A 218826-nucleotide genomic window follows, 5' to 3' on the forward strand; every position below is an offset into this window, starting at 1 on the left:
CCCCCCCCCCCCCCCCCGCCCCCCCCCCCCCCCCCCCCCCCCCCCCCCCGGCGCCCGGTTCACCTCGTAGCGTGCGCCTCTCTATGGAGACTCAAGCCATCCCTCCCCGCTTCTTCGCGCCGGCCGGTGCCGACCGTGCGCTGCCCCTTCCCTGTTCTGTGCGTCGCGCGCTCGCGATTTTCTGTCCGAACGCGGTATCTGTCGTTATGACGATCAACTTCGGCCCGCAACTTCAAATCCATCCAACTGGACGGAGAAAGTGGCGAGGTCAATGCTTCACGTCGTCCGGTGACGAATGACCGCTACTTCGTAACGCTCATTCGCCCCGCCTTTTTTGACATCCGTTTTTCAGTGGCCCCGCCGCCCCCTCGCAAGACACATTGGCTTCCCCGGCCGCGCTTGCGAAGACAATCTTTGCCGCCGGACCCCCGGCTGCTGCTACCCCGTACACCGGGAGCCAGGCGGCAAACCATCTTCTTGTGAGTCTCCTATTGCAATGGCTGTGCCAGGCAGCCTCAATCCCTTGCTGCATCACGAAGTTTGCTGCAACGCACATTGCCGTACCGTGCCTCGCGTCACACGTTGATTCGGATTTGAGACGCGATGGATCGACCCTCTGACGCGCGGCGGAACGATCTACCTGATTGCATGACGGAAAGCCCGCGTCGCCGGCCCAGCGCAGCCGCGTTTTGCGGCGTGGCCCGGTCAAATATGCCGATGCTTCGGGGCACGAAATGCCTTTTTCAGCAGGTGCCCGGAATGTCGCAAGCTTGAGACGCGGTAATTCGCGGTAATTCGGCGATGCGCTATCCGTTGCATGATTAACGTCATGCGATTTACAACGTTGTGTGGTATTGCGCGCATAGCCGGGGTTGACCTGCTATTTTTGAACGGCAAGCTGACACGTCGCAACGGGAAAAACATTTCCGACTCCAGATTTGTTTGTATGGCGCTCTAAAGCGCTTTCGCTTATCTTTAGGCCATGCGCCACGTAGAGCGCCTGTGTCAGGCCACCGAGATAGAAAACAGCTTTGGTGATTCGGGGATGAAATAGCCAGGCAGTTTCAGCATTGAACACTAATCTGCTGCCGGTTCGATGTGCAGTACCTCGCGGCTCACGCCGCTTCATGCCCCCGTCATTGCCGCTACCGTGAATTTGTCATTGCCGGTCTGTCCAATTCGTCGAAAGCCGTTCTGAGAGAAGCAACGATCCGGGGGTTATATGAATACGACTAGCATGCCTGTCGACACCGAGCGCACCGTTCTATACGTGTCGAACTCGCCCGATCAGGACCTCGTCCGCTTCCTGGGCGCATCGGGCTGGCAAGCGGTGCACGCCAAAAGCACGGCGCTCGCTGAGCGCATGCTCGAGCGCGGCAACATCAAGGTCGGCCTCGTCGAATTGCCAGCCGACTGCACGTCCCAATATTTGTCCGCGCTGGCCTCCTGCATGCGGCGCGTCGAAACCAACTGGGTCGCGCAGATCGCACCGGGCCAGTCGGACAACGAACTGGTCAGCCGCTTCATCCTCGACTATTGCTTCGATTTCATTACCCGGCCCTGGCTGAACGAGCGGCTCGTCTTCGCACTCGGCCACGCGCATGGGCTGTCGAGCCTGCGGCACGCGCCAGTCGTACCGGAGCCCTCGCTCGGCCGGCACGGCATGGTTGGGCAATGCGAGGCGATGCAGCAGTTATACCGGCGCGTCGACAAATGCGGCGTGACCGATGCGCCTGTGTTCGTCGCCGGCGAATCCGGCACCGGCAAGGAATTGACCGCGCGTGCGATTCATGAGCGCTCGCCGCGCGCCGGCCGGGCGTTCGTCGCGATCAATTGCGCGGCAATTCCACCAAGCCTGCTGCAAGCCGAGTTGTTCGGCCACGAGCGCGGCGCCTTTACGGGCGCGTTGCAACGCAAGATCGGCCGGATCGAAAGCGCCAATGAAGGCACCCTGTTTCTCGATGAAATCGGCGACATGCCGCACGAGTGCCAGGCGGTGCTGCTGCGTTTCCTGCAGGAAGGCACGATTGAACGGCTGGGCGGCAATGGCCCGATCAAGGTCGACGTGCGGGTGATTTCGGCGACCCACGTCGATCTCGACCGCGCCGTCGAAGACGGCCGTTTCCGCTCCGACCTGTATCACCGCCTGTGCGTGCTGCGGCTCGTCGAGCCGCCGTTGCGCGAGCGCGGCGGCGATATCAAGCTGCTCGCGAACTACGCGCTCAGCATGTACCGGCAGGATGGCGCGCGCAAATTGCGCGGGCTGTCGAGCGACGCAATCGTCGCCATGTCGAATTATCCGTGGCCGGGCAACGTGCGCGAGCTGATCAACTGCGTGCGCCGCGCCGTGGTGATGAGCGAGGGGCGCTTTATCACCGCCAGCGACCTTGGCTTGCCGGAATCCGACAACGGACCGGCCGTGACGCTCGCGGAGATCCGCAGCAAGGCCGAAAAGGACGCCATCGAGCACGCGTTGCAGCGGCATGGCTATAAATTGTCCGAGGCCGCGGCCGAACTCGGTATTTCACGCGCCACGCTGTATCGGCTGATGCATGCGAACCGGCTGCATCAGGAACCGGCGGCCGGGCGCGCGCCGAATGCCAACGGCGGCCCGGATGCCGACGAGGAGGCGGAGCGGCAGGCGCAGTCGCTGGTTTGATCTCGCCAGCCATCTGAGCGGACGAACTTCCGCAAGATTGCCGCGGCGGTTGCTGCGGTTGTGCCGGTTGCCATGTGACGGTTGCGGCGGTTGCGACGATTCCTGTAGCCCAGCGCCACCCGGCGTTACAACCGCCTATCGGATTGCGCCTGGCGTTGCTATGCTGAAAGCCGTTCATCCACCCGGGAGTGGACTTGGCCGATCAGCACGCTCCGGCGCTTGCGCGCCACCCCTCCGCCCTCCCGGCCCAGGCGAGTCCGTGCGACACGCTTGTCATCCACGCTCAGCCCCCAGGCCTCGGTCCGCCGTGCCGGCGCAAAAAACTCGCGCTTGCCGCGACGATCCTCGGCTCGAGCATGGCGTTCATCGACGGCTCCGTGGTCAACGTCGCGCTGCCGTCGATCCAGACCGAACTGGGCGCGAGCGTCGCGGCAATCCAGTGGGTGGTCAATGCGTATCTGCTGTTTCTCGGCGCACTGGTGCTGGTGGGCGGCACGCTCGGCGACACGCTCGGCCGCCGCACCGTGTTCATCGCGGGAATCGGCTTGTTCACGCTGGCCTCGATCGGCTGCGGCCTGGCGCCTGGCGCGGGCGCCCTGATCGCGGCGCGCGCCGTGCAAGGCATCGGCGCGGCGCTGCTGGTGCCGAGCAGTCTCGCCATCATCGGCGCGGTGTTCGACGACAAGGAGCGTGGCCAGGCAATCGGCACCTGGGCCGGCGTCGGCGCGATTACGTCAGCGCTCGGCCCGGTGGCGGGCGGCTGGCTCGTCGATGCGTTTTCGTGGCGGGCGATTTTCTTTCTGAACGTACCGGTTGCGTGCGCAACCATCGCGCTGGCGGTCATCGCGGTGCCGGATAGCCGGCAGCAAGACGATCCGTCCGCCCCTTCCCCCGTGCTCGACGGCCACGCGCGGCTCAGGCTCGACTGGCCAGGCGCCGTCACGGCCACCGCGGGACTCGCCGCGCTGACCTACGGCCTGACGCTCGCCTCGACGCGCGGCTTCGGCGAGCGCTGGGTGCTGGCGTTGATCCTCGCGGGCCTGCTCGTGCTGAGCGGCTTCGTCGCGCTCGAAGCGAAGTCCCGCAATCCGATGATGCCGCTCGACGTGTTCCGTTCACGCGACTTCGTCGGCGCGAACCTCGTCACGCTGCTGCTCTACTTTGGCCTGGGCGGCGCGCTGTTCTTCCTGCCGTTCACGCTGATCCGCGCATACGGTTACAGCGCGACCGAAGCAGGCGCCGCGCTGCTGCCGGTGCCGGTCACGATCGGCCTGCTGTCGCGCTTCACCGGCGGCCTGACGAGCCGCTATGGGGCCCGGGTCCTGCTGGGCATCGGGCCGACAGTCGCAGCGGTCGGCTTCGCGATGCTCGCGCTGCCCTGGGTACGTGGTGAATATTGGCGCGGCTTCTTTCCTGCTCTTGTGGTGCTCGGGCTCGGCATGACGATTACGGTCGCACCGCTGACCACCACCGTGATGACATCCGTATCCGCTGCACGTACCGGCGTCGCCTCGGGCATCAATAACGCCGTTGCCAGGGTGGCGAGTCTGCTGGCGATTGCAGTGCTCGGGATCGTGTATGTGTGGTCGCACGACGCGGCGCTCGACGCGCGGCTCAATGCGTTGAACGTGCCTCAAGCGGTGCGTCAGGCGGGCCACCTCGCGCAAACCGGCATGGAACACCCGGATACGGATGCGGGCGTCGCACCGTCCGGCGTGACGCAAAGCGCTTCGCATGCCGAAGTGACGCAGGCTCAGGCTCAGGCTCAGGCTCAGGCTCAGGCTCAGGCTCAGGCTCAGGCTCAGGCTCAGGCCGAGGCCTTGGGTGCTGCGCTGCGGGCGGTGGCGCTAGTGTCGGCGTTATGCGCGCTGGGCGGCGCAACGCTCGCGACTTTGACGATCCGCGCGCAGCGCGTGCCGTAGAAAACCCGCACTCTTTCATCGATAGTTCGGAAAATCGTGAAACGTCGCGGTCAACTCATCAGCATACTGATAGCCGGGTACCTCAAACCACCACAACGACCCGATCGGGAGCCTGCACATGACGATTACCTGCTTTATCCGCTATCAGATCGACCCATTCCAACGCGATGCCTTCAACGATTACGCTCGCAACTGGGGGCGCATCATTCCCCGTTGCGGCGGTCATCTGATCGGTTACTTTCTGCCCCACGAAGGGACCAACGACATCGCCTGGGGCTTGATTGCGTTCGATAGCCTCGCCGCCTACGAAACCTATCGGGCGAGGCTGCGAACCGATGCCGAAGCGCGCGAAAATTTCCAGTTCGCGCAGACGAAACGCTTCATTCTGCGCGAAGAGCGCACCTTCGCCGAGGTGGTCGAAGGCACGCTTGGGGTGGCGGCAATGGGCGCCGTGGACGCAACGGAGTAGGCGCCGCCGGGCCGGCGTGTCCGCGCGATCTATCCGGCCCGGCATCCGTGCGCTTTCACGCCACCGGGGTTTGGCGACGCCGTCTGACAGGCAAGCTTTTTGCTACCTGACGTTACAATTCAAACTGGCTAGCCGAACCCTCGCGTGACGACCGAAAGCTGCCTCGGGCGGAACTTGTACGGCCAAACCCGTGTCGGTTCAAGGTCACGCCACCGACCGCACGACGCGACACGTTCCGGCTCCACCGCCCGCACCCGGTACCCCGCCTTACACCCTATGCGCAAAATACTCCACGCCTGGTTCCTCTTTTTTCTCCTCCTGAGCGCCGCGCCGGTCTTTGCCGCCGCGGCGCAACCCGCCGCCGCCCCCGCGGCATCCGGCGCCGCGCTCACTCTGACGCCCGAACAGGCTCGCCAGGCGCTCAGCGTCCTGAACGACCCCACCCGCCGCGCGCAAGTCAGCGACACACTCCAGGCAATCGCCGCAGCGGGCGCACTCAGCGCACCGCCCGCCTCGGCGGCTGCGGCGGCTTCAGCCCCCAAAGCAGCAAGCGGTGCCGCCGCGATCGTGCCAGCTGCATTCCAGTCCAACGGCCTCGCCTCGCAACTGGCGCGTCAGGGTGCGCATTGGGCCGTGCACCTCGGCATGTCATTGCGCAGTTCGATCGGCGCGCTGCTCGACGTCGCGTCGGTGCGTGCCTGGTGGAATTGGCAATCGACCAATCCGCAAGCGCGCAGCCTGCTGGCTCATGTCGTCGGGTCGCTGCTGGCGGCGCTGCTGCCCGCGCTCGGACTCGAATGGCTCGCGCGCCGCGTGTTGCGCCGCGCGTACACGGCCCTCGCCGCGCGTCGCGAACAGGGCAATGACAACGCTGCGCCGCAAGCCGATCTGCCCGTCGACGTCCTGCCGCAACCGGCCGATGCGCCGAACGCCGCACCGCCGCTGCCCGTTTCTCCCGATGCAACGGCACAGGCGGCGAAGCCCGGCGCATCCACCACGGCGCCCACGGCCGCCACCGGTACAGCCGCTGAAACCAAAGGCAAGCAGAACGCCGTGCATCACTGGACGCTCCTGCAGCGTCTGCCGCGCGCGCTGCTGACCGTCGTGCTGCGCCTGCTGCCGCTGGCGGTGTTCGTCGCCGCGGCAAGCGCGCTGATGTCGATTTTCACCGACGACGGCACGCCGCAAGACCGCGCGCTCGATTCGCTGATCGACATCTATGTGCTGTGCCGCCTGATCGTCATCGGCAGCGGCTTCTTCCTGCAGCACTCGGCGCCGCGCCTGCGTCTCTTACGCATGAGCGATGCATGGGCCGTTTTCGTGCAGCGCTGGATTGTGCGGATCGTCACCGTAGTCGGTGCGGGCTCGGCGATCGCGGAGGTCGCGCAATCGCTCGGCCTGAACGACGCGGCGCATCTCGCGCTGATGAAAGTGGTCGCGCTCGCCGGCCACATCATGCTCTCGGTCCTGATCCTGCAATGCGCGAAGCCGGTCGGCGAATTGATCCGCAAGCGCTTCGCCGCGGGCAAGTCGCTGGAGATGTTCGGCAATGCGCTCGCCGACGCGTGGGCATGGTTCGCGGCGTTCATCGTGATGGCGCTCTGGTTCATCTGGGCGCTCGACGTGCGGAACGGCTATCACACCCTGCTGCATCTCGGCGGCTTTACGCTGGCAATCCTGGTGGGCGCGCGGGTCATCGCAATCGTGATTTTCGGCGCGATGGCGCGCCTCTTCAATGTACAGGGTGACGCGACGGCGTCGCTCGTACAGCAGCACGCCTACCGCTATTACCCGCTACTGCGGCGGGTCGTTTCGTGGATCATCGGCATCGTGACCGCACTCGCGCTGCTGCAGGTTTGGGGCGTCAACGTGAGCGAAGTGTTCCGGGCCGGCTCGATCGGTCACCGTCTGGCTTCTGCGCTGGTCACGATCGGTGTCGCCGCCGCGATCGCGCTGCTGGTGTGGGAAGCGGTCAACGTAGCGATCGAAAAGCGACTCGACCGCTGGACCACCAGCGGCGACCTGGTGCGCGCCGCACGTCTGCGCACACTCCTGCCGATGCTGCGCAGCGCGCTCTTCTGCCTGATCGCGCTGGTGGTCGTACTCACCGGCTTGAGCGAACTCGGCGTGAACATCGGGCCGCTGCTGGCGGGCGCGAGTATCTTCGGCGTGGCGCTCGGCTTCGGCTCGCAAAAACTGGTGCAGGATTTCATCACCGGCATGTTCCTGTTGATGGAAAACGCCATGCAGGTCGGCGACTGGGTCACGCTCGCGGGCGTGTCCGGCACGGTCGAATATCTGTCGATCCGCACCGTGCGGCTGCGCGGCAGCGACGGTTCGCTGTACACCGTGCCGTTCAGTTCGGTCACCACGGTGAACAACACCAATCGCGGGCTCGGCAATGCGGCGGTGAAGGTGAATATCGTGTTCGGCGAGGACGTCGACCTGGCGATCGACACGCTGAAGGAAATCGGCGCCGCGCTGCGCGAGGATGAGAAGTACAAGGACGGCATCCTGTCCGACTTCAGCTTCTGGGGCGTGGACGGGGTAGATGGCTCGGCGGTGACGCTGGCCGGCCAGATCCAGTGCCGCGACAGCGCGCGCTGGGGCGTGCAGCGCGAATTCAACCGGCGCATTCTCGATCAGTTCAGCGCGCGCGGCATCGCCATCGCGAATCCGCAACGGCATTTGCTGACGTGGGACCCGGAAAGCGCACCGGCCACAGTCGAATCGACCGGCGGACCCAATGACGCCGGAAACGATCCAGCGAAGGCCGCAACGCCTTCAACGCCAACCGCCGACGCTGCGCAAAAAGCGGCCGCCGGGAAACCCGACGCGCCGCCTGAAGATCAACCGCCCGCCGACCCTAAGCCGGCCGGTGGCCCAGGAACGCCAGCAAATCCTGGTTCAACTTCTCCGCATGCGTGAAGTAGAGACCGTGGCCGGCGCCTTCGTAGACGCGCAGTGAAGCGCCTTCGATCAGCGCAGCCGTGGGCCGGCCGGTCAGTTCGAGCGGCGCCGAAGCGTCGCGGTCGCCATGCACGACCAGCGACGGCACCTGCACTCGGGCCAGTTCCGCGCGGAAATCGGTGACGGTCTGGAGCTGGGCGAGTTCGAGCATGGCCTGATGCGAGGTTTGCAGCATCATGCCGATCGTCCAGTCGAGCGGCGCGCGCGACACGCCCGGGCCAAAGTAAGGCGCGGCGTTGGCCTCGATCCAGTCGGGGAAAGAACGGCTCAGCGCGAGCCGGCCTTGTTCGAACAGGGCGGCGTCGATCCCGTTCGGGTTGTCCTCGGTTTTCAGCAGATACGGCGTAGCGGCGGGCGCGATGAACGCAACCCGGGCCACGCGCTGCGACCCATGCCGCGTCAGGTAGCGCACCGCTTCGCCGCTTGCGATCGAATGCCCGACCAATGTCACGTTGCTTAGATCGAGCGTACTCAGCACGCTGTCGAGATCATCCGCGAGCGTATCGAAGTCGTAGCCGCGCCCCGGATCGCTCGAACGGCCGTGGCCGCGCCGGTCATACGCGATGCAACGGTAACCTAGCCGCGACAGCGGTTCCATCTGATAGGCCCACATGTCGGAATTCAGCGTCCAGCCGGACAGGAACACGATCGGCGCGCCGTGTCCCCAGTCGCGGTAGAAAAGACGCGTGTGGTCGGCGGTGCGGATGGTGTTGGGGGTGTCGGTGAGATACGGTGCGGTCGCGTTCATGAGAGCCTCTTTACCTTGGGTTGCCGGGGTTGGAATCGTTGTGCCGTGCCGCCACTTTGCCAGGCGGCGGTAGGCAGGTCGATTACCCGGGAGGTAAAGAGATCGGCTTGTGGCCCGCCGGCTAGCGGCCTATTGCACCAGCCACCAGCGCGGCAACAGCCGGCGCACTTCCGCCCGCCGGTAGCGGTCGTCGATCAGATGCACCACGCCCCGGTCCTGCTCCGTGCGAATGACCCGGCCCGCGGCCTGCACTACCTTTTGCAAACCCGGATACAGATACATGTAGTCGTAGCCGTTGCCGAACTTCGCGTCCATCGTGCGGCGCATCTGCTCGTTGACGTCGTTGATCTGCGGCAGGCCGAGCGTCGCGATGAAGGCGCCGATCAGTTGCTGACCGACCAGATCGACCCCCTCGGAAAACGCCCCGCCCAGTACCGCGAAGCCGACGCCCTGACCCATGGTGCGAAAGCGAGCGAGGAACGCGTCGCGCGCCGCCTCGTCCATGCCCGGCTCCTGGGTCCATACCGGCAGTTCCGGATGGCGCTCGCGCATCAAGCCCACCACCTGCTGCAGATACTCGAAGCTGCTCAGGAACCCGAGATAGTTGCCCGGCTGCGCCGCGTACTGCTTCGCGATCAGCTCGACGATGGGCAGGAGCGAACGTTCGCGGTCACGCCAGCGCGTGGAGACATGGCCCGCCACGCGCACCTGCAACTGCTCGGCGCGAAACGGCCCTTCGACGTCGAGCCAGTTCGTCTGCTCGGGCAAACCCAGCGTGTCGCGATAGAAATGATGCGGATTGAGCGTGCCGGAGAACATCACCGTGGTGCGCGCGACGGCGTAGCGCCCGGCGAGGAACGGTGCCGGGATCACGTTGCGCACACATAGCGTGGCGTTCGACTTGTCGCGCGGCGCGTAGCGATCCGCGCTGAGCGTGATGTCGAAAATCGAATGCTCGCCGAACTGCTCGGCCAGCGCGACGAAATGCATGGCGTCGAAGAAAAACCGCAACGACGCTTCGTCGATTGAAAGCGGTGCGTCGGCCAATTGATCCGTCACCGCGCCGATCAGGTTCTGGGCGGCCGAAAGCAACTGACCGGGTACGTCGGCGTAGACCTGATAGGTGTCGGTCTGCGCGCGCTTGACGGCATTCCACGCGCGCTGCAGCCGTTCAAGCGGTTTCTTCAACGTCGCGGGCGCGGTTTTGCGCGCGAGCCGGAACGCCGCCTGATCGAGCGACGCGCTGTACATGCGCCGTGCCCGGTCGAGCAGATTGTGCGCCTCGTCGACCAGCACGCCGACGCGCCACTGATTGATCTGCGTGAGCGCATACAGCATCGCGCTGCTGTCGTAGTAGTAGTTGTAGTCGCCGACCACCACGTCGGACCAGCGTGCGAGTTCCTGCGCCAGATAGTACGGGCAGACCTCATGCTTGAGCGCCGCTTCGCGCACGGATGCCCGGTCGAGCCTCGGGCCGGCCAACGCCGCGCTGCGCGCCGCGTCGAGCCGGTCATAGAAACCCTGCGCGAGCGGACAGGACTCACCGTTGCAGGCCTTGTCGGGATGCTCGCAGGCCTTGTCGCGCGCGACCAGTTCCAGCGTTCTGAGCGGCAAGCGCGCAAGGGGCGGCGTGGCGCCTTGATGGAGCGTTTCGATCGCGTCGAGGGCAAGCGCGCGGCCCGGCGTCTTCGCGGTGAGGAAGAATACGCGGTCGATCTGGTCCGACGCGCACGCCTTGAGCAGTGGAAAAATCGTTGCCAGCGTCTTGCCGATACCGGTGGGCGCTTGCGCCATCAACGGCTTGCCGTCACGCGCGGCGCGATACACCGACACCGCCAGTTCGCGCTGCCCGCTGCGAAATTCGCCATGCGGAAACTGCAAGGCGCCGAGCGCGGCATTGCGCGCGGCGCGATGGGCCTCTTCCTGCACGGCCCAATCGAGAAAGCACTCGCATTGCTCGACGAAGAAAATCTCCAGCTCACGCGCGGTGTGCGTTTCGGTCAGCGACGTTTCCTTCTGACTGCCGATATCGAAGTACACCAGCGCGACCGTCAATTCGGCGAGCCCGCGAGCGCGGCATAGCAGATGGCCGTACACCCGCGCCTGCGCCCAATGCAGCGCGCGGTGATTGGCGGGCATCCGTTCGAGCGCGCCACGGTGGGTCTTGACCTCTTCCAGCCGGTTCGACACCCGATCGTAGCCGTCGGCGCGGCCACGCACGGTCAAGCCACGATGCGTGCCGCTCAGCGTGATCTCGGTTTCGTAACCGCCCGCACGCCGCCCGGCGACTGTCACGTGGCCCGCCATGCCTTCCAGCGAAGTGGGCGCGGGCGTGAAGCGCAGATCCAGATCGCCGCGCCTCGCGGTGAACTCGCACATCGCCCGCACGGCGACCACGTAGGTCATGTGCCGGCCTCTTTGGTGGTCACCGCAGCGATTTCTGCAATGGTCTCTATGGGACTCGCCGCCGCATCTTCCAGCGCGCCGTCAGAACCGGCGGCGTCTTCATCGGCCCATCGCACGTCGAGTACGCGCACTGGCATGCCGTGCTGCGCGCAGTATGCGAGCCAACGGATCTGGTTGTCCTGCAGGCGGTCGCCGGGGCCCTTTACTTCGATCAACTCATAACGGCGCTCAGCCGGCCAGAAACGAATCAGGTCCGGCAGACCTGAGCGGTTGCCACGGATGTCACGCAGCAGACGCTCGAACCAGAGCTTCAGATGCGCGGCTGGCAGGCAATCGAGCGCCAACTCGACGAGTTCCGGCGTCAATACGCCCCAGAATACAAACGGCGATTGCAGACCCGCCTTGCTTTGCAAATGCCGCAGAATCGTCTCGCGATAGGCGCTGCTGTCGAGTTGCGCGAGACATGCGGTGAATTGTTCCACGCGGCGCGCATGAAAATCCGGCGCATGCAGATCGGCCGGTCCGCGCTGGAACGGATGGAAAAAAGCGCCGGGCAGCGCCGCGAACACCGGCTCCCAGCACAACAAACCGAACAGCGAATTGATCAGCGCGTTTTCGACGTAATGAACCGGCGCCGACTCGCAAGTCAAATGATCTCGGGCGACATATTCGACCGGTTGCGGCGCTTCGGGCTTCGTCAGCACCAGCGTGCTGCGCTCGACGGGCCGTGCCGCAGGCACACGCGCGACCCGCTCGCCGCGCTTGCGCTGCAAACGCGGCAGCATGCGCGCGACGCGTTGCGCTTCCTCTTCGCTTTCCGGCCTGGTCGCGGCTTGCGAAGCGAGGGCGAAGGCTTCGTCGAATCGTTCGCAGCGCTCCAGCACACGCACGCGCCGATGGCGCGCGCCGGGCCACGCGCAACGCTCATAGACGGCCAGTGCAGCAGGCCAGTTCCATTGACGCTCGCAATGCTGGCCGACACGAAACAGCAGTTTCGCGCGACGCGTCTCGAGCCAGGGGTTCGAGATTTCGATCGCGGCAATCACGGCGACGAGCTCGTCGATCGCCCCGGTTTCGGAATCGCCCGTGGGCAGCCAGTCGAGTGCTTCACGGCAAGCATGCAACGCCAGGTACACGTCCACGTCCGCGCGTTGCTGGAATGCGCGCGACGACGGCGCGAATGCCACCTTCTCGTACTGGAACACGCCGAGATCGGCCAGCACAAACTCCGACCAGTCCTGCTGCAGATTGCCGAAGAACATCAGGCGCAGACGCTCGCAGAGCGGCGCGATGGCGACGTGGAAAACACGGTCGGTGGTCTGGCTGTGCCACGTGGACAATGGATGCGCGGTGGCGCTTCGTTCCGCGGCTTCGGCTTCGGCTTCGTTTTCTCTTTCGTAAAACAACGGCCGCAGCGTTTCCAGCAGATCGGGTTTGCGCAAGCCCTTCGCGCCCGGAATCAACGCGATGGCGTCCGCAAAGATCAGCACTAACTCGGGACGGGTGGTGAGCGCGAACAGATCGTCGAGCGTCAGGTCCGGTTCGGTATCGACCCAGCCGAGCGCGGCAAGAGGCGCAACGGCTTGCAACGGGCAACCGATCTCGTCATAAGAAAGGCGGCTGGCGCGGAACAGCGCGCCCTTGCGCATCAGCATGCGAACCAGCAACGCACGCGAGGCTTGCGGCAAAGCAGCGAAATCGCGCAGAAAGCCGTGTTCGTGCGCATCCAGCAGATCGTCGTAACGCTCGGCGAGCCATGCCAGCGCACGCTCGAAGTTCAGCAGGTAGTAAGGGGTATCAGCGCGGAGGTCTGACGGAGCATCTATCGCCACGGGGCTTTTTCACGAAACCTGTATGTTTATACAGTGATGATAGCAAAATCCGTGGCAGGACCGCCCGGCAAACGCTTTGTTGGGAGTGGCGCAAGGCCGGCGGCGATCAAAGCGTCGCCAGAAGCTTCAAAGCTGTCGACTTGAATACTGAGAACGCCTCCCCGAAGGTCGGCCTCGTCACGCCATAAACAAGCGGCAGCAGCACCCGCTCATACTCACGTTTCGTCTGCTCTTCTGTTTCCGCGATTGCCAGGGCCGCCGTCATGGATTGCTTCGGATCCTCGACAAACGCTGTGTGATGATGAAACTCCGCGCGATCGTATTCAACGCAGTCTTTGAAGTGAGCCGCCGCTCGATCGACGAATGCCGCGTTCGAACCAACAATGCAGTAGGTGTCGTAAATGTGACGCACCAGTGCCTGATCCCACTTTTCCCGCACGCCCGCACGGTGTTCCGCGTGACGGCGCAAAAACGATAGAACCTTTTCGGCGAGCGTTTCTTCGACGGCAACGCACGGCATACCGACCGGCGCCCCTGCGCGATTCGCCAGACGGTCGATCAGGTACCCGATGGGTTTTTGCGCGACAGCGAAGCTCGGCGTGCGCACTGTAAATTCGAGACTTAAATGAGGCCGCAAGCTGGTGTGAGCGGTATAGCGCGTTTTGTAACGCCAACCCGACGCAAAGTAACGGTTCGCGTTGAGCGCCCGCTGTTCCTCTTCAATGATCTGAAAGCCCAATGCTTTCATCACGTCGATTGCAGCGTTTTTCAGCTTGCCAAGATGAGTCTTCATGCCGCTTTGCGTGAGGCCGTGATCGGCATTCAGCTCCACCTTCAGATCGACGTCCTCGGACATCCGTTCGATCAAACCATGTGCTTTGGACAGGCTCGTGCCGCCGCAAAATACGAACCGGATGTGCCGATGCTGAAGTTTCGCCAACGCGTGCAAGGCGTCAGTGACATGGATATCTTTCTCGAGGATGAAGGCAGAGAGGTTTCCGGCCAGCCCCTCCGCCGTGATCGAATCAATAAGCTCTTTCTGTTCTTCCGAGATTATTTTCATATTGAACAGTTTTGTTGCCGAAACCCAATTTCCGCACGATGCGACGATTGCCGGTATTGATCACGGTTCCGGCCGGCAATTGAGTTGTTTCACCCGCGTTGTACAACGCGACTTGCTGGCTCGGGTAGACCTTGACGCCCATCCTGCCCAGGGCCTCCTCGGCCAGAACTTCAACTGGCTGGACAGGAATCGGCACGCCTGACAGGACACTGCGCTTAGCTTTTGCATACACGCCAACGCCAAGTTTGACGATGACGCCACTCTCCAGCAACTTGCGAAGCGCCCGCCCGACCTGGGCTTCACTACCAAGACGAGCGAGTTCGGTCCGCAAGAAGACGTCGGACGCCCGCTTGGCAATCGCTATCCTCAGCCGATCTTCAAGGACCATAACAAACTCCGCTCATCAAGTTGATCTTAATCAAGCAATAACTCAATGATTAAAATAATAAAATTCAAACAAATATCGATCTCCGGGTTAGTTTAACACACCCGAAGAAGAACCTGCATCGCCCCCCCTGGGACCATGACATGCACTAGCTTCCTTGCCGCCCCGCCACCCACACCACCGTCAGCGACCTCACCCCCTGCGCGCCGCGAATCAGCACACCTTCGATATCCGCCGTGGCCGAAGGGCCGGTGACCAGCGCCGCAAAGCGCGCCTCGCGGAAGTCGTCGCGACGGTACACGTCCTGCAAGCCGTCGAGCAACTGCGCCGGATCGAGCAGCACCACCAGATGCTGCACGATGTACCCCAGCGCGTTGACCCCATACTCACGCTCGCTGAACCACACCGAACCGGTTTCAGCAACACCGAAGCGCGCCCGCACCACGCCCACCTCGATATCCTGTAACGAAGCCGGTTCAGTTTCGGCCGTGATTTCACGCGTGCCGGGCACTTCGGGCGTAGCCGAGGCCACCGACGCGGCGGCGCCGAACCGCTCACGGATCAGCGCAAGCACGTCACCCGCAGCCGACCCGTCGACGCAAGTCCCACCCATTGCCTGCAATGCGGTCGTGAAGCGCGCCCGCACATCCCCACCCACCGAAGCGAACAACGGCACATCGGGCCGCGGACGCGCCGGTGGTTGCGCCTCGCGCACCTTCGCCAGAAAAGCGTCACGCGTTGCCATCGCCACCTCCACGATTTTTCTTGTACCAGGCGTGGAAGGTCAGCTTCGGCGCCTCCGGCAACTCGCGCTGCCGGCCCCAGATATTGAGCGGGTTATAGAGCACGAAATTCGGCAGCCGCCGCAGTGCGCCCCTCATCGACGACACCGTCGCCCGATACAGAGTGGGACTCGCGAGCAGGCGCCCCGCCATCTTCAGCACCTCCTGCTTCACGAACGGCACCTCGTGACGCTCGGCGATCACCGTGCGCCATTTGTAGATCTGCTCGTGAATATTGATCTTCACCGGGCACACATTCGTGCAACTGCCGTTGAGCGTCGACGCGAACGGCAACGCGCTATAGCGCTTCAGATCGAAAGTCGGATTGATGATCGCGCCAATCGGCCCCGAGTACGTGCCGCCATACGACAAGCCGCCACTGCGCCGATACACCGGGCAGGTATTCATACACGCGCCGCAGCGAATGCATTTGAGTGAATACCAGAAGTCCTCCATCGCGAGCCGCTCGGAGCAGCCATGATCGACGAGGATGAAATGCATCTCGGTACCCGGACGCGGCGCGCGAAAATGCGAGGTGTACTGCGTAATCGGCGAACCGAGCGCACTGCGCGACAACATGCGGATGAATACGCCGAGATCCGACACCTTCGGAATCAGCTTCTCGATTCCGATCGACGCGATATGCAACGGCGGCACATTCGCGGACAGGTCGGCATTGCCTTCGTTCGTACACACGACGACCGTGCCCGTCTCCGCCACCGCGAAATTGCAGCCCGTCATGCCGGCGGTTTTCTCGCGCACGAAATACGGCCGTGTATTCATCCGCTGGCTTTCGGCAAGGTAGTGAATATCGCTGTTGTCCGGATCGGTGCCGATGGTGCGTCCGAACAGTTCAGCCACGTCGGCACGCAATTTATGCACTGCGGGCACCACCATATGGCTCGGATCCTGATGATCGAGTTGCTGGATCCGCTCGCCAAGATCGGTTTCCATCACCGTGATGCCACGCGGTTCAAGATACTCGCGCATCTTGCATTCGTCGGTGAGCATCGACTTGCTTTTGACGAGCGTGGTCATGCCGCGCTCGGACATCAACTGATGGACCAGCGCATTGTGCTCCTCAGCCGTCGCGGCCCAATGCACCACGACGCCATTCGCCTCGGCCGCCGTGGCAAACTGTTCGAGATAGTCCGACAGATGCGACAGCGTGTGCTCCTTGATGCCCGACGCCAGTTCGCGCAGCGTCTCCCATTCCGGGATGCCATGCGCCTGCGCATCGCGCTTCTCACGCAAATCCCATAGACGCCTGTCGTGAAACGCGACGTGCTCCGTCTTCCTGATGAAAGCGCCCGCGGCTTTCGCGTGATCGACACGGCTCATGCGCGTGCTCCGTTGAGGACCTGCGCGATATGAATGAAGCGCGCGTCGGCTTTCATCCGTTCCGCGCAGCCTTGCTGGTGCATCAGGCACGACATGTCACCCGATACGATGTACTCGGCGCCCGCGCTGAGATGATCGCGGACCTTGTCCTGCCCCATGCGCACCGACACCGGTTCTTCGGTCACTGAAAACGTACCGCCGAAACCGCAGCATTCGTCGGGCCGCGACGGCTTGACGAATTCGATGCCTTTAACGCCTTCGAGCAAGGTGCGCGGTTTCGAGAACGGCGCCGCGGCAATCTCCGAGATTGACGCCTCCTTCAGATGACGCAACGCGCTGCAACTGTTATGCAGGCCGACGCGATGCGGAAATTCGGCCCACGGAAACTCGCGTGCGCCGAGCACGTCGTGCAGAAACTCGACGAGTTCGTACGCGTTGGCGCGAACCTTCCTCACCTCATCGGTTTGCCCGATCGCGGTCAAATGCTCGCGCACGTGATGAATGCAACTCGCAGACGGCCCGACAATGTAGTCATAGCCGGCGAAGTTGCGCGCAAATACGCGCTCTGCGCCGGCTGCCTCCGCTTGTGCGCCGCTGTTGGCCATCGGCTGGCCGCAGCAGGTTTGCTCCTGCGGATAGTCGACCTCGATGCCGAAGCGTTCGAGCAATTCGAGCGTGGCGATCCCCACCTCGGGATAGAACGCGTCGATAAAACACGGGATAAACAGGGCGACTTTCATAAGCTCATTGGAAAGAAAGGCGGCGGCCGGTGAGTCATCCACTCTACTGTGGGAATCACGGCAGCGCAGGTGTTTCCCGCCGACGCCATGCGCGTGACAGGTCAGCGTGTTCACTCACTGCGGCTGCTCATCACAACCACTCGTTACTACCACTCATTACTACCACTCATTACTACCACTCAGTCAGGCTGGTCATGTTGGTCAGACCACGAATTATATAAGGAAGACGCCGGACGGTGTCAACCGGAAATCGCTGATGGGACGGGCTGTGTGCGTCGCTACGTGGTAGCGCGGGTGTGCGATCCGACGCTCGCGAGACGAGCGCGAGCCGTGCACAAACGGTCAGAAAAACAGCAAGAGCAGAAGGCCGGCAGACTCAGGAAATCACGCTTGGCGAGGGTTCGTCGCGTCTTCCTTGTACATCTCGCGCACATAGGACAGGTGACGTTCCGCGGCCTTGCGCGCCTTTGGCGCATCGCGTGCGATAACCGCGTCGTAGATGGCCTGATGCTGGCTCATCAACTGCTTTTCCATCGCGTCGTCGTAATCGATCAGCCGATGGTACTGGCGCATGCCTTCGCGAATCAGCGTATGGATGCCGTGCATCACATGGGCGAGCGCGATGTTGTGCGTGGAGTCGGCGATGGCGAGGTGAAACGCAGCATCCAGTTCCGCCAGGTTCACGCGGTCTTGCGACTGGGAGCCGGCCTTCAACGCTTCGAACGCTTCAGTAATTTTTTTCAGGTCGGCCGCCGTGGCGCGTTGCGCGGCGTAGACCGTCGAAATCGATTCGAGACCCTGGCGCAATTCGAGAATGTCGGCACTGGTCCGCGGATTTTGCAGCAGCAGTTCGGCGAGCGGCTTGGAGATGATCGGCGCGGTGACGTCTACAACCGTGAAGCCACCCCGCCCCGACGTTTCGATATAGCCGTCCGCCTCCAGCCTGATCAGCGCTTCGCGCAACGAGGGCCGCGATACGCCGAGCTGCGTGGCCAGATCCCGTTCAGCCGGCAACCGGTCGCCCGGCATCAATGCGCCGTCCGAGATCAGTTGCTTGATCTGGTCGGACACCACGTCGGAAAGTCGTTTGCGCGTGAAGGACTGGATCGGAAGAAATGGCATGGGCAGCGCGGGTGAAAGCTGGGTTGGCAAGACCGGGTTGGCGACGCCGTGGACAACGGCATGGACGCGCCTTCGAACGGGCGCGTCAAAGTGGACGCAAAGCAGCCGAATTATACCGTTAGTCAGCTAGCTCGCACCCGCCGCATAGAAGCTCGCCAGATCCCGCTTGAGCGTATGCAACGCAGCATCGTCGAGATAGATCATGTGGCCCGTCGGGTAGTACGTGATACGCACGTTGGCGCGCAGCGACGCATCGACACCGAGATGCGCGAGCGCGTACTCGGTTGCATAGAACGGCGTGGCAAGGTCGAAATAACCGTTCAACGACATGACGCGCAGATGCGGGTTCTGCCGCATCGCCTCGGCGAGATCGCCCGCGGCATAGGGCTCGTTCAGATGTTCCCCCCACCACTCGCGGTGTTTCCAGTCCCACTGCTTCAAGGCATCGTCGTTGAAGACGCGATAGCGGTCAGCGGGCGTGAAATGCAGGTCCTGCGCCAGATGCTGATGAAGCCCGGCGTCGAAAGCGCTCGACACGCCGGGCACCGACGCATCGAAATCGGGGTGCTCGGACACGCCGTCATACTCGAGCCCTTCGAAGCGCGCATCGAAACGGCCGACGCTGCGCGACTGATCGCGCAGCAACTGATCGCGAAAGCGCGACGGGTAAAGACGCAGGCGGCTTCGCTTCACGTACTCGACGTCGAGCCCGGTGAACTGTGCGACGCGTGCAGCAATCTCGTCGCGCTGTGCGTCAGGCAACGCGTCACCCTGGGCGAGCGCTTGGGCATAGGGTCCACGTGCGAACGCACGGGCCTCGTCGAGGAAGGCCGGCAGGCTGGTCGGCTTCGGCACGATCTTGCCGTGATACCACGCGATGGCGGCGAAGCTCGGCAAGTAGCTCTCACTCTGGAAGTCGGAGCCGGCTGAAAACGCCGCGGAATCGAGTACCGACGACATCAGGATCACACCGTTGAGCGCGATATTGTTTTGCCCCAACTCATAGGCAAGCATCGCGGCGCGCGCGGTACCGTACGATTCGCCAAGCAGATACTTCGGTGAATTCCAGCGCTGGTTCACCGTCAGGTAGCGATCGATGAACTGCGAAAACGCGGCGAGGTCTTTATCGACGCCCCAGAAGTCCTTCCCCGTGCCATGCCCGACGATCCGCGACAAGCCGGCGCCCACGGCGTCGATGAAAACCAGGTCGGTGGTGTCGAGCAGGCTATCGGAGTTGTCGTCCAGCACATATGGCGCGGGCGGCGTATTCGCGGGGCTCGCCGTGCGCACCCGCTTCGGCCCGAACGAGCCGATCATCAGGAACACGGTGCCCGCACCCGGGCCGCCGTTGAAGAGGAAGGTGACGGGCCGCGTCGAAGGGTTTTTCGTGGCGACGGTATAGGCGAGATAGAAAACGCTCGCATTGGCCTGGCCGGTATTGTCACGCAGCAGCAGGTTGCCGGCGGTCGCGGTGTAATCGATCTTGCGGCCGTCGAGCCGGATCGAATGCTGCGTCACCGTGGTGGTCTCCGGCGGCACGGGGATCGTCACGGTCTCGGGTTTGGCAGTGTGCAGCGCGTTGTCTTGCGACTCGTTCTGACCGGTGGCGGCAACCCGCGGCAGACGGCCAGTATGAGCAGGATTGGCGCGCGGCTCCTTGACTGGCTGACCGTTCGCATCGACGGAGAGGCCGACCGTTCCCGTCTGGGTATCCGGCACGCCGGGCGCGCTCGCCGGACTGGCTGGGCTCCCTGGGGATAGGACTGGTTCCGTGCCGGCCGTGGCGGCGGACGGTTCGTCCAGTTCGGCCGCCGCGCACATCTGACTGAACGTGGCGATGATGGCGAGGACGAGCACCATCGCAAGCAGCGCGGCCGCCACGGATCCGGCCATCAGCGACCGGCGCAACGCGAGGTAGAAGCGAATGGCCATGCGGTTCCCGTCTGCGAATCGGTAGGCGCCGATGTTCCGGCTATCCAGACTAAGACGAACTCGGCCAACGATTCTTGACGCAAGCATAAAAGACGTCAATCGAAAACGGCTTCTAACCGGCTCCAATGCGTCTCTGCCGCCGCACCACGTTGCTTCATTGAGGGGAAACGAAAGCAATCCGAAATACTTAAGAAAGCCACTCATCTATTCTGCCCCCCCCCCCGCGACGACTTTATCTGGCGCTCAAGATTCGAGCAGCGTTTCTTGTCCCTGCACCCCGCTTACGCCAGGTTGCGTACCGGCAATCCACCGACGAATGCCGCAATCCGTTCGCACGCATCGATCAGGCTCGCTTCGTCGACCACGAAACCCAGCCGCACGAAACCGTTCGCCGTTTCGCCGAATGCGCTGGCGTCAAGCAGCGACACGCCTTGCGCGCGAAACAGTTGCCAGGTGAAATCGACTGTGTCGAGCCCCGTACCGCTGACGTCGACCATCATGAACATGCCCGCTTCCGGCAACAGGCAACGCAGACCCGGCACGCGATGCAAGCGCTCGAACACGACGTCGCGGCGGCGCCGGTAAATTTCGCGCATCTCGGCAACGATCGGCGCCTTGTTCTGCAAAGCCGTTAACGCGGCCTGCTGGATGAACCCCGGCAAGCCATAGAGCATAGCCAGCGCCAACCGGCCCATATGCTCGATGAGTGTGGCGGGCCCAATCGCCCAGCCCACGCGCCACCCCGCCATTGCATGCGACTTCGACAGACTGCCGAGCGTCACCGTGCGCTCCGCCATGCCCGGCAACGCGGCGATGCTGACGTGCTCGCGCTCGAATGTCAGATCCGCATAGACCTCGTCGGACAGCACCCATAGGTCATGCTGACTGGCAAGCCGCGCGATGCGTTCGAGGTCCGCACGCGGCATCACCACGCCGGTCGGATTGCAGGGTGTGGCAAAGAAAATGGCCTGGGTGCGCGGTGTGATCGCCGCTTCGAGCGCGTCGCAGTCGAGGTGAAACGCCCGCGCGGGATCGACCGGCACCGCCACGAGCGTAGCGCCCGCGGCGCGCACGCAGGCCTCGTAGGTGAGGTACATCGGCTCGGGGACGATCACTTCATCGCCCGCTTCCAGCAGGCACAGCGACGCGGCGAACACGCCGTTCTGCGCGCCCGCTGTCAGGATCACGTTGGCCGCACTCGCGGCGCAACCCGTGGTACGCACATGCTCCCCAGCAATCGCCTCGCGCAGCGGCTCACGCCCCGACACGGCGCTGTAATGCGTATCGCCACCGCGCAGCGCCTCGATTGCGCGCTCGACGATCGGCGCGGGTGTCGCGAAGTCAGGGTCGCCCACGCTCAGCACGATCACGTCTTCGCCATTGGCGAGCGCCTGTTGGGCAACGCGATGGATTTCCCATGCCGACGTGCGCTTGCCCTGCAAACGCACGACCAGATTCGAGTACTTCATTGACTCACCCCGTTTCGACTTGACCCGCCAATGTAATGGGGCACGCGCGAAACGTCCAGATACGAAAAAGAGTCACGCGAGCGGTCAGTCTCGCGTGACTCTCCGGTGAAGCGCTGTTTTACCAGGAGCTAAGTCCGTTTAAACCTGGCGGCGCAGTTCGGCCGGCGGCACCTTCATCAGATGGCGGTACTTCGCAACCGTGCGCCGCGCCACCAGCACGCCCTGATCCGCGAGCATCCTGGCAAGCGTCACATCCGACAGCGGATCGCGCGTGTTTTCCGCCGCGATCATTTCCTTGAGCAGCGCGCGCACGGCCGCGGCCGAACAGGTGCCGCCGCTTTCCGTACCGAGCTCGCGCGGGAAGAAATGTTTGAACTCGAAAATGCCGCGCGGGGTGGCCATATATTTGTTGCCGGTCGCGCGCGAGATGGTGGACTCGTGCAGACCGAGTTCCTCGGCCACGTCGCGCAGAACCATTGGCTTGAGCGCGATTTCACCGTACTGGAAGAAGGCCTTCTGATGCGTGACGATGCACTCGGCCACGCGCTGAATCGTATCGAAGCGCTGCTGCGCATTGCGGATCAGCCAGCGCGCTTCCTGCAATTGTTGCGCGAGCGGCGAGCGGCTCGCACCGGCCGACTGCGCGAACAACTCGGCATACATGCGATGGATGCGGGCGCGCGGCTGCACAGCCGGATTGATCGAGACGGCCCACCTGTTGCGCACCTGGCGCACGATGACGTCCGGCACCACGTAATTGTCGTCGGCACGGCCGTAGCAGTCGCCCGGTTTCGGATCGAGCTTGCGTACCAGCGCGCAGGCCACGCGCAGTTCCGTGGCGCTGCAGCCGATCTGCTTTTGCAGTTCTGCCTGTTCGCGGCGCGCAAGACGTTCAAGATGATGCTCGACGATCTGCCGCGCCACATCGCGTCCCGGCGTATCAGCAGGCAAGGCGTCGACTTGCAAGGACAGGCATTCGGACAGCGAGCGAGCGCCGAGACCCGGGCGATCGAGCGATTGCACGAGACGCAGCGCGACCCGTAATTCCTCTTCGGTCAATTCAGGCTGGAGCTCGACACTGTCCGCAAGGTCGCGAAGCTCCTGACGCAGATAGCCGTCATCATCGAGTGCCTCGATGATGAAGCGAGCGACCGCGCGGTCACGGTCGTCGAGCCGATATAGACGCAGCGAGTCGTGCAATTGTTCGCGCAAGCTCGGTTGGCTACGCGCCCATTCAGCGGGATCGCTATTGTCCGAATCGCCGTTCTGGCGCATCGAGCCACGGCTACTGTAGTCGCCCGAAAAATCGCCAGGCATGTCGTCCTGCCCGGCGCTCTCCATCGTGTCGCTACCGCTGGTTTCAGCCGGCGGCATTTCCGATTCGGCTGTCGCGATCTGGTCCGTGGCAGGCGTGGCGCTCGCGTCATCGCCTGGCGTCGTGGTGGCGAGCGCGACGTCTTCCGTGTCGCTCGAGTCGTACTCGAGAAACGGATTGGTGTCGAGCGCGGTGCGCAGCTCCTGCTGGAACTCAAGAGACGACAACTGCAACAGACGCACCGATTGCTGCAGACGAGGCGTGAGTGCGAGAGACTGCCTTGTGCGGAGTTCAATTGACGGCATTGTAGTGAGGTCCCGTGAATAGCTGAAAAATCGTACGTGACCTCAATAGAGCAACTGTCATACCAGTTTGTCCAACACGCTGTTTTTTCTAAGGTTTGCCGTTTCAGGTCCATCGATTGCGCAACCGGCGTGCCCCATTTTTTACAAGCGCCCGGCAATTTCCGGTCGCGCGGCCTGCGGGCCACGGGTTGACGAGCTGGACCGGCCGCTGCCCGCTTCTTCCCTATTCTTCAGGCTAAATGCTTATGCCGTAACGGAATTCCCCACATCGAGCTTTGACCCGGCGGGCCGGGCACACACCTTGCGGATGAGTCCGGTGTGGACAGGTGCAGGTCTTTGCATACGGATGATCGCAGGCAACCGGACCGCATCGTTGATCGCATCCTTCATCAATACTCAATGGAGAAACCATGAAGACTATTCGACTTCTGAAGACCGCCGGCAGCATCGCCTGTGTTGCATTCGCACTGAACGCCACGGCGCAAACCAGTGCTTCAGCCCCGTCGGCCGGATCGGAAACCATCGGCCAGCACGTCGACGACGGCACCATCACCACCAAGGCCAAGGCTGAACTGCTCAGTGCGAAGAACGTCAAGTCGACCCACATTCACGTGAAGACCCGCAAGGGTGTGGTGTGGCTCACGGGTTCCGTGCCGAGCACCGACGACAAGGCCGCGGCGGGAGAGGTCGTGAAAGGCGTCGACGGCGTCTCGAGCGTGAAGAACCATCTGAAGATCGTCGCCGACTAACAGCGCGAGACTTCTCCGTGGAATGCAAAACGGCCCGACATGTGTCGGGCCGTTTTGTCATCTGCCGCGTTATCCGCCGCTTCTTTACTCGCACTCGCTCAAACGAAAGCATTCCCTTGCTTCACATCGCTCAAGCGTGCTTCTCGCTGAATTCGCTAAGCGGTTCGGGCGTCCTGCGCGGATCAAAATCAGCCCAACGCCCCTGCTGCCAGCGCCCGCTCGCGCGTTCGATCGCCGCGCCGCCGGCTTCGCGCAACACGCGCGCAGCGTCGAACTGATTGTCGGGCGACACATGAACGGCGACCAGCACGCCGGAATCGCGCATTTCCTGATGAAATGGCACATGGTGGCCAACATGGCCGCCTTCGCGGGTGCGTGCCATGGCCCCGGCCAGCGAGCCAACATAAGCACCCACGCCGGCCGCAATCAGCGACACGAGCAAAGGCGCCGCGAAGCTCGCAAAGATCGCGACGCCGACCACCGCTCCCACTACCGCGCCGATGGTGACACCCATGCCCGCGCCTTTTGGCGCGTCCTTCGCGGCCGCGTCGGTGGCGGTGTCGCCGCCGATCGGATAACGCGCGTGCTGGCCGCGTGGATTGACAAAAAACAGCGTGACGTCTTCTTCGACGAAACCTGCGTTAAAGAGCTTTTGCGCCGCGTCTTCAGCGGCAGGGAACGTCGTAAACCGTGCTGCGACGATGAGTGACATAAGGCCTCCTTGCATCGTTGAATGGCGTTTTGCGGACCACGCCGCCGCACAGCCGTTGCGCCGGAAATACGCGCAAGGCGGCAGGCACACACCCGAACTATGCGGCAGCGCCGCGATCGGGTTCCATGCCTTCCACTCTGAACAGTCCACTATGCAACACTACGCCTTCTGCGCCGTTCCGGTCGAGTGCTTCCGCGCAAACTGAACAGATGCGGTTGCGCCCCTTGTCGAACGCCTCCATCAGGGCGGATTCGAGTGCGGAATCGGCGCCGAAATGATCTTCCAGCGCCTCGGCAGTGATCGCGCACACCAGCGCTTCGCCATCGACACGCGCCATGAACCGCACGGTCAGATTGGCTCCGTCGAAGACCGGCTGGTCGTCGGGAAAAGTAATGTGCATAAGGGAATCCTCATAGGCCGGTCGCGGCAGGGTCGCGCTCATGACGAACCCTTCATGGCGCCGGCGAGTTGCTGCGTCACCGCGAGGTGATGTAGGGAATACCGGAATGTCATGCATTTTCTCCCTGGTGAGCACTTCTATCGAAGCGGGCCGGGCCACCCGGCGGCCTGATAGCACGTTGAGCACGTTGAGCACGCTACTATCCACGCTGTCGTCAGCCTGCATGGCAGGTACTCAGCAAGGGCTATGCCTCGTGGGGAATTTTTCCTGCCGATCGAGGGAAATAATCGAGGGAAAAATCGATGAAACACCGGTTGCTCAGTTCTCCGTACATCGAACACGATGTTTTCAAAACCGGCCGCGCGTCCCTCGCCTGCATGTCGGCCCTTGTCCCCCCATCCGGCCGGGCAAGAATCGGAGTCGCTAGAATACGGGTCCTTCGTGCTGCAACAGGCTCCCCCATTCGATGACCGCTCCCGACGATTCAAGACGTGCAGCACGGACGAACGCCGCCAATTCGCTGTTTGCGTTTCTCAAGTCGCTGCCGCTGGGCGACCGGCTGGCCGAAGGCGCCGCGATGGCCGCGCAGGCGGTGGCCGGTGCAAGCCTCGCTTTCGCGATCGGCCGCTGGCTGCACACTGAACAGGCATTCTGGGCCGCGATTACGGCGATCGCGGTGAGCCAGCATAGTTATATCGACACCCGCAATCTCTCGCGCGACCAGTTCATTGGCGCGATGGTGGGCGGCGTCTGCGGCCTCGTCGGCGCAACGCTCGGCGGTGGCAATCTGGCGGCTTACGCGGCCACGGTCGCGGTGGCAATCGTGACGTGCTGGGTCGTGAACGTGGGGAGCGCCGCGCGCCTGGGCGGCATTACGGCGACCATCATGCTGCTGGTGCCGGGCGTCGGTTCGCCGTGGGACAAGGCCCTGCTTCGCCTCGGCGAAGTTACGCTGGGTACGGTCTGCGCATTGCTGGTGACCTGGATCATGTCGTGGCTCGAGAAGCGCTGGCTCGGCAGACCCCGGAAGGCCTAGACCACGTTCGGTTCGCGCTCCTGCGGCTGACGCCGGTAACGTCCCGGCGTCGCGCCGATGCTCTGCTGGAACGCCTTGCCGAAAGCCGCTTCCGATTGATACCCCACTGCCTCGCCGATCTCCGCGGCACTGCGCTGCGTGCGCCGCAGCAAATCGCATGCAATGGTCATGCGAACCTGCGTGAGAAAGTCCATCACCGTCATGCCCGCACGTTCGTTGAAGTGACGCGCGTAAGTCGCACGGGACATGGCCGCCATCGCACCTAGCGCCGCAATCGTCCACGGCCGCTCGGGCGCGCTCAGCATGCCTTGCACCGACGCGCCCAGACGCGCATCGGCCAGCAGCGCCAGCACACCTGAACCGGATGCATTCCGTTCGCCATGCACGCGCAAAGCCATCGCGAACAGTGCGAGGCTCAGTGCGGTAACGATCGCAAGCGCGCCGGGCTGACGGTGTTCGGCTTCAGTGCGCATCAGCGTGATCACGGTCTGCAACGCACCGAGCGTTTGCACGCCGCCGAGCGACACATGAAGAGGATCAGGCAACGCGTTGAGCAGCAACGCGGAGGAACCGGGTGCGTGGACGAACCGGCCGCATAGAAGATCCAGATCCACGCCGATATTGCGCTCGCCGTTGGAATGGGACGTATCGGCGTCATTGCCGAGGTGTTCACGTGCTGCGCGGCTGGCATCGCCGGCAGCGCGATTGTGCCCGGCGCCGTGTCCGTCATTACGTCGCACAGGCAGCATGCCGTCGTGACTCAGCGTGAGCGGCGCACCGGCGGCGGCCCGCCCGACATCGCGCACCCGATGCGCGGCGCCGCGCGGAAACAGCATGAAATCCCCTGCCCGCAATTCAATCTGTGCGCCGCTCGCGGTCTCGACCACACAGGCGCCGTCCAGCACCAGATGAAAGGGCGCAACCCCCGCCTCCATCGGCGCGTGATCGATGTCGAAGCCCCCCGTGAGCAGGCAGCGCAAATCGAGGCTGGCTTGCGGCCGGGCAAGGTCGATCAGCCGGCTGAGTGTGTCCATGAGACGATCGCGCTAAAAGTTGAGCGAATCGAGTATTCAGGATGTCGCGGCGCAGCGCAATACTTTGTCTCACGGCACCGGCACCCGCCGGCTTGCTGCCCACCAAGGAGCGCTGTCATGTTGAACTGGATCGATTACCGCAAAGAACTGTTCGGCCGCATCGGCGAGATCGCCAAACTGTCGCCGGATACCGTGAAGGCCTATCAAACGATGTCGGGCGCAGGCCAGAAGGCCGACCTGCTCGGCGCGAAGACGCGCGAGCTGATTTCGCTCGCGGTGGCAGTGACCGTGCGATGCGACGGCTGTATCACCGTTCACACAGCCGAAGCGCTGAAACACGGCGCGACACGTGAAGAAATCGCCGAAGCGCTGGGCGTGGCGATCGCCGTGAACGCGGGCGCCGCCATGGTGTACTCGGCACGCACCATGGACGCCGTCGCCGCTTATCAAGCGGACAGCAAACCCGCGGCGTGAGGGAAGCGGCGGCTTCCCTCACCTATTGCGAGGCCTTATAGCGGGTGACGCGCTTCTGCAAGCTGCTTGCGGCGCGCCTCGCCCTGGCGCTCCAGCATCCAGCCCGGGTACTCGGCCGGCAGCGTGCTGACCTGATCGAGTCTGGCAAGCTCGTCAGCACTCAGCGCGACGCCGGTGGCGGAAATGTTGTCGTCGAGTTGCCCGATTTTTTTCGCCCCGACGATCACCGTGGTCACCGCGCGTTGATGCAGCAGCCACGCGAGCGCGATCTGCGCCACCGAGACGTTCTTCGTCTCCGCGAGATCACGCATCACGTCGATGCAGTCATAAGCGCGCTCGCGATTGACCGGTGGAAAATCGAACGTCGCGCGGCGACTGCCTGCTTCACCCTGCTGCTCGCGGCCATATTTGCCGCTCAGCAGGCCGCCCGCGAGCGGACTCCACACCATCAGCCCAAGACCTTCGCTGCGCAGCATCGGCACGAGTTCGCGTTCGAGGTCGCGTCCCGCCAGCGTGTAATACGCCTGTAGCGTTTCAAAGCGCGCGAGGCCAAGGCGCTCCGCGATGCCAAGCGCTTTCACGATCTGCCACGCGGCCCAGTTCGACACGCCGACATAACGTACATGGCCATGCTGAACCAGCGTATCGAGCGCGCGCACCGTTTCTTCGATCGGCGTAGCCGGGTCGAAACCGTGGATCTGATACAGGTCGACGTGATCGAGTTGCAAGCGCTTCAGGCTCGCCTTGACACCGTCGATGATGTGATAGCGCGAAGCGCCACGTGCATTCGGAAATTCTGCTGTCGGGCCGAATACCTTGGTTGCGACCACCACCTGGTCGCGCGGCACCTTAAGGTTCTTCAGCGCCTGACCCGTGATCTGTTCGGACAGCCCCTCCGCGTAGACATCGGCTGTGTCGATGAAATTGATGCCCGCGTCGAGCGCGCGGCCGACCAGCCGTTCCGCATCCCCTTGCTGCAGATCGCCGATCTGCTTCCAGATGCCTTCGCCCCCGCCAAAAGTCATCGTGCCCAGGCATAGCTCTGAAACAAACACACCAGTACGGCCTAACGGGTTGTATCGCATCGTCGAGACTCCATCATGGATTCGTGAATCGGGGAGTCGTACAGAGTACTGCAGTTGGCCGGTTTCGACAGGGCGCGACACGCCTCATTGGTAGCCACCGAACGCTTTCCCCCGGCACAGCCGGCAAAAACCTGCCAGACTGATCGCTGATCTTCGTAACAGGGCGGCGCTTGCCGCCCTCTGGATATGGCACGCCGCGCCCCCACTTATGCCAGCATGACTTCGGCCTCGACATCCGCGACAGCCTTGTGCGCGCCCTCTGATTCTTCCAGCTTCGATCCGGCATCGCGGACCGCGCCCGACGCCACGTGGGGTCACGCTTCCAGGCCTCTAACGGCCGGCGCGCTGGATGACTTCCATCCCGCGGTCGCCGGCTGGTTCCTGAAGACCTTCCCCGCTCCCACCGACGCCCAGGCGGAGGCCTGGCCACAGATTCGCAGCGGGCGCTCAACGCTGGTCGCCGCGCCCACCGGTTCGGGCAAAACCCTCACCGCCTTCCTGTCCGCGCTCGACGAACTGGTCCAGCAGGGCCTCGCCAGCCACGGCGCCCTGCCCGACGAAACCCTGGTGGTCTACGTCTCGCCGCTCAAAGCGCTGTCCAACGACATCCGCATCAATCTGGAAGTGCCACTGCAGGGCATCGCCGCGGAACTCGACGCGCGCGGCCTGCCGCCGCTCGAAATCCGTACCGCCGTGCGCACCGGCGACACCACGCAGCAGGAGCGCAACGCCCTGAAAAAACGCGCGCCGCACATTCTCGTGACCACGCCGGAATCGCTGTACGTCCTGCTCGGTTCAGATTCCGGCCGCCGCATGCTGTCGACCGTGCGCACGGTGATCGTCGACGAAATTCATGCGCTCGCCGGCAGCAAACGCGGCAGTCACCTGGCGCTCAGCCTCGAACGGCTCGACGCGCTGTGCGAGCGGCGCTTGCCCCGGATTGGTCTGTCGGCGACGCAAAAACCCGTTAGCGCGGTCGCACGCTTTCTGGTGGGCGGCGCAAGCATCGAAAGCGCCATTCCCGCGGACTGCGCGATCGTCGACGTGGGCCACATCCGCGAACGCGATCTTGCGCTGGAAATTCCGCCGGTGCCGCTCGAAGCGGTGATGCCCAACGAAGTGTGGGAACGCGTATACGACCGGCTCGCCGAACTGGTCGCGATGCATCGCACCACGCTGATTTTCGTCAACACGCGCCGCATGGCCGAGCGCGCCGCGCGCCATCTGAGCGAGCGTCTGGGCAAGGACGTGGTCGCCGCGCATCACGGCAGTCTTGCCAAAGAGCATCGTTTCGACGCCGAGCAGCGTCTGAAACGCGGCGAGTTGCGGGTGCTGATCGCCACCGCCTCGCTGGAACTGGGTATCGACATCGGCGACGTCGATCTGGTTTGCCAGATGGGCTCGCCGCGCGCGATCGCGCCGTTCCTGCAGCGTGTGGGGCGCTCGGGCCACCATGTCGGCGGCATGCCGAAGGGCCGGCTGTTCCCGGCTTCGCGCGACGATCTGATCGAATGCGCGGCGCTGCTCGACTGCGTGCGGCGGGGCGAGCTCGACGCATTGCGGATTCCACGCGCGCCGCTCGACGTGCTTGCCCAACAGATCGTCGCCGAGATATCGAGCGCCGAATGGAGCGAAGACGCCCTCTTCGAGATGATGCGGCGGGCTGCCCCCTACGCAGACCTCGAACGGGAGCAATACGACGCCGTGCTGCGCATGCTGGCTGAAGGCTATACCAGCCGCAACGGCCCGCGCGGCGCCTATATTCATCGCGACGTGGTGAGCGGCACGTTGCGCAGCCGGCGTGGCGGCAAACTGGTTGCCGTGACGTCTGGCGGCACGATTCCCGAGAATGCCGACTATGCGGTGATCCTCGAACCGCAGGCGATCAATATCGGCACTGTCAACGAGGATTTCGCCGTCGAGAGTCTGGCCGGCGATGTGTTTCAACTCGGCAATGCGTCGTACCGGATTCTGCGCATCGAGAGCGGGCGCGTGAGAGTCGAGGACGCACAGGGGCAGCCGCCGAATATTCCGTTCTGGCTGGGTGAGGCGCCGGGGCGCAGCGATGAACTGTCGTTCGGCGTGGCGCGCTTGCGTGAGCAGATCGAGCGCCTGCTCGACGGGACGGCGGCCGACGCCGGCTCCATGGCCGCGCGCCTCCAGCGCGCAGTCGACTGGCTCGTCGACACCCTCGATCTCGACGAAGCCGCCGCTCGCCAGATCGCCGACTATCTCGCCCGGGCGCGCGCGGCGCTAAGCGTGCTGCCGACGCAAAACACGCTGGTCATGGAGCGCTTTTTCGACGAATCCGGCGGCACGCAACTGGTGATCCACGCGCCGTTCGGCAGCCGCGTGAACCGCGCGTGGGGTCTTGCGTTGCGCAAGCGCTTTTGCCGGACCTTCAACTTCGAACTGCAAGCCGCCGCCACCGAAGACGCGATCATCCTCTCGCTGACCGGCAGCCATTCGTTCGTACTCGACGAAGTGTGGCGTTATCTGCATTCGAACAGCGCCGAGCATCTGCTGATCCAGGCGCTGCTCGACGCGCCGCTGTTCGGCGTGCGCTGGCGCTGGAACGCGACCACCGCGCTCGGCCTGCCGCGTTATACCGGCGGACGCAAGACCCCGCCGCAATTGCAGCGCATGCGTAGCGAAGATTTACTGGCGAGCGTGTTTCCCGAGCAAGCCGCGTGCCTGGAGAACATCGTCGGCGAACGGGAGCTCCCGCGCCATCCGTTAGTGGACCAAACCGTCGACGACTGTCTGCACGAAGCGATGGACACTGAACGCTGGCTTGCTTTGCTGCGTCGTATCGAACAGGGCGACGTGCACCTGATCGCCCGCGATTTACCGGCGCCCTCGCCGCTTGCCGCCGAAATCCTCAACGCCAGGCCGTATGCCTTTCTCGACGACGCACCGATCGAGGAGCGCCGCACGCAAGCCGTGCTGAACCGGCGCTGGACCGATCCTGCCAGCGCCGACGACCTGGGTGCGCTCGACGCCGACGCCATCCACAGCGTGCGCGGCGAAGCATGGCCGCAGGTGCGCTCCGCCGACGAGATGCACGAAGCGTTGACGGGCCTCGCCTGCATCACCGGGACCGAAGCGCGCAACAATGAAGGCTGGCCGGCATGGCTCGCGCCGCTTGCCGAATCCGGCCGCGCAACCTGCCTGCGGATCGCCGCCGACGACACCCTGTGGCTGCCCGCCGAGCGCCTGACCTGTTTTCAGGCGCTCTATCCCGACGCCCCGTTCGAACCGCCGCTCACCGCACCGAAGGGCTTCACCGACGCCTGGAACACCGACGACGCCCTGCTCGACGTGCTGCGCGCCCGGCTGACCGGTTTCGGCCCGCTGCCGGTGTACGCGATTGCACAAGCGCTGCGGCTGCCCGTGGCATCCGTTGAGCAGACCTTGACGCGCCTCGAGGCGGAAGGTTACGTGATGCGTGGCCGGTTCTCGCCGGGCGCAAGCGAGGAAGAATGGTGCGAGCGTCATTTGCTTGCGCGGATACACCGTTACACGGTGAAACGCCTGCGACGCGAGATCGAGCCGGTGGAACGGCACGACTTCATGCGCTTTCTGTTCGAGTGGCAGCATTTGACGCCGGACACCCGTAGCGAGGGACGCGACGCTCTGGCCGCCGTGCTCGACCAGATGGAGGGCTTTCAGGCCGCGGCGGGCGCATGGGAAGAAGACATTCTGCCGGCGCGCGTGAAGGCGTACGCGAACACTTCGCTGGACGAACTATGCCGGGCCGGCAAGATCGTCTGGACCCGTCTGACCGAACGGGCGCGCGGTGCCGCGGGACCGGTGCGCAGCACGCCGATCGTGCTGTTGCCGCGTGCTCGGATACGCATATGGAGCGCGCTGATCGACCCCTCGAAGCAAGCGGAGCTATCGGCTCGCGCGCAGCGCGTCCACGAGACGTTATCGCAACATGGCGCGATGTTCTTCGACGAATTGCTGACCGAAGTCAGCGGTCTGCGCATGGAACTGGAGAACGCGTTAGGCGAACTGGTTGCAGCCGGCCTCGTGAATTCCGACAGTTTCGCCGGCTTGCGGGCGCTGTTGAAACCCGTCGCCAAACGCAGTGCCTATTCCGGCAGCCGGCGTGTCAGGTCGAGCGCATTGATCGGAGGAATGGACGACGCGGGACGCTGGGCGCTCGTCAACCGGCAAGCCGTTGCTGCCGCACCGGAAACCGCGCCCGCGCGCCGCCCGCAGTTCGCGCCCGAGATACTCGAACACGTCGCGATGACCTTGCTGCGCCGTTATGGCGTGGTGTTCTGGCGTTTGCTCGAACGCGAAGCCGAATGGCTGCCGCCGTGGCGGGATCTGTTGCGTGTGTTCCAACGCCTCGAAGCGCGCGGCACGGTTCGCGGCGGACGATTTGTGAATGGCCTCGCTGGCGAACAATTCGCGTTGCCGGAAGCAATTCCGTTATTGCGGGAAGTTCGTCGGCACGCGAACGACGGTGCCTACGTGTGTGTCGCCGCAAGCGACCCTTTGAATCTTGCCGGCACGTTGCTGGTCGGCGAACGGGTGCCTGCCGTGGCGGGAAATCGGCTTCTGTATCGGGACGGTGTTGTTATCGCGACACTGATTGCCGGTGCATTCTGGTTTGCCCCCGAAGTTGAAGCCATTCCCGCGCAACGGGAGCACGCGCGAAGCATGTTGGCCCGACGATTCTGAAGCGATTTTGATTCGGTTCTGAAACAATTTCTATGCGTTTTCAAGGACTTCGCACTCATGTGGGCCGAAACAAAAAATTAAAGACATGGACCATTCTGATCGTTAACGTTTTATAGGGCCGAACGCGAGTTGCTTCGCTACAATGAGGCCAGTCTTTAAGTATGATGAAGACAGTTTGCCGCCAATCCACCCTCATGGTGGGGCCCATCGGCACACCGCCCGGGGATCTCATGAACGACGACCAACACGATCAGGTGCTTTTTGCGCAGTTCGGCACAAGCAGCCCTTGCTGGCGTCTGTCGAACGACAGCAACGCATTGGAACTCACGCCCGTCAGCGGCGACGTGCCAGCCAATGTCGCGATTCCGCTGAATCCCCAACAGGCCTCGCAAATCCGCTGCCTCACCGGCATCACCTCGCATCTGATTCTCGACGTGCGGCTGTTCGGCGAACCGCTGCGCCTGCACCTCGTGGGTAAAAAACTCGCCAGCAATACGTGGGCAGGCACCGCTTCGGCCTACGACGATACGGAGTCAGTCGCGCGCGATCTGGTCCACGGTCTGTCGTTCGCCGAACAGGTCGTCTCCGAAGTCAATTCGGTGGTGGTGATCGTCGACAGGCACGGCCGAATACAGCGCTTCAATCGCCTTGCCGAGGAGCTCACCGGCGTCAAGGAAGAAGACATTGTCGGCCGCAACGTGTGGGCATTGTTCATGTCCACTGAATCGGGCGCGGCGTCGAGCCAGAACATCACGGGTTTCTTCAATCGCGGCGTCTCGTACGAAGTCGAGCGGCGCGTGAAAACCCTGCGCGGCGAACGGCTCTTTCTGTTTCGCAACAAGTTCGTTCACAGCGGCAGCGGTGTCGACGAACAGTTTCTGATCTGCTCGGGCACCGATATCACCGAAGAACGGCTCGCGCAGGATCGGCTCACTGAACTGGCGAACACCGATTCGCTCACCGGCCTCGCCAATCGCAACGCGATTCAGGACAAGATCCGCGACGCGATCGAAGAAGCGGGGTCAGGCGAATCCGTGGGCGTGCTGTTTCTCGATCTCGACAACTTCAAGAAGGTCAACGACCACTACGGCCACGTTTTCGGCGACCGGCTGATCTGCGACGTGTCGGCGGCCATCGGCACCTGCCTGAACGAAGGCGACGCGCTCGCGCGCCTCGGCGGCGACGAGTTCATCGTGCTCGCCGCGAAAGGCACCGCGCACGATCTCGAAGCCACCGCGCAGCGCATTCTCGAGCGCCTGCGCACGCCGTTCAGCCTGGGGCTCGTCGAGGTCTACACCGGCTGCTCGATCGGCATCGCGCTGCATCCTGAACACGGCGACAACCTCGAATCGCTGATCCGTTCCGCGGACACGGCAATGTACGTGGCCAAAGATGAAGGCAAGCGCACCTATCGCGTGTTCTCGCCGGACATGAACCGCAAGGTGGCCGAGTACATGTGGCTCGACACCAACTTGCGGCGCGGTCTCGAAGAGGGCCAATTGACGCTGCACTATCAGCCCAAGCTCACGCTCGCCACCGGCGCGGTGCAGGGCGCGGAGGCGTTGGTGCGCTGGAATTCGCCGGAGCGCGGCCAGATCATGCCGGCGGAATTCATCCGCTATGCGGAAGAATCCGGGCTGATCGGCGTGCTGGGCCGCTGGGTCATGGAAACGGCCGCGCGGCAAGCCGCCAAATGGAAGGCGGACGGCTATAACCTGCGCGTCGCGATCAACGTGTCGGCACGGCAACTGGTCGATACCGCCGTGGTCCGGCATTTCAGCGAAGCGCTGCAGCGCGCGGGTCTCGATCCATGCCTGATCGACCTGGAACTCACCGAGAGCTGTCTGATCGAGGACGAAGCGGCAGCGATCGATCTGATCACACAGTTCCGCCAGCTCGGCGCCCAGGTTCACCTGGACGACTTCGGCACCGGTTATTCGTCGCTTTCGCAGTTGGGCCGCATTCCGCTCGACGTCATCAAGCTCGACCGCAGTTTCGTCCGCTCGATCAATGCCGACACCAAAGCTCAGGCCCTGGTGCGCTCGATGGTCGTGGTCGCGCAGGAATTGAATTTCAAGGTGGTCGCCGAAGGCATCGAAACCGAATCCGAAGAGATGTTCATGAAGGGACTGGGCGTCGAGTATGTGCAGGGCTTCCTGTACGGTCAACCCATGCCGGTCGCGGAGTTCGAACGCTGGTTGCAGGATAGACAGAAGCTCAGACTGATTGCCTGAGCTTCCGCACGCCCCGCGCCCCACAGGAAGTCCCCCGCGCCGACAGAAGTCCCCTTGCAGAATTGGCGTGTCGCGCCCGCTGCGGGTCGATGTCGTCGGGACCGGATCGATTCAGGCGAAATTGGCCGCACTGGAGGCCGTCTGGCGCAAATTTGAATTACGGCGGTTTTGCAACATCACCAGCCGCTCCATGAAGGCGAGGTCCTTCTCCTCGATCATGAAGGCTGCGTCCACCCAGTCCTCGGTAATTTCCATCAGCTCGGCGCGCGAGAGTTGCAACACGCGCTGGCGTGCCCGCAGCATCGCGCGGATGCCGTTCATCTTCGGCCTGAGCGTGTCGATGAACGTGCGCGTCGCCATATAGGCGTCGCCCGGCTCGAACAGATGATCGACGAGACCCTTGCCGAAGTGCCACTCCGCGGTGTGTGATTCGCCCACGCCGATCAACTCCTCGGCCAGACGCATGCCCACCTTGCGCGCGACCAGCGAATAGCCGCCCATGCCCGGGAACAGGTTGAATGCGATCTCCGGAAAGCCCATGCGCGCATCGTTCTGCGCCAGCACGAAATGATGCGCGAGGGCCGCCTCAAATCCCCCACCCAGCGCGGTACCCTCCACCATCGCGATCGAAATCGCCCCCGTGTCGAAGCCGCGCGCCGCCGCGTGCACGCAATCGACACAGGCCCGCGCGTACGACATCAGCGCCTGACGCTTGCCCGAGCGGATCGAGTCGGCAAAGAAATCGAGGTCGCCCCCGACGTTGAACATGGTTGGAATCAGCGAGCCTGTCACCCAGAAATCGATCGGCAAGCCCGATTCTCGCGCTGCCTGCGCGAGCCCCAGAATGTCATGCACCAGATCGAGATTGAAACAGGGACGCGGTTGTGCCCGCAGCATCATCCACATGATGTTGCGGCCTTCTTCATAGTAAGCCGAGATTTGCGACAAATTACCGGCCTCGAGGAACGGGCGGCAGGCGTGATGGTTATGCAGATTCATTTTGAATGGTCCTTTAAGGTTAAACATTGGCATTGCAATGCGAGCCTAAAGCAGACCGGAATCGGATGGGAGCGGGGTAACCAACAGATGAATGCAACCCGCGCTTGAAACCCCGCCGGGCGGCGCTCTGGGGGGAAGCAAAAGACACGGGGGAAAGATGCGCGGGCGCAAACGCTTGCGCACCGAAAATGGGCGAAATTAAGCCTGGATTGGACAGTCGGCCGCAATAAATTAGCGAACGAACAAAGCCTGAATTTCGTGCCGGATTTGAAAGAAAAAGAAATGGCTTTCGATTAGGTAATGCAATCGAAAATAGTGTTTGCGGAGATTTGCTTTCTGATTTGTGGTCCAGCAGACGGACTATTCAATCCGCATAATAAAACGCGGGCGCCTTATAGCGCCCGCTGATTTGCCCGCAACGTTATTGCAAGAAAGGTGAAGGCAAAGCGCTCATCAAGGCGCTGCTGCGATCACCTGCGCAACGGCCGCCGTCAGTTTCTTGCCGTACGGCACGTGCAGGAACTCGTTCGGTCCGTGTGCGTTCGACTTCGGCCCGAGCACGCCACACACCATGAACTGCGACTTCGGGAAGCCCGACTTCAACACGTTCATCAACGGAATCGTGCCGCCCTGCCCCATGTAGGCCACGTCCGCGCCGTAGTGCGCGCGCGACGCGTCATTAAGCGCGGTGGCGAGCCACGGGGCAAGATCGGGCGCGCTCCAGCCGCTCGCCGCACCGGCATCGGGCTTGAACGTGACCTTGGCGTTATAGGGCGGATCGAATTCGAGCAGCGCCTTCAGTTCGGCGACGGCCTTTTCCGCTTCGATCATCGGCGGCAGGCGCAGCGAGAGCTTGAACGCCGTGCGCGGACGCAGCACGTTGCCGGCATCGGCGAGCGCGGGCAAGCCGGCTGCGCCAGTTACCGACAGCGAGGGACGCCATGTCGAATTGAGCAGCGCTTCTTGCGGATTGGTGGTGGTGGGCAGCACCTGACGGCCGTCCTGGCCGCAGGCCCACGGCAACTTCTTCCAGACGTCGTCGCCGAGAATCTGCGCGGTCGCTTCCGCTTCGCGCAACCGCTCTGCCGGGATCTGAACGTGAAAACCCTTCGGCAGCAAGGTGCCGTTGGCGGAGTCTTCGAGACGGTCGAACAGTTGCCGCATGATGCGGAAGCTCGACGGCGCAATGCCGCCGTAACCGCCTGAGTGAATCCCTTCGTCGAGCACCTGGACTTCGAGGTCGCCGGCCACCAGCCCGCGCAGCGACGTGGTGAGCCACAGTTGATCGTAATTGCCCGCCCCCGAGTCGAGACACACGACGAGACCGACTTTGCCGAGCCGTTCGCGCAATGCGTCGACGTACGGCAGCAGATCGTAGCTCCCCGATTCCTCGCAGGTTTCGATCAAACCGACACAGCGCGGACGCTCGATGCCTTGCGCGTCCAGCGCGGCCAGCGCCGTGAGGCTCGCGTAGATCGCGTAGCCGTCGTCGGCGCCACCGCGGCCGTACAGCTTGCCGTCTTCGAGCTTCGGTGTCCACGGGCCGAGGTCGTTGCGCCAGCCGTCGAATTCAGGCTGCTTGTCGAGATGGCCGTACAGCACGATGGTTTCGTCGCTGCCCGAGCGAGTCGCGGCGGTTTCGAAGAAGATCACCGGCGTGCGGCCCGGCAAGCGGATCACTTCAAGTTTCAGGCCGCGCACGGGTTGCTGCTCGGCCCATTGCGCCGCGTCGGTGATCACGCGCTCGAGATAGCCGTGCTTGACCCACTCGGGATCGAACGCCGGACTTTTGGCCGGCACCGCGATGTAGTCCGTGAGCGCAGGCACGATTTCGTCGTTCCATTTGCGGTCTACGAATTCGCGTAGCGTGTCCTGGTTGATGCGCTGAGTCTGCTGGGTCGTATCGTCGGAGATCATGGTGGGGTCCGTGGCGGATCTGGTCGGTCGAAACCTGCATGATAGTCCTGATGCGCGATGCGCTGAACCCCTCGGCGCGCTTGCAAGCACACGGCCGGCGTTCACGGCGGCACTGCGCAAAACAGACAATCGCGCGACAATCGCTGCATATGTCGTGTGCTGGGGAGGCAGACTATGACTATGGGTGGCAACGTCGTAGTTCAGATCATCGCCGCGGTGCTCGCGCTGGCGCTGTATTTTCTGCCGAGTATTCTCGCGGACCGGCGCAAGCGCCATGACGTGCTGACGCTGGCGCTCTTCAATGCGTGTCTCGGCTGGACGGGCTTTGGCTGGCTGCTCGCGCTCTACTGGTCGTTACAGCCGAACCCGCCGAAAAACGTGGCCGGCGAAGTCGTGCAGGCGCGGAAGATCTTGGGGATGCGGGCCTTTTCTTCGGCGCTTATGATGCGCGTACAAAGGCGCGCTGCGGCGCGTGAGCGCGGGGAAAAATAACCGGTGACGCAACAGATGACGCGTCAGGCCGCCCGGCCCATTTTGCGCCACACCACAGAACCAGCAGGAATCGAACGTGGCTCGACCCGCACGCTCTCGTGCGCGAACATCTCGCGGCGCAGTTCGCCATGTTCGTCGAACCACTCGCAAATCAGCCAGTCGCCAGGATTGAGCGCCACTGGTCCCGAGTAGGTCACGGTCATGCGCGAACCGCCTTCTTTCAACGTGACGACGTCACCAACGTTGAAGCGGGCGGATGGCAGTGTTTCAAATGCATCAATGGTAGCGGTCAGCATATTCAGTCCCCCGGAACCCGTTGAGCGGAATTAAGTTATCGCCTGGTGCCTTGCAACATCGAACTACCGAAGGAAAACTCCAAAAAGTTTGCCAAGATTAACAATCTGAATTAATCACGGCAAGTGCTTTTTATTGATACCGTTTTCATCGGAGCGGGAATAGGTTTTTCCTCGCCGGGCACCAAGGAAAAACTGGTAAAAACCCTCAAAGCCATGCCAGTCAGCCATCCTGGCAATGCTACCCGGCAGCAAGAATTACTCTGGAAAACCCGAATCGCAAGTAGGAAATGCGCATTGCATTCGTCATATTTAATGCGGAGCTAACAAACCGATTCAGCTTTATTCCAATCACCCTAAACCCGGAATTACCAGTGAACAAAAAACCAGCCGGTAAATATCGAGCCGCGAACCGGACCTGGCTCAACGGCATAAAAGCCCGCGGCGGCTTCCGTTGAAAACGATTTCCGGCTCGTTATTTTCAAACCGGCTGTGCGCTGCGGCGCAATGCGAACTGTTGATGCCGCACCAGCAGCACGCTCAAGCCGATACACACGAACATCAGGCACGCGTTGATCGCGAGGCTGTACTGGAACGCTTGCGCATAGGCGCCCGGCGTCTCGCGGCCGCCGATCACTCCGAAAAACGCGCCGCTGATGGCCGCAGTGCCGAACGCCGAGCCGATCTGCAGCGTCGACGACACGACGCCCGAAGCGAGCCCCGCCTTCTCCGGGACAACTTCCTGCAGCACGATGCGCATGATCGACGGCAGCAGCAGGCCGTGACCGACGCCCGCGCACACCAGTCCGCAATAGAACAGCAGATCCGGGGTGGCGGCGTGGGTGGCGGACCAGCCGGTGACGGTGAAACCGACGGTCATCATCGAGAAGCCGAGCGCCAGCACATGGCCGCCGATGCGCTTGACCACCGCGGGCGACGTCAGCGGCCCGACCACGAAGCCGATCGCGAACGGCATGATGGCCATGCCTGAGGCAAGCGGCGTCCAGTGCAGACCGGTTTGCAGGAAGATCCCGTAGGTCAGGAAAAACGCGCTGTTGCAGTAGAACAGAAACGCGAGCACGAGACCCAGTGCGAAAGCCGGGTTGCGGAACAATTGCAGGTCGACCAGCGGATGGCCGCCGCCGCGTTCGACACGCCGCTCGGTCGCCACGAATAGCGCGAACACGGGCACGGCCAGCGCGAACATCACGAAAGTCCACACGGGCCACCCCGCTTCACGGCCGTGCGTCATCGGATAGATGACCAGCAGCAGCACCATCGACAGTAGCGCGACGCCCTTCAGGTCGATGCCGGTTTGCGTGGCCGGTTGATTTTCCGGCACGAACTTCCATGTGCCGATGAAGGCCACGATGCCGATCGGAATGTTGATGAGAAAGATGATGCGCCAGTCGAGCCCGAACGGGTGATAGGTGATCAGCGCACCGCCGCCCAGTTGGCCGACGATCGACGACAGTCCGAATACGAAACCGTAGAGGCTCATCACCTTGGTCTGCTGGTGCAACGGCACGACCGCGCGAATGGTCGCGAGCACTTGTGGCGCCATGACCGCGGCTGCGATGCCCTGCACGATCCGCGAGATCACCAGCATGTGACCGCTGGTGGCAAAGCCGCACAGCGCGGAGGCGACCACGAATGCCGCCATCCCCGTCATGAACATGCGACGCCGGCCGAACAGGTCGCCGAGGCGCCCGCCGGTGATCAGCAGCACGGCATAAGCGGATGCGTAGGCGGACACCACGAGTTGCAGTTGCGCGTCGGTGGCGTTCAGGCCGGTGTGAATCGACGGTAGCGCGAGGTTGACGATGAAATAGTCGAGTGGCGCGAGGAAGGCGCCCACGAACAGCACGGCGAGCGCGAGTCCCGGGCGCTCGAAGCCGGCCGCAGCCTTCCCGGCGGTTGCCGCCGCGCGAGCGGCCACCGCACTGGCGGCCACCGCATTGGCGGCCACCGCACCTGCGCCGGGGCAGACTGCAACGGCACCCCCTTCCGCACCGACTAGTGCCGCCGAAGCGGGCTTAATAGCGTCTCTATTCATGACCGCTCGTTCAAGAAATAGGTAAAAAAATTAGACGAGCGCACGCATGGCGACGTCCACGATCCCGATCAGCGCATCCTCAGTGTGGGCGACTCGGCCCAGCACTCGCAGCCCTTGCATCACGCACAGCAGGAAATCGCCGACGGCTTTTTCGTCAAGCGTGGAATTGAAGGCGCCGCTCGCCTGCCCGCGAATCACCGCTGCCGCCAGCAGGGTCGCCATACGGCGTTGAATTGCCGCGACGCGCGTACGCAGTGTCTCGTCGTCGCGCGGCATTTCCAGCGTAGTGTTGGTGATGAAGCAACTGCGCTCGCCGGACAGCGCGCAAGCCACCCGGGCGTAATGCAGCAAGGCGTTGCGCAGCGCCTCGTCCGCCGGCACCGGTGCGTTCAGCCGCTCGGCCAGCCGCGCAACCGAGCCTTCCGCATAATGATCCAGCGCGGCGAGCATGATGCCGTGCTTGTCGCCGAAGACGCCGTACAGACTGCCGCGCAGCAGGCCGGTGGCCTTGCAAAGGTCGTCGATCGAGGTGGCGTGGTAGCCGTGATGCCAGAACACCTGGCTCGCGCTCGCCAGAACCGTGTCCGTATCGAACTCGCGAGGACGCCCCCGGGCGGCCTCGCCGCCTTTTTTCACGGATTGCTTCCAGTTGCCAGATTGCGTCATGGAACGGATATTATGACTAACCGTTCAAGAAAGCAAGGCGAGATTGGGCCTCGATACTGTCCGGCAAAAACTCACGCGCCCACTTCGCGACGCGGAAACAGGCCGGTGGACATCAAGATCACCCGCCCGTGTGCTCGCCCCACTTCTGCGCGGCGGCGGTGAAGAGCTGGTTGATCTCATTGCCGCTGGCGGCCTCTTTCGTGTAGTTGAAGGTGCCGTGATCACGCATTTCGTGCGCCGCGCGAAGAAACGCGCCCAACGCCGCGCGCGCCAGCGAACCGCCCACACTGACACGCCGTACGCCCAGCGAGCGCAGATCGTCAAAACTGAGCAGCACGCCCTGCAACCCCATCAGCACATTGACCGGCCGCTGGAGTGCGCCGACCACCGCGGCGATCTCTTCGCGCGTCTTGAGGCCAGGCGCGTAAAGCACATCCGCCCCGGCCTCCTCATAAGCCTGCAAACGCCGGATCGTATCGTCCAGATCGGGCCGGCCCACCAGATAGTTCTCGGCTCGCGCCGTCAGCGTGAATGGAAACGGCAAGGTGCGCGCCGCAACGACGGCCGCGCGTACGCGCTCCACCGCGGCTTCGAACGGGTAAATCGGTTCGTCGGCGCGGCCGGTGGCGTCCTCGATCGAACCGCCAACGACGCCCGCAGCCGCGGCTTGCATGATGGTTTCGGCGCAGTCTTCCGGCGTATCGCCGAACCCATTTTCCAGATCGGCGCTGACCGGCAGATCCGTCGCCGCCGCGATTTCGGCGAGGTGCGTCATCATCTGTGCGCGGCCAATGGAGTTATCCGGCAGGCCGCGCGAAAACGCGTAGCCCGCGCTGCTGGTGGCGAGCGCCTTGAAACCAGCCAGCGCGAGCAGGCGCGCGGAGCCGATGTCCCACGGATTCGGGATGATGAAGGCTTCGCCGGCTGCGTGATATGAGTGGAATTGCCGTGCTTTTTCGGTTTGCGTTGTCATTGACGGTCCCATCAAAAACGGCGACCGGCGTTTCGCACCCAAGCGCGGCCGGATCGTCGTCATCTTCGTTAGATTGCAAATGAGTGAAACGAACAGAAAACGGTAGCCGGCAGCCGGACTCCCTACCCCTGCCTGCCGGTCCTGCATGCGTCTCTAGTGCTCAAACCGCGGCACGAACGGCGGCACACACCACGGCACACATCGCACGCTCAGGTTTCGAGCTTCGCGTCCATCGTGATGGCGGCGTTCAGCACCTTGGACACCGGACAGCCCGCCTTGGCATCCGCGGTGGCCTTTTCGAACGCGGCCTGGTCGCCGCCGGGGATTTTCACGGCCACATCGAGATGCACCGCGGTAATCGAAAAACCGCCGCCGTCCTTGTCGAGCGTGACGGTTGCCGTGGTGCCGATCCGTTCAGGCGTGATGCCGGCCTTGCCCAGTTCCGCCGACAGCGCCATCGAGAAGCAACCGGCGTGCGCGGCCGCAATCAGCTCTTCGGGATTCGTGCCGATGCCGTCCGCGAAGCGTGTGGAAAACGAGTATTGGGTTTCCTTCAGGACGCCGCTGTCGGTGGAAATCGAGCCTTTGCCGTTCTGCAGGCCGCCTTGCCAGACTGCTGATGCCTTGCGCTTCATTGCTCTCTCCTGTTTGTGCCCTGCTTCGTGCCGCTCCTCAACCCTACGTGATGCCGCCCGCAACGGTCCAGCCCGGATTTTCGTGGGATCGGCATCGGTCGCGAGTCGCCCAGGAGGACTTCCTTCGGGGCGTGCCGCGCGGCGCGAGAGGCGCGGGCGTGGACCGAACTTCATCATAGGCGCTTCCGTGTGCCAGTGTCGTGACGACGCCGGCCTAAGGATTGCGGCCTACGGATTGCGGCTTACAGTTCGCGGATTGCGCAGCGCATTGGAAGGCACGGCGCCGCCGCGGCGAAGATCGCGGCGGCGGTGCTTTTTAGCGGAGGTGTGGAGATGGAGGTAAAAAACGGTACAACCGCTACTCGGCGAACGGCAATTGCTCCTGCCCCACGGCCCGCATGTCGAACACATTCAGCGTCATTGCCACCAGAGCGTAGTAACCGAGCAAACCGACCAGGTTGATCACCACCTGATGGCCAAAGCGCGCGACTGCCTTCGCATAGGTGGCATCCGAGACGCGCTTCGTGTCGTAGAGTTCGCTCGCGAAGTCGTGAATCAAGGCGTCATCGGCATTCGCGAAGGACGGCCGATGCCCCTGGCGGATTGTCTCGGCATCCGCTTCGGCCACGCCCGCTTCCAGGGCAATCGGATAGTGGATGTACCACTCGGCCTGCGCCTGCCACCGTGCCGCGGTCACCAGAATCGCCAGCTCCGAGAGGCGTAGCGGCAAGCCGGTGCGATAGCGGCAGAACGCGCCGAGCCGTTGCGCCTGCTGCGCCAACTCCGGACTATGGATCCAGCCCAGAAACGGTCCGTTCAGGTTGCCACGCGGGCCCGACAGGATTTCGTCGAGCACGGCCTTCTGTTCGGGCGTGGCATCGGACAGTTCGAAGTGAGGCAAACGCTCGGTCATCGCAAATCTCGCAGGAATGGAAAGGGTGTCAGATGGCGGCCAGTGCGCCTTCGATGGCGTCGGTCAGACGGCTAACGATCTCGTCGATGTCGCGCGCGGTGCAGATAAACGGCGGCGCCAGCAGCACATGATCGCCGATCTTGCCGTCGACCGTGCCGCCCATCGGGTACACCATCAACCCACGCGAGAACGCTTCTCGCCGGATCGCAGCGTGCAGTTTCAGCTCGGCGTCGAACGGCGTTCTGGTCGCCCGGTCCCGAACCAGTTCGACGCCGACAAAGAGGCCTCGCCCACGGACGTCGCCGATATGCGGATGCTGCGCATAGTGCTCACGCAGCCGGCCACGCAACTGCTCGCCACGCGCCAGGACGTTCGGCAGCAGCCGATCGTCGGCGATCACGCGCTGCACCTCGAGCGCCGCAGCGCAGGCGGTGGCATGGCCGATATACGTATGTCCGTGCTGAAAGAAACCCGAGCCGCCGACAATCGTCTGGTAAATGCGGTCGCTGACCAGCGTCGCGCCGATCGGCTGATAGCCGGCGCCGAGCCCCTTGGCGATGGTCAGCAGGTCCGGCGCGACGCCGTCTTCCTCGCATGCGTACAGGTAGCCCGTGCGACCCATGCCGGACATGATTTCGTCGAGGATCAGCAGCACGCCGTAGCGATCGCACACCGCGCGGATCTTGCGGAAATACTCGCGCACCGGCGGCACGGCGCCGGCCGTCGCGCCCACCACCGTTTCGGCGACGAATGCGGCCACCGTGTCGGCGCCGAGTTCAAGAATCTTCTGTGCAAGTTCATCCGCGAGACGCTGCGCGAACTGCTCTTCGGTCTCGTCGGCGCGTTGTTCGCGATAGGCGTAACACGGACTCACGTGATGCGCTTCGATCAGGATCGGCAGGAACGGCTCGCGCCGCCACGCATTGCCGCCGATCGCCAGCGCCCCCAGCGTATTGCCGTGATAGCTCTGGCGTCGCGCGATGAAGTGACGGCGTTGCAACTCGCCCTTCTCGACGAAGTACTGCCGCGCCAGTTTCAACGCCGCCTCGATCGCTTCCGAGCCGCCCGACACGAAATACACGTGTTCGAGCCCTTGTGGTGCGCTCGCCACCAGACGCTCGGCGAGTTCTTCCGCAACCTGGGTCGTGAAGAACGACGTGTGCGCATATGGCAATTGCTGCGCCTGCCGCTTGATCGCGTCGATCACGCGCTGATTGCTATGGCCGAGGCACGAGACGGCTGCGCCGCCCGAGGCGTCGATGTAACGCTTGCCGGTGGAATCGATGATTTCGATGCCGTCGCCGGCAACAGCCGCTGGCAGGGACTGCTTAGGCGAGCGATGGAATACGGTGGACATGGTTTCCTTTTCCTTTGTATGGGCGACGGCTGCTCAGGCGCTAGGCTGCGCGGGCCGCTCGCATGCGATGGCTGTGTCGAATGCGCATTGACCCTGTCGATAGACTGTCATCGAAACACTGTCGCTGCCGATGTCGAACAGCGCCGTGGCAAGCGTGTTTTCGTCGTCGGGGTCGAGCGGGTCGTCGCGGTAGATCGGCAAGCCCTCGGGCGCGCGATCCTGCAACACGCCGAGCAAGGCAGCTTGATTGATTGGACCGGAGCGCGTGCTCAACAGATGGTCGACGCGAGCCTGCCGGTCACGTGAAGAACCCGTGACGATTTGCGCCTCGGCTTCGCAACCGGGATGAATCAGATGATTAGCGTGGCCGGCGATAGTGGAGACCGTCTGCACGGAACATCGCTGCGCGCTTGCTTCGATGCTCAAAAGACGCTCGTCGCCCGCACAGCCGAGCGTGTGATGAAAACCGCTCGCAGCCGGAGTGCCGCGCAGAATGCGCAGCGCCTCGTCGAGCGAAGCCGCATCGAGCACCGCGCGCGCGAGAATCATTCGCGGCACGCCGCTTGCGGGGACGCGAATCCGCAGATTGTTGATGGCTTGAACGAGTCCGGCGCGAGTGGCCGCGAAGGTGTGCCCCGGCAGCGATCCTGGGTAATAGAAGCTCACAAAGCCGGGCTTGCCGGCGGGCTGAACCTCGACTAGCGCGCAACGCTCGCGCAAATACGGATCGCCGTCTTCATTGTGGGCAATGAAACGCGCATGGCCTTCTACGGCGGCCAACGTCGTGCAACCGTCCGGCGCGTTGTGAATCAACTCACCGCGGCAATTCCACAGAAAAATGTCTTCCGCCGACCAACCCAGGCCTGCCGCCATGCCGTCGAGTTCGGTCAGCAGCGCCGGAAAATGTGCGCGGGCCGCATCGCGCAGTTGCTGCACGAACGGCTCGCCGCGCCAGCGCCGAACCGCCCGCCACGCACTGCTTTGTTCCATGTATTCGGTGAATACCGGTCTGGCGAGTTCGCCCAGCCGGTAGCCGATGTCATACGGCTCACCGTTCACCTGAAAGAGACTCAATTCCTGCTTCGACATCACGGCTCGCACCCATTCAACAATCGGTACGCATTTATACTTCTAAACAACATTTGTTGTCAAACGATGTGACGACGAAACAAACGCAGCGGCTCTGCTCCATGCGGCGGATACCTGTCTGACTCAGACGACGAACATCAAGGCACGTACGCGCCCTTGTCGTGCAGCGATTGCTCGGCAATACCGAGTTGCTCGACCGCGCCCGCCCCTTCCAGCGCGAGCAGATGCGCGACCAGCGATTCGGAAATCGCCGTGGCGGCCACCAGCGAAGGAAAGAACGACGGGCTTTCGTGCGAAAAGATCAGCACCTTGTCTGCGTTCAACGCGATCGGCGAGACCGCGCTGTCCGTGATCGCGATCAGCTTGCTGCCTTTTTCCAGCGCGGCCTCGGCTACGCGCGCCGCTTCGACTGAATACGGCGCGAAACTGATGACGATGGTGGCGCTGTCACGTTCCACCGTGCGCAGTTGCATCTCGAGCGTGCCGGCTTCGCCGTTGAGCAGCGACACCGACGGACGGAACAGCCGATAGCCGTACACCAGGCCGAACGCCACGGCATAACAGGAACGAAAGCCTGCAACATGCACATGCGGTGCACGCCGCAGCAGACGCGCCGCTTCCACGATCACGCGCCCGTTATGCGCCGCGGTGACTTCAAGGTTGTGCTGTTGCGCGACCAGCAGGTCGTTGGCCAGCGCATCTTTCGATTTGACGAGCGAGCGCGCGCGGCTGGTGAGCGGCTCGGGCCGCGTGCGCACGCGCGCGACGAACAGGTTGCGTAATTCGTTCCAGCCGGGAAAACCCAACTGCTGCGACAGGCGCACCAGCGAGGCCGGTTGCACCTGCGCCCGCTCGGCCACTTTGCGCATCGACGAGACCGCGACTTCGTCAGGATGGTCGAGCAGGAACGCCGCGCCCATCTGGAACTGCGGACTCAGTTCGGAGAAGCGCGCCCGGATCAGGGCGGCGAGCTGGTCAAAACTGTCTGGCATGCGAAGGTCCGGGTGAACGGCCGATAAGGATGACAACAAATGTTACCACCCGGTGCCTCGCAGCCAACAGAACTTCCAGCGTGCGCCTCATCCCTCGGGAAAGCACGTATCTACAGAAGCGCGACCACCCGCACGTCGCCCTGCTCGGCCGACGCGACCACCTTGTCGCCGATGCGCCGGAACGTGATCGACACCGACGAGTCGCCCACCTTCAGATCGCCGACTTCGAGCCAGTCGATGCCCTCGGGCAGCATGGGTTGCTCGATCACGACTTCGCGCCGCTCCGCGTCGATCGTGATGCCCAAACAGGCTTCGAGCATCATGAAGGGCGATCCCGCCGCCCACGCTTGCGGCAGACAGGCGACCGGATAGGCGGTAGGCGGCTCGCCGCGCCGCCGCGGGAAACCGCAGAACAGCTCGGGCAGGCGCATGTCGAAATTGACCGCCGCCTGGAATAGCGCCTGCAGCAGCCGCACGGCCGCCGCCTTGCCGCCATAGCGCGACAGGCCGCGTGCACAGAGCGCGTTGTCATGCGGCCAGACCGAGCCGTTGTGGTACGCCATCGGATTGAAGCGCGCCTGACTCGCGGCCAGCGTACGCACGCCCCAGCCGGTATGGAACAGCGTGGAGTCGAGCGCGCGCACCACCGCCTCGCCACGCTCGCGCGCGGGCAGACCGAAGGCCAGCAGGTGGCCCGCATTCGACGCCATGACGCGGCACAACTCGCCGTGACCGTCGAGCGCGATGCCGTAAAAGCCGGACTCTTCCATCCAGTACTTTTCTTCGACGCACTGACGGATTTTCTTCGCGCGTTCGCTGAACTGCTTTGCCTGATCGTGCAGGCCGCGCAGCTTGGCAAAGTGAGCCATCGTGTCGAATGCGGCGCTCGCATACGCCTGCACTTCGACGAGCGCGATAGGACCGTCGGGGAAACGGCCGTCCGCGTGGAAGACCGAATCGTGGCTGTCTTTCCAGCCTTGATTCGCGAGGCCGCCATCGGACTCGCGCTGGTAGTCCAGCAGACCATAGCGATTCTTGTCGCACACGCCCGCGACCCATTGCGCCGCGCGCTCCAGCGCAGGCCACAACTCGTCGATCAGCTCGAAGTCGTTCGTGCGTGTCGCATAGGCGCCGGCCAGCACGATGAACAGCGGCGTCGTGTCGACGCCGCCGTAGTACAGCGCGAACGGCACTTCACCGGTGGCGGCCATTTCGCCCTTGCGCATCTCGTGCATGATCTTGCCGGGCGCGGCATCGCGGAACGGCGAATTCTCGCGCGCCTGATGTTCGGCGAGAAAACGCAGCACACCCGCGGCCAGATTCGGCTGGAGCCACAGCGTTTGCAACGACGTGATGACGGCGTCGCGCCCGAACGGCGTCGAGAACCAGGGGATGCCGGCGTAGGGGTACGGCCCCGTGGCGAGATCGGTCGTCAGCAGACCGAGGTCGGCCAGCGACCGGTCGATCCACGCGTTGAACAGCGGATTGCTCGAACGCACGCGCGCCGTGACGCGGCGCCGTTCCCGCATCACCAGATGGGCGTCGACCAGGGCGGCGCGCACCGCAGCGCGCCCGACGCGCGGGCGCTCCGCGTCGATTTGCGACAGATGCGCTTCGCTCACCGCGTGCGTGGGTTGCGCGACGCCAGCGGCGGGCTTGTCGGCTTGCGGGACCACCTGCACCGCGACAGACAGATAGATCGATACGCAGGCTTGCGCGGGCAGCTTGACGGTGTAATCCGCGCGATCGGCGAAGAGCTTGTCTGGTTCCGGCGAGAAGGCGATCTGCACATTGCGCGCCACGTCATCGAGACCGATATAGCCGAGCAGCACCTCGCGGTTCTCGACGCGCGCCGGTTCGACACGGCCCTGTTTGTCGCGCTTGAGGCCGCGCACTTCGAACATGTCGCGGAAATCGCTGGCAAAGGAGATCGACAGCGGCACGACTGCATCGCTCGTGCCGTAGTTGGTGAGTTCGATGGCTTCGTTGAGCACGGTGCCCGAAAGCACGCGCACCCGTTCGACGTGGATCACGCCTTCGGGTGTACTGTCGCCGCCGAGCGGCGGCAGCGGGCGATTGGTCAGATGCGCGGTGAATGATGTGTTGTCGCTGCTGACGCTACCCGACAACAACGATGGCGCGCGGCCGCCGAAGGTGAGGCGCAATGCGGAGAGAACGCGGGTGTCGTTGACGAACAGGCCGTCGTCGTGGCCGGTGATATCGCCTAGGGGATCGTTGACGATGAAGGTGTCGCCAGACTTGAGCACATGCTGGGTGGCGCTCGCGACGTTGAGGTTTTCCGTCGGGATGAATGCGCCGTCCGGCTCGGGTTCGTGGTGATCGATTCCACCCGAGTGGGATAGGCCGCCGAGGGCTTCTGGCTGCTGCATCAGGGTCGCTCCTGTGATGGTCGCTTGCGCGGTTCGGTTGGCAGCCGGGGGCTGCTCGGTCGTTTCCGATTGTAGAAGGTCTGCACGTGTCAGATGAACTTATTACGTGGGAGTTTCGGGGTTTGTTTTTTTTGTTTGTCTGTGGGTGGGGGTCTGGTTGGCGTTTTGTTTGGCTGTTTGCCTGCGGTGGTGGGCTTTTCTTGGTCTGGGTTCTTGGGCCATTCGTTGATCTGGGTTCTTGGGCCTTTCCTTGATTTGATATTGGTCTATTAGCGTTCCCCCTGTGCGGGGGGGCACCTACTTTTCTTTGCCTGCCGCAAAGAAAAGTAGGCAAAAGAAAGCGGCTCACACCGCTAGTTCTTAAGCGGGTCCCCCGCACAGCCACGGTAGTGGTGCATCTGGAATCCGTGCCCTCGCACACTCCACGGCAGTGACAAGGCGCTCATTCGCTCCCACTCCGCACTGCGTGCGTCGCGGACGGGAATGCCAGGGAAACCAGGAGTTTCGGTTGGATGTGGTGGGTCGGCTTCGCCTCGGCGAGGCGCTCCCGCACTAATTGGCGAGCCCCGCACTTCAAATGAAATGTCGATGCGTTGCATTCGCTGCGCGGCCGCGGTTGTGCCGGCGACAACTTGGCAACGACAAGCCGCATTCGCTGCCGCGGTTATGCCTCCGGCGACAATGCAACGACGAGTCAGGGAACCAGGCAAACCGCGGGAGCGAACGCTTAGCGGGTGGTCTCACGAAGGATGGGGGGCACGAGCGCGAAAACGCAGCGGGGTGATTTTATGAACTGCGCGTCGGCGCGCGCAGCGCCGCCGGAAGTATGACTGCCTTGTCACCAGAGCGGAGTGTGCGAGAGCACAGATTCCAGATGCACCACTACCGTGGCTGCGCGGGGGACCCGCTTATGAGCTAGCGGTGTGAGCCGCTTTCTTTTGCCTACTTTTCTTTGCGGCAGGCAAAGAAAAGTAGGTGCCCCCCGCACAGGGGGAACGCTAATAGACCGATAAGAAATCAAGGAAAGGCCAACGAAACCATATCAAGGAAAGGCCAAAGAAACCAAACCAGAGAAAAGCCCAACGCCGCAGGCAAACAGCCAAACAGCCAAACAGCCAAACAAAACGCCGAGCAGGCCACTCCTTCTACCGCTGATCAAGCGCCCGAGCCTCGCGTTGACCCTCCCCAACAAACAATTGCCGCGGCCGCCCAATCTTCTGTTCCGGATCGGCGATCATCTCATTCCACTGCGCGATCCACCCCACCGTCCGGGCCATCGCGAAGATACACGTAAACATCGCAGTAGGAATCCCCAGCGCCCGCTGCACGATGCCAGAGTAAAAATCGACATTCGGATACAGCTTGCGCGAAACGAAGTATTCGTCTTCCAGAGCGATCTTCTCAAGCGCCATGGCAAGCTTGAACAGCGGGTCATCATGCAACCCCAACTCCTCCAGCACCTCATGACACGTCTCACGCATCAGCTTCGCGCGCGGATCGTAATTCTTGTAGACGCGGTGACCAAAACCCATCAACTTCACACCCGAATTCTTATCCTTCACCTTCGCGATGAACTCAGGAATATGGTCGACCGAACCAATCTCCTCCAGCATGTTCAAAGCCGCTTCGTTCGCACCGCCATGCGCCGGACCCCACAAACACGCAATGCCCGCTGCAATGCAGGCAAACGGATTGGCACCCGACGAACCCGCCAGCCGCACCGTCGAGGTCGACGCGTTCTGCTCGTGATCCGCATGCAAAATCAGAATGCGGTCCAGCGCACGAACCAGCACGTCGTTCACCTCGTACTCTTCCGCCGGATTGGCAAACATCATCCGCATGAAATTCGCGCTGTACGACAGGTCATTCTTCGGATAAACAAAAGGCTGACCCACGGTGTACTTGTACGCCATCGCAACCAGCGTCGGCAGCTTCGCGATCATGCGAATCGCGGATACGTCGCGGTGCTGCGGATTGCTGATGTCGAGCGAGTCGTGATAGAACGCCGACAGTGCACCAACCGCCGCCACCAGAATCGCCATCGGGTGCGCGTCACGGCGGAAACCGCGGAAGAAGAAATGCATCTGCTCGTGCACCATCGTGTGCTGCGTGACCGTGGTGACGAACTCTTCCTTCTGCTGCGCATTCGGTAATTCGCCTTTCAGCAGCAAATAACACGTTTCGAGGAAGTCGGCGTTTTGCGCCAGATTGTCGATCGGATAACCGCGATACAGCAGCTCGCCTTTGTCACCGTCGATATATGTGATTTCGGAATTGCAGGCGGCCGTGGACATGAAGCCCGGGTCGTACGTGAACTTGCCAGTCTGGCCGTACAGCTTGCGGATGTCGATGACGTCCGGACCGAGCGTGCCCTGGTAAATCGGCAAATCAATCGTTTGATCGCTGTCGGAAAAGCTCAGCGTTGCGTGTGTCTTCGAGTTCATCTACACGTTCCTTTTACTTTCACATCGCACACGTGCCGGCATGCTCGATCATCGGATCACCGCTTGGCATGCTCAGGCTCCGCTTCGCATTCTACGGTCCGAAAGGGCTTTGATTGCGACGATTGACCGCAACAATCCATCTCGACTGGCGCAACATTCATTGACTGAAAAATAAGCGCCATCGCCTGAAACGCGCAGCGATAAACGGTAAACACGCAGCCCGTGCAAATGTTGCACCCGCTCAACGGCGTTGCCAGCCAAATGAAAGTTAGCGCACTTACTGCAACAATGTTTTGCGGCAGTCAAGCTGCACAAGGCATGCTGCTCTGCCATACTGAATCCGTGTTTTGCTTCCCCTGCGAACACATCGCTGTCTTTGGCCCGCCGTCCTACGGCGGGCCTTTTTAATCAGCCAGAAGAACAGGAAGGACCAGATGAACGCCTCGCTCGAAATGCTGTTTCCGGATCACGTCCACAACGAAGACAACATCGTCACCGCACTGAATCACCAGGACATCGTCGTGGCGTTGTCGGCGGCACTGAAGACGCAAAACGTGGCGGTACTGCATATGCTTTACCCGCGCACCGACGCGCGCACCCATCACAGTCTCGACGCACTCGTGAATGTCCTGCACGGCCATGGTCTGCATGAAGTGGCTGATCTGATCGCGCAGGAAGCGCACTATCTGCTCTTCAAAGACCCCGTGAAGGCATGGAAAGCGTTCCACGAAATTCGCAACGACTCGCTCGCGATCGGCGTGCATCTGTATTACCACGGCCTCGTGGGCGAAGCCGCGGAACTCGCGCTCGATAAAGACGCGCATCGCAAGGCCTGAACGGCGTCCCGCGATCAACTGCAAGTGCGCCCCGCCCCTGCGGCGGGCACACAGCGCGTGGCGCGCGTCGATCAAACGTCCATTGAGCGAATGAATTCGTCGACGTAGCGATTAAACGCTGCCGGATGCGCGAGATTCATCCCGTGCGAAGCGCCACGCACCGTTTCGCGGCGCGAATCCGGCAGCCATGTTTGCAATGCCGTCGCCGTGCGGCGGAACATGTCGGGGCTCTTCTCACCGTCGATCAGGAGCACGGGACAGCGCACCTCGGCCGCCTGCTCGGGTACGTAAGCCGGCAACGGATCACGGAATTGACGCGCGAGCGTGTGGGCGTTGTCGGTCGCCATCCTGCGAAAACCCGGCGTACTCATCGCCCAGAAACCGGGCCGGCTCACCGAATCGACGAACAACTGCAAGCCCGCTTCCACCTCCCCCGTTTCGATCAGATGCGCGGCTTTCGCACGCAAGGCGTTGACGGTCTCCGGCAAACTCGCCGGCGGTCGGCCTGCAATCTGCAAAGGGCCACCGGGGTCGGCCAGCGTCAACGTGCGCACGTACTGCGGGTGACGCCGCGCGAAATGAAATGCCACGCAGCCGCCACGCGAATGGCCGACCACGTGCGCCGGCCCGGCGCCGAACCGATCGATGAATTCGGCCACGTCGTCCGCATGTTCGCTCCAGCTGAACGGCTGGTTGGGCTCGGTATCCGTCACCGGCCAGTAATGCGTGAGACTCACCGTGACGCAGCGGTATTGCTTCGACAAACCCGCCAATTGCGGTTGCCAATAGCGGTAATCGCACAGCGAGCCATGCACGAACAGCAGCAGTTCGCCCTCCCCGGCTTCCACATAGGGCATGCGCAGGCCGCTATGCAACTCGATAAAAGACGGGGATGCGGAAGAGGACGACGCGGAAACGGATTGATTCACAGGTGGGTCACAGACAGCGCGGCGACGGCTGAACCTGTCAGCGGCGACGGCTTGAAATGGATTCGAAGAAAACAGCGAGTTCGCATCCCTGAAATTGGGATACGGAGCGTATTGTCACACAGCCGTTGAAACCGCGCCGAGGCTCGTTCGAGCGACATGCCGCGGCGTGTGACGAATCAGATCACTCGTAGGCGCTATCGTCGAGTAAACCGGCGGCGACTGCCGCGCCCGCGCCTCGCACCGCGCAAGTGAGCGGTTCGTCAGCGACGCAGACTTCGAGCCCGAGTTCGTGGGTCAGGCGGCGGCCCAGATTGCCGAGCAGCGCGCCGCCGCCCGTCAATACGATGCCGCTGTGCGCGATATCGGTCACCAACTCGGCCGGCGCCGTTTCAAGCGCGCGTTTCACCGCACCGATCACCTGCCGCAGCGGACCCTCGATCGCATCGGCGATATCGTGGTTGCTCAACTGAACCGTGCGCGGCAAGCCGTCGTCGACGCTGCGCCCGGTTGCATTCATATGTTCGAGCGGCACGTCGCGCACGGCTGAACCGATACCCTTCTTGACGTGTTCGGCGGTTTGCTCGCCAAGCAACACGCCATACAGGTTGCGCACGTAACTGACGATTGCCATGTCGAAACTGTCGCCGCCTACGCGAACCGAGCCGCTATAGGCCAGGCCGCCGAGCGAGATCACACCGACTTCGGTCGTGCCCCCGCCAATATCGACCACCATCGAGCCGACCGCCTCCGATACCGGCAGGCCCGCACCGACCGCCGACGCCAGCGATTCGCCGATCAGACTGACCTTCCATGCGCCGGCCGCCACCGCGGCTTCCTTGATGGCCCGGCGCTCGACCTGGGTCGCGCCCGCCGGCACGCACAGGGTGAAAGCGGCACGACGGCTGAACAGCGGCCGCGGGCGCGCCATGTCGATGAATTGCCGGATCATCTGCTCGGCCGCGGAAAAATTGGCGATCACGCCGTGCCGCATCGGCCGCACGGCCTCGACGTTGGCCGGTGCACGGCCGAGCAGCTGGCGCGCTTCGGTGCCCACGGCCGCCACGCGTTTGTGCCCGGCGCCGGACTCTTTCTGGAAAGCCACGACGGACGGCTCGTTCAGCACGATGCCGCCATTGTCGGTATAGATAAGGGTATTGGCCGTGCCGAGGTCCACCGCCACAGAATGACGGAACAGTCGATCAAATATCGGGTAATGCGGCGTCGGTCTGGCCATAGGAAGGCTCTGATGTGTCGTTATCCGCCCTTGCTGGGCAGTCTGAAAATGCGCCCCCGGTTACCCGAACCGCTTGGCACGCCCAGGTGGGCGTTGCGCAATCCGCGCGGCGGAGGTGATTTTCATACCAATGAGCAGTTAACGGCAAGTAAATCAGAATCTTTAGGGCCACTTTTCAATTCGGGGCGAGTCAGTCGTGCAACAAACCGCCCAAACCATGCTCAAGAACCTGCTTGCCGAGCTCGACACCGTCCGCGTTAATCGTGTGACCAATGCCGGGCAAAGCGTAGGCATCGACCGTGTAGCCGGCGCTGCTGAATGCATCCGTGGCGTATTCCAGCTCCTGTACCGGGATCACTTCGTCTTCCTCGCCATGCACGAGTGTGAGCGGCGTGCCGTTGCGCGCGACGATCGTCGAGGCGAGCCGCCCCGAATACGCGACGACGGCGGCAGCACCTTCCGCGCTTGTCGCCACGTGGTGCATCGCCATGATCGAGCCCTGCGAGAAGCCGACCAGCGCAAGGCGATCGAAAGAAAGCTGCCAGTGGGCCAGTTCCGCCTCGAGCACGCGGCGCAACGCGGGATAGGCGGCAGCGACACGGGTCTCGCGATTACCCTCGTTGACATCGCGCAGGCTGAACCATTGGCGTCCGCCGAAGCCGCCGTCGAAGGCATCGGTACCGTCGAGCGAGGTGAACGCGACGTCCGGCAGGTTCTCGCTCCAGATGTCCGCGAGCGGCATCAGATCGCGCGCATTGCTGCCCACACCGTGCATCAGCACCACCAGCGCTCTCGCCGGCGTTGTCGCCGGCGCGCGCCGCCAGCCGTGTTCGAATTGCACCCATGCCATAGTCAAAGCCTCTCTCTATTCGCTGTACTTCCGGTTTGTGTTTCCGCACGCGCGGCCAATCAAGCGGCAACGTATGGTCCTGCGCGGCGCTTCAGCCGGGAGCATACGCCGCCGGACGGGTTTGCGCCGCCTGATCTGCGCGGCTCGACGACGCCAGAACGTGAATACAGGTATGCTTTTCTGAGCTTTCGTCCGGCCGCCCGCCTGACTGCCTGGGCAGCGCATAACGTCGTATCAAACATCCGTTGTACCGCAATCGGGAGAATCGTTTTGAGCCAGCCCTCTTCCGCGCCTGCGGCCACGCCACCCGCACCACCGCCACCGCTGCAAGGCGGCAAACTGGTTCTGGCGACCATCGCCGTCGCGCTCGCCACCTTCATGAACGTGCTCGACACGTCGATTGCGAACGTTGCGATTCCAACCATTTCGGGCAACCTTGGCGTCTCGGTCGATGAGGGCACGTGGGTCATCACGGTGTTCGCCGCGGCCAATGCCGTCTCGATTCCGCTGACCGGCTGGCTCACGCAACGCATCGGCCAGGTCAAGCTGTTCGTCGGCGCGATTCTGATGTTCGTGCTGGCTTCGTGGTTATGCGGCATTGCGCCCACGCTGCCGATCCTGCTGGTCGCGCGGGTGTTTCAGGGCGCGGTGGCCGGCCCGCTGATTCCGCTCTCGCAAGCGATCCTGCTCGGCTCGTATCCCAAGGAGAAATCGTCGACGGCGCTCGCTTTATGGGCCATGACGGCCACCGTCGGCCCGATTGCGGGCCCCGCGCTCGGCGGCTGGATCACGGATAGCTATAGCTGGTCGTGGATCTTCTACATCAATATTCCGGTTGGCATTTTCGCGGCCGGCGTCACCTGGATGATCTATCGCACGCGCGAATCGGCAACCCGCAAGCCGCCAATCGACGTGGTCGGGCTGGGCCTGCTGGTGACGTGGGTCGCGTCGCTGCAGATCATGCTCGACAAGGGCAAGGATCTCGACTGGTTCTCGTCGCCGGTGATTTCGATTCTCGGCATCACCGCGTTGATCAGTTTCGCGTTTTTCCTCGTGTGGGAGTTGACCGAGGAGCATCCGATCGTCGATTTGCGGCTCTTCAAGCAGCGCAATTTTCTCGGCGGCACGATTGCGATTTCAGTGGCGTACGGCGTGTTCTTCGGCAACCTGGTGCTGTTGCCACAGTGGATGCAGGAGTATCTGAACTACCGCTCCGTGGATGCCGGCCTCGTGACCGCGCCGCTCGGCATTTTCGCGGTGCTGCTCGCGCCGGTGATGGGCCGCGTGCTGCCGCGTTCGGACGCACGTATCATCGCGACCCTCGCGTTTATCGGCTTTGCGATCGTGTTTTATATGCGCTCGAAGTACGTGATCGAAATCGACACGTGGCACCTCGTGCTGCCCACGCTGCTGCAAGGCATTCCGATGGCGCTTTTCTTCGTGCCGCTGACGGCGATCATTCTGTCCGGACAGCCGCCGAACAAGATTCCGGCGGCCGCCGGCCTGTCGAATTTCGCGCGGGTGTTTTGCGGCGCGGTGGGCACGTCGATCGCCGGCAACGAGTGGAATAACCGCACGGTGCTGCACCATGCACGGCTCACCGAGCAGGCCAGCATCAACAATCCGCTATTCAACCAGCAGATCGACTCGACCCAGTCGCTGCTGCAGTTGAATCCGCAATCGGCGAACGCGCTGTTCGATTTCACGGTGAACACCCAGGCCGCGATGATGGGTCTGAACGACATCTTCTATGTATCGGCGATCATTTTTATTTTGATCATCCCGCTGATCTGGATTACAAAGCCGGCCAAGGGCGGTGGCGGACCGGGTGCAGCCGGCGCACACTGATTGTGCGGGAAGCGGCGCTGCCGTGCGTGCGGTCGCGCCGGCGCCCCTCGAATTCGCGCCAGGTTGCCAGTAGAATCGCGGCTCCAACGGTCCGAGCCCAATGAACTACGCCTCCATCCTCGAACAGATTCATCGCGATCTTCAGCCTTTTCTGGGCGCCGGCAAGGTCGCCGATTACATTCCCGAACTCGCGAACGTCCCGGCCGACAGTTTCGGCATGGCGATCGTCACTGCTTCGGGCGACGTGTTCCGTACCGGCGCCGCCGACACGCGCTTTTCCATTCAGAGTATTTCCAAGCTATTCGCCTGCACCCTCGCGTTCCGGCTGCTCGGCGACGATCTCTGGCAACGCGTGGGGCGCGAGCCGTCGGGCAACGCCTTCAATTCGCTGGTCCAGCTCGAAGCCGAACACGGCAAGCCGCGCAATCCGTTCATCAACGCGGGGGCACTGGTTGTCACCGACGTCTTGTGCCGCCGTTTCGTGCAGGCCGAAACCGCGCTGGTCGAATTCATGCGGCGGCTGACGGGCGAAATCAGCATCGACTACGATTCGCGCGTCGCCCAGTCGGAGTTGCAGCACGCCCACCGCAACCGCGCGATGGCGCATTTCATGGCGAGCTTCGGCAACATGGAGATGCCGCCGGAGGTGGTGGTCGACGCTTATTGCCGGCAGTGCGCGATTTCGATGAGCTGCGTCGAGCTGGCGAAGGCGGCGCTGTTTCTGACCAATCATGGCGTGGTGCCCACTACGGACGAACGGATTCTCGACACCAGCTCCGCAAAACGGCTTTCCGCGTTGATGCTGACCTGCGGCACCTATGACGCGGCAGGCGACTTTGTTTACCGGGTCGGCTTGCCGGCGAAAAGCGGCGTGGGCGGTGGGATCGTCGCGGTGCTGCCGGGCGAGATGGCTGTGTGCGTGTGGTCGCCCGGGCTCGACGGTAACGGGAATTCGCTGGCGGGGGTGTTGGCGCTGGAATGGTTGACGACTTACACGGGGCGGTCGATTTTTTGATCTGGATTTTTCCTTGGCCTGCTACCTGCAGGTGCATTCACGACCGCCTTGCTCATCAAGAAACGCGTTGAACGGCACGCTCGTGTGCCGTTCGTTCAAGCTGCAAGTTCGAAGCGAAATTTTTTCCCAAGCGCCGCAGCCGCGCTCGCCAACGTAGTCAACGTCAGGCTCGTATCAGTTTCATCCAGCAGTCGATTGAGTGCCGCGCGACTGGTCTTCATCTTTGCCGCCATTGCGGTCTTTGACAGATGCTGGGCTTTCATTTCCTGTTCAATCTGCCAGGCAATGACACGCTTCATCGCCGTAGCAGTGGCGTCTTCCAGCATCGCCTCTTCGGCCAGGAAGTCATCAAAATCACTGCCAATATGCTTGTTTGCCATGTTTAACTCCTTGGCCATCACTCATCCTAAAATTTACCTGGCGTTTCTCAACTGACGCAATCGGTCTTTTGCAAGATCCAGGTCTTCCTGCGGCGTAGCCTGAGACTTTTTGATGAATCCATGCAGCAGGGCAATATCGCCAGCCACCAAAGTGAACAGCACTCGCGCGATCCGCCGGGGAAGGTGAATACGAATTTCCCAGAGATCCTTGCCCATTTTGCGCACCAGCGGCATCCCAATAGGCCAGCCGATCTGTACGGTTTTTATGTCTTCACCAACAATCCTGCGATCTTCTGCACTGAGACTTTTAAGCCACTCCCGAACTGGCTCGTTACCTGCATCCGTCCGAAAAAATTTAACAGCAAGGACAACTTGAACCGTCTTTGACATCGCGACTGCTCAGAAGAATTGACATCTATTGAATGCTTTGATCGTACCAACATTGGTACGAATTGGCAACAAGCAGAAATATGCGTCCCGCGGGTGAACGATGTTCGGACAATGCGTTTCCCCTTTCGCCAACGCGCGCTGCCGCGACTCACCCCATACGCTCGATAGTCCTACGTATAGCGCCGCCGCCCTCCAATCCCGGCCGCGCGGCGCCCCAGGCTCGATTGCGCCAGGATCTCAACGATTAAGCACCCAATCGCCGCCGTTGCCGTTATTGGCTACGCACAACCGGGCAATTGCGGGAAGTTCGTTTTCACGCCCTGCCCATTTGTAACACCACCTTCCGGCACCCCACATCGCAAAAATAAGTTTGACAAACTATCTTTAGATATATATCTTACGATGCATCTTAAGACACAAACGGAGTACCCAAGATGCGTCATCACCATCGGTTTTCCCGTTCGCGTGGCGCGGACGACGGTTTCTTCGCCGGGCATGACCGCCCGTCCCTGCGTGAGCTTTGGCATGCGTTCGCCCGTCATTACGAGCGTGGCGAAGAAGGTTCCGACCGCCGTCACGGCGGTCGCGGCGACTGGCATGAGTTTCAGGGCGACGAGCGTGGCCGTGGCGGCCGCCACGAATTTCATGGCGGCGAACGCGGCCATGGCCGTCATGGCGAGCGCGGCGAAGGCCGCCGCGACCACGACGGCTACCGCTTCGCCCGCTTCGGCTACGACCGCTTCTCGCTTCACGCACTGTGGCACGCGATCGGCCGTGATCACGAGCATCGCGGCGGCGGTCGTGGCGGACGCTTCGGTGGTGGTTCAGGCGGCTTCGGCGGCGGCCCGGGCGGCTTCGGCGGCGACGGCGACGGTTTTCCGCGCGGCCGCAAATTCAGCTCCGAAGACCTGCAATTGCTGCTGCTCTCGATGATCGACGCCCAGCCGAGCCACGGCTACGAACTGATCAAAGCGCTCGAAACGCGCTCGAACGGTTTCTATAGCCCGAGCCCGGGCATGGTCTACCCGGCGCTCACGTATCTGGAAGAACTCGGCTACGTGACCGTGCAACTCGAAGGCAACCGCAAGCGCTACGAACTGTCGGAAACGGGCCGCGAGTACCTGAACGCCAATCGCGACCGCGTCGAATTGATGCTCGCCAAACTGTCGCACATCGCCCGCAAGATGGACTCCGTGCGCCGCGCGTTTGCCGGCGAGGAACAGGCCGACGTTAGCGAAGGCGGCTGGTTGCCGGAACTGAGCCAGGCGCGCCGCGCGCTGAAGCACGCGCTCCTACGCCGCGACAACGTGCCGGCCGACGAGCAGCGCCGCATCGCCGCCATCCTGATGCGCGCGGTCAATGAAATCGAAGGCGAAGGCACCCCCGGCAGCGACGAAGCCAGCGGCGAGACGACCGTTTGAGATCGCGCCACCCGGCACTCGCGCGTGAAGGCGCCCATGCTCGCCTTCGCGCGCCAATTCAACTACGAGGAATGACACCCTTATGCTGACAAATGACAATCGCGCCGATCTGGCAGTCCATCGCGTACGGCATCCGCTGAAGTTCCGTCTGTTGCAGGTCAAGCAAGTCCACGCGCTGAACCCGCATCTGATTCGCGTCACCTTCACCGGCGAGGATCTGCACGACTTCGTGTCCGCTTCGTTCGACGACCACATCAAAGTGTTCTTCCCCGAACCCGGCGCCGACAAACCGGTGTTGCCGGAAGCCGGTCCTGACGGTCCCGTGTTTCCCGCCGGCCAGCCGCGGCCGATCGCCCGCGATTTCACGCCGCGCCGCTTCGATGCCGAGGCGCGCGAACTGGACATCGAATTCGCCATGCACGAGGCCGGTCCGGCTGCAACGTGGGCGGCGCAAGCCAAAGCGGGTCAGTACCTCGGAATTGGCGGCCCGCGCGGCTCGCTGGTGATTCCGACCGGCTTCGACTGGCATCTGCTGATCGGCGACGACACCGCATTGCCGGCCATTGCCCGCCGCCTTGAAGAACTGCCGGCCGGCGCACGCGTCGCGGCGGTGATCGAAGTGGCCGATCCGTCGGCACAGATCGAATTCGCGACGCAGGCCGAGTTGCATATGGTCTGGCGCCATCGCAGCGAATCGGCCTATCGCGGCGAGGCGTTGCTGCAGGCCGTACGCGAAATCTACTTGCCGGACGATGGCGAAGGCTACGTATGGGCCGCCGGCGAATCCGCGACGATGCGTGCGGTGCGCTATCACCTGTGCACGGAGCGCGGCGTCGACAAGTCGCGCATTCGCGCGGCCAGCTACTGGAAACAAGGTGCCGAAGCGGTACACGAATCGCTCGACGATTGACCGTCCATCGCGTGCGCGCAGCGACGTGCGTGCGTACGTCGGTCAAACCGAGTGAGCCGAGCGAGCTGTCTGGGCTACGGGAAATTCGATCGCGGGAGATACGCAGGCCGTGGCGGATGCATGACCCGCATCGTCCCTATGAGCATCGCCCGATGCGTGGGCCGCCGGCAGCGGTGAGCTTCGAACCAATAGACAAGGAATTGACTGATGTACTCAATTAGCACCAGACACGAGCGCCGATTACTGTGGCTGCTTGCGCTGACCCAGTTCACCATCATCATGGACTTCATGGTGATGATGCCGCTCGGCCCGCAGATCATGCACTCGTTCAGCATCACACCGGCTGCGTTTGCAACGGCCGTATCCGCGTATTCGTGGTGTTCCGGGTTGTCGGGCTTATTCGCGGCGACCTATATCGACCGTTTCGACCGGCGCCGTTTGTTGCTGACCGTCTATGCGTTGTTCGCGCTGTCGAATCTGGCGTGCGCGTTGGCGACCAGCTTTCCCCTTCTGCTTGCCGCGCGCGCATTTGCCGGCATTACGGGGGGCGTGTTGGGCTCGGTGATCATGGCGATCGTCGGCGACGTGATCCCGGTGCAACGCCGCGGCGCGGCGACGGGGACGATCATGACGGCCTTTTCATTGGCCGCGATTGCCGGCGTCCCGGCTGGCGTGATGCTGGGCGCGCACTTCAACTGGGCCGCGCCGTTCTACTTGCTGGTGGTGCTGTCGCTGGTCGTCTGGATTGCTGGCTGGCGACTGGTGCCTTCGCTTGCCGAGCACCTGAGCCGCCGTCAGCCGGCGCTTGGCGAGGTGCTGCCTGATTTGTGGCGACTCCTGAGCAACCCACGGCATATGAATGCGTTTGCGCTGACGTTCATGATGATGATCGCGCATATGCTGGTGATCCCTTTTATCTCACCGGTACTGGTTGCCAATCACGGCGTGGCGCCGGCGCAATTGTCCTGGTTATACATGGCGGGTGGCGCGGCAACGTTCTTCACATCGCGCCGGGTGGGCAGGCTTGCTGACCGGTTTGGCACGCAGCGCGTCTTCCGGATTGCGGCGCTCCTGTCGTTTCTACCCGTCCTGTTCGTAACGCATCTGCCGGACTTGCCGTTCTACGCACTGGTCATGTTTTTCCCATTCTTCATGGTGCTAATGTCCGCGCGCATGATACCAATGCAAGCACTGCTGACAACTGTCCCGGAGCCCACGCGCCGAGGCGCTTTTCTTAGCGCCAATAGTGCACTGCAAGCCTTGGGCACGGGGAGCGGCGCATGGATTGGTGGTCTTATGCTGAGCAACTCACCAACCGGCCAGATCGTGGGATATGGAACGGTCGGCTGGGCAGCGGTCGCCGTCGCGCTGATTGGGGTGTTCTGGGTATCACGAGTACACGGGGCGCAAAGCGCACCACCGCCGACCCGCGTCTTGGGAGGCACCACAGTAGGAGAAGGTTAAAGTAAGGAGTAAGGAGTAAGGAGTAACGAGAAAGGAGCAACGCGCCCCCCTCCGGAACGACCGCATCGGCGCGCGCAGCGCCGCCGGAAGAATGACTGCTGTGTCACAGACGCGGAGTGTGCGGGAACACAGATTCCAGATGCACCACTACCGCGGCTGTGCGGGGGACCCGCTTAAGAGCTGGCGGTGTGAGCCGCTTTCTCTTGCTTACTTCTCTTTGCGGCCGGCAAAGAGAAGTAAGTGCCGCCCCGCACAGGGGCAACACTAATAGACCGATAACAAATCAAGGAGAGGCCAAAGAAGCCAGAACACAGAAAAAAACCCCCGAATCAACCGCGCCAGCCGCCAGGCCCTCAACCTTCTTCCACCCCCAACCCCGCCAACGGATGAGTCTCCCGCTTCCACGGCGAAGCCAAAAAATGCCTCACCCGTTCCGGCCGCACCTCCGCGAGCGTCGCGGGCGCCCACCGACTCTTACGATCCTTGTCGATCAACTGAGCCCGCACGCCTTCGCAGAAATCACCCTCCTCGATCACCCGCCTGACGATACCCAACTCCATCCGGAAGCACTCAGCCAAGGTCATCTGCCGCCCACGCAGCAAAGCCTCGCGCGTAACATACAGCATCGTGGGCGAATGCCCGACCATGGCGTCATAAGCCGACTGCAACCACTGCCTCACTTCGCGCGGCGGTTCCCGCTCCAGATCGTGTCGCAACGTCGCGACGATCCGCTCGACGCTCGAACGCCGGTCGAAATGCCTCAGCATCAACGGGGTAAACGAACCCAACGCAGCGTGCGGAACGATGTTGCACGGCGGTTCAAACACCCCGCGCAAGCCAGTCATCAGGTCGCCGGCGTGCGACATGCGCTGCAGGCGCTCTTCAAAAGTCCCAAGCCACTCGGCCGGCACGCAAAGATCGGCCAGTTGCAGGCGCAGCGCATCGGCGCCGGATAAGGTCGCGCCGGTGAGCCCAACGTAGAGTTCGACCTCGGCCGGCATCACACTCAGAAAACGCGTCGCGCCGACGTCGGGCAGAAAGCCGATGCGCGTCTCCGGCATCGCGATCTTGCTCCGCTCCGTGACGATGCGCAGCCGCGCCCCCTGGCCGAGCCCCATGCCACCGCCCATCGAAATACCGTCGAGCAAGGCGACTACCGGCTTCGGAAACGTGTGCAGCGCGTAGTCGAGCCGGTATTCATCGACGAAAAACGCCAGCCACCGGCTGTCGCCATTCTTCGCGAGCCGGTGCACCTCGCGCACGTCGCCGCCGGCGCAAAAACCCTTGGCGCCCGCACCCTTCAGCACAAGGGCCACGATGCCGTCATCGGTACGGCAATGTTCGACCAGTACGGCAAGCTCGCGCACCATCGCATGCGACAGCGCATTGAGCGCGGCAGGCCGGTTCAGCGTGATGATCGCCACGCGGTTGACCACGCGAAACAGAATCTCCCGTTCCGCTTCGACGCTCGTATCGGTGGCGACGCTCTGCAAAGCGCTCATCGACGAGTCTCCTGCCCGACGTTGGCGACCTGCCCGGCGTTCCCTGCAGACTCAGCCTGCGTCACCTGCCAGCGTGGTGCACGTTTCTCGAGAAACGCGTTGACGCCTTCGCGCTGATCGGCGCCGTCGAACAGATCGACAAAGCGTTCTCGCTCCACCGCGAGAGCCGCCGTGCGCGGCACGCCGTTACGGCCCTGGTGAATCAGCATTTTGCTAAAACCAACGGCCTGCGGGCTCAATGTTGCGACACGCGCCGCCATGGTCAGCGCGGCCTCGCGTGCGGCGCCCTTTTCCACCACTTCTTCGACGAGACCGATGCGCAACGCGGTCGCCGCATCGACCCGTTTGCCGGTCAGGATCATCCGCTTGGCCCAGCCTTCACCCACCAGCCACGGCAAGGTCTGCGTCCCGCAGCCGCAGGGCAGCAAGCCCACCGCCGTTTCGGGCAGCGCCATCACGGCATGCTGTTCGGCGATGCGGATATCGCAGGCCAGCGCGCATTCGAGCCCACCGCCCATGGCATAACCGTTGATCGCCGCGATCACCGCCGGCCGCGCGTTCTGCAAGGTCTCGAACGCCGAGCCGAAGCGCGTCGCCGCCGTGCGCGCGACCTCGCGATTGCCGTCGGCGAACGTGTTCAGGTCGGCGCCCGCGCTGAAAAACTTGGGGCCTTCGCCCGTGATCACGATGGCTCGCACACGCGCTTCGTCATTCAGACGTTCGACGGTCTGCTGCAACATCAGCAAGCCGTCCGGCGTGAATGCATTCGCGGGCGGCCGCTTGAGCGTCAGCAGCGCAACGGCGCCGTCGTGGGCGTAGTCGAGTTCGATCATGACGCGCTCCCGTCCTTGCCGTCGTCGCTGTCCTTGCGATAGAGCTTGATCACCGCGGAAAAGTCCAGACGTCCCGCGCCCTTCGTGCTCATCGTTTGATAGAGCTGTTGAGCCAAAGCGCCGAGATACACCGGCTGACGCGCGAATTTCGCGGCGTCGGTGGCAAGGCCCAAATCCTTGAGCATCAGATCGGTGCCGAACCCGCCGGTATAACCGCGCGTGGACGGCGCGGTTTCGATCACGCCGGGCATCGGATTATACGTGTCGGAACTCCAGCAGCGGCCTGTCGAGGTATTGATGATGCTGCCCAGCACTTTCGTGTCGATGCCGAGCGCCTCGCCCAGCGACATCGCCTCGGCCACGCCTGCCATCGTGATGCCGAGCACGAGGTTGTTGCAGATCTTCGCGACCTGGCCCGTGCCGGTGTCGCCGCAATGCACGATGTTCTTGCCCATCGCCGAGAGCACCGGTTTGACCTGCTCATACGCGCTTGCGCTGCCGCCGACCATGAAGGTCAGCGTGCCCGCCGCCGCGCCGCCGGTGCCGCCCGAGACAGGTGCGTCGACGAAGGTGTTGCCGCGTTGCGCGGCCAGTTCGGCAAACGCCTTCACGCTGGCCGGGTCGATGGTGCTCGAGTCGATGATCGTCACGCCTTTCGCGATTCCCGCGAGCACGCCGTCATCAGCGCTCAGCACGCTGCGCACGTGCGCGGCCGCGGGCAGCATCGTGATCACACATTCGACGCCGGTCACCGCCGCTTTCGGAGAAGCCGCCGCGGTGGCGCCCGCGTCGACGAGCGCCTGCACCGCTTGTGCGCTGAGGTCGAATACGTTGACCGCGTGCCCCGCCTTGAGCAGGTTGAGCGCCATCGGCGCGCCCATGTTGCCGAGTCCGATAAAGCCTATTTTCATGGTGTCGTCTCTCATTCCATGCAAAGCAGTAGACCTGAGCGATCAGCGCAGGCTGATGGTCGTGTTGACGCCGTCGTTGACGGTGTTGTCGTCGAACCAGCGGGCGGTGACGGTTTTGGTCTGCGTGTAGAACTGCACGACCTGTTTGCCGTACGGCCCGAGGTCGCCGAGTTTCGAGCCGCGCGAGCCGGTAAAGCTGAAGAACGGCACCGGCACGGGAATCGGAATATTGATGCCGACCTGGCCAATATCGATCTCGCTCTGGAACTTGCGCGCCGCCGCGCCGCTTTGCGTGAAGAGGCCCACGCCGTTGCCGAACGGATTGCGGTTGACGAGCGCGATCGCGTCGTCGAGCGTGGCTGCATGCAGCACCACCAGTACCGGGCCGAAGATTTCCTGACGGTAGATCTCCATGTCAGTGGTGACATCGGCAAAGACCGTCGGGCCGATAAAGTTGCCTTGCTCATAGCCCGGCACTTTCGCGTCGCGGCCGTCGAGCGCGAGCGTTGCGCCTTCTTTCACGCCCTTTTCGATCAGGCCGAGAACGCGCTGCTTCGCGGCGCGCGAGACCAACGGGCCGATGTCCGTATTCGGTTCGTTACCGGCATTGACCTTCAACGTCTTCGCCTTCGCGACCAGATCGGGCAGCCACTGCTGCGCGGCACCAACCAGCACGACCACCGAGGTGGCCATACAACGCTGTCCCGCGGCGCCAAACCCTGCGCCCGCCAGCGCATTCAAGGTCTGCTCACGGTTCGCATCGGGCAGCACCACGGCGTGGTTCTTTGCACCCATCATCGATTGCACGCGCTTGCCGTGTTCGCTGCCGAGGCGATAAACATGCGTGCCCACCGCCGTCGAGCCGACGAAGGAAATCGCCTTCACGAGATCGTGCGTGCAGAGCCCGTCGACGACCTCCTTGCCGCCATGCACGACATTCAGCACACCCTTCGGCACACCGGCTTCGAGCGCCAGTTCGACGAGTTGCATCGTCGATAGCGGGTCCTGCTCGGACGGCTTCAGCACGAACGTATTGCCGCAGACGATCGCCATTGGGAACATCCACAGCGGGATCATCGCGGGGAAATTGAACGGTGTGATGCCGGCGCATACGCCGATCGGCTGACGCAGTGTGTACGTATCCACGCCGCCGGCGACGTTCTCGGCGAATTCGCCCTGCTGCAAGGTGCCGATCGAGCAGGCGTGCTCCACGACTTCGAGCCCGCGGAAGATATCGCCTTCCGCGTCGGGAATCGTCTTGCCCTGCTCGGCGCTCAGGGTCCTGGCGATGCGCGGCGAATGCTCGCGAATCAGCGCCTGGAACTTCAGCATGATGCGCATGCGCGCGCCGACCGGCGTGTCCTTCCACGTCCTGAACGCAGCGTGTGCCGCCTGGATCGCTTCGTTCACTTCATCGGCGGTGGCGAACGGCACGCGTGCGAGCACCTCTTGCGTGGCCGGGTTGACGATGTCGCGCCATTCGGCGGTTTTGGATTCGACAAACTCACCGTTAATCAACAACTTGACGGTGGGAACCGGGTTCGAAACGATTGCGTTCATGCTGGAACTCCTGGGCAGTGGCCGTATCAGTGGCTGTCTATGGCCGAACAATGACTGGGATTAAAAAATCAACGCAGATCCGGGAAGTCCTCTTCCCAGTACTCGCCGGGCAGGCGCGCGGGCTCGGCCTCGCGCTCCATTTCGCGGCGCCTCAATTCGACGCGGCGGATCTTGCCGGAGATGGTTTTCGGTAATTCACTGAATTGCAGACGGCGAATCCGTTTGTACGGTGCAAGCTTTTCGCGCGAGAACGCGAAGACCGCGCGTGCGAGTTCAGGGCCGGCTTCATAGCCCTGACGCACGGTGACGAACGCCTTGGGCACCGACAGGCGCAGCGCGTCGGCACTCGGCACCACGGCGGCCTCGCCGATCGCTTCGTGCTCGATCAGCACGCTTTCGAGTTCGAACGGGCTGAGCCGGTAGTCGGACGATTTGAAGACGTCATCGGCGCGGCCGACGTAGACGTAGTAGCCGTCATCGCGGCGCAACGCGACGTCGGACGTATGGTAGAAACCGTTGCGCATGGCTTGCGCGGTGGCGTTGGCGTTGTTCGCGTAGCCGGTCATCAAACCGAGCGGGCGTTCGGCCAGCGGCAGCGAGATTTCGCCTTCAGTGGCGGGTTGATCGTCGGCATCGAGGAGTTCAATCCGGTAACCCGGCAGCGCCCGGCCCATCGACCCAGCCACCACCGGTTGCCCCGGCGGGTTGCCGATCTGGCAGGTCGTTTCGGTCTGGCCGAAACCGTCGCGAATCGTGATTCCCCACGCGTGCTTGACGCGCTCGATGATCTCCGGATTCAACGGCTCGCCTGCGCCGACGATCTCACGCAGTTTCACCGGATAGTCGGTGAGATGCTCCTGCACCAGCATGCGCCAGACCGTGGGCGGCGCGCACAGCGTGGTGACGTTGAAACGCACCAGCACGTCGAGCGTGTCTTTCGGCACGAAACGCGGGAAGTTGTAGACGAACACACAGGCCTGCGCATTCCATGGCGCGTAGAAGCAACTCCACGCGTGCTTGGCCCAGCCCGGCGAGCTGATGTTCCAGTGAATATCGTTCGGCTGCAGACCGATCCAGTACATGGTCGACAGATGGCCGATCGGGTAGCTCTGGTGCGTGTGCTCGACCAGCTTGGGCTTGGACGTGGTGCCCGACGTGAAGTACAGCAGCAGGGGATCGGTGGAACGCGTGACGCCTTCGGGCGTAAATTGCGGCGCTGCGTCATAGGCTGCGGCAAGGTCGACCCAGCCCTCGCGTGGCGTGCCGACGGAGATGCGTGTGAGCGGCACGTCGAGCGCATCGAACTTGGCCAGCTCCGCGCTATCCACAACCACGAATTGCGCGCCACCGATCTGCACGCGGTCGCGTACGTCGTCGGCGGAAAGCTGGGTGGTGGCCGGCAGCACGATCGCGCCAAGCTTCATGGCCGCGAGCATCACGTCCCACAGTTCGACGCGGTTCGGCAGCATCAGCAGTAAGCGGTCGCCGCGCCCCACGCCGAGACCGCGCAGGAAGTTCGCCATGCGCGACGAGCGCTCCGACATCTGCGCGTACGAGAGACGCACGCCGTTACTGGCCAGATCGTCGACGATCCACAGCGCCGGGTTGTCGTTGTCTCGCGCGATCACGTCGAAGTAGTCGAGCGCCCAGTTGAACTCGCCCGGCGCCGGCCACGCGAATTCGCGGTAGGCGCGGTCGTAATCGGTTCGGTGGCGCAGTAACAGGTCACGCGCTTCGAGAAAGCCCTTCGCTACAGTCATCGTCGTCTCCAGGTGGCGCGCTATGCGCTCTGCTTTTTAGCTTCTACGTGTTGCCCGGCTCACAGCCTATTTTGCGCTCAAACACCGTTTGATTCGCGTTTAGAGCTGGCGCGCAATCACCATCCGCTGCACTTCACTCGTTCCTTCGTAAATCTGCGTGATGCGGGCGTCGCGATAGTGGCGCTCCACCGCGTAGTCCTCGAGATAACCATAGCCGCCGTGAATCTGGATGGCTTTCGAGCAGACGTCCTCGGCGATTTCCGAGGCGAACAGCTTGGCTTGCGATGCCTCGGATAAACATGGCAGGCCTGCCGTGCGCAGCCGCGCCGCGTGATGCACAAGTAGACGCGCGGCGTTCAGACGGGTCGTCATATCGGCGAGCATGTTGGCGATGGTCTGGTGGTCTTTCAGCGCCTTGCCGAACTGCACGCGTTCGTTCGCGTAGCGGCGCGCGGCGTCGAACGCGGCGCGTGCTATGCCGACCGCTTGCGCCGCGATACCGATGCGGCCGCCCTCGAGATTCGACAACGCGATGCGCAGGCCTTCGCCCGGTTCGCCGAGCAGATTGGCTTCGGGCACCGCGCAATCGTCGAACGAGATGGGACAGGTGTCCGATGCGCGAATCCCGAGCTTATGTTCTGGTTTGCCGACGTTGAAGCCCGGCGTATCGGTCGGCACGATGAAGGCCGACAGGCCACGCTTGCCGCGCTCAGGATCGGTGACGGCAAACACGATCGCGATATCGGCGCGCGCCCCGTTGGTCACGAACTGCTTGCTGCCGTTGAGCACCCATTTGCCGTCGCTGAGCACAGCGCGGGTGCGCAGATTGTTCGCCTCGGAGCCGGCTTGCGGTTCGGTCAGGCAGAACGCGCCGATGGTACGCCCGGTGGCGAGATCCTTCAGATAGCGGTCTTTTTGTATGTCGGTGCCGTAGTTCAGGATCGGCCCGCAGCCGACCGAGTTGTGCACGCTCATCAGCGTCGCGCAGGAAGCGCAGCCCGCCGCGATCTCTTCGATCGCGAGCGCATAGGCCACGTAGTCGGTATAGGAGCCGTCCCACTCGGACGGCACGATCATGCCGAGAAAACCCAACTCGCCCATTTGCGTGACGACTTCCGCCGGCAGTCTCGCCTCGCGATCCCACTGGGCGGCGTGCGGCGCAAGGCGCTCAGTGGCGAAATCGCGGGCTGCGTCGCGGATCATCCGCTGTTCGTCGGTGTAGAAGCTGTCCATGGCTCGATCCTGTTATGTGCATCGAATCGCGGCGGCGAGGCGCTATGTCGTCCTCCGCAACGCGTGGCGGGCGTAGTCTGCCTCGCCGTGGTGTCTCCGGACGCTGCGTTCCGCGATCGATTCAGTTCAAGTGTAGGCAAGCCGCCGGACAGGTTCGATGCTCAGCCCGATCATTCTGTTTGAGCGCATTTGCCATGCCGGTATCATGTAAGACCGGATCAGCCCAATTTTTCAAGGGTTTAGCAGGTCACCCCAAGGAAAATGTTGAGCGCGTTTGCCAGACAGTGATGAAAACCATGAAGAACTTCAAAAGCGATCGGGGCACCGTTTCCGTCAGCCTGGTCGAAGAGGCCCTGGCGTTGGCGCGGGCACGCGGTTTCGATGCGCTGCCGCTTGCCGAAGCCGCCGGCATTGCGGCAACCCTGCTGGCGTCGCCGAAAAGCCGGGTCTCGTCGGCGCAGTACGGCGCGTTGTGGGCCGGCATCGCCCGCGCGCTGGACGACGAATTCTTCGGCCAGGACTCGCATCGCATGAAAAGCGGCAGCTTCATCGCAATGACACAGATGGCGCTCGGCGCGCGTAACGGCGCGCAAGCGCTCGCGCGGGCGGTTCGCTTCATGCGCTTCGTGCTGGACGATCTTGGCGCGCAGATCGACACGGATGCGCAGCGCGTGCGGCTGCGGTATGTCGAACGCGAAGGCGCGAGGCCGCCCGCCATGTTCGCCTACGCGACCTATTTCATCCTCGTCTACGGCCTGTTGTGCTGGCTGGTGGGGCGGCGCATTCCGCTCATCGAGGCGCGCTTTCGCTGCCCCGAGCCGCCCGCCGCGCATGAGTACCGCCTGATGTTCTGCGACGACATGGCGTTCGATCAGGCCGAGTCGTATGTCGACCTCTCGCCTGCGTTTCTCGATCTGCCGGTGATCCAGACCGCCCAGTCGGCGAAGCCGTTTCTGCGCGATGCGCCCGGCAGCTTCATCGTCAAGTACCGCAATCCCGGCTCGCTCACCGCACGGGTGCGCAAGATGCTGCGCGCGCTGCCGATGGCCGGCTGGCCCGCCGCCGACCAGATGGCGCTGCGCCTGAACGTCGCCGAAGCGACGATGCGGCGGCATCTGAAGCAGGAAGGCTATACGTATCAGTCGATCAAGGACGACTTGCGGCGCGACATCGCAATCGGTGAGTTGCAGGACAGCGGGCGCACGATCGCCGACATCGCCGCCGCCGTGGGTTTTGCCGAGCCGAGCGCGTTTCATCGCGCGTTTCGCAAGTGGACCGGCATGCGGCCGGGCGACTACCGGCCGGCGCATGCGGATTTCACGCGTCGCACGGAATCGGACTAAGCTGTAAGGAGCAGGCCAGCCTTTTTGGGGTAGCGGCCCGCGCTGGCCGATACCCGTCGGCATGGCGCGGCAGCCGTCAGCGATGAGCACGTATCCGCGTCTCCCGTTCCGGCAGTCTGGTTCGCGCGCCGCGCTTATCCGTGGCGGCGTCGTGGGCCGGTTGATGCGCGGCATAACCGCGTTCGGCGTCCTGTTGACGCTCGGGTTCGCGTTGTGCGAAAACGCGCCGCCGGCCTGGGCCGCGGAAGGCGCCATCGCGCCGAATAGCGTGATCGTGATCCCCGTGAATGGCGCGATCAGTCCGGCCAGCGCAGACTTCATCGTACGCAGCCTGCAGCGCGCCGCCGACAGCCGCGCGCAACTCGCCGTGTTGCAACTCGATACGCCCGGCGGGCTGGATACGTCGATGCGGCAGATCATCAAGGCGATTCTCGGTTCGCCCGTGCCGGTCGCCACGTTTATCGCCCCAAGTGGCGCTCGCGCCGCGAGCGCCGGCACCTATATCGTCTACGCCAGCCATATTGCGGCGATGGCGCCAGGCACCAATCTCGGCGCGGCGACGCCGATCCAGATGGGTATCGGCGGTGCGGAACCGCCCGCAGGCGGCGGTATGCCGGCCCTGCCTGGCGGCGGAGCCGGCACGGGCACGGGCGGACAACAGAACGGACCCGGCGCGCCCGCCTCACCCAGCCCGGCGAACTCGCCGAACGTGGCAAGCGCGGCCACCTCGGCTAGCGCCGCCCTGCCGCTCGACACCCAATCCACCGAAATGCGCAAGCAGGTCCACGACGCGGCCGCCTATATCCGTGGCCTCGCCCAGATGCGCGGACGCAATGCCGACTGGGCCGAGCGCGCCGTGCGCGAAGCCGTCAGCCTGTCGGCCGGCGAAGCCCTCGCGCAGCACGTGGTCGATCTGAATGCGCGCGACATTCCCGATCTGCTGCGCCAGTTGAACGGCCGCACGATCAGCACGAGCCGGGGCGACGTCAGGCTCAGCACCGCCAACGCACCGGTCGTCACGCTCGAAGCCGACTGGCGCAGCCAGTTCCTCGCGGTCATCACCGATCCGAACGTCGCGCTGATGCTGCTGATGATCGGCATGTACGGCCTTTTCTTCGAGTTCGCCAATCCGGGCTTCGTGCTGCCGGGCGTGGTGGGCGCCATCAGTTTGCTGATGGGGCTGTTCGCGATGCAGATGCTGCCGGTCAACTACGTCGGGCTCGGCCTGATCTTTCTCGGCATCGCGTTTCTGATCGGCGAGGCGTTTCTGCCAACCTTCGGCTCGCTCGGCTTCGGCGGCGTGGTCGCCTTCGTGATCGGCGCGCTGATGCTGATCGATACCGACGTGCCCGGCTACGGCATTCCGCTGCCCCTGATCGCGGCGGTGGTCGTGTTCAGCGTCGTATTCGTGTTCGGGGTGTCGAGGCTCGCGTTGCGGGCGCGGCGCCGGCCCGTGGTGACCGGCTCGGAAGGGCTGATCGGCAGTCTCGGGGTCGTGCTCGACGGAGGCCTCACGCCGGACGGCGGCGCGCCGCCCGGGGATACAACGGCTGGCGCAATGGCAATCGCAAACGCAAACGCAACAGCGGGTGGCGCGCTGGCCGGCTGGGCGCAGGTGCAAGGTGAACGCTGGCGGGTGTCCAGCACGGCCCCGGTCGCGGCCGGTCACGCGGTGCGCGTCACGGCGCGGCGCGGACTGACGCTGACCGTGGTGCCCGCGGAAGCACAACAACAAGGAGAACGCACATGATCGGTTTCACATTTGGCTTCAGCAGCATTCTGATTCTGCTGATTGCCGTACTGATTGCTTCGTCGATACGGATTTTTCGCGAGTACGAACGCGGCGTGGTGTTCATGCTCGGCCGCTTCTGGAAGGTCAAGGGACCGGGTCTCGTGCTGATCATCCCGATCGTGCAGCAGGCGGTGCGCATGGATTTGCGCACCGTCGTGTTCGACGTGCCGCCGCAAGACGTGATTACGCGCGACAACGTTTCGGTGAAGGTCAATGCGGTGGTGTATTTCCGCGTCGTCGATCCGGAGAAGGCGGTGATCCAGGTGGCCCGTTATTTCGAGGCGACCAGCCAGTTATCGCAAACCACCCTGCGCGCGGTGCTTGGCAAGCACGAACTCGATGATCTGCTGGCGGCTCGCGAGCAACTGAACGCCGACATCCAGAAGGTGCTCGATGCACAGACCGACGCGTGGGGCATCAAGGTGTCGATCGTCGAGATCAAGCACGTGGACATCAACGAAACGATGATCCGCGCGATTGCCCGTCAGGCCGAAGCCGAGCGCGAACGGCGCGCCAAGGTGATTCATGCGGAAGGCGAATTGCAGGCCTCGCAGCATCTGCTGGAGGCGGCGCAGACGCTGTCGAAACAGCCGCAGGCCATGCAGTTGCGTTACCTGCAAACCCTGACGACGATTGCCGCCGACAAGAATTCGACGATCGTTTTCCCGCTGCCGATCGATCTGCTGAGCGCGGTGCTGGATCGCTTCACCAAGCCGTCGGCCTCCTGAAGCGAGGATGACGCGGCCGCAACCGGCGCCGCTTTGGATCGCTGGATGAAATGGTGCATTACGTTCCACCGGCTTAATCAAAATGCTTACGAAAATTAAAATACGAGGGTCGTTTTAACCGCTCCATAGGAGCCAATCATGAAAATCGTTTCTCTAGTTGGACTCGGCGCGCTGCTGGCCGCCGTTGGCATGAGCACCGCGTTTGCGCAAACCTCACGGCCTTATGACCCGTCGGCGCCGCTCACGCGCGCCCAGGTGAAAGCCGATCTGGCCGACTGGCGCGCCGCCGGGTACGATCCGCTCGACTGGATCGACTATCCAGACAACGCGCAACGCGCCGGCCGCATTGTCGCCGCAAGACGGGCGCAGCAGATGGGCGGGAGCATGACGCAGTAATCAGTTTCACCCCTGCCTTGAAATGGCAAGCCGGCCGCCGGCGACTGCAACGGTCGCTAGCGACGCCGGCCTGTTGTGCCTTACTTCTTCGCACTTGGGCGCGGAGTTGAGGCATGCGCGTCCCGTCTCCCGTGTTGCATCTCCCGCCTCCCGCCCCGCTCAAAGCCCTCACAGCCCTCACAGCCCTCACAGCCCTCACAGCCCTCACAGCCCTCACAGCCCTCACAGCCCTCAAAGCCTGCCGTCCCGCGCCGCAACATTGCAAACCCGCTTGCCACGCCATGCCGCGCGGCGCGTTGACGAGGTATCATCTCGCCCCTTCGACGAAGCCCGCGCTCACGCAATTTGAGCGCCGCAGCCAATCGTGATTACAATCCGCCGGTAGACTTGCCTGCGTGGCGCATCAGAGCCGTGCCGGACGGTGCAGTCATCGCGCAATCGTCGCGCAGTTGCCGGCCCATCGGCTGCGCATAGCCCGTATCAATCACAAGAAACGCTTTTTAAACAACGAGAGACCCGCCACATGGACTCCATAAAACGATACTTTGGCTTCGACGCCGCCGGCACCGACCTGCGCACCGAAGTGCTCGCAGGGCTGACGACCTTCCTGACGATGGCCTACATCATCTTCGTCAACCCGGCGATTCTCGGCGACGCCGGCATGCCGAAGGACGCGGTGTTCGTCGCGACCTGCATCGTGGCCGCGCTGGCCTCGCTGATCATGGGCTTTTACGCCAACTATCCCATCGCGCTCGCGCCGGGCATGGGCCTGAACGCGTACTTCGCATACACCGTCGTGAAGGGCATGGGTTTCACGTGGCAAGCCGCGCTCGGCGCGGTTTTCATTTCCGGCTGCCTGTTCCTGATCGTCACGCTGTTTCGCGTGCGCGAAGTGATCGTCAACGGCATTCCGCATTCGATACGCATTGCCATCACCGGCGGCATCGGCCTGTTTCTCGCGATCATTTCGCTGAAGACAGCCGGCGTGGTGGTCGGCAATCCGGCCACGCTCGTCACGCTCGGCGATCTGCACAACCCGCATGTGATCCTCGCGGTGATCGGTTTCTTCGCGATCGTCACGCTCGACTTCCTGCGGGTGCGCGGTGCGATCCTGATCGGCATTGTCGGCGTGACCGTGCTGAGCTTTTTCTTCGGCGGCAATCAGTTCCACGGCATCGTCTCCGCACCGCCGTCGATCTCGCCGACGCTCTTCCAGCTCGACATTCGCGGCGCGCTCTCCACCGGCGTGCTGAACGTGATCCTGGTGTTCTTCCTCGTCGAACTGTTCGATGCGACCGGCACGCTGATGGGCGTGGCCAATCGTGCCGGGCTGCTGGTCGAAGGCAAGATGTTCCGGCTGAATCGCGCCCTGCTCGCCGACAGCACAGCGATTCTGGCCGGCTCGATGCTGGGTACATCGTCGACCACCGCGTATATCGAAAGCGCGTCGGGCGTGCAGGCCGGCGGCCGGACGGGGGTGACGGCGATCACCGTCGCCGTGCTGTTCCTCGCGGCGCTGTTTTTCGCGCCGCTGGCGGCCGTGGTGCCCGGCTACGCGACGGCGCCTGCTCTGCTGTACGTGTCGTGCCTGATGCTGCGCGAAATGCTCGATCTGCCGTGGGACGACGCCACCGAAGTCGTGCCGGCCGCCCTCACCGCACTGCTGATGCCGTTCACCTACTCGATCGCCAACGGCGTCGCGTTCGGTTTCATCTCGTATGCGGGCCTGAAACTGCTGACCGGGCAGGCGCGCAAAGTGAAACTGGTGGTGTGGATCATCGCGGCGATTTTCCTGTTCCGCTATTTCTATCTCGGCAGCGAATAAGCACATCGACGCCTGGCGCGAAAGCTTGGAACAAGCCCGGGACAAGACGTGGCGGGGCGTGATGTGGCGTGACGCGATGGTGCGCAATGTAATGCGGCGCCACGCGTCGCTCCCCCGACGTAAAGCGTCGCGACAGCGTCGCCGTGTCTGGCCACGATTCGGTCTGGATCAACAATCGTTTTGCAGAAGGCGCCCGTTCAGGTCGGGCACCCTTTATCATCCGATGATTGAAAAAAACCAACAATCTGGTCACCGGAGTTCCCTGCATGTCCTACAACCGCGCCTCGGACCGCTATACGGCGCCCGCCATCTTTTTCCACTGGGCAATCTTTCTGCTGGTGGCGCTCGCCTATCTTGCAATCGAAATACGCGGGCCGAAAGGGTCTGACAGCCGGGCGTTCTGGAGCAGCGTGCATTTCTGGGCCGGCACCCTCGTGCTGGCGTTGGCGGTCCTGCGCCTGCTGTGGCGGCTTTGGGCCGGCGCGCCCGCGGAAATCGCGAGCAACCGGCTGCTCGCGTTTCTGGCGCGCGGCGCGCATCTCGCCCTCTATGTTTTTATCTTCGCGCAGCCGCTGCTCGGCATCCTGCTGATCAATACCGGCGGGCATCCGGTCACGCTCGCCTGGATCAACTTCAGTTACACGCTGGTCGGCGCGGACCCGGTTGCCCGGCCCGCGCTCAAAACCGCGCACGAGTGGCTCGGCAACGCGTTTTATTGGGTCATCGGACTGCACGCACTGGCGGCGATCGCGCACCACGTGGTGTTCAAGGATCGGACCCTGCGGCGGATGGTTTGATCCGCTTCAGGTCTTCGGCGGGAGCGCTCAGTTGCGCCAGTTCGCCTCATAGAAACGCACGTAGCCGCTTCTGAGCACGAGGCACTGCGCCCGCGTTTCCGATAGCAGACGTCTCGTCGCTGCTTCGATCCGGGCCCGATGCGCGTCGAATGCGTCGACCATGTCTTCCAGACGCGGCGAGGCAGCGCCAAAGTGATCTTCCAGCGCCTCAGCCGTGATCATGCACTCCACCCTTTGCCCATCGATCATTGCCGGGAACGCCAAGGTAAGTTCGCGACCTGAATACTCAGGAGTTTCGTTCGGGAATTGGATTTGCATGGGATTCACCTGAAAGGTTGAGTGCTGCGCATGGGTCCATTGGTACTGCGCACGCGGGTTGAATCTGGTCGCACCTGCAGCGCTTTTTCCTCCCGGTCGGATGCTGATAGCGCGGATCCGTCACCCCACGGTTACGCGCGCGTACTTCGCGCCCCGCGGAGGTGATTGGATTCACTGTAGACGACTTCGGGCGCTGCGCAAGTTTTCCTTTCCGTTTGCTTTGTTTTGGTGCCTGACGTGCTGTTTTGAGGCACCGCTTCCTGATCCCGCGAGCTGGTTTTTTGCTGCCGTGCGGCTTTCGCCCCGGTCCCGTTTCGTCCTGTAATATCGGTGTTCAGCCGCAAGCACGCACGCTCCCGTATGCTGCACTGCGCAACGCAATGGCGGGCAATGCACCTGCCGGGTCCGATAACCGGAGACATGCTTTGACTCATCGCCCTGCCACGCCGCCCACCGTCGGTCGGCCAGATGTCATCGCGCAAGCTCACGCCCGTTCACTCGAAGTCGGCCTGCGTGCGTCGGAAACGCCGGACTTTCATCCGCTGCGCCGCCTTGCGCTGCGTGAGCTTGTCGATCGCAATCAGTCGCTCTATACGCATGCGCTCCCCGTCATGGAGACGTTGCACGCGCAAATCGTCGACACGCAAAGCATGGTGTTGCTTACCGACAATCACGGCGTGATTCTCCACAGTCTCGGCGACAGCGACTTCGTTGAAAAAGCCAATCGCGTCGCGTTGTGTCCGGGCGTATCGTGGGCCGAAGCGGATCGCGGCACGAACGCGATCGGCACCGCCCTCGTCGACGGACAACCGACCGTCGTGCATGCCGGCGAGCATTTCCTGCACGCGAACCGGATCCTGACCTGTTCGTGCGCGCCGATCGCGGATCCGTTCGGGCGCACGATCGGCGCGCTCGATGTCAGCGGCGACACACGCGGCTTCCACAAGCACACGCTTGCGCTCGTCCGGATGTCGGCGCAGATGATCGAAAATCATCTGTTCTCCAATCAATTCGCCGACGCGATTCGTGTCCACTTTCACGCACGCTCGGAATTCATCGGCACGTTGTACGAAGGACTGGCCGCGTTCGCGCCGGATGGCACGTTTCTGTCCGCGAATCGCAGCGCGCTGTTTCAATTCGGGCAGCCGCTCGCCGACCTGCGAAGCCAAAGCTTCGATGCGCTATTCGGTATCGCCTTCGCCCGGCTGCTACAGCAGATCGCCCGCGCGCCCGGCGAAAGCGTCGAGTTGACCTTGCCGAGCGGCGTGCGCGTGGTCGCACGCGGTGAATTTGCGACGCCGCGCTATGTGGCGTCGGCAGAAGCCATGCCTGACACGGCACGTACCGCCAGTTCCAACGGGGCGCGGGCCGCGGCCAGACCCAGCGAAGCCACGCCTCCCGCGCCACCTGCCACACTCGAAACGCTCGATACGGGCGACGCGCAAGTCAGCGCCATCCTGCGAAGAGTCGCCAGGCTGCGCGGCCGCGATATTCCCATTCTCGTGCTCGGCAAAACCGGCACCGGCAAGGAATGGCTCGCCCGCGCGATCCATCACGATTCGCCGCGGCGGGCCGCGCCCTTCGTCGCGCTGAATTGCGCATCGCTGCCCGATACGCTGATCGAGGCGGAATTGTTCGGCTATGAGGACGGCGCGTTCACGGGTGCAAGAAAACGCGGCAGTGTCGGCAAGATCGTGCAGGCCGACGGCGGTACGCTTTTTCTCGACGAAATCGGCGATATGCCGCTCGCCCAGCAAGTGCGCCTGATGCGCGTGCTGCAGGAGCGCACCGTCGTGCCGCTCGGTGGCACGCGGGCGATTCCGGTCGATCTGCGCATTGTTTGCGCGACCCACCGCAATCTGCGCGAGATGATCGAAGCCGGTACTTTCCGCGAAGACCTGTATTACCGGATCAACGGCCTTGCCGTCACCTTGCCGGCGCTGCGCGAACGGAGCGATCTGGCGGCGCTCGTCGAACGCATGCTGGACTTGCAGCCGGATGACGAGCGTTTGCCGCGCCGCGTGTCCGATGAGGTGCTGGAACGGTTTGCGCAATGCCGCTGGCCCGGCAATCTGCGGCAATTGGCTAACGTGCTGCGCACCGCAAGCATCATGGCCGAAGGTGCGAAGCAGATCGAACTCGATGATTTGCCGGATGATTTTCTGCAGGATTGCGGGGATTCGCCGGCCGGCGCCGGCGCTGGCGTCCAGCCGCTCGCTGCGCAATCAGCTAATGGCGATGCGAGCCGCGGGCGCGAGAAAACGGCCGCGCCGGTGAATACGTCGTCCGCCCGGATGGAAGACTGGCAGGCTACCTTGATCGCACAAACGCTCGCGCGGCTCGACGGCAATGTGTCGGCGGCGGCACGCGAGTTGGGGTTGGCACGAAACACGGTGTATCGATATATGCGGCGTGGAAGCACAACGCATTGATCTCGCGACGCTGAGGCCTGGACGTTCTGCCTTGTGCCGCGCTGTAAGCGCGTTGCGTAACGTGTAAAGTGTGGCGCAATCCGTCACCCGCTCACACGATGTCCGACTCCACCCGCCCGCCTCTCGTTCGCGTCGAGCCGCTCGGCCAAAGCTTCGAAGCGCCCGCTTCGCTCACGATCCTCGAAGCCGCCGGCTTTGCGAATCTGCGCCTGCCGCGCTCGTGCCGGAATGGCACGTGCCGAACGTGCATGTGCAAAATGACTGCGGGACGCGTGCGCTACACGATCGAATGGCCAGGCCTCAGCCGGGAAGAAAAAGCAGAAGGCTACATCCTGCCGTGCGTGGCAATCGCCGAAACCGACGTGGTGCTCGACGCGCCGGATGCGGCCGAACTTCAGCCGCAAGGCGGATGACTTCACATCCGGCCTTAACGGCCGTTGCCCATCGCCCGGGCGATTTTCTTGTCGGTGTTGTACTGGCTCAGCGCATACACCGACCAGATCGCGGCCGGAATCCAGCCAATCAGCGTGATCTGCAGGAACAGGCAAATGATGCCGGCAAACGGCCGGCCAATCGTGAAGAACTGAAACCACGGCAGAATGATGGCAAGCAATAAACGCATTCAGATTTCCTGTTTGTATTGACCTGGCGGCGCGCGTCCTTCAACTACGGCCGCGCTTGCGATCGCTTGAGCGAGCCGCCCTAGTTGATCGGCGCGAAGCGCGGCACCTTGGCGCCGTCGATTTCGACCAGCTCGAAAAACACCAAAGCCGGACGCGTCCAGATCGTACCATTGCTGGCTTTGTACACGATCATCGTGACCGTTGGATTCGACTCCAGCGTGGCCTCGCAAACCAGTTCGTAAATACCGCCTTTGTAGTGTCGATAACGCACCATTCAACTGCTCCTGTCCCGGTCGACGGAATTTCTATAAACGGACCGACGTGCTCCGAAACAGAGCACGCGGTTTTGTTGCGAGCGCTATTCTAAACCGTGACGGTGCGTGAAAAATCACGGATAGAGACTCACGCGACAAGCGATCGACAATCGCAATGCATGGCTGCCCACGTGGCAAAACGCGCCAGCGTTCAAAGGAACCAGCGGTACTCGCGCGCGTTCACCTCGTTCATGAAATCCAGGTGGTCCTGCCGCTTGTTCTCGCAGTAGACCATGACGAACTCTTCGCCCATTCCCGCGCGCACAACCGGATGATTCTGCATCGCGGCGACGGCCGTGAGCATGTCTTTCGGGAAGTCGATCCCACTTGTGCGGTCCTCGTTGAGCGGCGCGATGGGCTCGCGACCGGCGTCCAGCCCGTGCTCCATACTGGTGAGGATGGCGGCCAGCACAAGATAAGGATTCGCATCGGCACCCGCTACGCGATGTTCAATGCGCAGGTTGCGATCATCCGATTCGGGAATGCGAATGCAGGCGTCACGGTCTTCAAAACCCCAGCTGCCGCGGCTCGCGGCATTCGCCTTCCAGCCGTAGCGGCGAAACGCGTTGTGATTGGCAGCAAAAACCGGCATGCAATGCGGCAGCAGCGCGAGGCACCCGGCCACCGCGTGGCGCAATGGACGCTGGCGGTCCGCTGCCAGCAGGTTGTTGCCGGCCTCATCGTAGAGACTCACGTGCACGTGCATGCCGCTGCCCGGCGCATGTAGATAAGGCTTGCTCATGAAGCTGGCGCGGTAGCCATGTTTCATCGCCACGCCGCGCGTGCTACGGCAGAACAAGGCGGCCCAGTCCGCCGCGCGCAGACCATCGTCGCTGTGACCAAAGTTGATCTCGAACTGCCCCGGTCCCAGTTCGGCTGTGATCACGGTCGCCTCCACGCCCTGCTCGCGCGTGGCGTCGACCATCTCACCCAGCACAGCGGAGAAACGCGACAGCCGCTCGATATGCATGTTTGGCTGATCGTCACGGTCGTCACAGAACGGATCGCGTGGGAACTGCGGCAGGCCGTTCTCGAGCCTGGCGTCGAACAGGTAGAACTCCAGTTCGAACGCCACGACCGGGCGGATGCCGCGCCGCTCGAGGCGTTTCAGCACGCGCGCCAGCACCTCGCGCGGTTCGAACTCGATAGGTGCCTCGGTGCCGTCCGAGCTGATCAACATCTGCCCCAACGGCTGACTTTCCCATCGCGCCGGTTTGAGGGTGCCGGCAATCAGGCGGCGCACCGCATCGGGGTCGCCGTCGTTGAAGCAATAGTCGCCAATCGGGTACAGGCCGCCCTGCGCGCCTAGCAGGATGCAGTTCTGCGGCAGTTTCAGGAGACTGCCTGCCGCAACCTTCTCAAGCATATCCACGGGGTACCGCTTGCCGTAAAAGTGCCCCGGAATATCCAGGCAAATGAGGTCGACGTAACGCACCTCGGGATAGGCCGCGCGGAAGGCTCTCACTTCGCTAAGCAGGTCTGCGCTGGGGGAAGTCATGGTGTTGTCCTTCTCATGCAAAAGGTGATGATTGAAATTCAGTTCAAGGTTGCGATGGACCGGGACAGGCAGGTCGGCGACACAGCGGCACGTGACATTCACGACGGCCGCTCATCGCATTCATTTACCAGCCCATTAATTAGCGATCCGAATTTTTATTCAGCGCAGCATCTCTGCTGCCTGCAGGTTCGACCGGAATCCTAGGCGAACACCCAAAGCACCCGTGTCGGTTGATCGGAAAGGTTGGCGTAGCGGAATCGCGCGTGCGCCGGCACCTGGAAGCCGTCGTTAGGGCCAAGGGTCACCGGCTGCGCCCCGTCGTCCAGCCAGATGGTCAACTCGCCTTCAAGGACGAAGCCACCTTGCTCGTCGCTGTCGTTCAACGGTCTATCGCCGCTGCTGGCGCCTGGGGCCAGGTGACTTTCCAGCATGGAGAAACCCGCCGACATATTCGGCGACACCAGCACGTCAGTCACGCCCTCGGCGTAATAGAGAGTGCGGCGTTCGTCCGGCCGGGTTACCCAAGGCAGCGCGCGCGGCTTGCTCAGGTTATAGAAATACGTGGTGGGTACGCCCAGCGCTTCACCAATGGCAGTCAGGTCGCCCACGGTCGGACGCGAGAGGCCGCGCTCGATCTGGGAGAGGAATCCCACCGAGCGGCCGATCTTTTCCGCCAGGGCGCCCAACGTTACTTTCTTATGCTTGCGCAGATCCCGAATCAGTATTGCGAGACCTTCAATTTCTTCCTGCTTGTTCATCTTCCGCCCCCTCTCCTTCTCTATCTCTCAGACTCTGTCGCGCAGACGATACCAGGTCTTACCCATGACCTCCAGCGGCGCCGCCAGCAGCGCGCCGCCCGGAAACGGCGGGTTGTCGATGGATTGATACAGCCCTAGCAAGTCGTCGTCACCGAGGATGGCGTCGGCCACGGCCCGCGCAGCCGCGAGCGTAGGAAGCACGCCGTGCCCCGAATAGCCTTGCAGCCAGTAGCGCTGCCCCTCCCGGCCAACATCGGGCGTGCGTTTCATACTGATATCGATATGCCCGCCCCAGGCAAACTCCAGCTCCACGCCGCGCAGTTGCGGAAACGCCCGTTCCAGGTAAGGCCGGGTGGCCGCGGCGATATCCTTCGGAATGCCACCCGCGTACGTGCAGCCACCGCCGAATAGCAGACGGTTGTCAGGGCTGAGACGGAAGTAATCGGGCACGAACTGGTTGTCGATCACGCAACTGTTGCGCGGCAGCAGCGATTGGGCGACTTCCGGCTGCAACGGCGCCGTGGCCACCTGATAAGTGCCGACCGGCAGCATGCGCCTGGAAAGTTTCGGGTCGAGGCGATCGATATACGCGTTGCAGGCAAGTACCAGTACGTCCGCACGCACCTCGCCCTTGTCGGTGCGCGCCACATAGCCGCCAGGCCCGCCAGCGGTCTCGCGGTAGTCCAGCACCCGGCTCTGCTCGAAGATGCGTCCACCGGCCAGTTCAATCGCCGCCGCAAGGCCCTGGGCCAGCTTCAGCGGATTCAGGTGACCCGCCTCGGGATCGTAGAGCGCCGCCTGGTAGCGTTCGCTCGCAATCCACATCGGCATCTCCTCGCGAGGAATGAAGCGCATCCGGTCGTAGCCCCACTTCTCCTCGGCCTCCCGCTGGGCCTGCCGCAACAGCGCAACGCGACGCGGCAGCACCGCCGCCCACAGACTGCCGGGGCGATAGTCAGCATCAAACCCATGCCGCTGCGGCAACTCACGTATCTCCCCCGCGGCCCAGCACATGCTGTCCCAAAGCCGGCGGGTACGCTCCCGCCCGAGTGCCGCTTCCAGCGGCGGCATATCGCAGGACCAGCCGAGCAGTGCCTGACCGCCATTGCGTCCGGACGCCGCCCACGCCACCCGGCTCGCCTCCAGCAAGGTCACGCGTTTGCCTGCCAGAGCAAGACGCAACGCCGTATGCAAGCCGCTGAAGCCCGCTCCGACGATTAACACCTCGGCGTCCAGGCGCTCCTCCAGAGCCGGGCGCAGCGGAATCGGGCCTGGATAAGCGCGTGCATAGTAGCTAGCGATGTGCTCGGCGGACTGGTGGAACATCTGCGCTGCTCCGTGAAAAAATACATCATTAATTTCATGAAAAAATAACATCTATTTTTCACGAAAGCAAGCGAGGACTCAAACCGCGTCGTCGGGTCGATCGGCACAAGCGGACGATGACGCGCGCCAGACGGCGTCGGTTTGAGGTGTTGATGCGGGAATGTGGGGCGCGAGGATGCGTACACGAGGCGGCGTTGATATCCTGCCTCCGGTGCAGGGCCCGTTTGTGGTAAATGCGGCCGCCTGGATCCGGCAGGCAACCGCGCATTTCAACGGCGCGCGGTTCGGCAGGGCGGGCCAGATGGCCCGGATGGGCCACGAATAAACAGTGAGGACAATGATGACTCTCGCGATCGCAAGCGCCATTTCGGATGCAGACGCACCCAACTATCTCGTCAAAATCGATGCGGGCACGCATAGCCTGCTCGGTGATGAAGGGCCGCGCGAAGGTGGGCAGGATAGCGGTCCGGCGCCCTTCGAATTCGTGCTCTCGGGTCTTGCGGCGTGCACCGCAGCCACGCTCCGGATGTACATGCAGAAGAAAGCATGGCCGGGCGGCAGGATCAAAGTCGAGACGGAATTGCATGTCGAGCGCGACGGCGGTCAATTCATTCGGCGCACCGTTTCCGTCGATGGCCCTCTCGACGATAGCCAGCGGACCCGTCTTGCCGAAATCTGCGAAAAAACGCCTGTCACCCTGTTCATCAAACGGGGCACCCGGATCGACACGACCCTGCGGTAATGGGCCGAGACGTCTCGCTATGCCGGTATCGCACGCTGCTCGCGCTCGCGCAGCGCCGTGAAAACCCCGCGCTATTCCGCTGCGTTTCCGAGGGCCGTCAGCCGCCCTCTTTCATCTGCTTCAGAATCTTATAGACGGTAGCGCGCCCCATCGTCAGCACGGCGGCCACGTAGTTTGCGGAACTGCGACCGCGAAATGCGCCCTGCGCGTGCAGCGCCTCGACGATTTCCCGTTTGTGTTCGCGCGTGAGCGCATTGATACCGATTTGCCGCTCGCGCAGCCAGGTGTGCAGGAACGTGTTGATGCGGTCCTGCCAGTCGTCGCGAAACAGTTCCTCCGCGGGCGCGGCCGTCAGACTGCCGCCTTTGATGAACAGATCGAGCGTGGAGCGCACGTCTTCGAACACCGCGATGTTGAAATTGACGCACAGCATGCCAGCCGGCTTGCCGTCATCGTCGAACAGGATGTTGCTCACGCAGCGCATGCGACGGCCGTCCCAGTTCAGCTTCTCGTACGGCCCGATGGTCCGGCCGCGTGCCGCATAGTGAACTTCATCGAGCACCGAAGGGCCGCCGACTTCGAGCTTGGACAGGTTGTTCACGAGGTAGGCGATGGTCTGATCGCGCAGGTCGTGAATCACGACTTCGGCGCACGGATAGAACAGCGCCGCGATACCGTCTGCAATGGATGCGTAGCGCTCCAGCAGCAAATCTTTCACGGGAGAGACGGTTGTCTTGCGCATTGAGAAATCGCAGAGTTCGAGGGATGCGGCGGCGCCTCTGCTCCAATGAGCGAGGCAAGGCGCCGAGATTATGGCCGGGCAGGCGCGGCGAGCACAACGCGGCCGGCTAGCGAGGCGCTGCAACGCGCCATTGTAACGACCCCAAACGCCCGCGGGGATCACGGTGACATGACGACGGCATGACGACCGTGCGGCGGCAATTTTATTGCGGGGCCGCATCGCGCGCCGCGCCTTGATGGGCGCTCAACCGCATGACGACCACACGTTCTGGTTGTTGCATCCGCACCGAACGATTTTTGTTCGCGTGGCAAGCGCTTTTTTTTCGTGCGATAAAAGAATCCACTATTCCACGGAGCAACAGATGGCCACGCTCGAAGCGTTTCGTGCCGTGCTCGATGACGAAGGCACGCCGGAAATCATTCGCAATCACATCATCGATTCGTTGCAATACACGCTGCGCAATCACGGGCAGATTTTTACGTCGAAGGAAGTCGAATGGCTGGCCGGCTGGGACGACGCGCGCATTCCACTCGCGGCTTCACGCGAGTTGCAAAAGCGCGTTGCCGAAACCACCCGCTGACGCCCGCCGCCCCTTCGCCATCACGGTACCCCCTCAACCGCGGCGCGCAGGACGTCTGCCGGCGCGCCGCTCGTGGTAGTCCGTGGTAGCTTTTTCTCGCCCACCACCCCGCCGGTTGGGCGGTTTGCCCGCACGCGGAACTTTTTACTATCCAATTAGCCCCATTTAGTGCATCATATTGGAATAGCTGTATTCCGCATCCGCACTATCGGCAATACAAGCGGGCAACACAAGCGCAAGCGGCAGTATCAAGCACAGTTTCAATTGGCGCCTCCGCACCACCCCCGACTGTTCGACCGCCGCCTGTCGGCGATCCCGTCACTCCGGCAATGCGCCGCCTGCATTCGCCGTCGCGAGTTGTGCAGCTGAGTGGTTCAGCTTTTACGCGCCCGATGTCTGCGCGACATCAGCGTGTTTCTTCTCCATCGAATCCGCGATTTTGCGCGGCCGCGCTCATGCCCTTGCCATCGGGCCTGCGCCAATCTTTTTCCATGGCGGCGCGCCCCAAGGTGCTGCGCTGCCGGGCCTGTCGTGCCGCGCGTAACACGCGTGACACGGGGGCCACGTAATACAGGACATGTGCTTCATGAATTCAGTTATCAAGACGTACAAGGGTTACGAAATTCACCCGCTCGTCTATCCGCGCCGCCCGGCGGACGGTCAAACGGGCCGCAATCCGGACGCAGGCTACGACGCGTCGGTGCGCATCTGCCGCGTGGGCGCCAATCCGGCCGCCGACGGGCGTGTGTTCCGCCTGCAGTATCTGTTTCCGTTCGACGGCACAGGCAAGGCGCGCATTGCGTGCATGGCCCATGCCGAGCAATTGATCGACGGCCGTGTAGACGGCCAGTCCGTCGCCGATCTTTGAGCGGTACTATCAGCGAATCCGCTGGTGCCGCAACACAGCTGGCCTGAAAGCCAAGTGTCAACCGTATCAGATGTTGCGCCAGGCGGCTCGGCTGCACGGCCAACACCCACTTATCCCATCGACCAGGAGTTATGCATGGCGAAAGAAGAACTGCTTGAACTTGACGGTATCGTCGACGAAGTACTTCCGGATAGTCGTTACCGCGTGACGCTCGACAACGGCGTCGTGGTTGGCGCTTACGCATCCGGACGCATGCGCAAGAATCACATCCGTATTCTCGCGGGCGACCGCGTGACGCTGGAACTGTCGGTTTACGATCTGACCAAAGGCCGGATCAATTTCCGTCACAAAGACGAGCGCGCCACCGGTGGCGGCGGCGCACGCAATACGCAATTCCGTCGCCGTTAAGGCTGGCGGCACGCTGACCGCTCATTGGCTTGCTATCGGCTTGCTTCGTGATCGGTCAAGGCGTGGCCAACTGCTGTCGTCTGGTGTTGTCTGTTTGTTCGCGAAGCCTTTTGCGCGCCCTCTCCGGCTTGATTCGTTGACTCGAGCCTGAGCGGCGTGCTTCGGTGTCGCACGTATTACCCCTCCCTCCCTACGCTTTTCTACACCCCGAACACCGCACCGAGATCCTCTCCCGCGGCGCTTCTGCGCACCTGTTCGATCACCCGCTCTTCCAGCTCCGACAGATGCTCGCGCATCGCCGCGAGTGCCGCACGCAGATCTCCTGCGTCGAGCGCTTCGATAATCTGCATGTGCTCGTCCGCGGAACAGGTCGACCCCTTCGACGGGTCGAACAACGCTTTGTACAACTCGGTCTTCGCGACGAGTTGCCCAACCAGCCCGAGTAACTCCGTCCCCCCCGCCAGTTCCGTCAACAGCACATGAAACTGGCCCGCGAGCCGCACGGATTCCTCAACCGCGCCGGCGCGAGATGCCTTCTCCTCGCCACGCACATGGGCGCGCAGGCGGCGCTTGTGAGCCGCACTCAAACTCCCGCATAAAGCCGCGACAATGCCCGCCTCGACAATCTGGCGGGCGCGATACACCTGACGAATGTCCTCTTCCGAAGGCGACGGCACGAACGCGCCGCGATTCGCCTCGAGCACCAGCTTGCCCTCGAAACCCAGCCGCGCGAGCACCTTGCGCAATGCGCCACGCGTGCAGCCAAACGCGGCAGCAAGGTCGCGCTCGACCAGTTGCGCGCCTGGCCGCAGACGACCCTGCAACAACGCCGCGGTAATCGACGCGTAAATACGCTCTTCGATCGTGACCGAGTCGTCTTCGATCACCTTGGGACGAGGCGTTTCTGTGTCGGCAGACGAAGCACTTCGGGAACGTTGGGCCATGAATTCAGTGACAGGAATGGAGCGATATCGCCCGGCATTGTAGCGACGGTCTACGGCCTGCGCCATGTGTTCATGACGCGGCTACGCGGTAGCCCATACCGGGAATCACAAAAATGGTTAACCATTTGATGGTACTATTGTTGACCAAATTAAGCTTGAAACGGATTTTTAGTTTCGCTCGACGCACTTTTCCAGCCACGCCACCAGGCCCATCGTGAATTCGCACTCCAGCGCCACTCCCGCCCGTACCGACGCCAACCATGCATCCCACTCGCTAACGTGGCGCGACGCCTTATGGCTGGGTGTCATCGTGGTGATCGGCATTAATTTGCGACCCTTGCTGACGTCGATCAGCCCATTGATGACGACGATCCGCACGGCAACTGGCCTGAGCTTTTACGGCGCTTCACTGCTGACAAGCTTGCCGGTTCTCGCGATGGGCATCGGCGCGTTCGGCGCCGGCGCGCTGACCCGTACGATCGGCGAAACGCGCGGCGTCGCGCTCGGCTTGCTGGCAATCGCACTGGCTTGTGGCGCGCGCTGGATGGCGGCAAGTGGTGGGACCTTGCTGTTGACGGCGGCTCTTGCTGGCGTCGGCGTCGCGGCGATTCAGGCTCTGTTGCCCGCCGTCATGAAGCAGCGCTTCCCTACACGGGTGCCATTGGCGATGGGCGTCTTCTCGGCATCGATCATGGGCGGAGGCGGACTGGGGGCGCGCTTGAGTCCATGGGTCAGCAATGCGTGGGGGGCGTGGCATGCGGGGCTCGCAGTGTGGGCCATTCCCGCGTTGATTGCATTGATCTGCTGGCTGGGTTTGAATCTTCAGCCTTCGACGGCCGCCGCGGCACCGCCCGTTACCGCGAGCCCCGTGGCGCTTTTCCTGTGGCGCAAGCGGCGTGCGTGGACGCTTGGCCTCTACTTCGGAATCGTCAACGGTGGGTACACGACGCTCGTCGCGTGGTTACCGGCGTTCTATCAGCAGCGCGGCGTGAGTGTCGTGCAAAGCGGCTCGCTGCTTGCCAGCATGACGGTGTTTCAGGCTGTGGCGGCCTTACTGCTTCCGCTGGCCGCGGCGCCGTTCCGGGATCGGCGGCCGTGGCTGGTTCTGGGTTTGTCCGCCCAATTCGTTGGCTTGCTGGGGTTGATCCTGTGGCCCGATGCGGCGCCGCTGGTCTGGGTCGGCATTGCCGGCGCCGGACTTGGCGGGACGTTCTCGCTGACCCTCGTCACCGCCATGGATCATTCGGCCGATCACCGTGTCGCGGGAAAACTGGTCGCGTTTACACAGGGTGTCGGGTTTATCGTGGCCGCCGTCGCGCCCGTTTTTGCCGGCATCGTTCGTGGTTTGAGCGGCGGATTCGGGGCTGCGTGGATCATGCTGGCAGTTAGCGTGGCCGCCATGATTGCAGTGAGTTTTTTATTTTCGCCCCGGAGCTACAGGGAATGGAATTGATTGGATAGCGCTGCGCGAGTGCGCGTCGAGCCTCATCGCGAGATCGCGCGCACACCGGCGCTCTATCGCCAGCACAGATAGCGAATCACCCACCAATCTGCCAACGGTGCGAGGCTTGCCGCCGTTGCACGAAATTGGCCGCTGCCCTCCTCATCACATCCTCGCTCGCCCCGATCGGCTGGCTGAGCTGCCCCTTTGGCCTGCACGAGCAGGCACCGATAGTCTTACGTATTGAGTAAGTTATCCGACGAACAAATAGAAACGCCTGATTGTTTATAACAATCAGGCTATTTATTATCTTTTTTAAGCTAATTACGTTCCCGTCCAGGCTATCGATTTCGCGCCACGCAGGAATGCAACGAGCCGTTGCTAACCGCGTCGGAAGATAACCCATCACGCAAACGTCAGCGACATTAATTAGTTAGGAATCTTAATGTGCTTGCCGTATAGCCTACACCAGAGGAGCACGGACTGGCGCACGGCTTATGGCGACAGCACGACTGCGGCATAACAACAGAGGCAATCCTTTTTATATGCCGTACAACGGATAAGCACATGCAAAGACAGAGATGCAAGAGCACGCTGCACGACTCCCCCACAACCTTTGCGGAAGTCGGCGCGCTGTGGTCGAAAGAAAATGCACGTCGGGTGATTGCAGGCACCGCCTGTCTTTCACTTTCGCTGGCACTCGCAGCATGTGGCGGAGACAACGGCGGCAATACAACGTCTGAAACAGCACCGACTCCGGAAAGGGCGGCGGCACTAGCGGCGGCCTCCAGCACCGTTGCCCTGCAATTGTCCTTGAAGATGAATGTGAGCGGCCTGTCTTCGGACGCATCCAACGACCGTTTCATCATCAAGTACAAGACCGGCACCGTTGAACGCGGATCAACCTCGGCAGTCCAGTCAAGACTGGACCGGCTAACGAACGCCTTCCCCGCGAAAGCGCGCCATCTGCGCCGCATGGGAATTGGGGCTGATGTGGTTACAACGGAACGCAAGCTGAACGCCAGGGATGCCAAAGCATTCATGCGCGCCATTGCATCGGACCCTGACGTCGAGTATGTGGAGCCTGATACGCCGATGTCCGCAACAATGGCTCCAAACGACCCGGAATATAGCAAACAGTGGGGCTTGACCTCGAACCAGAAACCCGGTGTCACTACTGCGGGAATACGGGCAGAGGGTGCGTGGGACATGGCTAACGGTGCCGGGACCGTGATCGCAATGATAGACAACGGTGTGACCCGTCATAGCGACCTGAATGCCAATATCCTGCCTGGATACGATTTCACGGCGAACAACCGGGGTGGCGACGGCACGAATCCGGGCATCACCACCGAGACATGCCCGGTCGTCTGGCACGGTACCCACGTCGCGGGCATCATGGCCGCGCAGACCAACAACGGCGTTGGTATAGCCGGGATTGCGCCCGCCGCAAAGGTCGTCCCGGTCCGGGTCATGAATGCATGCGGAAGAGGCTTTACATCCGACGTCGCCGACGGTGTGACGTGGGCCGCCGGCGGGAGCGTGTCGGGTGTCCCCAACAACGCCTACCCGGCGAAGGTCATTAATGTGAGCCTTGGCGGCGGGGGTTCCTGCGGCATGACGTTTCAGAACGCTATTGACTATGCCGTCAGTCGGGGGGCCGTTGTAGTCGCAGCGGCTGGCAACGATGGCAACAGCGCAGCGAATTTTACGCCGGCGAACTGCCGGAACGTGATCAGTGTCGGCGCCAGCAATCGCCCCGGTTTGAAGTGGGTTCTTTCAAACTACGGACAGACTGTCGACATTGCTGCGCCTGGCGACTCGATCTGGTCCACCTATAACAACGGAACCACCGTGCCGGGCACCGAAGGCTATACATACATGGACGGCACGTCGATGGCAGCACCGATGGTGAGCGGCGTGATCGCGCTCGCTCAGTCAGTCGCGCCGACGCCCCTGACCTCCACGGAAATGAGAGCGCTGCTGACGCAGAATGTGCAACCGTTTTCCAACGGCAAACCGGATCAACCTATCGGGTCCGGCATTCTGGATGCGAACGCGACTGTCGTCGCCGCCAGGTCAGGGAAGATTCCAGCGGCAGCGGATTTTGCGTGCTCAGAAGCGACAACGATCATGCAGGTGACATGCAAGGACCTGTCTACCGCCCGGGGTACGCCGATCAAGTCATGGGCCTGGAATTTCGGCACGGGTGGTCCTGATATGGTGCGCACGCAATCAGTCACGCCCTATGTGAACTACGACTATCCTGGCACGTATGAAATCACCTTAATAGTGACGGATAGCACCGGAGCCGTTAGCAGGCTGACGCGCCCATTTCAGGTCATGCCTCCGAGCCTCACGGCCCTAAGCGCCGGTATTCCGTTGACGATCTCAGCGAAAAACGGCGATATGCAGAATTACGATCTGGTTGTTCCGGCGGGCGTAAAGAGCCTGACGTTCACCCTGTCGCCGGAGACAACCAGCCAAGTCGCAACACTGTATGTCAGGGCCGGTACGCCATCCATGTTCCATCCTGACTGTGAGTCCGTTATGGTCAGAGGTGGGGCCGCCACCTGCACGATCACCAACCCGGTAGCGGGAACTTACTACGGCATATTGAGCGCAAGCACAAAACTGAGTGGCGTTTCTCTCCTCGCCACCTACACGCAATAACCCGGCCACGTCAGAATTGCACCCCTGTATCTTGGCTGCGGATCGCAGGGGCGCATTTCCCACAATCCACGGCCACGCAATGAATCACGATGACGCAGAAGTGAACGCTGTCGTCGCGCATGCAGATGCGCATTTTTCCGCGCGACGGATGACCGAGGCGATGACCAGTTACCGGAAGGTGCTTGCCGTGCGCCCTCGCGACGCACACGCGCTGCACCGTATGGGACTCATCTGTGTTCATACGGATGAAATCGGTCGCGCGCGCGAATACCTTGAACAGGCATTGCAAGCCGCCCCTGAGCGTGCTGAGTTGTGGGAGCACGCGGGCCTGCTTGCCGCGCTGAAGGGGGACCATGCGTCGGCTGAAGCCTCCTATCGTCGTGCGATCAGCCTGGCAGGCAGTACCGCCAGTGTTCACCGGAACCTTGCCGACTGCCTGCGGCTGTCCAATCGTCTCGATGAGGCCATGATCCACTATGAAAAGTCCATTGAGATCGATTCGGGTGTGCACCACGCCGCTCGAGCACTCGCCCGGATCTGCACGGCGCTCGGAAAAATCGACGCCGCCGCGGACTACTGGCTGCGCGCGTGGATGCTCGACCCGGCAAATCCTCAAGACGGACTCGACCTGATCGCGGCACTGATTCAAGCCGGCCACAATCGCGAGCTCGATGAAGCGATCGGGCAGGTCAGAACCCGCTTTGCGGACAATGCCGATACGCTTAAGTCGCTAGCCTACGTGTTGAACACTCACGACCGCTTTAGCGAAGCGCTCAGCGTGGCCCGGCAGGGACTCGACGTCGATCCGCACCATCCGCTCCTCCATCACAACGCGGCAAGAGCACTCAGCATCATCGGCAACGTTGCCGAAAGCCGGCCACATAGTATCGAAGCGGCCCGGCTTCTGCCGGATAACCCGCACCTGCAATTTCATCTTGCCGGTGTGTTGCTTGCCCTTGGTGAGTTCGAAGAAGGCTGGAAGAGGTACAGATGGTTTTACGCGCTCCCCGGCTCGGGAAATGAGCCGGTTCGCCCAGGTTTCACCGAGTGGCATGGCGAACCCGTCGCAGGATGCAGGTTCCTGCTCATCGGCGAACAGGGGCGTGGAGACGAAATCCAGTTCCTCAGATTCGCCGAATGGTTGAATCGTCAAGGTGCAGCAGTAGATGTACTAGTCAGTCAGCCGCTCGCGGAGCTGGCCGCGAGCGTGACCGGTGTGCAAGCCGTATTCACTACCCTACCGCCCGGTGCATATGACTACTGGTGTCATATGCTAAGGATGCCGGAACATACCAAACTCGATTTACCCATGCTTCCGATTGCGATGCCCTACCTCGCGACAACGCCGGAAAAACTAAGTCGTTGGACGGCTCATATCGAAGCGATGCCACAACGCAACAAGCAGGCGCAAAACAAACGCGTCGGCGTAGTGTGGGCCGGCAACCCTCATCATGTTCTGGACCGTTACAGGTCCATCCAACTAGCCGCGCTGAAGCCGCTTTTAGGGCTTGACGGCATAACGTGGTTTTCGCTCCAGAAAGGCATCCACGAGCAAGAAAGCGAAAACCTGGCATATGAGTACGACATGCATACACTGGGCCCCGCGATCGACGATTTTACGGACACGCTAGCGATACTGCAGACACTCGACCTGGTCGTTACCGTCGACACGTCAGTCGCTCATCTGGCCGGCGCGGCGGGACTCCCTGTCTGGGTACTCATACCCGCCTATCCCGAGTGGCGATGGCTGACCGGCAGAACCGATAGTCCGTGGTATCCGTCGATGCGCCTGTTCCGCCAACGGGAACTCGGCAAATGGGATCCTCTCGTCAAAGAAGTGCGGGCTGCGCTGCAACTGTGGCGCGACGCCCCGGCAACCCGGCTTTGAGTTCGTTGGGACAATGTTCATACCTCGCGCCCCGCTTCGGTGCACGCCTCACGCATGCACCGCACAAGTGCGGCCCCCGTTGCCGACATCGTTCATAAGCCCGTGATTGCACTCGTTTCATCGCAATCGCATTGCACTGGCATACACGTTGCTTTATACCTAGCCAGCCGTCGATAAACTCCACTCCATGCTGCGTGTTCTTCTCGTTACCGATACCGACAAGCCGATAGGCGATCTGCGCGATGCCCTCGCACGACTTGGCTACGAGATGCTGGCCGGCACGGCGACGCCGCAAGCGCTGCACCGCGTCGTGCAGAGCGAACGGCCGGACGTCATCATCATCGATACGGAATCGCCGTCGCGCGATACGCTCGAACAACTCGCGGTCATGAACGCCACGGCGCCACGTCCGGTGCTGATGTTCAGTCACGACGCGAACCAGCAATTGATCCGCGACGCGGTCGGTGCGGGGGTCACGGCCTATCTCGTCGAAGGTCTCGCCACGGAACGGCTCGCACCGATTCTCGAAGTAGCCCTCGCCCGGTTTGCGCAGGAGTCGCAGTTACGTGAACGCCTCGCGCAAGTCGAGAGCGAACTCACCGAACGCAAGCTGATCGATCGCGCCAAACGCCTGTTGATGGATCAATTGAAGATCACCGAACACGCTGCGTACGCCAACCTGCGCAAGCGCGCAATGAACCAGGGTGTCAAACTCGCCGAAGTCGCGCGTGCCGTCATCGCGTCGGCGGATTCGCTCAAATGAAGCGCCGCTCATGAACTCTCCCACTCTTCTCTCCCCATCATCCGTGCCTGCGCCGCTCGAGAAAACCCATCTCCGGCTCGGTTTTGTTGCACTGTCCGACGCCGCGCCGCTGATCGCCGCCAAGCTGCTCGAGTTCGGCCACGCCCATGGATTGACACTGGAGTTGTGCCGCCAGCCGTCATGGGCCGCCGTGCGCGACAAACTGCTGTCGGGCGATCTCGATGCGGCGCACGTGCTCTACGGTCTCGTCTACGGCGTGCAACTCGGCCTCGGCGGTCCGCAAACGGATATGGCTGTGTTGATGGTGCTCAATCGAAACGGCCAGGCCATCACGCTGTCAACGCGTCTCGCCGATGCATTGGCCGAACACGGCAGCTTGTCCAAGGCGTTGGCCACGCTCGGCCGCAAGCCCGTATTCGCGCAGACCTTTCCGACCGGCACGCACGCGATGTGGCTACCGTACTGGCTCGCCTCGCAAGGCGTGCATCCGCTGCGCGACACCGAAAGCGTCGTGATTCCGCCGCCGCAAATGGTCACGGCGCTCTCCGAAGGCAAGCTAGACGGCCTGTGCGTCGGCGAACCGTGGAACGCGATGGCGCAGGCGAACGGCGTCGGCCGGACGATCGCTTATACGAGCGAGGTGTGGCCCGATCATCCCGAGAAAGTGCTGGCGTGCCGGCGCGATTTTGTCGGCACGAATCCGAATACCGCGCGCGCCCTCGTGCAGACGATGCTTGAAGCGTGCCGCTGGCTTGACGGCGCGGGACATCGCGAGGAGATTGCACGCTGGCTCGCACGGCCCGAATTTATCGGTATCGACGAGGCCCTGATCGCCGCACGCTTCGGCAGCGAAATTGCGGCCTCGGCGCCGCGTGGCCTGCCCGTGCGCTTCTTCGACAACGGCGCGGTGAACTATCCGCGCGCCGCCGAAGGCGCCTGGTTCCTCACGCAATTCGAACGCTGGGGCATGATCGACCCACGCACGGATTACGCGGAAATCGCGACGCAGATCAATCAGACGCAGTTGTATCGCGAGGCAGCCGCGCACGTTGGCGTAGGGGTCCCGGACGATGAGCGTTCTCAAGTGCTGATCGACGGGAAGGTGTGGGGGAGCGAGACGCCATCCGAGGCTTACGCGCAAAGCTTCACGATCCGCGCATAGCGTTGTCGCTACAGCATGATTGTCACGCGGGCATGACCTTTAGCGTCGGAAACTGCACGCTGACCACGAGCCCGCCGCCAGGCGCATCGCTCAGCGCGACCACCGCGCCATGCACGCGCGCGATTTCCAGCACGATCGACAAACCCAGGCCGCTGCCCTCAACCGCCTGCGTCGCTTCGCTGCGATAGAAACGTTCAAAAACCGCATCGCGCTCGCCGGCGGCAATCCCCGGACCATTGTCGATCACCTGCAGCAGCGCTTGCCCGTCTTCACATGCCACGCGCACGGTAATCACCGCGCCATCGCCCGAATAACGAATCGCGTTGTCGATCAGATTGCCGACCAGCTCCGCCAGCAGATCGGTCTGCCCCATCACGTCGATACGCACGTCCTGTTCGAAACCGAGATCGATGCCACGCGAGCGCGCCACCGGCGACCAGTCGAGCGTCACGCTGCGCGCCACCTTATGCAGCGGCACGGCGCCATGCTTGACCGTATAGCCACTGTCCGCATCGAGCCGCGAGAGCGACAGCAACTGCTGGACAATCCGCACCGCCTGCTGCACCGCCCGATTCAGCCGCCGCAAATGCACGCCTTGCCGACGACTACCGTTCGAAGTCTCTTCACCGCCGTCGATATCGCGCAGCGCCAACTCTGACTCCGCCTGAATGATCGCGAGCGGCGTTTTCAATTGATGCGCGGCGTCGTTAAAAAATCGCCGGCGCGACAACTGCATCAACTGCGTGCGGCCAATGTACTGATTGATCGAATCGACCAGCGGTGCGACTTCGCTCGGCAGGCCCACCGTATCGAGGGGCGTGGGATCGTTTTCGGCACGCGCGGCGACTTTGGCCGACAAGCGGTTGAGCGGCCGCAACCCGCGCGCCACCCCCAGCCACACGATGCCTAGCGCGAGCACCACCAGCAGAAACTCCTGTTGCAACGAGCCGATCAGGATCTCGCGCGCCAGCGCCTGACGCTGCTCAATCGTTTCGCCGACCCGCACCAGCACCACGCGCGTTTGCGCGCTCGGCACATCGTGAACCGGTAGCCGCAGCATCGCTATGCGCAGCGGACGGCCACGAAACGTATCGTCGTAAAACTGCACGCTGTAAAGATCCGCGGGCACCGGTGTGCCTGACGGCAGATCCGGATAGCCGGTCACCACCCGGCCACCCTCCTCGCGAATCTGGTAGTAGATGTTGCCGCCGCCGTTGGATTCGAACATCTCCAGTGCGAGATACGGGAGATCGACTTCGATCTGAGCATCGCGCAAACGGATGCCGTCGCGTATCGAGCGCAGCGAAAACTCCAACGTGCGGTCGAAGGCCGCGTGCGCCGCGTTCATTGCACGTTGATACGTGAGCCATGCGTCGAAAGCCAGCAGCAGAAGCAGCGGCAGCAACAACCAGAGTGCAACGCGAACGCGCAGATTTGGCCGCGTCATGCGTCATGCGTCCTTCGCTTCGAGCAGATAGCCGAGCCCGCGCAATGTCACGATGCCGACGGAACTGCGCTCGAGTTTCTTGCGCAAACGGTGGACGTAAATTTCGATGGCATCGGCATTCACCGACTCATCGAGCCCGAAGATCTTCTCCGAGAGCGTGTCCTTATTGATTGCACGGCCGTTGCGCAGGATCAGCACTTCGAGCACCGAACGTTCGCGCGGCGTCAGCGCGAGCGGCTCGCCGTCGAGCGTGAAGCCGCGGTCGACGCTGTCGTAGAGCAGCGTGCCGCACTGCGCATGCAGCGGTTCCTGACCATGACTGCGGCGCAGCAGCGCCCGTGCGCGCGCTTCGAGTTCGGTGAGCGCAAAAGGCTTGGCGAGGTAATCGTCGGCGCCGAGGTCGAGACCGCGCACGCGCTCTTCCACCGAACCATGCGCGGTCAGTATCAATACCGGCACCGCGTTGCGCCGCGCGCGCAAACGGCGCAGCACTTCGAGGCCGTCGAGCTTCGGCAAACCGATATCGAGAATCACCAGTGCGTAATCTTGCGTGCGCAAAACATGGTCGGCCGACTCGCCATCATGCATGCAATCGACGGTGAGTTTCGCGCTGGTCAGCGCATCGGTCAGCGAGCGGGAAAGGATCGGATTGTCTTCGACGAGCAGCACACGCATAAACAGAATCCCAGGGAAATCCATGAGGCGAATTCGACCATTGTGACGCATTTCTTTCGAAAACTGAAAGCATTCAGAAAGTATGAGTCCCTTACCATTCGCCTACACAAAACAAACACAATGTTTTCTGGAGGAAGACGTGCAAATCTCTTTGAAGTATCTCGCCGTAGCCGTTGCATTCGCCGCAAACTCAGCATGGGCGGCCTTCCCGGCCGGTTATCCCAGCGATTACCAGGCCACGGTCGACGGGGCAAAGAAGGAAGGCAAACTGATCGTTTATTCGGTCACGGACACCGCCCTCGTGCGCCCGCTCATCAAGGATTTTGAAAGCCTGTACGGCATCAAGGTCGAGTACAACGACATGAACAGCACCGAGCTGTACAACCGCTACATCAGCGAAAACGCGGCCAGCAGCACCAGCGCCGACGTGCTGTGGAGCTCGGCGATGGACCTGCAGGTCAAGCTCGTCAACGACGGTCTGATGGCCAGCTACGAATCGCCCGAAGCGAAGCAGTTGCCGCAATGGGCGCAGTATCAGAAGCAGGCGTACGGCACCACGTATGAACCCCTTGCGATCGTCTACAACAAGCGCCTGCTGCCCGCCGGCGAAGTGCCGCAAACGCGCGCCGATCTGATCAAGCTGCTGCAAAACAAGCCCGATCAGTTCAAAGGCAAGGTCACGACTTACGACATCGAAAAGTCCGGCGTCGGCTTCAACTATCTGACGCAAGACGCGCGCGTCAATCCGCAAGTCACGTGGGACCTCGTGAAAGCCATGGGCGCAACCGGCCCGAAGCTGCAATCGAGTACCGGCGCGATGATGGAGCGGATCTCGTCGGGTGAAAACCTGATCGGCTACAACATTCTCGGTTCGTACGCGCTCACCAAAGCCAAGAAAGACCCGTCGATCGGCTACGTCTACCCGAAGGACTACACCCTGGTGGTGAGCCGCCTCGTGACGATTTCGAAGAAGGCGCAAAGCCCCAACGCGGCGAAGCTGTGGGTCGACTATCTGCTGTCGCAACGCGGCCAGACCCTGCTTGCGAACCAGGCCAGCCTGTTCTCGATTCGCGCGGACGTGGACGGCGAAACGTCGATGGCCGGGCTCACGAAACAACTCGGCGACTCGCTCAAGCCGATCCCGATCGGCGCGGGCCTGCTGGTCTATCTCGATCAGTCCAAGCGGCTTGAATTCCTCAAGCAATGGCAACAGTCGATCAAGCGCTAAGCCTCGACTGACTTGACGGCGTGCGCGCAGAAACGCGCGCGCCACACCTTCCTTCACTACCTGTCGATATGCGGCTTTCACGCTGCAGGGGGACACTCATGCTTTCCACTAGCGCAACCGGACACCGCGATGCACCACCACGCGCGGCCGACGGCGGCACGATAGGCGCGCTGCCGCGCGGCGCTCTGCAGCCGTTTGCGGGGCTGCTGCGCTGGCTCGTGGTCGCGGTGCTGACCGTCGCGGTGGCGCTGCCGCTCGGCTTCATTCTGTTCCAGAGCGTGCTGAACGCGCCGTTCTTCGACGCCAAACGCACGCTCGGTCTTGCCGGCTTCGAATTTATTTTCAGCGACCCCGACTTCTGGTCCGCGCTGAAAAACTCGTTCGTCATCGCGAGTGGGATGCTGTTCATCTCGATCCCGCTCGGCGGCATTCTCGCGTTCCTGATGGTGCGCACGGACCTACCAGGGCGCCGTTGGCTCGAACCGCTGCTGCTCACCCCCGTATTCGTTTCGCCGATGGTGCTCGCGTTCGGCTATGTCGTCGCGGCCGGCCCAGTAGGTTTCTATTCGGTCTGGTGGAAGGAACTGTTCGGCGCGGCCGAAGCGCCTTGGAGCGTGTACTCGATTCTGGCGATCACGATCATCGTCGGGCTCACACATGTGCCGCACGTGTACCTGTATTCGTCGGCGGCGTTGCGCAATCTCGGCTCGGATGTCGAAGAAGCCGCGCGTGTCGCCGGTGCGCGGCCGTTCCGGGTCGCACTCGACGTCAGTTTGCCGATGACGTTGCCCGCGCTGCTGTTCGCCGGCGTGCTGGTGTTCTTCCTCGGCTTCGAAGTGTTCGGCCTGCCGCTCGTGCTCGGCGACCCTGAGGGGCATCTCGTACTGGCGACGTATCTGTACAAGCTCACCAACAAGCTCGGCGTGCCCTCTTATCACCTGATGGCCGCGGTCGCCGTGTGCATCGTCGCGATCACGTTCCCGTTGGTACTGCTGCAACGACGCTTGCTGAAGAGTGCGAACCGCTTCGTCACGGTCAAGGGTAAGGCGGGACGTCAGACCGTATTGCCGCTCGGCGCATGGCGTTGGGTTGCGCTCGGGATCGTCGCGTTGTGGCTGCTGCTCACGGTGTTCGTGCCGCTCTCCGGCATCACGCTGCGCGCGTTCGTCACCAACTGGGGCGAAGGCGTGAATCTGGCCGAAGTACTGACGCTCGCCAACTTCACCGAACTGTTTGAACAGGACAACCTGGTCCGCGCGATTCTCAACACGCTCGGCATCGGCGTGCTTGGTGGCGCGCTGGCAGTGGGTTTCTATTCGCTGGTCGCATTTGCCGGGCATCGCCGCAACGACTGGGCGACGCGCCTGCTCGACTACCTCGTGCTGCTGCCGCGCGCGGTGCCCGGCCTGCTCGCCGGTCTCGCCTTCCTGTGGATCTTCCTCTTCGTGCCAGGCCTGAAGGAACTGAAGAACTCCATGTGGAGCATCTGGATTGCGTACACGGTTGTGTGGCTCGCGTACGGCATGCGCCTGATTCAAAGCGCGCTGCTGCAAGTCGGCCCTGAACTCGAAGAGGCGGGCCGCAGCGTCGGCGGCACCCGCGCGCGCGTCAGTCTCGACGTGACGCTGCCGCTCGTGCGTTTCGGTCTGCTCGCGGCATGGCTGCTGATCTTCATGATCTTCGAGCGCGAATACTCGACCGCTGTCTATCTGCTCTCGCCCGGCACTGAAGTGATCGGCGCGCTACTGGTGTCGCTGTGGGCGACCGGCGCGGTCGATCAGGTCGCGGCGCTTTCTGTCATCAACATCGCGATGGTCGGCGTCGGACTCGGCGTCGCCCTGCGCTTCGGAGTGAAATTGCATGGATAAGCTCTCGGTCGACAACCTGTTTCTCAGCTATGGCGACAACCCGATCCTGAAGGGTGTGTCGTTCGAACTGAACCCCGGCGAAGTGGTGTGCCTGCTGGGCGCGTCGGGCAGCGGCAAGACCACCTTGCTGCGTGCGGTCGCGGGACTCGAACAACCTTCCTCGGGCCGTATCGAACTGGACGGCAAGGTGTTCTTCGACGGCGCCGCCAAGGTCGATCTGCCGGTCGAGCAACGCTCGCTCGGTCTCGTGTTTCAGTCGTATGCGCTGTGGCCGCATCGCACCGTAGCGGACAACGTCGGCTATGGATTGAAGTTGCGGCGCGTGTCGGCTGCCGAGCAAAAGAAGCGTGTGCAGGCCGCGCTCGACCAGCTCGGCCTCGGTCATCTCGCTGCGCGCTATCCGTATCAGCTTTCCGGCGGCCAGCAACAGCGCGTGGCGATTGCACGGGCACTGGTCTACAACCCGCCCGTGATTCTGCTCGACGAGCCGCTGTCGAATCTCGACGCCAAGCTGCGCGAAGAAGCACGCGCCTGGCTGCGTGAACTGATTGTTTCGCTGGGCCTGTCCGCATTGTGCGTGACGCACGACCAGACGGAAGCCATGGCGATGTCCGACCGCATTCTGCTGCTGCGTAACGGCCGCATCGAACAGGAAGGCACGCCCGCCGATCTGTACGGCGCGCCCCGCTCGCTCTACACCGCCGAGTTCATGGGCAGCAACAACCGCATCGACGCGCGCGTGGCCGCGGTCGATGGCGAACGCGTGACGCTGGCGGGCGATGGCTGGCAACTGCAGGCCCAGGCGCGCGAAGCACTCAGCACCGGACAGAACGCGCAGGCCGTGATTCGTCTCGAGCGCGTGCAGGTCGCGGACGGTCCGGGCGCGAACCGCCTCGAGGCCGACCTGATTACCTCGATGTATCTCGGCGACCGCTGGGAATACCTGTTCCATTGCGGCGATCTGCGCCTGCGTGCCTTCGGCCACGTGCCGCGCGCGGCCGGCCGTCACTGGATCGAATTCCCCGCCAACGACTGCTGGGCCTTCGCACAGGCGAGCTGACATCACTTGATGAACCCAGCCGCACCGTATCCCCAACCGAAGTAAAAAAACCAAGCACAGGAGACTGTTGATGAAGTGGAGTATGACGAAGGCGACCCTTGGCGTAACCTGCGCCGGCCTCGCCGGATTGGCAGCAACGGCGCATGCGCAATCGAGCGTGACCTTGTACGGGATCGTCGATGCAGGCGTTGAATACGTGAATCACGCGAGCAAGGACGGCAGCGCCACGCGTCTCGTCTCGGGCGGCAAGAACACCTCGCGCTGGGGTCTACGTGGCGTCGAGGACCTCGGCAGCGGTCTGAAGGCGGTTTTCCAGTTGGAAAGCGGCATCAACATCGCAAACGGCCAGTTCGACGATGGACCCGGCGCGATCTTCGATCGCCGCGCCACGATCGGCCTGAAAAACCGCTTCGGGCAAATCACGCTCGGCCGCAATTTCACGACCACCTACGACTACATGCTGCAGTTCGACCCGATGGGTTACGCGCCGAACTACTCGTGGGCAACGTCATCCACTGCAACGGGCGGCCGTAAGGACGGTCTGTTCTCGCGTTCGGCCAACGCCGTACGCTATGACGGCACGTTCTCCGGCTTCAAGTTCGGTGCCATGTACGGCTTCGGCAACGTGCCGGGCAGCATGAAGTCGAGCTCGAAGTATGACTTCGGTCTGGGCTACGAGAACGGTCCGTTCGCCGTTGTCGTCACGTTCGACCGGCAGAACGGCGCGAACGACAGCGTGACGCCTGCGGACACCACCAATTACATCCAGGGCATTCATGCCGGTTTGAGCTATGACTTCGGCACGGTGAAGGCAATGGCCGGGTATCGCAACTATCGGCGCACCTTCCACACTGCCGCGCCGACATTGCGCAGCGATATGTACTGGCTCGGCGGCCAATACGACGTGACGCCGTTCTTCTCGCTGTTCGCCGCGGTCTACCATCAGGACATCAAGGACGCGAGCGACGCCGATCCGACGCTGATCTCCCTGCGCGCGCAGTACGCCTTGTCGAAGCGGACGGTGCTGTATATGGCGGGCGGTTATGCGATGGCCAAGCATAACAATGCGGTCAGCCTGTCGCGTGATCTGACCGGCGCGGCGGATACACAAACGGGTGTGACGGCGGGGATTCAGCATCGGTTCTGACGTCCTGGAACGGATGAGTCATCCAGAACACCAAAGCATCCAGATGCGAAACGAGGCGCGTCGAAGATCGATCCTTCGGCGCGCCTCGCTCGTTTGCTTTCAGATAGACCCACACCATCCAATGACCTAGAATAAATCGAACAGCCCGAACAGGCGCTAGCTGCAAACCACTCGGCAGGAGCAGCACCATGTCACAGACAAGCCGCGATACCCGTAAGACGCCGCGCCACGGCCTGCTATGGTTCATCGCATTGTGGCTGCTCGGCGTTGGCGGCACGGCGCTGCTTGTGCTGCCGTTTCATCTTCTGGTCAGCGCAGCAATGCATCACTAGCATTGCACTTTCCCCGGCATCCCCGCCCGCGAGTACAACTCAAGAGCGCTCGAGCGTTGGCGGCAACTGCCCAAGTTGCCGGAATACCGATAGCCAGTCCTCGAGGTGCCATGTCTTCGCAATCAGACTTCCGCGCATCTGGTGGAAAGAGTGAATCGCGAAACTGATGTGTTTGGAACTTGCGGCAATACCGAGAAGCGGCCCGCTTTGAGTGCCACTGACCTCCGCGCGAACGCCCACCCGGTCCCCGTGAATCAGCACGTCGAGAATGGTGATTTTCATATCCGGCAGCGCAGTGGAAATGGTCGCGAAGATTGGAACCATCTGGTCCGGTCCCGGCACCGCGCCGGCCGGCTCGGGAATATATTCCCAATCGGGAGTAACGACCTTTCGTAACAGCGGGACGCTTTTCTGCTCGAAGGCGCGATAGATCCCTTCAATCGCTTCACGGGTGATAGCTTCGTCGGAACTTGGGGTCATGTCCGCTTACTCCTGAAGAATGCCCAGCGCTCGCAATCAGGCAAGTGGCTGGCGAAAAACGCTCCCGCCGTAACCGAGCACGATATTGTCGACTTCAAACGGTGACGCTTCCTGCGCTTCGAGGATAAACGCCACGCGGTTAGGGCTCAATTTGCCGGATATCGACGCGACCAGATCATGATCGAGTGTGTCCTTGACCGCGTGCCCGGCGAGGCCCTCACCCGCACCTATCGTGAAGCCAAGTAGAGCTCCGCCCGGACCGCCCAGCATTCCGATCAACCCGCCGGTAAGCGCACCGATCACTGTGCCCCAAAACGGCCGGGTGTGCTTGTCGAGCAAGATCAACTGACCTGTCGCGTCCTTTTGAACCAGCACGCCGCTCTCGATTTTGAAACCAAGGTCTTTTTCCTCAAAATTCCTGAAATCCCGACCGGCTCGTTCGGCGACGTCCACGTTGTCGAAAACCGCAACAATCAATTGCCGTGCCATTTGATAGCTCCTCGTCTCACTGACGGTGTCTATCAAAGATAGCGATTTTCGCAGCGCGTGCCATTGTTTATTTCCGATATCCTCGATACGCATGGCTTCGAGCAGAGTCCCCCCACTCAAGCTCCATTCGCAATGCGAATTAATTGACACTGCCTTTCTTGCCACGATAGCGAAACCTGTTCGGATGGTAACGGTATGACGGGAGAATGAAAGACCGCCAGACCCGATATGAAGTATCGAAGGAGAAGCAGAGATTTACGACAAAATAATGTCGGACCTTGTCGGCGCCCAACGCCGGCCGACGCCGCCTGACACAATGCCGGCGGGCCTCGCATGCGATACGCAATCGAAGCGCAATCGATCCGCCATTCTGGCCGCCAGACGCTGCATGCGAACTCACTGAAGACCTTTGCGCACTTTCCATAAAGTGCCGGGGCGGTATAACATCCCCTGATGCATAGATGGTGGAAAACATTCGCTCCACTCCTGGAATCCGTGACGGTCAATCAATAATCAATCCGATGCCTAAAGACGATATCCCAGAACCGCAAGCCGTATGTAATAACATCACCCGTAGTGCGATCTTTATCGTCGCGACGCTCAAGGATGGTCACGACCCCGCTGAGCAAGTGCGTGCCTGGTGCGGCGACGTTGCCGCCCTGGTGCGCTCCGTCGGCAAGCGCGTCCCGTCCGGCAACCTCTCGTGCGTTGTCGGTTTCGGTTCCGACGTATGGGACACGCTGTTCGGCGCTCCGCGCCCGGCGGCCCTGCATCCGTTTCGCGAATTCGGCTCGGGCGAACGCCGCGCCGTGAGCACGCCAGGGGATATCCTGCTGCACATCCGCGCGGATCAGATGGACCTCTGCTTCGAACTTGCCACGCAACTGGCAGGACGGCTCGGCGATGCGGTCACGGTGATCGAAGAGGTACACGGCTTTCGCAACTTCGATCTGCGCAGCATGGTGGGCTTTGTCGACGGTACCGAGAATCCGGCAGGCCGCGAGGCCGTCGACTTCACGCTCATCGGCGACGAAGATGCGCAATTCGAGGCCGGCAGTTACGTCATCGTGCAGAAGTACCTGCACGACATGACCGGCTGGAACGCGCTTTCGGTCGAGACTCAGGAGCGCATTATCGGCCGCACAAAACTGGCCGACATCGAACTCGACGAAGCAGTCAAACCCTCGTGTTCGCACAGCTCGCTCACCACGATCACCGAGAACGGCGAGGAAGTGAAGATTCTCCGTGACAACATGCCATTCGGCCGCCCCGGTATGGGCGAGTTCGGCACCTACTTCATCGGTTATGCACGTTCGCCGGAACCTATCGAGCTGATGATGGAAAACATGTTCGTCGGCCGGCCGCCGGGCAATTACGACAGGCTGCTCGACTACAGCCGCGCGGTCACGGGCAACCTCTTCTTCGTCCCGTCGGCCACCTTGCTCGAGGCGCTCGCGGATCGCGATCCCCAAGCTGCCGCCGCTGTCGCGCAAGCGCCCGACCCCTCTTCGTCCGCCGAGCCGCGTCATGACGGTTCGCTGAATATTGGCTCTCTCAAGGGAATCACTCAACATGAATAATCTGCATCGCGAGCTTGCCCCCATCTCCCATGCCGCCTGGTCGCAGATCGAAGACGAAGTGGCTCGCACGTTCAAGCGCAGCGTTGCCGGCCGTCGTGTGGTCGACGTCAAGGGTCCGGGCGGAACGGAGCTATCCGGCGTCGGCACGGGGCACCAGATCGCGATCGCCGCGCCGCAGCAGGGCGTCGTGGCGAAACTGTCCGAGGTCAGGAGCCTCGTCGAGTTGACCGTGCCGTTCGAACTGCAGCGCGAAGCGATCGACAGCGTCTTGCGCGGCGCGAAAGATGCGGACTGGCAGCCCGCGAAGGAAGCAGCAAAAGAACTCGCCTACGCCGAAGATCGCGCGATCTTCGACGGCTACAAGGCCGCGGGTATCGGCGGCCTGCGCGAAGGTTCGTCGAATCCGTCGCTCGCCCTGCCGGCCGACATCGCCGATTATCCGAACATGATTAGCAACGCGCTCGAAGAGCTGCGGCTTGCCGGCGTAGACGGACCCTACTCCGTGCTGCTTGGCGCCGACGCCTACACGGCGCTCGCCGAAGCACGCGACCAGGGTTATCCGGTCATCGGGCACATCAAGCGGATCGTGAATGGCGACATCATCTGGGCGCCCGCGCTTGCGGGCGGCAGCGTGATATCCACGCGCGGCGGCGATTTCGAACTGCACCTCGGCGAAGAGCTGTCGATCGGTTATGCGAGCCATACCGACACGGTAGTGCGCCTTTATCTGCGCGAAACGCTGACCTTCCTGATGCTGACGAGCGAAGCATCGGTGTCGCTCACACAAGTGGAATAAGGCAAGCGGACTGCACGCTCTACAGAAGATAGCGATTACCCTCAAAGTTGCGACACGTTCATTTCCGATTCCTACTATCGGTAGAGGCGAGTCATACCAGATCCATAGCTGGGTAAACTGAGAGATAGCATAAACTGAGATTCAGAATCGGAGTGCGCCAGGATTCTTCAGGTTAGCGAATGGCTCGATAGTTAAATCAAAGTGGACTTGTACGGAAAGCCGCAAACGAATTGCAAGACGTTTATGTCGTCGTGTTGTTCAGGTCGGGCGTGTATCTACGCCAAATCGTCGACCGCTTCAGCCAGCCAGGCCGAATGCGTGCGGTCTTTTCATCGGGTTTTTGCCACTCCACGAGAAAGAAAAATGGAACCATCCAACTTCGCTATGGCCCTTCCCGCCTCGCTCTGGGCGTATCTACCGCGAATCGCGGCTGCTATCGGCATCCTGATTGTCGGCTGGCTGGTCGCCGTGCTGGTGCGCGCGGGCGTGCGCAAATTGCTCTCCATGCTGAAAATCGACGAGCGCATTGCCGAGAACGCCGGGCAAGGCGCGTTCGTCGAACAACTGATTGCGGGCGGCCTGTTCTGGCTGGTGCTGCTTGTCACCGCAGTCGGCATCTTTAACGTTCTGAATCTCTACTCCGTCTCCGGTCCGCTCTCGCAGCTACTCGCGCAGATAGTGGACTATCTGCCTAACCTGATCGGAGGCGCCGTGCTGGCGCTCATCGCCTGGCTGCTTGCGTTGGTATTGCGCGGTGTCGCGCGCCGCGCGCTGAAGGCCGGCAAGTTCGACGAACGGCTGTCCGCGAACGCGGACGTGAAGCCAGCCAGCGGTTACCTGTGCGACGTCCTGTTCTGGCTTGTCATCCTGATGTTTCTGCCGGCGATCCTGTCCGCGTTCGCGCTGTCCGGCTTGCTTGCCCCCGTGCAGGGCATGATAAACAGGCTGCTGGACATCGTGCCGAACCTGTTCGCCGCGATCGCGATCGGCTTCGTCGGCTGGATCGTGGCGCGCGTGCTGCGTGGTCTCGTCACGAACCTGCTCAATGCGGCGGGCGCAGACCGCCTCCCGCAGGAAGTCGGAAGCCCGACGCCCGTCAAGCTGGCGAATCTGGCGGGGACCCTGGTCTACCTGTTCGTGTTTGTCCCGACGCTGATCTCCGCGCTCGACGCGCTGCGCATCGATGCGATCTCGCGGCCCGCAACCGATATGCTCAACGAGTTTTTTGGCGCGATTCCGGATCTGATCGCTGCGATTGTCATCCTGCTTGTCACGTTTTACGTTGCTCGCTTTCTTGCGGCGCTCGCGCAGAAGGTCCTTAGGACTGCCGGCGCTGACACGCTACCAGGCCTGCTTGGCGTAGGCCACGTGTTTACCGGCATGTTGCTGCCCTCGGTGCTGGTGGCACGCCTGATCATGTTCTTCGCCATGCTCTTCGCCGTCGTCGAAGCCGCGAACCGTCTGGGCTTCTCTCAGGTGCGCGACGTCGTGACGTTGTTCATCGAATTCGGCGGCCACGTGCTGATGGGCGCGGTGATTCTCATCATCGGTTTCTGGCTTGCCGATCTTACCCGCCGGTTGATTCAGCAGGCCGACGGCGAACACAGTGTCCTGTTCGCGCGGATCGCGCAGTTTGCGATTCTCGGGTTGGTGTTCGCAATGGGTCTTCACGCCATGGGCATTGCGAACGAGATTGTCCAGCTCGCCTTCGGCCTCGTACTCGGCGCGATTGCAGTGGCTGTTGCGCTGTCGTTCGGCCTGGGTGGTCGCGAGGCGGCCGGCAAACTGCTCGATCGCTGGATCAACGGTCGGCAAGACAAAGCCTGACCCGCTACGCGCCGTTCTGGCCGGCGTTCAGTCACGCCTATGGAGGCCGGCCATGACGACGATTCTCGCGACGGCCGTCGTTGCGGGCTCAGGCTCGCAACGACGGTTTTAGCAGTGCAAACACCTCCTCGTCGGGCAGGACTTCAAAGCCACTGGTTACTTCGCCGCAGTCCACGTGCACTCTCTCAAGGATTTCCGAGGTGCACTTTCTTAACATCGTCACAAGCATCCTTACCCGTGGCGGCACTGGACGTTGCGCCTGGATCAGTACATTCAGATCGAAGGGCAGCACCTCGAATTCCGGCAGGATGCGCACGAGCCGGCCATCGGCGAGCGCATCGACGCACGCCGGCTCTTCCAGCACCCCGATGCCGACGCCCGAGAGGATCATTTCATACATGGGCCGCCAATGACTCGTCTTGATTGCGGTACGGATCGGCGCGCTCTCCACGACGCTCGCCATGTGCCTGAGCGGCAACTGTTCCGTGCCGAACATACCCTGCACCCGGATAAACGCGTGTTTGACCAGATCGGACGATTCCGTGATCGGACCGTGCTGGCTCAGATAACCAGGCGCTGCAACGAGAGCACGCCCGACCTGACCCAACTGACGGGCAATGAAGGCCCCTTCTCCAAGCGGCCCAAGACGAAACGAAATGTCCACGCCCTCTGTCACGAGGTCGACGGTGCGGTCGTTCAGGACCAGTTCCAGATCCAGTTGCGGATAGGCCGCGCGCACCAGCGTCAGCGCCTCCGGCACGACCGTCTCGCCAAGGCAATGAGGGGCCGCGATACGAATCGTGCCCTTCAGATCCTGCCCCTCGTTCGACACCTCAGCGACCGCCTGTTCCACGGCGAGCAAAATCTTCTTGCTACGCTCATAGAAGATGAGGCCTTCCGGCGTGCAATTGAAAGCGCGTGCGCTGCGCAGCAGGAGCCGGCAGCCAAGGTACGTCTCGAGCCGCTCGATGCGCTCGCTTGCAGCCGGCTGCCCGATACTGAGGTCTCGCGCCGCGCCGGAAATACTCTCTCGCTCAACCACCCTGACGTAAATACGCATGGCTTCTAGCAGATTCATTGTGCCCAACCTCCCTGTGTGCCGATCGCGCGTCACTCAAACCAACCGTTACGCGTCGAAAGATCCCAACGTGGGGACCTGGCAATGTTCATTCGATGGAGTAAAGGTTAAGGCCGGGTCAACAGTCGCAGAGTGCACACATCGGGCCGACTCGGGTCAGTACAGTTCTGCTGCGAAGCGGGCGTCAGGCGGGAGCATGGCGACGCGAACGCGGGTAAGCCACGAAAGGGGCCAGTACAATTTACCGCAGCAAAACGCCCATGGAATCGTCCGATGAATCTGTATGACAAGCTTGCTGACGATATCGAGAAACTGATCCGTCAGGGCGTGTACGGTCATGGCGAACGTCTGCCATCGGTACGGCAGACCAGCCAGCAGCATCGGCTCAGCGTGACGACCGTCATCCGCGCCTATTTGCTGCTCGAGAGCCGTGGATTGCTGACGGCCAGGCCCCAGTCGGGTTATTTCGTCAACTTCCGGGGCGATGGGAGCGAACGGAAAACGCTTGAACTCCGGCCGTCAAAACCGATTCCGATATCGTCGCCGGTCGACGTCAGCCGGCTGGTGCTTTCCACCTTGCGCTCGATCGGTGTCGACGACGCCGTGCCGCTGGGTTCGCCCTACCCCGACCCGGGTCTCTTCCCCTTCGAAAAGCTCAACCGCTACGCTTACGACGCGGGACGCGGCAAGACGCGGTGGGCCGTGACGGACGCGCTTCCGCCCGGCAATGCGGCACTCGTGCGCCAGATCGCGCGTCGCTACCTCGAGAACGGCATGGCCGTCGATCCGAACGAGATCATCATCACGGTCGGCGCGACTGAGGCGATCAACCTGTGCCTTCAGGCGGTCGCCAAGCCGGGCGACGTGATCGCGGTCGAGTCCCCGACGTTCTACGCGATGCTGCATGCAATCGAACGGATGGGCATGAAAGCGATCGAGGTATCGACGCATCCTGAGCACGGCATCGACATCGAGGCGCTCGCCGCAATCGTGGATTCGCACACCATCACCGCCTGCATGGTCATGCCGAACTTCCAGAATCCGCTGGGTTTTCTGATGCCTGACGAACGCAAGCGCGAACTCATGGAATTGCTGACGAAGCGGGACATTCCGGTCATCGAGAACGGTGTCTACAACGAGCTTCACTATGACAGCACGCACCCGAGCACGTTGAAGTCCTTCGACACCAAGGGGCTGGTACTTCACTGCGGCTCTTTCTCGAAGACGCTCACGGCAGCCTACCGGATTGGTTGGGCGCTGCCGGGCCGTTATCGCGATCAGGTCGAGAAGCTCAAGTTTCTGAACACGCTGACTTCTCCGTCGATTCCGCAAATGGCGATTGCGGAATTCCTTGAGCGCGACGGTTACGAGCACCACCTGCGAAGGGTTCGAAGGGCGTATGCGCAGCAGGCCAAACTGATGAAGGCAACCGTCGCGCGTTTCTTTCCTGAAGGAACCCGCATGTCCAACCCCGCGGGCGGCTACGTGCTGTGGATCGAACTGCCGCCTAAGGTCGACGCGATGCGGCTCTACACGCTCGCACTCGACCAGGGTATCACCATTGGACCCGGATATATGTTCTCGGTCTCGGAGACGACCTATCGGAATTTCATCCGCCTCAACTACAGCAGCCCCTGGTCCAGCGAAATCGAACAGGCGGTGATTACCGTGGGCAAGCTCGTCGCAATGTGCGCCCGTTAGTGGCACGCTCGTCGACATGTGGTACGTCAGGACGGGTGCGATCACTGGGCTGCAGTGTTGTCATGGTGGCTCTCCGGTCTGTACCTCCTGTCACTGAATCGTCTGGCCACCGAAATCGACTACGGTCCGACGCCTCGCCCTGAAGGGGTCATTCGCTACCCACCGATGTGCGGTCGGCCGCGAACGTCCACAGCGGCCGACCCAAATCGAGACTACACAGCCATAACCGACACCGCCTTAGTCACCAAATAACCCTCCATGGCCTCCGGCCCCCCTTCCGACCCATAGCCCGAATCCTTCACGCCGCCAAACGGCATTTCCGGCCAAGGCGTGGCAGGCTGGTTGATCCACAACATGCCGACTTCCATCCGTTGCGACAGCAGGTGCACGTTGCTGAACGATTTCGTGAACGCATAGCCCGCGAGACCGAACGGGAGGCGATTCGCCTCAGCGATCGCTTCTTCGAGCGTGTCGAAACCGCGGATCGCGGCGATCGGGCCGAACGGCTCGTTGTTGAACACGTCCGAGTCGAGCGATACGTTGGTCAACACGGTCGGCGCGAAGAAGTTGCCTTCCGAGCCCACACGTTCGCCACCCGTTTCGATCCTGGCGCCGGTCTTGCGCGCGTCGTCGAGCACCTTGCTCATCGCAGTAAGGCGGCGCGCGTTGGCGAGCGGTCCGATGGTCGTGCCTTCCGCCAGACCGTCGCCGAGCTTGAGGCCTTCAGCATGCTTGACGAGCGCCGCGGCGAATTCTTCGCGGATGCTGTTGTGCACCAGAAAGCGCGTCGGCGAGATGCAGACCTGCCCGGCATTGCGGAACTTCGCGGCACCCGCGGCCTTGATGGCCAGCGCCACGTCGGCGTCTTCAGCCACGATGACGGGTGCATGACCGCCCAATTCCATCGTCGCGCGCTTCATGTGCGCCCCGGCGAGGGCGGCGAGTTGCTTGCCGACCGGCGTCGAACCGGTGAAGGTGACCTTGCGGATCACGGGATGCGGAATCAGGTAGCTGGAAATCTCCGCCGGGTCGCCGAACACGAGGCCGACCGTGCCGGCCGGCACGCCGGCTTCAACGAACGCCTGCAGCAGCGCCGCCGGCGATGCCGGGGTTTCTTCGGGCGCCTTCACGAGGAACGAGCAGCCGCACGCGAGCGCAGCGCTCAGCTTGCGCACGACCTGGTTGACCGGGAAATTCCACGGCGTGAAGGCGGCCACCGGACCGATCGGTTCCTTGAGCACCGTTTGCTGCGCCGCCAGATTGCGCGACGGCACGACCCGGCCGTAGACGCGGCGGCCTTCGTCGGCGAACCATTCGATGATGTCCGCTGCCGACAGCATTTCGACGCGCGCCTCGGCGAACGGCTTGCCCTGTTCCTGGGTCATCAGCCGGGCGATGTCGGAAGCGCGTTCGCGCACCAGGGCGGCGGCTTTGCGCATGGTGGTGGCACGCTCGTTGGCCGGAATCTTGCGCCAGGCTTCGAAGCCGCGTTGCGCGGCGGCCAGCGCCCGGTCGAGATCGGCAATGCCGGCATGGGCCACCTTGCCGATAGCTTTGCCGGTGGCAGGATTGATGACGTCGAGGGTTTTGCCGCTGGCGGCGTCGCACCACTCGCCGTTAATCAGAAGACGCGTATCGGTATAGCCTGATGAAACCATGTTGTGTTCCTGTTAGTTGAAGATCAGGCGTCACGCAACGCCAATTCGACGTGCCGCAGGCGCCGCACGATACGTTCGACGAACTCCAGCGTCACGTGAGGCAGCGCACGCTGGTTGGGTGTGATGATGCCAACAGTAAGTGCGTTGACATTCACGTCGTCGAGCGGTCTCCATACCACGTCACCACGCGCCAGTTCGTCGAGGAAAGCCAGTTTGGAAAAAAATGAAATGCCGCGCCCTGACGCAATCAGCCGCTTGAGCAGCGTCGTCGAGTTGCAGATGACGCTCGGCTGCAGCGACTCCCAGTACTCGGGAAAATCGGTCGCGACGACGCCCTGCATCGGCGATCGTCCTTCGAGACGCAGAAACGCGTGATTGCGGCATTCGTCGAAGCTGATGCGCTCCGTCTTCGCTAGCGGATGCGACGATGCCATGACCACACCCGGCGGCAACGACACCTCGGTCACGACATCGAGCCCGGCGGGCAGCTTGGTAATGTACGTAATGCCGACGTCATACTCGCCACTCACGAGCCGCGTCGGTACGTCGTGCGGCGGCACCGCGGCGATCGAATAAGTGACAGCCGGATAGGCGTCCGAAAACTCCTCGACGGTCGCCGGCAGAAAGTCGACGAAAAGCGAATCCATGGCTACCACCGAGACGTGTCCCTTGCGCTCGCCCTTGAGGTCGTCAAGTTCGCTGCGCATCAAGTGGAAGTCGTTCAGCGTCGCGCGAATGTGTTGCAGCATGCGCTCACCGGCGGCGTTCAAGCGGATGCCGTTCGGCAGCCGGTCGAACAGTTCGGTCCCCATCTCCGCTTCGAGCTTGAGGATCTGCCGGTTGACCGCGCTCGACGCGACATAGAGGTTCTGCGCGGCCTTGCGGATCGAACTGCACCGAGCCACTTCGACAAAATACTTCAGGACATTCGCATGCATCGTGTTTTCTCAGTTCATCGGCCGCACCGTCCATGCTGCGACCACGGGATGATCGCAGGCTACCTTGCCCACGTCGCATGCGCCACCCGGGGAACCGAGCGCACTCCCGGCCGGCCCGAAGAAATCACGGTTCACGGCGGCGAAAATAGCCTCCGATCGCGGGAGTTCTTCATCGTGAAAGATCGCTTCGGTTGGGCACACCGATACACACACCCCGCAGTTGATGCATTCCTCAGGGTGGATGTAGAGCGTGCGCCCGCCTTCGTAGATGCAGTCAACCGGGCAGCATTGCACGCACGCCCCGTCTTTGACGTCGATGCACGGCGACGTGATGACGTAGGCCATTAGCGTCCACTCCAGACGGGTTTGCGCTTTTCCTGAAACGCGCGCACACCTTCATTCGCGTCCTCGGATTGCAACGCGGCGACCAATGCGGGCAATCGCAGCGCCTGAGCGTCCGCTGGTGAGAGTGTGGAGGTCCGTTTGACCACCTGCTTGATCGCCTGTAGCGACAGCGGGGCGCACGCGAGCAGCGCCTTGACCCAGCGCTCGACGGCGGCGTCCAGTTCGGCACGCGGCACGACTTCGTTGACAAGGCCCATGTCGAGTGCTTCGCGCGCCGAGACGCGGCGGCCGGTCATCAGCATCGCCATCGCCTGGCGGTACGGGATCTGGCGTTGCAGCAGGGTCATGCCGCCGTCGAGCGGCATGCGCCCGACGAGCGCCTCCGGCAGCCCGAAGCTCGCCTCGTCACAAGCGACCACCAGATCGCACCCCAGCACCATTTCGAAGCCGCCACCCAGCGCATAGCCGTTGACCCGCGCGATAACCGGCACGTTCAGCGTCTCGCGAAGCGCAATGCCGCCAAAGCCGCCTGGGCGCGGCGCCGCCCAGTAATCAACGCCGCTCACCGACGGATTCTTCAGGTCCGCGCCGACGCAGAACGCGCGCTCGCCCTCGCCGGTCAGGACCACGACCCGCACGTCGCGGTTATGCTCGAGCTCGGTCCACACGCGTTGCAGTTCCGCTTCGGTGGCAAGGTCCACGGCGTTGAGCGCTTCCGGCCGCGCCAGCGTCACCGTGGCAACGTGCTGGTCGATAACAAGTCGTACGCTCATACAGCCTCCGTGGCGACCTTGACGCGCAATTGTTGCAAGACCTCTTCGGTATGCTGGCCGAGGCGCGGCGGCCCACGCCGCAAGCCCACCGGCGCGAGCGAAAGTTCGATCGGGCTGCCGATGAAACGCACCGGCTGGCCTTCGCCCTCGCCCTCCAGAATGAGTTGGTTATGCAGCGTCTGCGGATCGACCAGCGCTTCACGCAGATCACGCACCGGTGCACACAGCAGGTCCTGCTCCTCGAGCCGGGCGAGCCAGAAGTCGCGCGTGTTGCTCGCAAAGCGCTCCCGGAAGATGCGCTGCAATTCCGCCTTGTGAACGAACTGCTGGTTGAGATTGCAAAAGCGCGCGTCAAGCGAGAGGTCTTCGATCTGCATCGCGGTACAGATGTCGCGCAGCGGATTCGCCTTGAACGCACCCACCAGTACCAGCGCACCATCCTGGGTATCGAAGACACCCGAGAGCGGCATCGCGGCCCAGTTCACTTCGGAATCGGCCATCATGATCATGGCGGCTTCCTGCATCTGCATCGCGAGCATCGAGTTGTACAGCGACACGTTGACCTTCTGCCCTTCGCCCGTGCGTTCACGATGCAGCAACGCGAGCAGGATGCCCTGCACCATGTGCATACCCGCCGAATAGTCGGCGAGCGCTGTCGGGTACACGGAAATCGGCAGCGACTCATCGGCGCGGCGCGCCATCACACCGCTCATCGCCTGGGCGAGCACGTCCTGGCCACCCTTGTGCGCATACGGTCCGGTTTCGCCGAAGCCCGTGCCGATCGCGTAGATGATCCGCGGGTTCAATCGACGGCAGTCTTCATAGCCGACGCCCATACGGTCCATCACGCCCGCGCGGAAATTGCTGACGACCACGTCTGCGTCCGCGATCAGCGCCTTCAGATCAGCCATCTGTTGCGCGTCGCGCAGGTCGAGCGCCACGCTGCGCTTGTTGCGATTCAGACTGCAGAAGATCGGATTGTCCGCGCCGGCCACCGGCTCGAACGTCGAGCGGCTCAAGTCGCCCGCGCCCTTTCTCTCGACCTTGATCACATCGGCGCCGTAATCGGCGAGCATCTGCGTGCAGACCGGACCCATCATGACCTGCGTGAGATCGACGACGCGCACGCCGGCGAGCGGCAAGTCAGCTGTCTTTGCAACGTTGTCGGCGACGCTCATGCGGCCTCCTGCTTCTGGATGTGTGCGGCAAGCGACGGGACGTCGGCGTTGCGGCCGGTCTGGTCACCCGGATCGGCGCCTTGCGCACGCAAGGTCTTCTGCAGCGCGTGCACATCGACGTCGCGCACTCGCACGCCCGCATCGAGCGCGAGCGCGGCAGCCACACCGGCGGCTTCGCCCATTGCCATGCAAGGCGGAATTTCACGCGACATCTTCTGCGCCTGCGAGGTCGCCGAATAGTGGCGGCCGGCAACCAGCAGGTTGTCGATCTGCTTGGGCAGCAACACGCGATACGGCATGTAGTAGTCACGGCCACGCGCGATGCTGTCGTCGAAACGGGTACGCTGCGCGAGGTCATCCTTCGTCATTACATACTCGCCTTCGAGCAGGCGCGTCTGGCGCACGCCGGTTTGCGGCGCGACATCGATCACGTAACACTGCTCGAAACCAGGCAGCTTCTCCCGCACGAAATCGACCACCGCGTGAATGTGCTGCCGGCCCTGCACTTCAGCACGTGTCAGGTCTTCGGGTTTGAGGCCGTCGAGACCGGCCATGTGCGGGCAGTTGCACCACACCACGCCGGGCAACGGTGTCTTCAACCACCAGTAGCCCCACGAGCCACCGAGAATGCGCTTGATCTGACGATCCAGTGCCGCAAACGCTTCGGGTTCTTCGGCTTCGAAACGCTCGGCAGCCTCCGTATCCACGCCGCCGAGTCGAAATACCGTCGTCGTGATATAGGTGCCGCCGACATGCGGCACGCCCGCCGACGCCGCCACATCCAGGTCTCCCGTCGCATCGATCACCACATCGGCGAGGATCGCTTCACGACCGCTCTTCGTCTCGCAGATCACGCCCTTCACCTGACCGTCTTCGACCAGCGTGCGCGAAAACCATGAATGCAGACGCAACTTGATGCCGAGCGATTCCACCATCTCCAGGGCGACGCGCTTCATCGCATCCGGATCGAACGCTGCGGCGAAGCACACGGGGTGAGGCGTCTTCTGGCTGTGAAAGTCGAAGGTGCCCCAGCGCCCCCACTTGCGATACGCGGCGGGATCCTCGCCCCACTCGTCCGAGCGCGGGAACATCGCCAGCTTGCGCGCCGCCATCCGTTCGATGAAGGTCATGCAGACGCCGCGCACTGAAATTTCCTGCAGGTGGTTGTCCCACATGTCGTCGAGCACCAGCACCATGCCACCGGACGCAAGGCCGCCAAGGTGGTTGTAACGCTCCAGCAGAATCACCTCGGCGCCGTTGCGTGCCGCCCCAATCGCTGCCGACAGACCTGCGGGGCCGCCACCCACCACCACCACGTTTGCCTTGGCCGCCACGCGCACATCACGCACGCTTTCCTGAATCAAATCGCTGATCATGTTCACTTGTCTCCTCTGAGAATTCGGGTGTGTCGTATTCGGTTCAATGCGTACTTTCGGGCTGCCATCTGACCACCAGACGCTCGATAATCGCGATCACCAGGAAAAACATGCCGGACAGCACAGCGCTCATGATGATTGCCGTGTACAGCAAGGCCGAATCGAAGCTGTAGGTCGCCTGGATGATCATGGCGCCGATCCCTTGCGTGGCGCCGATCCATTCGCCGACCACCGCGCCAATCACCGACATCGATGCGGCAATGCGCAATGCGGAGAAGAGATAAGGCAGCGAAGCGTAGAGGCGCAGCTTGAAGAAGATTTCACGCTTGCTGGCCGACAGGATCTGCATCAGTTCCATCGCCTGCGGGTTCACCGCTTGCAGCCCGCGCACCATGTTCACGAGCGTCGGGAAGAAACAGACAATCGCTGCGATCGTGATCTTCGGCTCAAGACCGTTACCCATGATGAGGACGAGAATCGGCGCCTTCGCGACCACCGGAATCGAGTTGATCATCACGGCGACCGGATAGAAGATGTCCTGCAGCGTCTTGTTGTGCACGAAGACGGTGGCGATCAGGATCGCCGCCAGGTTGCCGAGCATGAAACCGCCCACTGCCTCAATCGCCGTCGGCACCAGGTTCTGCAACAGCACATCGCTCTTGCTGAAAAGCGTCTCCAGAACCAGGAACGGCGACGGCGCGATAAACGGCTTCACATGAAAGCCCGCCACCACCGCCCACCACGCGAACAGCAAACCAAAGACGCCGAGTACCGGCAGGAGGCGCGCGCGCCACATACGCTGGCGGCGTTGCGCAAGCCATGCTTGCGCTTCAGGGTCCGCCGCTTGCGACGACAGGTTCAATTGCATTTCGGACGTGGTCATCAGCAGGTCTCCAGTACGCGCCGCAGATAGGCAGCGAGTTCGACGAATTCACGGGTCTCGCGGATATCGAGCGTGCGGTCTTCTGGCAGTCCAACCGGGACGATCTCCTTCACCCGCCCAGGGTTGGCGGCCAGCATCAGCACGCGCTGGCCGAGAAACGCCGCTTCGTAAATGCTGTGGGTGACAAAAAGCGTCGTGAGGCCCATCTCTTTCCAGACGCGGCGCAATTCTTCGTTCAAACGGTCACGTGTGATTTCATCGAGCGCACCGAACGGCTCGTCCATCAGCAGGACTTTCGGGTCGCTAACGAGGGCACGCGCAATCGCGACGCGCTGGCGCATCCCGCCCGACATCTCGTGCGGGTAGGCGTCCTCGCGACCCTTGAGGCCGACGAGTTCGAGCAGTTCACGCGGTGTCGCCCGGCCCGCCCGTGCCTTGCCGCCCGCGACTTCAAGCGGCAACTGCACGTTCTGGATCGCTGTGCGCCACGGCAGCAACGCCGCGTCCTGAAACACGAAGCCGATGTCCCGATGCTCACGTGCGACACGGGGTGCCGCACCGAGCACGCTGATCTCGCCGCGGCTCGGCTTGATGAGATCCGCGACGACGCGCAGGAACGTCGACTTCCCGCAGCCCGAGGGACCGAGGAGCGTGAGGAATTCCCCGGCTGCGACATCAAGGCTCAAGCCTTCGATCGCGGTGACGCTGCGCCGGTCGGTGAAGAAACGCACGTTGATATTGCGGCAACTGATAGCCAGATTGGTGTCTTGCAGCGCGCCGACAGACGAGCCGGACCCTTCCGCGCGCGGCGGATTCATAGTGGCAGCATGCATGGATTACACCTTGAGGCGAGAGGAACGGGTAGCGTTGAGAACGTCCATCGTCATCACGTCATCGACTTTTGGCTGACTTTTCTGGAACTGGCCCAGTTGACCGTACATCGTGATCTGCTCTTCCCAGACCTTCGCGTCCATCGTGCCCCAGCCCTGGATCTGCGTGGTCTGATCGAACGCGTAGCCCATCAGCGAATCGATCGCGACACGCTCGTCGGCGCGGTTCAGGTTCGGATATTCCTTGATGAGCAGATCGACAGCCTGGTCGCGATGCGCATTCGCGTAGAGCCAGCCACGCGCGGTTGCGCGCAGGAAACGCGCGACGATGTCGGGATGATCCTTGAGTGTCGCGGTGTTCGCGTAGTACGGCAGCGCGTAGAGGCGCACGCCGGTGTCCCATAGGCGCAGGTCGACACGATCTGCGCCGAGCGGCTTGAGCGCCGTGGTGTTGGTTTGCCAGCCGGTCACCGCATCGACCTGACCACTCAGTAGCGGCATCATGTCCGCGCCGATCGGCACGACGTTGACCTGGCTTTCCGGAATTTTGTTCTTCGCGAGCAGCGCCTTGAGCAGCACCATGCCCGTCGACTGGATACCGATACGCTTGCCAATCATGTCGTGCGGCGTACGCACCGGATTCTTCCTGAGCGAAAAGAAACTGTAAGGATGCTGCTGCAGACCGGTCGCAATGCACTTGATCGGCAGGCCTTCCGAAACCGCAAGCATGATCGACGGACTCGACGAAATCTCACCGACGTCGGATCGGCCCGAGGCGACAATCGCGACGCCGTCAATGTTCGGGCCGCCCGGCTGGATATGAAAATCGATGCCTTCCTGATCGTAATAGCCGAGCCGCTTCGCCGTCACTTCTCCGACCTGGTTGCCGCCCGGAATCCAGCCCAGTTGCATGTTGACGGTTGCTCTGTCGCCCGCAAAGGCACGCACAGAGAGCAGTGCGCCCGTTGCAGCCATGCCGCCCGCCGCGAGTGTCATCCGCAGCAAACGCCGACGTCCGGCATTTTCGATTACTGACATCATCTCCTCCGTTGGTCCTTCCTGGATACAAGGGGCCGGTCGTTTAACGCTCAGTGCTGCCGGTCCAAACGATTATTAAGAGCCAAAAGTGTCCCCGCAAGCATCAATTTTGAAGATGAGTGATGCCAAAATTAGAGCACCCCACTTGTGCAGCTTTTCTGACAATGTGCCCACAAGCGTGCGTGATTCGTGCACCAGTTCGGCCTTAGCGCGCTAAAAATTCGATCACTGGTGATCAAATTCAGTGCTAGCCGTCGCGAATTTTGTTCCGCAAGAATCGGCTGCAATCGCATCAGATTCGCGTCGTCGTACGGGTCGATCATCGAAAGTCAGTCGTAGTGACAGACCGTCGAGGCGCGGGAGCGCCTTGTTGAGCTGTCCACTCACCCTGTAAAGCTGAGACGGTTATCGGAGACGCGAAGCTTTCGCGGTGCAATGGTTTTGCTTCGTTTTCCTAAAAATAATTCAGATTCAAGTAGTTGCTTTAACTTTCCCAAAACAAGCACTCAAAGGAAATCATGAATCGACGCATCTTTGTTCTCGCTTCAATGGCCTTGTTCTGCCAGACGGCATCCGCCCAAAGCAGCGTGACGCTGTACGGGCTGATCTCGACCGGCATCGTCTATGCGAACAACCAGAAAGGGGCCGACAAGCAAGGTCACGCGACGTGGCAATTCGCGAGCGGGCCGATGCAGACGCCGCGCTGGGGGATAAAGGGTATCGAGGATCTGGGTGGGGGCCTGAAGGCCATCTTCACGCTGGAAGGCGGCTACAGCGTGGCGACTGGCGCATTGTCGCAAGGCGGCCGTGAGTTTGGCCGGCAGGCGTTTGTCGGCTTGTCGTCGGATACCCTCGGGACGGTGACGCTGGGCCGCCAGTACGACGAGGCGGTAACACTGTGTACATTCTCGTCGGCCTGTCAGTTCGCGGCGTACGGTGCGCACATTGGCGACAGTGACAATGTATTCGACACGTTCCGGATCAATAACGCGGTCCAGTACAAGAGCATCGACTACAAAGGTCTTCAGTTTGAAGGGCTCTACGGCTTCTCGAATAAGGCCGGCGGCTTCTCCGACAACAATGCCTATAGCGCCGCGGTGCAATATCGCAACGGGCCGCTGTCAGCAGGCCTCGCCTACCTTCAGGTCAACACACCGAACGACCCCAATAACACGAACGGTGCGGTGGTCAACGACTATGGCTTCACGTCGCCGTTCATCACGAATCCGGCGACCAACGCGGGCGTCAGCAAGCAGAGAATGTATGGCGCGGGCGGCGCCTACGCGTTCGGCCCTGCGAGCCTATCGCTGCTTTATACCAACGCGCGGTTCGACTATGTCGACACGTCGCGCCTGACGCTTCAGAATTTTGAGGTTTCGTTGACCGACTACGTGACGCCGCAGCTTATTCTGGGCGCCGCGTATATCTTCACCACCGGGCAATATCACCCGCAGGACAATAGTCCAAAGTGGCATCAGGTGAATACCGGCGTGGATTACCTGCTCAGCAAGCGCACTGATGTCTTCCTCGTCGGCATCTATCAGAGAGCGGCGGGTGACGCGCACTACGCGCAGATTTATTCGCTTTCCCCGTCCACCACCAAGTCGCAAGTCTCAGCGGTGATCGGACTTCGGCATAAATGGTGAGCCGTATGACTTGCCTGTACGACGGCAACGCAGACGCCGGATCAAAAGATCCGGCGGGCTTCGGTAGTCTGGCCGGCAGTATCGATGGCCTGCAGAAAGTCACCGCTCCACTTTCGACATAACCGCCGTCGTCGGGTCATACCGATAGCCCTTCTGGGCAAACCGTTCTGCCATCGAAGCGCTGATAAGCTTCTGCTGCGTGAATCAATAAACAACAGCCTCTCGTTCGCCGACCCAAGCCGCTCCTTCAGATCCGTGGCATGCTCCGCCCACTGTTTATTCGATAAAGCGCACGGCCACGCCGGTGCCCTTGAACTGCTGCACAAGCGGCAGGATCTGGCTGTCGTTGACGCCTCGCTCGATGACCGTGTTGACCTTGATCGGCGCGAGTCCGACCGCGCGCGGTCTCGATCCCGTCCAGTTCCAGGAGTACAGTTTGACGCGTCGAAGACCGCCCCCTAAGTCAGTTGGTACGAGCGCACCGGTAAGACCTCGGCGGGAAGCTCACCGCCACATAGTTCCAGAATCGATCGTTCAATGCTGCGGGTCATGGCGTCAAGCGCCAGCGCATTCGGCGCGAGACTAAACGGTTCGGCGACTTCGCTGGCAATCGCCTCGAGCGCAATCAGCGTATAAGAAATGAAAACACAAAGAAGCGGCGTAAAGAATTCCGTTGAATCGACCAGACCGAACGGCAGCAGCACGCAATAGGCATAGACGGTGCGGTGAAGCAACACACTGTAGGCAAACGGAATGGGCGTGGACGCGATCCGCTCACATCCTCCCACGGTTCTTCCCAACTCGTTGATCTGCGCGTCGATCATCCAGAGCTTCGTATCCGATAACAAGCCCCGAACCTGGAGATCGGCGAAATCACGGCGAACGTCGTTGAGCAGGGCCGTCGGTTTATAGCAGGTGTGCTGCAATGCCTCGGTTCGCGTGCGTCCGAGAAAGCGCAGAAGATCTGGCGTCGGATCGGTTCCTCGCAACTGGTGCTTCAGCGCGTACACACACGCAATCAGTGTATGGGCCACCTGAATGTTGTGATCGCCCCGTGGCACGTAACACAGCATTTGCGACGTCAGCGCGCGCGCCGAGATCAGGGTGCTGCCCCAGAGATGGCGCGCCTCGTTGAACCGTTCGTAACTGGCGTTATTGCGGAACGCCAGGAAGATCGCCAGCGCAAGGCCGAACAAGGTGAACGGCGCGGTATTCAGTGGGATCTTCTCGCCGAAAATGCGCCCTTGCGTCAGGACAGCAACACTGCTGACGATCCCCATGACGACTAGCTGCGGAATAATCGACTGCAACACGGAACCGTTCCAGATAAACAGCAGCCGGAACCAGTTTTCCCCTGGTCTGACAATCATGATGTGCTCTTTTAGTGTATTGATTGCGCCGTCCCCCTCAGTGGTAGCCGGCGTCCCCTTCGCGCACCTTGCCCCGAAAAACGCGATACTGCATGACGTTGTAGACGAGGATGACCGGCAGCACAATCACGGTACCGACCAGCGCGAACAACTGGCTCGAGTGACTCGATGAGGCCTCCCAGATCGTCAGCGACGGTGGCACGATGTTCGGCCAGATGCTGATGAGCAAACCGCTATAGCCGAGAAAGCATAGCGCGAGCGTGAGAAGGAACGGGGTTGCTTCGTGCTTCAGCCGAAGCGAACGGAACACACCCCACACACAGGCAACGACAAGAATCGGCACCGGCAGAAACCAGCCGAGATTGCCGCTCCCGAACCAGCGAAACGCCACCGCCGGCAAACCGGTCACGGTCCAGAGACTCACGACGCCCATCACCCCGAGCAGAATGCTCACGAGCGGCCGCATCACCTCGCGCATCTTGCGCTGCAATTCGCCATCCGTCTTCAGGATGAGCCAGCCGCAGCCGAGCGTCGCATACGTGAAGAGCACGCCGATCCCGCAGAACAGGCTGAACGGCGAGAGCCAATCGAACGGACCGCCGGCGAACCGGCCGTCGACGATCTTGATGCCTTGCAGCAGCGACCCCAGCACGATGCCCTGGCAGAGCCCCGCAAGGGCTGAGCCGGCAATGAAGGCAAGGTCCCACGCGTGCTGGGTCCTGACGGCCTTGGCGCGCAACTCGAAGGCGGCCCCACGGAAGATCAGGCCCACCACCATCAGGATCAGCGGCAGATAGTTCGCCGGCAGCAGCGTCGAATAGACCACGGGAAACGCCCCGTAAAGGCCGGCGCCGCCGAGCACGAGGAAGGTCTCGTTACCGTCCCAGACTGGCGCGATGGTATTGAGCATCACTTGCCGGTCGCCTTTCTCCTCGAAGAACGGAAATAGCAGGCCGATGCCGAGATCGAATCCGTCCAGCATCACGTAGATGAAAACGCCAAGTCCGATGATCGCGGCCCACACGACAGGAAGATCGATTTGCATGGCGTCACTCTCCTTCCAGTGCGTCGAGCGGGCGATTGGTCAGCACCGGATGCCTGCGCGACTTGCCGCGGTCGATATGCTCCTCCGGTCCGCGCTTCATCATCTTCATCATGTAGTAGAAGCCCATGCCGAACACCAGGAAATACACCAGCACAAAGATCAGCAGTGAAACGCCGACTTGCTGCGCGCTGACCGGCGAGACGGAGTCCACGGTACGGAGAACGCCGTAGACGGTCCACGGTTGGCGGCCGACCTCCGTCGTTATCCACCCCGCCAGTAGCGCCACAATTCCGGAAGGTCCCATGCACAGCACGAGTATCTGGTACCAGCGCGTCTCGTAGAGACGGCCGCGCAGCCGGAGCAGCAAACCGAGCAGCGCCGTCAATAGCATCAACATGCCCAGACCCGCCATGATCCGGAAGGTCCAGAAGATGATCGGCGAGTACGGGCGATCCTGCGGCGCAAACTCCTTCAGCCCACGGATCTCTCCGTTCCAGCTATGGGTCAGGATCAGGCTGCCCAGGTGCGGTATCTGGATCGTGTAGCGCGTTACTTCCGCATTCATGTCAGGCAGGCCGACCAGATTGAGCGCCGTACCGCCTTTCTCGGTTTCCCACAGCCCTTCGATCGCAGCGATCTTGGCCGGTTGATACTCGCGTGTGTTGAGGCCGTGCGCATCGCCAACAAAAATCTGTATCGGCGCCAGAAAAAGCAGAATCCACAACGCCATCGAAAAACTGCGCGTGACAGGTTTGTCGCGCCGGCCCTGCAACAGATGCCACGCGCCGCAGGCGGCGACGATGAAGCCCGCGACAATGAACGCGGCGATCGTCATATGGGCAAGGCGAAACGGGAACGACGGGTTGAAAATCACTTTCATCCAGTCGACCGGGACGATCCGGCCATTCTCGATGGCGTACCCTTGCGGCGTCTGCATGAAGCTATTCGACGCGAGAATCCAGAACGTGGAAATGAGCGTGCCCATCGCCACCATGAGCGTGGCGAAGAAGTGCGCGCGTGGACTGACCCGTTGCCAGCCGAATAGCATGACCCCGAGAAAGCCGGCCTCGAGAAAGAACGCCGTCAGCACTTCATAGGTCAGCAGAGGCCCTGTGACGTTGCCCGCAACGCTGGAAAATCCGCTCCAGTTGGTCCCGAATTCGTAGGCCATCACCACGCCCGAGACCACCCCCATGCCGAAGCCGACCGCGAAGATCTTCGACCAGAACAGAAACATGTCCTTGTAGGCGACGTCGCCGGTCAGCAACCAGCGCCATTCCAGCACGGCGAGAAAACTCGCCATGCCGATGCTGATAGCGGGAAAGATAATATGAAACGAAACCGTGAACGCAAACTGCAACCTGGCAAGGTGGAATGCATCGAAGATATCCATGTCAAGCTTCGGCCGAACGCACAACATGAACAGGAACCGACTTGTACGAAGGCGTACCGCTCTCCTTGTCGATGAAGTCGAGCGGCACCAGCACGTTGGCTTCCGGGTAATAGGCCGCCACCGAACCCGGCGCGATGTTGTAAGCGATCGCCGTGATCTTCTTCAGGCAAAGCTGTCTGCCCGCTGAAATGGTTTCAATGTCGACCAGATCGCCATGTTCGAGTCCACGTTCGGCAAGATCGTCTTCGTTCATAAACAGCACGTCACGCCGGCCGAACACGCCTCGATATCGATCGTCGAGCGCATAGATGGTGGTGTTGTACTGATCGTGGCTGCGGATCGTGATGAGACGCAGCACATTTTCGGCGCCGAGAACATCTGCGTCTTCCGTCACGCCGCCGTACACCGAGAACATCGCTTTTCCTGACGGCGTGGGCCACACGCGCTCGGTCGGGGGAAGCGGCATGCGGAATCCCCCCGGCACCCGGATCCGCTCATTGAATGCCTCGAATCCCGGCACGGTTTGTTCGATCAGGTCACGGATCCTGTCGTAGTTGGCAACCAGCTCCGACCATGCCACCTTGCTGTTCGGCAACGTTGCCGTTGCGATACCGGCCACGATCGCCGGCTCGGACAGCAGGTGTTCGGATGCGGGCGTCAGCTTGCCGGATGAAGCGTGGACCATCGACATCGAATCCTCGACCGTAATGGATTGCCGGCCGGTCGCCTGGATATCCAGTTCCGTGCGGCCCACAACCGGCAGCACGTACGTTTCTTTTGCCACTAGCAGATGCGAACGATTGAGCTTGGTACCGAGATGGACGCTCAGATCGAGCTTGCCCATTGCAGGAAAGGACTGCCCGGAATCGGGTAACGCAACCGCGAAGTTCCCGCCGAGGCAAATCAGAGCCTTGGCCGTACCGGCGATCATCGCCTGCATCGCCTGGACGGCGTCGTGCCCGTGCGCCGCCGGCGGCGTGAACCCGAAGACATCTTCGATCTGCTTCAAGAAGGTGGCGGACGGCTTCTCGGTGATGCCGACCGTACGATTCCCCTGCACGTTGGAATGCCCGCGCAAAGGACAGATGCCCGCGCCGGGTTTGCCGATGTTGCCGCGCAATAGCAACAGATCGGCAATCAGACGGACATTGGCGGTGCCTTTGTTATGCTGGGTGACGCCCATACCGTAGGTGACAATCGTCGCATTCGATTTTGCGTAGGCAACGGCAACTTCATCGAGATCTTCCCGGGTGAGCCCGCTGGCCTTTTCGATATCCTCCCATGACGTCGCTTTCAGATCGGCGGCAAACGCGTCAAAACCCTGGGTGTGCGCCGCGATGAACGCGTGGTCGAGGACTGTGTTGCCCTGCTCCGCGTCCATCTGCAGCAGCGCTTTCATGATGCCCTTGAGCGCGGCTGCGTCTCCGCCGGCGTCGAGCTGAAAATAGGTCGACGCGATCCGGGTCGATCCGAACGTCGCCATTTCAATGACGCTCTGCGGATCGGCGAAGCGTTCAAGCGCGCGCTCGCGCAGCGGATTGAACACGATGATCGGGACGTTGCGTCGCGAGCACTCATGGAGTGTCCCCATCATCCGGGGGTGATTGGTCCCGGGATTGTGACCAATCGAGAGGATGAGTTCGGTCTTGTCGAAATCCTCGAGCGATACCGTGCCTTTGCCGATTCCGATCGACTGGGGCAAGCCAACGCTGGTCGGCTCGTGGCACATGTTCGAGCAATCCGGGAAATTGTTCGTCCCATACTCGCGGGCGAGCAATTGAAAGAGATAGGCAGCCTCGTTCGACGCGCGGCCTGACGTATAGAACTCGGCCTCGTCGGGCGAGGACAAGCCTCGCAGCACTTCGCCGATACGCGCGAATGCGTCTTCCCATTCGACCGCCCGGAACTTGTCCGTGGCGCGGTCGTAGACGAGCGGATGCGTCAGCCGGCCGAGATCCTCCAGTTCGAAATCCGTTCGTTGCAGCAGCGACGTTACCGTGTTGTTTTCGAAAAACTCCGGCGTCACCCGCTTGGTCGTTGCTTCCCATGTGACGGCTTTGGCGCCGTTTTCGCAGAACTGGAAGGTGGATTTGTGTTCCTTGTCCGGCCACGCACAACCCGGACAGTCGAAGCCGTCAGGCTGATTGGTCCGCATCAGCGTGATGGGCGCCTCGATGCTTTCCATCTGGGTTCGAACGGCTTGAGCGGTCGCTCGGAGCGCGCCCCACCCTCCAGCGGGTGCGTCATAGGGCCGGATTCCCGGAACTTCGCGTCGCGTGGTCATATGAGACTCCAGGTCTGCCTGAGGAGGTCTTAAGGCCTTCTCGTGGGGGATTGCGCCGTCTCACGGCATAAGGCTGGGATACGGGCAGACATCACTGCTTCGTGGCGGCGCTTTCAGTTGGCTCGGGGTTGCCGCCGTCTTTAGACGGTTTTTTCTTCGCGCGTCCGTTACTCCCCTTCCCGCTCGCCGCCTTAGACGCAGACGCTGCCTCGCTCTTCGTGAACTTCACTTCGCCGCTTTCCTTGTCATAACTGACCTCAGCACTGTCGCCCGACTTCAGGACGTCGCCGAGCATCTGCTTCGCAAGCCGCGTTTCCAGCTCCTGGCGAATCTGGCGCTTCAACTCGCGGGCGCCGAACTCCGGTCGATAACCGGCTTCGGCTAGGTGATCGATCACCGATTCGTCTATCTTGAGGGTAATGTCCTGCGCGGCCGCGGTGCGCACCACCCGTTCGAGCTGGATCTGCACAATCGAGCGGATGTTGTCGCGCGAGAGCCCATGGAAGACGATGATCTCATCGATCCGGTTCAGGAATTCGGGCCGGAAGTGTCCCTTGAGCACGCCCATCAATTCCTCGCGGATCGCTTTCTCACCCTGGCGATCCGCTTCGGGTTTTTCGAGGTTGTCCATGATGATCGATGCGCCGAGATTGCTCGTCGCAATGATGATCGTGTTGCTGAAGTCCACGACCCGGCCCTTGCCGTCGGTCAGCCGCCCGTCGTCGAATACCTGCAGCAGCACGTTGTACACGTCGGGGTGCGCCTTCTCGATTTCGTCGAGCAGGATCACGCAGTAAGGGCGGCGCCGGACGCGCTCGGTCAGTTGGCCGCCCTCGTCATAACCGACGTAGCCCGGAGGCGCGCCGATCAACCGTGCGACCGCGTGACGTTCCATGTACTCGGACATGTCGATACGAACGACCGCCTGCTCGTCGCCGAACACTGTTTCCGCGAGCGCTTTCGCGAGTTCGGTCTTGCCGACGCCAGTGGGTCCCAGGAACAGGAATGTCGCAATAGGCCGGTTCGTCTGGCCGAGTCCCGCACGTGACAGGCGCACGGCGTCGCTCACGGCAACCACCGCGTCGTCCTGTCCGATCACGCGCTCGCGCAGCTTGTTCTCCATCTCCAGAAGCTTCCGGCGCTCTTCCTGCGTGAGTTCGGTAACCGGAATGCCGGTGAGACGCGAGACGACTTCGGCGATTGACTGCACGGTCACTTCGAGCGTTTCCGAGCCGGTCTTGCGCTGCCATGTCTCCATCTGTTCTTCGAGCTTCTCCTGCTTTTCGCCGATCCGTGCCTCGAACGCTTTCGCCTCATCGAAGCGCTTGCGCGACGACGCATAATCCTGCTCGCGCTTGAGCTGGGCGATCTCGGCTTCGAGCTCCAGGATGGCCGCAGGACGCGAGGTCGCGCCGATGCGCACACGTGCCGCCGCCTGGTCGATGAGGTCGATGGCTTTGTCGGGCAAAAAGCGCGACGTGATGTAGCGATCCGACAGTTCGGCCGCGGCGACAAACGCATCGTCGGCAAACGTCACCTGGTGGTGCGCCTCGAGCTTGTCGCGAAGGCCGCGCAGGATGACGATGGTCTGCTCGACCGTCGGTTCCGGCACCAACACTGGCTGGAAGCGCCGCTCGAGCGCCGCGTCCTTTTCGATGTACTTCTGATATTCGTTGAGGGTCGTCGCGCCGATCAGACTGAGTTCGCCACGCGCAAGCGCGGGCTTGAGCACGTTCGCGATATCGAGCCCGCCTTCACCCCCACCTTGTCCCGCGCCCACGATCGTATGCAGTTCGTCGATGAACAGGATCAGTTCATCCTTTTTGGCCGTGACTTCATCGATCAACTGCTTGGCACGCTCTTCGAATTCGCCACGATACTTCGCACCTGCCACCATCGAATTGATGTTCACCTCGACGAGCCGCTTGCCGCGCAAAACTTCAGGCACGTCGCCATTGAAGATGCGTTGGGCCAGCCCTTCGACGATCGCGGTCTTGCCAACACCCGGTTCACCGATCAACACGGGATTGTTTTTCTTGCGCCGGGCGAGCACCTCGATCGTGCTCTCGATTTCCTGCGCACGACCCAGCACCGGGTCAAGCTTGCCCTCACGCGCCATGGCCGTGAGGTCGCGTCCGAACTTGTCAAGGTTGGGCGTGCCGGTTGGCGCGTCGACACGTCCGTCCTCCGCGCCTTTACCCACGACTTTCACGACCTTCTGACGCAACGCTTCCGGCGTCACGCCATATTTCTTCAGCAACGTACCCGCAATGCTGTCCGGCACGGCCGCAAGGCCGATCAGCAGATGCTCCGGGCCAACATAAGAGTGCCCCAGATCGCGCGACGCCTGGAACGCATATTGGAACGCCTTTTTCAAACGCGGCGAGACGGTCATCTTGTCCATCGGCGCGTCGGGATCGACGGTGCCCTTTTGCGCATGCTGATCGATATATCCCTTGATGTCCTGCGGCGAGAGCTTGAGCTCCTTTAGCAGCGCCGCGCACACGTCGGTGTCCGCGAGCACGTACAGCAGGTGTTCCGAATCGAGTTCGTTACGGCCAAGCTCATGGGCTTTCTCCGCGGCGCGCTGCAGCAACTCGAGCGTCTGCTCACTGAAAGCATCGGTCGCATCGACCGACTCACGCGGCACCTCGGCGGCGAAACCGGCATCTTCGTCCTCGTCGCCATCCTCCATGCCGCCGAAGAAGCGCGACAGGCCGCCTCCCCCGAGCAGTGAATCAAATGGGTTGAGCATGCTTTGGTGCCGCATTAATTGCCGGTAGTCGTAGTCGCAGATCGACATGGATTTCCGCTCGCCGTTTTGCACAACGGTCACACGGGCAACAGCAGGACGGGCATTACAGATTTCGCAGAGGGCGGGCATCGGGAGTCACCTTTATCGGTTAAAACATGCGGCCAGTTCAAAGGTTATAGGACGCGTCCATGTGAATTGCGAACACGCCAGACCCACCCTCCACGGTCCGTTTGTTTTTGTTCAATAAGTAGAGAGTCGTAATAGCGATGGAGCATCGGGCACGGCATGTTCCGAGGTTGTTGAGCTCGTCCGTTTTCGACGAGCATTGTCGGAAAAGCGCGAATTGATCATCGTGACGCTTTCAACATGATTAGCATAACGCCCCCCCCCCCCGCTACCCCCCGAAACCGTACCTGGATTCTATGAGGGGAGTGTCAGGAAAGGAATATTGGCTGTTCCGATGATAGGCATCGGGCGGCGCCTGTGCCGCTGCATTTCAACCAGGGGATCTGATTTGCGGACATGCTGCGCCGCGCAGCGACGGGGTGCGCTGGGGCCTGGACCCTACTGGGCTTCAACGGAACTCTACTGATCGCTATTGAGCGTGCTGCCGACACCACAGCTCGCCGGCAGCTATCATTGCCGGGCCTCGCGCCGGCCTTGCTCTTCAACGGTCAGGATAGCCTCGGGGGCGACTTCGAGCCGGGCTTTCGGTATCGGGTCCCCACTCTCATCGGAGAGACCATAGGTACCCTCGTCGATCTTGCGTAGCGCGCGTTCAATATCGCTGATGCGCTGGTCGTTCACGTCGTGCAGCGCCTGATTGACCTCGTTCTGCGCCATGCCTTGCGCGACGTCCTCCGACTCTTCGGCCTCGTCGCCGTGCTGCTCCTGGGCCGTTCGTTCGTCAGCGGTCGTCTTCTCTTCTCCGCCCAACAGTTCGCGGCGCAATGCTTCGAGGCGCAGACGCTGCTGCGCGATGAATTCGTCACTCAAGTTGCCCTGCTGCTCCGACATGGTTTTCTCCCTGACCCCATACGGCTTCGCACAAGACCGGCAGTTGCCTGCATCCACCGCACGACTGTCATGCGACAGTGCGCTTTCATCCAGCGTAAGGTCAGGATAGTCCTAATTTGCAGAGGTCGACGCGCTATCTCGACGAATTCTTGCATTGCAACACCTTATGCGAGAGTCGGCGCAAGCGCGCTGGCGAAATCAACTATCGTCAACGTTGTCCGCGTAATGGTCGATAGCGACCTTGCACTCGTCCACCACGACCTGAAGGAACGCAGGGTCGTTTCTTTCAACCCACCGCTCCACATGAATAAAGCGTTCAGTTCCGAGATCGGCGATGCGTTCCGGGTCCGCGGTCGTGACATCGACTGTGGCGATCCCCCGGCTTGCTTGCAGAGGTGCGATCGTTGCGGAAATCAGAAACCGTCGATATGAAAATTCATTTTGTGTCATACAGCCTCCCGCCACCGGATGAAATGAGGTCCTGCAATTACTTCGTACTGGAAGTCTATGAACAAGTCATGACCCTGTGAACATGGGGCTCTCCGATGCTAGCTATTGGTCAAATATGTCGGGTGGTTTGCCGTTCAGCCGCGCTACCCATGTGTTGGAAGGCTGGAATTGCGGCATGATGGCGCCATGACACTTGGGGGCAGCATGCACGCTGAATTGCGGACAGCTATCGATCATGAACGCGGCACAGGAGAAAACGATGCCAACAAGCTCTGTTTCTTACGGTGAATTTGAAATTACCGTGCACCCTGAGCGTAACAAGCTCGGCGCCTGGATCGCCAATGTGAGCGTGAGTCGCGGCGCCCAGACTGTTGTCGATGTTATTCCCATGACCGTTCAACCCGAGTGGCTGACCGAGGAGGAGGCAGTGAGAGACGGGGTCGAATGGGGGCGCCGGTTTATCGATCGCGAGTTCAACACACCGCAGTCACGCTCCTGGGTTGCCGAGCGGTCTCATGCAGAAACCTGGTTCCGCGATACCGAAGAATCCGGTGGCTCGGAACCACGCGTCAGTGACGCATAAAACCTGCGCGGCAGAATTCAAGGCAACGTAGCATTCACCATGCGGATGCTGTCCGCACCTTGATCGCCAGTCAGTGCCGTCGCCCCAGGTGTGCCTCGATTTGCCTGACATTGAGCGTCGACAGATCCTCGCTAACCTGCTCGAATATCAGCCGGCGTGTTTCTTCGCGGAGATTCGCTTTGACCATGCCGAGGAATTTTGGCTCGATGGCGAGCCTTAGCCGGTTGTAATGCTGATGGAGCCTGCCTTCTTCCAGATAGTCGGAAACGCGCTTCGCGAACTTCTCACGGTCCTTTTCCGTGAGCATCGTGCCGGTATATTCCGTGTTGATGAGGGCTTCTTTCTCTTGCAAGTCGAGTGTCAGCCCCGGCGCCAGGAAAACCCGGGCGCGACCTCCGTCAGCCACCACAAGCCAGGTCGTATCGATCATCATGCACCTCCAGGCAGGGATTTGTCCGCGTGTACGGCATCCGTTCCGACTGTGTGCCCTTGTCCGCGCCGAACACCACGGCCATCGAACGCCATGCCGGTGATCGTCCGCTGTCCGAACGGTTGTCACGCAAGATAGCAGTTCGGGCACACGACGCCCACGGTCGGCTTACCGACTCATAGTATAGGTCTCAAAGTTCGCGCCAAAGCCGCTTGCGCGTATTCAAGGCGACTTCGGGTTTTGATCGGCAGGTCTGCATATCCCGTACCAGACAGCGCACAAGCCCGCTGTCAGGTCTCCGTATGGCGCGCGATGCCCTGTGGCACATCGCGCGCCTCACGCACCTAATGCACCTCACGCACCTCGCGTTGAGGCGCCCGGCTCGCTGGCTAGAAGTTGAAGTTATCGATATTGCTCGCGTCGAAGGTGGTCGGCGGTCCGAGAATGATTTCGCCTTGCGGTCCAATCGTGCGCTTGCCGAGCTTGCCTGCATCAAACGATTCGCCTTCCTTGCCGGCAATCGTCCCTGAGGCCAGCGCCGCCGCCGCATAGGCGGCCAGATAGCCCAACTGATTCGGATCCCACAACTGGAATGCCTTGACCGTCCCGTTCTTCACGAACGCCCGCATCTGGTTCGGTGTGCCCAGCCCGGTCACCTGCACCTTGCCCTTGCTTGACGACGACGAGATATAACGCGCCGCCGCTGCAATGCCTACCGTGGTCGGCGCAACGATCGCCTTCAGATTCGGATACGCCTGAAGCAAACCTTGCGTTTCGACGAACGACTTCTGGTCGTCGTCGTTGCCATACGCGATCTTCACGAGCTTGATCTTCGAGTACTCGGGCTTTTTCAACTCCTCCTGCATCCACTTGATCCACGTGTTCTGATTGGTCGCGTTCGGCGTGGCCGACAGCACGGCGAATTCGCCCTCGCCTCCCATCAGCTTCGCAACCAGCTGGATCTGGCCTCGACCGATACCCTCCGCATTCGCCTGATTCACGAACAGCTGACGGCCCTCAGGCGCCGTGTCGGAGTCGAAGGTCACGACCTTGATCCCTTGCGACATCGCTTTCTTCAGATACGGCACGACCGCGTTCGCGTCGTTGGCCGCAATCACGATCGCGTCCTGCCGCTGCGTGATCAACGTGTTGATGTATTGCACTTGCGACGATGCGCCCGCATCCGACGGCCCCACGACCTTGCCCGCGCCGTTGAACTCCTTGATCGCGGCCATGCCGCCGTCGTCGGCGATCACTTCATAAGGGTTGTTGATCTGCTTCGGCACGAAGGCAATCTTCAGGCCGCTTTTCAGGCCCGCAGCGGACGCGGCGCAACTGATCGCGACGAGAGCAATGCACAGCGCGGTCTTGCCGGTGTGACGTAGAGGATTGAACATGAGGCGTCTCCTGCTTTGTTGTCGGACGAATGCTTGTCCGGGTTGTCGGTATTTGGTATGCGGTATTTCTTCTGGAGCCGGTTTGAGAAAACGTTATGAGGATGCAGCGGACTTTGCGATAAAACGCCGGTCACGCGCCGCGCGCCAGCGGGCAACCAGATTGGGAATCAGCACCGAGGCCAGCAACAGCACACCGGTCACGATCGTGAGCGTTTCGCTCGACACGTCGTCGAGTGTCAGCGCGTTTTTCAACACGCCGATAATCAGCAGCGACAGCAGGACGCCAAACATCGAACCGCGTCCGCCGAAAATGCTCACGCCGCCGAACAGCACCGCCGCGATCACCGACAATTCGAAACCTTCGCCGTTGTCGCCGCGGGCGCTGGTGAACCGCAGCGTATAGACGACGCCTGCCAGCGCGCTCATCGCGCCGGACAGCACGAATAGACGCAGCCTGATCTTCGCGACCTCGATGCCGGAGAAAGCCGCGGCGGTCGAATTCGCGCCAATTGCATAGAGGCTGCGGCCAAAGGCGGTGGACTGCAGCAGCACGGTAAACAGCACTGCGCCGACAATCACGATTGCAAAGGGCAGCGGGATGAAGCTCGAGCCGACCGTGTCCATGCCAAACGCCGTATAAGCGGGCGGAAAATCCGCCACGGCCTGATCGCCGAGCAATACGTAGGCAAGTCCGCGAAACAGCGCCAGCGTGCCGATGGTGACCGCGAGTGAAGGCAGATTGAGCTTGACGATCACGAGACCGTTCAGCAGCCCCGCCAGCGCGCCGGCAATCAATACGAGCACGATCACGAGCGGCATCGGCAAGCCCATGTGCCACAGCACGCCCATCAGTGCACTGGAGGCGCCCAACACCGACGCCACCGACAGATCGATTTCAGCGGCGACGATAATCAGCGTCATGGGTAGCGCCATCAACGCGATCTCAGTCAGATCGGCAAGGATATTGCTGACATTCGCGCCGGTGAGAAACACCGGCGACAACAGGCGGCCGAGCGCGAGCGACAGGGCCAGCACGACGATCAGCAGCACTTCCCACTGCAACGGCGTTTCGCGTTTGCGCGTAAGCAGCGCGGAATCGGGTTTAGCCATGATCGCGTTTCCTCATCATGCGTTTGGCGACGGAGCGGGCCAGCAAAGTGTCGGCGGTAATCGCGGCGACGATCAGCGCGCCCTGGATCGCCTGCTCCCAGAATGGCGAAACGTGCAGCACGACGAGCGCGATGCTGATCACACCCAGCACGAGCGCGCCGAGCGTGGCGCCGAGAATGGTGCCCACACCGCCGGTAATCGCAACACTCCCCACCACGGCGGCGGCAACCACCTGCAATTCGATGCCCTTCGCGGTGCTCGCATCCACGGTGCCGAAGCGTGCCAGCCACAACGCGCCCGCGAAACCGGCAATCGCGCCGGACAGCAGAAAACCCGCCATCACGCGACGTTCGACGTTCACGCCGGCAAGCCGCGCCGCCTCCGGGTTCGAGCCGATCGCATAGTGTTCCCGCCCGCCGCGAAACTGCTTCAGATAGACCGCGAGACCGGCGAGCACCACCATCGCGATCAGCGCGAGCGTCGGTATGCCAAAGAATGTGCCGGTAGCGAGACGGGAAAACGCATCGGGCAAACTGGTCGCGTTGATCTGCCCACCGTGTACCCACGCATAGTCCGCACCGCGAAAGATGTAGAGCGTGGAGAGTGTCGCCACCAGCGACGGCACGCGCCCCACCGCGACGAGCAACGCATTGATACTGCCCGCCACCAGACCAATCGCGATTCCGGCCAGCAGCGCGACGATCACCGGCATATGCGGAAACGCCACGTACAGACTGCCGACCGCATAGGCGCTGATGCCGACCGTCGAGCCCACCGACAGATCGATATGGCGCATCAGGATCACCACCGTCATGCCGGCGGTCAGCAAGCTGATAATCGACACATTGAGCAGCACGTCACGCAGATTCTGCAAATTCAGAAACTGCGGTTTTGCGAGCCCCGTGCCCACAATCAACAGGATCAGCACGACGAAGAGCGTCGTCTCACGGCTCTTCGCGATACTCCCAATGAAGCTGCCCGGCGCGCTACCGGTGCGCCTGGCGGCCGGCGCCTGAACCGGCGCGGGATGAGTTGACGAATGGCGCATCATGCTGCGTGCCCCAACGGGGGAATCGGCTGACCGAGCGCGGCGCCCATGATGCGCTCTTCGTCGGCTTCGGCACGCGCGATATCGGCGCTGATACGGCCCTCGTGCATGACCAGTACGCGATCGGCCATGCCGAGCACTTCCGGCAACTCGCTCGAAATCATCAGCACGGCCATGCCGTCGCGCACCAGTTCCGCGAGCGCGCCATACACCTCGGCTTTGGCGCCGACGTCGATACCGCGGGTGGGTTCGTCGATGATAAGAATCTTCGGATGGGTGGCGAGCCACTTGCCCAGCACGACCTTTTGCTGGTTGCCGCCGGAAAGCGTGCCGACCGGCGCATTGGGGTCACCTGCTTTGAGACGCAGGCGCGTGCCCCACTTATCGGCCAACTCTGTTTCGCTACGCGTGGAAATCAGGCCATGTTTCACTAGACGCCCGAGCACCGTCATCGAGGCATTGCGCGCGATGCTCAACTCCAGTGCCAGCCCTTGCTGGCGACGATCCTCCGGGACCAGCGCAAGACCGGCACGGACTGCCGCCGCCGGACTGCCCGCTGCGAGACGCTGGCCGCCAATCGAAATCTCACCCGAGTCGAGTGGATCGATACCGAAGATCGCGCGCGCCACTTCGCTGCGGCCCGCGCCGACGAGACCCGCCAGCGCGACGATCTCGCCGGCGCGGACGTCGAAGGAAATGTCCTTGAAAACGCCCACGCGCGTGAGTCCTCGCACTGACAGGCGGACTTCGCCCGGCGGCCGGTCGGCTTTCGGATAGAACGTCTCCAGATCGCGGCCCACCATCTTCGCGACGATGGATTCGGTGGTGAGGTCGGCGGTGAGCCCGTCGAATACCTTCGCGCCGTCGCGCATGATCGTCACGCGTTGCGTCAGCGTGAACACTTCATCCAGCCGGTGCGTGATGAACAGAATCGCCACGTCGCGTTCGCGCAGCTTGCGCACGATCGCAAAGAGCCGCTCCACTTCGGGCAGCGACAAGGCGGCGGTCGGTTCGTCCATGATCAGCACGTTGGCGTTCAACGACAACGCCTTCGCAATTTCGATCACCTGCTGATCGGCAATCGACAAACCACGCACCAGTTGATCCGCCCGCAGATCGACCCCGAGCGAGGCCAGCAAGCCGTCCACTTCGCGCCGCATGGCGTCGTATTGAATGCGGCCGATCCGGTCGACCGGCTGACGTCCCATGAAAATGTTCTCCGCGATCGAGAGATCGAAGAACAGCGTCGGCTCCTGATAGATCACCGCGAGACCCGCGTCGCGCGCTTCGGCGGGCGTCGCGAAGCGGCGCGCCACGCCGCCGACCCGCAGCTCGCCGGTATCCGGCTGATGCACGCCCGCGAGAATCTTCACGAGTGTCGATTTGCCCGCGCCGTTTTCACCGAGCAACGCATGCACTTCGCCCGGCCATAACGCGAGATCGCCGTCCGACAACGCACGGACCCGGCCGAACGATTTGCTCGCGTGCCGTAGTTCGAGCCTGGGCACAGCGGATGGGGATTGCTGCACGACTTGTCTCCTCCTTCTTCTTCGCTTTCGAGCGTGCTGCCGATGCGGTACATCGGGATCGGCACGTCAGGTACGATCAGATACGATAAAAGCGCTCCGCGTTACGGCAAAACAACGCGTCTTTCTCAGCCATGCTCGCGCCGCCGACGATCGACGCGTACGCGTGCCACAAATCCGCGTAAGAGCCGAACAGACGATCGACCGGAAAGTTCGACGCGAACATCGCTCGCTCGACACCGAACGTGTCGATCGTTTCGAGCACATAAGGCCGCAGGCTTTCCACCGTCCATTGATGATCGAACATGGCGAGTCCGCTGATCTTCACCGCGACATTCCTGCAGGCGGCGAGCATTCGCATGCCGTCGCGCCACGCGCGATAGCCGGCGACACTGCTGCGGTCCACGAACATGCCCGCATGGTTGACGATAAAAACCGTATCGCCATGGGCGCGCGCCAACTCCGCCGCCGCTTCCATCTGCGACGGATACAGTTGCAGATCGAACGAGAGGTCGTATCGGCGCAACAACGCAAAATGTTCGCGCCACTTGGGTTCGCGCATGAAATGACGGCCTACGTAATCGAACAGCTTGTTCTCGTGCACGTTCAGGATCTGCCTGATGCCACGCGTATTGGCGAACGACGCGTGCGCCTCGAGCAGTTCCGGTGCGTTCGCCGCGGACAGATCCACCGCGGCGACAATCGCATCCGGCATACCGTGCGACGCCGGACGATCCGCAATGGATTGCAGCCAGCGGGTTTCCTCGACCGGATCGGCGGGATCGTGATTCGCTTCCACGTGCACCAGTTTCAGCACCTCGATATCACCCGCTTCGCCCAGCAGATCGTCGAGCAGGTAGTCGTGTTTCAGCGCGCGGGCGTCCCCCACGAACGACACGCCCGGGTTCTCCAGCCACGGATAGCGATGCGTCTTCAGGTCCCACAAGTGAATATGCGAATCGACAACCTGCATGCGACACCCTCCGCGCCTGGGTCCAGACAAAGTCAGCTAAGTGAATTCAGATGAAAAACCGGCTCGAGCGGCTGCTGAAGCGGCGTATGGTCGGGAGCTGTCTGCATGATGTCCGCCATGTAATCCCACCATTTGCGCATCACGTCGAGTCGCGGCAGCGCGTTCATGGTGTGATTCGTGGTGCGCGTCAGAACGGCGAAAAGGTGGTTCGATTCGGCGTCGAAGAAAATCCGATAGTCGTGCACACCGGCGTTGTGCAATGCATCAACCAGTTCAGGCCAGATTTGCGCATGACGTCGCTCGTATTCTTCGCGCATGCCGGGGTTGAGCACCATCCGGAAAGCGATTGTTTCCATTGCGGCCTGTCTCCCGTCGTATCCGGGCGCCTTCTCAGAGAAGCGTCTGATACGACTATAATTCCTGCGTCGATAGCAACTCAATCCGTTGTTGGGATTGGGCGATCCACAAACCGAATCGCACCGGAACCATGAGCCAACACTCAGCTGCCATCGCACTCGTCAATCGGCTCAAGTTCAAACACCTCGCGCTGCTCGTCGCGCTCGACGACGCACGCAATCTCCACCAGGCGGCTGAAGCGATCAATGTCGCGCAACCCAGCGCGAGCCGCATGCTCGGCGACATCGAGGAGGCCTTCGGCTTCCTGCTGTTCGAGCGCAACGCACGCGGCATGACGCCCACGCCGCTCGGCGTGGTCACGCTGGCCTATGCGCGGCGGGCACTGGCCGAATTGACCCGTTTTGCCGAAGACCTCGACGTCAAACGCCGCGGCGGACATGGACAGTTGACGGTCGGCGCCATCATGGGCGCCGCGCCCGATCTGCTGGCCATGGCGGTCGCCGCGCTGAAAACCGAAAGCCCTTTGCTCAACGTGCGCATTCTGGGCGAAACCAGCGACCAGGTCGTTCAGTTGCTGCATCGCCGCGAAATTGACCTGGCGCTCGGCCGCCTGACCAGTCCGTTGCAACACAACGATTTCAGCTTCGAGCCGCTCGCTCGCGAAACCTTGCTGCTGGTGGTGCGTTCGGTGCATCCGTTGGCGCAGCGCTCGCACATTACGCTGCGCGAGCTGATCGACTGGCCATGGGTCGCGCAACCGGTCACCAGTCCGGCGCGCGTGCTGTTCGAAGAGGAACTCGCGCGTGCCGGTCTTGCGACACCGGTCAATCTGACCGAGTGCGCGTCGATCTTCGCCACGCTGCAATTGCTCGAGAACTACGACGCCGTGGCCATGCTGCCCGAATCGGTCGTGCGCGATCACGTGCGTGGCAAGCTGCTGGTCGCGCTGCCGCTCGAAATCGGCAAGAGCCTCGCCGGGTTCGGCATTCTCACGCGCAAGGAAGAAACACTCGCCGATCCGGCGCTGCGTTTCATCGATTTGCTGCGCGGCTTCTCACGCAAGCTCGCTCGCGACGATTCTGCCGCCGCAACGGCCGAGCCTACGAGCGTATCCACACCGGTCCATTGAGAGCAGCCACGTAGCGTCGGCATCGCGCGCTACTGCAGGTTGACAAACAGTCCGCCATCCACCAGCAGCGCGGCGCCCGTGACATAGCGTGCGCGCTCGGAGGCAAGAAACACGACGCAATCGGCAACATCCTCCGGACGGCCCAGTCTGCCCAGCGGAATGCGCTTTTCGAAGTAGGCTTTTTTTGCTTCGTCGGCGAGATCTTCCGCGTTCAGATCGGTCGCGATCGTGCCGGGCATGACCGAATTGCAGCGAATGCCGTACGGCCCCAACGCCACCGCGCAGGATTGCATCAGCGAATGCACACCGGCTTTGGTCGGCGTGTAATGCGTTTGCATGCCGCCACCTACCAGGGCGCTGATCGAACTCGTCGCCACGATCGCGCCGCCGGTGCCCTGCGCTTTCATCTGCTGCGCGGCGGCCTGCGTGACATAGAACGCGCCGTTCAGATTGACGGCCACTGTCGACTCCAATATGTCCGGTGGCATGTCGAGAAAGGCGTGGAACGGACAGATGCCGGCATTGCTCGCGAGCACGTCGACTTTGCCGAACGCTTCCACGGTCTGGCGAACGAGTTCGTGGCCGGTTTCGCGCACGGCGACATTGCCTTCGACCGCGATCACGCGCCGCCCCAGCGCCTCGATTTCGCCGACCACTTCCGCGACGGCTGAACGGCGTCCATAGGATGCGTCGTTGTCGCCCCAGTAGTTGATCGCCACATCCGCACCTTCGGTTGCGCACGCAACGGCTATTGCGCGGCCAATGCCACGCGAACCGCCTGTGACGATCACGACCTTGTCCTTGAGCAACACGTCATTCTCCTGTTGGCTGAATCAATGCAAAGTCTTGCGCGGTGTAATCGAGGTCACGCCGTCTTTGGTACGCACGCCGAGTGCTCTGCTTGCTTAGCGTGCTCAACGTGGATAAGGCCGCACCAGCGCACATTCCGGATTGAGCCGCACACCGAACCCCGGCGTGTCCGGCACTTTCATCCGCCCGTTCACAGGCACCGGTTCATCGAGCAATAGCGGCGTAAACATCGGCACGACTTCATCCGCTTTCGGCGCCATCATCAGAAATTCGGCGAACGGCGAGTTGTGCCGCGTGACGACGAAGTGATAGCTATACACCGACGAACCATGCGGCACCACCATTACATTGTGGGCATCGGCAAGCGCGGAGATCTTGATGAGTTCAGTGATGCCGCCGCACCAGCCCACATCCGGCTGGATCAGATCGCAGCACTGCATTTCCAGCAGCATGCGAAAGCCCCAACGCGTCGCCTCATGCTCGCCGGTCGACACCATCATGCCGCGCGGCACGTTGCGGCGCAGTTCGGCGTAACCCCAGTAGTCGTCCGGCGGCAGACACTCTTCGATCCATTTCAAACCGTATTCGTGCGCGGCCTGCGCGAGGCGTGTTGCATACGGTACGTCGAGACTCATCCAGCAGTCGTACATGAGCCAGAAATCATCGCCGACCCGGCTGCGCATCTCGGCGAGCTTCTCCAGATTCTTTCGCAGACCATCTTCGCCTTCCGCAGGACCATGCTGCAACGGCAGTTTGCCGCCGATGAAACCCATCTCCTTCGCGAGGTCAGGACGCGCGCCGGTCGCATAGAACACGAGCTCGTCGCGCACCGGTCCGCCCAATAGTTGGTACACCGGCTCCTTGCGGACTTTCGCGAGCAGATCCCACAACGCGAGATCGACGCCGGAGATGGTATTCAGCACCACGCCCTTGCGACCGTAGTACAACGTCGAGAAATACATTTGATCCCACATCTTCTCGATGTCCGTCACAAGCTGGCCTTCGAGAAAACGCGCGAGGTGTTTCTCGACGATGAAGGCGCCGATCTCACCACCCGTCGTCACGGCGAACCCGACCGTACCGTCGCTCGCTTCGATCTCGACGACCAGGGTGCCGAGCACGTTGATCCCGAACGACTGGCGGCTCTGACGATACTCCGGGTAACGCGCCATCGGCGTGGAAATGTGATCGTCGATCCAGTGTCCGTCGGGTTGATCGTGATAATCCGCCCCGCCACCGCGGACAATGAAGGCACGCACGTGCCGGATAGTAGGCATGGCCATGAAGAGGGCTCCGTTGTTGGTGCGTCGACGCGCAACCGAAAATGCGCCTAGCGGGCGCGGTGCAGCAAGTTCTGGAAAGACCCGCCGGATGACAGCGCGCCGTCACGTCGCAACAGCGTGCCGATCATGAGCGCCGCCAGCAGACTCGACACGCCTAATACGATCAGCCCGGCCGAGCTCGACGAAAAGAGCCGTTCCGCAGCGGTGCGCAGGCTCGGCGCGATGAATCCGCCCAGGCCGCCGAGCGAATTGATCAGCGCGATCCCACCCGCCGCCGCCGCTCCCGTGAGATAGCGCGTCGGGAATGTCCAGAACAGCGGTTGCGCCGCGATGAAGCCACTGGCTGCGAAACACAGCGCGATCAAGCCGATCGACGGGCTATGCGAGAGCCCCGAGGCGCCGATGCCGAGGCCCGCGAGCACCAGCAGCGCGACTGCCCAGCGCCGGTGTCCACCCGTTCGGTCCGCACGACGCGGCACGTACCATGTCACCGCCAACGCGCACAGCCACGGCAACGCGGCGACGAGGCCCACGCGCAAGCCGACCGTCGTACCGAGCAAAGCGGCCACCTGTTGCGGCAGATAGAAAATCACGCCGTAGACACTCATCTGGATCAGCAGATAGATTGCCGAGAGCAGCAACACCCGGCGGTCCACCAGCGCGGCCAGAATATGACGCGGTCCATGAGCGGATGCGGCGCGCGCATCGTCGTCCAGCGCGCCGCGCAAGGTACTGCACTCTTCTGTATCGAGCCAACGCGCGTCTTCGGGGCGATTGTCGAGATACCAGAACGCCCATACGCCGACCAGCGAGGCCAACGTGCCCTCGATCAGAAACAGCCACTGCCAGCCGGCCAAACCCATCGCGCCATGCAATTCGAGCAACGAACCGGACAACGGACTACCGAAGATAAATGCCAGCGGCGCACCGAAGTAAAACACGCCGACCGCGCGTGCTCGCGCCGCTTGTGGAAACCAGTGGGTCAGGTAATAGATCACGCCGGGGAAGAAGCCCGCTTCGGCGACACCCAGCAGAAAACGTAGCGAATAGAAGGCAGTCGGCGTATGCGCAAGACACATTGCCGCCGAGACGAGCCCCCACGTCACCATGATCCGGCACATCCACGCGCGTGCGCCGACCCGATGCAACAGAAGATTGCTCGGGACTTCGAACAATGCATAGCCGACGAAGAATACGCCCGCGCCAAAAGCAAACGCCGCATTGGACAGCCCCGTATCGTGCTGCAACGCCTTCTGCGCGAAACCGATATTGGCGCGATCGAGAAACGCCAGCACATACATCAACAACAGAAACGGCAACAGCCGGCGCATGACCTTGCTGTTGATCGCCTCCAGCGAAGCGGGCGAATGCGGATTCATGTCGTCTCCTTCGCAGGGCACGCGGGTCGCGCTCTGCGGTTCTTTTTTTGCCACCTGCACTGCTGCGGTCACTGCTTATGTCACTGCTTATGTCACCGCTCATGTCACGCAGCGATGCCTCAGTAAGTGGCGCGGCCGCCGGACAGGTCGAATACCGAACCCGTGCTGAACGCGCAGTCTTCGGACGAGAGCCAGAGAATCAGCGACGCTGCTTCTTCCGGCAACAGGAACCGGCTCATTGGAATCTTCGAAAGCATGTAGTCGATATGCTGCTGCGACATCGAATCGAAGATCTCCGTCTTGGCAGCGGCCGGCGTGACCGCATTGACGAGGATGTTCTTCGTGGCGAGCTCTTTGCCTAGGGATTTGGTCAAGCCGATGAGGCCGGCTTTGGAGGCGCTGTAATGCGAGGCGTTCGGGTTGCCCTCTTTGCCCGCCACCGACGCGATATTGACGATCCGGCCATAGCCCTGCTTGAGCATCTGCGGCACGACCGCGCGGCAGGTGAGATACGGGCCGATCAGATTCACGTCGATCACGCGGCGCCAGACCTCAGGATCCAACTCCCACGTCGCGCCGTTGCCGCCCGTGATGCCGGCGCAGTTGATCAGCACGTCGATCGCGCCATGCGCGGCGAGCGTTTGCGCCACCGCCTGAACGACTGAGGCTTCCTGGGTAAGTTCGACGGTGACGGCCGTTACCTTGCCCTTGCCCAGTTCGCTGAGCTCATGCTGGCTGCGCGCGAGCCGCTCGGCATCGATATCCCACAGCGCGACCGATGCGCCCGATTGCAGCGCCCGTTGCGCCACCGCGTAGCCAATGCCGCGCGCGCCGCCGGTAATGGCGACAACACGCCCCTCCAGATCGATTCGATTCATTGCTGTGCTCCTGCGGCAGGCCTGGGCGACCTGCCTTTCCGTTGTCGTATTTCTGCTGATCGTGCTGCGTCTGCTTTCGTTCAGTCAATATACGAGCGGTGCGATGCGCTAACAATCCGTGTATTGGAGGGGGCGATAACAAAAGTGGATCGGTGAGCGCCTGCGCTGCTGCGCGATAGCCGATCCGCAAGGGGCCGGTGCAACGGCGCGGCAATCGGTCTAACAGCCTCACTTGCCGAAGCGCTGCTCGACAGATTGCGGAATGTTCGCCGGCGTCACCACCACCACCGACGAAGACGATCCCACTGCCGACGTCGGCAGCAGTTTATGAAAGTGCATGATGTAATGGCACGCGACTCGCATGTCCTGGCGCAGATCATGGTGCAATACTGCGCTCAGTTTTCCCTCGCGCAGCAACGCAACGTTGTCCCGGTCCAGGTCGTGCCCGATGAAGCACTTCGGCGTCTGGCCCATTGACTTGAGTGCGCGCAGTATCGCCACGTTGCCGCCGCCCATCGAATACACCGCCACGATTTTGCGGCCCGAACCAACGGCCCGTTTTACCCGCTCCTCCGTTTGAGCGTCCAGACCCTGGCCGCCGCTCGCGTCGACGAGTTTCAGCTTCGGGGATCGTCGCAGCAACTCATCACGGAAACTGCGCTCGCGTTCTTCTTCGCCCCTGAAGCGCTCGTGACTCATTGTGACGAGGACGTCACCCTCCCGGCGCGCCAGCCATTGAGCGATCAGATAGGCGGCTGTCGCTCCCGCCATCCGATTGTCGAGACCTGCGTAAGCAATGCGAGCGGACTGCGCAATGTCCGTAAAGATGGTGATGACCGGAATACCCCGTTGCTGCAAGTCCGCAACAGCGCCGGCAACTTCAGGGACGTCGCGCGCCTTGAGCAAAACGCCATGACTGCCTCTTCGGCCAATCGCGTTCAGCGCATCCACGACCTGCGCCGTCGTCATCATGTCCTGCATCAGGAAGCGCGGCCGGAAGACGGCTGGATGCAATCCCGGCAATGCCGACTCCAATGCTTCACGGATCTCGTCGGAGAATCTGCGCGGCGCTTCGACAAGCACGTCGACAACGAGCTTGCGTCCGCTGGTCGCCAACTGGAACTGCTGCTTCTCCAGTTCCTTGATCGCATGCTGCACGCGCTGGCGAGTGTGTTCACGGACGTGCTCCCGGCCGTTCAGCACCCGGTCGACCGTGGCGAGTCCAAGGCCCGCCTGAAGGGCGATTTCCTTCATGAGGAAGCGATGCGCCACCTTGAGCCCGCCCCGATTTGAGGTGTTTTTGAGGTGTTCATGGTAACGCAAGCGCCCGCTGAAGGACTATCGTTGGTCAAGAACGGAAGGAGACGTCATGAACGCCAGTGCACTTCATAGCGACGCGCGCGTACGCCACGGGTACCGGGAGCAGGACTGTTCGCTTCAGGACTTTGTCGCTGTACTTCAACCCCACGCGGATACCGGCAAACCTGGGTTCGCCGCTGACATCGTCGACCACGTTCCGCTGTACGACTGTCATGAGCTTTGCAGTGTGCTTGAAGATACGACGCTGCGCATGGACCTGCAGGCCGAGTGGGCGAATGTATTGAACGCGGGCGCCGGAGTGCTGGTGCTGAAGCGGGTTTATGCCGACACAGGGCCGATTGATGAAGCGACCCGCGTCTTTGAATCGGTCATTCACGAGGAGCGCGAAGCCGGCGGCGCAGCGGCAGACCACTTCGCCAAGGCGGGCGCCAATGACCGTATCTGGAACGCACAGGAGAAGCTTTGCCTGCGCGCCCCCGCCGTGTTTGCCCGCTACTTCGCGAGCCCGGCACTTTGCGCGATCGCTGAGGCGTGGCTGGGTCCGCACTTCCAGATGACCTCGCAGGTCAATGTCGTGCGACCCGGCGGACAGGCGCAACAGGCACACCGCGACTACCACCTCGGTTTTCAAACCGTCGCGCAAGCCGAACGCTATCCGCCTCACGTTCATGCGATGTCCCCCTTCCTCACGCTGCAAGGGGCGATTGCTCACACCAATATGCCCGTGGAAAGCGGGCCGACCAAGCTGCTGCCTTTCTCGCAGCGCTATGCCGAGGGGTATCTCGCATGGCGTCGCCAGGACTTCCGCGATTACTTCGAAACGCACTACGTCCAACTACCGCTCGAAAAAGGCGATGCGCTGTTCTTCAATCCCGCGCTCTTCCATGCAGCCGGTTCGAACCGCACGGCCTCGGTTCAGCGCATGGCCAACCTTCTGCAGATTTCGTCGGCCTACGGCCGTGCAATGGAGTCGCTCAATCGCACCAGGATGTGCGAGGTGTTGTATCCGGTCTTGCTGGAGCGAATGCGGACGACGAACATCACGCGCGACGAGGCCGACGCGGTGATTACATCCTGTGCCGAAGGCTATCCGTTTCCAACCAACCTGGACCGGGATCCGCCACAGGGCGGCCTCGCGCCCGAGAGTCAGCAGGCGCTATTCACCCGGGCGCTGACAGAACTGTGGGACGCGGACAGATTCACAGCCGCCATTCGTGAGCAGGCCGAGCGGCGCGAGGCGTAGAGACGTCTGATTGTCAGGCCACGGTGCCTTTGGTTTGCGTTCAATTCACCGCGGCCCGTGCTTGACCCGCACTCATTGGCGCATCAATCCGTACACGCCGGACATGCAATCGCTTCCGCCGGGACCGCCTGTGCACTCCGTCCAAAACTCACGAGCGCCGCGAGCCCCAGCAGCGCCAAACCGCTGCCGAACAGAAAGTCGGCGGAAATGCCCACATGGTCGACCACGACACCGCCAATGAGCGATCCCAGCGCGATAGCGACCTGAATGATGCTGACAAACAGCGCCGAGCCCGCTTCCGGCGAGTCCGGCGTGGCGCGTTGAATCCAGACGCTGAAACACAGCGGCAGCGCGCCGAACGAAACACCCCACGCGAGCACGAGCGCGGCGACGCCGAGCTGCGATTGTTGCAGGAGCGGCATTGCCACCAGCGCGAACATGAGCAGGGAAACCATCGCGCCAACCGATATTTTCAGGTTGCGCGTCACCGTCGACGAAACGGCGAAGTTCGAGAAGAACCCGATCATGCCGAAGCCGAGCAGCAACCATGTGATCGTCGACATCGAGAAGCTCGCATTGCGCAACAGGAACGGCGTGATGTACGTGTACGAGGAAAAGTGCGCACCGAATACGAGCCCCACCATCAGCATGCTCCTGCGCGGATGCGGCCGGCGCAACAGCGCCACCAGATCGCGCAGCCGCAAGGCGGCATTCGACGGCAAGGACGGCACGAAGAAAAACTGGGCCACGAGCGCGATGGCGACCAGCACGCCGGTCGCCATGAACGACGCGCGCCACGACGCGTAGCTGGCAATGAACGTGCCGAGCGGCACACCGATCACCGTCGCGCAGGTCACGCCGGTCAGAATCGTTGCCATGGCTCGGGCCGAATCCTTCGGCCGTACGAGGCGCCCCGATGCAGCCGTTGCCAGAGTCCAGAAGCCGCCCAATGCCGCGCCGAGCAGCGCCCGCCCGGCCAGCATGGATAGAAAATCGGGCGCGAATGCGGAAATCAGATTCGACGCCAGCAGCAAGGCCGTGAGCAATAGAAACACGCGCCGGCGATCCATCCGTCCGGCCACCAGCATCAAACCGGGCGCGGAGATGGCGGCAATGACGCCCGGTACCGTGACCATCAATCCGGCCGTGCCTGGCATCACACCCAGATCCGCCGCGATGCGTGGCAGCAGTCCGACCGGTAAAAACTCCGTGGTCACGAATGCAAATGCACCGATTGCAACGGCCACAACGGCAAGCCATGAGCGCAGGGACGACGAGGCGCCATCGTCCGGCGAGGCAATGCTCGCCGGCAGATTATCTTCCATCAACATAGTATTGTTTGCGAGTAACTCAACAACGGGTGGGATTGGAGCAGTTGCACCGGACTAATCAATTCACGAACCGCAAATCATGAATAAAAAAGCAGGCGGTATTGGCCTGCTAATGATTGCAATTGGAAAAGACGGTGGGTGAAACCCTGAATGGGACACACCTTAACATCGTATTAAATCGCCCGCTGGCGACTCCGTAAAATTGCAGTTGGGCGTGTGGGTATTCCGATCAGGGCGACATGGCGCGCATGGATGAGAGAGGCGGCGTGCTGCTCCCACCGCCTTCTGAACGGCCAGCCTGCTATTGGCCGAAGTAGATCCTGCATTGCGGCCCGGAAGGGCATGGCCGCTCCTGTCGGCCTCCCGTTCCCGTCGTGCCCGCGGCCACGCCGCCATAGGAAACGTTCTGCGCCGGTTGAGCGGCCGGCATCGTGGCCTGCCCGGTTTCACCGAACGACATGTCGGTGATGTCTTGCGCTGATTCGTTTGCGTTGTGCATTAGCACCCGGTCAGGCGCGGCTTCGCCCTGCTGGCGGCCTTGCGCGCCAGCCGTAATCGGTGCCAGAAAGAAAGCGGCGCTTGCCAACGCCATCAATAAACGTAGTTTCATGTCCAGACTCCTCGAATCCGGCGCAGCAGTTGTCATTCCCTTCGAAAAGAATTGATCCGCGAAAAAACGTCATGTCGCCAGATCGAGCTGACGGACGGGCGAATGCCTATGCGGGACTGCTGCGGCGAGTCACCGAACTAAACGAGTAATTAGTTGCCAAACCTGAAACTGACGTCGGGTGTGCACACGTGGCTTGCCGGAATCGGTCGACACCAGGCTGGAAACGCGGATTGTGGTTCCGCTGTTTCGTTATAGGTCGGCCGCTCAGGATTTCAAACCCGGCACGGCAAGCTGTTCGAGGCGCCGGTTACCCCCGGTCGTCCCCCACTCAGGAACCTGCAACAACAAAATCCGCCGGGCTGGTGCGTGCTTTACCCGTACAGTGCGCTATGATGCTGGAATAACGCACAAATCAGTCCGCGCGAGACACCGGCGAAAGACGGTGCGCGGGCATGAGACCGGCGATTCGCAATCAGTGTTTCGTCATCACCGTTTTTTCCATCGCGACCGTAAGGCTTACCCAGCCGTACCTGCTACGCGGCGGAGCGCTTGAAAATTTACTCATTGGCGCGGTTGGCCGTATAGGCAGCCTCGCTGGGCATACGTAGTAACGCAATTTATGAGGCACCGTTTTTGACGCTGCCAGTGGAATTTCCTTCGATCAATCACCTTGCCGCGCGCAGACCCCATTTACATGGGCGCAATGCTTGCGCGGCTTCCCCTTGCAATCTGTAACTGACAGAACGCCACACGCTTTAGAAGGACGAATATCTTATGGACGAAAGGAAGAGAGATAGCATGATTGCGTATCTCCGCCATCGCATGGAAGAGTTTGGTATCAAACCAGAAGACCTCGCCGCCGTGCTGGCGGCGGAACCGAAGAGGCAAGCCGCCGCGCGCTACCGTAGCGCCACCGGAGATAGCTGGGACGGCCAGGGGGACATGCCCCAATGGCTTAAACAGGCAATTAGCGCAGGTCAATCAATTGACCACTTTGAATTATCGGCCACGCCGGCACCCGCCCCGCAGCCGAGAAAACAGGTGGATTGGGTCAACGACCCGTTCGCAGGCAGCCCGCTTGCGCGCCAGAACAACCGCTAAGCCGCCAGATCGCCCAATCGCCAGCGCAAACGCATAACCCGCACTCTTCTGCCAGGAACAACCGGCTTCGCACGTCCGTCGACGGTCGCACTTTCGCGCCATCCACGCTGGCGAAGAAAAGTTGTGTCCCGACGGTTTGCATCCAGACATCCCGGCCCGCCGTATATCCGGTCAGAGCAGCGCAATAACGCGTTGCATCCTGAGGGGTCCGGTCATGAAAGGAAAATGGGGTATTGCCGCAGCGGTTTTATCGATTGCCGCCGCGAGCGGCGCGGCGTTCGCGCAAGGTGGCGGCAACGGCCAGGGCGGCACGGGCGGAGGCGATGCGCACAGCGCCGCCACATCTGGAATGACGTATCACGGCGACCCGGCCAACAGCCCGATGGCGAGGTGGCCAGGCAACATGATGCAAAAGATGAGTCCGAGCGAAACCGACATGCAATCGATGTCGCCTGACAGCACGATGAATCCCCCGAAAACCGGGCAGTAAATCGCCGCCTCATTTTGCGCCAGGTGTCGTTGAACCTGATGGCACGGCGACGGCCGTTCACAATCCGTCGCCCACGCAAGCCGGCGCCGGCGTGCTCGCGGCAGCCTCCCGCGCCGCCGCGAAGCGCGGCGATTCGATGAATGCGCTGACTTGCCGCACGATTTGCCAGAACACTTTTTCAAACACGCGCACTCGCTCCGGCTCGGGCAAGCGCTCGACGAGCGGATCGGCAAAGATCCAGCTACAGAGCGTTGGGTCCCCGGGAAAGAGCGGCGCATGTTGCCCTGCGACGCATTCGTCCATGGCGATAACGAGGTCCATCCGCGGCGCCCATTCGCCCGTGAATTCCAGCCAGCTTTTCGGACTGAGCACGCCGAGGTCCGAAATACCCGGCCGCAATTGCGCGATCGCAATGGAATGAACTCGCGCAGCCGGTTCCGGCCCCGCGCTGAATGCCTCGAACCGGTGTCCCGCCAGTTCGCGCAGTAAAGCCTCTGCGATGATGCTGCGTGCTGAATTCTCGCGACAGAGAAACAGCACCTTGTATTTTCTGGTCACGCTCACCCCGTACCTGTGTTCTTTTTATCTCTCCGACTGATTCTGCCGCGCCAGTCTTGCGCGCTCGTGACACTTCGATGACGTGGTCCGCGGCACTGCAAGTGCCTGTGTGCCGGAACGGCCAGCCAGCAGGCACCGCCGGCACCGCTGCCACCATTGGCATCGCGCGTTGCATTTGCGACGAAGTTCAGGAGCGCAAAGTCGAATCTTTCAGCATGCTGTCAATCGCGAGCCGGCCGCATGCGCGAACGCCGCTGGCATTTCGCTGTCGCGAGCCTGATGGCGGGCGTGGGCCTGCTGAGCGCCGCGCTCTTCTCCGGCGCATGTCTCGCCTTCTGCCTGCCACGCGAGCAGGTTTGCCAGTAACCATCCGGGCGGCTTGAGTGCCGCCCGGATGTCGTTCAGAACTTCAAGCCGTTCAGGAACTGAAACCAGAGTCCACCCAGTACGCTGGCAGGATGGGCAGCGTTCGCGCTTTCTTCGCGCTTGCCGGGGTTGCTGTGATTGCCGGGGTTAGGCGGCGCGCCTCGATTGACGGCGGCGTCATCGTTCCTGGCTTGCGTTTGCGCCTGCGCCGCGGAGGCAACATCGGGGACGTCCGCCGCATTTGCCGCCGCCTCGGCCGCAGTTTGCGCCTTCTCCGCCTCGCGCCGCGACGCCTGCAAGGCCGAGACACTGTCAGCGATCTGCGCGGCCCGCCGCGCCTCGCATTGGCGTCCTAGCAGCACGCCGAACAACACATCGCGATTGTGGCCCGCGTCGGCGAAACGCATGGCAAGCGACACCATCTCGGCGTAGGCCGCTTCGTCCGCGGCACGCGCCGCCGCCTCGCGTTCGGTCTGCGTTTTTTGCCGGCGCGCACGCTGCGCTTCCCAGCCGCGCATCTGCTCGGTATAGACGCTGTCATACACCCTGCGCTGCGCCGCGTCGGACAGGATCGCGTACGCGTCCTTGATTTCCTGGAAGGTGGCGCGCGCAACTTCTTCGGCGCCGCTATTGCGATCGGGGTGCCATTTCATCGCGGCCTTGCGGTAGGCCCGTTTGATTTCTTCGTCGGTGGCGTGCATGGGCACACCGAGCATGTCATATAGAGTTGCCATCGCTTGCTCGACCTCGCCGGGAATCATTTCGCGGACCATCGTAGCATGCAAAAAACGGCTTTCTCGTGAAGCGGCCGACGCTCACGCCATTGAAAGGCCAGACGAAAAAAAGGCCCCGCTACTGGCGTAGCGAGGCCGAATCCCATGTCAAGGAGATGTCATGGAGGAGACGACCCGATCATAAGCTTGCGTCATCGCCGCCCCAACCAATGCTTCGCCATATGCTTATCCGGCGCGCCTTCAACTGCATTGCACAGGATGGAGTATCGGGTCTGGAGCGAGTTCGAAGCCGGGTTCGCAGCATCGGTCAAACATGCCGCCGAGCCGCCAATAACCCCGCGCGGTTATATCGTTAGAACAAAAAGTCGCTTCGCCCGGGTCGCGGCGATCATTAAGATAACGCTTCAAAGTCCGGTTCGCCCCGGTTCGTCTACGCGCAGCCCCGCGCCAGCGTCCCGTGAGCCGCTACCGAAGGAGCATTTCGTTGACCAGTTTCGATCATCAGCGCCGGCCACTCGTCATCGGCATCGGCGGCACGACACGCGCGGCGTCCTCGACCGAGCGCGCACTCGGCTTTGCGCTGCGTGGCGCGGAAGCCGCGGGCGCGAATACCAGGCTGTTCGGCGGCACCTTCCTGCATAGCCTGCCCCACTATGCCCCCGAAAATCCTCAACGCACCGACGAACAGCTCGAACTGATCGAGGCCGTGCGCCATGCGGACGCGCTGATCATCGCGACGCCCGGCTATCACGGCGGCGTCTCGGGTCTCGTCAAGAACGCGCTGGACACGCTCGAGGAACTGCGCGCCGACGAGCGTCCGTATCTGGATGGCCGCGCGGTCGGCTGTATCGTCACCGCGTATGGCTGGCAGGCTGCCGGCTCGGTGCTGACGTCGCTGCGCTCGATCGTCCACGCGTTGCGCGGCTGGCCCACGCCGTTCGGTGCCGGGATCAACACGCTGGAAACGCGCTTCGACACCGTCGATACCTGTTCCGACGCCAAGGTTGCCGATCAGCTCGCCACGGTCGGCCAGCAGGCCGCGCAATTCGCGCTGGCGTTCAACGCGCACCTCACTCCGAGCGCCGCGCCGCTCGGCCAGGCAGTCAAGGAAGCGCAACCCGCCCGCCTGCTGCACGCGGTCTAAGCGCGAACCGAACGACATCGTGGATCGCGGTTCGCGATCCACGAATCCTGCGCCAATCTCCCGCACTCCCCCACATTCCCGTTGCCGGCCGGTTTCCTCGACCAACCGCACCGCGCCCGCTCCGTTCCAAACCGTGCGCCACATAACAGACCGTCCGTGAACAAGGCGGGATAGTGTCTTCACGTCTGGCGACTATGGACCGATCCGTCCTCCTGAAGACCGTTCCAGAATCGCGCTGATTTGCTTACGAGGAAAGATTGGTTCACCCGCTGCGCGGCGCGGCCTACGCTTGATCCTGCCCGCTGACTCACCGGTTGCCCGACGCACAGGGTTGCGTCCCGCTTGCCGGCTCCCTGGCAACACACGCGGGCACACTCACTGCCACGATCATGAATTCACACATCCGCTACAAAGGCTACGAAGTCGCACCGGCTGCACAACGGCTACCCAACGGCCTGTTCGCCGCCAACCTGACTATCGAGAAAACCACCGCTAACCACGGTCAGGCCTACTCGTTCGACGCGCTCGATTACTTCTTCGACGAAGAGCACGCGCTTGCCTATGCGTTCCGCTGGGGGCGCATGTGGATCGACAGCCGAAAATAGCCGCGGCACGTCTCGCGGCACATCTAGCAACCCACGGCACGTCTGCTAGTGCCCAAGCTACTCACCGTTGCGCGCACGCCGGTCACGCGTACAAAACCAGCAGGGCTTAGCGGTGCCGCTGACCGGCAACCCGACTCACGCAGGCCTCTTTGCGATCCCTGACGTCGGTTTCAAAACGACTGTGCCAGAATAGGCGACACCTGAGTTCAAGGAGTCGCCTGCAATGACGTGGACCGTCGATCAACAGTTAGCCCTAAACGCAACGGAAGCGATCGCCGCGATCCAGTCCGGGCGCCTCAAAGCCGCCGACTATATGGCCACGCTGCTGGCGCGCGCGGCGTCGCTCTCGAGCCTCAATGCGCTCACCACGCTCGATCTCGACGGCGCGCTCGCCGCCGCGCAACGCATCGATGCGTTGCCGCCCGCAACCAGAGCGCAGTTGCCGCTCGCCGGTTTGCCGATCGTCGTGAAGGACAACGTCAACACGGCCGGCCTGCAGACTTCGGCCGGCACGCCCGCTCTTGAGGGCTTCGTGCCGAAGACGAATGCACCTTCGGTACAGCGCCTTCTCGACGCCGGCGCAATCGTCCTCGGCAAAGCCAACATGCACGAACTCGCGTTCGGCATCACCAGCACGAATCTCGCCACGCATGCCGGACCGGTACGCAATCCCTACAACCCCACCCTGATCCCAGGCGGCTCGTCGGGCGGCACGGCCGCCGCGATCGCCGCGCGCATCGCGCCCGCGGGTCTCGGCACCGACACCGGCGGCTCGACGCGCATTCCGGCGGCGTTGACGGGCATCGCGGGATTTCGTCCGTCGGTCGGCAACGGTGGCGCCGAGAGGCGCTATCACGACCCGAATGCCGTCGTGCCGATCAGCCATACGCGCGATACGGTAGGACCGATGGCGCGCACGGTTGCCGATCTCGCCTTGCTCGACGGCGTGATCACCGGAGCGGGGCCATTGCCCACGCTCACCTTGAGCGGCCTGCGCATCGGCTTGCCCGCACCGCTCTGGGAAGGGCTCGAAAAGCAGGTGGACGACGCCGCGCGCGCCGCCTTGCGGCGCCTCGAAGCAGCGGGAGTCACCTTCGTGCCCGTCGCGATGAGCGAACTGGAAACCTTGAACGGCCTGGTAGGCGGTCCGATCGCCATCCATGAGGCGCGCGAGGACGTACGCACCTGGCTCGTCGCCAACGATGCGCCGGTCAAGACGGTGGCTGAACTGGCGGCCCGCATCGCGAGCCCGGATGTACGCGCGATCTACGACGATGTGCTCGCCGACGTGCTCGGCGACCGTTACGACGCGGCACTGCTGCAATGGCGGCCGCGTTTGCAGCAGTACATCGCGGCGACCTTCGCCGATGAGCGCCTCGACGCGCTGCTGTTCCCGACCACGCGCCTCGCCGCGGTGCGGATCGACGACCTGAACGGTTCGTCGACCGTCTCGATCGATGGCGCCGCGCCACTCGATACCATGGAAGCGTTCCTGCGCAACACCGACCCAGCCAGCACGTCCGGCATTCCGGGCTTGTCGCTGGCGGCCGGGATGACCGCCGGCGGCCTGCCGGTCGGCCTGGAACTGGACGGCCCGCTTGGCGAGGACCGTCGGCTGCTGGCGATCGGCGTCGCGTTCGAGCAATTGCTCGGCGTGCTGCAGGCGCCGGTGCTCTGAGCGCGCGGCTTGACGATGTCTCTCAAGAATGCCGCTGAAAACAGCACTAAAAAAACGCCGTTCCGCAGACTGACGAGCGTGCCAAGGCCGCGCCGTCTGCGGCAAACGATTCTGCGATCCGTCGCGGCATTGGCGCTCGCCTGCACCGCCGCCGCCTGCGCGCGCCTTGCCGCGGTCGATTCGAACGCGCTCTGGAAAATCGTCGATGTGCGTTGCGTACCGTCGCAACAGGCCACCGGCACGCCGGGCCAATGCACGGTCGTCAATCTCGACAAACGCTATGCGATCCTGAAGGATATCGTCGGCCGCTCGCAGCATCTGCTGATTCCCACCGACCGCGTCACCGGCATAGAAAGCCCATTCGTACTGGAGCCGAATGCACAGGACTACTGGGACGACGCGTGGGCTTCGCGGCTTTACGTCGAGAAGTCCGTCAAGCAGATGTTGCCCGACGATCAACTCGGCCTCGAGATCAACTCGCCATACCGCCGCTCGCAAAACCAGTTGCATATCCATATCGATTGCATGCAAGGCAGCGTGAGCGCCGCACTCGCGCGTCACGCGAAGGACGCACCAGGCGAGTGGCAGTGGGACACGCTCGACGGCCGGCGCTACCGGGTCATGCGCGTCACCTCGCTCACGCAGGCGAACAATCCGTTTCGCATTGTCGCGCGCGACAATCCGGACAGCCAGGCAATGGCCATGCAAACCATCCTTGTGACAGGTGCGGGGCCGTCGGCACAGCAAGACGGCTGGCTGATCGTCAATAGCGGTCTGGATGTCGGCAACGGCAGCGGCACGGCGGAAGGTCTGCTCGATCATGCTTGTCGCGTGGGTGACAGTGATTGAGTGAGTGTCGATTGCCTGGGTTTTGCAAGACGCTCTGAGCAGCAGACAGTACCGACCCGGCTCGGCGTAAGGGCCCGCGATGTGTCCCCCGGATTTTGCATCGCTTTTGCATCGCTTTTGCATCGCTTTTGCATCGCTTTTGCATCGCTTTTGCATCTATACGCAGATGCATTGCTGAACAAAATGGTTCTGGTGCTGCCCATTGGTCCGTAGGATCGGTCTAAACCTGCATTCCGACCGATCCAGCCGATGGCGATTTATCTCGACGACACGCAACGTAAAACACTCGCCCACCAGGCTGCAAGCTGGACATGGCGCACCCAATGGCCGACGTGGCTGCTGATCGTCACGATTTACGGCGGATGGTTCGGTACAGCGACGCACGCGCGCACCCTGGGCCTGCCACTCACCGTCGCGCTGCTGGCGTTGTTGGGCGCGTGGTACATGTCCCTGCAACACGAACTCCTGCACGGTCATCCGACACGCTCGCCGCGCTTCAACGCGCTGTTGGGATTCGCGCCGCTCGCGGTGTGGTTTCCGTATGGCGTCTACCGTGATTCGCATCTGCAGCATCACGACGATCCGCATCTGACGCGCCCGGAGCGCGACCCCGAAAGCTATTTCGTGAGTGAGCGTGTATGGCAACGCGCGGGTTTTGCGATTCGTACGCTGCTCACCTTGCGCAATACGTTTGTCGGCCGCCTGCTGGTTGGGCCGGCTTTTTCCATTGCGGCGACGGCCGCGAACGCGCTCGGCAAAATCAAACGCGGCGATTGGCGCGACATGCCGACGTGGCTCGCTCATCTGGCCGCGCTAGCCGCACTGACGGTGTGGCTTCAGCGCGTCTGTGCAATCCCGGCATGGGTCTTTATCGTCGGTGGCGGGTATGGATCGCTGTCGTTGGGTTCGATCCGCTCGTTTCGGGAACATCGCGCGGCACCTGCGTACGAGCATCGCACCGTCGTCAACGAAGCCGCGTGGTTCTGGCGGCTGCTGTTTCTGAATAATAACTACCATCTGGTTCATCACGACTTGCCGCATGTACCGTGGTTCGCACTCCGGAATGTCTATGAAACGTCGCGCGAGCACTACATAGAGCGCTCGGGAGGTTTTCTGGTGAAGGGTTACGGCGAATGGCTGAAGCTTTACGCATTCGCTCCGGTTGCGCATCCGGTGCACGATCATCCGTCCGGTTTGATCCACGGGAACGCACCTGCTTCCGATGGTTCTATCACGTTGAATTGCTGATGGCGCAAAAGCGCAGTCGACGCGGTTCTGCACAGAGAGCGGGCAGATTCTGGGCACGCTCCGTAAAGCGATGCCACGCGGCAAAGCGTTCGCCGAGTTGTTTGCGATAGAGCGAAGCGCGCAGTAGATCAAGTACCCCTCAGGACCCTCGGCAATAGCTTGCTGAAAACATCGGTCTACAACGACCCCGGAATGTGGAAGAATGTCATCGCAGTCTCTGGCGGCGTCGTTATAAAACTCGAAGCCCCCGCCATGCATGCGCGTTCCTTGATCCGGGGAGATCAAAATGAACACCTGTCCTTCCAGGTCGGATTTTATGTCCGCGGGATTGCCCCAGCACGCGAGTCTCGGCGCGAAAGCGTTGCCGCTGACTCTCGCCCTTGCGCTGGCCGGCTGCTGCGGTCCCGGCGCAACGACCTGCAGCGCGTCGTCCGGCAGGACAGCAAACCAGCCAGCCGCCAATACAGGCGCCGCTTCGACGCCCACCGCACCCGAGCTGCACTGCGCGCCTTAGCGCAACAACCGAAGAAGTTCCCGATGAACGCGTCGCGCGTTGTGCCGGGCACATACGCGCTCTGTATTCTCCAGGGTGACCCGATGAAAATTTCTAACCAAAGACGTCAGTTCCTGCGCCTCGCGGCCCGCTCGGCTGCTGCATCGGCGGCCGCATCGGTCATGCCGGGGCTGATCCGCGACGCACTCGCCACGCCCGCGGCGGGAGTGACAGGCACGATCGACGATATCCAGCATATTGTCATTTTCATGCAGGAAAACCGCGCGTTCGACCACTACTACGGCACGCTGCGCGGCGTGCGCGGCTTCAACGACCGCCTGGCGATTACACTGCCAAACGGCAACCCGGTCTGGAAACAGCCCTACCCGGGCAATCCGGCCGGCTACATTCTGCCGTTCCGCATAGATTCGACGACCACCAGCGCGATGTGCGTGGATGCCCCCGCGATGAACTATGCAATCGACATGGCAATCTGGAATCAAGGTCTTTATAACGCATGGAATACGGCGCGGCCGCCGCGTCTCGGCATGGGTTACTTCATGCGTAGCGACCTGAGCTTCTACTATGCGCTGGCTGACGCGTTCACGATCTGCGACCAGTACTATGCGTCGGTGATGACGCAGACAAATTCGAACCGTCTGCACGTTTTTAGCGGGAGCAACGGGCTGTCCGTGGGCCAGCCGCCGACCTTGGGCAACCTCGAGCCAACGCCGGGATTTGGCTGGCCGACCTTCGCTGAAACCCTCGAAGCCGCGAATATTAGCTGGAAGGTCTATCAGCAGGTCGACAACTTCGACGACAATGCGCTCGCCTGGTTTCAGAATTTCAAGGCTGCACCAGTGGGCAGCGCCTTGCACAGGAAAGGGCTTGCGACCGTGCCGGATATCGCACAGGCATTCGCCGCGGATGTTGTCGCGGGAAGCTTGCCGCAGGTGTCGTGGGTCATCGCACCCACACCATTTTCCGAGCACGCGAACTACCATCCGGCCGACGGGGAAGACATGACCGCGCGACTGCTTGCAGGTCTGGTCGCGAGGCCGGACGTGTGGTCGAAAACGGTGTTCCTGCTGAACTATGACGAACAGGGTGGCTTTTTCGATCACTCCCCCCCACCTGCCCCGCCCGGTTCCGCCGCTCAGGGTCTGACGACGATGACGACGACAGGCGAGGTCTCCGGTGGCCAGCCAATCGGCCTGGGGTTTCGCGTACCGATGATGGTGATCTCCCCCTGGAGCAAGGGTGGTTATGTGTGTTCGCAGGTTTTCGATCACACGTCGATTATCCAGCTCGTCGAGAAACGTTTCGGCGTGCATTGTCCGAACATCAGTGCGTGGCGTCGTTCGGTCTGCGGCGACCTGACGTCGGCGTTCAACTTCCGGAGTACTCACGCTGACTGGCCGAAGTTACCGGATACAAGCGGCTACGTCGCGGCGGCCGATCGGCAGTGCGGTTCATTGCCCGCGCCGACCATTCCGGCCGTGCAGTCCATGCCGAAGCAGGAACCGGGCACGCGACCTTCGCGCGCGTTGCCGTACGAATTTCACGCAAGCGGACGGGTCGATCCGGCCGGAGCCACGTTCTCGATGACCCTCGCGAACAGCGGTGCGCAAGGCGCGGCGTTCTCCGCCTATGATCTCGCGACGCCTGCCAACCCACCGCGCCGTTACGCGGTCGATGCTGGCAAGCAGCTAACGGATTCATGGCGCGCTTCGACGTTGACGGGGAGCCGGTACGCGCTGGCGCTGCGCGGTGCAAATGGCTTTCTCAGGGTGTTCGGCGGCGAGGTGGCCGCGACAGCGGCCGCATCTGCGGCGAATCCCGAGATTCGCGTGTGCTATGACGTCGCGAACAGCGCCGTCTATCTGACGTTGATGAATAGCGGCAACGGTCCGTGCACGTTTACGGTGGCGTCGAATGCATATCGCAAAGATGGACCGTGGACGTTCGCGGTAAAAGCCCGCAGTGTCGCGGACGCACACTGGTCTGTCGTGGAATCCGGCAACTGGTACGACTTCAGTGTCACGGTCGATGTACAACCTGCGTTCGTGCGCCGATTCGCCGGGCGACTGGAGAACGGCAGCGATCTGATCAGCGATCCTGCTGCAGCGTGAGCCGGCCAAACCGGGCGCTATCTCACCCCCACCGTTTGGCACGCGCTTTACCCTCGATGTCCCTGGCGAACAGGGGTGTCTCCTCGGCATTGTGCGCAGTTAAAGCCTGCTGCGCGAATTCGCTTGCCTTGGCGAAAGGCACACCACGCTTGTCCAGCACCTCGAGATAGCCCGGGGCGGAGTGGACCTCAACGCTGTTAGTCAACCTTGTCGTGTCCGCGTCGATCGCGTCGACGTTGAAAGACCAGATCACGACGATCTTGACGCTGCTGCCAGTGTCCGGACCGATTGAGTCCGACAACGACACCAGTCGACACTGGCTTCGCTCCGCGATGTCCTCGACATAGTGCTGCACCATCAGATTGCCAACGCGCTCCACATTGATAGACATACGCTTGCCCTCAGGGGTGAGGGTTGCAGCCGCCGCAATGTGATTCTTCGAACAGGCCTGATATTCGCTGTCGGTCAGCGTGAAGACCCATTCGGTCAGATCGATGGAAGCCAGTGGCGCATGAATGGTGGCTTCGGCCATCGACCTGGCGATGATTTCATCGGTCATTTGTCGATCTCCGCATGCTCAAGCTGACAGCTTCGCGACGATCTCGCCGGTCGAGACAATGGCGTTCGCGTAAGCCGGCAAGTTGAACTGCAGCGAGGCGTCCATCTCGGCGTGACCGAAGCTGCCGATGGCGTCTTTCACGAGCGTGACTTCGTAACCGAGCTCGGCGGCAAAGCGCACGGTGGATTCGATGCACGTGTTGGCGCGCATGCCGATCACGATGACCTTGCGGACGCCATGCTTCTTGAGCTGGAGGTCGAGATCGGTGTTGGCGAAGCCACTTGAGAGCCAATGTTCCTGAGCGACGACCTCACCGGGACGCGGCTCGAAATCGGGGTGGAAGCTTCCGCCCCAGGTTCCTTCAGCGAAACTGCGTCCCTTGGCAGCGGCCACACCGATTGGCGGTGTCGTCTTCCAATGACTGTGCAGATCGCCTTCATGCCAACGATGGTGGGGCGCGATGAAGACCTGCACGTTGGCTGCACGCGCTGCAGCGAGGACTTGCCGCATATGCTCGACGACATCGTTCGCTTCGAGGGTCGTGCGACTGAGTTCGTAGAGCTTGCCACCCTCCGACAGGAAGTCGTTGTAGGGATCGACGATCAACAGCCCTGTCAGTTCAGGTTCGTACGTCAGCTCGGAGTTCGACTGGTTTGTCATACCGGATGTCCCTTTGGTTGGATGACCTTGTTGCTACAATATTTGAAGTCACTAGGTTTGTAAAGGACATAACGTGGGATCGGCGAACGGTGGCGATCTTGGAAAGCAAACCGGACAGGTTCACAATGCAGGGTTCAGTGAGGGACCAAGATGAAACAACAGACTACTGGCGAGACGCTTTGCCCTCTCGCTCGCGCGGCTGCCGTCATTGCGGATCGCTGGACGATCCTGATCCTGCGCGAGTTGAGAATGGGCAATGACCGCTTCGACGGCATTCAGGCACAGACCGGAATGTCGCCCAACCTGCTTACCCAGCGCCTCAAAATAATGGAGGACAACGGGCTCATCGAGCGTCGGGTTTATCAGGAGCGACCCAGGCGGCACGCCTACTGCATTACTGACAAGGCGCGCGAGCTTGACGGCATGATGCTGACCCTTCGTTTGTGGGGAATGCGGCACTGCGGGCTGGACCCGAAGGCTGAAGGCGCTGTGACCATGATGCATCGGCGAACCGGCGCGGTAATTGGCACCGACTGGCAACCCGAAGAAGAGGATTTACCTTTTGCTTTCAGCCAGGTCGAAACTCGGGTAAATCCAGCATGGGCTGCGGAACGTACCGCTCGCGCGGAAGCTTTCGCGACTGGACGGCGCGTTCAGGTTTCCAGGCGCACACCGCAAAAAAAGCACACCCCGGCGGCATTGAAAACGGAAAGCGGAAAACGCGCTCCGCGAAAGCGCGATTCTGCTTCCTTGAAGGATTGACGTTCTACGAACACGCGCCGGCACTCCAGAGGTGACACGCCGGTGCCCTACCCGGTCTGGCGCGCTTGGGGAAAATCGGACTGGAAGGATACGTAATATGAAGAACCAACCGCGCAAATGTCTGCTGCTTTCACCGTTGCTTATCGTGTTCGCTGGCTGCGCGGCAGGCGGCATGCCGCAAAGCGCGGCGCACCTGAGCACGGTGCAATGCCGTGACCTGGCCGCGCTCAGGAACAATGCTCCCCCAACCCCCGAGCGAAATCGCAGCGAACTGGCAGCGTTAAGGAAAGCCGGCTACGACCCATCAAGGTGGTTCGACCCATACTATCCGGGGGACCTGCAGGCGGCACAGCGCCAGGTCGATCGCTGGTTCCAGACGGAGTGTCAGCAGGTGCCGCCCGCTTGACGTCAACCTCATTTGAGATTTAGCTTACCTGACGCATTTTGAACGTCAGGTGGCTGAGCGGTCTGCTTGCGCATGTCCTTTTGTCAGGCAGACAACCGGAAGGCACCGCTACCGAGCGTCATCTCACTTGCCTGTTGGGACGAAGCCATGCTGACAATCGACGACATCCGGGCGGTTCCGCTGTTCTCGACGCTCCCTGACAACGAACTGGAGCATCTCGCGCACACGTCCGCAGACCTGCATCTGTGCGCGGGTGAATTCGCGGTCCATGAAGGTGGAGAGCGCGCACTGTACGCCGTTCTGGCCGGCAAGATGGAAGTCATCAAGACGTTCGACGGTATCGAGCGCACGCTGGGCTGGCGTCTGCCCGGAACCATCTTTGGCGAAGTGCCGCTCGCGCTGAGTTCTCCGTTTCCTGGGGCCTATCGGGCCGCGGAGCCGTCACGTGTCATGCGTGTGGATGCGCCGAGTTACTACGTACTTGCCGCGGCGTCGCCGGAAATTGCGTTCAGGATGGGCGCACTTGCGCGCGAGCGCATTGGCGGATTGCAGGGCCTCTCCGCTGAGCCGCCCAAGGCCCGCGTGATCATGATTGGAAGTCGCTGGGACACCGCTTGTACGGCGTTGCGCCAGTTCCTCGCCCGCAACCAGATCAGCTACGACTGGATGACACCGGATGCGCCCGAACTGACGGCGCGCTGGCCTGGAACCTGTCCGCCAGAGCAGGATTGCCCAGCATTGCGACTGGTCGACGGGACGGTGCTGAGCCGACCTACGACACGCGAGCTTGCGGAGTTGCTGGGGCTGCAGACACAGCCCCGCCTCGCCGAATACGACACGATGATCATTGGTGGCGGGCCGGCCGGTCTCGCTGCGGCCGTGTACGGGGCGTCGGAAGGCTTGCGTACTGTGGTGCTCGAGCGCGAAGCGCCAGGCGGGCAGGCCGGAACCTCCTCGCGCATTGAGAACTACCTCGGCTTTCCCAACGGGGTGTCCGGCGACGAACTGGCAAGCCGTGCGCTGCAACAGGCAAGGCGGCTCGGTGCAGAGATTCTGGTGACACGGTCTGTCGCTCGAATCGATATCGCCGGGCGTTGCGTTCACCTTGACGGAGGCGACGTCATCCGGTCGCGAACGATCATCCTCGCGACTGGCGTCACGTGGCGCCACCTCGCGATCGACGGCTTCGACCGGTTTATCGGTAAAGGCATTTACTACGGCGCGTCACGCAGCGAAGCGAGCGCTACTCACGGACTCGACGTCTATCTGATCGGCGGTGGAAACTCGGCAGGCCAGGCGGCGCTGTACTTTGCCAATCATGCACGCATGGTGACGCTGGTCCTGCGAGGCGATTCGCTGGAGAAAAGCATGTCTCGCTACCTTGTCGAGCAGCTTCGTGGGAAGTCAAACGTAGCGGTGCAACTGCGATCGGAAGTCGTTGGTGCGCGCGGCGATACCCATTTGACTGCAATCGACGTACGCGATGGGTTGAGTACCGAGGTGCGTCGACATGACTGTGGTGGATTGTTCGTGTTCATCGGGGCCGATGCGGAGACCGAGTGGTTGCCGGCGGAAATCGCACGCGACGTGCGTGGCTATGTTCTCACCGGCGACGACGTCGTCAAGGCGGGACGCTGGTCGCATAGCCGGGATCCCTACCTCCTCGAATCGAGTGTTCCTGGCGTGTTTGCCTGCGGGGATGTGAGGTTGAGCCCGGTCAAGCGCGTCGCTTCAGCGGTTGGTGAGGGCAGCATGGCGATCGCGTTCGCCCACAAATATCTGCAGCACGACGCCAGCTAGCATGGGGTGTGACAGTGAGGTGTTACGGGCGCGATCCTTAAAAATCGCGCCTGTTGGTATCGCTGGATCCGTGCGCTCGATCAGCGAGCCGTCAACCGCTCATTTCCGGAAACACGTTTCCCTGCGTGGCGCTCAAGGCTCCTGACTCGCGCGTCCTGCCTCAACCCCCAGACCCACGTTACGGCAAGACAGGGAAGCAACGACGCAATCGAATAGCCTACACCGGCAAGCGGATTACCGGTCCAGCTCACGAGTGTCAGACTGATCAGCGGCAGAAAGCCTCCGAACAGAACATTACCGAGTTGCTGGGCCAGCCCGAAACCCGTGGTGCGGCTTTGCGGGGGAAAGCATTCTGCGATGAACGCGGGCAGCGGCGCCATGATCATCGCCGTCAGGATTGCGAGCACCGCGATCAGCAAAGAAACCTGCACCCATTGGGCCGACGATACACTCGCCTTGATGCCCGCAAAGGCCGGATAGGCGGCAACGATCCATAGCACGATGCCGATCAGCATCACTCGGGCACGCCCGATCCTATCCGAAAGCATCCCGAACACAGGATAGAACGGTGCAGCGATTAATATGGCCGTGCCCAGACAAAGATTCGCCGTTGTCGGTTCCACCTTGAGCACGTTCTGGAGAAAATACAGCATGTACACGATCGAGGTGTATAACGACACCGAGGTACCGCCTTGTGCACCGAACATGGCGACGAGAATCGCTTTCCACGAAGATCTACTCGAAAGCGTGTCCTGCAGCGGATTTTTCGACAGACGCCCCGCTTCTTTCATTTCCGAGAAAATGGGTGTCTCGGTCATGCCGAGCCGGATCCATGTCGCCACTGCAACGATGGGTGCGGAAATGATGAACGGCATACGCCATCCCCATGCCTCGAAACTGGACGTATCGAGCGACAGTTTCAGAATGGAAACAATGGCAAGCGCAAGCAGTAGACCAATGCTCGCGGTGCCCTGCAATATGCTTGTCGACATGCCTTTGCGGCCTTCGGGTGCATGCTCCATGACATACACGACCGCAGATCCATACTCGCCACCGAGTGCGACGCCTTGAACAATCCGCAGCGTGATCAGAGCAACAGGTGCGGCTGCCCCGACCATGGCATAGGTCGGCAAGCATCCGATACCCACGGTGGCAATCCCCATCAACGCCAGCGTAATCACGAACGTCTTCTTGCGGCCGATCCGGTCCGACATCGGGCTGAAGACGATCGTGCCCAACGGGCGCGCGACGTATGCTATGCCGAAAGTCGCAACGCCTGCAAAAGCGGCGACGACCTTGTCCGTGCCAGGGAGAAACAAATGCGTCAGTGTCGCGGTCAATGCGACGTAGACAAAGAAATCGTAGTACTCGAGCATCGTTCCAAGGCATGAAGTTGCGATGATCCGCACCATCCCTGGTTGATGATCGTGAGCATGCGTCTTATTGGACATGCCAGTCTCCTTTATATGTATGGATCAGCAGCGCGCAGTTTTCACCGTTGCGCCGGTGCTGCTAACTACATCCGGTTTTTCCTCTCCTGAGATTGCCGCTCCAGAAAACTGGAGACTGCCTGTTTGTGCTCCTCGCCAGACAGCAGGATGGCCTGCATGCTGGCCGCCATCTCGAGTGCCGCAGACAGCGAGCAACTCGCGGACTCGCGCACGAGTTTTTTGGCCATTCGCATGGCTCGCGGCGGATTTTTCGCAAGACGTCTGGCAAGCGCAAGTGCTTCGCCATCCAGTTGGTCGTCTGCAAAGACCTTGGCCACGATGCCGAAGCGTTCTGCCGCCGCGGCGTCGAGGAACTCGCTGGTGAGTGTCATCTCGAGTGCCTTGGCAGGGCCTACGATGCGTGACAGGAACCACGCGCCGCCGATCCCCGATACCAATCCGAGCCGCAGGAAGCTTTCCGCAAATTGCGCACTTTCACCTGCAAGACGGATGTCACACATCAGGGCAAGGTCGCAACCTGCCCCTACTGCTGCACCATTCACAGCGCAGATCGACGGAATCTCCAGATTGCTCATAACCCGCGTAATTCGATGCAGGCTTTTTTGCAGGCGGTCGCGCACATCTTCTACCCTTCCGCCCATCAGATCCTTGCCGCTTTGCATGTCCTTGACATTACCGCCGGTGCAGAAATGTTTCGAAGAAGACCGTAACAGAAGGCAGTTCACATCCTCGCTGAGATCCGCTGACTCGAGTGCGTCCGATAGCGCTTCGGTCATGACCACCGTTAGCGCATTTCCATTCGCGGCGCTATTCATGGTGAGAGTGAGCACACCTGATTCGACCGACCTCGTGACCAACTCTGTTTCTGATTGCTGCAATGACACGATTGACCTCTGGATAAAAAAAAGAGAAGTTCGGTGACTACCGGTTCACAAAGTCGGGCCGGCGTCGCTCGAGGAAAGCCGCCATCCCCTCCTTCTGATCGGCAAGGGAAAATCCCGCATGAAAGAGTCGCCTCTCAAACAGCAATCCTTCGGATAACGACGATTCGAATGAGCGGTTAACCGATTCCTTGATCGCAAGCAGTACCGGTAGCGAATGCCGCGCAACCTGCTCGCCTACTCGCATGGCCTCATCGATCAACCCGTCCCGTGGTACGACCTTCGAGACCAGGCCGCACAGCAGTGCCTCCTGCGCAGACATCGACTCGCCAGTCAGGCATGCCAGCATTGCCGTGGATTTCCCCGTCGCTCGCGGCAAACGTTGGGTACCGCCAGCACCAGGCACGATGCCCAGCTTGACCTCGGGTTGCCCGAATACCGCGTCGCTTGCCGCGATCACGATGTCGCACATCATGGCGAGTTCGCACCCGCCTCCCAATGCATACCCGCCCACGGCGGCAATGATCGGCTTACGCAAGCCGCGGATGTGATCCCAACCGCGGCCGATATACTCTTCACAGAACGCCGTCGGATAGTCGAGCTTCGACATCGCGACAATATCCGCACCCGCAGCAAAGGCCTTTTCCGATCCGGTCAGCACTGTGGCGTGCACATCCGATTCGGATTCGATGTGTTGTAGCGCCGCGACCAGTGCATCGATCAATTCGTCGGTCAGCGGATTCAGTTTGTTTTCCGATGCAAGGCGAAGCAGTGCCACCTTGCCGTGCGTTTCACGCCGGACAATCCCGTTTGACATCTATCGTCTCCTCAGGTCGCAACGGCATGAGCCACGCCGGCGCGTATTACGCCGGCGTTCAGAAGATCTGCGATCTCATCGTCCTGAATGCCGTACAGTTTGAGCATTTCAACCGTATGCTGTCCCGTCAGAGGCGCGGGAAGCTCTTCTTCTACCGGCTTATCCGATGGACCGAGAGCGAATCCATGCGTGCGCAATGTCCCAGCGGTTGGATGTTCTACTGTGCGTGCCATGCCGCTCTCACGATATTCAGTTGTCCCGGTCACTTCGCTATAAGTCGCAACTGGGGCGCAGATGATGTCGCGTGGCACGAGTCGTTCAATCCACTCGGCTGTGGTTCGCTCAATAAAGCGCATCGCTAGTAGTTCATGAAGAACCTGACGATTGCGCACGCGATCGTCGTTGGTCGCAAAGCGCGGGTCGCGCTCGAGTTCGGGCGCTTGCACGACTTCGCATAGCGCACTCCAGCGGGTGGTGTCGTAGGCGACGACCATGACCCAACCGTCGCGTGTCGGAAACGCCTCATTAGGACATGCATAAGGCGCGGCGCTACCCGTTTTCTCAGGATTTCTACCTGACGCGAAAAATGCCGCAAAGCCGATTTGCTGGAGCATCAGCGTCGCGTTGTAGAGGCTGACGTCCAGATGCTGGCCGGCCTGATCCCTGTGAACCCGATGCAGTGCGCCAAGTACTGCAATTGCCGCCAGGTATCCGCCGATCATGTCGGCAACCGGAATCGGCACCTTTAACGGATCTTCCTGGATCGCACCGAGCGTACTCATGAGCCCGCTAACAGCCTGAATCACGCCGTCGACACCCGCGCGGCGCATATTGCTACCGGTCTGGCCGAACGCGGAGATCGAGCAGTAGACAAGTTTCGGATGGTCTTTACGCAGGGATTCGTAGTCCAACCCCATTGACGCCATGACGCCGGGTCGGAAATTTTCAACCAGCACATCGGCTTCGCGAAGCATTTTCCGGATCACGCGTCTGCCGGAGTCAGCCTTCAGATCAATCGACACGCTCTGTTTGTTGCGATTGACGCTCATGAACGCCGCGCTCTCGCCATTGATCCACGGCGGACCAATCTTGCGGCCAATTTCGCCGTGCGGCGGCTCGATTTTGACGACGTGGGCGCCAAGATCCGCCAGCGTCATGGAACAAACCGGGCCCGCCAGAACGTGCGAGAAATCGACGACTCGCACCCCCTTCAAACTGTCTCGTATCATTGTTGATTGTCCCGTCTCGCGGCGTGCCATTGCGGCCAGCCATGACGACGAGCATAGGCAGCCGCCGTCGAGCGGACAATCGACTTTTTCGAATCCGTCTTTGACTTTTTGTTAAAAGGTGACGCTCACACCTGAACTTGCGTAGCCAACCAGTCGCGGAAGATTTTCAGCTCTTCAGAGGGACGCCGCCCCGTCGGCCACGCGAAGTAATACGTGTAGCCGCCGCGGTCGAGTTCAAGGCGAAACGGTTGAACCAGCTGGCCACTGTCGAGCTCGGCGCGGATCAGTGCCTTTTGCGCGATAGCGACGCCGTGCCCTTCGATTGCAGCCTGATAAGCAAGCAGCGACGTCTCGTAACGCATCGCCGGCCGCTTGACGCGTGAGGGGAAGCCAGCCGCCTCCAGCCATAACGACCAGTCATCCGGCCGTGCGAGCGAGTGCAACATCGTTTCGCCCCGCAATTTCCCCTGCGCTTTCAGCTTGAGCGACGGCGCCGCAACCGGCACCAGTTCGTTCGGAATCAGGCGCTGCACGCGCAGGCCGGGCCAGCTACCGGCACCCAGCTGGATTCCACCATCGATGTCTTCACGCGCGAAATCCAGCAGCACGGATGACGTCGTCAACTGAACGTCGATCTCCTTGTGCAGTCTGTGGAAGCTCGCAAGGCGCGGAATCAGCCAGCGCACGGCGAAGGTGGCGGGGGAACGAATCTTCAGTACACGCGCGCCGCCTTCTCTCCCGCGAGCGCTATCTGCCGCGTGGCGCAGCGATGCGAAGATCGGAATCAGTTCGGCAAGATAACGCGCGCCGGCTGGAGTCAGCTCGAGACGCCCTTTGACACGCTCGAAGAGCGCAACGCCAAGATAGGTCTCAAGCGTCCTGACCTGCCGGCTGACCGCGGCCGGCGTGACAGCGAGTTCGTCTGCGGCCTTCGAGATACTGAGGAGCCTACCGGTCGCCTCGAACGCGCGGGTCGGGTTCAGCGGGGGAAGAGGTTGGCGGCGATCCATGCGCGTGCTCGAAGTGGACGGAGAAACGTCGCAAGCGTTTGGGTTATGCGCTTGGGTTATCAATGCGTTCACTTATTGTAGCCGAGCAGATCCGCGGGTTAACCACCGTCCCGACATCCGTCATGTCGCCATCACGATGCGCACTAGCACGCCCGTCAGCGCATCCGCTTCGAACGTGGCGCTGACATTCACGAAGCACTCCTCAAACTCGGCTGCCGCCCCCCCGCACGCGCTCCGCAAGAGCGCCATGCCCGGTTACGAGGATCCTTGTAATAAAATGTAATTGAAAGTCGATATTCATCGCTTGGACGTAATTTGTCTGCAAATTGCATCTCGCTTCGCACGAATTCCCCAACGAGCAAACGAGGTGAACGATGAAAGCGACACGGAGATGGTCAGCGGGTCTGGCAGCGCTTGGCGCAGGCGCGCTCGCTCTAGGTAGTGCACTCGCGCCTGCACAGGCGAGTGAGACGGACGGTATCAAGCATGTCTTGCTCATCAGTTTCGACGGCTTGCACGAGCAGGACGTGGCACGTTGCATAGGCGGCAATACCTGTCCGAATCTCGCACTGCTTGCGAAATCGGGCGTCACGTACGCGAACGCGTTTACACCTGGACTTTCCGATTCGTTCCCGGGCCTCACCGCACTCGTAACAGGTGGCTCGCCTAAATCCGCCGGTCTTTTCTACGACGTCACATACGACCGCACGCTCTACGCGCCCAACGACACGGGTTGCGTCGGCAAGCAGGGCTGGAACGTCGTGTTCGACGAAACCACCGGCAAGGACGGCGAAAACGGCGGCCCGCTCGTGCACCTCGACGGCGGCGGCGCGTTCAATCCGCAGGCCATCCCACGTGCTCGCGTAGGCGCGAAGTGCGTACCCGTCTATCCGCACGACTACGTGAAGACGAACACGATCTTCGAGGTCGTCAAGGAGCACATGCCCAATTCGTACACCGCGTGGGCCGACAAGCACGCGTGGGGCTACGACTGGCTGAACGGCCCGTCGGGCCGCGGCGTGGACGATCTCGCGCGCACCGAGATCAATTCGATCGACCCCGCCACCAACACGTACTACCTCGACACGTATACGCATACCGAGAAGTTCGATGACTATCACGTGCAGGCGCTCATCAACGAGATGGGCGGCAAGGACGCCACCGGCACGCGCGACGAACCGGTGCCGACGCTCTTCGGCACCAACTTCCAGACGCTGAGCGTGGCGGAGAAAGCCACCGTGGCGACGGGTGGCGGCTATCTCGACGCCGACTTCACGCCGGGTCCGCAAGTGACGGGCGCAATCAGCTATCTCGACAATGCGCTCGGCCGCATCGTTGCCGCGCTCCAGCAGCAGAACCTCTACTCGTCCACGCTCATCATCGTGACCGCCAAGCACGGCCAGTCGCCCACCGATCACACGAAACTCGTGAAGAACGGCGACACGCTCACGAAGTTGCTTGAAGCGAACAACTATCTGGATCCGAACGGCAACTTCGGCCAGAACAACACGAAGAGCGGCAACCTGAACGACGGCACGGGTCTCGTCAACACCGGCTTCGTGCAGACGGACGACGTGGGGCTCATCTGGCTGCGCGATCAATCGCAGCGCGAAGCGGTGGTCTCGACGCTTAAGAAGAATCTCTCGTGCAATGCGCCTGGCATCTGCGCGGATGGCCCGCAGGCGTACATACTCTCCGGCCCCTCCCTCGTGAGCCGTTTCGGCGATCCGGCGCAAGGCCGCACGCCCGATATCATCGTGCAGCCGAATCCCGGCGTGATCTACACGTCGAGCACGGCGAAGGATGAAGAGCACGGCGGCAATGCGCCCGACGACAGCCACCTCGGCCTCGTCGTTTCCTATGCGGGGCTGCACCACCCGGGCCGCAGGGTCGATGAGCGCGTCACGACCACGCAGGTCGCGCCCACCATCCTGAAGGCGTTCGATCTCGATCCGCGCCTGCTGCATTCCGTTGCCCTGGAAGGCACGCGCGCGTTGCCGGGCCTCGGTCTGAGAAACGGCGAGTAACGCACGTAGGCACGTAGGCACGTAGCAGCGCGGGCCGGCATTGCGCGCGAAGCGCCGGCCCGCGAATCACGTCAATGCGGCGGCTACGCGTGCTGCAATAGCGCCAATTTCACATCAAATGCCGGTTTTCCCACAGACTGAAAGCCAGGAACCGCTCAGCCTGATGACTCGGGCAGGCGGTGGGAGATGGCGATGTCGGTATATGTCGATGAAGGATTCAGGCCCTGTGTCACGGAATGCGCGACCGTCGCCTTCCGGGTCTGTTTTGACGAGCGGGTGCAGATCTTCGAGGTCAGCGCCGAAGCACTGGTGACCTATTGCGGGGCCGCGAGCAAGCGGCGTAAGGATCTGCTCGTTGCGTTCGAGAACGCGCAACTCGAGATACTGAAGGTGGTGGAATGTAAATGGCCGTTCAAACACAGCGAGCCCGTGCGGCTGGGGCTCGACGAATTCCGAATGGTCAGACATTAGGTGTGCCAGAATTGCGGCCATGACCTGGATCGCCGCCCTGCCGATGTACAACGTGACGCCCGCGCTCGCTACTGCGTGGCGCGACTGGCTTGACGACGTCTTGAGCAGGGTGAAGCCGGCCTGCCGCATCGTCGAACCCGACGAGGAGCTGCACGGTTTCTGGCGGCGCCCTAACGTGCTGCTCTCGCAAACCTGCGGCTATCCCCTGATGCACGGTCTGAACGAGCAGGTTCAACTGGTCGCCACGCCACAATTCGATGCGCCCGGCTGCGAAGGCGCGGATTATTCGAGCGTACTGGTCACGCGGGTTTCGGCGCCGTTCGAATCGCTCGCGGCGTGCCGCGGCGCACGGGCTGCTTACAATCAGGACGATTCTAATAGCGGCATGAACGTGTTTCGCCACGCGGTGGCGCCGCTGGCGCGCAATGACGCGTTTTTCAGCGCGGTCCTGCGCACCGGTTCGCATCTCGGATCATTGCGTGCGGTAGTGGAGAATCGCGCGGACGTCGCCGCAATCGACTGCGTGACGTTCGCGTTTGTCTGCGATGAATTGCCTGAACTGGCGCAGCAGGTTCGGCAAATCGGCGTGACGGCAGCGTCGCCGGGCTTGCCTTTGATCGCCTCCAGCCACGTGCCGTTCGCGATGATCATGACGCTGCGCGAGGCCCTGAGCGAAGCGCACCTCGCCCAGCCAGAGCGTGCCAAACGCCTGCGTTTGAAGGGTTTTTCCACGTTGCCGCTCGCGGACTACGAACGGATCGAGCACCTTGAAAACGAAGCGCGTGCCGTCGGCTATGCGCGCCTCGTTTAACCAACATTTAACCCACGTTCAAGCCTCGCGCCTAGCCGACATCCAGCACCAGAAGCTGCGCCCCATCGGCAACCTGATCGCCAACCGCATACAGTACTTCCGACACCGTGCCTGCCGCCGGCGCGCCGATCGTGTGCTCCATTTTCATCGCTTCCATCACGATCAGCGGCGTGCCCTTCTCCACCACCGTGCCGGGTTCGACCAGCACCGCGATCACCTTGCCCGGCATCGGCGCGGTCAAGCGGCCTTCGCCGCCCTCAACATCCGCGGCATGTGCGAGCAGGTTCTGCCACTCGAACGCCAGCGCCTCGCCGAGGCAGAACACGTGGAACGTATCGGCGTCGATGAAAACGCGCCCCGTTACCCGTGCATCGCCAATCGTTGCGCGGTATTCGTGCTCGCCCGTGCCACCCGACCACGTGAAGTCCTCGCGCAAGCCCTCATGTTCGAGCGTTTGCGTGGCGCCGTCGCGGGCAAACGTGACGGTGAAAACGCTCTCGTTGTCGCCGCTGTGGTCGACGTTGCGCCACCCCAGGGTCTGCAAGTAGCCGCTATTCAGGCGCCAGTGCGACAGCGCATCCCACGGCGACGCGCCATGTGCGGTACCGCCTTCGCGCGTCAGTAACGCGGCACAGGCGAGCGCCAGGGCTTCCTTGAAGGGCTTCCTGACAGGTGCGAACAACGCATCGTGATGACGCTCGATCAAACCCGTATCGAGATCGCCGGTCGCGAACGGTTCGCTCGTCACGATGCGCTGCAGGAACTCGACGTTGGTATGCGGACCCACCACTTCGCACGCTCGCAGTGCGCGATTCATCCGCGCGAGCGCTTCTTCACGCGTCGCACCGTGAACGATCAGCTTGGCGATCATCGGATCGTAGAACGGCGTGATGGTGTCGCCTTCGCGCACGCCGCTGTCGATGCGCACCGGCGCCTTGCGGTCCGGCTCGCCTGAACCGGCCGCGCCAATGGTGAACTCGACGCCTTCGGGCATGCGCAGATGCTTGAGCGTGCCCGTAGACGGCAGGAAACCGCGTGCGGGATGCTCTGCGTAAATACGCGCTTCGATCGCGTGGCCGTCGATTTTCAGCTCTTGCTGCGTGAGCGGCAGCGGTAGATCCGCGGCGACCCGCAGTTGCCATTCCACCAGGTCCTGCCCCGTCACCATTTCCGTGACCGGATGCTCGACCTGCAGGCGCGTGTTCATCTCCATGAAGTAGAAATCGCCGGTGCCGGTCATGATGAACTCGACCGTGCCCGCGCCGACGTAATTCACCGCGCGCGCGGCGGCCACCGCTGCTTCGCCCATCTCGCGTTTGATCTCCGCGGATAAGCCCGGCGCCGGCGCTTCTTCCAGCACTTTCTGATGACGCCGCTGCACCGAGCAGTCGCGGTCGAACAGATACACCGCGCCGCCGTGACGGTCGGCGAACACCTGCACTTCCACGTGACGCGGTCGCGTCAGATACTTTTCGATCAGCACACGATCGTTGCCGAAACTGCTGGCCGCTTCGCGTTTGCACGATGCCAACGCCGCCGCGAAATCTTCGGTGCGTTCGACGACGCGCATGCCTTTGCCGCCGCCGCCCGCGCTTGCCTTCAGCAAGACCGGATAGCCGATCGCATCGGCCTCGCGATGCAACAACTGCGGATCCTGATCGTCGCCGTGATAACCCGGCACGAGCGGCACGGCAGCCGCATGCATCAGCGCCTTGGCGGCCGCCTTCGAGCCCATCGCAGCAATCGCTTCGACCGGCGGTCCGATGAAGACAATGCCGGCCGCTTCGCAGGCATGCGCGAAGTCTTCGTTTTCCGACAGGAAGCCGTAGCCCGGATGCACTGCCTGTGCGCCCGTGGCGCGCGCGGCTTCGATGATGCGTTCGACGCGCAGATAGCTTTCAGCCGCGGTCGATCCGCCGATATGCACGGCCTCGTCACAGGCGGCCACGTGTTTGGCGTTGGCGTCCGCATCGGAATACACGGCCACGCTCGCGATGCCGAGCCGTTTGCAGGTCGCGGCGACACGGCACGCAATCTCGCCGCGGTTGGCAATCAGGATCTTGTTGAACATGAGGTGTCTCGGTGATTGTCCGAAGTGCCCCGTCAGGGGCTGGGTTGTTCTGGTGAAGGCCCGCCTGCGCCTCGGAATAAATGCCTTCCCGGCAACTCAATTGCGCCAGGACGGCGTGCGCTTTTCGAGGAACGACGCGACGCCTTCGCGGCCTTCCGCACCGGCACGGGTACGCGCAATGCGCGCCGCCGTCTCCTCGATCATGGCTTCGTTCAATTCGTGCCCGGCGATGTCCTGCACGAGTTGCTTGCACGCACGCACCGCCTGCGGACCGTTTGCACAAAGCGTTTCCGCGATCTGCTGCACGGTAGCGTCGAGTTGCTCCATGCCCACCACTTCGCTGACGAGACCCAGGCGATACGCCGTCGAGCAATCGAACTGCTCGGCGGTCGTGAAGTAGCGCCGCGACGCCTGCTCGCCCAACGCGCGGATCACGTACGGCGCGATGGTCGCCGGGATCAGGCCGAGACGCGCCTCCGAGAGGCAGAAACGCGCGCTCTCCACCGCAACGACGATATCGCATGCCGAGATCAGGCCCATGCCGCCCGCGTATGCGTCGCCGTTGACGCGTGCGATCACCGGCTTGTTGCAGCGGTAGATCGACGACAGCATGTTGGCGAGCAGCATCGCGTCAGCGCGGTTCTCGTCGTCCGAGTAACCGGCCATCTTCTTCATCCAGTTCAGATCGGCGCCCGCACAGAACGCCTTGCCGTTCGCGGCGAGCACCACCGCGCGCACGTCGTCGCGCGCGTTCAGGGCCGTGAAGGCCGACGTCACTTCGGCGATCATGGTTTCATTGAACGCGTTGCGCACGTCCGGCCGGTTCAGCGTGACCGTGGCGATCTGGTCGGCGAAAGCGACATTCAGCGTTTCGTATTGCATCGTTGCAGTTCCTCGCGCGTCGCGCTCCGTCACATTCTGAACACGCCGAAACGCGTGTCTTCGATCGGCGCATTCATCGTCGCCGAGAGGCCGAGACCGAGCACGTCGCGCGTTTGCGCCGGATCGATCACGCCGTCGTCCCACAAGCGTGCGCTCGCGTAATACGGGTGGCCCTGATGTTCGTACTGGTCGCGGATCGGCTGCTTGAACGCCTCTTCCTCTTCGGCGTTCCACGAACCGCCCTTGCCTTCGATGCCGTCGCGCTTGACCGTGGCCAGCACCGACGCTGCCTGTTCGCCGCCCATCACCGAAATGCGCGCGTTCGGCCACATCCACAGGAAGCGCGGCGAATAGGCGCGGCCGCACATGCCGTAGTTGCCGGCGCCGAACGAACCGCCGATGATCACCGTGAACTTCGGCACCTTGGCCGTCGCCACGGCCGTCACCATCTTCGCGCCATTGCGCGCGATACCTTCGTTTTCGTACTTGCGGCCCACCATGAAACCCGTGATGTTCTGCAGGAACACCAGCGGAATCTTGCGCTGGCAGCACAGTTCGATGAAATGCGCGCCCTTGAGCGCCGACTCCGAAAACAGGATGCCGTTGTTCGCGATGATGCCGACCGGATGCCCCCAGATATGCGCGAAGCCACATACGAGCGTGGTGCCGTAACGGGCCTTGAATTCGTCGAAAGCGGAATCGTCGACGATGCGCGCGATCACCTCGCGAATATCGAACGGCTTGCGCGTATCCACCGGAATCACACCGTACATGCTCTTCACGTCATAGCGCGGCGGCTTCGGCTCCTGCAACGCCACCGGTACCTGTTTCGTGCGATTCAGATTGCCGACGATACTGCGTGCAATGCCCAACGCGTGCGCGTCGTTCTGCGCGAGATGATCGACCACGCCCGACAGACGCGTATGCACGTCGCCGCCGCCCAGGTCTTCCGCGCTCACCACTTCGCCGGTGGCGGCTTTGACGAGCGGAGGGCCGCCCAGAAAAATCGTCCCCTGATTCTTGACGATGATCGATTCATCGCTCATGGCCGGCACATAGGCGCCGCCTGCCGTGCACGAACCCATCACGACGGCGATTTGCGGAATGCCGGCTGCGGACAGATTGGCCTGGTTGAAGAAGATGCGGCCGAAGTGATCGCGATCGGGGAACACGTCGTCCTGATTCGGCAGATTCGCGCCGCCCGAGTCGACCAGATAGACACACGGCAAACGGTTTTCGGCGGCGATTTCCTGCGCCCGCACGTGTTTTTTCACGGTGACCGGGTAGTAGGTGCCGCCTTTGACCGTCGCGTCGTTGCAGACGATCACGCACTCCTGCCCCGCGATGCGGCCAATGCCGGTGATGACACCTGCGCCGGGCGCATCGTTGTGGTACATGCCATAGGCCGCGAGTTGCGAGAACTCGAGAAACGGCGTACCCGGATCGAGCAGTTTCTCGATCCGCTCGCGCGGCAGCAGTTTGCCGCGGCCCGTGTGTTTATCGCGCGCCGCCTGGCCGCCGCCCAGCGCGAGTTTCTCGATCTTCGCGCGAAGATCGGCGACCAGCGCTTCGAGCGCGGCTGCGTTGGTGCGGAAGTCGTCCGAGCGCGGATTCAGCTTTGATTCGATAATCGCCATTAGGTGGCTTCTCCTGTGTCGACCAGAGTTAGCGCTTTAGCTGTCGACCGGAGTTAGCGCTTTAGCGCTTACTCGGGTCCCATGCAGAGCTAGATTCAAACCGTCTCGGCGAACAGTTCGCGGCCAATCAGCATGCGGCGGATTTCGCTCGTGCCCGCGCCGATTTCATAGAGTTTGGCATCGCGCCACAAACGGCCGACAGGATACTCGTTGATATAACCATTGCCGCCGAGAATCTGGATCGCCTCGCCGGCCATCCACGTCGCTTTTTCAGCGGTGTAGAGAATCACGCCCGCGCAGTCCTTACGCACCTGACGCACGTGATCCTTGCCGAGCGTATCGAGTTGACGGCCCACCGCGTACAGATACGCGCGGCACGCTTGCAATGTGGTGTACAGATCGGCGACCTTGCCCTGAATCAGCTGGAATTCGCCGATCGGCTGGCCGAACTGCTTGCGATCATGGATATACGGCACGACCGCATCCATCACCGCGACCATGATGCCGGTCGGGCCGCCGGCGAGCACGGCGCGCTCGTAATCGAGGCCGCTCATCAGCACCTTCACGCCGCCGTTCAACTGGCCAAGAATATTTTCTTCCGGCACTTCAACGTCCTGGAACACCAGTTCGCCGGTATGCGAGCCACGCATGCCGAGTTTGTCGAGCTTTTGCGCAACCGAGAAGCCCTTCATACCTTTCTCGACGATAAACGCGGTGATGCCGCGCGAATTCGCTTCGAGGTCGGTTTTTGCATAGACGACGAGCGTGTCGCAATCCGGGCCATTAGTGATCCACATCTTCGTGCCGTTCAGCACATAGCGATCGCCCTTCTTGTCCGCGCGCAGTTTCATGCTGACCACGTCCGAGCCCGCGTTCGGCTCGCTCATGGCGAGTGCGCCCACGTGCTCGCCGGAAACCAGCTTGGGCAGATACTTTTCCTTTTGCGAGGCCGTGCCGTTGCGATGAATCTGGTTGACGCACAGATTCGAGTGCGCGCCGTAAGAGAGACCGACCGATGCCGACGCGCGCGAGATTTCTTCCATCGCGATCATGTGCGCCGTGTAGCCCATATTCGCGCCGCCGTACTCCTCCGAGACCGTCATGCCGAGCACGCCCAGGTCGCCGAATTTGCGCCACAGGTCCATGGGGAACTGATCCGTACGATCGATTTCCGCGGCACGCGGGGCGATTTCTTTGGCGGCGAAGCCCGCGATGCTGTCACGCAGCATTTCGATTTCTTCGCCGAGTGGGAATTGCAAACCGGGCAGGTTGCTCATTGCTGTGTCTCCAGAGTTCGTTGGCGGCCGGTCAACCTGGGTAGGCGCGGCGGGTCTGAGTGCGGCTCAGCGGACGGCGGCGGCCTTGTGGGCCGCCCTCACCACCCCGCACGAGGCGCGAAACGTTCAAGCCGCATTTCACGCTAGATTTACGTAAGCGTCAATAGGTATTTTGAGTAACACTCAGAAATTGATCTCCACAACGCTGGCGCTGCCATAGCGTGATAATATCGCCGTCATCGGGGCTATACGCCTCACAAAACTGAACTTGACTCATATGACGGTTGCCTTGAAGGCTGAGCTACCTGCCTCGCGCCGCCAACCGGCCGGGCGCAAATCCCAGCAGCGCGTGAGAGAGATCTTGCAGGCGGGACGCGACGTATTCTCCGAGAAGGGTTACGAGCGCGCGACGACGGCGGAGATTGCGCAGCGTCTAGGCATTTCCGAGGCGACCGTATTCAGTTATTTCCGCGGCAAGCGTGAGTTATGTGCGCGGGTAATCGGCGACTGGTACGACGAGATCATTGAAGCGATCGAATCCGGTCTGCCGCGTGACGGCAATGTGCGGCAGCAGTTCGCTTTTATTGTGCGCACGCATTTGCGGCTGATGCTGGTCAATGGCACTGACCTGTGTGCTCTGGTGTTGTCCGAGGGCCGGGCCCGGCATCATGAGTTGAGTGAGGCGTTGACTGAATTGCAGCGGCGGTACACGGCGCCGTTGATGCGGGTGCTGGCGCGGGGCCAGGAGACTGGGCAGATACGGGCTGATATGCCGTTGAGGCTGCTGCGCTCGATGGTGTTCGGGCCGATGGAGCATGTGCTGTGGGATGCTACGTTGACGAATCGGCAGATTGATATTGACGCTACCGCGGATCAGTTGATCGATGTTTTGTGGGCGGCGTTGATGCCGCCGGATCTGGCTGTTAGTGCTTTGCAGCAGTTCAGAGCCGAGGTGGCTGAGGCGAATCGGCGGTTTGAAGAGGTGGCTCGTGGTACAGAGGGGGCGCCTGGTGGCGTGTAGTTGGGGTTGTTTTGGGTTTTTTGCCTGCGCGGCGCTGGTTGTCTGGTTGTCTATGGTGTTGGCCTTTCCTTGCTTTGTTAGTGGTCTATTAGCGTTGCCCCTGTGCGGGGCGGCACCTACTTTTCTTTGCCTGCCGCAAAGCAAAGTAGGCAAAAGAAAGCGGCTCAAACCGCTAGTTCTTAAGCGGGTCCCCCGCGCAGTCGCGGGAGTGGTGCATCTGGAATCTGTGTTCTCGCACACTCCGCGTCTGTGACACAGCAGTCATTCTTCCGGCGGCGCTGCGCGCGCCGACGCGCAGTTCATAAAACCACCCGTTGCGTTTTCTGGCGCTTCGCCTCGGCGAAGCCGATGGCTCCCACCGCGCGCAACGAAGCACCCGCTTTCCCTGGCAGACCCATCCGCGACGCACGTAGTGCGGAGTGGGAGCTGATGAGCCCTTTGTCGCTAACGCGGAGTGTGCGAGAGCACGGATTCCAGATGCACCACTACCGTGACTGTGCGGGGGACCCGCTTATAAGCTGGCGGTGTGAAGCCGCTTTCTTTGCTTATCTTTCTTTGCGGCGGCAAAGAAAGTAAGTGCCGCCCCGCACAGGGGCGACGCTAATACACCACTAACAATTCAAGGAAAGGCCAAAAAAATCCAGACCAGGAAAAAGCCACAACAACAAACACACAGACAACAAGCGCCACGCAGGCAAAAACCAAAAAATACGCTAACCTACCTCTCCCACCAAAGCCAAACCGAAAACCAGAATGCCATCCCCCAAACCCGGCAAAATCCGAATCGGCATAGGCGGATGGACCTACGCCCCCTGGCGAGGCACCTTCTACCCAACAGACCTCACGCAAAGCCGCGAACTCCAGCACGCGAGTAAAAACCTCACATCGATAGAAATCAACGGCACCTTCTACGGCCTGCAAAAACCCACAAGCTACGAAAAGTGGTACCAGGAAACCCCGGAAGATTTCGTCTTCTCGCTAAAAGCCCCCCGCTACGCAACAAACAGAAAAATCCTGGCGGACGCCAACGAAACCATCGAACGCTTCTTCGCGAGCGGCGTACTACTGCTAAAACAGAAGCTGGGCCCGATCAACTGGCAATTCGCCACCACCAAAAAATTCGACCCCGAAGACTTCGAAGCCTTCCTGAAACTGCTGCCGGCCAGCATAGAAGGCCAGAAGCTGAAACACGCGATCGAAGTGCGTAACGACACCTTCAAGACCCCTGAATTCATCGCGCTAGCCAGAAAGTACAAAGTCGCCGTCGTGCTGGCGGCCGACAGCGATTACCCGCAAATCGCCGACATCACCGCGCCTTTCGTCTACGCCCGCATCATGGGGACAAGCGACAAGGAAGCCCAAGGCTATTCGACCAAAACGCTCGGCACCTGGGTCGAACGCATCCGCCAGCTTGCCGCAGGCACGACGCCGGACGACCTGGAAACCTCGGCAGCAGCGCCTGCAAAAACCACCGCGCGCGATGTCTACCTCTACGTCATCAGCGGCTTCAAGGAACGCAATCCGGCCGCCGCCATGGCGTTGATCAAGCGCCTCGAATAACGGTCATCCAGTCCACTCGCGCGAGTGTCATAATCCCGGCAGCCAGGCAACGCACCGGCATCCGCACATTCGGGCCGCAAGGCCACACCCACATCCAAGGTCCGGGAGAATATTTTGAGCGCCATCGACAATCCTTTGCACGATCAGGAAGTCGGCTCGGCCGACGCCACCCAGGACACCACGCGCATCGACGACGTCCGTATCGGCGCGGTACGTCCGCTGATTTCCCCTGCTCTGTTGCAGGACGAATTGCCTGTGCCGCCATCGGTGCAGACGCTCGTCGAGAAAACCCGCGCGGAAATCGCCGACATTCTGCACGGCCGTGACGACCGGCTTGTGATGATCGTCGGCCCTTGTTCGATTCACGATCACGATCAGGCAATCGAATACGCCCGCAAGCTCAAGGTCGCGGCGCAGACCTACAAGGACGATCTGCTGATCGTCATGCGGGTCTACTTCGAAAAACCGCGCACAACGGTAGGCTGGAAAGGCTATATCAACGACCCGCGTCTCGATGGCAGCTTCCGCATCAATGAGGGTCTGCGTCTCGCACGGCAGCTGCTGCTCGACATCAACGGTCTCGGTCTGCCCACGGCCACCGAATTTCTCGATCTGCTCAGTCCGCAATACATCGCGGATCTGATCGCGTGGGGCGCGATCGGCGCGCGTACGACGGAGAGTCAGAGTCACCGCCAGCTTGCCTCAGGGTTGAGCTGCCCGATCGGCTTCAAGAACGGCACGGACGGCGGCGTGCAAATCGCCGCGGACGCCATCGTCGCGGCGGGCGCAAGTCATGCGTTCATGGGTATGACCAAGATGGGGATGGCGGCGATCTTCGAGACGCGCGGCAATGACGACGCGCACGTTATTTTGCGTGGCGGCAAGAAAGGGCCGAACTACGACAACGCGTCCGTGGAAGCCACCTGCGCAACGCTCAAATCAGCGGGGCTGCGCGAGCAGGTCATGATCGACTGTTCGCATGCGAACTCGGGCAAATCGCATTTGCGTCAACTGGAGGTGGTGCAGGATCTGGCGCAGCAACTCTCGCAGCGCGAGCGCCGCATTATCGGCGTCATGCTCGAAAGTCATCTGGAAGAAGGCCGTCAGGATCTGAAAGCCGGTGTGCCGCTGCGTTACGGCGTTTCGATTACAGACGCCTGCGTGAGCTGGGCGCAAACCGAACCCGTACTCGACACCCTGGCCGAAGCGGCCCGAAAACGGCGCGCGGGCTGAACCCGCCGACGCGGCCTGCACGATCTCGCCTAACCAGCAACCCGAACCAACGGCCAGGAGGCGAGCGTGCATGACGCAAAACCAGAAGCAAACAACCACGGCATCAACGTCAGCGCGCAACCAACGCGCGCCACACGCGCCGCACTAACCACCGATTAAACACGCTCACGGGGTCAGGCAGCGCGTGATTCCTCACACCCGATGCATCGGGCACCGCGCGCTACAGCAACGCGCGTGGATGCTCCGGCGCGAGGCGCGTTGCATTACGACGCGTTGACGGCTTCCTTGAATGCCTTGCCAGCGGTGAACTTCACCGTCTTGGCTGCGGCGATCTGGATCTCCGCACCGGTCGACGGATTGCGGCCCACGCGTGCTGCGCGCGCGCCGGTCGAGAAAGAACCGAAACCGACCAGTTGCACCGTATCACCACCCACCACGGCTTTGGTCACCGCTTCGACGATAGCGTCGATGGTTTGGCCGGTGGCCGCTTTGCTTTCGCCCGTCGCTGCGGCGACTGCATCAATCAGTTCCTGTTTGTTCATAGCACTTCCCGTATGGTAATCATGGAACCGGCGCCACATCTGTTGCGCCGGGACCGACACACTAACGCATAGGCGCATATTCGCGCAAACGTTGGATGTAAGCCTTGTATCGCCCGCCCAGCGGCAATTTGACGTTTTTTTGTGCCAAAGTGCTATAAGAATCGCGCGCTTACGCATTTCTACCGCTTTACGGCTCTCCACGGCGTATCACAATCCGTTGCAATTTCAGTGCTTTAGACGCGGCAAACTGACTGCGGCCATGCTTTTTTACTATGTTATGGTGGATCGCAAAGATTCGGTATTCAGCACCGTGCGCGCTCAGCAATAAAAAATCCGGGAAGCGTAAAACAATGAAAATTCTCCATATTGCAACATGCGCAATGCTTTCGGCATGGTCTGGCGCCACCGCTACGTCCCGTGATGCCACCCGCGCAACGCCGGTCGGCACGGCGAATCGGCCCATGCACCGGCGCCGGGACTCGGCGGCTCTCGTGCACACTCATGCAGCATAAATGACTCGCGCCGCAGTCGCGCGCCGGGCGTATTTACCGCCAGGCCAAGCCGCCCACTTCATTTCCGCTGAAAACGCCCTCAAGGTCTGACCGGCGCTGCCGATATACAAAGCTGCGTGTGCGGCGCAAACGTTATAAGGACGGGAATGGTTCGGTTAGCCAGATTGAGGGAAGCGCTGTCGGTCGCGGAAGGCGACCCTGAGCTCGTGCGCTCGCAACTTCAGGCATTCGGCCGCCAGATACCGCTGCTCTATTTCATTCTGCTCGTGAACACGCTGGCCGTTGCCGTCACGCATCTGGGATCGGCGCCGGCATGGTTGTCCATCTACTTTCCCGGGGCGCTTTGCACGCTGTGCATTATCCGTTGCGCGCGCTGGTGGCGCGCCCGGCACCGGGTTCTGACACATGACAAGGCAGTGCCCGAACTGCGCAAGCTGATCTGGCTCGCGGGCCTGTTCGGCGTCGCCTTCTGCAGCTGGTCGCTCCTGCTGTTTCCCTACGGCTCGCCCTATGAGCAGGCACAAGTCGCGTTCTACATGGCGACGACGGTGGTCGGTTGCGTGTTCTGCCTGATGCATCTGCGAGCGGCCGCGCTGCTTCTGCTTTCAATCGTCATCCTAAGCTTTGCGACGCTTCTCGTTTCCACCCGCTCTCCTGTTTTCATCGCGATGGTGGTCGACATGATGCTGGTCGGCGTCGCACTCGCCTTCATCATCGAACTGTACTACCGGAGTTTTGCCGGTGTCGTGCATGCGCAGCGCGAGTTGCAGGTGAGCCAGCGGAACACGCAAAGACTCAGCGACGACAACTTCCGGCTCGCGAGCATCGACAGTCTGACCGACTTGCCCAACCGGCGCAGCTTCTTCGCCTCGCTGCGTGCGCTATCGGAACAGGCGCTCGGAATCGGCAACGGCTTCAATGTCGGGTTGATCGATCTCGATGGTTTCAAACAGGTCAACGATATCTACGGACATGCAAGCGGCGATCTGGTGCTGCAGGAAGTGGGTGTACGACTGCTGGCGCTCGCCGAGCCCGGCATCTTCTTCGCGCGTCTGGGCGGCGACGAATTTGGCGTGCTGGCCCAGCACAAACTGGCGAATGAAACGCTCGTCGAGTTGGGCGAGCGTATCTGCGAAGCGCTCAGCCAGCCGTACCGGGTGGCCGACAACGTTGCCGAACTGACAGGAACGATCGGCTGGGCAGCGTTTCCTGAAGCGGGCACGACGGTCCAGCAGGTCTTCGAACGCGCCGACGCGGCCTTGTACGTCGGCAAGGAAGGCCGCCGCGGCACGCCGGTGATCTTCTCGACGGAACATGAGACGCGGATCCGCCGCTCGAGCCTCGTTGCCCAGGAACTCCGCCATGCGAACCTGGAATCCGAGCTTTTCCTCGAATTTCAGCCAATTTACGACGCTCACACGCAACGCACCATCGGCATGGAGGCGCTCGGTCGATGGCACAACGAGCGGTTAGGCACGGTCAAGCCGGAGGAATTCATTCGGATTGCCGAGCGTACCGATCTGATTCTGCGCGTTACTGAAGTGCTGCTGCGCAAGGCACTCGATGAAGTATCGCGCTGGCCGCCCGATCTCTATCTGTCGTTCAATCTTTCGGCGATCGATATTTCGACTTCGCCGCGCGCCCGCCGTCTGATCGATATTGTATTGGGCAGCGGCGTGCCCGCGCATCACGTCAACTTCGAGATCACGGAAACCGCGGTCACGCGCGATTTCGAGCAAGCCCACAGTTCGCTCACGATGATCAAGCAAGCCGGCTGCCGGGTCTCGCTCGACGATTTCGGCACCGGTTATTCGAGCCTCAGCTACGTGCATCGCCTGCCCTTCGATACGATCAAGATCGACCGCAGCTTCATGACCGACGTGGATTCCAATAGCGCATCGAAGAAGATCGTCAAGTCGGTGCTCGATCTGTGCAGAAACCTCGGGCTCGAATGCATCGTGGAAGGACTCGAGACGTCATCGCAAGCGGACGTCGTCAAGGCGTTGGGCGCCCGCGCGATGCAGGGTTATCTGTTCGGCAGACCCATGCGGGCGAGCGCTGTCCCTACCTATCTGGAGACGACGCCCGCGCGCGGTCACATCGTTGCGACGTAGGCGCTCAACGCCCCCTGCCAGTTGCGAGTTGGCAGGACCGGGCAAAGACACACATGCATGACATGAAATGACACGGCACGGCTAGCGCGGCACAGTTTCGAAATGCCCGTCGCGGCCGCGTTCGCCTGGCATCGTATCGAACACCGTGCAGACCGGCATCACAAGGTATCCTTTCGCCAGATAGCCCGCGCGCGCCAGCGCGCTCTTGCACCGTCACCGTCACTGTCACGGCGCCCTTTGGGATGCACCATGCCGCTTCGTCTGCCACCTCTGCCCGCGCTTCGCTTCTTCGAGGCGGCCGGCAGGCATCAGAGTTTCAAGCTCGCCGCCGCGGAACTGAATGTGACGCCGAGCGCGATCAGCCATGGCATCGTAGGCCTCGAGCAGTCACTCGGCGTCGAGCTGTTCGTGCGCGAGCCGCGTGGCATTTCGCTCACGGCAGCAGGCGCCGACTATCTGTCGTACGTATCCGAAGCGTTTTCGCTGATCGCGATCGGTACGCAGCGCTTGCCGAACCACCGCGCGAATCGGCCGATCGCGCTAAGCTGCGCGCCCACGCTAGCCTCGCGCTGGCTGCTGCCGCGCCTCGGCGCGTTTCGCTTGCGCTGGCCGGACGCGAATATCACCGTCGATACATCGCACCGTCAGGTTGGCTTTCCCGTCGACGGTTTCGATTTCGCCATCCGCCTGAGCCGCGCCCCGGTCGCGGGCACCGCCTGGACGCGTCTGTTCGGCGAACGCCTGGTGCCGGTGTGCAGCCCCGCTTATCTGGACAACACTCCGCGCGACGGGCACGGCAACGTCGATCTACGCCAAGCGACGCTGATTCACGTGAACTCGGCAAGCGAGGACTGGCAGGCGTGGCTCGACGGGGTCGCCATAGGCGGGGTCGCCATCGAAGACATCGCGATGGACCTGACCGATGGATTGCGTGTCGACACGATCCAGCTCGCTTTCGAAGCCGCGAGCATGGGCCTCGGCGTCGCGCTCGGCAGAAGACCGCTGGTAGACCGCGACCTTGCGAGCGGCGTGCTCGTCGAAGCCTGTCCGCAAACAGTCTCCTCGTCCACCGCATATTGGCTGGTGAGCGCGCAAAACGCGGATAGCGCGGAGCATCGCCCGGAACTGCTCGACTTCAAACGGTGGCTGCTCGGCGAGGCTGAGCAATTCGCCAATCCGTCTGGCGGCGAAGTGGCAGAATCGGGCCGCGCCAATCGCTGAACCACTCAACCGCTCAATCGCTCATTCAATCTGAACAGGTGAGTCACGCTCACCTGTCGTCAAAATCATTTCCTTTGCCGCGTCTGACGCTCGCTGCGACCATGGTGTCGAAGGAGATCAGAACCATGTCCACCACCAACAGCAAACGCTTCGCCTTCCCGATGAGTCAGGCGACCCTCGTGATCATCGCCGGCGCGCTGATTCTGAGCGCCGCGATGGGCATCCGGCAGACCTTCGGCCTTTTCATCGGGCCGTTTTCATTCGACCGCGGCTTGCCCGTCACGCTGATCGCTTTCGCCATCGCGCTGCACAATCTGGTGTGGGGTTTCGCGCAACCGTTCGCGGGGGCCGCCGCGGACCGCTACGGCTCGACGCCGGTGGTCGCGTTCGGTGCGACGACGTTCGCGGCCGGCCTTGGCATCGCGGCGGTCGCGCCGTCCGGCCCTATGCTGATCGTCGGCATGGGTCTGCTGGTCGGGATCGGCGTGAGTTGCACGACGTTCGGCGTGGTATTGCCGGCGGTAGGCCGCATCGTTTCCCCCGAAAAACGCAGCATGGCGATGGGTCTGGTCAGCGCGGGCGGCTCGGCGGGACAGGTGTTGATGATCCCGCTCGTGCAGAGTATCCGGCTCAGTTCGGGCATCGCCACCTCGCTGTTTGCGCTGGCCTTCGTGATGCTGCTAATCGCGCCGCTCGGCATGGTGCTCGATCGACGTCCAGGTGTCGGCATGCGAGTTCAGGAAGCTCCCGCCGCGCCGCTTCGCAAGGTACTCGCCCAGGCGGTCCGGCATCGCGGCTACCGGCTCCTGACGCTCGGCTTTTTCACCTGTGGATTTCAACTCGCGTTCATTGCCACCCATCTGCCTGAATATCTGACGCTCTGTCACATGCCGATCGGTCTGGGCGCCACGGCGTTGGCGCTAATCGGCCTGTTCAACATGGCGGGCAGCTGGGGGTGCGGCTGGCTCGGCGGCCGGTTCCGGCAGCACTATGTGCTCGGCTGGCTTTACCTGATTCGAAGCGTGACGATCGGCACCTTCTTTCTGCTGCCGAAAACCTCCACCTCGGTCGTTATCTTCGCGGCCGTGATGGGGCTGACCTGGCTCGGAACCGTGCCGCTCACGAGCGGGCTCGTGGCGAAGGTATTCGGCACGCGGCACCTCGGCAGCCTCTTTGGCGTCTGCTTTCTGAGCCACCAGATCGGTTCGTTTCTCGGCGCGTGGCTAGGCGGTCTGGTGTTCGATCTGACCGGTTCCTATTCACTGCTGTGGGAAGCCACGGTCGCCGCCGGACTGATCGCCGCGATGCTGCACTTCCCGATCGACGACAAGGCCGTCAGTACGCACGTCATCCGCTCCGAGCCGGCAGGCGCCTAGTGCGCCGCGACTGGACTTGGGTGCAAGCGCGCGTGAACACACATCCGCACGCATGCACACCCGAATCCGCGGCAAGCGTTCCGAGGCTATTTTCGCGGCGCGTCGGCCGGCGCTTTCGGTACACGTCCCATCAGATAGAACTCGTCGTTCGGGCGCATGGAAATGACGTTGGCCATCCGGTTCGACAAACCGAAAAATGCCGTGATGGCCGCGATATCCCACACATCTTCATCCGAAAAACCATGCTCGCGCAGGGTCTGAAAGTCGGCATCGTCGACCGTCCCGGATTCGCGGCAGACTTTCAGCGCGAAGTCGAGCATCGCTTTCTGGCGCGGCGTGATATCCGCCTTGCGATGATTGACCGCCACCTGATCGGCGAGCAGCGGGGTCTTTTCGTAAATGCGCAGAATTGCGCCGTGCGCGACCACGCAGTACAGGCATTGATTTACCGCGCTGGTCGCGACGACGATCATCTCGCGCTCACCTTTGCTCAGGCCGCCCTCTTTCAGCATCAACGCGTCGTGGTACGAAAAAAATGCGCGGAATTCATCTGGCCGATGTGCCAGCGTCAGAAACACGTTCGGCACAAAACCGGCTTTCTCCTGCACGTCGAGAATGCGCGCCCGGATGTCGTCCGGCCATTCGCCCGGTTCGGGCACGGGGTAGCGGCTGATCGGCTGAAGCTTTGCCATGCGATGTCTCCGTTGTGTCTATCTGTACACGCGATCTGTACACGCGGATTGTAGCAACCGGGCCCCGGAGCACCGCATACGCGACACGCGTACCCGCACATTCCCGTAACCCGCCTTCCAGAAGCCCGCGTATTCCTGTATTTTCACTGGATCAATTCTCGCAGACCGAGAGGGTCCATGGATCGCCTGGAGGCAATGTCAATTCTGGTGGCCGCGGTGGAGACCGGCAGTTTTTCGGCCGCAAGCCGCAAACTAGGTACGCCGCTGCCCACCGTCAGCCGCAAGGTCGCGGAGCTCGAAGCGCATCTGAACGTGCGCTTGCTGGTGCGCTCCACCCGCAAGCTGACCTTGACCGAGGCGGGCGAGGCCTACCTCGCCGCGTGCAAGCAGATCCTCGAACAGGTGAGCGAAGCCGAGAACGCGGCCGCGGGCGAGTACAGTACGCCGCGTGGCGAACTTGTCGTAACGGCGCCGATGGTGTTCGGACGCCTGCATCTGCTACCCATCATCAACGACTTCCTCGCGACGTTCCCGCAGATCGCCGTGCGTCTGGTGTTGGCCGACCGCACGCTGCATCTGCTCGATGAACATATCGACGTTGCCTTGCGGATCGGCAAACTGCCCGACAGCAGCATGGTCGCGACCCAGGTCGGCACGGTGTGCCGGGTCGTCTGCGCCAGCCCGCGATACCTCACGCAAGCCGGCCGACCGGAGACGCCCGCCGATCTCGCCCGCTTCGCTTGCGTGAATGTCGACTCGTTGCCGTCCGGGCCGATCTGGACTTTCGCGCCGCGTGGCGCGAAACAGCAGGCCGTGCCGGTCCGGCCGCGGCTGTCCGTCAATACCGCGGAGGCGGCCATCGACGCGGCTATCGCAGACGTGGGCCTCACGCACGTGCTCTCATACCAGGCCGCGCGGGCCGTCGAGGAAGGCAAACTGCAACTGGTGCTGCGGGAATTCGAGCCCGAGCCGATACCGGTCAGCCTGATGCACGCGCAACGCGGGCCATTGCCGCTGAAAACGCGCAGTTTTATCGACTTCGCGGTGCCGCGTTTGCGCGCTGCGCTGAGCAGTGACCGGGACCGGCTGCACGGGAAGGTACGGCGCACATAGCCGCGCCGCCGCCTTGAATTTCCGCGCGGATTCAGCCCTCCTCGCAGCGTCCTTTCACAAACCTGTGCTTAAATCCGCCATGCATGCCGCTGCATTCGCACCGGCTGACTGAACGGGTGGCGCCGTCTCCCGCCATGCGGCAGAAACCGGCCTTGCGTGACGGGTTCCTGACGCACGCCGACGAGGCAAGGACTCGGCGCCCACTGTTTCCAATCCTTCCATGGCATCAAGAGGAGCATGGTTGTGTGGCATTTTCCGGTTGCGATTCCGCCTTCGCTGGGTGTGTGGGCCGTGTTCATGAGCGTGCTCGTCACGCAACTCGGCCTGCCGATTCCAGCGGCGCCGATGCTGATCCTCGGCGGAACCATGGCCGCCATGGGACAGACCTCCTACGCCAGCGTCATAGGCGCCGCCGTCTGCGCAACGCTGATTGCGGACACGCTCTGGTTCTTCACCGGGCGGACATACGGCCGGCGCTTGCTCAACCAACTGGTGCGCTTCTCCCTCTCGCTCGACACTACCGTACGCGTCGCACGCAATACCTATGAACGCTACGGCGCGCCGATTCTCACCGTCGCGAAGTTCCTGCCCGGCCTCGGTCTGATCTCGGCGCCGCTGCTCGGCACCACGCCGATCAACGTTGGCGTGTTTCTGCTGTGGGATTTTGTCGGCGCCGCGCTGTGGGCGAGCGTATGGGTGATCGGCGGCGCGGCGCTGCACGATCAGATCGTGCAACTCATGCTGCTCGTGCGCCATAACGGCGGGACGATTTTCGACGCGTTCGCGGCGATCTTCGTGGTCGCCCTCCTCTATCGCTACGTGCGCCGCTGGCAGTTTCGCCGCTGGCTCGCGCACGTGCGCATCTCGCCGGAACAACTCGACGAGTTGATGAAATCCAATGAACCGCCCCTGATCCTCGACGCGCGGCCCCGCAGCATACGCGCGAAAGAATCGCACCGGATCGCGGGCGCGCAGGTGCTGGATCTCGATTCGCCAGAGCCGCTGCATCCCGAGTTACTGAAGCGGCCAATTGTCGTCTACTGCGTCTGTCCTAACGAAGCAACGGCCAAGCGGATCGTCAATCAACTGCATCGAAAGAATATCCATCACGTCCGCGCGCTCAAGGGCGGCCTCGACGCGTGGGAAAAGCGCGGTTATCCGGTCGAGCCGCTGCCGCCCGACTTCGAGACGGCAATGGCGCATATGGAAGAAGACGCCGGCGATGAAGGCGAGTACACCGTGCGGGCGAGATTGGCAAAGTGACAATCGGCACGCTCGCCCGGCGCGAACGATGACGCAGCGTGGCAGCCCGGGCTTCGGACGGGCTGCACGGCACGCTGCGCCGGCGTCCAATCAGATCTTCGCCGTAAACGTCAGGCCGAAGACGCGCGGGTCGCCATACAGCACCGGATACGCGCCGTACGACGGCAACAACTCCAGCTTTTTATAGACCTTGTTGGTCAGGTTCGTCACGTAGCCGGTCAGGATGTATTTCTGATTCGACGACATATATGACACGTGCGCGTTCATCACCGTGTAACCCGACTGCCACAACTGCGGCATGGTTTGACGCGTCGCGCTGAAATACTCGGTGCTGCGATAGTTGATATCGCCCCCCACGGCAACCGACCCGACCGGCAGCGGCACGCGGTACTCGCCGCCGACATCAATCGTGGTGTGCGGCGAGCGCGCGAATGAATTGCCCACCGCGGTCGGCACATTGGCAAACTCGGTGTAGCGCGTGTTCAGCAGCCCAAGGTTGGCGAACAGATAGAGGCTGTTGAGCGGCTGTGCCTTCAATTCCAGTTCGAAACCGTCGGCACGCCCCTGCCCGGCGTTCGACAAGGTGGACACCGGTGCGCCGCCCAGCGGATTCGGCGCCAGTGCAAACACCTGAATGTCGCGATAGTCATAGTGGAAGACACTCACGTTCGCAGTCAGGCGCTTGTCGAACCATTCGCTTTTGATGCCGGCTTCGTAGTCGGTCAGGTACTCGGGCGTGACCGTCGAGACGGTGCTTTGCGTATAGGCGCTGCCGTTGTAGCCACCCGAGCGGAAGCCGCGCGCGTACCGGATATAAGCCCGCACGTTGTTGCTGATCGCGTATTCGGGCGTCAAATCCCACGTCGGCGCACGCCATGTGTTGCTCTGGTTCTGCCGCGCGCTCACGGCAAGCGGCGACGTGATCGACGACGGATCCCACCAGTTGTTCACATCGCTGAACGAAACGGGGCCGCTATTCTGCAAGCCGGTCAGATTGATCGTCTTGCGTTCGATCGTATAGCGCAGACCGCCAGTCAGATTGAAGCGATCGGTGAAACGATATTTCACGCTGCCGAACACCGCGGCGCTTTGCGTGTGCTGGGTCAGTTCAGTCAGGTGGTAATACGTTGAAGACGGGCCACCCGGCGCATCCGGCAAGCCGCCGCCCGCGCCTTGCTCGCTCAGCTCCTCGGTGAAGAAGTGCGCGCCGGCGATCCAGCTCAGCCGATCATTCTGCGGCGATTCAAGACGGAACTCCTGTGAAAACTGATGCGACGCGAGCGTATCGTGCGAACGCGCGGCGTCGTAAGGTGAGTAGTCTTCATCGTCCTGATACCAGCGGTTCAGACCTTCCAGCGCGGTAATCGAGGTCAGCGTCAGCGCGCTGTTGATATGCCAATGCGCCGTCAACGAACCGCCATAAGACGCAATATGATCGCTCGACGGCGCATTCAACGAGACTGTTTGCGGATCGCTCGACCCGACAAAACCGAACTGGTTCGCGCCGTTCGCCCCTGCCCCTTGTGCGTGCCATGGGTCACCGCCGCCGGTGTAATTGCGGCCATGGATGTTCAGCAGGAAGTCTGAATTCGAAGTCGGCACCGCGAGTAACTGGAAGCGCACCGCATTGTCGTGAAAGCCGCCAAAACGCCCGCCCGTCGCCGTATTGGTGTAGAAGCTGTCGCCGTTCTCGTGATAGACGGACAGGCGCGCCGCCAGCACGTCGTTGCTGCCGATCGGACCGCCGATCGCGGCTTCGGCAAGACGGCTGTTGTACTGGCCGAAGCCGACCTTACCGTAGCCATCCACGTCGAAGGTCGGCTTCTTCGAAGTCAGGCTGACCGCGCCGCCGATCGTATTCTTGCCCCACAGCGTGCCCTGCGGCCCGCGCAGCACCTCGATATGGTCGAGGTCGAAAAGCGGAAAGCCCTGGCCGAACACGCTGTTGATATAAACGTCGTCGAAATAGACGCCGATCGGGCTCAGCGACAGATCCGACGGATCGTTACTGCCCACGCCGCGCAGGAACCAGCGTGGCCTTTCGCGCCCCTCGGTGGACTGCGCGGTGAAGTTCGGCACGTACTTGGTGATGTCGTTGACCACCCGCAATTCATTATTCTTGATGCTGTCGCCGCTCAGCGCGGTAACCGCAACCGGCACTTCCTGAATGCTTTCCTTGCGACGGCGCGCAGTGACCGTGACCGTTCCCAGATTGGTGTCGGCCACGGCCTTGTTCGCGCTTTTCGCTTTCGGCTTCCCCTGTGCTGCCGTGCCGGCTGCTTCGGCAGACGTTCCGGCTGCCGCATCGGTTGACGCGTTATCAGCCGCCCGTGCAGGCGATATCAGCACACCACCAGCAAGCGCTCCCCCGAGCGCGACGACGAGTGTTTTTCTCTTGAACATTGACTTCGCTATCCTTATTCAATTGTTGTTTGATTGCGCCCGCAACCGGGCTCCCATCTTCGTGCGCGAGCGATGCGCCACGCATGGCGTTCTCTATTGCAAGTCGAATGCCAGGCGCGGAGGTCCGCCACACAAGGCTTGTGCGAACGAAACGAGAGGGGATTGCTGCTAGCGCACCCGTTAGATGGTGTTGAGGTGTTGCATATGCAGCACCCCAACATGGGCGACGATGGGCCACGGTCCAATGACTCGAGGCTAGCGGGCGATTGGCTACTGGCTACTGGCTACTGGCCCGATGAGATGATCCGATTCAGACCGTCAGGATGACGAATCTGTTTAAAAACAGATTATCCACATACTCATCGGCTGGCGTCCTAACGCGCCGCCGCGTAACGATGCGATTGCTCAAGCGCGCGCGGATCGATCCACGCGTGGATATCGAAGTCCGCCGGCAGAAAGCCCCATTCCACGAGAAAACGCTTGAAATCGTCGAGTGCGGCGATCGACGCTTCGTCGAGATCGGTACGCAGGCGTTGATGCACGTCGTTGCCATAGGCAAGCCGCAACCAGTCGTCGCCCGAACCGGTCTCCCGGCCCAGATAGCTGAGTACTTCCTGCTGATGCCCGCGCGCCCATCCGTCCACGTCGATCACGCGCGCCAGAAAGCGGCTGACGATATCCGGGTGGCTGTCGAGCGCAGCGGCATTGACCGTCAATGGCCGCGGCGAACCGTTGTTGATACGAACCTTTGGCTCTGGATGAAAACCGATGTCGATTACGACCCGCGCGCCGATCAGATAGGCACTCTCCAGCCCGAGCGAGCCCTTTACATAAATTGCATCGACTTCGCCACGTAGCAGCGCCGCAATTTCCGCGGAATAGAGACGGCGGCTGCTGACACTGCCCGGATTGCTGAACGACGCCGTGGGCAACGGCCCGCTATCCGCGGGTTCGCGCAGGTTGGCTGCCGCTACGTCGACCATCTCGACATCGCGCGCGGACAGTCCTTCAAGATCCAGCACGCTGACCAAGCCGCGTAACGCCGCGGCGCGGAAAATATCGATCCGCTCGCCCGCGCGCTTCGGCAAACCGACGCGGCGCCCACGCAGGTCTTTCGCTGTATGGATGCCGGACCCCGGCAACGCGACGATCGCCTGCGCCTCGTCGACCCACGTCAGCGCGATCACCCGGGTATCGGCCCCGGCCGAGCGCGCCCACAGCGCGGGAATGCTGCCGCCCTGGCGAAACGAATTGTCCAGCGTGTGATCGACGTGTGAAGCACGCAGCGCGGCATGCTGCGTTTCCTGCAGCGAGCGCACGGTAATGCCATCGCGCGCGAATTCTTCGTCGAGCCAGCCGAGATGCGCGGCGATGCCAAGAGGCGTCGGCACCGGACAGCGCGTGTACCAGATCGACCGAATGTTGTCTGAAACAGATGTGCTCATGAATTGTTCCGGTGTGGAGCTCGCAGGGTCGCGAGCTTAGGCAATGACCATGATTAACCGTTGCTGGACGTCAAGACCGATAGCCTGCTGATGCCGGCATGCTCGATCGCCGCCATCAGTTTCGCCACGGTGCCGTAGGGCACGCCCTCGTCGGCCTGCAGATTGAGCGCGACGTCCGGGTTGTTCGCCTTGAGCACCGACAGTTCGGCACCAATCAGGCGCAGATCGGTGGGCCGTTTGTCGAGATACACCACGCCCTTCGCGTCCACACTGACAGTGACGGCCGGCTTCTGGTCGGCAGGCGCGGTGGCGACCGTCTTTGGCAAATTCACATGCACGGCGTTGTTCAGCAACGGCGCGGTGACGATGAACGCAACCAGCAGCACCAGCATCACGTCGACGAGCGGCGTGATGTTGATTTCGCTTAGCACGTCGTCGTTATCGGAAGAACTCGAGAAGGCCATTATGCGAACGCCTCATTGACGGTTTTCAGGCTCGGCTGCGCGCGCGTTGCGGCGCCTTGCACGCGGAATCCGGCTTTCTGCGCGAGCGTCACGAAGTCGGTTGCAAAACCGTCGAGATCGGCAGAGGCCGCTTTCACCCGGCGCACGAAGAAGTTGTAGGCGAGCACGGCCGGCACCGCGACCGCGATACCGATGCCGGTTGCCACCAGGGCTTCGCCGATCGGGCCTGCCACCACGTCGATACTGGCCGACGCACTGTGCGTGATCGCCGTCAGCGCATGAATGATGCCGAACACGGTGCCGAACAGGCCGACAAACGGCGCGGTGCTACCGATCGATGCGAGTACGGCGAGACCGGCTTCGAGACGGCGGCGCTCGTTCTGGATCTGCTGGCGCAGGTGACGCTCGAGCAGATCGTGGCGGCTCCAGCTATGTTCGAGGTCCTGACCATTGCCTTCGTCGGCGCGCTGCAAGGTCTCGAAGCCGGTCGCGGCAACGCGGCCCACCGGGCTCAGGCCGGGTTCCAATGTGGCTGCCGCCTGAAAACTGCTGGCCGCCCAGAACTGCCTCGCGAAACGCCGGCTCTGCACGCTTGCGCGCACGCTTTGCACCGCCTTGACGACAATGAGGGTCCATGTCACTACCGAGAAAATCCCCAATAGCCAGAGGGCGCCCTGCACGATAAAAGTCGTTGAAATGCCATTCATGGTGATCGATTCCTGTTGATTCAGAATCCGGTTCGACATCTCTTTCGAAATCTGCTTCGAAGCCCGGATCCGGTGTTGAAGAGAAAGCATGCGATTTGCCCGCCATGCGCAGAGCACACGTCAGCCCAGCTTGAAATCGATCGGCACATTGACCCAGCCGTCGACCGCTTCGTCTCCCCGTTTGGCCGGCACGAAGCTCCAACGCCGGACCGCGGCCAATGCGGCGTCGTCGAGCATCTTGCGGCCGCTGCTGGTTCTGATATCGACCGAGTCAGGCTTGCCGTTCGGCAGCACATGCACGCGCAGCAGCACGTGCCCTTCCCACCCCTGGTCCTGCGCGATCGGCGGGTAGTCGGGTGCGGGGTTGTGCAAATACGCGGCGTTGCCGATCGGCGCGGTTTCAGCCACCGGCGCGGGTGGTGCTGCAGACACCGGCGCGGGCGGTGCCGGGATATGCGCGACGGCTGTGTCGGCTGGCGCCGGCGCTTGCGCCACGAGCGGCGTGGGCGCCGCCAAAGGCTTTGGCGCTGCGGCTCGCGACAGCGGGCGTGGCGGCGGCACTTGCTGTTTGAGCGGCTGCGGCACCGGCGGCGGCGCCTGCTTCGCCTGCGGCAACGGCACGGGTGGCCGCGTCAGTTCGACCGTCATCGGCAGCGGTTTAGGCGGCACCACAGGCGCGAGTGGCGCCTCGTGTCCGTGCCGCGCCACGAGCAGGAACCCCGTGTGCAACGCGAGGATCAGCAGTGCGGCAGCGCCGGTCTCGCCCCATGTCCTGCGTGTCGCTCGGGTCTCACGCCCGGCTTCGTGCTCCGTCGCCGGCAAGCGCCGCCGCGGTGGCAGCGAAACCGCGGACGCATTGAGCCGGTGCACCGCCGGGCCGTTCCAACGTGCCGCGTGGCGCCGGGCATGAGTGCCCGAATTTTCCATGGTCAGAAACGTCACGGTCTACTCCTTACTGGTTTGCGCGCCGCGCGAGAACGCGCCGCACTAAGCGACCCACGCACGGCGATATTTCGATACCTCGGTGTACGGCCGCGGTTCGATCCATGCGCGCGCATCGAAGTCGTGCTCGAGGAAACCCCATTCGAACAGGAAGTCCTTGAACGCCACCAAACCGTCGATCGAGGTCTGCGCAAGATTGGTTTCCAGATGCCGGTGGACTTCGCCGCCATACGCGTAACGCACCCACTCGTCGGACGAACGGGTCTCACGGCCGATGTAGGCAACGGTCTCGGCCGCGTGTTTCGTCGCCCAGTCACCGGCTCCCACCACCACGGACACGAATCGGCTGACGAGATCAGGGCGCTCGTCGATGAGTGCCTGGTCCACCGTCAACGTGCGCGGTGTACCGTTGCCGATACGCACCAGCGGATCGGGATGCGCGCCCAGATCGATCACCACGCGCCCGTCGATCAGATGCACGGTTTCCAGTCCGGCCACACCCTTCACGAAAATCGCATCGACATCGCCGCGCACCAGTGCAGCCACCTCAAGCCCGTACTCGTGCGGCCGGCGAAACGGCGCTGCATTGTCGTGAGCCAGCCCAAGCTGGCCGATAGCGATCCGCTCCTCACCCGCACCGCGCGTCGGCTCGGGTAGATCGACCCATTGGGCGTCGCCATGCCCGAGACCGTCGAGTTCGAGCGCGGTAAGAAACCCCTTGAGCGCGGCAGCGCGCCAGAAGTCGATACTGATCGCATGTTTCGGCAGGCCCAGGCGTCGTCCGCGCAAATCGCGCGGACGACGAATACCGCTGTTCGGCAGCGTGACGATTGCCTGGAATTCATTGGTCCACGAAAGGCCGACGACTCGCGTCGCCGCGCCGCGCGAGCGTGCCCACAGCGCCGGGATGTTGCCGCCCTGGCGAAACGAAGACGGCAAGCTGTGATCGAAATGCGACTCGCGTTTGGCAGGCTCGCGGGTCTCCTGCAGCGAATTCAGGGTGATGCCGTCCGGTCCGAACTCCTCGTCGAACCAGCCGCGGTGAACCGCAATGCCGAGCGCGGTCGGCACGGGACAGCGGGTGTACCACAGTGCAGTGGACGTCGCGGCAAGCGCCACGGTTGTACTCATCGTTGGATTCCTTGATTGTTGTTGTGCACGGACTCGATCGCCGCGGCTTTAAAGAGCGTCACTGGCTTCGGCATCGCCACTGGCTCCGGGATCACCGGATCACGCGAGCGCGACCCGCAATGCCGAGGCGGTTCTGCGCGCGTCGATCGCCCCCGCCACTAGCGGCAGGACCTCTTCGCCAACGCGGTACGCTTCTTCCAGATGCGGATTGCTCGCCAGAATGAAGGTCGATACGCCAATGTCCACGTATTCAGCCAGCCGCTCCGCGACCTGCTCGTGGCTGCCCACGATCACGCAGCCGGGACCGCCACGGATCTTCGACATGCCGGCCCACAGATTTGGCCCGACGATCAGATCGTCGAAATGCTGGGTGTTGCCCTGGTGCAGCGCGAATTGCCGCTTTGCACCGACCGACTCTGAATCGCCGACGCCTGATGTGCGCCGCGTGCCACCCAGTTGCGTCGATTCGCTGACGGTGGCGAACATCTGCCGCAATTCGGCCCATGCCTGTTCTTCCGTTTCGCGCGCGAGGATGTCGATGCGCATGCCGAAGCGCAGATCCCGCTCGGCGTTTTGCGTATCCAGCGCCTGGCGCGCGCGGTCGATCACCTCCTTCTGTTTTGCGAGCGGCTCGCCCCAGCTCAGATGCACGTCGCCGTGTTTGGCGGCCACCGCCATTGCGGCGTCGCTGGCGCCGGCCAGATAGATGCGCGGCACGGGTTGGCTGCGCAACGGCGCGACCAGGCCGCCTTCTTCGACCTGATAGAAGCGGCCCTTGTGCGTGTAGGGTTCACCGGCCGAATAACCCTTCACCACGTCGAGAAATTCGTCGGTGCGGGCGTACCGGCTGTCGTGATCGATAAAGTCGCCATAGGCGCGCTGATCTGCCCCGCCGCCGCCCGTCACGATGTTCCACTCCACCCGGCCGCGGCTGATCCGCTGCAGGCTGGCGGCCATTTGCGCGGCATACGCCGGATGCATGAACCATGGCTGCATTGCGATCAGCAAGCGCAGATTGCGGGTTTCGCGCGCCAACGCCGCGGCGACCATCCACGGCTCCTCCGTAAAGCGGAAGATCGGAATCAATGCGCCATGAAAGCCGACCAGATCCGCTGCGCGCGCCACCTGGGACAGGTAGTCGATGTAGCCAAACGCGTCACTATCCGTTTTCGGCGCGACGCGCGAGGCCGTCTGGTTATTCCATTCGCCACGGGTGTGCCGGTCGTGCGCGCGTCTGCCATCGCCATGCATCGGCAAGCGCCACAGAAATTCGACAGCCATTGATCTGTTCTCCTTGGTTTAAGCATCGGCTCGGCCTCGCAATGACACGCGCCGTAGCCGGTTCGGCATCTCTCTAAGCACGGCCTATGCCAATTGCGATGAACAGCGCTTCGATCGGCATGCGATACGCGCTGGCCACAAGCGTTGCGGCCTCGTCGGCCTGCATCGATCCCGACGCAGGCGCGGCGCGCACAAGGTGCTGAATCAGCACCCCGCCTGTTGCCAGCGCAACACCGCTTCGGACAACTGCTGCTGGAGCAACACTCGCACGCGCGTGCGTCACCGGATCCGCACGGCCTGCATCCGTATGCGCGGCTGAGCCACATGCCCATCGCGGGTCGCCAGGGCCATCGCGCTCGCCTGGCCTGGAATTTGCATTTACCCATGCGCGCCGCCGCCACTGCTTTCGTGCGCTGGCCGGCGCGCAGGACGAACCTCGATATGGAAAACGCACATGACAGACAGGCCCGATTCGTCATCGGACAAACAGCATCCCTTCTGGTACGCCCGCTCACCGGTGCCGACGCCGCTCGGCATTGCCGTGCATCTCGGCTGGCTCAACGGCGAATCGTCGGCCGACGGCGTCGCGATCCGCTCCTTGCGCGACTCGGCCGGGCACGACGCGTCATCGATCAGCGATCACACGCTGGCGATGTCGTTTCGTCAGGGCGGCAGCATTCCGGCGATGTGGGCGCGCTCGCATCGGGCCGACACGCGCGTGATCGGCTTATCGTGGGTCGATGAATCGCAGTTGATCCTGACGCTGCCGGGCTCCGGCATTCAGTCGGTGAAGCAACTGCGTGGCCGGCGCATTGCGATTCCGCGCCGCTCGACCGACCGCATCGATATTTTTCGCGCATCCGCGCTACGCGGCTTCGTCAATGCATTGAGTCTGGAGGGCATGACAACGCGCGACGTCGAACTGATCGATGTTGAAGCACGCACGCTGCAGGCAGTCGGCGACGATCCCGCCACGGAACTCTTCACGTTGCCGCTTGGCCTCGCGAGCCGCGCGTTATATGCCGCCGAAGCGAGCGCCTTGCTGCGCGGCACGGTGGATGCGATCTACGTGAAGGGCTCGGTCGGGTTGGAGGTAGCGCAACTGATCGGTGCGCAAGCAGTGATCGATATCGGCTTTCATCCTGAGCCGCATATCCGCAATAACAACGGCACGCCGCGTCCGCTCACGGTCAATGCGGAGGTGCTCGCCAATCATCCGGACATCGTCGCCGGCTTTCTGAAGCTCGTAGTCGCGGCGGGCGACTGGGCGCGCACGCATCCCGATGAAACCGCGCAATACGTATCGCACGAAACAGCTTCGGCGATTGAGTGGGTGCATGCGGCCTATGGCGGCAACCTGCATCACCATCTCGGCGTGAACCTGGCAACCGAATCGGTCGCCGCGCTCGACGATTTCAAGAACTTCCTGTTCGAGTGGGGTTTCCTCGAAGCCGACTTCGAGATTGCCGACTGGATCGATCCACGCCCGATGGCCGATGCGCTGCATTCCCCGCTTAAGCGCCGTGCGTGAACGAACGCGTTATTCGAACCACGCGACCTGCTTCCATCCGGTGTTTCCACCCGGTGTTTCCATCATTACGTTCAAGGTCTGATCCGCACATCATGAAACGCTCATCTGCTCTCTCCCTGTTGTTGCGGCGCGCATTCGTCGCATGGTCGATGACGGTGCCGCTCACCGCCGCCGCGTTGCTGGTCCCCGCCATCGCGCACGCCGACGAAGCGCCGAAAGTCGTACGGATCGCCGTGGTCGCCTATTCAAGCGGCGGCAAAACGCAGTACGCGGGCGCGTCCGCGTTAATCGACGCCGACAAGTCGCTGGAAAAGGCGCTAGCCGCGCGCCATATCCAGCTGCAGTGGGTGCCGGTATCAACTGCCGCTGTCGGTACGCTGGTCAATGAGGCGTTCACGAATCACAGTATCGACTTCGCCGGTTACGGCGACCTGCCCTCGGTCGTGGTCAACGCGTCCGGCACGCATACGAAGTTGATCGTGCCGGGAGGCGTGGGCAGCAACACCTATCTGGTGGTGCCGGCCAATTCGACGGCGAAGTCGATCGTCGACCTGAAAGGCAAGCGGATTGCGCTCAATCGCGGCCGGCCTTGGGAAGTGACGTTCGGCAAGCTGCTGGCGGCCAACGGCCTGAAGCTGTCCGACTTCAAGATCTACAACCTCGATCCGCAAGCCGGCGCCGCCGCCGTCAGCGCGGGCCGGGTGGACGGATTCTTTACGCTTTCGGACGCGTACCCATTGGTGGACAAACAAGTCGGCAAGATCATCTGGTCGACCAAGGACGCCCCCGACGCGTGGAAGATGCGCGCGGAACTCTGGGCTTCCGACGAGTTTGTGCGTCAGTACCCCGATATCACGCAACTGGTCGCGACCGCCTACGTACGGGCGGCCTACTGGATTTCGCAAGCGCAGAATCGCGATGCGTTCATCAGGATTCTCAGTGCGTCGGGCCAACCCGAAAACGTGGTACGGCGCGAGTACGACGACGAAAAGCAGCCATGGAAAGATCAATGGGCACCGCTTTTCACGCCATCGCTCAGCGCGCATTACCGCGACGTGTCGGCGTATAGCCAGCAGGCCAAACTCACGTCCGGCGGCGTGGACGTCAATAGCCTGCTCGCGCCGCAGTTCGTCAACAACGCGCTGAGAGACCTCAAGCTTGAACACTACTGGGATGCGAGCGCCACAACGAATGTCGCAAACCGTTGATACGGTGGTGGAAGTGGCGGCATCCACCGCACCTGCTCTATCCACGCCGCTCACTCAGACAACGGCCAGCGCCGCCTCGCGCGTGCGTGCTTTGACGCACCACGCTTCCTCGTTGCTGTGGTGGGTCTCACCTGCGATGCTGTTTCTGCTCTGGTGGTATGCAAGCGCACAACACTGGTTCGCGCCGCAACTGCTCGTGCCGCCGTACAAGGTCTATGACACATTCAGCACGCTCGCGGCCGGTGGCGACCTGCAGGACAATCTGCTGATTACGTTGCGTCGTCTGGCAACCGGTTTCGTGTGGGGCAGCTTGCTCGGCATTGCATGCGGCACCTTGCTTGCCGTGAACCGCACGTTCTCCGACTACGTGCGCCCGCTCTTCGACATTCTGCGGCAGGTGCCCACGCTCACGCTGATCCCGATACTGATTCTGCTCATCGGTATCGACGAGCCGCTGAAGGTCGTGGTGGTCGCCAAAGCCGTGTTCTTTCCGGTCGCACTGGCCGCCTACGGGGGCGTGCAAGGCGTGCCGCGCGATCTGGTCGAAATGGCGCGCCACTATGGGCTGGGTCGCGCCGGGGTGTTGCGCGACGTGCTGTTACCGTCGGCCATTCCTTCGCTGCTCACCGGTATCCGCATTGCGATCGCGCGCTCCTGGCTCGCGCTCGTTGCGGTCGAGTTGCTGAGCGCCGACAGCGGCATCGGCGAAATGATGGAGATGGCGCGCCAGATGCTGCGCATCGACATCGTGATGGTCGATGTGATCGCAATCGGCTTGATCGGGTTCGTCCTCGATCAGAGCATCGCACTTGTGCAGCGCCGCGTGTTGCGCTGGCAAACGCCCAATCGTTGAATTCTCGCTCACGTAAAACACCGTCCATGATCGCTTTGCACGCTACGTCCCCGCTACGCCGACGCGCCCGCGGTTTTGTCCTGCCACTCGTCCTACTCGGGATCTGGCAATTCGCCGCTCATCGCGACGCCGTGCACCAGTACGCGTTCGTGCCACTCGAGCAGGTGGTAAGCGCCCTCTTCGAACTCCTTAGAAGCGGCGAACTGGTCGTCGACCTCGGCGCGAGTCTGCGTCGCACGACGTTAGGTCTTGCCACCGGTGTGATCGCCGGCGTCGCGGTCGGCGCGTTGACCGCGTTGTCGCGCAGCGCCGAAAAACTGATGCATCCGTTATTTCAGGCATTACGTCACGTCCCGCTGCTCGGGCTGATTCCCTTGATCAGCCTCTGGTGCGGCACGGGCGAGCTCGCCAAGGTGTTCATCGTCTTCCTCGCCGCCTTCTATCCGATGGTGACGAGCAGCTTCGACGGACTGCGCCGGATCGATCAGCGCTATTTCGAACTCGCGCAGTCGTATGAATTGACACGGCTTGGCTGGCTGCGCGACGTGCTGATTCCGGGCGCGTTACCGGACGTGTTCGCCGGCATTCTGCAAGCGGTGCCGTTCGCGTGGATCACGGCAACCAGCAGCGAACTATTATTCAACGCCGGGGCTGGCGTCGGCAATCTGATGCAGACCGCGCAGGCTGGCGCGCGTGTGGACGTGCTGCTGGTATGCGTGACAGGCGTCACCGTGCTGGCGGTAGCAATGGGCATGCTTTGCGAACACGTCGCACGGCGCTTGCTGCGCTGGCGCGATCACGCCTGACGGCGGTCGCCGGTTTCGCTCGCGTCGGCGGCATCCGGCTCGCCGGCATCGCGCAGCTTGAGAATGCCGAGATGCGCGAGCCGCGCACGCACGATGTTGCGCGACAGGTCGAGCAGGCGTGAGGTACGCAACTGGTTGTTTTCGGAGAATTCGAAGGTGCTGCGATAAACCGTGTCTTCGATGTGCTGCCAGAGCCTGGGCGTGCCGAGTTCCAGCAGATCGACGATGGCTTCGCGCAAAGCGCCGGTGGCTTCGGCAATATCACGCGGACGGCGCGCCGGATTGGCCGCAATCGCCGCCGCGGCTGTAGGCGCGTCTGCTGTCTGTGTGTGAGGCGCCAGCGAAAGTGCGGAAAACTGCAAGTCGGCGACATCGATAAAACCGCCGCTGCTCACCAGCAGCGCATGATGAATCACGTTTTCCAGCTCGCGAATATTGCCTGGCCACGAGTGGGCATGGAGCCGTTCGAGCGCGGCATCCGTGAGGGCGGGCGGCGTGATTCGCAAGCGCTTTGCGTAGCTCTCGAGAAAGTGCTGGATCAACGGCCCAATGTCGCCCGGCCGCTCGCGCAATGGCAACAGGCTCAGTTTGACGACGTTCAGACGGTAGTACAGATCCTCCCGAAAGTGCCCGGCGCGTACCGCGGCCTCGAGATTCACATTGGTCGCGGTGACCAGACGCACGTCGATCTTGACGGTCTTGCGCGAACCGACCGGCACCACCTCGCGCTCCTGCAACACGCGCAGCAGCTTGACCTGCGCGGCAAGCGGCAAGTCGCCCACTTCGTCGAGAAACAGCGTGCCGCGATTGGCCGATTCGAACCAACCGGGCTGGCTGCTGATCGCGCCCGTGAACGCGCCGCGTTCGTGACCGAACAACTCGCTCTCGATCAGCGTCTCCGAAAAGGCGCCGCAATTCACCGCCACGAACGGCCCGTCACGGCGTTCACTCAAGGAATGCACGAGCCGCGCGATCAGTTCCTTGCCGGTGCCACTTTCGCCAGTGACGAGCACCGTGGCGTCGCTCGGCGCGACCAGATGGATACGTTCGAGCAACACCAGCGACTTCGGGTCGTCGAACGTGAGCGCTTTCGCACGAATCGTAATGGCGTGCGACGTGGGATCGGGAAAACTGAAGACAGCCATTGATCGACCAGCAAGGAATCCAAAGGGAGCCTCGACGATATCAAGCCGATCGTGCATTGCGAACCAATACATCGAGCTAACAGTATGACGGAACCGGCAATAACGCTTCCGTCTGCGTCGACACGAAAGCGGCACGGCTGAGCACGCCGTGCCGCTCCTCGTCATTCGCTGTCTTTTGCGCCCGTGATCACGCCAATCCGGTCATCTTCCACTGCTGTTCGAGCACGCCCGGGCCGAACTCCTTCGAGCCGCCGAGCGACTCCGCGAGTGCCTGAAAATACGCACCTTCTTCGAGAATCAGGATGTACTGCGAGACGTCGAGGATGTTTTTTCCCCAGAACGTCGCGCCGCCGTTCGCCTCGAGAATCGCCGGTATGTTCGGATCGCGCCGGATCGTGTCGACGATGAAACGCGGTTCGCCCGGACGCCGGTCGATATAGATCGGAATTTCACGGGCCTTCGTATAACGCTGCGCCGGCGCATACAGAATCGGCAACGGACGGTGCGCGCTTGCCCACGCGCCGAGATACGGACCATGCACGTGAATCACCACGTCGACTTCCGGCGCCTCCTGGAACACACCCGCATAGCGCGGACCGTGGCCGGACGCCTTCGGGTCGCCATGGATCACCTTGCCGTCGAACGAGACCACCACTGCCTGCACCTCCTGCGATTGTGCCCACGGCGTAGGCGCCGACACGGCTACGACGAGGTCCGTGCCCGGCACACGCTGATAGGCCTGGAAGGTGTTGGTAGCGGACAAGGTGCGGGTTTCCTTGAGAACGCGAGTGGCTTGCGCGAACTCGCGCCGGATGCGTTCGACAAAGGCGACCAGTTCGCCGCTTTCCAGCGTCTGTGTGACTGACATGTTGAATCCTTAAGTAAGTGAGGGATCGCTGCGAGAGGTATTTAGCAGCAAGCGTGCCAATCCGTGCTTCCCTCACGGTCTCCTGCGCCGCGGCCTCATTGCTGCTCGCCGTGCCTGCGCCTCGCGCTCAAGCCAGGTGATGTTGCTGCTGGACCAACAACCCATCATCAGCGGCTGTTGCGCACGGCGCAAAACCGGCGTGTGTACCGATCACACGGCAGCATCGTTGCAGGCCGATGCCAGCCGGGGTTCGCTACGCATGTATGACAGGTGGTTCAAAACTTGCGTTGAAGGCCACCCGGGTTCAACGGCTCACGCAGGCAAGCCTCGCGCGGTCCGCACTTTTCTCACCATCGTTCAAGGCATCAGTATGAAAGCAGAAATAGCCGGGCGCGAAATGGGCGCTCATCGGCTCGCATCAAACTCAGCCCGTGGTTTGCAGCGCCGTTAGCGGCATTGCTCCTGTCCAGCACAGTGTTCGCCGCAGGCGCGAGAGCACCGGCGCCCGATCCGCTGCAAGGCGACGGCCGCGTGTCCGCGTTCTATACATGGGAGAACGAGATTCCGGCGCAGCCCGGCGAACTGCTGCGCGCCGAGCAACTGCCGCCCACACTCGGCCTCGCCAATGCCGGTCAGCAACTGCGCCTGCTATACAGTTCGACCGATGGCATCGGCGGTAAAACGCCGATTGCCGTATCAGGCGCGCTATTCCTGCCCAAAGGCCAGCCGCCGCAAGGCGGATGGCCGATCGTCGCGTGGGGGCATGGCACCTTCGGTATGGCCGATATCTGCGCGCCTTCGTGGTTCGGACGTTCCTACCGCGATGTGCGCTATCTGAATGCGTGGCTCCAGCAAGGCTTCGCCGTAGTGGCGACCGACTATCAAGGGCTCGGCACACCCGGGCCCAACCCGCAGTTGAACAATCGCTCGAATAGCTACACGATGCTCGACAGCGTGCGCGCCGTATTGCACAGCGTGCCTGGGCTCGCCAACCAGGTTGTGCTGATCGGACAATCACAAGGCGGTTCCGCGGTATTCGCCGCGGCCGGCTACGCGAGCGCGTATGCGCCCGAGCTGAATATTCGCGGCACGGTCGCAACCGGCGTGATTTACAACGCGTCGAAGCAAACCCTTGCCACGCTTGCGCCGTTCAAGACGGCTTACCAGCGTGATCCCAACCGGATCGATGCAACGCTCGCCTACCAGTTCTATTCGGTGCTGTCAGCGCAACAGATCGACCCTGCGTTGAAGGCCTCCGACATCCTCACCGATTCGGCGCTGCCCATTCTCGAACAGTCGCGCATCAGTTGCCTTGCCTCGCTCGAGGACGACGCAGCGCTCGCCGGACTAAGCACCGCAAATACCGTGAAACCAGGCGCCAACGCACGTTTGCAGGCATGGTGGGACGACTATCTGAAGTATCCGACGCTGAAGATCAAGTCGCCGGTGTTCATCGGCATCGGTGCGGACGACGGTCTGGCGCCGCTGGAACTCTCGCTGGCAAAAGACGCCTGCGCGGCGGGCACCACGGTCGAGGCGCATTTGTATGCAGGTCGCGAACATAACGGCACGGTCAACACGTCGTTGGAGGACTCCATTCCTTTCGTCAGGAAAGTCCTTGCAGGCCAGCCTGTTACGCCCGTATGCTCGCCCGTCGAGCAGCAGCCGAAGTCCTGATGCGGCGCTGCAAGTCTTCGACACGACTCGCGGCAAGCGATTGACGATCAAAAAACCGCTTGCGCTTCACGCTCAATGTGTGCAACATGCATATATGCACGTTGCACACATTGAGATATCCCCATGACGCAGCGCACAGAGAATCTGCTTGGCGTACTCGCCCTGCTGGTCACGGACGAGATGAATGCGCAGCCTGCCGAGGCCGCACTCGCGGGCTCCACTGCCCGCGCCATGCTCAACGCGATTGGCCAGTATCCCGATTCATCTATTGAAGTATTGCGCGAAGCAGTCGACCTTTCGCATCCGGCCGCGGTCCGCGCCGTTGCCGGTCTGGTGGAAGCGGGGTTTGTCGAAAAGAAGCCGGGTACGGATAAGCGCTCCGTCGCGCTTGTCCTGAGCGCTTCCGGCAAGCGCGAAGCCAAACGTCTGCAATCGGCGCGCGAGCGGATACTCCAACGCATCGTCGGGCAACTCGACGAGCGCGAGCGCGGCGTGCTCGAAAGCCTGCTGATCAAGATCCTGTGGCGCGAGACCCGCGATCCTGCACATGCCATGCAACTATGCCGCCTCTGCGACGACGGCCCCTGCCTGAAAGCCGGCTGTCCGGTCGAATGCCGTGAACAGGGTCAGCCGATGCCGGCGCGGAGCAGCCCATGAATGCCGCCGCGCCGGTGCGCTGGCCGGCGATCGCCGCATTGACCGCGGTCTCGGCGCTCTCGCAGATTGGTCAGTTCGGCATCGGCTTCATGGTGCTGCCCGTGTGGCTGGCGCATCAAGGTCTCGACGCGCCGCGCGCCGGCCTCTTCTCCGCTTCGCAATGGACCGGCATGCTAATCGGCCTGTTGATCGCGCCGTGGCTGGTCGAACGTATCGGGGCGAAGCGCACGGTGTCGCTCGGTCTCGCCGCCACGGTGGTTGCGTTCGCCACGATGAACGCGCTGTGGTGGCCACTGTGGCTCGTGCCCGGTCTGTTGACCGGGTTTGGTATCGGTTTGCGCTGGATCGCCAATGAAACGTGGCTCTACCGGCTCGTACCGGCCAAGTCGAGCGGACGCGTAGTGGGCGTGCATGAAGCGCTGATCGCCACCGCAGGCGTAATCGGCCCGGCATTGGCGGTGTGGTGCGCGGTCGACGGACGCATCACGTTCGCGGCCGGCGCAGCCTTCACGTTCGCGGCGGCCCTGCCGCTGTGGCTGACCGCGTCGGACGACGGGCATTCTGCTGCCGAATCAGCACGGCCCACACGAACCAAGAGGACTGAAAAACACAGGGCCGAAAAGCGCGTCCCGATCGGCCCGCTGGTCAGCCTCGGCATGGTGGTCGTCGCCGCGGGCGGCATCGGTGATGGCGCGCTTTACGGCCTGTTCCCGCTCTTTGCCGACGCCCACGGCCTTAGCACCACACAGACGGCGACGCTACTCACGCTATTCGGTATCGGCGGCATGGCGCTGCAATTTCCGGTTGGCTGGTTCGCCGATCGCGCGGGTCTGGCTGCCGCGGTGATCGTCTGCGCCGCGCTCAGCACGCTGGCGATCTGCGGTTTCGCTGTCGCTGCGCCCGCCTCATGGCTCGCGGACGCGAGCGCGTTACTGCTCGGCGGCATGAACAGCGCGTACATCACGCTCGGCATGGTCGCGGCGGCCTGCAGCGACAAGGCCGCGCTCACGCGCAACATGCGGCTGGTGTCGCTCACCTTCACCGCGAGTTCGATTGTGGGGCCGCTTATTGCCGGTTTCGCGATGAAAGCGCGTGGCAGCGATATGCTGATGTGGCAACTGGCGATCATGAGCGGCGCGCTCGTTATCTATACGCTCGGCTTACGCGAAGGCCGGCGTCAACCCGATCGATCGTCGTCGATGGGCTGAGCCTGGATTGCGCCGGCTCAGCTTGAAGCTGTTTCAAACCGCTTCAAGCTGACTGAAGTGCCTGACGCTCAAAGTGCCTAACGTTCAGCCACTTTCCGCTGCCGCCAAAGACACAACAGATCGCACGCAATATGCGCGGCGGCGATCGCCGTGATCTCACTCTGATCGTAAGCGGGCGCGACTTCCACCACATCCGCGCCCACCAGGTTCAACGCACCGAGCCCACGCACAATGGCCAGCCCCTGTGCCGACGACAAACCGCCCGCCACCGGCGTACCCGTGCCAGGCGCGAACGCCGGATCGAGACAGTCGATATCGAAGGTCAGGTAGGCGGGCCGCTCGCCGACGATCGACGTGATCCGCTCCACCGCCGCGCGCGTGCCATGCTCGTGAACCCACGCGGCGTCGAGGATATTGATCCCCATGAAGTCGTCGTTCCACGTGCGAATGCCGACCTGCACCGAGGTCTTCGGATCGATCAGGCCGTCTTTCACCGCCTTGTAGAACATCGAGCCGTGATTCAGGCTGTCCGGGCTGTCGTCGGCCCACGTATCGCAATGGGCGTCGAAATGGATCAGCGAAAGCGGCTTGCCGTATTTCTCCGCATGCGCGATCAGCAGCGGATACGTAATGTAGTGATCGCCGCCGAGCGTCAGCATCTTTGCATCCGAACGCAGGATCGTGCGCGCATGGTCGACGATCGATTCCTTGATCGTCATGGGATTGTGCGCGTCGAACCAGCAGTCGCCGTAATCGGTCACGGCGAGATCGTCGAATGGATTGAAGCCCCACGGATAGGGATGCAATTCCGACAATTGCACGCTCGCCGCGCGCACTGCCGCCGGGCCGAGACGCGCGCCCGAGCGGAACGTGGTGGCCAGATCGAGCGGCACGCCGGAAACCACGACGTCGGCACCGTCGAGTTCGCGGGTGTACTTGCGGCGCATGAACGACAACACACCGGCATAGGTGTTCTCGATCGACGAGCCATAGAGTGACGAACGACGGATCGCGCCGTCGCCGTAGATGAGTTCAGTCATGGATGACCTGATACCTGATAAACATGCCGGCGTTGCACACGGGGCTTCCAGGTGATGCGTGCAACGTCCGGCCTCGGATTCATTGGGAACGCGGCAGCGCTCTTCTCAAGCACCGTCGCGCTGGCTTGCGAATCCTTTAGCGCAGCCGAATGAGCGTGGACTTCAGCTCGGTGTACTTCTCCAACGCGTGCAACGACTTGTCGCGGCCGTTGCCCGATTGCTTGTAGCCGCCGAACGGGAAATTCATGTCCCCGCCCTCGTCATAACAATTGACCCATACCGTTCCGGCACGCAGCTTGCGCGATACTTCATGGGCCGTGGTGAGGTTCGAGGTCCACACGGCAGCGGCAAGGCCATACTCGCTGTCGTTAGCGATCCTGATCGCTTCTTCAACGGTGTCGAACGTAATCACAGACAGCACCGGCCCAAAGATTTCCTCGCGCGCAACCCTCGCACCGGCAGCCGGGATCTCAAAGATGGTCGGCTCGATATAGAAGCCACCGGTCTCCTGCTTGACGCGCGATCCGCCCAGCAGCAGCTTTGCTTCGGCACGGCCCGCTTCGATATAACCGAGCACGCGTTCGAGCTGCACGTTATCGACGATCGCGCCCATCGAGGTTTGCGGATCGAGCGGATTGCCCGGCGTATAGCTGCGCGCCGCGGCGATCAGCTTGTCGAGGAACGCGTCCTTGATGTCGCGATGCACGAGCAGGCGTGAACCAGCGGTGCACATTTCGCCCATGTTGTAGAAGATCGCGCCGGCCGCCGCATTGGCCGCGCGGTCGAGATCGGCACAATCGGGCATCACGATGTTCGGCGATTTGCCGCCGAGCTCGAGCCAGACGCGCTTCAGATTGGACTGGCCGGCGTACTGCATGATCAGCTTGCCGACATTGGTCGAGCCGGTGAAGGCGAGACAGTCCACGTCCTGATGCAGCGCCAGCAGCTTGCCCGGCTCGCCCGCGCCCGGCACCACGTTGAACACGCCGGCGGGAATGCCCGCGTCCAGCGCAAGCTGGGCGAGGCGAATCGCGGTGAGCGGCGACTTCTCCGAAGGCTTCAGCACGACGCTGTTACCCGCGGCGAGCGCCGGGCCGAACTTCCACGACGCCATCAGGATCGGGAAATTCCACGGCACCACCGCGGCGACCACGCCGATCGCCTCGCGCGTCACGAGCCCCACCAGATGATGATCGGCCGGTGCGACTTCGCCGCCCACCTTGTCGATCGCTTCAGCGAACCACTCGACGCAATAGGCCGCGCCCGGCACGTCCACCGTGGTGGTGTCGGCAATCGGCTTGCCCGCGTCCAGTGTTTCGAGCAGCGCGAGTTCGTCCATGTGCTCGCGGATCGACGCGGCCCAGCGCAGGAGAATCGTCTTGCGCTTGCGCGGATTGAGACCCGACCACACACCGGCGTCGAACGCGCGGCGTGCAGCCGCCACGGCGGCGTCGACATCCGCCGCGCCGCTGTCCGCAACCTTTGCGAGCAGCTTGCCGTCGATCGGGCTCAGGCAGTCGAAGGTGCGCCCACCCGTGGCATCACGGTACTCGCCGTCGATAAACGCCCGGCCTTCGATTGAAAGCGTAGCGGCCTTGTCTTGCCAGAAAGCGAGAGATTTCTTGTCCATCAGGATGCCTCAATGTTATGCGCTCGACGCACGCCGGCATCGACTTCAGGCGGCTTGGAGCTGCGTCGCGGCGCGTTGGCGCGGAGTCTTTAGAACGTGGGCGGCGAATTGGCCGACACGATCTCGCAGAGATGCTCCGCGCTGGGATTGCGAAAACGATGCGGTAGACGGCTTTCGAAGTAGTAACTGTCCCCTGGGTCGAGCAGCCACGTGACGCCGTCCACCGTCAGTTCGATCTGACCGCTGACCACCACCCCGCCCTCATGCCCCTCGTGCTCCAGCATTTCCGGACCGGTATCAGACAGCGGCTGATAGACCTCGCGCAGAATGCCCATGTTGCGGTCTTTCACACTGGAGCCCGCGAGATAGAACTCGATCGACTCATTGCCGAGATTCGGCATATCGGCGCGGCGCGACACGACCGAGCGCTCCACCTCGACTTCAAAGGTGAAGAACTCGGCGAGGCTCATTGGTATGCATTCGAGCAGTTTCTTCAGTGACCCAACCGAGGGACTCACGCGATTCTGTTCAATCAGAGAAATCGTGCCATTCGTCACCCCCGCCCGTTTCGCCAGTTCACGCTGAGACAAGCCATTCTTCTTACGGATGTATTGCAGGCGGGTTGCTACTTCTATAGACATCGCTGAATTCTCTGACATTGGAGCCGATCGAAACACGTGGACCCGGGCAAGGATTGCCCGCAAGTGTTGAATATTCTAATCACTTTAATCTTCGCGCCGCTGGGGAAAACCCCTGAAAGGCTTCCGAAATATAGTAGCCGCAACGAATGTTCCCACACCCAGGGATTCTTGTGACACCCCCGGGAAAGCCCTGATAAATCTTTTATAAAAATGATTTGACGGCTTTATTGGCTCGTATACGATGGTTCTCAGGCGGTCGTCATGCCGGTGTCACGAGATACGAAAGTGTGTTTTGCGACGCAGCGAATCAGTTTCGCAACCGGTAGCTCCGACCATCCCAGCGTCCTGTTTCTTTAAACGCCCCGAGCGTTTTTTGAGCAAGATGTTTAATAGACATTAGAGTGTAATCGTGAGAGTCCGAGGCCCTTTGGTGAGATGGAATCGAAGTCAGGCGAGTTGTCCTCGCGCTGACGGCGCCATCGCCGACGGCAGCAACGGCAGCCTTGCGTTCCGCCGCTTCCTGTCCGTCTTCACGATCCTGTCCCGCCGTTCAGTTCGACGTCACAATTCCATCTCCGCGCGTGCCTTCATTGCCGTACGCACGGACGAAGTCGCCTCGCTGCTGCCGTAGCGCCTCCCTCCTTTTCGCCGTTCGATTCATCCGTTTGCGTGAACGCGCTCTATCGAGCCGTGCGTTTATGCCTGTGCGGTGCTGTCTGCCGTCTGCGCATTTCACGCGAATCAGAGACGTTGCGCACCGCAGCGGACCGAATCGAACGGCCAATCTAATTACCACGCGCGGCGCGTCCCGCTGACGACGACCGCCTGCACTACCCGGTGGCCTGACGCCTTGCGTCCGGCTGCGGAATGTTGCCGCGCCGTGTTTAACGTTGTTCATGCCGCGTCCCGCGGGGAACATACACGTCTATCTGATATGCGAAACAAACCCCTGGTCGGCATCAGCGCCGACAGAACGATGATGGGAGTCCACCCGTCGCACATTACCGGCGAGAAGTACATCGCCGCGATCGTGGACGGCTCGAAGGCGCTGGCCATGTTGCTGCCGGCGCTCGGCGAGCGTCAGTCCACCGAGGACGTGCTGGACGCCGTCGACGGCCTGCTGTTCACCGGCAGCTATTCGAATGTCGAGCCGCACCGCTACGGTGGCCATCCCAGCGCGCCGGGCACGCTGCACGACGCCGCACGCGATGCGACGACGCTGCCGCTGCTGCGTGCGGCGATCGCAGCAGGCGTGCCGGTGCTGGCGGTATGCCGGGGCTTTCAGGAAATGAACGTGGTGTTCGGCGGGACGTTGCATCAAAGCGTTCACGCGGTGGCCGGCTTGAACGACCATCGCGAGAACAAGGAAGACGACCTCGACGTGCAATACGCACCGTCGCATTCGATCACGCTGACGCAGGGCGGCTTGTTGCAGCGCCTCGCGGGCGGCACGAATGAAGCGCGTGTGAATTCATTGCACGGTCAGGGCGTCGAGCGGTTAGGCGTGGGTCTGGTGGCTGAAGCCACCGCGCCGGACGGATTGATCGAAGCGGTGAGTGTGAAAGATGCGCGTGCTTTCGCGCTGGGTGTGCAGTGGCACCCGGAATGGAAGCATGCCAACGACGCGCTTTCCACCGCGATCTTTCGCGCCTTCGGCGACGCCTGCCGCGATCGAATGCGCACCAAGGCCGGCTATGGCGCGGCATCCGCCGCTGCCACGCATGCCTGAGCCGGTCGCGCACCAAAACTGAGAGAATAACCATGCAT

191 protein-coding genes and 1 pseudogene are annotated in these 218826 nt (G+C 62.2%); 79 read left to right on the forward strand and 113 right to left on the reverse strand.

Translation table 11 applies throughout. From position 1 onward, the window contains the following. Positions 1–1222 precede the first annotated feature (1222 nt). The 4 genes from PQR67_RS14080 (at position 1223) to PQR67_RS14095 (ending at position 7978) form a co-directional block, all read left to right on the forward strand. Entirely contained in the window at positions 1223–2659 is a 1437-nt protein-coding gene (locus PQR67_RS14080) for a sigma 54-interacting transcriptional regulator (protein ID WP_408459833.1), read from the forward strand. A gap of 194 nt (positions 2660–2853) precedes the next feature. Further along, a complete protein-coding gene (locus tag PQR67_RS14085; RefSeq protein WP_408459836.1) occupies positions 2854–4581 on the forward strand; it encodes an MFS transporter in 1728 nt (575 codons plus the stop codon). A 118-nt stretch (positions 4582–4699) separates the two neighbouring features. Next, on the forward strand, positions 4700–5050 hold the full coding sequence (locus PQR67_RS14090) for an NIPSNAP family protein (RefSeq protein WP_408459839.1): 351 nt from the start codon (positions 4700–4702) through the stop codon (positions 5048–5050). 276 nt (positions 5051–5326) lie between these two features. Then, positions 5327–7978 carry a mechanosensitive ion channel family protein gene (locus tag PQR67_RS14095; protein WP_408459842.1) on the forward strand — a complete coding sequence of 884 codons (2652 nt, stop codon included), beginning with the start codon at positions 5327–5329 and terminating at the stop codon, positions 7976–7978. Here PQR67_RS14095 and PQR67_RS14100 read toward each other — a convergent pair. From PQR67_RS14100 to PQR67_RS14155, 12 genes are all read right to left on the reverse strand, one after another. Next, positions 7917–8768 carry an alpha/beta fold hydrolase gene (locus PQR67_RS14100; RefSeq protein ID WP_408459845.1) on the reverse strand — a complete coding sequence of 284 codons (852 nt, stop codon included), beginning with the start codon at positions 8766–8768 and terminating at the stop codon, positions 7917–7919. The genes PQR67_RS14095 and PQR67_RS14100 overlap by 62 nt on opposite strands. Positions 8769–8897: 129 nt before the next feature. Beyond that, positions 8898–11174: an ATP-dependent DNA helicase gene (locus PQR67_RS14105; RefSeq protein WP_408459848.1), complete on the reverse strand. Its 2277-nt coding sequence runs from the start codon at positions 11172–11174 to the stop codon at positions 8898–8900. Beyond that, on the reverse strand, positions 11171–13006 hold the full coding sequence (locus tag PQR67_RS14110) for a VRR-NUC domain-containing protein (RefSeq protein WP_408459851.1): 1836 nt from the start codon (positions 13004–13006) through the stop codon (positions 11171–11173). The genes PQR67_RS14105 and PQR67_RS14110 overlap by 4 nt, the downstream gene beginning before the upstream one ends. 106 nt (positions 13007–13112) lie before the next feature. Beyond that, the gene (locus PQR67_RS14115; RefSeq protein ID WP_408459854.1) at positions 13113–14069 is read right to left on the reverse strand and encodes a nucleotidyl transferase AbiEii/AbiGii toxin family protein; all 957 of its coding nucleotides are present in this window, start codon (positions 14067–14069) and stop codon (positions 13113–13115) included. Further along, entirely contained in the window at positions 14032–14457 is a 426-nt protein-coding gene (locus tag PQR67_RS14120) for a DUF6088 family protein (protein WP_408459856.1), read from the reverse strand. The genes PQR67_RS14115 and PQR67_RS14120 overlap by 38 nt, the downstream gene beginning before the upstream one ends. 145 nt (positions 14458–14602) lie before the next feature. Next, positions 14603–15199 (reverse strand): LutC/YkgG family protein, encoded by a 597-nt coding sequence (locus PQR67_RS14125; RefSeq protein ID WP_408459859.1) that lies wholly within the window; start codon positions 15197–15199, stop codon positions 14603–14605. Continuing rightward, complete coding sequence (locus PQR67_RS14130) at positions 15186–16577, reverse strand: lactate utilization protein B (RefSeq protein WP_408459862.1); 1392 nt, start codon at positions 16575–16577, stop codon at positions 15186–15188. The genes PQR67_RS14125 and PQR67_RS14130 overlap by 14 nt, the downstream gene beginning before the upstream one ends. Further along, a complete protein-coding gene (locus tag PQR67_RS14135; RefSeq protein ID WP_408459865.1) occupies positions 16574–17317 on the reverse strand; it encodes a (Fe-S)-binding protein in 744 nt (247 codons plus the stop codon). The genes PQR67_RS14130 and PQR67_RS14135 overlap by 4 nt, the downstream gene beginning before the upstream one ends. A gap of 384 nt (positions 17318–17701) precedes the next feature. After that, positions 17702–18439, reverse strand: coding sequence for a FadR/GntR family transcriptional regulator (locus PQR67_RS14140; RefSeq protein WP_408459867.1), 738 nt, complete (start codon positions 18437–18439; stop codon positions 17702–17704). Between the two features lie 126 nt (positions 18440–18565). Continuing rightward, on the reverse strand, positions 18566–20371 hold the full coding sequence (locus PQR67_RS14145) for a S10 family peptidase (RefSeq protein WP_408459870.1): 1806 nt from the start codon (positions 20369–20371) through the stop codon (positions 18566–18568). Between the two features lie 281 nt (positions 20372–20652). Beyond that, positions 20653–21840 carry a pyridoxal phosphate-dependent aminotransferase gene (locus tag PQR67_RS14150; protein WP_408459873.1) on the reverse strand — a complete coding sequence of 396 codons (1188 nt, stop codon included), beginning with the start codon at positions 21838–21840 and terminating at the stop codon, positions 20653–20655. Positions 21841–21978: 138 nt separating this feature from the next. After that, positions 21979–23460, reverse strand: a complete 1482-nt coding sequence (locus PQR67_RS14155) for an RNA polymerase factor sigma-54 (protein WP_408459876.1) — start codon at positions 23458–23460, stop codon at positions 21979–21981. A gap of 410 nt (positions 23461–23870) precedes the next feature. Here PQR67_RS14155 and PQR67_RS14160 point away from each other — a divergent pair, with 410 nt between their 5' ends. Further along, positions 23871–24209, forward strand: coding sequence for a BON domain-containing protein (locus PQR67_RS14160; protein ID WP_408459879.1), 339 nt, complete (start codon positions 23871–23873; stop codon positions 24207–24209). A gap of 130 nt (positions 24210–24339) precedes the next feature. On the opposite strand, the gene PQR67_RS14165 is transcribed toward PQR67_RS14160, so the two are convergent. Then, positions 24340–24921 carry a hypothetical protein gene (locus PQR67_RS14165; RefSeq protein ID WP_408459882.1) on the reverse strand — a complete coding sequence of 194 codons (582 nt, stop codon included), beginning with the start codon at positions 24919–24921 and terminating at the stop codon, positions 24340–24342. 97 nt (positions 24922–25018) lie between these two features. Then, positions 25019–25363, reverse strand: coding sequence for a DUF1488 family protein (locus tag PQR67_RS14170; protein ID WP_408460331.1), 345 nt, complete (start codon positions 25361–25363; stop codon positions 25019–25021). A 424-nt stretch (positions 25364–25787) separates the two neighbouring features. Between PQR67_RS14170 and PQR67_RS14175 the strand changes: the two genes are divergently transcribed. Next, positions 25788–26357 (forward strand): FUSC family protein, encoded by a 570-nt coding sequence (locus PQR67_RS14175; RefSeq protein WP_408459885.1) that lies wholly within the window; start codon positions 25788–25790, stop codon positions 26355–26357. Here PQR67_RS14175 and PQR67_RS14180 read toward each other — a convergent pair. Next, on the reverse strand, positions 26354–27391 hold the full coding sequence (locus tag PQR67_RS14180; protein WP_408459888.1) for a cupin domain-containing protein: 1038 nt from the start codon (positions 27389–27391) through the stop codon (positions 26354–26356). The genes PQR67_RS14175 and PQR67_RS14180 overlap by 4 nt on opposite strands. 117 nt (positions 27392–27508) lie before the next feature. Between PQR67_RS14180 and PQR67_RS14185 the strand changes: the two genes are divergently transcribed. Further along, positions 27509–27865, forward strand: coding sequence for a carboxymuconolactone decarboxylase family protein (locus tag PQR67_RS14185; protein WP_074287331.1), 357 nt, complete (start codon positions 27509–27511; stop codon positions 27863–27865). A gap of 35 nt (positions 27866–27900) precedes the next feature. Here PQR67_RS14185 and PQR67_RS14190 read toward each other — a convergent pair whose 3' ends face one another. Then, positions 27901–28950 (reverse strand): aldo/keto reductase, encoded by a 1050-nt coding sequence (locus tag PQR67_RS14190; RefSeq protein ID WP_408459890.1) that lies wholly within the window; start codon positions 28948–28950, stop codon positions 27901–27903. Positions 28951–29136: 186 nt separating this feature from the next. Here PQR67_RS14190 and PQR67_RS14195 point away from each other — a divergent pair, with 186 nt between their 5' ends. Beyond that, positions 29137–33645 carry a DEAD/DEAH box helicase gene (locus PQR67_RS14195; protein ID WP_408459893.1) on the forward strand — a complete coding sequence of 1503 codons (4509 nt, stop codon included), beginning with the start codon at positions 29137–29139 and terminating at the stop codon, positions 33643–33645. Positions 33646–33875: 230 nt separating this feature from the next. Next, positions 33876–35879, forward strand: coding sequence for a cyclic di-GMP phosphodiesterase (gene pdeR, locus PQR67_RS14200; protein WP_408459896.1), 2004 nt, complete (start codon positions 33876–33878; stop codon positions 35877–35879). Positions 35880–35990: 111 nt separating this feature from the next. Here pdeR and PQR67_RS14205 read toward each other — a convergent pair whose 3' ends face one another. Continuing rightward, a complete protein-coding gene (locus PQR67_RS14205) occupies positions 35991–36878 on the reverse strand; it encodes a crotonase/enoyl-CoA hydratase family protein (RefSeq protein WP_408459899.1) in 888 nt (295 codons plus the stop codon). A gap of 453 nt (positions 36879–37331) precedes the next feature. Next, a complete protein-coding gene (locus tag PQR67_RS14210; RefSeq protein ID WP_408459902.1) occupies positions 37332–38795 on the reverse strand; it encodes a M20 family metallopeptidase in 1464 nt (487 codons plus the stop codon). Between the two features lie 180 nt (positions 38796–38975). On the opposite strand from PQR67_RS14210, the gene PQR67_RS14215 reads away from it, so the two are divergent. After that, positions 38976–39287 (forward strand): superinfection immunity protein, encoded by a 312-nt coding sequence (locus PQR67_RS14215; protein ID WP_408459905.1) that lies wholly within the window; start codon positions 38976–38978, stop codon positions 39285–39287. Between the two features lie 23 nt (positions 39288–39310). Here PQR67_RS14215 and PQR67_RS14220 read toward each other — a convergent pair whose 3' ends face one another. From PQR67_RS14220 to gltA, 11 genes are all read right to left on the reverse strand, one after another. Further along, positions 39311–39583 carry a YodC family protein gene (locus tag PQR67_RS14220; RefSeq protein ID WP_408459908.1) on the reverse strand — a complete coding sequence of 91 codons (273 nt, stop codon included), beginning with the start codon at positions 39581–39583 and terminating at the stop codon, positions 39311–39313. A gap of 478 nt (positions 39584–40061) precedes the next feature. Continuing rightward, complete coding sequence (locus PQR67_RS14225; protein ID WP_408459911.1) at positions 40062–41636, reverse strand: MFS transporter; 1575 nt, start codon at positions 41634–41636, stop codon at positions 40062–40064. 30 nt (positions 41637–41666) lie between these two features. After that, the gene (locus PQR67_RS14230) at positions 41667–42302 is read right to left on the reverse strand and encodes a TetR/AcrR family transcriptional regulator (protein WP_408459914.1); all 636 of its coding nucleotides are present in this window, start codon (positions 42300–42302) and stop codon (positions 41667–41669) included. A gap of 118 nt (positions 42303–42420) precedes the next feature. Then, on the reverse strand, positions 42421–43275 hold the full coding sequence (locus tag PQR67_RS14235; RefSeq protein ID WP_408459917.1) for an isocitrate lyase/PEP mutase family protein: 855 nt from the start codon (positions 43273–43275) through the stop codon (positions 42421–42423). A 209-nt stretch (positions 43276–43484) separates the two neighbouring features. Next, on the reverse strand, positions 43485–43910 hold the full coding sequence (locus PQR67_RS14240) for an OsmC family protein (protein ID WP_120345093.1): 426 nt from the start codon (positions 43908–43910) through the stop codon (positions 43485–43487). A gap of 358 nt (positions 43911–44268) precedes the next feature. Next, complete coding sequence (locus PQR67_RS14245) at positions 44269–44823, reverse strand: carboxymuconolactone decarboxylase family protein (RefSeq protein WP_408459921.1); 555 nt, start codon at positions 44821–44823, stop codon at positions 44269–44271. Positions 44824–44851: 28 nt separating this feature from the next. After that, complete coding sequence (locus PQR67_RS14250; RefSeq protein ID WP_408459924.1) at positions 44852–46180, reverse strand: aspartate aminotransferase family protein; 1329 nt, start codon at positions 46178–46180, stop codon at positions 44852–44854. A 33-nt stretch (positions 46181–46213) separates the two neighbouring features. Next, positions 46214–47269 (reverse strand): C45 family autoproteolytic acyltransferase/hydrolase, encoded by a 1056-nt coding sequence (locus PQR67_RS14255; RefSeq protein ID WP_408459927.1) that lies wholly within the window; start codon positions 47267–47269, stop codon positions 46214–46216. Positions 47270–47406: 137 nt separating this feature from the next. Beyond that, entirely contained in the window at positions 47407–48261 is an 855-nt protein-coding gene (locus tag PQR67_RS14260) for a MurR/RpiR family transcriptional regulator (RefSeq protein ID WP_408459930.1), read from the reverse strand. A 110-nt stretch (positions 48262–48371) separates the two neighbouring features. Then, positions 48372–50651 (reverse strand): amylo-alpha-1,6-glucosidase, encoded by a 2280-nt coding sequence (locus tag PQR67_RS14265; protein ID WP_408459932.1) that lies wholly within the window; start codon positions 50649–50651, stop codon positions 48372–48374. A 1145-nt stretch (positions 50652–51796) separates the two neighbouring features. Beyond that, positions 51797–53095: a citrate synthase gene (gene gltA / locus PQR67_RS14270; RefSeq protein ID WP_408459935.1), complete on the reverse strand. Its 1299-nt coding sequence runs from the start codon at positions 53093–53095 to the stop codon at positions 51797–51799. Between the two features lie 434 nt (positions 53096–53529). Here gltA and PQR67_RS14275 point away from each other — a divergent pair, with 434 nt between their 5' ends. Continuing rightward, on the forward strand, positions 53530–53931 hold the full coding sequence (locus PQR67_RS14275; protein ID WP_408459938.1) for a hypothetical protein: 402 nt from the start codon (positions 53530–53532) through the stop codon (positions 53929–53931). 71 nt (positions 53932–54002) lie between these two features. Here PQR67_RS14275 and PQR67_RS14280 read toward each other — a convergent pair whose 3' ends face one another. The 3 genes from PQR67_RS14280 to PQR67_RS14290 all read right to left on the reverse strand — a co-directional run bounded on the left by PQR67_RS14280 (position 54003) and on the right by PQR67_RS14290 (position 56944). Then, a complete protein-coding gene (locus PQR67_RS14280; protein WP_408460334.1) occupies positions 54003–54788 on the reverse strand; it encodes an alpha/beta fold hydrolase in 786 nt (261 codons plus the stop codon). Positions 54789–55041: 253 nt separating this feature from the next. Further along, positions 55042–56094 (reverse strand): rod shape-determining protein, encoded by a 1053-nt coding sequence (locus PQR67_RS14285; RefSeq protein WP_408459941.1) that lies wholly within the window; start codon positions 56092–56094, stop codon positions 55042–55044. 190 nt (positions 56095–56284) lie between these two features. Next, positions 56285–56944 carry an alpha/beta hydrolase gene (locus PQR67_RS14290; protein ID WP_408459944.1) on the reverse strand — a complete coding sequence of 220 codons (660 nt, stop codon included), beginning with the start codon at positions 56942–56944 and terminating at the stop codon, positions 56285–56287. A 270-nt stretch (positions 56945–57214) separates the two neighbouring features. Here PQR67_RS14290 and PQR67_RS14295 point away from each other — a divergent pair, with 270 nt between their 5' ends. Further along, positions 57215–58792, forward strand: a complete 1578-nt coding sequence (locus PQR67_RS14295) for a DHA2 family efflux MFS transporter permease subunit (protein ID WP_408459947.1) — start codon at positions 57215–57217, stop codon at positions 58790–58792. A gap of 100 nt (positions 58793–58892) precedes the next feature. After that, complete coding sequence (locus PQR67_RS14300) at positions 58893–59807, forward strand: glutaminase (RefSeq protein WP_408459950.1); 915 nt, start codon at positions 58893–58895, stop codon at positions 59805–59807. A 95-nt stretch (positions 59808–59902) separates the two neighbouring features. On the opposite strand, the gene PQR67_RS14305 is transcribed toward PQR67_RS14300, so the two are convergent. Together PQR67_RS14305 and PQR67_RS14310 are read right to left on the reverse strand one after the other, a co-directional pair. Beyond that, a complete protein-coding gene (locus PQR67_RS14305) occupies positions 59903–60187 on the reverse strand; it encodes a Fis family transcriptional regulator (RefSeq protein ID WP_408459953.1) in 285 nt (94 codons plus the stop codon). Between the two features lie 33 nt (positions 60188–60220). Next, positions 60221–60577, reverse strand: coding sequence for a type II toxin-antitoxin system RelE/ParE family toxin (locus PQR67_RS14310; protein WP_408459956.1), 357 nt, complete (start codon positions 60575–60577; stop codon positions 60221–60223). A gap of 434 nt (positions 60578–61011) precedes the next feature. Here PQR67_RS14310 and PQR67_RS14315 point away from each other — a divergent pair, with 434 nt between their 5' ends. The 3 genes from PQR67_RS14315 to PQR67_RS14325 all read left to right on the forward strand — a co-directional run bounded on the left by PQR67_RS14315 (position 61012) and on the right by PQR67_RS14325 (position 64372). Further along, positions 61012–61998, forward strand: coding sequence for a PadR family transcriptional regulator (locus tag PQR67_RS14315; protein ID WP_408459959.1), 987 nt, complete (start codon positions 61012–61014; stop codon positions 61996–61998). 82 nt (positions 61999–62080) lie between these two features. Next, the gene (locus PQR67_RS14320) at positions 62081–62908 is read left to right on the forward strand and encodes a siderophore-interacting protein (protein ID WP_408459962.1); all 828 of its coding nucleotides are present in this window, start codon (positions 62081–62083) and stop codon (positions 62906–62908) included. Positions 62909–63115: 207 nt separating this feature from the next. Then, a complete protein-coding gene (locus PQR67_RS14325) occupies positions 63116–64372 on the forward strand; it encodes an MFS transporter (protein ID WP_408459965.1) in 1257 nt (418 codons plus the stop codon). A 353-nt stretch (positions 64373–64725) separates the two neighbouring features. Here the strand turns inward: PQR67_RS14325 and PQR67_RS14330 are convergent, their stop codons facing one another. The 6 genes from PQR67_RS14330 to PQR67_RS14355 form a co-directional block, all read right to left on the reverse strand. Next, a complete protein-coding gene (locus PQR67_RS14330) occupies positions 64726–65874 on the reverse strand; it encodes an enoyl-CoA hydratase/isomerase family protein (protein WP_408459968.1) in 1149 nt (382 codons plus the stop codon). Continuing rightward, on the reverse strand, positions 65871–66707 hold the full coding sequence (locus PQR67_RS14335; RefSeq protein ID WP_408459971.1) for an enoyl-CoA hydratase: 837 nt from the start codon (positions 66705–66707) through the stop codon (positions 65871–65873). The genes PQR67_RS14330 and PQR67_RS14335 overlap by 4 nt, the downstream gene beginning before the upstream one ends. Next, positions 66704–67618: a 3-hydroxyisobutyrate dehydrogenase gene (gene mmsB, locus PQR67_RS14340; RefSeq protein WP_408459974.1), complete on the reverse strand. Its 915-nt coding sequence runs from the start codon at positions 67616–67618 to the stop codon at positions 66704–66706. Before mmsB ends, PQR67_RS14335 begins: the two co-directional genes overlap by 4 nt. Positions 67619–67660: 42 nt before the next feature. Beyond that, positions 67661–69178 carry a CoA-acylating methylmalonate-semialdehyde dehydrogenase gene (locus PQR67_RS14345; protein WP_408459977.1) on the reverse strand — a complete coding sequence of 506 codons (1518 nt, stop codon included), beginning with the start codon at positions 69176–69178 and terminating at the stop codon, positions 67661–67663. A gap of 68 nt (positions 69179–69246) precedes the next feature. Further along, complete coding sequence (locus PQR67_RS14350; protein WP_408459980.1) at positions 69247–70938, reverse strand: AMP-binding protein; 1692 nt, start codon at positions 70936–70938, stop codon at positions 69247–69249. A gap of 99 nt (positions 70939–71037) precedes the next feature. Then, entirely contained in the window at positions 71038–72171 is a 1134-nt protein-coding gene (locus PQR67_RS14355) for an acyl-CoA dehydrogenase family protein (protein ID WP_408459983.1), read from the reverse strand. A gap of 296 nt (positions 72172–72467) precedes the next feature. Here PQR67_RS14355 and PQR67_RS14360 point away from each other — a divergent pair, with 296 nt between their 5' ends. From PQR67_RS14360 to PQR67_RS14385, 6 genes are all read left to right on the forward strand, one after another. Further along, the gene (locus PQR67_RS14360) at positions 72468–73514 is read left to right on the forward strand and encodes an AraC family transcriptional regulator (protein WP_408459986.1); all 1047 of its coding nucleotides are present in this window, start codon (positions 72468–72470) and stop codon (positions 73512–73514) included. A gap of 82 nt (positions 73515–73596) precedes the next feature. After that, the gene (locus PQR67_RS14365) at positions 73597–75264 is read left to right on the forward strand and encodes an NfeD family protein (RefSeq protein WP_408459989.1); all 1668 of its coding nucleotides are present in this window, start codon (positions 73597–73599) and stop codon (positions 75262–75264) included. Continuing rightward, complete coding sequence (locus tag PQR67_RS14370) at positions 75261–76034, forward strand: slipin family protein (protein WP_408459992.1); 774 nt, start codon at positions 75261–75263, stop codon at positions 76032–76034. Before PQR67_RS14365 ends, PQR67_RS14370 begins: the two co-directional genes overlap by 4 nt. A 138-nt stretch (positions 76035–76172) precedes the next feature. Beyond that, positions 76173–76430 (forward strand): DUF4148 domain-containing protein, encoded by a 258-nt coding sequence (locus PQR67_RS14375; RefSeq protein ID WP_408459995.1) that lies wholly within the window; start codon positions 76173–76175, stop codon positions 76428–76430. A 523-nt stretch (positions 76431–76953) separates the two neighbouring features. Then, entirely contained in the window at positions 76954–78255 is a 1302-nt protein-coding gene (locus PQR67_RS14380; protein ID WP_408459998.1) for an NCS2 family permease, read from the forward strand. A 266-nt stretch (positions 78256–78521) separates the two neighbouring features. Then, positions 78522–79052, forward strand: coding sequence for a cytochrome b (locus tag PQR67_RS14385; protein ID WP_408460001.1), 531 nt, complete (start codon positions 78522–78524; stop codon positions 79050–79052). Between the two features lie 27 nt (positions 79053–79079). On the opposite strand, the gene PQR67_RS14390 is transcribed toward PQR67_RS14385, so the two are convergent. Then, positions 79080–79370 carry a DUF1488 family protein gene (locus PQR67_RS14390; RefSeq protein ID WP_408460004.1) on the reverse strand — a complete coding sequence of 97 codons (291 nt, stop codon included), beginning with the start codon at positions 79368–79370 and terminating at the stop codon, positions 79080–79082. 425 nt (positions 79371–79795) lie between these two features. Between PQR67_RS14390 and PQR67_RS14395 the strand changes: the two genes are divergently transcribed. Then, positions 79796–81802: a sigma-54-dependent Fis family transcriptional regulator gene (locus PQR67_RS14395; RefSeq protein WP_408460007.1), complete on the forward strand. Its 2007-nt coding sequence runs from the start codon at positions 79796–79798 to the stop codon at positions 81800–81802. A 98-nt stretch (positions 81803–81900) separates the two neighbouring features. Then, complete coding sequence (locus PQR67_RS14400; protein WP_408460010.1) at positions 81901–82215, forward strand: 2Fe-2S iron-sulfur cluster-binding protein; 315 nt, start codon at positions 81901–81903, stop codon at positions 82213–82215. Between the two features lie 14 nt (positions 82216–82229). Here PQR67_RS14400 and PQR67_RS14405 read toward each other — a convergent pair whose 3' ends face one another. From PQR67_RS14405 to PQR67_RS14415, 3 genes are all read right to left on the reverse strand, one after another. Continuing rightward, positions 82230–82424 (reverse strand): YqaE/Pmp3 family membrane protein, encoded by a 195-nt coding sequence (locus PQR67_RS14405; protein WP_408460013.1) that lies wholly within the window; start codon positions 82422–82424, stop codon positions 82230–82232. Between the two features lie 80 nt (positions 82425–82504). Beyond that, the gene (locus PQR67_RS14410) at positions 82505–82699 is read right to left on the reverse strand and encodes a DUF1653 domain-containing protein (RefSeq protein WP_408460016.1); all 195 of its coding nucleotides are present in this window, start codon (positions 82697–82699) and stop codon (positions 82505–82507) included. 191 nt (positions 82700–82890) lie between these two features. Continuing rightward, complete coding sequence (locus PQR67_RS14415; protein ID WP_408460018.1) at positions 82891–84237, reverse strand: glutamine synthetase family protein; 1347 nt, start codon at positions 84235–84237, stop codon at positions 82891–82893. A 15-nt stretch (positions 84238–84252) separates the two neighbouring features. Here PQR67_RS14415 and PQR67_RS14420 point away from each other — a divergent pair, with 15 nt between their 5' ends. Continuing rightward, complete coding sequence (locus PQR67_RS14420; RefSeq protein WP_408460021.1) at positions 84253–84441, forward strand: hypothetical protein; 189 nt, start codon at positions 84253–84255, stop codon at positions 84439–84441. Here the strand turns inward: PQR67_RS14420 and PQR67_RS14425 are convergent. Next, entirely contained in the window at positions 84438–84995 is a 558-nt protein-coding gene (locus tag PQR67_RS14425) for a helix-turn-helix domain-containing protein (protein WP_408460024.1), read from the reverse strand. The genes PQR67_RS14420 and PQR67_RS14425 overlap by 4 nt on opposite strands. Before the next feature lie 27 nt (positions 84996–85022). Next, positions 85023–86321, reverse strand: a complete 1299-nt coding sequence (locus tag PQR67_RS14430) for an NAD(P)/FAD-dependent oxidoreductase (protein ID WP_408460027.1) — start codon at positions 86319–86321, stop codon at positions 85023–85025. Positions 86322–86661: 340 nt separating this feature from the next. Here PQR67_RS14430 and PQR67_RS14435 point away from each other — a divergent pair, with 340 nt between their 5' ends. Beyond that, complete coding sequence (locus PQR67_RS14435) at positions 86662–87063, forward strand: OsmC family protein (RefSeq protein ID WP_408460336.1); 402 nt, start codon at positions 86662–86664, stop codon at positions 87061–87063. Positions 87064–87160: 97 nt separating this feature from the next. Here PQR67_RS14435 and PQR67_RS14440 read toward each other — a convergent pair whose 3' ends face one another. After that, positions 87161–87805, reverse strand: coding sequence for a helix-turn-helix transcriptional regulator (locus PQR67_RS14440; protein ID WP_408460030.1), 645 nt, complete (start codon positions 87803–87805; stop codon positions 87161–87163). Between the two features lie 361 nt (positions 87806–88166). Here PQR67_RS14440 and PQR67_RS14445 point away from each other — a divergent pair, with 361 nt between their 5' ends. The 3 genes from PQR67_RS14445 (at position 88167) to infA (ending at position 89661) form a co-directional block, all read left to right on the forward strand. After that, positions 88167–88385: a hypothetical protein gene (locus PQR67_RS14445; protein WP_028194708.1), complete on the forward strand. Its 219-nt coding sequence runs from the start codon at positions 88167–88169 to the stop codon at positions 88383–88385. A 586-nt stretch (positions 88386–88971) separates the two neighbouring features. Next, complete coding sequence (locus PQR67_RS14450) at positions 88972–89253, forward strand: hypothetical protein (protein WP_408460033.1); 282 nt, start codon at positions 88972–88974, stop codon at positions 89251–89253. 135 nt (positions 89254–89388) lie between these two features. Beyond that, the gene (infA, locus tag PQR67_RS14455) at positions 89389–89661 is read left to right on the forward strand and encodes a translation initiation factor IF-1 (protein WP_012427521.1); all 273 of its coding nucleotides are present in this window, start codon (positions 89389–89391) and stop codon (positions 89659–89661) included. Between the two features lie 200 nt (positions 89662–89861). On the opposite strand, the gene PQR67_RS14460 is transcribed toward infA, so the two are convergent. After that, positions 89862–90605, reverse strand: a complete 744-nt coding sequence (locus tag PQR67_RS14460; protein WP_408460036.1) for a GntR family transcriptional regulator — start codon at positions 90603–90605, stop codon at positions 89862–89864. A 214-nt stretch (positions 90606–90819) separates the two neighbouring features. On the opposite strand from PQR67_RS14460, the gene PQR67_RS14465 reads away from it, so the two are divergent. The 5 genes from PQR67_RS14465 (at position 90820) to PQR67_RS14485 (ending at position 98532) form a co-directional block, all read left to right on the forward strand. Continuing rightward, positions 90820–92058 carry a cyanate transporter gene (locus PQR67_RS14465; RefSeq protein WP_408460039.1) on the forward strand — a complete coding sequence of 413 codons (1239 nt, stop codon included), beginning with the start codon at positions 90820–90822 and terminating at the stop codon, positions 92056–92058. Between the two features lie 555 nt (positions 92059–92613). Then, complete coding sequence (locus tag PQR67_RS14470) at positions 92614–94719, forward strand: S8 family serine peptidase (RefSeq protein WP_408460042.1); 2106 nt, start codon at positions 92614–92616, stop codon at positions 94717–94719. 79 nt (positions 94720–94798) lie between these two features. After that, a complete protein-coding gene (locus PQR67_RS14475; protein ID WP_408460045.1) occupies positions 94799–96607 on the forward strand; it encodes a tetratricopeptide repeat protein in 1809 nt (602 codons plus the stop codon). Positions 96608–96794: 187 nt separating this feature from the next. After that, entirely contained in the window at positions 96795–97370 is a 576-nt protein-coding gene (locus PQR67_RS14480) for an ANTAR domain-containing response regulator (protein WP_120345145.1), read from the forward strand. Positions 97371–97380: 10 nt separating this feature from the next. Continuing rightward, positions 97381–98532 (forward strand): CmpA/NrtA family ABC transporter substrate-binding protein, encoded by a 1152-nt coding sequence (locus tag PQR67_RS14485; protein ID WP_408460048.1) that lies wholly within the window; start codon positions 97381–97383, stop codon positions 98530–98532. Between the two features lie 22 nt (positions 98533–98554). Here PQR67_RS14485 and PQR67_RS14490 read toward each other — a convergent pair whose 3' ends face one another. Together PQR67_RS14490 and PQR67_RS14495 are read right to left on the reverse strand one after the other, a co-directional pair. After that, on the reverse strand, positions 98555–99979 hold the full coding sequence (locus tag PQR67_RS14490; protein WP_408460051.1) for a sensor histidine kinase: 1425 nt from the start codon (positions 99977–99979) through the stop codon (positions 98555–98557). A gap of 3 nt (positions 99980–99982) precedes the next feature. Then, positions 99983–100654 (reverse strand): response regulator, encoded by a 672-nt coding sequence (locus tag PQR67_RS14495; RefSeq protein ID WP_408460339.1) that lies wholly within the window; start codon positions 100652–100654, stop codon positions 99983–99985. A 139-nt stretch (positions 100655–100793) separates the two neighbouring features. Here PQR67_RS14495 and PQR67_RS14500 point away from each other — a divergent pair, with 139 nt between their 5' ends. From PQR67_RS14500 to PQR67_RS14520, 5 genes are all read left to right on the forward strand, one after another. Then, positions 100794–101882, forward strand: coding sequence for an ABC transporter substrate-binding protein (locus PQR67_RS14500; protein ID WP_279224200.1), 1089 nt, complete (start codon positions 100794–100796; stop codon positions 101880–101882). Positions 101883–101980: 98 nt separating this feature from the next. Beyond that, positions 101981–103750 carry an ABC transporter permease gene (locus tag PQR67_RS14505; protein WP_408460055.1) on the forward strand — a complete coding sequence of 590 codons (1770 nt, stop codon included), beginning with the start codon at positions 101981–101983 and terminating at the stop codon, positions 103748–103750. Beyond that, positions 103743–104810, forward strand: a complete 1068-nt coding sequence (locus PQR67_RS14510; RefSeq protein ID WP_120345150.1) for an ABC transporter ATP-binding protein — start codon at positions 103743–103745, stop codon at positions 104808–104810. Before PQR67_RS14505 ends, PQR67_RS14510 begins: the two co-directional genes overlap by 8 nt. A gap of 70 nt (positions 104811–104880) precedes the next feature. Next, entirely contained in the window at positions 104881–105957 is a 1077-nt protein-coding gene (locus PQR67_RS14515) for a porin (RefSeq protein WP_408460059.1), read from the forward strand. A 188-nt stretch (positions 105958–106145) separates the two neighbouring features. Continuing rightward, positions 106146–106289, forward strand: a complete 144-nt coding sequence (locus PQR67_RS14520) for a hypothetical protein (protein ID WP_408460062.1) — start codon at positions 106146–106148, stop codon at positions 106287–106289. Between the two features lie 39 nt (positions 106290–106328). On the opposite strand, the gene PQR67_RS14525 is transcribed toward PQR67_RS14520, so the two are convergent. After that, positions 106329–106769: an ester cyclase gene (locus PQR67_RS14525; RefSeq protein WP_408460065.1), complete on the reverse strand. Its 441-nt coding sequence runs from the start codon at positions 106767–106769 to the stop codon at positions 106329–106331. A gap of 36 nt (positions 106770–106805) precedes the next feature. Continuing rightward, positions 106806–107258 carry a hypothetical protein gene (locus tag PQR67_RS14530; protein ID WP_408460068.1) on the reverse strand — a complete coding sequence of 151 codons (453 nt, stop codon included), beginning with the start codon at positions 107256–107258 and terminating at the stop codon, positions 106806–106808. 521 nt (positions 107259–107779) lie between these two features. Here PQR67_RS14530 and PQR67_RS14535 point away from each other — a divergent pair. The 3 genes from PQR67_RS14535 (at position 107780) to PQR67_RS14545 (ending at position 111461) form a co-directional block, all read left to right on the forward strand. Next, the gene (locus tag PQR67_RS14535; protein ID WP_408460071.1) at positions 107780–108838 is read left to right on the forward strand and encodes a Dyp-type peroxidase; all 1059 of its coding nucleotides are present in this window, start codon (positions 107780–107782) and stop codon (positions 108836–108838) included. Then, positions 108831–109634: a family 1 encapsulin nanocompartment shell protein gene (locus tag PQR67_RS14540; protein WP_408460074.1), complete on the forward strand. Its 804-nt coding sequence runs from the start codon at positions 108831–108833 to the stop codon at positions 109632–109634. The genes PQR67_RS14535 and PQR67_RS14540 overlap by 8 nt, the downstream gene beginning before the upstream one ends. Positions 109635–109997: 363 nt before the next feature. Further along, positions 109998–111461: a mechanosensitive ion channel gene (locus tag PQR67_RS14545; RefSeq protein WP_408460077.1), complete on the forward strand. Its 1464-nt coding sequence runs from the start codon at positions 109998–110000 to the stop codon at positions 111459–111461. Positions 111462–111549: 88 nt separating this feature from the next. Here the strand turns inward: PQR67_RS14545 and PQR67_RS14550 are convergent, their stop codons facing one another. Next, positions 111550–112539, reverse strand: a complete 990-nt coding sequence (locus PQR67_RS14550; RefSeq protein ID WP_408460080.1) for a LysR family transcriptional regulator — start codon at positions 112537–112539, stop codon at positions 111550–111552. 273 nt (positions 112540–112812) lie between these two features. Here PQR67_RS14550 and PQR67_RS14555 point away from each other — a divergent pair, with 273 nt between their 5' ends. Next, a complete protein-coding gene (locus PQR67_RS14555) occupies positions 112813–114240 on the forward strand; it encodes an aminotransferase-like domain-containing protein (protein WP_408460082.1) in 1428 nt (475 codons plus the stop codon). 212 nt (positions 114241–114452) lie between these two features. Here the strand turns inward: PQR67_RS14555 and PQR67_RS14560 are convergent, their stop codons facing one another. Genes PQR67_RS14560 through PQR67_RS14600 form a run of 9 tightly spaced genes read right to left on the reverse strand, consistent with a single transcriptional unit; the run spans position 114453 to position 123259 of the window. Next, a complete protein-coding gene (locus PQR67_RS14560) occupies positions 114453–115898 on the reverse strand; it encodes an NAD-dependent succinate-semialdehyde dehydrogenase (protein ID WP_408460085.1) in 1446 nt (481 codons plus the stop codon). 23 nt (positions 115899–115921) lie between these two features. Continuing rightward, positions 115922–116836, reverse strand: a complete 915-nt coding sequence (locus PQR67_RS14565) for a LysR family transcriptional regulator (RefSeq protein WP_408460088.1) — start codon at positions 116834–116836, stop codon at positions 115922–115924. Positions 116837–116845: 9 nt separating this feature from the next. After that, a complete protein-coding gene (gene fdxA, locus PQR67_RS14570; protein ID WP_408460091.1) occupies positions 116846–117181 on the reverse strand; it encodes a ferredoxin in 336 nt (111 codons plus the stop codon). Then, entirely contained in the window at positions 117181–117954 is a 774-nt protein-coding gene (locus PQR67_RS14575; protein WP_408460094.1) for an enoyl-CoA hydratase-related protein, read from the reverse strand. Before PQR67_RS14575 ends, fdxA begins: the two co-directional genes overlap by 1 nt. Beyond that, positions 117951–119132: a CaiB/BaiF CoA transferase family protein gene (locus PQR67_RS14580; RefSeq protein ID WP_408460096.1), complete on the reverse strand. Its 1182-nt coding sequence runs from the start codon at positions 119130–119132 to the stop codon at positions 117951–117953. Before PQR67_RS14580 ends, PQR67_RS14575 begins: the two co-directional genes overlap by 4 nt. After that, positions 119129–120514 carry an FAD-dependent oxidoreductase gene (locus PQR67_RS14585; protein ID WP_408460098.1) on the reverse strand — a complete coding sequence of 462 codons (1386 nt, stop codon included), beginning with the start codon at positions 120512–120514 and terminating at the stop codon, positions 119129–119131. The genes PQR67_RS14580 and PQR67_RS14585 overlap by 4 nt, the downstream gene beginning before the upstream one ends. Before the next feature lie 37 nt (positions 120515–120551). After that, complete coding sequence (locus tag PQR67_RS14590) at positions 120552–121391, reverse strand: ABC transporter permease (protein WP_408460101.1); 840 nt, start codon at positions 121389–121391, stop codon at positions 120552–120554. Beyond that, complete coding sequence (locus PQR67_RS14595; RefSeq protein WP_408460104.1) at positions 121391–122224, reverse strand: ABC transporter ATP-binding protein; 834 nt, start codon at positions 122222–122224, stop codon at positions 121391–121393. The genes PQR67_RS14590 and PQR67_RS14595 overlap by 1 nt, the downstream gene beginning before the upstream one ends. A gap of 3 nt (positions 122225–122227) precedes the next feature. Further along, positions 122228–123259, reverse strand: a complete 1032-nt coding sequence (locus PQR67_RS14600; RefSeq protein WP_408460107.1) for an ABC transporter substrate-binding protein — start codon at positions 123257–123259, stop codon at positions 122228–122230. Positions 123260–123777: 518 nt separating this feature from the next. Here PQR67_RS14600 and PQR67_RS14605 point away from each other — a divergent pair. Further along, positions 123778–124905: a porin gene (locus PQR67_RS14605; protein WP_408460110.1), complete on the forward strand. Its 1128-nt coding sequence runs from the start codon at positions 123778–123780 to the stop codon at positions 124903–124905. A gap of 279 nt (positions 124906–125184) precedes the next feature. Here PQR67_RS14605 and PQR67_RS14610 read toward each other — a convergent pair. The 8 genes and pseudogenes from PQR67_RS14610 to PQR67_RS14645 form a co-directional block, all read right to left on the reverse strand. Further along, positions 125185–125307, reverse strand: a pseudogene (locus PQR67_RS14610) (GTP 3',8-cyclase MoaA); the annotation flags it as partial. A 56-nt stretch (positions 125308–125363) separates the two neighbouring features. Next, positions 125364–126275 carry a bestrophin family protein gene (locus PQR67_RS14615; protein ID WP_408460113.1) on the reverse strand — a complete coding sequence of 304 codons (912 nt, stop codon included), beginning with the start codon at positions 126273–126275 and terminating at the stop codon, positions 125364–125366. Between the two features lie 37 nt (positions 126276–126312). After that, the gene (gene cydB, locus PQR67_RS14620) at positions 126313–127320 is read right to left on the reverse strand and encodes a cytochrome d ubiquinol oxidase subunit II (protein WP_408460116.1); all 1008 of its coding nucleotides are present in this window, start codon (positions 127318–127320) and stop codon (positions 126313–126315) included. A 4-nt stretch (positions 127321–127324) separates the two neighbouring features. Then, a complete protein-coding gene (locus PQR67_RS14625) occupies positions 127325–128713 on the reverse strand; it encodes a cytochrome ubiquinol oxidase subunit I (protein WP_408460119.1) in 1389 nt (462 codons plus the stop codon). A gap of 1 nt (position 128714) precedes the next feature. Beyond that, the gene (locus PQR67_RS14630) at positions 128715–130997 is read right to left on the reverse strand and encodes an FdhF/YdeP family oxidoreductase (RefSeq protein WP_408460122.1); all 2283 of its coding nucleotides are present in this window, start codon (positions 130995–130997) and stop codon (positions 128715–128717) included. A gap of 91 nt (positions 130998–131088) precedes the next feature. Continuing rightward, positions 131089–133881, reverse strand: coding sequence for an ATP-dependent Clp protease ATP-binding subunit (locus PQR67_RS14635; protein WP_408460125.1), 2793 nt, complete (start codon positions 133879–133881; stop codon positions 131089–131091). Between the two features lie 507 nt (positions 133882–134388). Next, positions 134389–134769 carry a TraR/DksA family transcriptional regulator gene (locus tag PQR67_RS14640; protein WP_408460128.1) on the reverse strand — a complete coding sequence of 127 codons (381 nt, stop codon included), beginning with the start codon at positions 134767–134769 and terminating at the stop codon, positions 134389–134391. Positions 134770–134967: 198 nt separating this feature from the next. After that, positions 134968–135219: a hypothetical protein gene (locus tag PQR67_RS14645; protein WP_408460131.1), complete on the reverse strand. Its 252-nt coding sequence runs from the start codon at positions 135217–135219 to the stop codon at positions 134968–134970. A 235-nt stretch (positions 135220–135454) separates the two neighbouring features. On the opposite strand from PQR67_RS14645, the gene PQR67_RS14650 reads away from it, so the two are divergent. After that, positions 135455–135802: a DUF6566 family protein gene (locus PQR67_RS14650; protein ID WP_408460134.1), complete on the forward strand. Its 348-nt coding sequence runs from the start codon at positions 135455–135457 to the stop codon at positions 135800–135802. 70 nt (positions 135803–135872) lie between these two features. Here PQR67_RS14650 and PQR67_RS14655 read toward each other — a convergent pair whose 3' ends face one another. The 7 genes from PQR67_RS14655 to rhaM all read right to left on the reverse strand — a co-directional run bounded on the left by PQR67_RS14655 (position 135873) and on the right by rhaM (position 142642). Continuing rightward, positions 135873–136235: a host attachment protein gene (locus tag PQR67_RS14655; protein ID WP_408460137.1), complete on the reverse strand. Its 363-nt coding sequence runs from the start codon at positions 136233–136235 to the stop codon at positions 135873–135875. 386 nt (positions 136236–136621) lie between these two features. Beyond that, entirely contained in the window at positions 136622–137629 is a 1008-nt protein-coding gene (rhaS, locus tag PQR67_RS14660; RefSeq protein ID WP_408460140.1) for a rhamnose ABC transporter substrate-binding protein, read from the reverse strand. A gap of 93 nt (positions 137630–137722) precedes the next feature. Beyond that, positions 137723–138739 carry an ABC transporter permease gene (locus PQR67_RS14665; protein WP_408460143.1) on the reverse strand — a complete coding sequence of 339 codons (1017 nt, stop codon included), beginning with the start codon at positions 138737–138739 and terminating at the stop codon, positions 137723–137725. Beyond that, on the reverse strand, positions 138732–139790 hold the full coding sequence (locus tag PQR67_RS14670) for an ABC transporter permease (RefSeq protein ID WP_408460146.1): 1059 nt from the start codon (positions 139788–139790) through the stop codon (positions 138732–138734). Before PQR67_RS14670 ends, PQR67_RS14665 begins: the two co-directional genes overlap by 8 nt. Next, entirely contained in the window at positions 139787–141316 is a 1530-nt protein-coding gene (locus PQR67_RS14675) for a sugar ABC transporter ATP-binding protein (protein WP_408460149.1), read from the reverse strand. The genes PQR67_RS14670 and PQR67_RS14675 overlap by 4 nt, the downstream gene beginning before the upstream one ends. 76 nt (positions 141317–141392) lie before the next feature. Next, positions 141393–142286 carry an amidohydrolase family protein gene (locus tag PQR67_RS14680; protein ID WP_408460152.1) on the reverse strand — a complete coding sequence of 298 codons (894 nt, stop codon included), beginning with the start codon at positions 142284–142286 and terminating at the stop codon, positions 141393–141395. 32 nt (positions 142287–142318) lie between these two features. Then, a complete protein-coding gene (rhaM, locus tag PQR67_RS14685; RefSeq protein ID WP_120346805.1) occupies positions 142319–142642 on the reverse strand; it encodes an L-rhamnose mutarotase in 324 nt (107 codons plus the stop codon). Between the two features lie 131 nt (positions 142643–142773). Here rhaM and PQR67_RS14690 point away from each other — a divergent pair, with 131 nt between their 5' ends. Beyond that, a complete protein-coding gene (locus PQR67_RS14690; protein ID WP_408460156.1) occupies positions 142774–143772 on the forward strand; it encodes a LysR family transcriptional regulator in 999 nt (332 codons plus the stop codon). 29 nt (positions 143773–143801) lie between these two features. Here the strand turns inward: PQR67_RS14690 and lra1 are convergent, their stop codons facing one another. The 5 genes from lra1 to PQR67_RS14715 form a co-directional block, all read right to left on the reverse strand. Beyond that, on the reverse strand, positions 143802–144584 hold the full coding sequence (lra1, locus tag PQR67_RS14695) for an L-rhamnose 1-dehydrogenase Lra1 (RefSeq protein ID WP_408460159.1): 783 nt from the start codon (positions 144582–144584) through the stop codon (positions 143802–143804). Positions 144585–144686: 102 nt separating this feature from the next. After that, complete coding sequence (rhmD, locus tag PQR67_RS14700) at positions 144687–145865, reverse strand: L-rhamnonate dehydratase (protein WP_408460162.1); 1179 nt, start codon at positions 145863–145865, stop codon at positions 144687–144689. A gap of 47 nt (positions 145866–145912) precedes the next feature. Then, positions 145913–147244 carry an MFS transporter gene (locus PQR67_RS14705; protein WP_408460165.1) on the reverse strand — a complete coding sequence of 444 codons (1332 nt, stop codon included), beginning with the start codon at positions 147242–147244 and terminating at the stop codon, positions 145913–145915. A 119-nt stretch (positions 147245–147363) separates the two neighbouring features. Next, on the reverse strand, positions 147364–148122 hold the full coding sequence (locus PQR67_RS14710) for an SDR family NAD(P)-dependent oxidoreductase (RefSeq protein WP_408460168.1): 759 nt from the start codon (positions 148120–148122) through the stop codon (positions 147364–147366). Positions 148123–148350: 228 nt separating this feature from the next. Beyond that, positions 148351–149376, reverse strand: a complete 1026-nt coding sequence (locus PQR67_RS14715) for a LacI family DNA-binding transcriptional regulator (RefSeq protein WP_408460171.1) — start codon at positions 149374–149376, stop codon at positions 148351–148353. 115 nt (positions 149377–149491) lie between these two features. Here PQR67_RS14715 and PQR67_RS14720 point away from each other — a divergent pair, with 115 nt between their 5' ends. Further along, positions 149492–150685, forward strand: a complete 1194-nt coding sequence (locus PQR67_RS14720) for a phytanoyl-CoA dioxygenase family protein (RefSeq protein WP_408460174.1) — start codon at positions 149492–149494, stop codon at positions 150683–150685. Between the two features lie 83 nt (positions 150686–150768). On the opposite strand, the gene PQR67_RS14725 is transcribed toward PQR67_RS14720, so the two are convergent. Next, positions 150769–152016: an MFS transporter gene (locus PQR67_RS14725; protein WP_408460176.1), complete on the reverse strand. Its 1248-nt coding sequence runs from the start codon at positions 152014–152016 to the stop codon at positions 150769–150771. A 301-nt stretch (positions 152017–152317) separates the two neighbouring features. Continuing rightward, the gene (locus tag PQR67_RS14730) at positions 152318–152626 is read right to left on the reverse strand and encodes a hypothetical protein (RefSeq protein ID WP_408460179.1); all 309 of its coding nucleotides are present in this window, start codon (positions 152624–152626) and stop codon (positions 152318–152320) included. 774 nt (positions 152627–153400) lie between these two features. On the opposite strand from PQR67_RS14730, the gene PQR67_RS14735 reads away from it, so the two are divergent. After that, a complete protein-coding gene (locus tag PQR67_RS14735) occupies positions 153401–153727 on the forward strand; it encodes an H-NS histone family protein (protein ID WP_408460182.1) in 327 nt (108 codons plus the stop codon). 214 nt (positions 153728–153941) lie between these two features. Next, the gene (locus PQR67_RS14740) at positions 153942–154217 is read left to right on the forward strand and encodes a hypothetical protein (RefSeq protein ID WP_408460185.1); all 276 of its coding nucleotides are present in this window, start codon (positions 153942–153944) and stop codon (positions 154215–154217) included. 57 nt (positions 154218–154274) lie between these two features. Here PQR67_RS14740 and PQR67_RS14745 read toward each other — a convergent pair whose 3' ends face one another. After that, positions 154275–154775: an arsenate reductase/protein-tyrosine-phosphatase family protein gene (locus tag PQR67_RS14745; RefSeq protein WP_408460188.1), complete on the reverse strand. Its 501-nt coding sequence runs from the start codon at positions 154773–154775 to the stop codon at positions 154275–154277. Positions 154776–155015: 240 nt separating this feature from the next. Between PQR67_RS14745 and PQR67_RS14750 the strand changes: the two genes are divergently transcribed. Beyond that, on the forward strand, positions 155016–155141 hold the full coding sequence (locus tag PQR67_RS14750) for a hypothetical protein (RefSeq protein ID WP_408460191.1): 126 nt from the start codon (positions 155016–155018) through the stop codon (positions 155139–155141). A gap of 35 nt (positions 155142–155176) precedes the next feature. Here PQR67_RS14750 and PQR67_RS14755 read toward each other — a convergent pair whose 3' ends face one another. Beyond that, positions 155177–155875, reverse strand: coding sequence for a J domain-containing protein (locus PQR67_RS14755; RefSeq protein ID WP_408460194.1), 699 nt, complete (start codon positions 155873–155875; stop codon positions 155177–155179). A gap of 484 nt (positions 155876–156359) precedes the next feature. On the opposite strand from PQR67_RS14755, the gene PQR67_RS14760 reads away from it, so the two are divergent. From PQR67_RS14760 to PQR67_RS14785, 6 genes are all read left to right on the forward strand, one after another. Continuing rightward, the gene (locus PQR67_RS14760) at positions 156360–157019 is read left to right on the forward strand and encodes an NADPH-dependent FMN reductase (RefSeq protein WP_408460197.1); all 660 of its coding nucleotides are present in this window, start codon (positions 156360–156362) and stop codon (positions 157017–157019) included. 389 nt (positions 157020–157408) lie between these two features. Then, a complete protein-coding gene (locus PQR67_RS14765) occupies positions 157409–157624 on the forward strand; it encodes a DUF6566 family protein (protein WP_408460200.1) in 216 nt (71 codons plus the stop codon). Positions 157625–157847: 223 nt separating this feature from the next. After that, positions 157848–159302, forward strand: coding sequence for an indoleacetamide hydrolase (gene iaaH, locus PQR67_RS14770; protein WP_408460203.1), 1455 nt, complete (start codon positions 157848–157850; stop codon positions 159300–159302). A gap of 15 nt (positions 159303–159317) precedes the next feature. Continuing rightward, positions 159318–160151 (forward strand): CDP-diacylglycerol diphosphatase, encoded by an 834-nt coding sequence (locus PQR67_RS14775; protein ID WP_408460206.1) that lies wholly within the window; start codon positions 159318–159320, stop codon positions 160149–160151. A gap of 249 nt (positions 160152–160400) precedes the next feature. After that, positions 160401–161399 (forward strand): fatty acid desaturase, encoded by a 999-nt coding sequence (locus tag PQR67_RS14780; RefSeq protein WP_408460209.1) that lies wholly within the window; start codon positions 160401–160403, stop codon positions 161397–161399. Positions 161400–161996: 597 nt separating this feature from the next. After that, on the forward strand, positions 161997–164024 hold the full coding sequence (locus PQR67_RS14785) for a phosphocholine-specific phospholipase C (protein WP_408460212.1): 2028 nt from the start codon (positions 161997–161999) through the stop codon (positions 164022–164024). 22 nt (positions 164025–164046) lie between these two features. On the opposite strand, the gene PQR67_RS14790 is transcribed toward PQR67_RS14785, so the two are convergent. Then, the gene (locus PQR67_RS14790; RefSeq protein ID WP_408460215.1) at positions 164047–164583 is read right to left on the reverse strand and encodes a hypothetical protein; all 537 of its coding nucleotides are present in this window, start codon (positions 164581–164583) and stop codon (positions 164047–164049) included. Between the two features lie 18 nt (positions 164584–164601). After that, positions 164602–165243, reverse strand: coding sequence for a cysteine hydrolase family protein (locus PQR67_RS14795; protein WP_408460218.1), 642 nt, complete (start codon positions 165241–165243; stop codon positions 164602–164604). Between the two features lie 150 nt (positions 165244–165393). Between PQR67_RS14795 and PQR67_RS14800 the strand changes: the two genes are divergently transcribed. From PQR67_RS14800 to PQR67_RS14810, 3 genes are all read left to right on the forward strand, one after another. After that, complete coding sequence (locus tag PQR67_RS14800) at positions 165394–166005, forward strand: winged helix-turn-helix transcriptional regulator (protein ID WP_408460221.1); 612 nt, start codon at positions 165394–165396, stop codon at positions 166003–166005. Between the two features lie 97 nt (positions 166006–166102). Then, entirely contained in the window at positions 166103–166411 is a 309-nt protein-coding gene (locus PQR67_RS14805) for a DUF4148 domain-containing protein (protein WP_408460224.1), read from the forward strand. Positions 166412–166558: 147 nt separating this feature from the next. After that, a complete protein-coding gene (locus tag PQR67_RS14810; protein ID WP_408460227.1) occupies positions 166559–168211 on the forward strand; it encodes an FAD-dependent oxidoreductase in 1653 nt (550 codons plus the stop codon). Positions 168212–168291: 80 nt separating this feature from the next. Here PQR67_RS14810 and PQR67_RS14815 read toward each other — a convergent pair whose 3' ends face one another. The 6 genes from PQR67_RS14815 to PQR67_RS14840 form a co-directional block, all read right to left on the reverse strand. Beyond that, positions 168292–169662: an MFS transporter gene (locus PQR67_RS14815; protein WP_408460230.1), complete on the reverse strand. Its 1371-nt coding sequence runs from the start codon at positions 169660–169662 to the stop codon at positions 168292–168294. 65 nt (positions 169663–169727) lie between these two features. Further along, positions 169728–170549, reverse strand: a complete 822-nt coding sequence (locus PQR67_RS14820; protein WP_408460342.1) for an enoyl-CoA hydratase-related protein — start codon at positions 170547–170549, stop codon at positions 169728–169730. Positions 170550–170583: 34 nt separating this feature from the next. Further along, on the reverse strand, positions 170584–171360 hold the full coding sequence (locus tag PQR67_RS14825) for an enoyl-CoA hydratase-related protein (protein WP_408460233.1): 777 nt from the start codon (positions 171358–171360) through the stop codon (positions 170584–170586). 11 nt (positions 171361–171371) lie between these two features. Beyond that, on the reverse strand, positions 171372–172589 hold the full coding sequence (locus PQR67_RS14830) for a CaiB/BaiF CoA transferase family protein (RefSeq protein WP_408460345.1): 1218 nt from the start codon (positions 172587–172589) through the stop codon (positions 171372–171374). 125 nt (positions 172590–172714) lie between these two features. Continuing rightward, positions 172715–173599 carry a LysR substrate-binding domain-containing protein gene (locus PQR67_RS14835; RefSeq protein WP_408460236.1) on the reverse strand — a complete coding sequence of 295 codons (885 nt, stop codon included), beginning with the start codon at positions 173597–173599 and terminating at the stop codon, positions 172715–172717. Positions 173600–173719: 120 nt separating this feature from the next. Continuing rightward, positions 173720–173848, reverse strand: a complete 129-nt coding sequence (locus tag PQR67_RS14840) for a hypothetical protein (RefSeq protein WP_408460238.1) — start codon at positions 173846–173848, stop codon at positions 173720–173722. 125 nt (positions 173849–173973) lie between these two features. Here PQR67_RS14840 and PQR67_RS14845 point away from each other — a divergent pair, with 125 nt between their 5' ends. The 3 genes from PQR67_RS14845 to PQR67_RS14855 all read left to right on the forward strand — a co-directional run bounded on the left by PQR67_RS14845 (position 173974) and on the right by PQR67_RS14855 (position 176908). Next, positions 173974–175626, forward strand: coding sequence for an alkaline phosphatase family protein (locus PQR67_RS14845; RefSeq protein ID WP_408460241.1), 1653 nt, complete (start codon positions 173974–173976; stop codon positions 175624–175626). A gap of 192 nt (positions 175627–175818) precedes the next feature. Then, complete coding sequence (locus tag PQR67_RS14850) at positions 175819–176097, forward strand: hypothetical protein (protein WP_408460244.1); 279 nt, start codon at positions 175819–175821, stop codon at positions 176095–176097. A 19-nt stretch (positions 176098–176116) separates the two neighbouring features. After that, entirely contained in the window at positions 176117–176908 is a 792-nt protein-coding gene (locus PQR67_RS14855; protein WP_408460247.1) for a phosphate/phosphite/phosphonate ABC transporter substrate-binding protein, read from the forward strand. A 31-nt stretch (positions 176909–176939) separates the two neighbouring features. On the opposite strand, the gene PQR67_RS14860 is transcribed toward PQR67_RS14855, so the two are convergent. From PQR67_RS14860 to PQR67_RS14875, 4 genes are all read right to left on the reverse strand, one after another. Continuing rightward, the gene (locus PQR67_RS14860; RefSeq protein WP_408460249.1) at positions 176940–178979 is read right to left on the reverse strand and encodes an acetyl/propionyl/methylcrotonyl-CoA carboxylase subunit alpha; all 2040 of its coding nucleotides are present in this window, start codon (positions 178977–178979) and stop codon (positions 176940–176942) included. A gap of 96 nt (positions 178980–179075) precedes the next feature. Next, a complete protein-coding gene (locus PQR67_RS14865) occupies positions 179076–179861 on the reverse strand; it encodes an enoyl-CoA hydratase/isomerase family protein (protein ID WP_408460252.1) in 786 nt (261 codons plus the stop codon). 29 nt (positions 179862–179890) lie between these two features. Beyond that, positions 179891–181498: a carboxyl transferase domain-containing protein gene (locus PQR67_RS14870; RefSeq protein ID WP_408460254.1), complete on the reverse strand. Its 1608-nt coding sequence runs from the start codon at positions 181496–181498 to the stop codon at positions 179891–179893. Between the two features lie 95 nt (positions 181499–181593). After that, positions 181594–182775 carry an isovaleryl-CoA dehydrogenase gene (locus PQR67_RS14875; protein WP_408460256.1) on the reverse strand — a complete coding sequence of 394 codons (1182 nt, stop codon included), beginning with the start codon at positions 182773–182775 and terminating at the stop codon, positions 181594–181596. 277 nt (positions 182776–183052) lie between these two features. Here PQR67_RS14875 and PQR67_RS14880 point away from each other — a divergent pair, with 277 nt between their 5' ends. The 3 genes from PQR67_RS14880 (at position 183053) to PQR67_RS14890 (ending at position 186589) form a co-directional block, all read left to right on the forward strand. After that, a complete protein-coding gene (locus tag PQR67_RS14880) occupies positions 183053–183796 on the forward strand; it encodes a TetR/AcrR family transcriptional regulator (protein ID WP_408460348.1) in 744 nt (247 codons plus the stop codon). 753 nt (positions 183797–184549) lie between these two features. Then, a complete protein-coding gene (locus PQR67_RS14885; protein WP_408460258.1) occupies positions 184550–185356 on the forward strand; it encodes a DUF72 domain-containing protein in 807 nt (268 codons plus the stop codon). Between the two features lie 114 nt (positions 185357–185470). Next, on the forward strand, positions 185471–186589 hold the full coding sequence (locus PQR67_RS14890; protein ID WP_408460260.1) for a 3-deoxy-7-phosphoheptulonate synthase: 1119 nt from the start codon (positions 185471–185473) through the stop codon (positions 186587–186589). 263 nt (positions 186590–186852) lie between these two features. Here PQR67_RS14890 and PQR67_RS14895 read toward each other — a convergent pair whose 3' ends face one another. Both PQR67_RS14895 and PQR67_RS14900 read right to left on the reverse strand, forming a co-directional pair. Continuing rightward, positions 186853–187131, reverse strand: coding sequence for an HU family DNA-binding protein (locus PQR67_RS14895; RefSeq protein ID WP_006049832.1), 279 nt, complete (start codon positions 187129–187131; stop codon positions 186853–186855). 187 nt (positions 187132–187318) lie between these two features. Further along, positions 187319–187594, reverse strand: a complete 276-nt coding sequence (locus tag PQR67_RS14900; RefSeq protein ID WP_408460263.1) for a hypothetical protein — start codon at positions 187592–187594, stop codon at positions 187319–187321. Positions 187595–187789: 195 nt separating this feature from the next. Between PQR67_RS14900 and PQR67_RS14905 the strand changes: the two genes are divergently transcribed. The 3 genes from PQR67_RS14905 (at position 187790) to PQR67_RS14915 (ending at position 192354) form a co-directional block, all read left to right on the forward strand. Next, on the forward strand, positions 187790–189757 hold the full coding sequence (locus PQR67_RS14905; RefSeq protein WP_408460265.1) for a putative bifunctional diguanylate cyclase/phosphodiesterase: 1968 nt from the start codon (positions 187790–187792) through the stop codon (positions 189755–189757). A gap of 249 nt (positions 189758–190006) precedes the next feature. Next, positions 190007–190978, forward strand: a complete 972-nt coding sequence (locus tag PQR67_RS14910) for a LysR substrate-binding domain-containing protein (protein WP_408460268.1) — start codon at positions 190007–190009, stop codon at positions 190976–190978. Between the two features lie 125 nt (positions 190979–191103). Beyond that, entirely contained in the window at positions 191104–192354 is a 1251-nt protein-coding gene (locus tag PQR67_RS14915; RefSeq protein ID WP_408460271.1) for an MFS transporter, read from the forward strand. Between the two features lie 86 nt (positions 192355–192440). On the opposite strand, the gene PQR67_RS14920 is transcribed toward PQR67_RS14915, so the two are convergent. Continuing rightward, a complete protein-coding gene (locus tag PQR67_RS14920; RefSeq protein ID WP_408460274.1) occupies positions 192441–193046 on the reverse strand; it encodes a peroxidase-related enzyme in 606 nt (201 codons plus the stop codon). 177 nt (positions 193047–193223) lie between these two features. Here PQR67_RS14920 and PQR67_RS14925 point away from each other — a divergent pair, with 177 nt between their 5' ends. Beyond that, positions 193224–194159: a LysR family transcriptional regulator gene (locus tag PQR67_RS14925; RefSeq protein WP_408460277.1), complete on the forward strand. Its 936-nt coding sequence runs from the start codon at positions 193224–193226 to the stop codon at positions 194157–194159. 243 nt (positions 194160–194402) lie between these two features. Next, complete coding sequence (locus PQR67_RS14930) at positions 194403–195422, forward strand: VTT domain-containing protein (RefSeq protein WP_408460280.1); 1020 nt, start codon at positions 194403–194405, stop codon at positions 195420–195422. A gap of 90 nt (positions 195423–195512) precedes the next feature. Here PQR67_RS14930 and PQR67_RS14935 read toward each other — a convergent pair whose 3' ends face one another. The 7 genes from PQR67_RS14935 to PQR67_RS14965 all read right to left on the reverse strand — a co-directional run bounded on the left by PQR67_RS14935 (position 195513) and on the right by PQR67_RS14965 (position 203795). Continuing rightward, a complete protein-coding gene (locus PQR67_RS14935; RefSeq protein WP_408460283.1) occupies positions 195513–197825 on the reverse strand; it encodes a TonB-dependent receptor in 2313 nt (770 codons plus the stop codon). A 374-nt stretch (positions 197826–198199) separates the two neighbouring features. Next, positions 198200–199270 (reverse strand): ABC transporter substrate-binding protein, encoded by a 1071-nt coding sequence (locus PQR67_RS14940; RefSeq protein WP_408460286.1) that lies wholly within the window; start codon positions 199268–199270, stop codon positions 198200–198202. A 53-nt stretch (positions 199271–199323) separates the two neighbouring features. Beyond that, positions 199324–199734: an ExbD/TolR family protein gene (locus tag PQR67_RS14945; RefSeq protein ID WP_408460289.1), complete on the reverse strand. Its 411-nt coding sequence runs from the start codon at positions 199732–199734 to the stop codon at positions 199324–199326. Beyond that, positions 199734–200441, reverse strand: a complete 708-nt coding sequence (locus PQR67_RS14950) for a MotA/TolQ/ExbB proton channel family protein (RefSeq protein WP_408460351.1) — start codon at positions 200439–200441, stop codon at positions 199734–199736. Before PQR67_RS14950 ends, PQR67_RS14945 begins: the two co-directional genes overlap by 1 nt. A 120-nt stretch (positions 200442–200561) precedes the next feature. After that, the gene (locus PQR67_RS14955; RefSeq protein WP_408460292.1) at positions 200562–201383 is read right to left on the reverse strand and encodes an energy transducer TonB; all 822 of its coding nucleotides are present in this window, start codon (positions 201381–201383) and stop codon (positions 200562–200564) included. A 45-nt stretch (positions 201384–201428) separates the two neighbouring features. Beyond that, positions 201429–202514 (reverse strand): ABC transporter substrate-binding protein, encoded by a 1086-nt coding sequence (locus PQR67_RS14960; protein WP_408460295.1) that lies wholly within the window; start codon positions 202512–202514, stop codon positions 201429–201431. Between the two features lie 99 nt (positions 202515–202613). Continuing rightward, on the reverse strand, positions 202614–203795 hold the full coding sequence (locus tag PQR67_RS14965) for an LLM class flavin-dependent oxidoreductase (RefSeq protein ID WP_408460297.1): 1182 nt from the start codon (positions 203793–203795) through the stop codon (positions 202614–202616). A 454-nt stretch (positions 203796–204249) separates the two neighbouring features. Between PQR67_RS14965 and PQR67_RS14970 the strand changes: the two genes are divergently transcribed. The 4 genes from PQR67_RS14970 (at position 204250) to PQR67_RS14985 (ending at position 208193) form a co-directional block, all read left to right on the forward strand. Then, positions 204250–205326, forward strand: a complete 1077-nt coding sequence (locus PQR67_RS14970) for an ABC transporter substrate-binding protein (RefSeq protein WP_408460300.1) — start codon at positions 204250–204252, stop codon at positions 205324–205326. 92 nt (positions 205327–205418) lie between these two features. Beyond that, positions 205419–206534 carry a PhnD/SsuA/transferrin family substrate-binding protein gene (locus PQR67_RS14975; protein WP_408460303.1) on the forward strand — a complete coding sequence of 372 codons (1116 nt, stop codon included), beginning with the start codon at positions 205419–205421 and terminating at the stop codon, positions 206532–206534. Continuing rightward, positions 206518–207387 carry an ABC transporter permease gene (locus tag PQR67_RS14980; protein WP_408460306.1) on the forward strand — a complete coding sequence of 290 codons (870 nt, stop codon included), beginning with the start codon at positions 206518–206520 and terminating at the stop codon, positions 207385–207387. Before PQR67_RS14975 ends, PQR67_RS14980 begins: the two co-directional genes overlap by 17 nt. 26 nt (positions 207388–207413) lie before the next feature. Further along, positions 207414–208193: an ABC transporter permease gene (locus PQR67_RS14985; protein WP_408460309.1), complete on the forward strand. Its 780-nt coding sequence runs from the start codon at positions 207414–207416 to the stop codon at positions 208191–208193. Here the strand turns inward: PQR67_RS14985 and PQR67_RS14990 are convergent. Beyond that, positions 208184–209338: a sigma-54 interaction domain-containing protein gene (locus tag PQR67_RS14990; protein ID WP_408460312.1), complete on the reverse strand. Its 1155-nt coding sequence runs from the start codon at positions 209336–209338 to the stop codon at positions 208184–208186. The genes PQR67_RS14985 and PQR67_RS14990 overlap by 10 nt on opposite strands. A 187-nt stretch (positions 209339–209525) precedes the next feature. Next, the gene (locus tag PQR67_RS14995; protein ID WP_074287085.1) at positions 209526–210206 is read right to left on the reverse strand and encodes a class II aldolase/adducin family protein; all 681 of its coding nucleotides are present in this window, start codon (positions 210204–210206) and stop codon (positions 209526–209528) included. A gap of 456 nt (positions 210207–210662) precedes the next feature. Here PQR67_RS14995 and PQR67_RS15000 point away from each other — a divergent pair, with 456 nt between their 5' ends. The 3 genes from PQR67_RS15000 to PQR67_RS15010 all read left to right on the forward strand — a co-directional run bounded on the left by PQR67_RS15000 (position 210663) and on the right by PQR67_RS15010 (position 213748). After that, the gene (locus PQR67_RS15000; protein WP_408460315.1) at positions 210663–211883 is read left to right on the forward strand and encodes an alpha/beta hydrolase; all 1221 of its coding nucleotides are present in this window, start codon (positions 210663–210665) and stop codon (positions 211881–211883) included. Between the two features lie 123 nt (positions 211884–212006). After that, entirely contained in the window at positions 212007–212540 is a 534-nt protein-coding gene (locus PQR67_RS15005; protein ID WP_408460318.1) for a MarR family winged helix-turn-helix transcriptional regulator, read from the forward strand. Further along, a complete protein-coding gene (locus PQR67_RS15010; RefSeq protein WP_408460320.1) occupies positions 212537–213748 on the forward strand; it encodes an MFS transporter in 1212 nt (403 codons plus the stop codon). The genes PQR67_RS15005 and PQR67_RS15010 overlap by 4 nt, the downstream gene beginning before the upstream one ends. A gap of 77 nt (positions 213749–213825) precedes the next feature. On the opposite strand, the gene speB is transcribed toward PQR67_RS15010, so the two are convergent. From speB to PQR67_RS15025, 3 genes are all read right to left on the reverse strand, one after another. After that, a complete protein-coding gene (gene speB / locus PQR67_RS15015) occupies positions 213826–214788 on the reverse strand; it encodes an agmatinase (RefSeq protein ID WP_408460323.1) in 963 nt (320 codons plus the stop codon). 136 nt (positions 214789–214924) lie between these two features. Further along, positions 214925–216418, reverse strand: a complete 1494-nt coding sequence (locus tag PQR67_RS15020) for an aldehyde dehydrogenase (protein ID WP_408460326.1) — start codon at positions 216416–216418, stop codon at positions 214925–214927. Positions 216419–216507: 89 nt separating this feature from the next. Beyond that, the gene (locus tag PQR67_RS15025) at positions 216508–217059 is read right to left on the reverse strand and encodes a cupin domain-containing protein (RefSeq protein ID WP_054042828.1); all 552 of its coding nucleotides are present in this window, start codon (positions 217057–217059) and stop codon (positions 216508–216510) included. A gap of 427 nt (positions 217060–217486) precedes the next feature. Between PQR67_RS15025 and PQR67_RS15030 the strand changes: the two genes are divergently transcribed. Both PQR67_RS15030 and PQR67_RS15035 read left to right on the forward strand, forming a co-directional pair. Beyond that, positions 217487–217690, forward strand: a complete 204-nt coding sequence (locus tag PQR67_RS15030) for a hypothetical protein (protein ID WP_035516723.1) — start codon at positions 217487–217489, stop codon at positions 217688–217690. 303 nt (positions 217691–217993) lie between these two features. Beyond that, on the forward strand, positions 217994–218788 hold the full coding sequence (locus PQR67_RS15035) for a gamma-glutamyl-gamma-aminobutyrate hydrolase family protein (protein WP_408460328.1): 795 nt from the start codon (positions 217994–217996) through the stop codon (positions 218786–218788). Positions 218789–218826 lie beyond the last annotated feature (38 nt).

It is taken from the genome of Paraburkholderia fungorum, from assembly GCF_046026025.1.
GTDB lineage: Bacteria > Pseudomonadota > Gammaproteobacteria > Burkholderiales > Burkholderiaceae > Paraburkholderia > Paraburkholderia fungorum_E.

Excerpts from the sequence above, each read along its gene's own strand:
- PQR67_RS14080 (WP_408459833.1), top strand. The coding sequence starts at position 1,223 with ATGAATACGACTAGCATGCCTGTCGACACCGAGCGCACCGTTCTATAC.
- PQR67_RS14090 (WP_408459839.1), top strand. The coding sequence starts at position 4,700 with ATGACGATTACCTGCTTTATCCGCTATCAGATCGACCCATTCCAACGC.
- PQR67_RS14095 (WP_408459842.1), top strand. The coding sequence starts at position 5,327 with ATGCGCAAAATACTCCACGCCTGGTTCCTCTTTTTTCTCCTCCTGAGC.
- PQR67_RS14100 (WP_408459845.1), bottom strand. The coding sequence starts at position 8,768 with ATGAACGCGACCGCACCGTATCTCACCGACACCCCCAACACCATCCGC.
- PQR67_RS14105 (WP_408459848.1), bottom strand. The coding sequence starts at position 11,174 with ATGACCTACGTGGTCGCCGTGCGGGCGATGTGCGAGTTCACCGCGAGG.
- PQR67_RS14115 (WP_408459854.1), bottom strand. The coding sequence starts at position 14,069 with ATGAAAATAATCTCGGAAGAACAGAAAGAGCTTATTGATTCGATCACG.
- PQR67_RS14120 (WP_408459856.1), bottom strand. The coding sequence starts at position 14,457 with ATGGTCCTTGAAGATCGGCTGAGGATAGCGATTGCCAAGCGGGCGTCC.
- PQR67_RS14125 (WP_408459859.1), bottom strand. The coding sequence starts at position 15,199 with ATGGCAACGCGTGACGCTTTTCTGGCGAAGGTGCGCGAGGCGCAACCA.
- PQR67_RS14130 (WP_408459862.1), bottom strand. The coding sequence starts at position 16,577 with ATGAGCCGTGTCGATCACGCGAAAGCCGCGGGCGCTTTCATCAGGAAG.
- PQR67_RS14135 (WP_408459865.1), bottom strand. The coding sequence starts at position 17,317 with ATGAAAGTCGCCCTGTTTATCCCGTGTTTTATCGACGCGTTCTATCCC.
- PQR67_RS14140 (WP_408459867.1), bottom strand. The coding sequence starts at position 18,439 with ATGCCATTTCTTCCGATCCAGTCCTTCACGCGCAAACGACTTTCCGAC.
- PQR67_RS14145 (WP_408459870.1), bottom strand. The coding sequence starts at position 20,371 with ATGGCCATTCGCTTCTACCTCGCGTTGCGCCGGTCGCTGATGGCCGGA.
- PQR67_RS14150 (WP_408459873.1), bottom strand. The coding sequence starts at position 21,840 with ATGAAGTACTCGAATCTGGTCGTGCGTTTGCAGGGCAAGCGCACGTCG.
- PQR67_RS14155 (WP_408459876.1), bottom strand. The coding sequence starts at position 23,460 with ATGCCGTCAATTGAACTCCGCACAAGGCAGTCTCTCGCACTCACGCCT.
- PQR67_RS14160 (WP_408459879.1), top strand. The coding sequence starts at position 23,871 with ATGAAGACTATTCGACTTCTGAAGACCGCCGGCAGCATCGCCTGTGTT.
- PQR67_RS14165 (WP_408459882.1), bottom strand. The coding sequence starts at position 24,921 with ATGTCACTCATCGTCGCAGCACGGTTTACGACGTTCCCTGCCGCTGAA.
- PQR67_RS14170 (WP_408460331.1), bottom strand. The coding sequence starts at position 25,363 with ATGAGCGCGACCCTGCCGCGACCGGCCTATGAGGATTCCCTTATGCAC.
- PQR67_RS14175 (WP_408459885.1), top strand. The coding sequence starts at position 25,788 with ATGACCGCTCCCGACGATTCAAGACGTGCAGCACGGACGAACGCCGCC.
- PQR67_RS14180 (WP_408459888.1), bottom strand. The coding sequence starts at position 27,391 with ATGGACACACTCAGCCGGCTGATCGACCTTGCCCGGCCGCAAGCCAGC.
- PQR67_RS14185 (WP_074287331.1), top strand. The coding sequence starts at position 27,509 with ATGTTGAACTGGATCGATTACCGCAAAGAACTGTTCGGCCGCATCGGC.
- PQR67_RS14190 (WP_408459890.1), bottom strand. The coding sequence starts at position 28,950 with ATGCGATACAACCCGTTAGGCCGTACTGGTGTGTTTGTTTCAGAGCTA.
- PQR67_RS14195 (WP_408459893.1), top strand. The coding sequence starts at position 29,137 with ATGGCACGCCGCGCCCCCACTTATGCCAGCATGACTTCGGCCTCGACA.
- pdeR (WP_408459896.1), top strand. The coding sequence starts at position 33,876 with ATGAACGACGACCAACACGATCAGGTGCTTTTTGCGCAGTTCGGCACA.
- PQR67_RS14205 (WP_408459899.1), bottom strand. The coding sequence starts at position 36,878 with ATGAATCTGCATAACCATCACGCCTGCCGCCCGTTCCTCGAGGCCGGT.
- PQR67_RS14210 (WP_408459902.1), bottom strand. The coding sequence starts at position 38,795 with ATGATCTCCGACGATACGACCCAGCAGACTCAGCGCATCAACCAGGAC.
- PQR67_RS14215 (WP_408459905.1), top strand. The coding sequence starts at position 38,976 with ATGGGTGGCAACGTCGTAGTTCAGATCATCGCCGCGGTGCTCGCGCTG.
- PQR67_RS14220 (WP_408459908.1), bottom strand. The coding sequence starts at position 39,583 with ATGCTGACCGCTACCATTGATGCATTTGAAACACTGCCATCCGCCCGC.
- PQR67_RS14225 (WP_408459911.1), bottom strand. The coding sequence starts at position 41,636 with ATGAATAGAGACGCTATTAAGCCCGCTTCGGCGGCACTAGTCGGTGCG.
- PQR67_RS14230 (WP_408459914.1), bottom strand. The coding sequence starts at position 42,302 with ATGACGCAATCTGGCAACTGGAAGCAATCCGTGAAAAAAGGCGGCGAG.
- PQR67_RS14235 (WP_408459917.1), bottom strand. The coding sequence starts at position 43,275 with ATGACAACGCAAACCGAAAAAGCACGGCAATTCCACTCATATCACGCA.
- PQR67_RS14240 (WP_120345093.1), bottom strand. The coding sequence starts at position 43,910 with ATGAAGCGCAAGGCATCAGCAGTCTGGCAAGGCGGCCTGCAGAACGGC.
- PQR67_RS14245 (WP_408459921.1), bottom strand. The coding sequence starts at position 44,823 with ATGACCGAGCGTTTGCCTCACTTCGAACTGTCCGATGCCACGCCCGAA.
- PQR67_RS14250 (WP_408459924.1), bottom strand. The coding sequence starts at position 46,180 with ATGTCCACCGTATTCCATCGCTCGCCTAAGCAGTCCCTGCCAGCGGCT.
- PQR67_RS14255 (WP_408459927.1), bottom strand. The coding sequence starts at position 47,269 with ATGTCGAAGCAGGAATTGAGTCTCTTTCAGGTGAACGGTGAGCCGTAT.
- PQR67_RS14260 (WP_408459930.1), bottom strand. The coding sequence starts at position 48,261 with ATGCCAGACAGTTTTGACCAGCTCGCCGCCCTGATCCGGGCGCGCTTC.
- PQR67_RS14265 (WP_408459932.1), bottom strand. The coding sequence starts at position 50,651 with ATGCAGCAGCCAGAAGCCCTCGGCGGCCTATCCCACTCGGGTGGAATC.
- gltA (WP_408459935.1), bottom strand. The coding sequence starts at position 53,095 with ATGAACTCGAAGACACACGCAACGCTGAGCTTTTCCGACAGCGATCAA.
- PQR67_RS14275 (WP_408459938.1), top strand. The coding sequence starts at position 53,530 with ATGAACGCCTCGCTCGAAATGCTGTTTCCGGATCACGTCCACAACGAA.
- PQR67_RS14280 (WP_408460334.1), bottom strand. The coding sequence starts at position 54,788 with ATGCCCTATGTGGAAGCCGGGGAGGGCGAACTGCTGCTGTTCGTGCAT.
- PQR67_RS14285 (WP_408459941.1), bottom strand. The coding sequence starts at position 56,094 with ATGGCCAGACCGACGCCGCATTACCCGATATTTGATCGACTGTTCCGT.
- PQR67_RS14290 (WP_408459944.1), bottom strand. The coding sequence starts at position 56,944 with ATGGCATGGGTGCAATTCGAACACGGCTGGCGGCGCGCGCCGGCGACA.
- PQR67_RS14300 (WP_408459950.1), top strand. The coding sequence starts at position 58,893 with ATGAACTACGCCTCCATCCTCGAACAGATTCATCGCGATCTTCAGCCT.
- PQR67_RS14305 (WP_408459953.1), bottom strand. The coding sequence starts at position 60,187 with ATGGCAAACAAGCATATTGGCAGTGATTTTGATGACTTCCTGGCCGAA.
- PQR67_RS14310 (WP_408459956.1), bottom strand. The coding sequence starts at position 60,577 with ATGTCAAAGACGGTTCAAGTTGTCCTTGCTGTTAAATTTTTTCGGACG.
- PQR67_RS14315 (WP_408459959.1), top strand. The coding sequence starts at position 61,012 with ATGCGTCATCACCATCGGTTTTCCCGTTCGCGTGGCGCGGACGACGGT.
- PQR67_RS14320 (WP_408459962.1), top strand. The coding sequence starts at position 62,081 with ATGCTGACAAATGACAATCGCGCCGATCTGGCAGTCCATCGCGTACGG.
- PQR67_RS14325 (WP_408459965.1), top strand. The coding sequence starts at position 63,116 with ATGTACTCAATTAGCACCAGACACGAGCGCCGATTACTGTGGCTGCTT.
- PQR67_RS14330 (WP_408459968.1), bottom strand. The coding sequence starts at position 65,874 with ATGAGCGCTTTGCAGAGCGTCGCCACCGATACGAGCGTCGAAGCGGAA.
- PQR67_RS14335 (WP_408459971.1), bottom strand. The coding sequence starts at position 66,707 with ATGATCGAACTCGACTACGCCCACGACGGCGCCGTTGCGCTGCTGACG.
- mmsB (WP_408459974.1), bottom strand. The coding sequence starts at position 67,618 with ATGAAAATAGGCTTTATCGGACTCGGCAACATGGGCGCGCCGATGGCG.
- PQR67_RS14345 (WP_408459977.1), bottom strand. The coding sequence starts at position 69,178 with ATGAACGCAATCGTTTCGAACCCGGTTCCCACCGTCAAGTTGTTGATT.
- PQR67_RS14350 (WP_408459980.1), bottom strand. The coding sequence starts at position 70,938 with ATGACTGTAGCGAAGGGCTTTCTCGAAGCGCGTGACCTGTTACTGCGC.
- PQR67_RS14355 (WP_408459983.1), bottom strand. The coding sequence starts at position 72,171 with ATGGACAGCTTCTACACCGACGAACAGCGGATGATCCGCGACGCAGCC.
- PQR67_RS14360 (WP_408459986.1), top strand. The coding sequence starts at position 72,468 with ATGAAGAACTTCAAAAGCGATCGGGGCACCGTTTCCGTCAGCCTGGTC.
- PQR67_RS14365 (WP_408459989.1), top strand. The coding sequence starts at position 73,597 with ATGAGCACGTATCCGCGTCTCCCGTTCCGGCAGTCTGGTTCGCGCGCC.
- PQR67_RS14370 (WP_408459992.1), top strand. The coding sequence starts at position 75,261 with ATGATCGGTTTCACATTTGGCTTCAGCAGCATTCTGATTCTGCTGATT.
- PQR67_RS14375 (WP_408459995.1), top strand. The coding sequence starts at position 76,173 with ATGAAAATCGTTTCTCTAGTTGGACTCGGCGCGCTGCTGGCCGCCGTT.
- PQR67_RS14380 (WP_408459998.1), top strand. The coding sequence starts at position 76,954 with ATGGACTCCATAAAACGATACTTTGGCTTCGACGCCGCCGGCACCGAC.
- PQR67_RS14385 (WP_408460001.1), top strand. The coding sequence starts at position 78,522 with ATGTCCTACAACCGCGCCTCGGACCGCTATACGGCGCCCGCCATCTTT.
- PQR67_RS14390 (WP_408460004.1), bottom strand. The coding sequence starts at position 79,370 with ATGCAAATCCAATTCCCGAACGAAACTCCTGAGTATTCAGGTCGCGAA.
- PQR67_RS14400 (WP_408460010.1), top strand. The coding sequence starts at position 81,901 with ATGTCCGACTCCACCCGCCCGCCTCTCGTTCGCGTCGAGCCGCTCGGC.
- PQR67_RS14405 (WP_408460013.1), bottom strand. The coding sequence starts at position 82,424 with ATGCGTTTATTGCTTGCCATCATTCTGCCGTGGTTTCAGTTCTTCACG.
- PQR67_RS14410 (WP_408460016.1), bottom strand. The coding sequence starts at position 82,699 with ATGGTGCGTTATCGACACTACAAAGGCGGTATTTACGAACTGGTTTGC.
- PQR67_RS14415 (WP_408460018.1), bottom strand. The coding sequence starts at position 84,237 with ATGACTTCCCCCAGCGCAGACCTGCTTAGCGAAGTGAGAGCCTTCCGC.
- PQR67_RS14420 (WP_408460021.1), top strand. The coding sequence starts at position 84,253 with ATGCAAAAGGTGATGATTGAAATTCAGTTCAAGGTTGCGATGGACCGG.
- PQR67_RS14425 (WP_408460024.1), bottom strand. The coding sequence starts at position 84,995 with ATGAACAAGCAGGAAGAAATTGAAGGTCTCGCAATACTGATTCGGGAT.
- PQR67_RS14430 (WP_408460027.1), bottom strand. The coding sequence starts at position 86,321 with ATGTTCCACCAGTCCGCCGAGCACATCGCTAGCTACTATGCACGCGCT.
- PQR67_RS14435 (WP_408460336.1), top strand. The coding sequence starts at position 86,662 with ATGACTCTCGCGATCGCAAGCGCCATTTCGGATGCAGACGCACCCAAC.
- PQR67_RS14440 (WP_408460030.1), bottom strand. The coding sequence starts at position 87,805 with ATGCGCAAGACAACCGTCTCTCCCGTGAAAGATTTGCTGCTGGAGCGC.
- PQR67_RS14445 (WP_028194708.1), top strand. The coding sequence starts at position 88,167 with ATGGCCACGCTCGAAGCGTTTCGTGCCGTGCTCGATGACGAAGGCACG.
- PQR67_RS14450 (WP_408460033.1), top strand. The coding sequence starts at position 88,972 with ATGAATTCAGTTATCAAGACGTACAAGGGTTACGAAATTCACCCGCTC.
- infA (WP_012427521.1), top strand. The coding sequence starts at position 89,389 with ATGGCGAAAGAAGAACTGCTTGAACTTGACGGTATCGTCGACGAAGTA.
- PQR67_RS14460 (WP_408460036.1), bottom strand. The coding sequence starts at position 90,605 with ATGGCCCAACGTTCCCGAAGTGCTTCGTCTGCCGACACAGAAACGCCT.
- PQR67_RS14470 (WP_408460042.1), top strand. The coding sequence starts at position 92,614 with ATGCAAAGACAGAGATGCAAGAGCACGCTGCACGACTCCCCCACAACC.
- PQR67_RS14475 (WP_408460045.1), top strand. The coding sequence starts at position 94,799 with ATGAATCACGATGACGCAGAAGTGAACGCTGTCGTCGCGCATGCAGAT.
- PQR67_RS14480 (WP_120345145.1), top strand. The coding sequence starts at position 96,795 with ATGCTGCGTGTTCTTCTCGTTACCGATACCGACAAGCCGATAGGCGAT.
- PQR67_RS14485 (WP_408460048.1), top strand. The coding sequence starts at position 97,381 with ATGAACTCTCCCACTCTTCTCTCCCCATCATCCGTGCCTGCGCCGCTC.
- PQR67_RS14490 (WP_408460051.1), bottom strand. The coding sequence starts at position 99,979 with ATGACGCGGCCAAATCTGCGCGTTCGCGTTGCACTCTGGTTGTTGCTG.
- PQR67_RS14495 (WP_408460339.1), bottom strand. The coding sequence starts at position 100,654 with ATGCGTGTGCTGCTCGTCGAAGACAATCCGATCCTTTCCCGCTCGCTG.
- PQR67_RS14505 (WP_408460055.1), top strand. The coding sequence starts at position 101,981 with ATGCTTTCCACTAGCGCAACCGGACACCGCGATGCACCACCACGCGCG.
- PQR67_RS14510 (WP_120345150.1), top strand. The coding sequence starts at position 103,743 with ATGGATAAGCTCTCGGTCGACAACCTGTTTCTCAGCTATGGCGACAAC.
- PQR67_RS14515 (WP_408460059.1), top strand. The coding sequence starts at position 104,881 with ATGAAGTGGAGTATGACGAAGGCGACCCTTGGCGTAACCTGCGCCGGC.
- PQR67_RS14520 (WP_408460062.1), top strand. The coding sequence starts at position 106,146 with ATGTCACAGACAAGCCGCGATACCCGTAAGACGCCGCGCCACGGCCTG.
- PQR67_RS14525 (WP_408460065.1), bottom strand. The coding sequence starts at position 106,769 with ATGACCCCAAGTTCCGACGAAGCTATCACCCGTGAAGCGATTGAAGGG.
- PQR67_RS14530 (WP_408460068.1), bottom strand. The coding sequence starts at position 107,258 with ATGGCACGGCAATTGATTGTTGCGGTTTTCGACAACGTGGACGTCGCC.
- PQR67_RS14535 (WP_408460071.1), top strand. The coding sequence starts at position 107,780 with ATGCCTAAAGACGATATCCCAGAACCGCAAGCCGTATGTAATAACATC.
- PQR67_RS14540 (WP_408460074.1), top strand. The coding sequence starts at position 108,831 with ATGAATAATCTGCATCGCGAGCTTGCCCCCATCTCCCATGCCGCCTGG.
- PQR67_RS14545 (WP_408460077.1), top strand. The coding sequence starts at position 109,998 with ATGGAACCATCCAACTTCGCTATGGCCCTTCCCGCCTCGCTCTGGGCG.
- PQR67_RS14550 (WP_408460080.1), bottom strand. The coding sequence starts at position 112,539 with ATGAATCTGCTAGAAGCCATGCGTATTTACGTCAGGGTGGTTGAGCGA.
- PQR67_RS14555 (WP_408460082.1), top strand. The coding sequence starts at position 112,813 with ATGAATCTGTATGACAAGCTTGCTGACGATATCGAGAAACTGATCCGT.
- PQR67_RS14560 (WP_408460085.1), bottom strand. The coding sequence starts at position 115,898 with ATGGTTTCATCAGGCTATACCGATACGCGTCTTCTGATTAACGGCGAG.
- PQR67_RS14565 (WP_408460088.1), bottom strand. The coding sequence starts at position 116,836 with ATGCATGCGAATGTCCTGAAGTATTTTGTCGAAGTGGCTCGGTGCAGT.
- fdxA (WP_408460091.1), bottom strand. The coding sequence starts at position 117,181 with ATGGCCTACGTCATCACGTCGCCGTGCATCGACGTCAAAGACGGGGCG.
- PQR67_RS14575 (WP_408460094.1), bottom strand. The coding sequence starts at position 117,954 with ATGAGCGTACGACTTGTTATCGACCAGCACGTTGCCACGGTGACGCTG.
- PQR67_RS14580 (WP_408460096.1), bottom strand. The coding sequence starts at position 119,132 with ATGAGCGTCGCCGACAACGTTGCAAAGACAGCTGACTTGCCGCTCGCC.
- PQR67_RS14590 (WP_408460101.1), bottom strand. The coding sequence starts at position 121,391 with ATGACCACGTCCGAAATGCAATTGAACCTGTCGTCGCAAGCGGCGGAC.
- PQR67_RS14595 (WP_408460104.1), bottom strand. The coding sequence starts at position 122,224 with ATGCATGCTGCCACTATGAATCCGCCGCGCGCGGAAGGGTCCGGCTCG.
- PQR67_RS14600 (WP_408460107.1), bottom strand. The coding sequence starts at position 123,259 with ATGTCAGTAATCGAAAATGCCGGACGTCGGCGTTTGCTGCGGATGACA.
- PQR67_RS14605 (WP_408460110.1), top strand. The coding sequence starts at position 123,778 with ATGAATCGACGCATCTTTGTTCTCGCTTCAATGGCCTTGTTCTGCCAG.
- PQR67_RS14615 (WP_408460113.1), bottom strand. The coding sequence starts at position 126,275 with ATGATTGTCAGACCAGGGGAAAACTGGTTCCGGCTGCTGTTTATCTGG.
- cydB (WP_408460116.1), bottom strand. The coding sequence starts at position 127,320 with ATGCAAATCGATCTTCCTGTCGTGTGGGCCGCGATCATCGGACTTGGC.
- PQR67_RS14625 (WP_408460119.1), bottom strand. The coding sequence starts at position 128,713 with ATGGATATCTTCGATGCATTCCACCTTGCCAGGTTGCAGTTTGCGTTC.
- PQR67_RS14630 (WP_408460122.1), bottom strand. The coding sequence starts at position 130,997 with ATGACCACGCGACGCGAAGTTCCGGGAATCCGGCCCTATGACGCACCC.
- PQR67_RS14635 (WP_408460125.1), bottom strand. The coding sequence starts at position 133,881 with ATGCCCGCCCTCTGCGAAATCTGTAATGCCCGTCCTGCTGTTGCCCGT.
- PQR67_RS14640 (WP_408460128.1), bottom strand. The coding sequence starts at position 134,769 with ATGTCGGAGCAGCAGGGCAACTTGAGTGACGAATTCATCGCGCAGCAG.
- PQR67_RS14645 (WP_408460131.1), bottom strand. The coding sequence starts at position 135,219 with ATGACACAAAATGAATTTTCATATCGACGGTTTCTGATTTCCGCAACG.
- PQR67_RS14650 (WP_408460134.1), top strand. The coding sequence starts at position 135,455 with ATGAACGCGGCACAGGAGAAAACGATGCCAACAAGCTCTGTTTCTTAC.
- PQR67_RS14655 (WP_408460137.1), bottom strand. The coding sequence starts at position 136,235 with ATGATGATCGATACGACCTGGCTTGTGGTGGCTGACGGAGGTCGCGCC.
- rhaS (WP_408460140.1), bottom strand. The coding sequence starts at position 137,629 with ATGTTCAATCCTCTACGTCACACCGGCAAGACCGCGCTGTGCATTGCT.
- PQR67_RS14665 (WP_408460143.1), bottom strand. The coding sequence starts at position 138,739 with ATGGCTAAACCCGATTCCGCGCTGCTTACGCGCAAACGCGAAACGCCG.
- PQR67_RS14670 (WP_408460146.1), bottom strand. The coding sequence starts at position 139,790 with ATGATGCGCCATTCGTCAACTCATCCCGCGCCGGTTCAGGCGCCGGCC.
- PQR67_RS14680 (WP_408460152.1), bottom strand. The coding sequence starts at position 142,286 with ATGCAGGTTGTCGATTCGCATATTCACTTGTGGGACCTGAAGACGCAT.
- rhaM (WP_120346805.1), bottom strand. The coding sequence starts at position 142,642 with ATGGAAACAATCGCTTTCCGGATGGTGCTCAACCCCGGCATGCGCGAA.
- PQR67_RS14690 (WP_408460156.1), top strand. The coding sequence starts at position 142,774 with ATGAGCCAACACTCAGCTGCCATCGCACTCGTCAATCGGCTCAAGTTC.
- rhmD (WP_408460162.1), bottom strand. The coding sequence starts at position 145,865 with ATGGCCATGCCTACTATCCGGCACGTGCGTGCCTTCATTGTCCGCGGT.
- PQR67_RS14705 (WP_408460165.1), bottom strand. The coding sequence starts at position 147,244 with ATGAATCCGCATTCGCCCGCTTCGCTGGAGGCGATCAACAGCAAGGTC.
- PQR67_RS14710 (WP_408460168.1), bottom strand. The coding sequence starts at position 148,122 with ATGAATCGAATCGATCTGGAGGGGCGTGTTGTCGCCATTACCGGCGGC.
- PQR67_RS14715 (WP_408460171.1), bottom strand. The coding sequence starts at position 149,376 with ATGAAGGAAATCGCCCTTCAGGCGGGCCTTGGACTCGCCACGGTCGAC.
- PQR67_RS14720 (WP_408460174.1), top strand. The coding sequence starts at position 149,492 with ATGAACGCCAGTGCACTTCATAGCGACGCGCGCGTACGCCACGGGTAC.
- PQR67_RS14725 (WP_408460176.1), bottom strand. The coding sequence starts at position 152,016 with ATGTTGATGGAAGATAATCTGCCGGCGAGCATTGCCTCGCCGGACGAT.
- PQR67_RS14730 (WP_408460179.1), bottom strand. The coding sequence starts at position 152,626 with ATGAAACTACGTTTATTGATGGCGTTGGCAAGCGCCGCTTTCTTTCTG.
- PQR67_RS14735 (WP_408460182.1), top strand. The coding sequence starts at position 153,401 with ATGGACGAAAGGAAGAGAGATAGCATGATTGCGTATCTCCGCCATCGC.
- PQR67_RS14740 (WP_408460185.1), top strand. The coding sequence starts at position 153,942 with ATGAAAGGAAAATGGGGTATTGCCGCAGCGGTTTTATCGATTGCCGCC.
- PQR67_RS14750 (WP_408460191.1), top strand. The coding sequence starts at position 155,016 with ATGCGCGAACGCCGCTGGCATTTCGCTGTCGCGAGCCTGATGGCGGGC.
- PQR67_RS14755 (WP_408460194.1), bottom strand. The coding sequence starts at position 155,875 with ATGGCAACTCTATATGACATGCTCGGTGTGCCCATGCACGCCACCGAC.
- PQR67_RS14765 (WP_408460200.1), top strand. The coding sequence starts at position 157,409 with ATGAATTCACACATCCGCTACAAAGGCTACGAAGTCGCACCGGCTGCA.
- iaaH (WP_408460203.1), top strand. The coding sequence starts at position 157,848 with ATGACGTGGACCGTCGATCAACAGTTAGCCCTAAACGCAACGGAAGCG.
- PQR67_RS14775 (WP_408460206.1), top strand. The coding sequence starts at position 159,318 with ATGTCTCTCAAGAATGCCGCTGAAAACAGCACTAAAAAAACGCCGTTC.
- PQR67_RS14780 (WP_408460209.1), top strand. The coding sequence starts at position 160,401 with ATGGCGATTTATCTCGACGACACGCAACGTAAAACACTCGCCCACCAG.
- PQR67_RS14785 (WP_408460212.1), top strand. The coding sequence starts at position 161,997 with ATGAAAATTTCTAACCAAAGACGTCAGTTCCTGCGCCTCGCGGCCCGC.
- PQR67_RS14790 (WP_408460215.1), bottom strand. The coding sequence starts at position 164,583 with ATGACCGATGAAATCATCGCCAGGTCGATGGCCGAAGCCACCATTCAT.
- PQR67_RS14795 (WP_408460218.1), bottom strand. The coding sequence starts at position 165,243 with ATGACAAACCAGTCGAACTCCGAGCTGACGTACGAACCTGAACTGACA.
- PQR67_RS14800 (WP_408460221.1), top strand. The coding sequence starts at position 165,394 with ATGAAACAACAGACTACTGGCGAGACGCTTTGCCCTCTCGCTCGCGCG.
- PQR67_RS14805 (WP_408460224.1), top strand. The coding sequence starts at position 166,103 with ATGAAGAACCAACCGCGCAAATGTCTGCTGCTTTCACCGTTGCTTATC.
- PQR67_RS14810 (WP_408460227.1), top strand. The coding sequence starts at position 166,559 with ATGCTGACAATCGACGACATCCGGGCGGTTCCGCTGTTCTCGACGCTC.
- PQR67_RS14815 (WP_408460230.1), bottom strand. The coding sequence starts at position 169,662 with ATGTCCAATAAGACGCATGCTCACGATCATCAACCAGGGATGGTGCGG.
- PQR67_RS14825 (WP_408460233.1), bottom strand. The coding sequence starts at position 171,360 with ATGTCAAACGGGATTGTCCGGCGTGAAACGCACGGCAAGGTGGCACTG.
- PQR67_RS14830 (WP_408460345.1), bottom strand. The coding sequence starts at position 172,589 with ATGATACGAGACAGTTTGAAGGGGGTGCGAGTCGTCGATTTCTCGCAC.
- PQR67_RS14835 (WP_408460236.1), bottom strand. The coding sequence starts at position 173,599 with ATGGATCGCCGCCAACCTCTTCCCCCGCTGAACCCGACCCGCGCGTTC.
- PQR67_RS14840 (WP_408460238.1), bottom strand. The coding sequence starts at position 173,848 with ATGGCGCTCTTGCGGAGCGCGTGCGGGGGGGCGGCAGCCGAGTTTGAG.
- PQR67_RS14845 (WP_408460241.1), top strand. The coding sequence starts at position 173,974 with ATGAAAGCGACACGGAGATGGTCAGCGGGTCTGGCAGCGCTTGGCGCA.
- PQR67_RS14850 (WP_408460244.1), top strand. The coding sequence starts at position 175,819 with ATGTCGGTATATGTCGATGAAGGATTCAGGCCCTGTGTCACGGAATGC.
- PQR67_RS14855 (WP_408460247.1), top strand. The coding sequence starts at position 176,117 with ATGACCTGGATCGCCGCCCTGCCGATGTACAACGTGACGCCCGCGCTC.
- PQR67_RS14860 (WP_408460249.1), bottom strand. The coding sequence starts at position 178,979 with ATGTTCAACAAGATCCTGATTGCCAACCGCGGCGAGATTGCGTGCCGT.
- PQR67_RS14865 (WP_408460252.1), bottom strand. The coding sequence starts at position 179,861 with ATGCAATACGAAACGCTGAATGTCGCTTTCGCCGACCAGATCGCCACG.
- PQR67_RS14870 (WP_408460254.1), bottom strand. The coding sequence starts at position 181,498 with ATGGCGATTATCGAATCAAAGCTGAATCCGCGCTCGGACGACTTCCGC.
- PQR67_RS14875 (WP_408460256.1), bottom strand. The coding sequence starts at position 182,775 with ATGAGCAACCTGCCCGGTTTGCAATTCCCACTCGGCGAAGAAATCGAA.
- PQR67_RS14880 (WP_408460348.1), top strand. The coding sequence starts at position 183,053 with ATGACGGTTGCCTTGAAGGCTGAGCTACCTGCCTCGCGCCGCCAACCG.
- PQR67_RS14885 (WP_408460258.1), top strand. The coding sequence starts at position 184,550 with ATGCCATCCCCCAAACCCGGCAAAATCCGAATCGGCATAGGCGGATGG.
- PQR67_RS14895 (WP_006049832.1), bottom strand. The coding sequence starts at position 187,131 with ATGAACAAACAGGAACTGATTGATGCAGTCGCCGCAGCGACGGGCGAA.
- PQR67_RS14900 (WP_408460263.1), bottom strand. The coding sequence starts at position 187,594 with ATGGGCCGATTCGCCGTGCCGACCGGCGTTGCGCGGGTGGCATCACGG.
- PQR67_RS14905 (WP_408460265.1), top strand. The coding sequence starts at position 187,790 with ATGGTTCGGTTAGCCAGATTGAGGGAAGCGCTGTCGGTCGCGGAAGGC.
- PQR67_RS14910 (WP_408460268.1), top strand. The coding sequence starts at position 190,007 with ATGCCGCTTCGTCTGCCACCTCTGCCCGCGCTTCGCTTCTTCGAGGCG.
- PQR67_RS14915 (WP_408460271.1), top strand. The coding sequence starts at position 191,104 with ATGTCCACCACCAACAGCAAACGCTTCGCCTTCCCGATGAGTCAGGCG.
- PQR67_RS14920 (WP_408460274.1), bottom strand. The coding sequence starts at position 193,046 with ATGGCAAAGCTTCAGCCGATCAGCCGCTACCCCGTGCCCGAACCGGGC.
- PQR67_RS14925 (WP_408460277.1), top strand. The coding sequence starts at position 193,224 with ATGGATCGCCTGGAGGCAATGTCAATTCTGGTGGCCGCGGTGGAGACC.
- PQR67_RS14935 (WP_408460283.1), bottom strand. The coding sequence starts at position 197,825 with ATGTTCAAGAGAAAAACACTCGTCGTCGCGCTCGGGGGAGCGCTTGCT.
- PQR67_RS14940 (WP_408460286.1), bottom strand. The coding sequence starts at position 199,270 with ATGAGCACATCTGTTTCAGACAACATTCGGTCGATCTGGTACACGCGC.
- PQR67_RS14945 (WP_408460289.1), bottom strand. The coding sequence starts at position 199,734 with ATGGCCTTCTCGAGTTCTTCCGATAACGACGACGTGCTAAGCGAAATC.
- PQR67_RS14950 (WP_408460351.1), bottom strand. The coding sequence starts at position 200,441 with ATGAATGGCATTTCAACGACTTTTATCGTGCAGGGCGCCCTCTGGCTA.
- PQR67_RS14960 (WP_408460295.1), bottom strand. The coding sequence starts at position 202,514 with ATGAGTACAACCGTGGCGCTTGCCGCGACGTCCACTGCACTGTGGTAC.
- PQR67_RS14965 (WP_408460297.1), bottom strand. The coding sequence starts at position 203,795 with ATGGCTGTCGAATTTCTGTGGCGCTTGCCGATGCATGGCGATGGCAGA.
- PQR67_RS14970 (WP_408460300.1), top strand. The coding sequence starts at position 204,250 with ATGACAGACAGGCCCGATTCGTCATCGGACAAACAGCATCCCTTCTGG.
- PQR67_RS14975 (WP_408460303.1), top strand. The coding sequence starts at position 205,419 with ATGAAACGCTCATCTGCTCTCTCCCTGTTGTTGCGGCGCGCATTCGTC.
- PQR67_RS14980 (WP_408460306.1), top strand. The coding sequence starts at position 206,518 with ATGTCGCAAACCGTTGATACGGTGGTGGAAGTGGCGGCATCCACCGCA.
- PQR67_RS14985 (WP_408460309.1), top strand. The coding sequence starts at position 207,414 with ATGATCGCTTTGCACGCTACGTCCCCGCTACGCCGACGCGCCCGCGGT.
- PQR67_RS14990 (WP_408460312.1), bottom strand. The coding sequence starts at position 209,338 with ATGGCTGTCTTCAGTTTTCCCGATCCCACGTCGCACGCCATTACGATT.
- PQR67_RS14995 (WP_074287085.1), bottom strand. The coding sequence starts at position 210,206 with ATGTCAGTCACACAGACGCTGGAAAGCGGCGAACTGGTCGCCTTTGTC.
- PQR67_RS15005 (WP_408460318.1), top strand. The coding sequence starts at position 212,007 with ATGACGCAGCGCACAGAGAATCTGCTTGGCGTACTCGCCCTGCTGGTC.
- PQR67_RS15010 (WP_408460320.1), top strand. The coding sequence starts at position 212,537 with ATGAATGCCGCCGCGCCGGTGCGCTGGCCGGCGATCGCCGCATTGACC.
- speB (WP_408460323.1), bottom strand. The coding sequence starts at position 214,788 with ATGACTGAACTCATCTACGGCGACGGCGCGATCCGTCGTTCGTCACTC.
- PQR67_RS15020 (WP_408460326.1), bottom strand. The coding sequence starts at position 216,418 with ATGGACAAGAAATCTCTCGCTTTCTGGCAAGACAAGGCCGCTACGCTT.
- PQR67_RS15025 (WP_054042828.1), bottom strand. The coding sequence starts at position 217,059 with ATGTCTATAGAAGTAGCAACCCGCCTGCAATACATCCGTAAGAAGAAT.
- PQR67_RS15035 (WP_408460328.1), top strand. The coding sequence starts at position 217,994 with ATGCGAAACAAACCCCTGGTCGGCATCAGCGCCGACAGAACGATGATG.